This window comes from Mycobacterium sp. NTMscope_MAC_269 (assembly GCF_976985695.1).
Genome location: NZ_OZ335668.1, coordinates 1922056 through 2152741, shown reverse-complemented (window position 1 = coordinate 2152741; position 230686 = coordinate 1922056). Strand labels below are relative to the sequence as shown.

At 68.2% G+C, this 230686-nt stretch carries 209 protein-coding genes, 1 tRNA gene and 4 pseudogenes (1 of these 214 cut by a window edge); 131 read left to right on the top strand and 83 right to left on the bottom strand.

All coding sequences use genetic code 11. The features are described 5' to 3' along the window. A protein-coding gene (locus ACZ50Z_RS10100) for a TIGR01777 family oxidoreductase (RefSeq protein ID WP_464483422.1) crosses the window boundary here: on the bottom strand, positions 1-720 show its 5' portion. The gene continues 198 nt to the left of window position 1, outside the view; only the first 720 of its 918 coding nucleotides appear in the window; its start codon is at positions 718-720; the stop codon falls past the left edge of the window. A gap of 8 nt (positions 721-728) precedes the next feature. Beyond that, the gene (gene sucB / locus ACZ50Z_RS10095; RefSeq protein WP_464483421.1) at positions 729-2525 is read right to left on the bottom strand and encodes a 2-oxoglutarate dehydrogenase, E2 component, dihydrolipoamide succinyltransferase; all 1797 of its coding nucleotides are present in this window, start codon (positions 2523-2525) and stop codon (positions 729-731) included. A 195-nt stretch (positions 2526-2720) separates the two neighbouring features. Here sucB and ACZ50Z_RS10090 point away from each other — a divergent pair, with 195 nt between their 5' ends. Continuing rightward, positions 2721-4499 carry an SDR family oxidoreductase gene (locus ACZ50Z_RS10090; RefSeq protein WP_464483420.1) on the top strand — a complete coding sequence of 593 codons (1779 nt, stop codon included), beginning with the start codon at positions 2721-2723 and terminating at the stop codon, positions 4497-4499. Positions 4500-4506: 7 nt separating this feature from the next. Here ACZ50Z_RS10090 and ACZ50Z_RS10085 read toward each other — a convergent pair whose 3' ends face one another. Beyond that, positions 4507-4851, bottom strand: a complete 345-nt coding sequence (locus ACZ50Z_RS10085) for an aminopeptidase (protein ID WP_464483419.1) — start codon at positions 4849-4851, stop codon at positions 4507-4509. Between the two features lie 135 nt (positions 4852-4986). Here ACZ50Z_RS10085 and ACZ50Z_RS10080 point away from each other — a divergent pair, with 135 nt between their 5' ends. Further along, complete coding sequence (locus ACZ50Z_RS10080; RefSeq protein WP_464483418.1) at positions 4987-5436, top strand: SRPBCC family protein; 450 nt, start codon at positions 4987-4989, stop codon at positions 5434-5436. Positions 5437-5501: 65 nt separating this feature from the next. Next, complete coding sequence (locus tag ACZ50Z_RS10075; protein WP_464486164.1) at positions 5502-7028, top strand: phytoene desaturase family protein; 1527 nt, start codon at positions 5502-5504, stop codon at positions 7026-7028. Positions 7029-7076: 48 nt separating this feature from the next. Here ACZ50Z_RS10075 and ACZ50Z_RS10070 read toward each other — a convergent pair whose 3' ends face one another. Next, positions 7077-8633 (bottom strand): leucyl aminopeptidase, encoded by a 1557-nt coding sequence (locus tag ACZ50Z_RS10070; RefSeq protein WP_464483417.1) that lies wholly within the window; start codon positions 8631-8633, stop codon positions 7077-7079. 50 nt (positions 8634-8683) lie between these two features. Here ACZ50Z_RS10070 and gcvT point away from each other — a divergent pair, with 50 nt between their 5' ends. Together gcvT and ACZ50Z_RS10060 are read left to right on the top strand one after the other, a co-directional pair. Beyond that, on the top strand, positions 8684-9787 hold the full coding sequence (gene gcvT / locus ACZ50Z_RS10065; RefSeq protein WP_464483416.1) for a glycine cleavage system aminomethyltransferase GcvT: 1104 nt from the start codon (positions 8684-8686) through the stop codon (positions 9785-9787). Between the two features lie 55 nt (positions 9788-9842). After that, positions 9843-10949: a branched-chain amino acid aminotransferase gene (locus tag ACZ50Z_RS10060; protein WP_464483415.1), complete on the top strand. Its 1107-nt coding sequence runs from the start codon at positions 9843-9845 to the stop codon at positions 10947-10949. A gap of 44 nt (positions 10950-10993) precedes the next feature. On the opposite strand, the gene ACZ50Z_RS10055 is transcribed toward ACZ50Z_RS10060, so the two are convergent. Genes ACZ50Z_RS10055 through ACZ50Z_RS10040 form a run of 4 tightly spaced genes read right to left on the bottom strand, consistent with a single transcriptional unit; the run spans position 10994 to position 14042 of the window. After that, positions 10994-11755, bottom strand: a complete 762-nt coding sequence (locus tag ACZ50Z_RS10055; protein ID WP_464483414.1) for an adenosylcobinamide-GDP ribazoletransferase — start codon at positions 11753-11755, stop codon at positions 10994-10996. Further along, on the bottom strand, positions 11752-12807 hold the full coding sequence (gene cobT, locus ACZ50Z_RS10050; protein ID WP_464486163.1) for a nicotinate-nucleotide--dimethylbenzimidazole phosphoribosyltransferase: 1056 nt from the start codon (positions 12805-12807) through the stop codon (positions 11752-11754). The genes ACZ50Z_RS10055 and cobT overlap by 4 nt, the downstream gene beginning before the upstream one ends. After that, positions 12804-13337, bottom strand: a complete 534-nt coding sequence (locus tag ACZ50Z_RS10045; protein WP_464483413.1) for a bifunctional adenosylcobinamide kinase/adenosylcobinamide-phosphate guanylyltransferase — start codon at positions 13335-13337, stop codon at positions 12804-12806. Before ACZ50Z_RS10045 ends, cobT begins: the two co-directional genes overlap by 4 nt. A 27-nt stretch (positions 13338-13364) precedes the next feature. Continuing rightward, complete coding sequence (locus ACZ50Z_RS10040; RefSeq protein ID WP_464483412.1) at positions 13365-14042, bottom strand: DUF3043 domain-containing protein; 678 nt, start codon at positions 14040-14042, stop codon at positions 13365-13367. Between the two features lie 191 nt (positions 14043-14233). Between ACZ50Z_RS10040 and ACZ50Z_RS10035 the strand changes: the two genes are divergently transcribed. Then, the gene (locus tag ACZ50Z_RS10035) at positions 14234-15310 is read left to right on the top strand and encodes a glycerate kinase family protein (RefSeq protein ID WP_464483411.1); all 1077 of its coding nucleotides are present in this window, start codon (positions 14234-14236) and stop codon (positions 15308-15310) included. A 96-nt stretch (positions 15311-15406) separates the two neighbouring features. Then, on the top strand, positions 15407-15763 hold the full coding sequence (locus ACZ50Z_RS10030; protein ID WP_464483410.1) for a HesB/IscA family protein: 357 nt from the start codon (positions 15407-15409) through the stop codon (positions 15761-15763). A 77-nt stretch (positions 15764-15840) separates the two neighbouring features. Here ACZ50Z_RS10030 and ACZ50Z_RS10025 read toward each other — a convergent pair whose 3' ends face one another. After that, positions 15841-16533, bottom strand: coding sequence for an Rv0361 family membrane protein (locus tag ACZ50Z_RS10025; RefSeq protein ID WP_464483409.1), 693 nt, complete (start codon positions 16531-16533; stop codon positions 15841-15843). Between the two features lie 183 nt (positions 16534-16716). Between ACZ50Z_RS10025 and ACZ50Z_RS10020 the strand changes: the two genes are divergently transcribed. Next, positions 16717-17691, top strand: a complete 975-nt coding sequence (locus tag ACZ50Z_RS10020) for a carbohydrate kinase family protein (RefSeq protein WP_464483408.1) — start codon at positions 16717-16719, stop codon at positions 17689-17691. A 142-nt stretch (positions 17692-17833) separates the two neighbouring features. On the opposite strand, the gene asnB is transcribed toward ACZ50Z_RS10020, so the two are convergent. Then, positions 17834-19789, bottom strand: coding sequence for an asparagine synthase (glutamine-hydrolyzing) (gene asnB, locus ACZ50Z_RS10015; RefSeq protein WP_464483407.1), 1956 nt, complete (start codon positions 19787-19789; stop codon positions 17834-17836). Between the two features lie 146 nt (positions 19790-19935). Here asnB and ctaC point away from each other — a divergent pair, with 146 nt between their 5' ends. The 4 genes from ctaC (at position 19936) to ACZ50Z_RS09995 (ending at position 23220) form a co-directional block, all read left to right on the top strand. Then, positions 19936-21030, top strand: coding sequence for an aa3-type cytochrome oxidase subunit II (gene ctaC, locus ACZ50Z_RS10010; RefSeq protein ID WP_464483406.1), 1095 nt, complete (start codon positions 19936-19938; stop codon positions 21028-21030). Positions 21031-21043: 13 nt separating this feature from the next. Beyond that, a complete protein-coding gene (locus ACZ50Z_RS10005) occupies positions 21044-21463 on the top strand; it encodes a cytochrome c oxidase subunit 4 (RefSeq protein ID WP_464483405.1) in 420 nt (139 codons plus the stop codon). Positions 21464-21652: 189 nt separating this feature from the next. After that, positions 21653-22576, top strand: coding sequence for an MmpS family transport accessory protein (locus ACZ50Z_RS10000; RefSeq protein WP_464483404.1), 924 nt, complete (start codon positions 21653-21655; stop codon positions 22574-22576). Next, positions 22576-23220 carry a DUF2561 family protein gene (locus ACZ50Z_RS09995; protein WP_464483403.1) on the top strand — a complete coding sequence of 215 codons (645 nt, stop codon included), beginning with the start codon at positions 22576-22578 and terminating at the stop codon, positions 23218-23220. The genes ACZ50Z_RS10000 and ACZ50Z_RS09995 overlap by 1 nt, the downstream gene beginning before the upstream one ends. Positions 23221-23367: 147 nt before the next feature. Here ACZ50Z_RS09995 and qcrB read toward each other — a convergent pair whose 3' ends face one another. From qcrB to ctaE, 4 genes are read right to left on the bottom strand one after another with little or no spacing between them, the layout of a single operon-like run. Continuing rightward, positions 23368-25059: a cytochrome bc1 complex cytochrome b subunit gene (qcrB, locus tag ACZ50Z_RS09990; RefSeq protein ID WP_464483402.1), complete on the bottom strand. Its 1692-nt coding sequence runs from the start codon at positions 25057-25059 to the stop codon at positions 23368-23370. Beyond that, on the bottom strand, positions 25056-26267 hold the full coding sequence (gene qcrA, locus ACZ50Z_RS09985; protein ID WP_464483401.1) for a cytochrome bc1 complex Rieske iron-sulfur subunit: 1212 nt from the start codon (positions 26265-26267) through the stop codon (positions 25056-25058). The genes qcrB and qcrA overlap by 4 nt, the downstream gene beginning before the upstream one ends. Beyond that, complete coding sequence (gene qcrC, locus ACZ50Z_RS09980; protein WP_464483400.1) at positions 26264-27127, bottom strand: cytochrome bc1 complex diheme cytochrome c subunit; 864 nt, start codon at positions 27125-27127, stop codon at positions 26264-26266. The genes qcrA and qcrC overlap by 4 nt, the downstream gene beginning before the upstream one ends. Positions 27128-27156: 29 nt before the next feature. Beyond that, a complete protein-coding gene (gene ctaE / locus ACZ50Z_RS09975) occupies positions 27157-27768 on the bottom strand; it encodes an aa3-type cytochrome oxidase subunit III (protein ID WP_055401014.1) in 612 nt (203 codons plus the stop codon). Positions 27769-27908: 140 nt separating this feature from the next. Between ctaE and trpD the strand changes: the two genes are divergently transcribed. After that, the gene (trpD, locus tag ACZ50Z_RS09970) at positions 27909-28991 is read left to right on the top strand and encodes an anthranilate phosphoribosyltransferase (protein ID WP_464483399.1); all 1083 of its coding nucleotides are present in this window, start codon (positions 27909-27911) and stop codon (positions 28989-28991) included. Here the strand turns inward: trpD and ACZ50Z_RS09965 are convergent. Further along, positions 28929-30788: pseudogene (locus ACZ50Z_RS09965) on the bottom strand (DEDD exonuclease domain-containing protein); the annotation flags it as partial. The gene trpD and the pseudogene ACZ50Z_RS09965 overlap by 63 nt on opposite strands. A 105-nt stretch (positions 30789-30893) precedes the next feature. Here ACZ50Z_RS09965 and ACZ50Z_RS09960 point away from each other — a divergent pair. From ACZ50Z_RS09960 to pimB, 4 genes are all read left to right on the top strand, one after another. Next, entirely contained in the window at positions 30894-31145 is a 252-nt protein-coding gene (locus ACZ50Z_RS09960; protein WP_464483398.1) for a hypothetical protein, read from the top strand. 180 nt (positions 31146-31325) lie between these two features. Continuing rightward, positions 31326-32468 carry a peptidoglycan hydrolase RipC gene (gene ripC, locus ACZ50Z_RS09955; RefSeq protein ID WP_464483397.1) on the top strand — a complete coding sequence of 381 codons (1143 nt, stop codon included), beginning with the start codon at positions 31326-31328 and terminating at the stop codon, positions 32466-32468. Positions 32469-32526: 58 nt separating this feature from the next. Continuing rightward, on the top strand, positions 32527-33342 hold the full coding sequence (locus tag ACZ50Z_RS09950; protein ID WP_464483396.1) for a hypothetical protein: 816 nt from the start codon (positions 32527-32529) through the stop codon (positions 33340-33342). 51 nt (positions 33343-33393) lie between these two features. After that, positions 33394-34524 (top strand): GDP-mannose-dependent alpha-(1-6)-phosphatidylinositol monomannoside mannosyltransferase, encoded by a 1131-nt coding sequence (pimB, locus tag ACZ50Z_RS09945; RefSeq protein WP_464483395.1) that lies wholly within the window; start codon positions 33394-33396, stop codon positions 34522-34524. A gap of 67 nt (positions 34525-34591) precedes the next feature. On the opposite strand, the gene ACZ50Z_RS09940 is transcribed toward pimB, so the two are convergent. Continuing rightward, positions 34592-36394 carry an AMP-dependent synthetase/ligase gene (locus ACZ50Z_RS09940; protein ID WP_464483394.1) on the bottom strand — a complete coding sequence of 601 codons (1803 nt, stop codon included), beginning with the start codon at positions 36392-36394 and terminating at the stop codon, positions 34592-34594. A 176-nt stretch (positions 36395-36570) separates the two neighbouring features. Between ACZ50Z_RS09940 and ACZ50Z_RS09935 the strand changes: the two genes are divergently transcribed. From ACZ50Z_RS09935 to ACZ50Z_RS09915, 5 genes are all read left to right on the top strand, one after another. Next, entirely contained in the window at positions 36571-36969 is a 399-nt protein-coding gene (locus tag ACZ50Z_RS09935; RefSeq protein ID WP_464483393.1) for a polyketide cyclase / dehydrase and lipid transport, read from the top strand. A gap of 117 nt (positions 36970-37086) precedes the next feature. After that, a complete protein-coding gene (locus ACZ50Z_RS09930) occupies positions 37087-37524 on the top strand; it encodes an SRPBCC family protein (RefSeq protein ID WP_464483392.1) in 438 nt (145 codons plus the stop codon). Continuing rightward, on the top strand, positions 37517-38776 hold the full coding sequence (locus tag ACZ50Z_RS09925; protein WP_464486162.1) for an ArsA family ATPase: 1260 nt from the start codon (positions 37517-37519) through the stop codon (positions 38774-38776). The genes ACZ50Z_RS09930 and ACZ50Z_RS09925 overlap by 8 nt, the downstream gene beginning before the upstream one ends. Next, positions 38773-39156, top strand: a complete 384-nt coding sequence (locus tag ACZ50Z_RS09920; RefSeq protein ID WP_464483391.1) for a hypothetical protein — start codon at positions 38773-38775, stop codon at positions 39154-39156. The genes ACZ50Z_RS09925 and ACZ50Z_RS09920 overlap by 4 nt, the downstream gene beginning before the upstream one ends. A gap of 87 nt (positions 39157-39243) precedes the next feature. Then, positions 39244-39969 carry a lysophospholipid acyltransferase family protein gene (locus ACZ50Z_RS09915; RefSeq protein WP_464483390.1) on the top strand — a complete coding sequence of 242 codons (726 nt, stop codon included), beginning with the start codon at positions 39244-39246 and terminating at the stop codon, positions 39967-39969. Here the strand turns inward: ACZ50Z_RS09915 and ACZ50Z_RS09910 are convergent. Beyond that, positions 39966-41258, bottom strand: a complete 1293-nt coding sequence (locus ACZ50Z_RS09910) for a glycosyltransferase 87 family protein (protein WP_464483389.1) — start codon at positions 41256-41258, stop codon at positions 39966-39968. The genes ACZ50Z_RS09915 and ACZ50Z_RS09910 overlap by 4 nt on opposite strands. Positions 41259-41351: 93 nt before the next feature. On the opposite strand from ACZ50Z_RS09910, the gene ACZ50Z_RS09905 reads away from it, so the two are divergent. From ACZ50Z_RS09905 to ACZ50Z_RS09895, 3 genes are all read left to right on the top strand, one after another. Next, positions 41352-42236, top strand: coding sequence for a hypothetical protein (locus ACZ50Z_RS09905; RefSeq protein ID WP_464483388.1), 885 nt, complete (start codon positions 41352-41354; stop codon positions 42234-42236). Positions 42237-42246: 10 nt separating this feature from the next. Further along, positions 42247-42741 carry a polyadenylate-specific 3'-exoribonuclease AS gene (locus ACZ50Z_RS09900; RefSeq protein ID WP_464483387.1) on the top strand — a complete coding sequence of 165 codons (495 nt, stop codon included), beginning with the start codon at positions 42247-42249 and terminating at the stop codon, positions 42739-42741. 78 nt (positions 42742-42819) lie between these two features. Beyond that, a complete protein-coding gene (locus tag ACZ50Z_RS09895; protein WP_464483386.1) occupies positions 42820-44208 on the top strand; it encodes a class II 3-deoxy-7-phosphoheptulonate synthase in 1389 nt (462 codons plus the stop codon). Positions 44209-44286: 78 nt separating this feature from the next. Here the strand turns inward: ACZ50Z_RS09895 and ACZ50Z_RS09890 are convergent, their stop codons facing one another. Next, positions 44287-45579 carry a protein kinase domain-containing protein gene (locus ACZ50Z_RS09890; protein WP_464483385.1) on the bottom strand — a complete coding sequence of 431 codons (1293 nt, stop codon included), beginning with the start codon at positions 45577-45579 and terminating at the stop codon, positions 44287-44289. An 80-nt stretch (positions 45580-45659) separates the two neighbouring features. Here ACZ50Z_RS09890 and ACZ50Z_RS09885 point away from each other — a divergent pair, with 80 nt between their 5' ends. Further along, on the top strand, positions 45660-46064 hold the full coding sequence (locus ACZ50Z_RS09885; protein ID WP_464483384.1) for an Rv2175c family DNA-binding protein: 405 nt from the start codon (positions 45660-45662) through the stop codon (positions 46062-46064). On the opposite strand, the gene ACZ50Z_RS09880 is transcribed toward ACZ50Z_RS09885, so the two are convergent. Together ACZ50Z_RS09880 and idsA2 are read right to left on the bottom strand one after the other, a co-directional pair. Further along, positions 46058-47605, bottom strand: coding sequence for an alpha-(1->6)-mannopyranosyltransferase A (locus tag ACZ50Z_RS09880; protein ID WP_464483383.1), 1548 nt, complete (start codon positions 47603-47605; stop codon positions 46058-46060). The two genes, ACZ50Z_RS09885 and ACZ50Z_RS09880, sit on opposite strands and share 7 nt — an antisense overlap. Positions 47606-47609: 4 nt before the next feature. Further along, the gene (gene idsA2 / locus ACZ50Z_RS09875) at positions 47610-48659 is read right to left on the bottom strand and encodes a bifunctional (2E,6E)-farnesyl/geranyl diphosphate synthase (RefSeq protein ID WP_464486161.1); all 1050 of its coding nucleotides are present in this window, start codon (positions 48657-48659) and stop codon (positions 47610-47612) included. Positions 48660-48920: 261 nt separating this feature from the next. Between idsA2 and ACZ50Z_RS09870 the strand changes: the two genes are divergently transcribed. Next, a complete protein-coding gene (locus ACZ50Z_RS09870; RefSeq protein ID WP_464483382.1) occupies positions 48921-49823 on the top strand; it encodes a mycobacterial-type methylenetetrahydrofolate reductase in 903 nt (300 codons plus the stop codon). Here the strand turns inward: ACZ50Z_RS09870 and lppM are convergent. Together lppM and ACZ50Z_RS09860 are read right to left on the bottom strand one after the other, a co-directional pair. Then, entirely contained in the window at positions 49820-50470 is a 651-nt protein-coding gene (lppM, locus tag ACZ50Z_RS09865) for a lipoprotein LppM (RefSeq protein ID WP_464486160.1), read from the bottom strand. The genes ACZ50Z_RS09870 and lppM overlap by 4 nt on opposite strands. Before the next feature lie 155 nt (positions 50471-50625). Beyond that, positions 50626-51234, bottom strand: a complete 609-nt coding sequence (locus tag ACZ50Z_RS09860) for a GNAT family N-acetyltransferase (RefSeq protein WP_464483381.1) — start codon at positions 51232-51234, stop codon at positions 50626-50628. A 339-nt stretch (positions 51235-51573) separates the two neighbouring features. On the opposite strand from ACZ50Z_RS09860, the gene ACZ50Z_RS09855 reads away from it, so the two are divergent. The 5 genes from ACZ50Z_RS09855 to ACZ50Z_RS09835 all read left to right on the top strand — a co-directional run bounded on the left by ACZ50Z_RS09855 (position 51574) and on the right by ACZ50Z_RS09835 (position 57449). Then, entirely contained in the window at positions 51574-51978 is a 405-nt protein-coding gene (locus ACZ50Z_RS09855; RefSeq protein WP_464483380.1) for a DUF3040 domain-containing protein, read from the top strand. A gap of 426 nt (positions 51979-52404) precedes the next feature. Continuing rightward, positions 52405-52836, top strand: coding sequence for a division/cell wall cluster transcriptional repressor MraZ (gene mraZ / locus ACZ50Z_RS09850; protein ID WP_464483379.1), 432 nt, complete (start codon positions 52405-52407; stop codon positions 52834-52836). Next, on the top strand, positions 52811-54082 hold the full coding sequence (gene rsmH / locus ACZ50Z_RS09845; protein WP_464483378.1) for a 16S rRNA (cytosine(1402)-N(4))-methyltransferase RsmH: 1272 nt from the start codon (positions 52811-52813) through the stop codon (positions 54080-54082). The genes mraZ and rsmH overlap by 26 nt, the downstream gene beginning before the upstream one ends. Then, positions 54082-55377 (top strand): cell division protein FtsL, encoded by a 1296-nt coding sequence (gene ftsL, locus ACZ50Z_RS09840; RefSeq protein ID WP_464483377.1) that lies wholly within the window; start codon positions 54082-54084, stop codon positions 55375-55377. Before rsmH ends, ftsL begins: the two co-directional genes overlap by 1 nt. Positions 55378-55445: 68 nt before the next feature. Next, positions 55446-57449 carry a peptidoglycan D,D-transpeptidase FtsI family protein gene (locus tag ACZ50Z_RS09835; protein ID WP_464486159.1) on the top strand — a complete coding sequence of 668 codons (2004 nt, stop codon included), beginning with the start codon at positions 55446-55448 and terminating at the stop codon, positions 57447-57449. Here ACZ50Z_RS09835 and ACZ50Z_RS09830 read toward each other — a convergent pair. Next, complete coding sequence (locus ACZ50Z_RS09830; protein WP_464483376.1) at positions 57446-57643, bottom strand: hypothetical protein; 198 nt, start codon at positions 57641-57643, stop codon at positions 57446-57448. The two genes, ACZ50Z_RS09835 and ACZ50Z_RS09830, sit on opposite strands and share 4 nt — an antisense overlap. A 40-nt stretch (positions 57644-57683) precedes the next feature. Here ACZ50Z_RS09830 and ACZ50Z_RS09825 point away from each other — a divergent pair, with 40 nt between their 5' ends. The 16 genes from ACZ50Z_RS09825 to ACZ50Z_RS09750 all read left to right on the top strand — a co-directional run bounded on the left by ACZ50Z_RS09825 (position 57684) and on the right by ACZ50Z_RS09750 (position 74806). Continuing rightward, positions 57684-57980, top strand: coding sequence for a TetR-like C-terminal domain-containing protein (locus tag ACZ50Z_RS09825; RefSeq protein ID WP_464483375.1), 297 nt, complete (start codon positions 57684-57686; stop codon positions 57978-57980). A 53-nt stretch (positions 57981-58033) separates the two neighbouring features. Continuing rightward, entirely contained in the window at positions 58034-59641 is a 1608-nt protein-coding gene (locus tag ACZ50Z_RS09820) for a UDP-N-acetylmuramoyl-L-alanyl-D-glutamate--2,6-diaminopimelate ligase (RefSeq protein ID WP_464483374.1), read from the top strand. Continuing rightward, the gene (locus ACZ50Z_RS09815) at positions 59638-61218 is read left to right on the top strand and encodes a UDP-N-acetylmuramoyl-tripeptide--D-alanyl-D-alanine ligase (protein WP_464483373.1); all 1581 of its coding nucleotides are present in this window, start codon (positions 59638-59640) and stop codon (positions 61216-61218) included. Before ACZ50Z_RS09820 ends, ACZ50Z_RS09815 begins: the two co-directional genes overlap by 4 nt. Then, positions 61215-62294, top strand: a complete 1080-nt coding sequence (mraY, locus tag ACZ50Z_RS09810; protein ID WP_464483372.1) for a phospho-N-acetylmuramoyl-pentapeptide-transferase — start codon at positions 61215-61217, stop codon at positions 62292-62294. Before ACZ50Z_RS09815 ends, mraY begins: the two co-directional genes overlap by 4 nt. Next, the gene (gene murD, locus ACZ50Z_RS09805; RefSeq protein WP_464483371.1) at positions 62294-63751 is read left to right on the top strand and encodes a UDP-N-acetylmuramoyl-L-alanine--D-glutamate ligase; all 1458 of its coding nucleotides are present in this window, start codon (positions 62294-62296) and stop codon (positions 63749-63751) included. Before mraY ends, murD begins: the two co-directional genes overlap by 1 nt. A gap of 7 nt (positions 63752-63758) precedes the next feature. Then, on the top strand, positions 63759-65447 hold the full coding sequence (gene ftsW / locus ACZ50Z_RS09800; RefSeq protein ID WP_464483370.1) for a putative lipid II flippase FtsW: 1689 nt from the start codon (positions 63759-63761) through the stop codon (positions 65445-65447). Further along, a complete protein-coding gene (gene murG / locus ACZ50Z_RS09795) occupies positions 65444-66661 on the top strand; it encodes an undecaprenyldiphospho-muramoylpentapeptide beta-N-acetylglucosaminyltransferase (protein WP_464483369.1) in 1218 nt (405 codons plus the stop codon). Before ftsW ends, murG begins: the two co-directional genes overlap by 4 nt. Then, positions 66658-68139 (top strand): UDP-N-acetylmuramate--L-alanine ligase, encoded by a 1482-nt coding sequence (gene murC, locus ACZ50Z_RS09790; protein ID WP_464483368.1) that lies wholly within the window; start codon positions 66658-66660, stop codon positions 68137-68139. Before murG ends, murC begins: the two co-directional genes overlap by 4 nt. After that, the gene (locus tag ACZ50Z_RS09785; protein WP_464483367.1) at positions 68136-69107 is read left to right on the top strand and encodes a cell division protein FtsQ/DivIB; all 972 of its coding nucleotides are present in this window, start codon (positions 68136-68138) and stop codon (positions 69105-69107) included. Before murC ends, ACZ50Z_RS09785 begins: the two co-directional genes overlap by 4 nt. Positions 69108-69374: 267 nt before the next feature. Further along, on the top strand, positions 69375-70532 hold the full coding sequence (gene ftsZ, locus ACZ50Z_RS09780; RefSeq protein ID WP_464483366.1) for a cell division protein FtsZ: 1158 nt from the start codon (positions 69375-69377) through the stop codon (positions 70530-70532). 101 nt (positions 70533-70633) lie between these two features. Next, a complete protein-coding gene (pgeF, locus tag ACZ50Z_RS09775) occupies positions 70634-71341 on the top strand; it encodes a peptidoglycan editing factor PgeF (RefSeq protein ID WP_464483365.1) in 708 nt (235 codons plus the stop codon). A gap of 5 nt (positions 71342-71346) precedes the next feature. Further along, positions 71347-72123: a YggS family pyridoxal phosphate-dependent enzyme gene (locus ACZ50Z_RS09770; protein ID WP_464483364.1), complete on the top strand. Its 777-nt coding sequence runs from the start codon at positions 71347-71349 to the stop codon at positions 72121-72123. A gap of 66 nt (positions 72124-72189) precedes the next feature. Next, positions 72190-72846, top strand: a complete 657-nt coding sequence (locus ACZ50Z_RS09765) for a cell division protein SepF (protein ID WP_464483363.1) — start codon at positions 72190-72192, stop codon at positions 72844-72846. 165 nt (positions 72847-73011) lie between these two features. Continuing rightward, positions 73012-73302, top strand: coding sequence for a YggT family protein (locus ACZ50Z_RS09760; protein ID WP_003878110.1), 291 nt, complete (start codon positions 73012-73014; stop codon positions 73300-73302). Positions 73303-73565: 263 nt separating this feature from the next. After that, a complete protein-coding gene (wag31, locus tag ACZ50Z_RS09755; protein WP_464483362.1) occupies positions 73566-74363 on the top strand; it encodes a DivIVA-like cell division protein Wag31 in 798 nt (265 codons plus the stop codon). A 92-nt stretch (positions 74364-74455) separates the two neighbouring features. Next, positions 74456-74806: a phage holin family protein gene (locus ACZ50Z_RS09750; RefSeq protein WP_464483361.1), complete on the top strand. Its 351-nt coding sequence runs from the start codon at positions 74456-74458 to the stop codon at positions 74804-74806. A 12-nt stretch (positions 74807-74818) separates the two neighbouring features. Here the strand turns inward: ACZ50Z_RS09750 and ACZ50Z_RS09745 are convergent. After that, a pseudogene (locus tag ACZ50Z_RS09745) lies at positions 74819-75505 on the bottom strand (phosphoribosyltransferase); the annotation flags it as partial. A 643-nt stretch (positions 75506-76148) separates the two neighbouring features. Here ACZ50Z_RS09745 and ACZ50Z_RS09740 point away from each other — a divergent pair. From ACZ50Z_RS09740 to ACZ50Z_RS09730, 3 genes are all read left to right on the top strand, one after another. Continuing rightward, entirely contained in the window at positions 76149-76445 is a 297-nt protein-coding gene (locus ACZ50Z_RS09740) for a hypothetical protein (protein WP_464483360.1), read from the top strand. A 524-nt stretch (positions 76446-76969) separates the two neighbouring features. Beyond that, entirely contained in the window at positions 76970-77182 is a 213-nt protein-coding gene (locus tag ACZ50Z_RS09735; protein WP_464483359.1) for a hypothetical protein, read from the top strand. A 233-nt stretch (positions 77183-77415) separates the two neighbouring features. After that, complete coding sequence (locus ACZ50Z_RS09730) at positions 77416-78513, top strand: three-Cys-motif partner protein TcmP (protein WP_464483358.1); 1098 nt, start codon at positions 77416-77418, stop codon at positions 78511-78513. On the opposite strand, the gene ACZ50Z_RS09725 is transcribed toward ACZ50Z_RS09730, so the two are convergent. Next, positions 78508-79254, bottom strand: coding sequence for a DUF5131 family protein (locus ACZ50Z_RS09725; RefSeq protein WP_464483357.1), 747 nt, complete (start codon positions 79252-79254; stop codon positions 78508-78510). The genes ACZ50Z_RS09730 and ACZ50Z_RS09725 overlap by 6 nt on opposite strands. On the opposite strand from ACZ50Z_RS09725, the gene ACZ50Z_RS09720 reads away from it, so the two are divergent. Further along, positions 79168-80271 carry a tyrosine-type recombinase/integrase gene (locus tag ACZ50Z_RS09720; RefSeq protein WP_464483356.1) on the top strand — a complete coding sequence of 368 codons (1104 nt, stop codon included), beginning with the start codon at positions 79168-79170 and terminating at the stop codon, positions 80269-80271. The genes ACZ50Z_RS09725 and ACZ50Z_RS09720 overlap by 87 nt on opposite strands. Before the next feature lie 27 nt (positions 80272-80298). Here the strand turns inward: ACZ50Z_RS09720 and ACZ50Z_RS09715 are convergent. Then, positions 80299-80384: transfer RNA gene (locus tag ACZ50Z_RS09715), tRNA-Leu, on the bottom strand. A gap of 111 nt (positions 80385-80495) precedes the next feature. On the opposite strand from ACZ50Z_RS09715, the gene ACZ50Z_RS09710 reads away from it, so the two are divergent. Together ACZ50Z_RS09710 and ACZ50Z_RS09705 are read left to right on the top strand one after the other, a co-directional pair. Next, positions 80496-81869, top strand: coding sequence for a M20/M25/M40 family metallo-hydrolase (locus ACZ50Z_RS09710; protein ID WP_464486158.1), 1374 nt, complete (start codon positions 80496-80498; stop codon positions 81867-81869). A gap of 36 nt (positions 81870-81905) precedes the next feature. After that, positions 81906-82436: a YbhB/YbcL family Raf kinase inhibitor-like protein gene (locus ACZ50Z_RS09705; protein WP_464483355.1), complete on the top strand. Its 531-nt coding sequence runs from the start codon at positions 81906-81908 to the stop codon at positions 82434-82436. Between the two features lie 78 nt (positions 82437-82514). On the opposite strand, the gene ACZ50Z_RS09700 is transcribed toward ACZ50Z_RS09705, so the two are convergent. The 3 genes from ACZ50Z_RS09700 to ACZ50Z_RS09690 are packed head-to-tail and all read right to left on the bottom strand — an operon-like array spanning position 82515 to position 84945. Beyond that, positions 82515-83579: a quinone-dependent dihydroorotate dehydrogenase gene (locus ACZ50Z_RS09700; RefSeq protein WP_464486157.1), complete on the bottom strand. Its 1065-nt coding sequence runs from the start codon at positions 83577-83579 to the stop codon at positions 82515-82517. A 32-nt stretch (positions 83580-83611) separates the two neighbouring features. Then, entirely contained in the window at positions 83612-83881 is a 270-nt protein-coding gene (locus ACZ50Z_RS09695; protein ID WP_464483354.1) for a DUF5703 family protein, read from the bottom strand. Next, on the bottom strand, positions 83878-84945 hold the full coding sequence (locus ACZ50Z_RS09690; RefSeq protein ID WP_464483353.1) for a YncE family protein: 1068 nt from the start codon (positions 84943-84945) through the stop codon (positions 83878-83880). Before ACZ50Z_RS09690 ends, ACZ50Z_RS09695 begins: the two co-directional genes overlap by 4 nt. Positions 84946-85054: 109 nt before the next feature. Here ACZ50Z_RS09690 and ACZ50Z_RS09685 point away from each other — a divergent pair, with 109 nt between their 5' ends. The 8 genes from ACZ50Z_RS09685 to ACZ50Z_RS09650 all read left to right on the top strand — a co-directional run bounded on the left by ACZ50Z_RS09685 (position 85055) and on the right by ACZ50Z_RS09650 (position 91259). Beyond that, positions 85055-85357, top strand: coding sequence for a hypothetical protein (locus ACZ50Z_RS09685; RefSeq protein ID WP_464483352.1), 303 nt, complete (start codon positions 85055-85057; stop codon positions 85355-85357). Between the two features lie 46 nt (positions 85358-85403). Further along, positions 85404-86156, top strand: coding sequence for a histidine phosphatase family protein (locus tag ACZ50Z_RS09680; RefSeq protein WP_464483351.1), 753 nt, complete (start codon positions 85404-85406; stop codon positions 86154-86156). A gap of 61 nt (positions 86157-86217) precedes the next feature. Continuing rightward, positions 86218-86805 (top strand): DUF3090 domain-containing protein, encoded by a 588-nt coding sequence (locus tag ACZ50Z_RS09675; protein ID WP_464483350.1) that lies wholly within the window; start codon positions 86218-86220, stop codon positions 86803-86805. Then, positions 86789-87604 (top strand): SCO1664 family protein, encoded by an 816-nt coding sequence (locus tag ACZ50Z_RS09670; RefSeq protein WP_464483349.1) that lies wholly within the window; start codon positions 86789-86791, stop codon positions 87602-87604. Before ACZ50Z_RS09675 ends, ACZ50Z_RS09670 begins: the two co-directional genes overlap by 17 nt. 75 nt (positions 87605-87679) lie before the next feature. Next, complete coding sequence (locus ACZ50Z_RS09665; RefSeq protein WP_464486156.1) at positions 87680-88447, top strand: 3'(2'),5'-bisphosphate nucleotidase CysQ; 768 nt, start codon at positions 87680-87682, stop codon at positions 88445-88447. A 44-nt stretch (positions 88448-88491) separates the two neighbouring features. Continuing rightward, on the top strand, positions 88492-89727 hold the full coding sequence (gene mshC / locus ACZ50Z_RS09660; RefSeq protein WP_464483348.1) for a cysteine--1-D-myo-inosityl 2-amino-2-deoxy-alpha-D-glucopyranoside ligase: 1236 nt from the start codon (positions 88492-88494) through the stop codon (positions 89725-89727). Positions 89728-90055: 328 nt separating this feature from the next. Next, positions 90056-90328 (top strand): hypothetical protein, encoded by a 273-nt coding sequence (locus ACZ50Z_RS09655; protein ID WP_464483347.1) that lies wholly within the window; start codon positions 90056-90058, stop codon positions 90326-90328. Between the two features lie 52 nt (positions 90329-90380). After that, positions 90381-91259, top strand: a complete 879-nt coding sequence (locus ACZ50Z_RS09650; protein WP_464483346.1) for an SDR family oxidoreductase — start codon at positions 90381-90383, stop codon at positions 91257-91259. On the opposite strand, the gene ACZ50Z_RS09645 is transcribed toward ACZ50Z_RS09650, so the two are convergent. Continuing rightward, positions 91256-92701, bottom strand: coding sequence for an amino acid permease (locus ACZ50Z_RS09645; RefSeq protein WP_464483345.1), 1446 nt, complete (start codon positions 92699-92701; stop codon positions 91256-91258). The genes ACZ50Z_RS09650 and ACZ50Z_RS09645 overlap by 4 nt on opposite strands. A gap of 134 nt (positions 92702-92835) precedes the next feature. Beyond that, on the bottom strand, positions 92836-93738 hold the full coding sequence (locus tag ACZ50Z_RS09640; protein ID WP_014380025.1) for a PAC2 family protein: 903 nt from the start codon (positions 93736-93738) through the stop codon (positions 92836-92838). Between the two features lie 383 nt (positions 93739-94121). Between ACZ50Z_RS09640 and metH the strand changes: the two genes are divergently transcribed. Continuing rightward, complete coding sequence (gene metH, locus ACZ50Z_RS09635) at positions 94122-97868, top strand: methionine synthase (protein WP_464483344.1); 3747 nt, start codon at positions 94122-94124, stop codon at positions 97866-97868. A gap of 71 nt (positions 97869-97939) precedes the next feature. Here metH and ACZ50Z_RS09630 read toward each other — a convergent pair whose 3' ends face one another. After that, complete coding sequence (locus ACZ50Z_RS09630) at positions 97940-98602, bottom strand: TetR/AcrR family transcriptional regulator (RefSeq protein ID WP_464483343.1); 663 nt, start codon at positions 98600-98602, stop codon at positions 97940-97942. Between the two features lie 66 nt (positions 98603-98668). On the opposite strand from ACZ50Z_RS09630, the gene ACZ50Z_RS09625 reads away from it, so the two are divergent. Further along, the gene (locus ACZ50Z_RS09625) at positions 98669-99142 is read left to right on the top strand and encodes a hypothetical protein (protein ID WP_464483342.1); all 474 of its coding nucleotides are present in this window, start codon (positions 98669-98671) and stop codon (positions 99140-99142) included. Here ACZ50Z_RS09625 and ACZ50Z_RS09620 read toward each other — a convergent pair. From ACZ50Z_RS09620 to ACZ50Z_RS09575, 10 genes are read right to left on the bottom strand one after another with little or no spacing between them, the layout of a single operon-like run. Beyond that, entirely contained in the window at positions 99139-99903 is a 765-nt protein-coding gene (locus tag ACZ50Z_RS09620; RefSeq protein ID WP_464483341.1) for a mannan-binding family protein, read from the bottom strand. The genes ACZ50Z_RS09625 and ACZ50Z_RS09620 overlap by 4 nt on opposite strands. Continuing rightward, on the bottom strand, positions 99903-100589 hold the full coding sequence (locus ACZ50Z_RS09615) for a tetratricopeptide repeat protein (RefSeq protein WP_464483340.1): 687 nt from the start codon (positions 100587-100589) through the stop codon (positions 99903-99905). Before ACZ50Z_RS09615 ends, ACZ50Z_RS09620 begins: the two co-directional genes overlap by 1 nt. Before the next feature lie 31 nt (positions 100590-100620). Further along, complete coding sequence (locus tag ACZ50Z_RS09610; RefSeq protein WP_464483339.1) at positions 100621-101880, bottom strand: MlaD family protein; 1260 nt, start codon at positions 101878-101880, stop codon at positions 100621-100623. Further along, positions 101877-103100 (bottom strand): MlaD family protein, encoded by a 1224-nt coding sequence (locus ACZ50Z_RS09605; RefSeq protein WP_464483338.1) that lies wholly within the window; start codon positions 103098-103100, stop codon positions 101877-101879. The genes ACZ50Z_RS09610 and ACZ50Z_RS09605 overlap by 4 nt, the downstream gene beginning before the upstream one ends. Beyond that, a complete protein-coding gene (locus ACZ50Z_RS09600) occupies positions 103097-104242 on the bottom strand; it encodes an MCE family protein (RefSeq protein WP_464486155.1) in 1146 nt (381 codons plus the stop codon). The genes ACZ50Z_RS09605 and ACZ50Z_RS09600 overlap by 4 nt, the downstream gene beginning before the upstream one ends. Beyond that, positions 104233-105288 (bottom strand): MCE family protein, encoded by a 1056-nt coding sequence (locus ACZ50Z_RS09595; RefSeq protein ID WP_464483337.1) that lies wholly within the window; start codon positions 105286-105288, stop codon positions 104233-104235. The genes ACZ50Z_RS09600 and ACZ50Z_RS09595 overlap by 10 nt, the downstream gene beginning before the upstream one ends. Further along, positions 105281-106336, bottom strand: coding sequence for an MCE family protein (locus ACZ50Z_RS09590; RefSeq protein WP_464483336.1), 1056 nt, complete (start codon positions 106334-106336; stop codon positions 105281-105283). Before ACZ50Z_RS09590 ends, ACZ50Z_RS09595 begins: the two co-directional genes overlap by 8 nt. Continuing rightward, positions 106333-107901 (bottom strand): MlaD family protein, encoded by a 1569-nt coding sequence (locus tag ACZ50Z_RS09585; protein WP_464483335.1) that lies wholly within the window; start codon positions 107899-107901, stop codon positions 106333-106335. The genes ACZ50Z_RS09590 and ACZ50Z_RS09585 overlap by 4 nt, the downstream gene beginning before the upstream one ends. 11 nt (positions 107902-107912) lie before the next feature. Further along, positions 107913-108776, bottom strand: a complete 864-nt coding sequence (locus ACZ50Z_RS09580) for an ABC transporter permease (RefSeq protein ID WP_464483334.1) — start codon at positions 108774-108776, stop codon at positions 107913-107915. Position 108777: 1 nt separating this feature from the next. Continuing rightward, complete coding sequence (locus ACZ50Z_RS09575; RefSeq protein WP_464483333.1) at positions 108778-109617, bottom strand: MlaE family ABC transporter permease; 840 nt, start codon at positions 109615-109617, stop codon at positions 108778-108780. A 304-nt stretch (positions 109618-109921) separates the two neighbouring features. On the opposite strand from ACZ50Z_RS09575, the gene ACZ50Z_RS09570 reads away from it, so the two are divergent. The 5 genes from ACZ50Z_RS09570 (at position 109922) to ACZ50Z_RS09550 (ending at position 113721) form a co-directional block, all read left to right on the top strand. After that, the gene (locus tag ACZ50Z_RS09570; protein WP_464483332.1) at positions 109922-110524 is read left to right on the top strand and encodes a TetR family transcriptional regulator; all 603 of its coding nucleotides are present in this window, start codon (positions 109922-109924) and stop codon (positions 110522-110524) included. A 57-nt stretch (positions 110525-110581) separates the two neighbouring features. Next, the gene (locus ACZ50Z_RS09565; protein ID WP_464483331.1) at positions 110582-110863 is read left to right on the top strand and encodes a phosphoribosyl-ATP diphosphatase; all 282 of its coding nucleotides are present in this window, start codon (positions 110582-110584) and stop codon (positions 110861-110863) included. Positions 110864-110865: 2 nt separating this feature from the next. Beyond that, the gene (gene hisG, locus ACZ50Z_RS09560) at positions 110866-111720 is read left to right on the top strand and encodes an ATP phosphoribosyltransferase (RefSeq protein WP_464486154.1); all 855 of its coding nucleotides are present in this window, start codon (positions 110866-110868) and stop codon (positions 111718-111720) included. A 115-nt stretch (positions 111721-111835) separates the two neighbouring features. Further along, positions 111836-112354: a DUF4126 domain-containing protein gene (locus tag ACZ50Z_RS09555; protein WP_464483330.1), complete on the top strand. Its 519-nt coding sequence runs from the start codon at positions 111836-111838 to the stop codon at positions 112352-112354. Then, positions 112351-113721: an FAD-containing oxidoreductase gene (locus tag ACZ50Z_RS09550; RefSeq protein ID WP_464483329.1), complete on the top strand. Its 1371-nt coding sequence runs from the start codon at positions 112351-112353 to the stop codon at positions 113719-113721. Before ACZ50Z_RS09555 ends, ACZ50Z_RS09550 begins: the two co-directional genes overlap by 4 nt. Before the next feature lie 3 nt (positions 113722-113724). Here ACZ50Z_RS09550 and ACZ50Z_RS09545 read toward each other — a convergent pair whose 3' ends face one another. Continuing rightward, entirely contained in the window at positions 113725-114621 is an 897-nt protein-coding gene (locus ACZ50Z_RS09545; protein ID WP_464483328.1) for a RecB family exonuclease, read from the bottom strand. A 75-nt stretch (positions 114622-114696) separates the two neighbouring features. Between ACZ50Z_RS09545 and trmI the strand changes: the two genes are divergently transcribed. Further along, positions 114697-115542 (top strand): tRNA (adenine(58)-N(1))-methyltransferase TrmI, encoded by an 846-nt coding sequence (gene trmI, locus ACZ50Z_RS09540; protein WP_464483327.1) that lies wholly within the window; start codon positions 114697-114699, stop codon positions 115540-115542. 53 nt (positions 115543-115595) lie between these two features. Here the strand turns inward: trmI and ACZ50Z_RS09535 are convergent, their stop codons facing one another. Both ACZ50Z_RS09535 and lppK read right to left on the bottom strand, forming a co-directional pair. Further along, positions 115596-115895, bottom strand: coding sequence for a DUF503 domain-containing protein (locus ACZ50Z_RS09535; protein ID WP_464483326.1), 300 nt, complete (start codon positions 115893-115895; stop codon positions 115596-115598). Between the two features lie 8 nt (positions 115896-115903). Then, entirely contained in the window at positions 115904-116521 is a 618-nt protein-coding gene (gene lppK, locus ACZ50Z_RS09530) for a lipoprotein LppK (RefSeq protein WP_464483325.1), read from the bottom strand. A 318-nt stretch (positions 116522-116839) separates the two neighbouring features. Between lppK and arc the strand changes: the two genes are divergently transcribed. Both arc and ACZ50Z_RS09520 read left to right on the top strand, forming a co-directional pair. Then, positions 116840-118669, top strand: coding sequence for a proteasome ATPase (gene arc, locus ACZ50Z_RS09525; protein ID WP_464483324.1), 1830 nt, complete (start codon positions 116840-116842; stop codon positions 118667-118669). A 34-nt stretch (positions 118670-118703) separates the two neighbouring features. Further along, positions 118704-120500, top strand: a complete 1797-nt coding sequence (locus ACZ50Z_RS09520; protein ID WP_464483323.1) for a hypothetical protein — start codon at positions 118704-118706, stop codon at positions 120498-120500. Positions 120501-120510: 10 nt separating this feature from the next. Here the strand turns inward: ACZ50Z_RS09520 and ACZ50Z_RS09515 are convergent, their stop codons facing one another. Then, positions 120511-121116, bottom strand: a complete 606-nt coding sequence (locus ACZ50Z_RS09515) for a hypothetical protein (RefSeq protein ID WP_464483322.1) — start codon at positions 121114-121116, stop codon at positions 120511-120513. 136 nt (positions 121117-121252) lie between these two features. Here ACZ50Z_RS09515 and dop point away from each other — a divergent pair, with 136 nt between their 5' ends. The 11 genes from dop to ACZ50Z_RS09460 all read left to right on the top strand — a co-directional run bounded on the left by dop (position 121253) and on the right by ACZ50Z_RS09460 (position 133362). After that, a complete protein-coding gene (gene dop / locus ACZ50Z_RS09510; RefSeq protein WP_464483321.1) occupies positions 121253-122761 on the top strand; it encodes a pup deamidase/depupylase in 1509 nt (502 codons plus the stop codon). 119 nt (positions 122762-122880) lie between these two features. Beyond that, positions 122881-123075: a ubiquitin-like protein Pup gene (locus ACZ50Z_RS09505; RefSeq protein WP_464483320.1), complete on the top strand. Its 195-nt coding sequence runs from the start codon at positions 122881-122883 to the stop codon at positions 123073-123075. After that, entirely contained in the window at positions 123072-123947 is an 876-nt protein-coding gene (gene prcB / locus ACZ50Z_RS09500; RefSeq protein WP_464483319.1) for a proteasome subunit beta, read from the top strand. Before ACZ50Z_RS09505 ends, prcB begins: the two co-directional genes overlap by 4 nt. Continuing rightward, positions 123944-124717: a proteasome subunit alpha gene (gene prcA, locus ACZ50Z_RS09495; protein WP_464483318.1), complete on the top strand. Its 774-nt coding sequence runs from the start codon at positions 123944-123946 to the stop codon at positions 124715-124717. Before prcB ends, prcA begins: the two co-directional genes overlap by 4 nt. Before the next feature lie 208 nt (positions 124718-124925). After that, positions 124926-126284 (top strand): Pup--protein ligase, encoded by a 1359-nt coding sequence (gene pafA / locus ACZ50Z_RS09490; protein ID WP_221042655.1) that lies wholly within the window; start codon positions 124926-124928, stop codon positions 126282-126284. 113 nt (positions 126285-126397) lie between these two features. Continuing rightward, a complete protein-coding gene (locus tag ACZ50Z_RS09485) occupies positions 126398-127396 on the top strand; it encodes a helix-turn-helix transcriptional regulator (protein WP_464483317.1) in 999 nt (332 codons plus the stop codon). After that, positions 127393-128364, top strand: coding sequence for a helix-turn-helix transcriptional regulator (locus tag ACZ50Z_RS09480; RefSeq protein ID WP_464483316.1), 972 nt, complete (start codon positions 127393-127395; stop codon positions 128362-128364). The genes ACZ50Z_RS09485 and ACZ50Z_RS09480 overlap by 4 nt, the downstream gene beginning before the upstream one ends. Before the next feature lie 95 nt (positions 128365-128459). After that, complete coding sequence (gene tatA, locus ACZ50Z_RS09475; protein WP_464483315.1) at positions 128460-128738, top strand: Sec-independent protein translocase subunit TatA; 279 nt, start codon at positions 128460-128462, stop codon at positions 128736-128738. A gap of 52 nt (positions 128739-128790) precedes the next feature. Then, entirely contained in the window at positions 128791-129747 is a 957-nt protein-coding gene (gene tatC, locus ACZ50Z_RS09470; protein ID WP_464483314.1) for a twin-arginine translocase subunit TatC, read from the top strand. Positions 129748-129766: 19 nt separating this feature from the next. Beyond that, positions 129767-132535, top strand: a complete 2769-nt coding sequence (locus tag ACZ50Z_RS09465; protein ID WP_464486153.1) for a DEAD/DEAH box helicase — start codon at positions 129767-129769, stop codon at positions 132533-132535. Positions 132536-132600: 65 nt separating this feature from the next. After that, positions 132601-133362, top strand: a complete 762-nt coding sequence (locus ACZ50Z_RS09460) for a DUF4333 domain-containing protein (protein ID WP_464483313.1) — start codon at positions 132601-132603, stop codon at positions 133360-133362. Here the strand turns inward: ACZ50Z_RS09460 and ACZ50Z_RS09455 are convergent, their stop codons facing one another. Continuing rightward, a complete protein-coding gene (locus ACZ50Z_RS09455) occupies positions 133363-134319 on the bottom strand; it encodes a 5'-3' exonuclease (RefSeq protein ID WP_464483312.1) in 957 nt (318 codons plus the stop codon). A 122-nt stretch (positions 134320-134441) separates the two neighbouring features. On the opposite strand from ACZ50Z_RS09455, the gene ACZ50Z_RS09450 reads away from it, so the two are divergent. Then, positions 134442-135569 (top strand): M24 family metallopeptidase, encoded by a 1128-nt coding sequence (locus tag ACZ50Z_RS09450; RefSeq protein WP_464483311.1) that lies wholly within the window; start codon positions 134442-134444, stop codon positions 135567-135569. 38 nt (positions 135570-135607) lie between these two features. Here ACZ50Z_RS09450 and ACZ50Z_RS09445 read toward each other — a convergent pair whose 3' ends face one another. Beyond that, complete coding sequence (locus tag ACZ50Z_RS09445; protein WP_163707746.1) at positions 135608-136021, bottom strand: F420-dependent biliverdin reductase; 414 nt, start codon at positions 136019-136021, stop codon at positions 135608-135610. Positions 136022-136056: 35 nt separating this feature from the next. Between ACZ50Z_RS09445 and ACZ50Z_RS09440 the strand changes: the two genes are divergently transcribed. From ACZ50Z_RS09440 to ACZ50Z_RS09425, 4 genes are read left to right on the top strand one after another with little or no spacing between them, the layout of a single operon-like run. Then, positions 136057-136806 carry an SDR family NAD(P)-dependent oxidoreductase gene (locus tag ACZ50Z_RS09440; protein ID WP_464483310.1) on the top strand — a complete coding sequence of 250 codons (750 nt, stop codon included), beginning with the start codon at positions 136057-136059 and terminating at the stop codon, positions 136804-136806. Between the two features lie 46 nt (positions 136807-136852). Then, the gene (gene cbiE / locus ACZ50Z_RS09435; protein ID WP_464483309.1) at positions 136853-138019 is read left to right on the top strand and encodes a precorrin-6y C5,15-methyltransferase (decarboxylating) subunit CbiE; all 1167 of its coding nucleotides are present in this window, start codon (positions 136853-136855) and stop codon (positions 138017-138019) included. Then, positions 138016-138771, top strand: coding sequence for a precorrin-4 C(11)-methyltransferase (cobM, locus tag ACZ50Z_RS09430; RefSeq protein WP_464486152.1), 756 nt, complete (start codon positions 138016-138018; stop codon positions 138769-138771). The genes cbiE and cobM overlap by 4 nt, the downstream gene beginning before the upstream one ends. Next, positions 138771-139499 (top strand): cobalt-precorrin-6A reductase, encoded by a 729-nt coding sequence (locus tag ACZ50Z_RS09425; RefSeq protein WP_464483308.1) that lies wholly within the window; start codon positions 138771-138773, stop codon positions 139497-139499. Before cobM ends, ACZ50Z_RS09425 begins: the two co-directional genes overlap by 1 nt. Here the strand turns inward: ACZ50Z_RS09425 and sigC are convergent. Both sigC and ACZ50Z_RS09415 read right to left on the bottom strand, forming a co-directional pair. Next, positions 139488-140042: an RNA polymerase sigma factor SigC gene (gene sigC / locus ACZ50Z_RS09420; RefSeq protein WP_464486151.1), complete on the bottom strand. Its 555-nt coding sequence runs from the start codon at positions 140040-140042 to the stop codon at positions 139488-139490. The two genes, ACZ50Z_RS09425 and sigC, sit on opposite strands and share 12 nt — an antisense overlap. 189 nt (positions 140043-140231) lie before the next feature. Beyond that, positions 140232-140849: pseudogene (locus ACZ50Z_RS09415) on the bottom strand (DUF2275 domain-containing protein); the annotation flags it as partial. Positions 140850-141025: 176 nt separating this feature from the next. On the opposite strand from ACZ50Z_RS09415, the gene ACZ50Z_RS09410 reads away from it, so the two are divergent. Then, on the top strand, positions 141026-142672 hold the full coding sequence (locus ACZ50Z_RS09410; protein WP_464483307.1) for a PPE domain-containing protein: 1647 nt from the start codon (positions 141026-141028) through the stop codon (positions 142670-142672). 3 nt (positions 142673-142675) lie between these two features. Here the strand turns inward: ACZ50Z_RS09410 and ACZ50Z_RS09405 are convergent, their stop codons facing one another. From ACZ50Z_RS09405 to cobG, 3 genes are read right to left on the bottom strand one after another with little or no spacing between them, the layout of a single operon-like run. Then, the gene (locus tag ACZ50Z_RS09405; RefSeq protein WP_464483306.1) at positions 142676-144163 is read right to left on the bottom strand and encodes a precorrin-2 C(20)-methyltransferase; all 1488 of its coding nucleotides are present in this window, start codon (positions 144161-144163) and stop codon (positions 142676-142678) included. Beyond that, a complete protein-coding gene (locus ACZ50Z_RS09400) occupies positions 144160-144786 on the bottom strand; it encodes a precorrin-8X methylmutase (RefSeq protein WP_464483305.1) in 627 nt (208 codons plus the stop codon). The genes ACZ50Z_RS09405 and ACZ50Z_RS09400 overlap by 4 nt, the downstream gene beginning before the upstream one ends. Positions 144787-144805: 19 nt before the next feature. Then, positions 144806-145912: a precorrin-3B synthase gene (gene cobG / locus ACZ50Z_RS09395; protein WP_464483304.1), complete on the bottom strand. Its 1107-nt coding sequence runs from the start codon at positions 145910-145912 to the stop codon at positions 144806-144808. Positions 145913-146058: 146 nt separating this feature from the next. Between cobG and ACZ50Z_RS09390 the strand changes: the two genes are divergently transcribed. The 3 genes from ACZ50Z_RS09390 (at position 146059) to ACZ50Z_RS09380 (ending at position 148696) form a co-directional block, all read left to right on the top strand. Continuing rightward, complete coding sequence (locus tag ACZ50Z_RS09390) at positions 146059-146733, top strand: alpha/beta hydrolase family protein (protein WP_464483303.1); 675 nt, start codon at positions 146059-146061, stop codon at positions 146731-146733. A 171-nt stretch (positions 146734-146904) separates the two neighbouring features. Beyond that, entirely contained in the window at positions 146905-147144 is a 240-nt protein-coding gene (locus ACZ50Z_RS09385) for a hypothetical protein (RefSeq protein WP_464483302.1), read from the top strand. Position 147145: 1 nt separating this feature from the next. Further along, positions 147146-148696 (top strand): molybdopterin-dependent oxidoreductase, encoded by a 1551-nt coding sequence (locus tag ACZ50Z_RS09380; protein WP_464483301.1) that lies wholly within the window; start codon positions 147146-147148, stop codon positions 148694-148696. A 4-nt stretch (positions 148697-148700) separates the two neighbouring features. Here ACZ50Z_RS09380 and ACZ50Z_RS09375 read toward each other — a convergent pair whose 3' ends face one another. After that, complete coding sequence (locus ACZ50Z_RS09375) at positions 148701-148901, bottom strand: hypothetical protein (protein ID WP_464483300.1); 201 nt, start codon at positions 148899-148901, stop codon at positions 148701-148703. 56 nt (positions 148902-148957) lie between these two features. Between ACZ50Z_RS09375 and cobN the strand changes: the two genes are divergently transcribed. Continuing rightward, positions 148958-152533 carry a cobaltochelatase subunit CobN gene (cobN, locus tag ACZ50Z_RS09370; RefSeq protein WP_464483299.1) on the top strand — a complete coding sequence of 1192 codons (3576 nt, stop codon included), beginning with the start codon at positions 148958-148960 and terminating at the stop codon, positions 152531-152533. 63 nt (positions 152534-152596) lie between these two features. Here the strand turns inward: cobN and ACZ50Z_RS09365 are convergent, their stop codons facing one another. Beyond that, positions 152597-153400 carry an SDR family NAD(P)-dependent oxidoreductase gene (locus ACZ50Z_RS09365; protein WP_464486150.1) on the bottom strand — a complete coding sequence of 268 codons (804 nt, stop codon included), beginning with the start codon at positions 153398-153400 and terminating at the stop codon, positions 152597-152599. Between the two features lie 16 nt (positions 153401-153416). Beyond that, positions 153417-154076, bottom strand: a complete 660-nt coding sequence (locus tag ACZ50Z_RS09360) for a TetR/AcrR family transcriptional regulator (protein ID WP_464483298.1) — start codon at positions 154074-154076, stop codon at positions 153417-153419. Between the two features lie 114 nt (positions 154077-154190). Here ACZ50Z_RS09360 and ACZ50Z_RS09355 point away from each other — a divergent pair, with 114 nt between their 5' ends. Further along, entirely contained in the window at positions 154191-154571 is a 381-nt protein-coding gene (locus tag ACZ50Z_RS09355; protein WP_464483297.1) for a PPOX class F420-dependent oxidoreductase, read from the top strand. Positions 154572-154574: 3 nt separating this feature from the next. On the opposite strand, the gene ACZ50Z_RS09350 is transcribed toward ACZ50Z_RS09355, so the two are convergent. Continuing rightward, positions 154575-155282, bottom strand: coding sequence for a dienelactone hydrolase family protein (locus tag ACZ50Z_RS09350; protein WP_464483296.1), 708 nt, complete (start codon positions 155280-155282; stop codon positions 154575-154577). 73 nt (positions 155283-155355) lie between these two features. Between ACZ50Z_RS09350 and ACZ50Z_RS09345 the strand changes: the two genes are divergently transcribed. The 3 genes and pseudogenes from ACZ50Z_RS09345 (at position 155356) to lnt (ending at position 160453) form a co-directional block, all read left to right on the top strand. After that, positions 155356-155877, top strand: coding sequence for an FxsA family protein (locus ACZ50Z_RS09345; protein WP_464483295.1), 522 nt, complete (start codon positions 155356-155358; stop codon positions 155875-155877). 203 nt (positions 155878-156080) lie between these two features. After that, positions 156081-157613 (top strand): amidohydrolase, encoded by a 1533-nt coding sequence (locus ACZ50Z_RS09340; protein ID WP_464486149.1) that lies wholly within the window; start codon positions 156081-156083, stop codon positions 157611-157613. A gap of 247 nt (positions 157614-157860) precedes the next feature. Continuing rightward, a pseudogene (gene lnt, locus ACZ50Z_RS09335) lies at positions 157861-160453 on the top strand (apolipoprotein N-acyltransferase). 9 nt (positions 160454-160462) lie between these two features. Here the strand turns inward: lnt and ACZ50Z_RS09330 are convergent. Continuing rightward, positions 160463-160798, bottom strand: a complete 336-nt coding sequence (locus ACZ50Z_RS09330; protein ID WP_007770897.1) for an RNA polymerase-binding protein RbpA — start codon at positions 160796-160798, stop codon at positions 160463-160465. A gap of 172 nt (positions 160799-160970) precedes the next feature. Between ACZ50Z_RS09330 and ACZ50Z_RS09325 the strand changes: the two genes are divergently transcribed. The 3 genes from ACZ50Z_RS09325 to ACZ50Z_RS09315 all read left to right on the top strand — a co-directional run bounded on the left by ACZ50Z_RS09325 (position 160971) and on the right by ACZ50Z_RS09315 (position 176914). Further along, positions 160971-161321, top strand: a complete 351-nt coding sequence (locus ACZ50Z_RS09325; RefSeq protein ID WP_464483294.1) for a hypothetical protein — start codon at positions 160971-160973, stop codon at positions 161319-161321. A gap of 428 nt (positions 161322-161749) precedes the next feature. After that, entirely contained in the window at positions 161750-174292 is a 12543-nt protein-coding gene (locus ACZ50Z_RS09320; protein ID WP_464483293.1) for a type I polyketide synthase, read from the top strand. Between the two features lie 12 nt (positions 174293-174304). Further along, positions 174305-176914: a sugar epimerase family protein gene (locus ACZ50Z_RS09315; protein WP_464483292.1), complete on the top strand. Its 2610-nt coding sequence runs from the start codon at positions 174305-174307 to the stop codon at positions 176912-176914. On the opposite strand, the gene ACZ50Z_RS09310 is transcribed toward ACZ50Z_RS09315, so the two are convergent. The 11 genes from ACZ50Z_RS09310 to ACZ50Z_RS09260 all read right to left on the bottom strand — a co-directional run bounded on the left by ACZ50Z_RS09310 (position 176911) and on the right by ACZ50Z_RS09260 (position 185255). Further along, positions 176911-178137 (bottom strand): cytochrome P450, encoded by a 1227-nt coding sequence (locus ACZ50Z_RS09310; RefSeq protein ID WP_464483291.1) that lies wholly within the window; start codon positions 178135-178137, stop codon positions 176911-176913. The two genes, ACZ50Z_RS09315 and ACZ50Z_RS09310, sit on opposite strands and share 4 nt — an antisense overlap. A 19-nt stretch (positions 178138-178156) precedes the next feature. Next, a complete protein-coding gene (locus ACZ50Z_RS09305; protein WP_464483290.1) occupies positions 178157-179116 on the bottom strand; it encodes an SDR family NAD(P)-dependent oxidoreductase in 960 nt (319 codons plus the stop codon). Then, positions 179113-179244: a hypothetical protein gene (locus ACZ50Z_RS09300; protein ID WP_464483289.1), complete on the bottom strand. Its 132-nt coding sequence runs from the start codon at positions 179242-179244 to the stop codon at positions 179113-179115. Before ACZ50Z_RS09300 ends, ACZ50Z_RS09305 begins: the two co-directional genes overlap by 4 nt. Next, positions 179244-179666: a hypothetical protein gene (locus ACZ50Z_RS09295; RefSeq protein ID WP_464483288.1), complete on the bottom strand. Its 423-nt coding sequence runs from the start codon at positions 179664-179666 to the stop codon at positions 179244-179246. Before ACZ50Z_RS09295 ends, ACZ50Z_RS09300 begins: the two co-directional genes overlap by 1 nt. Beyond that, positions 179663-180712 (bottom strand): NAD(P)H-dependent amine dehydrogenase family protein, encoded by a 1050-nt coding sequence (locus ACZ50Z_RS09290; protein WP_464483287.1) that lies wholly within the window; start codon positions 180710-180712, stop codon positions 179663-179665. The genes ACZ50Z_RS09295 and ACZ50Z_RS09290 overlap by 4 nt, the downstream gene beginning before the upstream one ends. Positions 180713-180725: 13 nt before the next feature. Continuing rightward, positions 180726-181157, bottom strand: a complete 432-nt coding sequence (locus ACZ50Z_RS09285; RefSeq protein ID WP_464483286.1) for a hypothetical protein — start codon at positions 181155-181157, stop codon at positions 180726-180728. A gap of 14 nt (positions 181158-181171) precedes the next feature. Continuing rightward, positions 181172-181897 (bottom strand): hypothetical protein, encoded by a 726-nt coding sequence (locus ACZ50Z_RS09280; RefSeq protein ID WP_464483285.1) that lies wholly within the window; start codon positions 181895-181897, stop codon positions 181172-181174. Next, positions 181894-182022, bottom strand: coding sequence for a hypothetical protein (locus tag ACZ50Z_RS09275; RefSeq protein ID WP_297595131.1), 129 nt, complete (start codon positions 182020-182022; stop codon positions 181894-181896). The genes ACZ50Z_RS09280 and ACZ50Z_RS09275 overlap by 4 nt, the downstream gene beginning before the upstream one ends. Before the next feature lie 17 nt (positions 182023-182039). Then, on the bottom strand, positions 182040-182834 hold the full coding sequence (locus ACZ50Z_RS09270) for an AAA family ATPase (protein ID WP_464483284.1): 795 nt from the start codon (positions 182832-182834) through the stop codon (positions 182040-182042). 25 nt (positions 182835-182859) lie between these two features. Beyond that, positions 182860-184401, bottom strand: coding sequence for a nitric oxide reductase activation protein NorD (locus ACZ50Z_RS09265; protein WP_464483283.1), 1542 nt, complete (start codon positions 184399-184401; stop codon positions 182860-182862). 188 nt (positions 184402-184589) lie between these two features. Further along, the gene (locus tag ACZ50Z_RS09260) at positions 184590-185255 is read right to left on the bottom strand and encodes a hypothetical protein (RefSeq protein ID WP_464486148.1); all 666 of its coding nucleotides are present in this window, start codon (positions 185253-185255) and stop codon (positions 184590-184592) included. A 370-nt stretch (positions 185256-185625) separates the two neighbouring features. Between ACZ50Z_RS09260 and ACZ50Z_RS09255 the strand changes: the two genes are divergently transcribed. Beyond that, positions 185626-186729: an NAD(P)H-dependent amine dehydrogenase family protein gene (locus ACZ50Z_RS09255; protein ID WP_464483282.1), complete on the top strand. Its 1104-nt coding sequence runs from the start codon at positions 185626-185628 to the stop codon at positions 186727-186729. A 7-nt stretch (positions 186730-186736) separates the two neighbouring features. Here ACZ50Z_RS09255 and ACZ50Z_RS09250 read toward each other — a convergent pair whose 3' ends face one another. After that, positions 186737-187336 carry a TetR family transcriptional regulator gene (locus ACZ50Z_RS09250; RefSeq protein WP_464483281.1) on the bottom strand — a complete coding sequence of 200 codons (600 nt, stop codon included), beginning with the start codon at positions 187334-187336 and terminating at the stop codon, positions 186737-186739. A 209-nt stretch (positions 187337-187545) separates the two neighbouring features. On the opposite strand from ACZ50Z_RS09250, the gene ACZ50Z_RS09245 reads away from it, so the two are divergent. The 4 genes from ACZ50Z_RS09245 to ACZ50Z_RS09230 all read left to right on the top strand — a co-directional run bounded on the left by ACZ50Z_RS09245 (position 187546) and on the right by ACZ50Z_RS09230 (position 191013). Then, entirely contained in the window at positions 187546-188334 is a 789-nt protein-coding gene (locus ACZ50Z_RS09245) for an SDR family NAD(P)-dependent oxidoreductase (protein ID WP_464483280.1), read from the top strand. Positions 188335-188396: 62 nt separating this feature from the next. Further along, on the top strand, positions 188397-189479 hold the full coding sequence (locus ACZ50Z_RS09240; protein ID WP_464483279.1) for an NAD(P)H-dependent amine dehydrogenase family protein: 1083 nt from the start codon (positions 188397-188399) through the stop codon (positions 189477-189479). Position 189480: 1 nt separating this feature from the next. Next, positions 189481-190299: a mycofactocin-coupled SDR family oxidoreductase gene (locus ACZ50Z_RS09235; protein ID WP_464486147.1), complete on the top strand. Its 819-nt coding sequence runs from the start codon at positions 189481-189483 to the stop codon at positions 190297-190299. Positions 190300-190404: 105 nt separating this feature from the next. Next, complete coding sequence (locus ACZ50Z_RS09230) at positions 190405-191013, top strand: hypothetical protein (RefSeq protein WP_464483278.1); 609 nt, start codon at positions 190405-190407, stop codon at positions 191011-191013. Positions 191014-191025: 12 nt separating this feature from the next. On the opposite strand, the gene ACZ50Z_RS09225 is transcribed toward ACZ50Z_RS09230, so the two are convergent. Then, entirely contained in the window at positions 191026-191655 is a 630-nt protein-coding gene (locus ACZ50Z_RS09225; protein ID WP_464483277.1) for a TetR/AcrR family transcriptional regulator, read from the bottom strand. Positions 191656-191747: 92 nt separating this feature from the next. On the opposite strand from ACZ50Z_RS09225, the gene ACZ50Z_RS09220 reads away from it, so the two are divergent. Beyond that, the gene (locus ACZ50Z_RS09220; protein WP_464483276.1) at positions 191748-192971 is read left to right on the top strand and encodes a cytochrome P450; all 1224 of its coding nucleotides are present in this window, start codon (positions 191748-191750) and stop codon (positions 192969-192971) included. After that, on the top strand, positions 192971-193954 hold the full coding sequence (locus ACZ50Z_RS09215) for an SDR family NAD(P)-dependent oxidoreductase (protein ID WP_464483275.1): 984 nt from the start codon (positions 192971-192973) through the stop codon (positions 193952-193954). Before ACZ50Z_RS09220 ends, ACZ50Z_RS09215 begins: the two co-directional genes overlap by 1 nt. On the opposite strand, the gene ACZ50Z_RS09210 is transcribed toward ACZ50Z_RS09215, so the two are convergent. Next, the gene (locus ACZ50Z_RS09210; RefSeq protein WP_464483274.1) at positions 193944-194624 is read right to left on the bottom strand and encodes a hypothetical protein; all 681 of its coding nucleotides are present in this window, start codon (positions 194622-194624) and stop codon (positions 193944-193946) included. The two genes, ACZ50Z_RS09215 and ACZ50Z_RS09210, sit on opposite strands and share 11 nt — an antisense overlap. 79 nt (positions 194625-194703) lie before the next feature. Between ACZ50Z_RS09210 and ACZ50Z_RS09205 the strand changes: the two genes are divergently transcribed. From ACZ50Z_RS09205 to ACZ50Z_RS09185, 5 genes are all read left to right on the top strand, one after another. Then, positions 194704-196221, top strand: a complete 1518-nt coding sequence (locus tag ACZ50Z_RS09205) for a carboxylesterase/lipase family protein (RefSeq protein ID WP_464483273.1) — start codon at positions 194704-194706, stop codon at positions 196219-196221. A gap of 18 nt (positions 196222-196239) precedes the next feature. Continuing rightward, positions 196240-198249, top strand: a complete 2010-nt coding sequence (locus ACZ50Z_RS09200; protein ID WP_464483272.1) for a DUF7064 domain-containing protein — start codon at positions 196240-196242, stop codon at positions 198247-198249. Then, on the top strand, positions 198250-198744 hold the full coding sequence (locus ACZ50Z_RS09195) for a gluconokinase (protein ID WP_464483271.1): 495 nt from the start codon (positions 198250-198252) through the stop codon (positions 198742-198744). 65 nt (positions 198745-198809) lie between these two features. Then, positions 198810-199199 (top strand): TA system antitoxin ParD family protein, encoded by a 390-nt coding sequence (locus ACZ50Z_RS09190; RefSeq protein ID WP_464483270.1) that lies wholly within the window; start codon positions 198810-198812, stop codon positions 199197-199199. A 24-nt stretch (positions 199200-199223) separates the two neighbouring features. Next, the gene (locus ACZ50Z_RS09185) at positions 199224-199811 is read left to right on the top strand and encodes an AAA family ATPase (protein ID WP_464483269.1); all 588 of its coding nucleotides are present in this window, start codon (positions 199224-199226) and stop codon (positions 199809-199811) included. On the opposite strand, the gene ACZ50Z_RS09180 is transcribed toward ACZ50Z_RS09185, so the two are convergent. Further along, on the bottom strand, positions 199812-200879 hold the full coding sequence (locus ACZ50Z_RS09180; RefSeq protein ID WP_464483268.1) for a DoxX family protein: 1068 nt from the start codon (positions 200877-200879) through the stop codon (positions 199812-199814). It abuts the gene before it with no gap. A 95-nt stretch (positions 200880-200974) separates the two neighbouring features. Here ACZ50Z_RS09180 and pncA point away from each other — a divergent pair, with 95 nt between their 5' ends. Both pncA and ACZ50Z_RS09170 read left to right on the top strand, forming a co-directional pair. Further along, on the top strand, positions 200975-201535 hold the full coding sequence (gene pncA, locus ACZ50Z_RS09175; protein ID WP_464483267.1) for a pyrazinamidase PncA: 561 nt from the start codon (positions 200975-200977) through the stop codon (positions 201533-201535). Continuing rightward, on the top strand, positions 201535-202335 hold the full coding sequence (locus ACZ50Z_RS09170; RefSeq protein WP_464483266.1) for a ketosteroid isomerase family protein: 801 nt from the start codon (positions 201535-201537) through the stop codon (positions 202333-202335). The genes pncA and ACZ50Z_RS09170 overlap by 1 nt, the downstream gene beginning before the upstream one ends. 11 nt (positions 202336-202346) lie before the next feature. On the opposite strand, the gene ACZ50Z_RS09165 is transcribed toward ACZ50Z_RS09170, so the two are convergent. Next, complete coding sequence (locus ACZ50Z_RS09165) at positions 202347-202697, bottom strand: DoxX family protein (RefSeq protein WP_464483265.1); 351 nt, start codon at positions 202695-202697, stop codon at positions 202347-202349. Between the two features lie 168 nt (positions 202698-202865). Here ACZ50Z_RS09165 and ACZ50Z_RS09160 point away from each other — a divergent pair, with 168 nt between their 5' ends. The 6 genes from ACZ50Z_RS09160 (at position 202866) to ACZ50Z_RS09135 (ending at position 209083) form a co-directional block, all read left to right on the top strand. Then, positions 202866-203837 carry a sigma-70 family RNA polymerase sigma factor gene (locus ACZ50Z_RS09160; RefSeq protein ID WP_464483264.1) on the top strand — a complete coding sequence of 324 codons (972 nt, stop codon included), beginning with the start codon at positions 202866-202868 and terminating at the stop codon, positions 203835-203837. A 12-nt stretch (positions 203838-203849) separates the two neighbouring features. After that, on the top strand, positions 203850-205175 hold the full coding sequence (locus tag ACZ50Z_RS09155; RefSeq protein WP_464483263.1) for an ABC transporter substrate-binding protein: 1326 nt from the start codon (positions 203850-203852) through the stop codon (positions 205173-205175). Next, on the top strand, positions 205172-206140 hold the full coding sequence (locus ACZ50Z_RS09150; protein ID WP_464483262.1) for a carbohydrate ABC transporter permease: 969 nt from the start codon (positions 205172-205174) through the stop codon (positions 206138-206140). Before ACZ50Z_RS09155 ends, ACZ50Z_RS09150 begins: the two co-directional genes overlap by 4 nt. Before the next feature lie 22 nt (positions 206141-206162). Further along, positions 206163-206969, top strand: coding sequence for a carbohydrate ABC transporter permease (locus tag ACZ50Z_RS09145; protein ID WP_464486146.1), 807 nt, complete (start codon positions 206163-206165; stop codon positions 206967-206969). 2 nt (positions 206970-206971) lie between these two features. Beyond that, positions 206972-208042 (top strand): ABC transporter ATP-binding protein, encoded by a 1071-nt coding sequence (locus tag ACZ50Z_RS09140; RefSeq protein ID WP_464483261.1) that lies wholly within the window; start codon positions 206972-206974, stop codon positions 208040-208042. Positions 208043-208108: 66 nt separating this feature from the next. After that, on the top strand, positions 208109-209083 hold the full coding sequence (locus ACZ50Z_RS09135) for a patatin-like phospholipase family protein (RefSeq protein ID WP_464483260.1): 975 nt from the start codon (positions 208109-208111) through the stop codon (positions 209081-209083). 14 nt (positions 209084-209097) lie between these two features. Here ACZ50Z_RS09135 and ACZ50Z_RS09130 read toward each other — a convergent pair whose 3' ends face one another. Beyond that, positions 209098-209385 (bottom strand): DUF3349 domain-containing protein, encoded by a 288-nt coding sequence (locus ACZ50Z_RS09130; protein ID WP_464483259.1) that lies wholly within the window; start codon positions 209383-209385, stop codon positions 209098-209100. A gap of 221 nt (positions 209386-209606) precedes the next feature. Here ACZ50Z_RS09130 and ACZ50Z_RS09125 point away from each other — a divergent pair, with 221 nt between their 5' ends. The 4 genes from ACZ50Z_RS09125 to efeB all read left to right on the top strand — a co-directional run bounded on the left by ACZ50Z_RS09125 (position 209607) and on the right by efeB (position 214676). Beyond that, positions 209607-210440: a DUF3097 domain-containing protein gene (locus ACZ50Z_RS09125; protein ID WP_464483258.1), complete on the top strand. Its 834-nt coding sequence runs from the start codon at positions 209607-209609 to the stop codon at positions 210438-210440. A gap of 93 nt (positions 210441-210533) precedes the next feature. After that, positions 210534-212117 (top strand): iron uptake transporter permease EfeU, encoded by a 1584-nt coding sequence (gene efeU / locus ACZ50Z_RS09120; RefSeq protein WP_464483257.1) that lies wholly within the window; start codon positions 210534-210536, stop codon positions 212115-212117. A 61-nt stretch (positions 212118-212178) separates the two neighbouring features. Next, entirely contained in the window at positions 212179-213357 is a 1179-nt protein-coding gene (gene efeO / locus ACZ50Z_RS09115) for an iron uptake system protein EfeO (RefSeq protein WP_464486145.1), read from the top strand. 17 nt (positions 213358-213374) lie between these two features. Then, on the top strand, positions 213375-214676 hold the full coding sequence (gene efeB, locus ACZ50Z_RS09110) for an iron uptake transporter deferrochelatase/peroxidase subunit (RefSeq protein WP_464486144.1): 1302 nt from the start codon (positions 213375-213377) through the stop codon (positions 214674-214676). 105 nt (positions 214677-214781) lie between these two features. Here efeB and ACZ50Z_RS09105 read toward each other — a convergent pair whose 3' ends face one another. Beyond that, positions 214782-216098, bottom strand: coding sequence for an acyltransferase family protein (locus tag ACZ50Z_RS09105; protein WP_464483256.1), 1317 nt, complete (start codon positions 216096-216098; stop codon positions 214782-214784). 94 nt (positions 216099-216192) lie between these two features. Here ACZ50Z_RS09105 and ACZ50Z_RS09100 point away from each other — a divergent pair, with 94 nt between their 5' ends. Beyond that, a complete protein-coding gene (locus ACZ50Z_RS09100) occupies positions 216193-217164 on the top strand; it encodes an aldo/keto reductase (RefSeq protein ID WP_464483255.1) in 972 nt (323 codons plus the stop codon). Then, positions 217164-218141: an NAD-dependent epimerase/dehydratase family protein gene (locus ACZ50Z_RS09095; protein ID WP_464486143.1), complete on the top strand. Its 978-nt coding sequence runs from the start codon at positions 217164-217166 to the stop codon at positions 218139-218141. Before ACZ50Z_RS09100 ends, ACZ50Z_RS09095 begins: the two co-directional genes overlap by 1 nt. On the opposite strand, the gene ACZ50Z_RS09090 is transcribed toward ACZ50Z_RS09095, so the two are convergent. The 3 genes from ACZ50Z_RS09090 to ACZ50Z_RS09080 all read right to left on the bottom strand — a co-directional run bounded on the left by ACZ50Z_RS09090 (position 218138) and on the right by ACZ50Z_RS09080 (position 220633). Then, positions 218138-219238: an NAD-dependent epimerase/dehydratase family protein gene (locus ACZ50Z_RS09090; protein ID WP_464483254.1), complete on the bottom strand. Its 1101-nt coding sequence runs from the start codon at positions 219236-219238 to the stop codon at positions 218138-218140. The two genes, ACZ50Z_RS09095 and ACZ50Z_RS09090, sit on opposite strands and share 4 nt — an antisense overlap. Before the next feature lie 7 nt (positions 219239-219245). Beyond that, positions 219246-219764, bottom strand: a complete 519-nt coding sequence (locus ACZ50Z_RS09085; protein ID WP_464483253.1) for a nuclear transport factor 2 family protein — start codon at positions 219762-219764, stop codon at positions 219246-219248. 62 nt (positions 219765-219826) lie between these two features. Then, a complete protein-coding gene (locus tag ACZ50Z_RS09080) occupies positions 219827-220633 on the bottom strand; it encodes an acyl-CoA thioesterase (RefSeq protein ID WP_464483252.1) in 807 nt (268 codons plus the stop codon). Positions 220634-220762: 129 nt separating this feature from the next. Between ACZ50Z_RS09080 and ACZ50Z_RS09075 the strand changes: the two genes are divergently transcribed. The 5 genes from ACZ50Z_RS09075 to ACZ50Z_RS09055 all read left to right on the top strand — a co-directional run bounded on the left by ACZ50Z_RS09075 (position 220763) and on the right by ACZ50Z_RS09055 (position 225226). Further along, a complete protein-coding gene (locus ACZ50Z_RS09075; protein WP_464483251.1) occupies positions 220763-221152 on the top strand; it encodes a DUF1801 domain-containing protein in 390 nt (129 codons plus the stop codon). Positions 221153-221231: 79 nt separating this feature from the next. After that, positions 221232-222479, top strand: a complete 1248-nt coding sequence (locus tag ACZ50Z_RS09070; RefSeq protein ID WP_464483250.1) for an acyl-CoA dehydrogenase family protein — start codon at positions 221232-221234, stop codon at positions 222477-222479. Next, positions 222476-223342, top strand: a complete 867-nt coding sequence (locus tag ACZ50Z_RS09065) for a hypothetical protein (RefSeq protein WP_464483249.1) — start codon at positions 222476-222478, stop codon at positions 223340-223342. The genes ACZ50Z_RS09070 and ACZ50Z_RS09065 overlap by 4 nt, the downstream gene beginning before the upstream one ends. 89 nt (positions 223343-223431) lie before the next feature. Beyond that, positions 223432-224355 (top strand): TIGR03564 family F420-dependent LLM class oxidoreductase, encoded by a 924-nt coding sequence (locus ACZ50Z_RS09060; RefSeq protein ID WP_464483248.1) that lies wholly within the window; start codon positions 223432-223434, stop codon positions 224353-224355. Between the two features lie 88 nt (positions 224356-224443). Then, a complete protein-coding gene (locus ACZ50Z_RS09055; protein WP_464483247.1) occupies positions 224444-225226 on the top strand; it encodes an SDR family oxidoreductase in 783 nt (260 codons plus the stop codon). 79 nt (positions 225227-225305) lie between these two features. On the opposite strand, the gene ACZ50Z_RS09050 is transcribed toward ACZ50Z_RS09055, so the two are convergent. From ACZ50Z_RS09050 to ACZ50Z_RS09035, 4 genes are all read right to left on the bottom strand, one after another. Continuing rightward, entirely contained in the window at positions 225306-228206 is a 2901-nt protein-coding gene (locus ACZ50Z_RS09050) for an MMPL/RND family transporter (RefSeq protein WP_464483246.1), read from the bottom strand. After that, positions 228203-228637 carry an MmpS family transport accessory protein gene (locus ACZ50Z_RS09045; protein WP_269475017.1) on the bottom strand — a complete coding sequence of 145 codons (435 nt, stop codon included), beginning with the start codon at positions 228635-228637 and terminating at the stop codon, positions 228203-228205. The genes ACZ50Z_RS09050 and ACZ50Z_RS09045 overlap by 4 nt, the downstream gene beginning before the upstream one ends. Positions 228638-228938: 301 nt before the next feature. Beyond that, on the bottom strand, positions 228939-229547 hold the full coding sequence (locus tag ACZ50Z_RS09040; RefSeq protein WP_064938789.1) for a TetR family transcriptional regulator: 609 nt from the start codon (positions 229545-229547) through the stop codon (positions 228939-228941). Between the two features lie 190 nt (positions 229548-229737). After that, the gene (locus ACZ50Z_RS09035; RefSeq protein ID WP_464483245.1) at positions 229738-230664 is read right to left on the bottom strand and encodes an alpha/beta hydrolase; all 927 of its coding nucleotides are present in this window, start codon (positions 230662-230664) and stop codon (positions 229738-229740) included. Positions 230665-230686: the final 22 nt, after the last annotated feature.

Here is a 230686-nt window from a genome sequence, read left to right as displayed (position 1 = left end):
CCCGAACGCGGTGGTGAATTCGGCGTTGGTGACCGGCGCGGGGCCGGTCATGTTCACCGGCCCGGCCAGCGCGGTGTTCGCGATCGCGAACAGCAGCGCCCGCACTTCGTCTTCCAGCGTGATCCACGACATGTATTGCCGTCCGCTGCCCAGCCGCGCGCCCAGCCCCGTCCGGAACAGCGGCCGCAACCGCCCGAGCGCGCCGCCGGCGGGGGAGAACACCAGCCCGGTGCGGGCCAGCACCACCCGGGCGCCGCCGTATTGGGCCGGCAGCGTGGCGGCTTCCCAGTCCTCGCACAGCCGGGCCAGGAAACCGCTTCCGGCACGGTCGTTTTCGTCGACCACGTGGTCCTTGGTGTTTCCGTAGAAGCCCACCGCGCTGGCGTTGACCAGGGTTGCCACCCCGGCGTCGGCGACAGCGTGCGCCAGGACCTCGGTGGGGGCGATGCGGCTGTCGCGCAGGCTCTGCTTGAAAGCGCCGGACCACCGGCGCTTGCCGATGTTGACGCCGCACAGGTTGACGACGGCGTCGACGTCGCTGAGCGTGTCGGGATCGAGGTCGCCGCTTTCGGGGTTCCAGTGCACCTCGTCGGCGTTGCCGGGCGCCCGGCGCACGATCCGCAGCACCCGGTGATCGCCGGCACGCAGCGCCGCGGCGAGGGCGGAGCCGATCAGGCCGGACGACCCCGCGATCGCGACGACGAACTTTTGACCGGCCACGTTCGCGCTCAGAGCCCGAGGTCGGCCTCGAACGCTCCCTCTTCGAGTCGGTGCTTGATGGTGGTCAGGAACCGCCCGGCGTCCGCGCCGTCGATCAGCCGGTGGTCATAGGTCAGCGGCAGGTAGCAGATCGAGCGGACACCGATCGACTCGTTACCGAACTCGTCGACGATCACCCGCGGGCGCTTGACGATGGCGCCGGTACCCAACATGGCGGCCTGTGGCGGCACCAGGATCGGGGTGTCGAACAGCGCGCCCTGGCTACCGATGTTGGTGATCGTGAAGGTGCCGCCGGACAGCTCGTCGGGCTTCAGGTTGCCCGACCGGGCGCGCGCGGCGATGTCGGCGATCGCCCGGGCCAGCCCGGCCAGCGACAGGTCGCCGGCGCTGTGCACGACGGGGGAGAGCAGACCCTGTTCGGTGTCGACCGCGAAGCCGAGGTGCTCGGCGTCGTAGTAGGTGATCTCCTTGGTGTCCTCGTTGTAGCTCGCGTTCACGTTCGGGTGAATCTTGAGGGCATCGATCACCGCCCGGGCGATGAACGGCAGGAAGGTCAGGTTCACGCCCTCGCGCTCGGCGAACGCCGCCTTGGCCCTGGCACGCAACCCGACCAGCCTGGTCATATCGACCTCGTGGGTCTGGGTGAGTTGCGCTGTGGCCTGCAAAGATTCGCGCGTCTTGTTGGCCGTGATCTGACGGATCCGGCTGGCCTTCTGCGTGGTGCCGCGCAGGTGCGCCAGCGCCGGCGCCGGGGACGGCGCCGCAGCGGGCTTGCGGGCCTCGGCGGGCGCGGGGGCCGGCGCGGCCGCGGGTGCCTTGTCGGCCTGCTGCTTGCGCTCGGCGGCGGCCAGCACGTCTTGCTTGCGGATGCGGCCGCCCACCCCGGTGCCAGTAACCGACGTCAGGTCGATGTTGTTCTCGGCGGCCAGCTTTCGCACCAGCGGCGTCACATAGGGGGTGCCGTCGGCGCTGGAGTCGGCCGGTTGGGCCTGTGCCGGTTGGGCTTTCGGCTCGGGCGCGGGCTTGGGCTGCGGAGCGGGGGCCGGCGTGGGTTCGGGCTTCGGCTGCGCCGGGGGCTGGGGCGCCGGTTCCGGCTTGGGTTCGGCCTTGGGCGCCGGCGGGGGCTGCGGGGCGGCGGGGGCCGACGGCGCGGCGGCCTCGGAACCGGTGCCGATGCGGGCCAGCTCGCCGCCGACGGGCACGGTGGCGTCTTCCTCGGCGGTGATGCTGATCAGCACGCCGGCCACCGGAGAGGGGATCTCGGTGTCGACCTTGTCGGTGGACACCTCGACCAGCGCGTCGTCGACCTGGACCGAATCCCCCACCTTCTTGAGCCAGCGGGTCACGGTGCCCTCGGCCACCGACTCGCCCAGCTCCGGCATCAACACCGGGGTCGCGTCACCGCCGCCGGAGCTCTGCTGGCCAGCCTGGGGCTCGGGCTGAGCCTGGGGCTGCGGCTCGGGTTCGGGCTCGGGTTGCGCCTGCGGCTCGGGCTGAGCCTGGGCGGGGGGCGTGGACTGCGCCTGCGGCTCGGGCTGGCTCGGGGCCTGCGACCCGCCGTCCTCGGAACCGTCGCCGATCACCGCCAGCTCGCCGCCCACCTCGACGGTGTCGTCTTCCTGGGCGACGATCTTGGTCAGCACACCCGCGGCCGGCGACGGGATTTCGGTGTCGACCTTGTCGGTCGACACCTCGACGAGCGGCTCGTCGAGTTCAACCGTGTCGCCTTCCTGCTTGAGCCAGCGGGTGACCGTCCCCTCGGTGACGCTCTCACCGAGTGCCGGCATCTGGACGGAGAAGGCCATCGTTTCTGACTCCTCGATCGCTCGTGGGTCGGGGCGGGTCGTTCAGCTCGCGTGTGGAAGGCGAAGTAGCAATCCAAAACTATCCTGTCACTGCGGCTTCGTCGGCACACATCCAGGGCAGACACCGCGCGCTGGCCGGGTGACCCCGATCACGCTTGCTACGGTGTGGCCACTGCAGCTAGAGCGGGAGGTCCGATGCCGCCATCACCACAGCTACCCCAACATTTCGTCGACAGCGCCGACGGCGCGCGCATCGCCGTCTATGAAGAGGGCAACCCCGAGGGCCCTACCGTGGTGCTGGTGCACGGCTTTCCCGACTCGCATGTGCTGTGGGACGGGGTCGTTCCGCTGCTGGCCGAGCGGTTCCGCGTCATTCGCTACGACAACCGCGGTGTCGGTGAGTCCTCGGTGCCCAAAAAGGTATCGGCCTACCGCATGGACCGCTTCGCCGACGACTTCGCCGCGGTGACCGCCGAGCTGAGCCCGGGCGGGCCCGTGCACGTGCTGGCCCACGACTGGGGCTCGGTGGGGGTGTGGCACTACCTCAAGCGCCCCGGCGCCGACGACCGGGTGGCCACGTTCACGTCGGTGTCCGGCCCCAGTCAGGAGCAACTGGTCGACTACATCTTCACCGGCCTGCGGGCGCCGTGGCGCCCCCGCACCTTCGTCCGGGCGATCAGCCAGGCGTTGCGGTTCACCTACATGCTGCTGTTCTCGATCCCGGTGCTGGCCCCGTTGTTCCTGCGGCTGACCCTGTCGGTCCCGGCGCTGCGCCGCAACGCGGTCGACAACATTCCCGTCGAGCAGATCCACCATTCCGACAAGCTCGCGCGCGACGCCGCCCAGTCGGTGAAAACCTATCCCGCCAACTACTTTCGCTCGTTCTCCGGTCGCAAGGAGGGCGTCGCGGTCATCGACGTGCCGGTGCAGCTGATCGTCAACACCAGGGACAAGTACGTGCGGCCGTACGGGTACGACCACACGCCGCGCTTCGTGCCGCGGCTGTGGCGCCGCGACATCCAGGCCGGTCACTTCTCCCCGATGTCGCACCCGCAGGTGATGGCGTCCGCGGTGCACGATTTCGCCGACGTGACCGAGGGCAAACACCCCAGTCGGGCGCTGCTGCGCGCGCAGGTGGGGCGCCCCCGCGGGTCGTTCGGCGACACCCTGGTGTCGGTCACCGGAGCCGGCAGCGGGATCGGGCGCGAGACCGCGTTCGCGTTCGCGCGCGAAGGCGCCGAGCTGGTGCTCAGCGATATCGACGAAGCCGCCGTCAAGTCCACCGCCGCCGAGATCACCACGCGGGGCGGCGTCGCACACTCCTACGTGCTCGACGTGTCCGACGCCCAGGCGGTGGAGGCGTTCGCCGAACGGGTCAGCGCCGAGCACGGCGTGCCCGACATCATCGTCAACAACGCCGGCATCGGGCAGGCGGGTGGGTTTCTGGACACGCCGGCCGAGCAGTTCGACCGGGTGCTCGACGTCAACCTCGGCGGCGTGGTGAACGGCTGCCGCTCCTTCGGGCGGCGGCTGGTGGAGCGAGGTACCGGCGGACACATCGTCAACGTGTCGTCGATGGCCGCCTACGCGCCGCTGCAGTCGCTGAACGCCTACTGCACGTCCAAGGCGGCGACGTACATGTTCTCGGACTGCCTGCGCGCCGAACTCGACGCGGCCGGGGTGGGGCTGACCACGATCTGCCCCGGCGTCATCGACACGAACATCATCAACACCACCAGATTCGATGCGCCGGTGGGAAAGCGGGCCGACGCGGTCGACGGCCGCCGCGGCCAGCTGGGCACGATGTTCGCGCTGCGGCGCTACGGCCCGGACAAGGTGGCCAACGCGATCCTGTCCTCGGTCAAAAAGAAGAAGCCGATCCGCCCGGTCGCGCCGGAAGCCTATGCGCTGTACGGACTTTCGCGGGTTGCACCGCAGGGGTTGCGTAACGCCGCGCGGATGCGGGTGATCTGATAAAGGGCTAGGCGCCCGGTCCGGCCGCCCCACGGCGCCCCGTGAGCAACGTTGCGCCGATCGCGATGACCCCGAGGACGGCCAGCGGTATGGTCCATGCCCGGCGACCACCCACCTCGGACTGGCACTGGGCGACATAGTCGGTGTGCGGGACGATCTGGTTGAGGATCGGGATGTTCGCCACGCTGCTGTTGTTGGCGTTCCTGGCCGCGGAAAGATCCGTCGCGACCGCGTTGCCGCATCCGATCGTGTGGCCATTGCTGTCGGTGACGTCGACCGGCGCCAACAGTCCGATGACCCCGGCCAACAACAGCACGGCTCCCACGCCGATGATCAATCGTCGCATCGTCATGGTTCGCCCTTCTCGCCTGGGTTTCAGCGGTAGGAGGTTAGCCGCTGCACGCCGCCCGTAAACCCGAAGTTGACCGGTACAACGCCGGTTTCGTGGGTATCCCGCGGCGGTAGCCGAAACCGGAGAGGACTTGTGGTGATCACTGCGACGCGCGACGTACCCGTCCCACGCGAGCGGGTCTGGGAGGTGCTTGCGCAGGGTTGGACCTACACCCAGTGGGTGGTGGGCAACAGCCGCATGCGGGCCGTCGATCCGAACTGGCCGGAGCCCGGCTCCTCGATCAAACACTCGATCGGGATATGGCCGTTGGTGATCAACGACGCGACGATCGTGGAGGTGAGCGAACCGCCGCACAAGTTGGTGCTGCTTGCGCGCCTGGGCCCGTTCGGTGCCGCGCGGATCACCATGTTGCTGCACGAGACGGTGCAGGGGTGCCGGATCGAAATGGTCGAAGTGCCCGTCGAAGGCGCGATGGGGATCGTGCCCGATCCGATCGCGCTGGCCGCGGCCTACCCGCGTAACAAGGAATGCTTGATGCGGCTGGCATCCCTGGCGGAACGCCTGGAACCGAGCCAGGTGAAGTGATCGCGGGCGACACCGCGGACGCGGTCGTCATCGGGTCGGGCCACCACGGGTTGGTTGCCGCCTCGATGCTGGCCGACGCAGGGTGGGACGTGCTGGTGCTGGAAGCCCAGCCCGAGCCCGGCGGCGCGGTGCGCAGCGCCGAGCTGACGCCGGGCTACATCACCGACCTGTTCAGCTCGTATTACCCGATGACGGTTGCCTCACCCGCGATCGCCGCACTGCAGCTCGAGGACCACGGTCTGCGGTGGTCACACGCCCCGGCGGTGGTGGGCCATCCCCGGTGTGCCACCGACGACGACCCGCCCATCATCTACCGCGACCCGGCGCGCACCGCCGCGGAATTCGCACGCCGCGAGCGCGCCGATGCCGAAAACTGGTGGCGCGTCGTGAAGTTGTGGGAGCGCATCAAGTCGCCGCTGCTCGACGGCATGCTGGCACCGTTCCCGCCCGTGCGGCCACTGCTGCGGTTGCTGGCCGAACTCGGTACGTCGGAGGCGATTCGGGTGGCACGCCTTCTGGTGCAGCCCGCCACCACCATGGTGAGCGAGTTGTTCGCCGGCGAGGCGCCGCGAGTGTTGTTGTTGGGCAACGCAATGCACGCCGACGCCCCGCCCGATGCGCCCATCAGCGGAGCCATGGGTTTCCTGATGACGATGCTGGCGCAGGACTGCGGCTGGCCGGTGCCCGTCGGCGGTTCGGGTCAGCTGACGGCCGCGCTGGTCAAACGTGCCCGCTCCGCGGGTGTCCGAATCGAATGCAACGAGGACGTCTCTCGCATCGAGGTGCGGGGCGGCCGGGCGGTCGGGGTGACGACGGCCGGGGGCCGCACGGTGCGGGCGCGCCGCGCGATCGTGGCCGACGTGACGGCACCGCGACTGTTCTGCGACATGCTGCCCGCCGACGCGGTGCCGGCCAAGGTGCGGCGCGACCTCGAGCACTTCGTCTGGGATCCCCCGGTGGTCAAGGTGAACTATGCGCTGCGCGAACAGGTTCCGTGGCGGGCGCAACTCCTGCGCGAGGTGGGCACCGTCCACCTCGGGGCCGACGGCGACGGGCTGGTGCGCTGGATGGCCGACCTGAACACCAAGACGGTGCCCGAGCATCCGTTCATGCTGTTGGGGCAGACGACCACCGCCGATCCGACCCGGTCGCCGGCGGGCACCGAAAGCGTATGGGCCTACACGCATTTGCCGCGCAATGTCGCCGACGACGCGTCGGCCGAGCGGCTCGCAGGATCCGTGGACCGGGTCATCGAGGAGCACGCCCCCGGCTTCGGTGCGGCCGTGATCGACCGGGTGGTGCAGCGCCCGTCGGACCTGGAGGCCAGCGACGCCAACCTACACCTCGGCGCGCTCAATGGCGGCACCGCGCAGCTTCAGCAGATGTTGATCTTTCGTCCCGCCGCCGGCATGGGCCGGGCCGAAACCCCGGTCGAGGGACTGTATCTGGGCAGCGCGTCGGCCACCCCAGGCGGTTCGGTGCACGGCGCGTGCGGGCGCAACGCGGCCAACGCCGCGCTGGCCGCCAACGGGATCAGCGGCTGGCCGCGTCGCAAGGTGCGGCGGGCCGTCTTTTCATTGCTGACGAAGTAGCTCGCGCGTTTCTCTCGGTCACCGAGCAGGCAAGCCGCGCGTCAGCCGCTAGCCCTTTTCGCAGATGTCCTCGAGCACCGCGAACATGGTGCGGACCGGAACGCCGGTGGCGCCCTTGGGCGAATACCCCCACGGGCCGCCGGTGTTGTAGGCCGGCCCGGCCACGTCGATGTGCGCCCAGCCGACGCCGTCGGCGACGAACTCGCGCAGGAACACGCCCGCCACCAGCATGCCGGCGAAACGCTGGCCGCTGATGTTCGACAGATCGGCCACCGTGGACTTGAGGTCTTCCTTGAGTTCGTCGGGAAGCGGCATCGGCCAACCGTTTTCGCCCACCCGCTGCGAGATCGCGGCGACCCGGTCGCGGAACTCGTCGCTGCCCATCACGCCGGGAATCCGGCTGCCCAGCGCCACGGTCTGCGCGCCCGTCAGCGTCGACGTCTCGATCAGATAGTCCGGGTTGTCCTCGCACGCCCGCACGATGGCGTCGGCCAGAATCAGCCGGCCCTCGGCGTCGGTGTTCTGCACCTCCACGGTGATACCGCCGTACTGCGTCAGCACGTCACCCGGGCGCTGCGCCGTCGCCGACGGCATATTCTCGGCCATCGGCACCGTCGCGATCACGTCGATGGGCAGCTGCAGCTGCGCGGCCAGCGCGACGGTCGCGATGACCGCGGCGGCCCCGCCCATATCCGAGGTCATGTGGTGCATCCCGGCCGCCGGCTTGATCGAGATGCCGCCGGTGTCGAACGTGACGCCCTTGCCCACCAGGGCGACCCGCTTGGCCTGCTTGGACCGCTTGGCCAGCTTCGAACCGCGATGCGTCAGCCGCACCAGCCGCGGCGGCCGAGACGACCCCTGGCCGACGCCGATGATCCCGCCGTAGCCGCCGTTGCGCAGCGCCTTGTCGTCGAGAACCTCCACCTCGAGGCCCACCGACTGACCCAAAGCCCTTGCACGCTTGGCGAATTCGTCGGGAAACAGGTGACTCGGCGGGGTGTTGACGAAGTCGCGGGCGGTGGCGACCGCGGTCGCCACCGCCGCACCGTGCGCGGCCTCCTTCTTGGCGTCCTTCGCGGTCGCGAGCACCGTGATCTTGTCCAGCCCTTTGTCTTTGGGCGCGGTCTTGGCGCTGCGGAAGTCGGTGAACCGGTAGCTGCCCAGGATCAGCCCCTCGACGGCCGCCGCGGCGACGCCCTCTCCGGGTAACTCGCCCAGCGTGGTGATCACGCCCGCGGTGCTGCCCAGTGACCGCGCGGCGACACCGGCGGCGCGGCGAACGGTGTCGGCCGGCCACTCGGGGCGCGGCTTGCCCAGGCTGATCGTCAGCACGCTCGACACCGGCAGCGACGGCGCGACCAGCCGGTGCACCTGGTCGGCGCCGCCGGTGGCCTCCAGCGCGCGTAACCCGGATTCGATCTCGGCGACCGCATCCGAGGACAGGAACGGCTCGGCCGACGCCCCAACCACAGAGACCGCGCCCGGCTTGTCGTCGTCGCCGGTCGAGACGACGGGCACGATCAGCACGGTGGACGCGGCGGAGCGCCGGGGCAGCGAGGAGGCGACACTAACAGCGGGGGAGGCGTAACCGGGTTCTGTGCTCATCCGCATCACCCTAACGGGCCGCCCGTCGCGGCCCCTTAGGGTGAAGAGTCGTGAGCAACGAAGCCGACCTCCTGCAGGGGCCGTTAGAAGACCGTCACCGCGACCTGGGTGCCAGCTTCGCCGAGTTCGGCGGCTGGCTGATGCCGGTGTCGTATGCGGGCACGGTCAGCGAGCACAACGCGACGCGCAACGCGGTCGGCCTGTTCGACGTCAGCCACCTGGGCAAGGCGTCGGTACGCGGTCCGGGCGCCGCGCAATTCGTCAACTCCGCGCTCACCAACGACCTGAACCGGATCGGGCCCGGCAAGGCGCAATACACGTTGTGCTGCACCGAATCCGGCGGAGTGGTCGACGACCTGATCGCCTACTACGTCGACGACGACGAGATCTTCCTGGTGCCCAACGCCGCCAACACCGCCGCCGTGGTCGAGGCGCTGCAGGCCGCCGCCCCGGCTGAACTGACCATCACCAACCTGCACCGCTCCTATGCGGTGCTGGCCGTGCAGGGGCCGCGCTCGGCCGACGTGCTAGGCGAGCTGGGCCTGCCCAGCGACATGGATTACATGGCCTACGCCGACACCGAGTTCTCCGGGGTTCCGGTGCGGGTCTGCCGCACCGGCTACACCGGAGAGCACGGCTACGAGCTGCTGCCGCCGTGGGAGTCCGCCGGCGTGGTGTTCGACGCCCTGGCCGCGGCGGTCCGCGCGGCCGGCGGCGAGCCGGCCGGCCTGGGCGCCCGCGACACGCTGCGCACCGAGATGGGTTACCCGCTACACGGGCACGAGCTGTCGCTCGATATTTCCCCGCTGCAGGCCCGCTGCGGCTGGGCGATCGGCTGGAAGAAGGAGGCGTTCTTCGGCCGCGAGGCCCTGCTGGCCGAGAAGCAGGCGGGGCCGCCGCGGCTGCTGCGCGGGCTGCGGATGACCGGCCGTGGGGTGCTGCGCGCCGGGCAGACGGTGCTGGCCGGCGACACCCCGGTCGGGGTGACCACCTCGGGCACCTTCTCCCCGACGCTGCAGGCCGGCATCGCGCTGGCGCTCATCGACACCGATGCCGGAGTCGAGGACGGTCAGGAGATCACTGTGGACGTCCGCGGCCGTCGCGCCGCATGCGAAGTCGTGCGCCCGCCCTTCGTCGCGGTGAAAACCCGCTAGCCGCGCCGCTTGCGCGGGCGAAATCCGATTCGGTGGGCGGATATACAATCAGCGGATGACCAGTGGCTCCCTCGAGTTCACGGTTTCGCGCTCGACACGTCCGGCAACCGACGCCGAACGCGAAACCATCCTGGCCGAGCCGGGTTTCGGCAAATACTTCACCGACCACATGGTGGCGATCGACTACGACGACGGTCGGGGCTGGCACGACGCGCGCGTCATCCCCTACGGCCCGATCGAGTTGGACCCCTCGGCGATCGTGCTGCACTACGCCCAGGAAATCTTCGAAGGCCTCAAGGCGTACCGCTGGGCGGACGGCTCGATCGTCTCGTTTCGCGCCGAGGCCAACGCCGCCCGGCTGCAGTCGTCGGCGCGGCGGCTGGCGATCCCCGAGCTGCCCGACGGGCTGTTCATGGAGTCCCTGCGCCAGCTCATCGCGGTCGACGACGCCTGGGTCCCGGCCGCCGGCGGCGAAGAGGCCCTGTACCTGCGCCCGTTCGTCATCGCCACCGAGCCCGGACTCGGCGTGCGGCCCTCGCGGCAGTACCGCTACCTGGTGATCGCCTCGCCGGCCGGTGCGTATTTCAAGGGCGGCATCAACCCCGTCACGGTGTGGGTGTCGACGGAGTATGTGCGGGCCAGCCCTGGCGGCACCGGCGCGGCCAAGTTCGGCGGTAACTACGCCGCCTCGCTGTCCGCCCAGGCCGAAGCCGCGGCCAACGACTGCGACCAGGTGGTGTGGCTGGACGCCGTCGAGCGGCGCTTCGTCGAAGAGATGGGCGGGATGAACATCTTCTTCGTGTTCGGCAGCGGCGGGTCGGCGCGGCTGGTCACCCCGGAGCTGTCCGGCTCGTTGTTACCCGGGATCACGCGGAACTCGTTGCTGCAGTTGGCGATTGACGCCGGGTTCTCCGTCGAGGAACGCAAGATCGATATCGACGAGTGGCAGAAGAAGGCCGCCGCCGGCGAGATCACCGAGGTGTTTGCCTGCGGCACCGCCGCGGTCATCACGCCCGTCGCGCACGTGAAGTACGGCGACGCCGAGTTCACCGTCGCCGACGGCAAGCCCGGCGAGGTGACGATGGCGCTGCGCGACACGCTCACCGGGATTCAGCGGGGCACGTTCGCCGACACCCACGGCTGGATGGCCCGGCTCGGTTAGCGCGGCGGGCTGCCCAGCGTGACTGCACAGTCACGTTCGCGGCGTTAGAACCGCACCAAGCCCGCCAGCGCCACCGCGCACACCGTCGTCGTCAGTTCGATCGCGGCGCCCAGCACGTCGCCGGTGATGCCGCCGAAGCGGCGCGCACAGTGCCGCACCAGCACCGCGCCGCAGCCCAAGCCCAGCAGCACGGCCACCGGACCGTGCCACGGCCGCGGCCCGGCCGTCAGCGAAATCGCAAGCAGCACCGCGCCCCAGGCCGTCACCACCGCCGTCGGCTGACTCCCGGCGACCGCGGCGCCCAGCGTGCTGCCCTGCGCCGCCGGCACTGAGCGGTGACCGGCCAGCACCGCGGCGACCCGGCCGGCGAAAACCGCCACGGCAATGCCGACGAACCCGTGCACCCCGGCGTCGGCACCCAGCGCCGAGAACGCCAGCCCCTGCAGCAGCACCACCACGACGACGGCGGCTACCCCGAACGGCCCGGTCGATCCCTCCCGCATCACCGCCAGCGCCCGGTGCGGCGATCCGTAACAGCCCAGGCCGTCGGCGGTATCCGCGACACCGTCGACGTGCAGGCCACGGGTGATCAGCAGCAGCGCCGCGACCGCGAGCACCCCGGGCAGCGGGCTGGACGGCCCGAACGCGTGGACCCCACCCCAGGTCACCGCCGCGGCCAGCGCCCCCAACACCGCGCCCACCAGCGGCAGCGCCGTCATGGCGCCGCGGCCCATCGGCGCGGTCCGGGAACCCGGGACGGGCAGCACGGTCCCGAACGCGAAAGCCGTTGCCAGCGAACGGATCACGACGGGGGAGCGGGACGGTTGGAGACGCCGGCTTCGGTGAACGTCGCCATCGACGACAGCGCGGCCACCGCGGCACGCAGGACCGGCAGCGCCAGCGCGGCGCCGGTTCCCTCGCCCAGCCGCATGCGCAGGTCGAGGATCGGCTCCAGATCCAGCGCCGTCAAGGCCAGCGCATGGCCCGGCTCGGTGGACCGGTGACCGGCCTGCCACCACATCCGGGCACCGGGAGCCAGATGCTCGGCCACCAGCGCCGCCGCGGTCACCGCCATGCCGTCGAGCAGCAACGGCGTGCGCCGCACCGCGGCTTGTGCGCAAAAGCCCGCCATTGCCGCCAGATCCGCGCCGCCCGCGCAGCGCAGCAGCGCGACCGGATCCGGCAGTACCCGCCGCGCGCGGAACAGGGCGTCGCGCACCGCGGCGGTCTTGCGTCCCCACCCCGCGTCGTCGATTCCGGTGCCGAAGCCCACCACCACAACCGGCTCGGCGTTGGTCAATGCCGCCACCAAAACCGCTGCGGGCGTGCTGTTTCCGATGCCCATGTCGCCGGCGATCAGCAGGTCTGCCCCCGCATCGACCTCCTCGTCGGCGATCGCCGCGCCCGCGGCGAGCGCCCGCGCGGTCTCGTCGTCGCTCAACGCGTCCCCCACGGCGATGTCGCCGCTGCCGCGCCGCACCTTGTGGGCGCCGATCGGCCCGGTCAGCGGGTCGGCGTCGACCGCCAGATCCGCGACGCGCACGCTCGCCCCGGCGATGCCGCTCAGCGCGCTGATCGCCGCCCCGCCGGCATCGATGTTGGCGACCATCTGGGCGGTCACCTCCGGCGGGTACGCCGACACCCCCGAGCGGGCGACGCCGTGGTCGCCGGCGAACACCACCACCCGGGCGCGCTCGAACTGGCGCGGCGGGCACTGCCCCTGGCACGACGCGATCCACACCGACAGGTCCTCGAGGCGGCCCAGCGCGCCGCGGGGCTTGGTCAAAGAGTCCTGGCGGGCGCGGGCGGCGACGGCGACGCCCGCGTCGGGTGGCGACACGGCGGCGAATTCCATCAGGCCCCCGACGGTTTGATCGGCACCGCCTGCCCGGCCACCACCAGCACCACCCGCTCGCACAGCCGGGCCAGGCGCTGGTTGAGACCGCCGAGCTCGTCGGCGAACCGGCGCGCGGACGCGGTGGCCGGCACCACCGTCAATCCGACTTCGGGGCTGACCAGCACCAGCGTCGAGGCGAACTCGCCGACGGCGGACAGCACGTCATCGACCGACGCCGCCACCGAGCCTCCTTCCCACGCGTTCTCGCGATCCATGGCGCCGGCCAGCCAGGTGCCGAGGTCGTCGACGAGTGTGGGGGTGTTGGACTCGCGCAATTGCGTTGCGATGTCGCCGGTTTCGATCGTCGACCAATGCGCGGGGCGACGACGGCGATGCTCGGCAACCCGGTGCGCCCAGGCCGCGTCGTGGTCACCGGCCGGCCCCGGGGCCAGGTAATGAATCGGCTGATCGGCCGGCAACCCGACGGCGATCGCTTCCTCCGCCCACCGTGACTTGCCTGACCTGATCCCGCCGAGCACCAGGGTGCGCACCGGCGTCAGCCGGCTTTCGGGCGAGGGCTATTCGACACTGGCGCCATGCTTGACCTGGGGCCGCGGCGCGCGCAACCGGCGCATCTGGGAAGCCCGGCCCGCCGCGTAAAGACCTAGCTTCCAACGGCTTTCGGTGTTGTTGGGGAACTTTATGTCGACCAGCTTGCTGATCTTGCGGCCCAGGATCAGGCCGTCGACGCTCATCACCGCCATCAGCACCAGCATCGCCGGGGACACCCAGAGCTGCAGCTGCGGGACGCCGAACATGGCGAACATCAAAAACAGGGTTGACGGCATGAACAGGCCCAGCAGGTTGCGCCGGGAATCCACCACATCGCGCACGTAGCGCCGGATGGGGCCCTGGTCGCGTGGCAGCAGGTAGCCCTCTTCGCCGGCCATCATGCGGTTGCGGCGCTCCGACATGCGCGCGCGGTTGGCGGTCTTGTCCGCGCGGCGCTCCTCGCGGCTGAGCTTGGGGCCGGCCAGCGATTTGCGCCGGGCCCGCGCCTCCGAGGAGGTCATGGGCGCGGGTGCGACGGGCCCCTTCTTGGCGTTTCGCCGGGCGTCGTTGCGTTTGGGTGTGGGGCGCCCCTTGGGTCCGGTCCGGCCGGCGCCCGCGGCGCCAGCAACCTCGGAGGGGGCCGACGAGGCAACGTTTTCGTCGAGGTCGGTGTCCTGGCCCTTCTTGCGACCCAAAAGCTTCACAGGGGCCAGGTTACTTCGCGGATGACGCGCGCCGGAATTCGCCTGGAATGCCTTGCTATTAGACCTGCGTTAGTGCCTCACTTGGCCCTACTCTTACACGTGATGAATGGCTGCCTTTGATGGACGACGGGTCGATGGCCTCGGATGATGCTGCCCCCGGCCTGGCACCCGGCCGTCTTCAGCTACCCGCGATGCAAGTTTTGGTGGCCCCGGACTGCTACGCCGACAGCATGTCGGCGCTGGAAGCCTCTGCCGCCATCGCGACGGGCTGGACCCGGTCGCGGCCGGGCGACCGGTTCATCGTCGCCCCGCAGTCCGATGGCGGGCCCGGCTTCGTCGAGGTGCTGGCCAGCAGGCTGGGGGAGATGCGGCGGTTGCGGGTGTCGGGGCCGCTAAAAGCCATGGTGGAAGCCGAATGGGTCTTCGATCCGGGCTCGGCGACCGCCTACCTGGAGTGCGCCCAAGCCTGCGGCCTGACGCTGATCGGCGGTCCGCCCACCCCGGAGACCGCCATGGCGGCCCACAGCAAAGGCGTGGGGCAGCTGATCGCCGAGGCGCTGCGGGTGGGCGCGACCCGGATCGTCGTCGGATTGGGCGGCAGCGCGTGCACCGACGGCGGTCAGGGCATGATCGCCGAGCTGGGCGGCCTGGACACCGCGCGCCGCCAGCTGGGCAACGTGGAGCTGATCGCCGCTTCCGACACCGAATACCCCCTGCTGGGTCCGTGGGGGGCGGCCAGGGTGTTCGGGCCGCAGAAGGGTGCCGACACCGCGACCGTCGCCGCGCTGGAAGTCCGGCTGCAGGCGTGGGCGCTCATCCTCGAAGCGGTGGCCGGGCGCGACGTCAGCGCCGAGCCGGGTGCGGGCGCCGCCGGCGGCATCGGCGCTGGGCTGCTCGCCCTCGGCGGGCGGTGTGAGTCCGGGGCCGCCATCATCGCCGAACACACCCGGCTGTCCGACGACCTCGACACGGCGGAGTTGATCGTCACCGGCGAGGGACGCTTCGACGAGCAGTCCCTGCACGGCAAGGTGGTGGGTTTTCTGGCCGACGCGGCCCGGCCGCGGGGGATCCCGGTGGTGGTGCTGGCGGGCCAGGTCGATCTGGACAACGCGACGGTGCGCTCGTCGGGCATCATGGCCGCGCTGTCGATCGCCGAGCACGCCGGGTCGGTGCGGCTGGCGCAGGCCGACGCGGCCAATCAACTCATGGGTCTGGCCTCCGTTGTGGCGGCGCGACTCGGGAATAGCGGTCCTGCAAGGTACCGTTAATGGTGTGGACTTTCCGGCAGTCCGGGCAGCGTGGCGCGAGCCGGCGGCGCCGGGCGTGATCGGTCCCACTCAACAATGAGGCATGTAGGAGAAGCAATGACGGTGCAAAACGAGTCGAACGCCACGACCCACGGCGTGATCTTGACTGAGGCCGCCGCTACCAAGGCCAAGTCGCTGCTGGACCAGGAGGGTCGCGACGACCTGGCGCTGCGCATCGCGGTCCAGCCGGGTGGCTGCGCTGGGCTGCGCTACAACCTCTTCTTCGACGACCGGTCGCTGGATGGCGACCTGATCGCGGAGTTCGGGGGTGTGACCCTGACGGTGGACCGGATGAGCGCGCCCTACGTCGAGGGCGCCTCCATCGATTTCGTGGACACCATCGAAAAGCAGGGATTCACCATCGACAACCCGAACGCCGGCGGTTCGTGCGCCTGCGGCGACTCGTTCAACTGATTTCCCCGCGGGACCGCAGCTGGCGACGCATTCCCCGAGTAGGGCCGTCGGCAGTTGCAGTCTCGCGATGAGAAAGCTCAGTACGAGCCGCCGGTGCGCAGCACGTACGAGCACACCATGATCTGGCCGCGCTGGAAAAGCAGCTGCGCGATGCCCTGCACCTGCCCCCGCATCGGGCCCCCGCTCACCGGCGACACGCGCATGGTGAACAACGCCTGAGCCTGGTACTGCGACAGGTACACGATCTTGTCGATCGAGGTGATCTCCACCTCGGAGAACTGCTTGCGGAATGCGTCGCTGCTGAGCTTGGCCAGCGCCTGGTCGGAGCGCTTGTCCTGGACGGCGTCGTAGAGCCCGCACAGCGCGTTGCGGGCGATCTCGTTGATGTCGCGGTGCTCGAGCGCGTCCAGGTACCCCTGAATCGCCGTCTTCGCCGCGCCCTCAGAGAATGTGCTGCCGGTGTTGGCCCCGTTGGTGCGCACCCCGTAGACGATGGCCACCGTCATCACCGCCACGAGCGCGACGGCCAGTGCCAGGCCGACGATCAGCCGCCGCTTGGAGCGCGGCGGCGGGTACGGCCCCGGTCCGGGTGGTGGCCCGGCATAATTGGCCGAAGCGGGTCCTGCCTGCGGAGCCGGGGTGAAGCCCGGGCCGCCGGTATCGGCGTCATCGGGGAAGTCGAGGGGCTGGGATTCGCCGGGGGCCTCATGCCCGCTCGGTCCGCCGCTGCCGCCGCCGACAGGGTGGTTCGGCGAATGCGGGCCTGCCATCGTGGTTCTCCTACGCTGGTAGGCGGGACTGCAAGCGGGCTGCGGCCCAAGCATTGTGATCCCGGCGACTTGAGTGAGTTCCCTAGGGAGGCTAGCGCAGACCTTGCGGCGACCGTGCACGCAACGACCGTCGTGGCCGCGTGAGTAAGCTAGATAACCTTACTAACGAAGGATGGAGATTTCGTGACGATCGCGGTGACAGGTTCGATTGCGACCGACAATCTGATGCGGTTCCCCGGCCGGTTTTCCGAGCACCTGCTGGCCGAGCACCTGCAGAAGGTGTCCCTGAGCTTTCTGGTCGACGACTTGGTGATTCACCGCGGCGGCGTGGCGGGCAACATCGCCTTCGCCATCGGTGTGCTGGGCGGCGACGTGGCCCTGGTGGGTGCGGCCGGCGACGATTTCGGCGAGTACCGCGAATGGCTGCAGGGCCACGGCGTCAACTGCGACCACGTGCTGATCTCGCAGAGCGCGAAAACCGCGCGTTTCGTCTGCACCACCGATGAGGACATGGCCCAGATCGCGTCGTTCTATCCCGGCGCCATGTCGGAGGCCCGCAACATCAAGCTCGCCGACGTCGCGTCGTCCGTGGGCAATCCGGACCTGGTGATCATCGGGGCCAACGACCCCGACGCGATGGTGGTGCACACCGAGGAGTGCCGCAAGCTCGGCCTGCCGTTCGCCGCCGACCCGTCCCAGCAGCTGCCTCGCCTGTCCGGGGAGGAGATCGACAAGCTGGTCGACGGGGCGGCCTACCTGTTCACCAACGACTACGAGTGGGAGCTGATGCTCTCCAAGACCGGCTGGTCTGAGGCCGATGTGCAGAAGAAGGTGGACCTGCGGGTGACGACGCTCGGCGCCAAGGGCGTCGACATCGTCGAGCGCGACGGAACCACCACGCATGTCGGCGTGGTGCCCGAGACCAGCCAGACCGACCCCACCGGCGTCGGCGACGCGTTCCGGGCGGGTTTCCTCACCGGGCGCAGCGCCGGGCTGAACCTCGAGCGTTCGGCCCAGCTCGGCTCGCTGGTCGCCGTCCTGGTGCTGGAGTCGACCGGGACCCAGGAGTGGGCGTGGGACCGCGAGGTCGCCAAGGCCCGGCTGGCCGGCGCCTACGGAGACGAGGCGGCCGACGAGATCGCCGCCGTACTGAGCTGACGTCACGGGCCGGTCACAGGGCCCTTCGAGTGTGAGCTCACGGCATCGAGTGGGCGCTGACGGCGGCGACACGCCGGAAATCTGCGACCAGGGTTCACGATGAAAACCCAGGATTCACACCCGAAGGCCCGCTAGAGCAGGCCTAGAGCTGCACCGGATACACCGGCTCGCTGATCTGGGGCACCACGCTGCCCTCGACGAAGATCGCGTGCCAGAGCATGAAGATCAGCAGCGTCCACAGCCGGCGGCTGTGATCGCCGGCGCCGTTACGGTGTTCGTCGAGCATCCGGCGCACGGCGGCGAGATCCACCCAGTGATCGGCCTGCGACGACGCGACCAGCTCGTAGGCCCACTCCAGCAGCTCGCCGGCGCGCAGCCAGTGCCGGATCGGCACCGGGAACCCGAGCTTGGGCCGGTGCAGTACATGGGCGGGGACGATCGGTTCGAGCGCGCGGCGCAACGCGTACTTGGTGGTCGTGCGGGTGATCTTGGCCTCGACCGGCAACCGGGAGGCCACGGCGAACACCTCGGGATCCAGGAAAGGCACCCGAAGTTCCAGGGAGTTGGCCATCGTCATCTTGTCGGCCTTGACCAGGATGTCACCGCGCAGCCAGGTGAACAGGTCGATGTGTTGCATGCGGGCCACCGGGTCCCAGCCCGCCGATTCGGCGTATAGCGGCGCGGTGACGTCGGTGTGGGTCCACTCCGGGCGAAAGCCGGGCAGCGCGTCGCGCAGCTGCGCGTCGGAGAAGCTGCGGGCGTTGCCGTAGTAGCGCTCCTCGAGCGTCAGCGAGCCGCGGTGCAGCAGACTCTTGCCCCGCATCCCCTCCGGCAGCGGCCGCGACACCTTGCCCATCGACCGCCGCAGCGGGCGCGGCAGATAGTCGAAGGGCTTCAGCGACAACGGCTCCCGGTAGATCGTGTAGCCGCCGAACAACTCGTCGGCGCCCTCGCCGGAGAGCACCACCTTGACGTGCTTGCGGGCCTCACGGGCCACGAAGAACAGCGGCACCAGCGCCGGGTCGGCGACCGGCTCGTCGAGGTACCAGACGATCTCGGGCAGGGCGGCGACGAATTCGTCGGGCGTGACCACCTTGGCGATGTGGCGCGCCCCGATCGCCTCGGCGGAGGCCACCGCGACGTCGATCTCGGAGAATCCCTCCCGCTCGAAGCCGGTGGTGAACGTGATCAGCCGCGGGTTGTGCCGGATGGCCAGCGCCGCGATGGCGGTGGAGTCGATCCCCCCGGACAGAAAGGACCCGACGGTCACGTCGGCGCGCATGTGCTTGGCCACCGAGTCCTCGAGCACCGCGGTGATCTCGTCGTAGCGGGCCTGTTCGGAGTCCCGGGTGATCGGCACCGCGTTGAACCGGGGCGTGAAGTACCGGGTGATGTCGGGGGCTTCGGCGGGGCGGATCCTCGCGTAGCAGCCCGATTCCAGCCGGCGCACCCCGCGGTGCAACGTCTCGGGTTCGGGCACGTACTGCAAGACGGTGTAGTGCTGCACCGCCCGCTCGTCGATGCGGGTGTCGAAGCCGATCAGCTCCGCCAGATCCAGCAGACACTTTTTCTCGCTGGCCACCGCAGTGCCGCCGGCGCCGGTCGCCATGAACAGCGGCTTGATGCCGAAAGGGTCTCGGGCGCAGAACAATTCGCTGGTAGCCGTGTCCCACAGCGCGAAGGCGAACATGCCGCGCAACCGGGTCAGGACGTCGGTGCCCCAGTAGTGGTAGCCGGCGACGACGGCCTCGCCGTCACCGTCGGTGGCGAAGACGGCCCCGTGCCCGCTCGCCAGTTCGTCGCGCAGCTCCAGATAGTTGTAGATCTCGCCGTTGAACACCAGCACGTAGCGATCGGGTGCCTCCGGCGGCCCCCAGCGCAGCGGCTGGTGCGAATGCGCGATGTCGATGATGGACAGCCGGTTGAAGCCGAACACGACCGAACCATCGGTGCCGGGGTCGACCCAGGTGCCGGGCTCGTCGGGCCCACGATGGCGCATCGAATGCGACGCGCGCGCGATCGCGTCGTCGGCGCGGGCGGCGGCCGCCTCCTTGTCCCCATCCTCGGGGGCGGCAACAAACGCCAGCAGACCACACACGGCGCCCCAGTATGCCGCACGTCGAGACCGCCCGTGGACGACGCCACCCGGCACGTCGCGACACTGGCGGGCCGGGGTTTCGTCGCCCGCCTCAGACGCGTGGTCTACGCTGCGTAGTATTCGATATCCGAGCAGGAGGCGCCAACGTGACCCCTCGCGAGCAGGACCGTTCGCAACCTTTGTCGCAGGGTAGGTTTCAGCGCCGTCCTGGAGGCTCCGCCAAGGGTCTTTCCCGCCGTCTGCGGCCGCTGGCGCTGGCCGTGACGCTGGGTGTGCTCGCGATGTTCCTGAGCGGATGCAGCAGCTGGGCCGACGCGCTGGCCCTGGGCTGGCCGCGGGGCATCACGCCGCAGGCGCACCTCAACCGGGAGCTGTGGATCGGCGCGGTGATCGCCTCGCTGGTGGTCGGCGTCATCGTCTACGGCCTGATCTTCTGGTCGTCGGCGTTTCACCGCAAGAAGGCGACCGACACCGAGCTGCCCCGCCAGTTCGGCTACAACATGCCCCTGGAGCTGGCGCTGACGGTGACGCCGTTCCTCATCATCTCGGTGCTGTTCTACTTCACCGTCGTGGTGCAGGAAAAGATGCTGCACATCGCCAAGGACCCCGAAGTGGTGGTCGACGTCACCGCCTTCCAGTGGAACTGGAAGTTCGGCTATCAGCGCGTCGCGTTCAAGGACGGCACGCTGACCTACGACGGTTCCGACCCGGCGCGCAAGAAGGCGATGGTGTCCAAGCCCGAAGGCAAGGACGCCCACGGCGAGGAGCTGGTCGGTCCCGTCCGCGGGCTCAACACCTCGGACCGCACCTACCTGAACTACGACAAGGTCGAGACGCTGGGAACCAGCGACGAGATCCCGGTGCTGGTGCTGCCGACCGGCAAGCGCATCGAATTCGATCTGGCCTCGGCCGACGTCGTCCACACGTTCTGGGTTCCCGAGTTCCTGTTCAAGCGCGACGTCATCCCCAACGCCGATGCGAACAACTCCGTGCACGTCTTCCAGGTTGAGGAGATCAACACGCCCGGGGCGTTCGTGGGCCACTGCGCCGAGTTCTGTGGCACCTATCACTCGATGATGAATTTCGAGGTTCGGGTGGTGTCGCCCAACGACTTCAAGGCCTACCTGCAGCAGCGGATGGACGGCAAGAGCAACGCCGCGGCGCTGCAGGCGATCGGACAAGCTCCGGCCGCGGTGACCACGCATCCGTTCGACACCCGCCGCGGCCAGTTAAGCCAGTAGGTTAGGACACCAAATGCATATCGAAGCCAGGCTATTCGAGTTCATCGCCGGGTTCTTCTTTGTGGTTGCGCTGCTCTACGGGGTTTTGACCGCGCTGTTCGCCACCGGCGGGGAGGAGTGGGCGGGCACCACCGCGCTGGCGCTGACCGGCGGCCTGGCCCTGATCGTGGCCACGTTCTTCCGGTTCGTGGCGCGGCGGCTCGACACCCGGCCCGAGGACTACGAAGGCGCTGAGATCAGCGACGGAGCAGGGGAATTGGGCTTCTTCAGCCCGCACAGCTGGTGGCCCATCCTGATCGCGCTGTCGGGCTCGGTGGTGGCGGTCGCCATCGGCCTGTGGCTGCCGTGGCTGATCGCCGCCGGGGTGATGTTCGTCCTGACGTCGGTGGCCGGACTGGTCTTCGAGTACTACCTGGGCCCTGAGAAGCACTGATTCGCGGCATAAAGGTCACAATCCGATCACGTGATCGCGTGCGCCGTTCGCCACGGCGGCTCTGCCCGTTTTGGGTTCGGTAGTGTTTCGCCCAGGCAATGAGAAGTTTCCCAGCGCGCCCGGCAACGAGGTGATTGCGGAGTTTTACGCGCAGGTGATGCAGTCGAACAGGGTAGGCAAAGGGCAGAGATGAGCGGGTCGAAACCCCCGGGATGGGAACCTGACGAACCCGATCCTGCCGACCCGATCAGCCCCCACGCCGACCCCGGTGACGACCTGGAGCCCGGTGGCGACGACGACATCGACGGCGGGGCAGAACCCTTCGGCGAGGGCGCCGAGTCGGCCTCGGCGGACGAGACGGACGCGTATTCGCGCGCCTACTCGGCTCCGGAGTCCGAGCACTTCACCAGTGGCCCCTACATGCCGGCCGACCTGCGGCTCTACGACTACGAGGACTACGACGAGTCCGACGGGGACGACGAACACAGCACCGCGCGCTGGCCGTGGGTGGTGGGGATCGCCGCCATCGTGGCCGCGATCGCGCTCGTCGTGTCGGTGTCGCTGCTGTTCGCGCGGACCGACACCACCAAGCTGGCCAACCCCAACACCACCACCGCCCCGTCCACGCCACCGATGCAGGACGAGATAACCACGACCAAACCGCCCCCGCCCCCGCCGCCACCGCCACCCACGACCGAACCGCCGCCGCCCCCGACAGCAACGGAGACACAGACTGTGACGGTGACGCCTTCTCCGGCACCGCCGCCCCCGCCCGCACCCGCTCCGGCGCCGCCGGCGACCTCCACGGCGGCGGCGCCTCCGCCGCCCACGACACCGGCAGGTCCGCGGCAAGTCACCTATTCGGTGACCGGCACCAAGGCGCCAGGCGACATCATTTCGGTGACCTACGTCGACGCGTCCGGCCGGCGACGCACCCAGCACAACGTGTACATCCCGTGGTCGATGACCGTTACCCCGATCTCGCAATCCGACGTCGGCTCGGTGGAGGCCTCCAGCCTGTTCCGGGTCAGCAGGCTCAATTGCTCGATCACGACAAGCGACGGAACAGTGTTGTCGTCGAACAGCAACGACTCGCCGCAGACGAGCTGCTGATGGTCAGCAGATATTCGGCATATCGGCGCGGGCTGGGCGACGACACCATTTCGCCCGAGGTGATCGACCGCATTCTGTTGGGCGCGGGCGCCGCCATCTACCTGGTGCTGTTGGGCGTCAGCGTGGCGGCGGCCGTGGCGCTCGCCGACCTGGGCAGGGGCTTTCACAAATCGGCCAGCAGCCCGCACACCACCTGGGTGCTGTACGCGGTCATCATCGTTTCCGCGCTGATCATCGCGGGCGCGATCCCCATCCTGCTGCGGGCCCGGCGGATGTCTCAGTCCGAGCCGGCCGCGCGGGCGATGACCGCACCGAATCGGCCGCCGGTGCGCCTGATGTCGCAGGCGCCGCGCACGTCGGCGGAACGGGCGCGGCAGGCCACGGTGCAGGCGGCGGCGCCGAAAACGGACGCGGAGTGGTCGGGGGAGACGGTCGACCGAGTCTGGTTGCGCGGCACGGTCATTCTGACCGGCACCATGGGCGCGGCGCTGATCGCCGTCGCGACGGCGACCTACCTGATGGCCGTCGGCCACGACGGGGCGTCCTGGACGGCGTATGTGTTCGCCGGCGCCATCACCGCGGCGATGCCGGCGGTCGAATGGCTGCATATCCGGCAGCTGCGCCGCGTGGTCGCCGAGCGCTGACGCGTACTGCGGCTCAGCGCAGAGGGTTTCGCACCGCACTTCCCGCTCCGCGGCGCCGCTGTATGTCTTGCGGATGGGAGCGGCCCGTAACGCGAACGGCTCGCGGCGGGCTCCCGAGGAGCCGCCGCGAGCCGTCGGATGGCCGCGCTAGTGGTGCTGGCCGGACTCGCCGTTCGTCGAACCGTTGAGGCCGTCCTGGTGTTCGCGCAGTGCGGTCAGGGCACGCTGCTCGGAGCTGTGCGCCGCCTCCCGCAACGCCGCGTCCTCGGATGCCGGATCGGCGAACATGAAGCTGCCGCTGCCCGGCGACCCGGCCGAACCCAGCTTGTTCATTTTCTTGGGCAGCGCCGCGCCCTGGTACTCGAGCGGCAGCGGGTGGCCGTGGTCGTCGACCGGGCCCAGCGGCTGGTGCAGCTCGATGTAGGCGCCGTGCGGCAGCCGCTTGATGATGCCGGTCTCGATGCCGTGCTCGAGTACCGCGCGGTCGCTGCGCTGCAGGCCGATGCACCACCGGTAAGTGGCGAAGTAGACGATCGGCGGCAGGATCACCATGCCGATGCGCCCGATCCACGTCGTCGCGTTCAGCGAGATGTCGAACTTGAACGCGATGATGTCGTTCATGGCCGCCAGCGTCAGCAACATGTAGAACGAGATCGCCATCGCGCCGATCGACGTGCGCACCGGCGCGTCGCGCGGACGCTGCAGCAGGTTGTGGTGCGCGTTGTCACCGCTGAACCGCTTCTCCAGGAACGGGTAGATGATCAGCAGGACGAAAATCCCGCCCATGATCAGCGCCACCCAGACCGCGGCCGGGATGGTGTGGTGCCAGAAGTAGAACTCCCACGGCGGCCAGATACGGGCCAGGCCTTCGGTCCACATCATGTAGAAGTCCGGCTGCGAGCCCGCCGAGACGTGAGAGGGCTTGTAGGGCCCCAGGTTCCAGATCGGGTTGATCTGCAGCAGGCCGCCCAGCAGCCCCAGCACGCCGACGATCGCGGCGAAGAACGCGCCGGACTTGACGGCGAACACCGGCATCACGCGCACGCCGACCACGTTGTGCTCGGTGCGACCCGGTCCGGGGAACTGGGTGTGCTTCTGGAACCACACCATGGCCAGGTGCAGGCCGATCAGCGCCAGGATGATGCCGGGCAGCAGCAGGATGTGCAGAGAGTACATGCGGGGGATGATGTAACCCGCTGTGGCGCATTCGTTTCCGACGCCGCCGCAGGGGAAGTCACCACCGAACAGGGCCCAGTGCAGCCAGGTGCCGATCACCGGCATGCCCAACGTGATCGACGACAGGGCGGCGCGCAGCCCGATGCCCGACAACAAGTCGTCGGGCAGCGAGTAGCCGAAGTAACCCTCGAACATGGCCAGGATCAGCAGCAGCGAGCCGATGACCCAGTTCGCCTCACGCGGCCGCCGGAACGCGCCGGTGAAGAAGATGCGGGCCAGGTGCACCATGATCGACGCCGAGAAGATCAGCGCCGCCCAGTGGTGGACCTGGCGAACGAACAGGCCGCCGCGCACCTCGAAGGAGATGTCGAGGGTCGACGCGAAGGCCTTCGACATGTCCACGCCGCGCAGCGGCTGGTAGGCGCCGTTGTAAGTGACCTCGCCCATGGACGGGTCGAAGAACAGCGTCAGGTACACCCCGGTGAGCAGCAACACGATGAAGCTGTACATCGCGATCTCGCCCAGCAGGAACGACCAGTGGGTGGGGAACACCTTGTTGAGCTGTCGGCGCACGGCAGCCGAGGGGTGGTAGCGGGTGTCGATGTCCTCGCCCTGACGGGCCAGGACGTCGCCGATCTTCGGGGGACTCAGTTTGGGACTCATGATGTCGTCCTCTCCCAGAATGCCGGTCCGACGGGCTCGATGAAGTCGCCGTTGGCGACCAGGTACCCGTTGGTGTCGATGGTGATCGGCAGCTGCGCCAACGCACGCGCCGCCGGCCCGAAGATCGGCTTGGCGAAGTGCAGCGCGTCGAACTGCGACTGGTGGCACGGGCACAAGATCCGGTAGGACTGCTCCTCGAACAGCGACGCCGGGCAACCCAGATGCGAGCAGACCTTCGTGTAGGCGAACAGCTCACCGAAGTTGAAGCTCTCCTGGCCCTGCCGCTTGACGACGCGGTGCATGTCGGTGGGGCGAATTCGGATGAGCATCACGGGATTACGCACACCCTGGTTGATCGCGCGCAGCTTCTCCTGCGACTCCGGGGTGGTGCCGTCGCCGTCGGACTCCCGCCACGGGAAGACGGTTTCCATGCCGCCGGCGTCGAGGTCCTCGGGCCGCATCTTGACGAACGGCGACCCGGCGAAGCTGCCGGTGGCGCGCGCCAGGTAGATGGTCTCGCCGTGGTAGCGGGGGGTCCAGTCGGAGGTGAACAGCACCGCCTTCTTGCCGTTGGCGGTCTGCACCACCGGCTTCCACGGGTTCTTGATCAGGCCGCCGGCAAATGCCACCAAGGTGGACAGGCCGAACGCGCCCAGGCCCACGCCCAGCGACAGCCCGACCAGCTTGCGCCGCCCGATGGTGGAGCCGCTGTAGGCGTCGGCCAGGTTGGCCACCACCGTCTTGCGGTCGACGTCGCGGGACGCGCCGTCGTGGCGGTCCTGAATCGAAATCTCTTCGGGGATAAAGCGCTTCTGGTACAGGATGGTGCCGATCCCGATCGACAGGATCGACATCCCGAAGGTCAGGCCGTACAGCGGAGTGGTCAGCGTGTACAGCCAGCTGCCCGCGGCCTCCTTGGGCTTGTACTCCCACGGCCAGAACAAAAAGATCAGCAGCAGCGTCAGCCCGAAGCCACCGCCCAGCAAAAGCCAGAGGGCGACGCCACGCTCGGCGCGCTTCTCGGCTTTGGTGCCCTCGACCGGCCAGCGGTTTTCCTTGAACACGGTTTCGACGCCGTCGAGCTTGCCGCCCAGCGCCACCAGTTCCTGCTGTGACATCGCGGCCAGCGCCGCGTCGTCGGGCTCCCTCTCCCCGGTGCCCTGCGGGCTTCCGCCCGTGTCAGAGCCGCGAACGTCCCGGTCGCTCATGCTCGTGCCCCAATCCACAGTGCCAGCCCGATGGCGGCGACCATCCCGATGATCCAGGCGGCCATGCCCTCGGGTGCGGGCCCGAATCCGCCCAGGCCGTAGCCGCCCGGCTGACGCTCTTCGGTCACCGCCTTGATGTAGCCGATGATGTCCTTCTTGGCCTCGAAGGACAGCTGGCGGTCGGAGAACTTCGGCATGTTCTGCGGACCGGTCCGCATGGCCGCCAGGATCTGCTGCTCGTTGGCGGGCTCCAGGTCCGGCGCGTACTTGCCGGACGACAGCGCCCCGCCCTTGCCGGTGAAGTTGTGGCACGACGAGCAGTTGAGCCGGAACAGGTCACCGCCGCGGCCGAGGTCCTCGCCGCGCAGCGAGTGCATCGCCAGGCTGCCGTCGGGGTTGCGCACGGTCGTGGGGCCGCCGCCGTTGGCCTGCACGTAGGCGCCCAGCGCGTCGATCTGCCCCTCGTCGAAGATCGGTTCCTTGCGGGGCGCTTGCGCCTCGCCGGTCATCGCCGGCATGCGGCCGGTGGACACCTGGAAGTAGACGGCTTCCTCGCCGACCCCGATCAGGCTCGGCCCGCGGTCGGGCACACCCTGCAGGTTGGCGCCGTGGCAGGACACGCATGACGTGTCGAACAGCTGCTTGCCGTTGCGCAGCAGCGCCGAGTTCGACTCGTCGGCGACGGCCACCTGAGGGCGGGGGGTCAGGATGGCGGCCATACCACCGGCGATGGTCAGCGCGATCAGCAGCAGCAATCCGCCCGACAAGCGGCGGCGCAGCCGCCGTCGCGAACGGTCACGCTGCCCTTGTTGCGACTGAGAAAGCCGCGAACCGGATCGGGTAGACCCCAGTTTCTTCAACCGAGCACTCCTGTTCGTCCAGCGCCTGCTCATCGGATGAAATAGATCACGGTGAACAGCGCGATCCACACGATGTCGACGAAATGCCAGTAGTACGAGACGACGATGCTGGCCGTTGCCTGCGCCGGGGTGAACTTGCTCATCGCGGTGCGGGCCAGCAAGAAGATGAAGGCGATCAGCCCGCCGGTCACGTGCAGGCCGTGGAACCCGGTGGCCAGATAGAACACGCTGCCGTAGGCGCTGCCGGGGATGGTGGTCCCGTGGGTGGCCAGGTGGAAGTACTCATAACCCTGCCCGCAAACGAAGAACAGGCCCATCAGGAAGGTGATCACGTACCAGCGCCGCAACCCGAACACGTCGCCGCGCTCCGCCGCGAACACCCCCATCTGGCAGGTGAACGACGACGCGATCAGCACCAATGTCACGGGGACGGCCTGGTACAGATTCAGCTCGGTCGGTGGCGGCGGCCATTTCCCGCCCGACTGTGCACGGGCGGTGAAGTACATCGCGAACAGGCCGGCAAAGAACATCAGCTCGCTGGAGAGCCAGACGATCGTGCCGACACTGACCATGTTGGGTCGATTCAGCGAATGAACCCGCGACGTAATTGCAGTACCTGAGGTCCCGACAGCGCTGGTCACATCCGCAAGTATGACGCTTTGTAGTTGTTGATCTCCACCCGGGGCGCAATTTGATGCCTCGCGCGTCGCGCGCGCGTGTGGGCCGGGCCGTGCGCGGCCGACGGTTGGGGCTGGTGTGGTCCCCGTGGGACCATCGGCGCGTGGCTTTGTCATCTGAGGTTTCGCCGTCCGGCGGGTCCGCAACGTCGTGGCCGCGGGTCCTGGGTCGGCTGACGGGCGGTCAGGACCTGACCCGCGGCCAGGCCGCCTGGGCCATGGACCAGATCATGACCGGCGAAGCGAGCGCCGCCCAGATCGCGGCCTTCGCGGTGGCGATGCAGGTGAAGGCGCCCACGTCGGCCGAGGTGATCGAGCTGGCCGAGGTCATGCTCAGCCACGCGCTGCCGATGCCCGGGGGCGGATTCCGGGACGACACCGTCGACATCGTCGGAACCGGCGGCGACGGCGTCAACACCGTGAACCTGTCCACGATGGCGGCGATCGTGACGGCGGCCGCCGGGGTGCCTGTGGTCAAGCACGGCAACCGGGCGGCCTCGTCGTTGTCCGGTGGCGCCGACACCCTCGAGGCGCTCGGCATTCGCATCGACCTCGGACCCGACGAGGTTGCCCGCAGCCTGGCCGAGGTCGGCATCGGGTTCTGCTTCGCGCCGTTGTTCCACCCGTCGTACCGGCACACGTCCGCGGTGCGCCGCGAGATCGGCGTGCCGACGGTGTTCAATCTCCTTGGGCCGCTTACCAATCCGGCCCGGCCGCGGGCCGGCCTGATCGGCTGCGCGTTCGCCGACCTGGCCGAGGTGATGGCGGGGGTGTTCGCCGCGCGCCGGTCCAGCGTGCTGGTGGTGCACGGTGACGACGGGCTCGACGAGCTGACGACCACGACCACCAGCACGATCTGGCGGGTGCAGGCCGGCACCGTGGACAGGCTGACGTTCGATCCGGCCGGGTTCGGGTTTCCCCGGGCCGACCTCGACGACTTGCTGGGCGGCGACGCGCAGGCCAACGCGGCGGAGGTGCGAGCGGTGCTGGCCGGGGGCAAGGGTCCGGTGCGCGACGCCGTCGTGCTCAACGCCGCCGGGGCGATCGTGGCCTACGCCGGGTTATCCAGTCGCGCCGAATGGTTGCCGGCGTGGGAGGACGGGTTGGCCCGCGCCACCAAGGCCATCGATTCCGGGTCGGCCGAACAGTTGCTCGCGCGATGGGTGGGGTTCGGCCAGCAGGTCTGATTCCCGCAGCGCTTGCTCGGCCGCCAGGCGCGCCGAGCGCGCCGCCTCCGCCCAGGCCGCCCACCCACCGGCGGATCGCAGCGGGGACGCCCAGCCCGCGCCGTCCCCGGTCCCGTCGACACGAACGATGCGCACGCCGGGCGCGCCCAGCCAGCGCGCGATCAGCGCGGTCTCTTCGACAAGCGCCCCACCGAGGGGGGCCGGCGCGGGCAGAATCGCTTGTGCCCCAGCGGTTATCGCGTCGATGACCGGCATCGGAGGCACCCCCCGGCGGGCGTTGCCGGCGGCGGCGAGTTGGCCATGGCGGATGACGGCGAGGTGATAGCCGCCGTGGCCGTCGGGTGCGGCGGCGACCAGCTCGGGCAGCGCAGCCAGGGCGCGCAGCCGCTGACCGCGCCACAGCGTCTCGACCGAGGCGGCCGTGCGGTCGCGCAGCCGGGCGGCGCTTTCGAAGTGACGCCGCTCGGCGAGGGCGGCGACCTGGGCCACGGCGGCCGCCAGCGCGGCGTTGTCCGCGCCGTCGACCAATGCCGCCATGTGCGCGACGGCCGCGGCGTATTGCGTGGCGGTGATGTTGCGGGCGGCCGGGCACGGTGACACCTCCGCCTCGGCGCATAGCGGCCCGTGTAATGCCGAGCGGCCCAACCGGTTCGTGCAGGTGCGCAGCCCGGTGAACCGGGCCAGCAGGGCGGCGGTGTCGGCGGCGTCGGAGCGTGCCCGGAACGGCCCGACGGCGCGGTCGTGGCGCGGTGCGCGTACGACCGCCAGGCGGGGGAACGCCTCGTCGGTCAGCGCCACCCACCACCAGCGCTGCGGGAACCTCGATCGCCGGTTGTACGGCGGGGCGTGCGCGGCCAACAGCCGCAGCTCGCGCACACCGGCCTCCAGCGCGTGGGCGCACTCGACGTGGTCGACCGCGCCGGCCAGCGTGACCATCTCCTTCATGCGGCCGCGCGGATCGGCGCCGGTGAAGTACTGACCGACCCGCCGCCGCAGGTCGACGGCGGTGCCGATGTAGAGCACCTCGCCGGACGGCCCGCGGAACAGGTACACCCCCGGCCGGTGCGGCAGCCCGTCGGCGAGCACCCGTTTGCGCCGCTGCGCCGGTGTCACGTCGGGCAGATAAGAGCGCAGGTCGGCGTAGGTGTGCACGCCCTGGTTGCCCACCCTTTCGATGAGGGCGTGCAGCACGTCGACGGTGGCGCGCGCGTCGTCGAGCGCGCGGTGGGTGGGCTGGGTGGTGACGGCGAACAGCCGCGCCAGGGAAGCGAGCCGCACGCTGGGGGCCTCCTCGCGGCTGAGCACCCGGCGGGCCAGCCGCACGGTGCACAGCACCTGCGGCCGCGGCCAGGCGATGTCGCACTGCTGAGCGGCGGCGCGCAGGAAGCCGATGTCGAAGCCGGCGTTGTGCGCGACCAGCACCGCGTCGCGGGAGAACTCCAAAAACATCGGCAGTACGGCGTCGATGGTCGGCGCGTCGGACACCATCGCCGTGGTGATGCCGGTCAGCTGCACGATCTGGGGCGGGATGCTGCGCTGCGGATCGATCAGCGTGGCGAACTCGCCGAGCACCGCGCCGCCGCGCACCTTGACCGCCCCGATCTCGGTGATGGCGTCCGGCACCGCCCCGGCGGTGCTCTTGGTGCGCCCGCCGGTGGTCTCGAGGTCCACCACGACGAAGGTGGTCTCGCGCAGCGAGAGTTCGTCGGGCGCGATGGGTGACCCCACGTCGGCGAAGCTCAGCTGAGTCGCGCCACGTGCAGCCACGGGGGTGACGTTAAGCAGCACGACCGACATCCGCGGCGATCCCACGCCGCCGCGGGGAGATGTCGGTGCCCGCGGTTAGCGTTCGGGCTGACCGGCGTGATGTTCGTCGGAGCCAGACCGAGAGGACCGATCCCGATGGCACCAAGAATTGGACCCACCGACGTCACCATGCCGCCAGAGCCGGGCGCGCCCGTGGTGATCGACTGCGACGACTGCGCGGTGCGCGGACCCGGATGCCGCGACTGTGTAGTCAGCGTGATACTCGGGGTCCCGGATACTTTATTGGAGGACGAACAAGCGGCATTGGAGGTTCTCGCCGAGGTTGGCCTGGCGCCGCGACTTCGTCTGGTCCCGATTCGTCGCGGCCGCGGATCTGGTGTAGCTTAAATGCCTTGCCCGCCAAAGGCCCTCGGCCCAGGCGGAATGGATCACATGAAAATGACAGAATTCTTTCTAATTTCTTAACCGCCCGCTTTGGACAAACGCCGATATCGTTTCGTAACCTGTTTGAGACCTAAACCCGCTCGACGACCAGGATTCGTCGATGGCCGTTTAAGGAAGCAAATCTTGAGGCTTGACTCTAGGTACCCGGTTGCGCGTGCCCTGACACGTTCGGCCCTAGGGACGCTAGCCGGCTTCGCGATTCTGTCCGGCGTGGTGACCGCCCCCTCGTGGGCGGACCCGGCCGAAGACGCCATGGCAAAACTCAACGAGCTGTCCCGGCAGGCCGAGCAGACCACCGAGGCGATGCACAGCGCCCAGCTCGACCTGAACGACAAGGTGGCCGCGCAGCGCGCCGCCGACAAGAAGCACAACGACGACCAGGCCGCCGTGGACGCGACGAAGGCCCATCTGGCGTCGTACCAGAACTCCGTCAACAACCTGGCCGCCGCGACCTACATGGGCGGTCACGTCGACGGCATGGAAGCCATCCTGACCGCCGGCTCGCCGCAAGGGCTGATCGACAAGCTCGCGGTGCAGCGGGTGATGGCCACGCAGATGGCCAGCCAGATGACGAGCTACCGGATCGCCGGCGAGCAGGCCGCCAAGGCCGAGCGGGAGTCCGCGAAGTCCGCCGCCGACGCCAAGAGCGCGGCCGAGCAGGCCGCGGCGGTGCGAGCGAGCTTGCAGTCCAAGCAAAGTCAGCTGCAGGTGCAGATCGCGGTGGTCAAGTCGCAATACATGTCGTTGACCGCCGACCAGCGGACCGCGCTCGCCAATCCGGCACCGGCCGTCCCCGCGGCGGCGCCGGCCCCCGGTGCCCCGGCGCCGGAAGCCGCACCCCCGGGACCCGGGCAGGCGCCCGGTGAGGCTCCGCCTCCCGGCGGCATGCCCGGCATGGCTCCCGGCGGGGTCGGCGGCGGTGACCGCGCCACCGTTGTGCAGGCCGCGCTGACCCAGGTGGGTTCGTCGTATGTGTGGGGCGGCGCCGCGCCCGGCGGGTTCGACTGCTCCGGACTGGTGATGTGGGCGTTCCAGCAGGCCGGCATCTCGTTGCCGCACTCCAGCCAGGCGATGGCCCACGGCGGTCAACCCGTGTCGCTCTCGGACCTGCAGCCCGGTGACGTGCTCACCTTCTACTCCGACGCCTCGCACGCCGGCCTCTACATCGGTGACGGCATGATGATCCACTCGTCGACCTACGGGGTGCCGGTGCAGGTCGTGCCGATGAATTCCTCGGGCCCGATCTACGACGCGCGCCGTTACTAGACGTTCCACGCTGCGGCGGCGGCTTCCGATACTGCTGGCCTGGGTATTCGTCGTCGAATTGATTGCGGCCGCGGCCGTGCCGTTCGACGCCGAACGCAACAGCCGGATCCGGCCTCCGCAGCTGATCACGCCGGCGCGCAGCCAGGTCAGCGCCTCGACCAAGTCGATCGTCGTCGGCGACCGCACCGTGCGGCTGCTGGGCCTCGGCGGCCAGTCCAGCGAGCGTCTGTTGTCGCGCGTCGCCTCCGACATGGGCGCCGCGATCGGCGCCGTCGAGGCGTTCTGGGGTGCCGACTGGACACGCGAAATCTCGGTGGTCGCGGCCGGCACGAACGAGGAATTTCGCGCCGCCGCCGGCGGGGGACCGGCGTCGCAGTGGGCCGACATCGCCGCCGCGACGGTCTCCGACCGGGTCGATCCCGTTCGCCGCGTCGCCCTCGGCCAGCGGATCGTGTTCGCGCCGGGCGCCGCCAACATGAGCGCGGCGTCCCTGCGAATCGTGTTGGCGCACGAGCTTTTTCACTACGCCGCGCGCGCGGACACCGTTGCGGACGCCCCCCGCTGGTTCACCGAAGGTGTTGCCGACTTCGTCGGCCGCCCCCCGGCGCCGGTGCCCAAGGAGGGGTTGCTGCCCATGACGCTGCCTTCGGACGGCGATCTGGATGTGCCCGGCGCGCCGCGCTCGTTGGCCTATGACCGCGCCTGGTGGTTCGCCCGGTTCGTGGCCGACACCTATGGGACGCCGAAGCTGCACGATCTCTACCTGGCGACCTGCGGCATCAGGCGCGCCGACATGGCGACCGCCGCCCGCGACGTGCTGGACACCAGCGAGGCGGGCCTGCTCACGCTCTGGCGCCAATGGCTTACCCACTAGGGCTCAGGCCGTGTGCACGCGCCGCATCGCCGTCACGCTAGCCTGTCGCAGGTGAGTCGGGTCCTGCTGGTAACCAACGACTTTCCGCCCCGCCGGGGCGGCATCCAGTCGTACCTCGGTGAGTTCGTCGGTCGGCTCGTCGAGGCCACGTCGCATTCGGTGACGGTGTACGCGCCGGACTGGAAGGGCGCCGAGGCGTACGACGCGGCGGCCGGCTACCGCGTGGTGCGCCATCCGGGCACCCTCATGCTGCCGGGCCCGGCGGTCGATGCCCGGATGCGGCGGTTGATCGTCGACCACGGTATCGAGACCGTCTGGTTCGGGGCGGCCGCGCCCTTGGCGCTGCTCGCGCGGCGAGCGCGCGCGGCGGGGGCCAACCGGGTGCTGGCCAGCACGCACGGCCACGAGGTGGGTTGGTCGATGCTGCCGGTCGCGCGGTCCGTGCTGCGTCGCATCGGCGACGACACCGACATCGTCACGTTCGTCAGCCGCTATACGCGGTCCCGGTTCGCGCCGGCCTTCGGGCCCAAAGCATCACTGGAATACCTGCCGTCGGGGGTGGACACCGATAAGTTCCGGCCCGACCCGGCCGGCCGTGCCGAGCTGCGTCGGCGCTACAAGTTGGGCGAGCGGCCCACCGTCGTGTGCGTGTCTCGGCTGGTGCCCCGCAAAGGCCAGGACATGCTCATCAAGGCGCTGCCCTCGATCCGGCGGCGCGTCGACGGAGCCGCCCTGGTCATCGTCGGCGGCGGCCCCTACCTGGAATCGCTACAGACGCTGGCCCGCGACTGCGGGGTGGCCGACGAGGTGATCTTCACCGGTGGGGTGCCGGCCGCCGAATTGCCCACGCATCACGCGCTGGCCGACGTGTTCGCGATGCCCTGCCGCACCCGCGGCGCCGGCCTGGATGTCGAGGGACTGGGCATCGTGTTCCTGGAGGCCTCAGCGAGTGGGGTGCCCGTCGTGGCCGGGAATTCCGGGGGAGCCCCGGAAACGGTGCGGCACAACGAAACCGGGCTCGTCGTCGACGGTTGCTCGGTGACCGAAATCGCCGACGCCGTCGCCGGGTTGCTGAGCGATCGGGACCGCGCCGCCGCTATGGGCGCGGCGGGGCGCGAATGGGTGATGGCCCAATGGCGCTGGGACACCCTGGCGGTACGGCTGGCCGAGCTGCTCGGTTAGCGGTACTGAGCAGACATAAAGGCACCCGACAGGCTGGGCCTGCGGGTGCCTTTATGTCTGCTCGCGGTCAGTCCTTTTCGTAGATGGCCTCGATGTCGGAGGCGAACTTCTCGGCCACCACGTTGCGCTTGACCTTCATCGTCGGTGTCAGCTCACCGGTGTCCTCGGTGAAATCGACCGGCAGGATGCGGAACTTGCGGATCGACTCCGCATGCGACACCGCCAGATTGGCGTCCTTGATGGCCGCGTCCACCTCGGCGACCAGGTCGGGATCGGTGGCCAGATCGGCGACCGACGTGCCGGATCCCTTCTGGTTGCGCTGCTTCCACCCGTCGAACGCCTCGGGGTCGATGGTGATCAGCGCGGCGATGAACGGCTTGTTGTCGCCGACGACCATGGCCTGGCTGATCAGCGGGTGCGCCCGCAGCCGGTCCTCGAGCACGGCGGGGGCGACGTTCTTGCCGCCCGCGGTGACGATGATCTCCTTCTTGCGCCCGGTGATCTTCAAAAAGCCGTCGTCGTCGAGGACGCCCAAATCGCCGGTCCTGAACCAGCCGTCGGTGAACGCGTCGCCGGTGGCCTGCTCGTTGCGCCAGTAGCCGCTGAACACCACGCCGCCGCGCACCAGCAGCTCGCCGTCGTCGGCGATGCGCATGCTGTTGCCGGGCAACAACGTTCCGACCGTGCCGATCTTGACGTTGCCGACCTGGTTGACCGTGATCGCGGAGCTGGTCTCGGTCAGGCCGTAGCCCTCATGGATGGTCAGGCCGACGCCGCGGTAGAAGTGGCCCAGTCGCGACCCCAGCGGCGCGCCGCCGGACACGGACGCGTGGCAGTCGCCGCCCAGCGCGCCGCGCAGCTTGCGGTACACCAGCCGGTCGAACAACGCGTGCTTGGCGCGCAGGACCGGCCCCCGCCGACCGCGGTCGGCGGCCTCGCTCCAGTCGACGGCGGTTTGCACCGCCATGGCGAAGATCCGTCCCTTGCCGTCGTTCGCGGCGTTCTGCGCGGCCGTGTTGTAAACCTTTTCGAACACCCGCGGAACCGACACCACCACGGTCGGTTTGAACACCGCGAACATCGGCAGCAGGTTCTTGATGTCGCTGGTGAATCCGACGGTCACCTTGTTGGCGAACGCGGACAACGTCAGCGAGCGCGCCAGCACGTGGGCCAGCGGCAGGAAGATCAGCAGCCGCTGCCCCTCGTCGAGCAGCGTCGGCAGGCTCTCCTTGGCGCCGCGGGTCTCATACAGCAGGTTGGAGTGCGTCAGCTGGCAGCCCTTCGGCCGCCCGGTGGTGCCCGAGGTGTAGATCAGTGTCGCGGGATCCGCGGCCCGCAGGGAATCGAGGCGCGCGGTCAGCTCGGCCGGTTCCACCGACTCGGCGGCCTCGACGAGCTGGTCGAGCGCCTTGGGGCCCGACCCGTCGATGTGCAGCACCCGGCGCAGGGCGGGCAGTTCGGCGGTCAGCTCGGTGACCATCGCGGCGTGTTCGTCGGTTTCGGCGAACGCCAGCACCGCCTCGGAGTCCTGCAGCACCCAGCGGACCTGTTCGGCCGACGACGTCTCGTAGATCGGCACCGTGACCCCACCCACCGCCAGGATCGCCAGGTCGAGGATCGCCCATTCGTAGCGGGTGGCCGAAAAGATCGACACCCGGTCACCGGCCTGCACCCCCAGCGCGATCAGACCCAGTGCGGCAGAACGGATCTGGGAGGCCGCCTCGGCGCAGGTGACGTCGGTCCACCGCCCGTCGACTTGGCGTTGGTAGATCACGAACTCCGGGTCGTCGCGCTCGTGTTCGAAGACCATCGCCGCGATGTTGTCGTCATCGTCGACCGAAAAGCGGGCGGGGACGCTGTACTCACGCACTCTTATGACCTCAATTGACCTCGTGACGTTTCCCGGCAGCCGGGGTTGCTGTCGACCAGCCTAATCCGCGCATCGAGCCAGCACGGACATAGCCGTGCGGCCGGGACCGCGACTGCCTGCCGTGGCGCCCGACCTCCCTCGGCGGGGCCCGGGGGCCGGTGTGTGAAGCTGTGGGCATGAACAGCATCCAGATCGCGGATGAGACGTTTGTCGCCGCCGACGGCGCGCGGGTGGGCGCCGCGCTCGCGGATCGGGCGAGTTGGCGCCGCTGGTGGCCCGACCTGCGGCTGCAGGTGGTCGAGGACCGCGCAGACAAGGGCATCCGGTGGTCGGTCACCGGCGCGCTGACCGGGACCATGGAGGTCTGGTTGGAACCTCTGATGGAGGGGCTGGACGGGGTCGTGCTGCACTATTTCCTGCACGCCGAGCCCACCGGAGTGGCGGCCTGGCAGCTGGCCAAGCTCAATCTGGCGAAAATCACCCACCGCCGCCGAGTGGCGGGCAAGAAAATGGCCTTCGAGGTCAAGACGACACTGGAACGGTCACGTCCGGTCGGAGTTTCTCCGGTAGTTTAGCCGGGTCGGGTCCGCGCAGAGAGTACCGTTTCGGACCTAGACCCGCGGGGGTCCCCGCACAGCAGGTTCGACAGAAATCGGGGCCGATCCGCATGCGGGAGAGAGGGCAGCAACCAGGTGGCGGAGAAGACGACGCAAACCATCTACATCGAAGCCGACCCGGCCACCGTGATGCAGGTGATCGCGGATATCGATTCCTACCCGCAGTGGATCTCGGAGTACAAGGAAGCCGAGGTTCAGGAGAAGGACGCCGACGGCTACCCGAAGGTGGCACGGATCGTCATGGACGCCACCGTCATCAAAGACACCATGGTCATGTCCTACCAGTGGCCCAAAGATCGCCAATCGGTCAGCTGGACGCTGGTTTCGAGCTCGCTTCTGCGCTCCCTTGAGGGCTCGTATCGGTTGGTTCCCAAGGGTTCTGGCACCGAAGTCACCTACGAACTCTCCGTCGACCTGGCCATGCCGATGATCGGCCTGCTCAAGCGCAAGGCCGAGAGGCGTTTGACCGACACCGCGTTAAAGGATCTGAAGAAACGAGTCGAGGCTGAGTGAGACGGCTGCGCCCGCCCCGGCCCGGATCAGTCTCTTCGTTGGCAAAGGCGGGGTAGGGAAATCCACCCTGGCTTGCGCCACCGCGGTCAGTTCTGCCAGCGCGGGGCAGCGGGTGCTGGTGGTCTCCACCGACCAGGCGCACTCGCTGGGTGATGTGCTGGGCACGCCCGTCCCGCCCGGCCAAGACGACCTGGTGCGCGTACTCGCCGATGACGCGGAGGCCGGCGGCGGGTTTCTCGACGCGCTGGCCCTGGACACCCTCGCCCTGCTCGAGGTCCGCTGGCGTGACGCCGTCGCCACCTTGGACCGGAGGTTCCCCGACTCCGAACTGAGCACCATTGCGCCCGAAGAGCTTTCGGCGCTCCCCGGTGTTCAGGAGGTGCTCGGCCTGTTCGCCGTGGCCGAGCTGGCCGGTTCCGGGCGATGGGACCGCGTGGTGGTCGATTGCGCGTCGACCGCGGACGCCCTGCGGATGTTGACGTTGCCCGCCACCTTCGGGTTGTACGTCGAACGGGCGTGGCCGCGGCATCGCCGGCTGTCCGTCGGCTCCGACGACGCCCGCTCGGCGGCCGTGGTCGAACTGCTTGAGCGCATCAGCGCGAGCGTGGAGACGCTCGGCGCGCTGCTCACCGACGGCGAACTGGTCAGTGCGCATCTGGTGTTGACCCCCGAGCGGGTGGTCGCCGCGGAGGCGGCCCGCACCCTGGGCTCACTGGCCTTGATGGGCGTGCGTGTCGAAGAGCTGATCGTGAACCAGGTTCTGCTGCAAGATGACTCATACGAATACCGCAACTTGCCCGAGCACCCGGCCTTCTACTGGTACACCGAGCGCATCGCCGAGCAGCAGAGTGTGCTCGACGAACTCGACGCCACCATCGGTGAAGTGGCCCTCGTGATGACCCCGCACCTGTCCGGCGAGCCGATCGGCGCCAAGGCGCTGGGCGGGCTGCTCGATGCCGCCCGCCGCCGCGGCGGCACCGTGCCCCCGGGCCCGTTGCGGCCGACCGTCGACCTCGAATCCGGGACGGGACTTGGGTCCGTCTACCGGATGCGGCTAGCGTTGCCGCAACTCGATCCGTCGGCGCTGACCTTGGGGCGAGTCGACGACGACCTGATCATCAGCGCCGGCGGATTGCGGCGCAGGGTGAGGTTGGCGTCCGTGCTTCGGCGCTGCACGGTGCTGGACGCACGCCTGCGGGGCAGCGAGCTGACGGTGCGTTTTCGACCAGATCCGGAGGTGTGGCCTAAGTGAGTGGGGCTCATCCCGAAATCGGTCCGGAGCTGCGTAGGCTCGCCCAGACGATTCTGGACGGCATCGACCCCGCGGTGCGAGCGGCGGCGGCGCTGACCGCGGGCGCGGGACCCGGCACCGGCAAGTGCCAGCAGGTGTGGTGCCCGGTGTGCGCGCTGGCCGCGTTGGCAACCGGTGACCAGCACCCCTTGCTCACCGCGATCGCCGACCACAGCATCGCCTTGCTTCAGGTGATCCGCGACATCGTCGACGACATCGACCGGGCGGCCACTTCGCCGCCTGAACCGCCGCCCGAGGGCCCGCCGGGCGGCGCGAGCGACGCCGGTGACGCCGCCCCGCGGACCCGTTATCAGCCCATCCCGGTCACGCTGGACGAGTGAGGAGCCTGCGACGCAGGTGGTCCCTTCTTGTGGGGATAGGTACAGTTGGCGCAGAACATCAGCGGGGTGTAGCCGAGAGGGAGGGCCATGTGGTACTGGCTGTTCAAGTACGTGCTCCTCGGCCCGCTGCTATCTTTGCTGGGGCGCCCGAAAGTTGAAGGCCTAGAACACGTTCCGAGCTCCGGACCGGTGATACTGGCAAGCAATCACCTGGCCGTGATGGACAGCTTCTATCTTCCACTGGTGGTGCGGCGCCGAATCACCTTCCTGGCGAAGTCGGAATATTTCACCGGCACCGGTGTGAAGGGGTGGTTCCAGCGGTGGTTCTTCACCGCCGTCGGCCAGGTGCCGATCGACCGCACCGACGCCGACAGCGCCCGGGCGGCGCTGACCACCGCGAAACAGGTGCTGGACCAGGGCAAGCTGCTGGGCATGTATCCCGAGGGCACGCGGTCCCCGGACGGCCGGCTGTACAAGGGCAAGACGGGGCTGGCGCGGCTGGCCCTGGAGACCGGTGTTCCGGTGATCCCGGTCGCGATGATCGGCACCAACGTCGTCAACCCGCCCGGGACCAACATGTTGCGGTTCGGCCGGGTCACCGTCCGCTTCGGCAAGCCGATGGATTTCTCGCGGTTCGACGGGCTGGCCGGCAACCGCTTCATCGAGCGAGCGGTCACCGACGAAGTGATCTACGAGCTGATGGGCCTGTCCGGCCAGGAGTACGTCGACATTTACGCGGCCAGCCTAAAAAAGGGCGGCGGTGACGCGGCCGATGGCGAGGCCGTGCGGATTCCCGAGACCGCTGCCGGTTAGCCGACCGCGGTAACCGGCGCCAACGGCTCCGGCGCGGTCTGGCGCGCCACCCCGCGCGCGGTGACGGTGAAGCCGGCCGCGACGATGACCGCCAGCGCCCACCACACGTAGGACATCCCGACGAGCTGGCGCCACCAGGCCGCGCTCGCCTCGTGATGCTTGGGCAGCAGGTCGATCGGCGTCCACCTCATCAACGCCACCCCGACGGCGCTGATGACCATCAGCGGCGCGTTGCGGCGCCGCCAGGCCAAGATCCCCGTCACCAGCACCGCCGGCAGCACCCACACCCAGTGGTGTGACCACGACACCGGCGAGACCACCAGCCCGAACAACGCGACGCAGACCAGCGCAAGCGTGGGCTCGCCGGCGCGCAGCACCCGCCGCATCGCCCACACCGTCACCGCCAGCACCAGCAGCGACGCCGCCACCCACAGCAGGAAGCCCTCCTGCTGTGACAGGCCGAGCCGGGCCAGGGCGCCGGCGATGTTCTGGTCGGTGTTCAGGCTCGCCGCGCCGATCCGGTCGGTGTGATGCAGCGTGTGCGTCCAGTACTCCCACGAGTCGTTCCAGGCCAGCGCGAAACCCAGTAGCGTCGCCCCGACGAACGACGCCAGCGCGGTCAGCGTCGCCCGGTAGTCGCGGCGCAGCAGGAAATAGAGCAGGAACACCGCCGGTGTCAGCTTCAACGCCATGCCCAGCCCCAGCAGCAGCCCGCGCGGCCACGGCGTGCGCCGCGGCACGCAGTCGGCGACCACCAGCGTCATCAGCACGACGTTGATCTGACCGAAGGCGAAGTTCGAGCTGATCGGTTCCAGCCAGATCGTCGCCGCCGCGGCGGCGATGACGGCCAGCCACCACCGGCGCAGCCAGGCCGGGCCGGGCAGCACGGCCGACACGCTCCAGACGTCGAGCCCGGTCAGCACGATCACGGTAGAGGAGACCAGCAGCACCAACGTCAGGGCGGTGATCGCAACGCTGGCGGCGGGCATGTGCAGCCAGGCGAACGGGCAGAACACGATGGCGGCCAGCGGCGGATAGGTGAACGGCAGATCCACGATCGGCGTGTGGAACAACACGTCGCCGCGGTACAGCGGGCGGCCGTCCATCCAGGCCTGGGCGCCCATCTGATAGACGTCGATGTCGATGCGATACGGGATGTGCCCGAACAGCTGCCACGCCGCGTAACCCAGCCCCGCCGCGGCCGCCAGCCAAGCCAGCCCCCACACCAGCGCCCGCCCGGGGCCACGATTGCCTGCGAAGCCCACCCCGGGCGCCTGCCGTGTACTCATGTCGCACAACAGCGTAATGGGTGCCCGCGCGCGGACATCCCTGGTGCAGCGCGGCTCCCACGGCCCCGGGGCGCGAAGGCGTAGGTTTCAAGAGTGCTCCACTCGTTCGTCGACGAGCTGTCCCGATGGTTCGAACATGACATTCACGACAGGGGCCACCTGCCACTGTTGTGCTGCCTGGTGGCCTTCATCCTGACGTTTTTCGTCACGCGGACGTTCGTGCGATTCATCCGTCACCGCGTCGAAAACGGCCGGCCCACCAAGTGGTGGCATCCACGCAACGTCCACGTCGGCGGCGTGCACATCCACCACGTCACGTTCGGCGTGGTCCTCACCCTGCTCTCCGGGCTGACGCTGGTCACCTTGTCGGTCGACGGGCACGAGCCGCAGTTCATGGCGGCCGCCACCTTTTTCGGGATCGGGGCCGCCCTCGTACTCGACGAATACGCGTTGATCCTGCACCTGTCCGACGTCTATTGGTCCGAGGACGGCCGCACGTCGGTCGATGCGGTGTTCGCCGCCGTCGCGGTGGCCGGGCTGTTGATCATGGGCCTGCACCCGCTGATGTTCTTCCTGCCGATCTGGCACGACGCCAGTTCGGTGGCCCTGCGCGCCGTGGTCGGCGGCGCCATGGCGTTGACGCTGCCGCTGGCCGTCGTGGTGGTGCTCAAGGGCAAGGTCTGGACCGGGCTGCTGGGCATGTTCCTGGTCATCTTGCTGGTGATCGGGGCGGTCCGGTTGTCGCGCCCGCACGCGCCCTGGGCCCGCTGGCGGTACTCCACCCAGCCGGACAAGATGCGCCGCGCGCTGCAGCGCGAACGGCGGCTGCGCCGCCCGGTGGTGCGGGCCAAGCTGTATTTGCAGTGCGCGATCGCCGGCACGCCCCGGTTTCCGGACCAACGCGCGGTCGACGCCCGGCTGGACGACGAGATTCATCCCGCGCCTGCCCCGACCGGCCCCATCCTGATCGGCAGATAATCTCTTTTCGGTGCGGTACTTCTACGACACCGAGTTCATCGAGGACGGCCGCACCATCGAGCTCATCTCGATCGGGGTGGCCGCCGAAGACGGCCGCGAGTACTACGCGGTGTCCACGGAATTCGATCCCGAGCGCGCCGGGCCGTGGGTGCGCGCCAACGTGCTGCCCAAGTTGCCGCCCCCGGCGTCACAGCTGTGGCGCTCGCGCAGGCGGATCCGCGAGGACCTCGAGGAATTCTTCGGCCTGAATTCTGCGCGGCCGGCCCCCGAGCCGATCGAACTGTGGGCGTGGGTGGCGGCCTACGACCACGTGGCCCTGTGCCAGTTGTGGGGCACCATGCCGGAGTTGCCGCGGGCCATTCCCCGTTTCACCCGGGAATTGCGGCAGCTGTGGGAAGACCGGGGGAGCCCGCGCATGCCGCCGCGGTCCTCCGATGCGCACGACGCGCTGGTCGACGCCCGCGATCAGCTCCGCCGCTTCCGGTTGATCACGGCGGGAGACTGAAACGACCACCCCGGATCAGCGGCGTTCGTGCTGATCAGCCCTGACCAGGGGCTCCCTCTCCCCGGTTACGATGGACCGATGAACTGGACCGTCGACATCCCGATCGAGCAGCTGCCGCCGCTGCCGCCGCTGCCGGCTGAGCTGCGGGCGCGGTTGGACGCCGCCCTGGCCAAGCCCGCAGCCCAGCAGCCCAGCTGGCCCGACGATCGGGCGTCGGCGATGCGCACGGTCCTCGAGAGCGTGCCGCCGGTGACGGTGCCGTCGGAAATCATCCGGCTACAGGAGCAGCTGGCCCAGGTGGCCAGGGGTGAGGCATTCCTGCTGCAGGGCGGTGACTGCGCGGAGACATTCACCGAGAACACCGAACCCCACATCCGCGGCAACGTGCGCGCGCTGCTGCAGATGGCGGTGGTGCTGACGTACGGCTCGAGCATGCCGGTGGTCAAGGTGGCCCGCATCGCGGGGCAGTACGCCAAACCGCGATCGGCCGACGTCGACGCGCTGGGGTTGAAGTCCTACCGCGGTGACATGATCAACGGCTTCGCCCCGGACGCCGCGGTGCGCGAGCATGACCCGTCGCGGTTGGTGCGCGCCTACGCCAACGCCAGCGCGGCGATGAATTTGGTTCGGGCGCTGACGTCTTCGGGGTTGGCCTCGCTGCATCTGGTCCACGACTGGAACCGCGAATTCGTCCGCACCTCGCCGGCCGGCGCCCGCTACGAGGCGCTGGCCACCGAGATCGACCGCGGCCTGCGCTTCATGAGCGCCTGCGGGGTGGCCGACCGCAACCTGCAGACCGCCGAAATCTACGCCAGCCACGAGGCTTTGGTGCTCGACTACGAGCGATCCATGCTGCGCCTGTCCGAGAGCGAGGGCGGCGAACCCCAGCTGTATGACCTGTCGGCGCACACCGTGTGGATCGGCGAGCGGACCCGCCAGCTCGACGGCGCGCACGTCGCCTTCGCGGAGGTGATCGCCAACCCGATCGGCGTCAAGATCGGCCCGACGATCACCCCGGAGCTCGCCGTCGAATACGTCGAGCGGCTCGACCCGCACAACAAGCCCGGCCGGCTGACATTGGTGAGCAGGATGGGCAACAACAAGGTGCGCGATCTACTGCCGCCGATCGTGGAGAAGGTCCAGGCGGCCGGTCACCAGGTGATCTGGCAGTGCGATCCCATGCACGGCAACACCCACGAGTCGTCCAACGGCTATAAAACCCGCCACTTCGACCGCATCGTCGACGAGGTGCAGGGCTTCTTCGAGGTCCACCGCGCGCTGGGCACCCACCCCGGTGGCATCCACGTCGAGATCACCGGCGAGAACGTCACCGAGTGTCTCGGTGGGGCGCAAGACATTTCGGACACCGACCTGGTCGGCCGCTACGAGACCGCGTGCGACCCCCGGCTGAACACCCAGCAGTCGCTGGAGTTGGCCTTCCTGGTCGCCGAGATGCTGCGCGACTGAGTTTGGCGAGCAGACGCAGAATCGCACAAAACCATGCGTTTTGGTGCGATTCTGCGTCTGCTCGTCGTTGGTGGGCGGCTACAGCAGCCCATTGAGGTTGCTTCCGATGGTCCACGCCGCGGTCGCGACCAGCCCGGTGAACGCCAGCACCAGTGCCACCCACACCAACACCATGCGCCGGTTGTGCTGGCGGGTCCACACGAATTCGCTGATCGGGATGCCCGCGAATTCGCCTGTGACGGGCTCGTATTCGTCGTCATCGTCGTCGTCATCGCCAGGGTCGGCGACGGACGGTGCCGGGCGCTGCGGCGGCGGTTGCGGCCAATCCTCGGGGCCGCGGGTCAGTTGGCGGGTGGGCTGGCGCACCGGCGCGGGCCGCTGCGCGGTGGCCGGAGGCTGACTCGTCCGGCCGTGATGCAGCGCGGCCGAGCGGTGCTGCGCCGAATTGCGCGGCGCCGGCACCCGAAACTCCGGCAGCGCAAGCTCGTCGGCGATCGCGTCCAGGTCGGCGCCCATCTCGGTCGCGTCGCCGTACCGGTCGGCCGGGTCGCGGGCCGTCGCCCGTTGCACGAACTGGTCGAACTGCACCGGCACACCGTCGATGGACGCGCTGGGCGGCGGCACGTCGGTGTCGAGCCGCTGGTAGGCGATCGACAACGCCGAATCGCCGGTGAAGGGGGTGTGCCCGGTCAACAGCTCATAGGCGAGGATGCCCGCGGAGTAGACGTCGCTGCGCGGGCTGGCGTCGCCGTCGCGCACCTGCTCGGGCGACAGATACGCCGCGGTGCCCAAAATCACACTGGTAGAAGTGATTCCGGCGGCCGCGACGGCACGGACCAACCCGAAGTCGGCGATCTTCACCTCGCCGTCGTCGGAGATCAACACGTTCTCCGGCTTGACGTCGCGATGCACCAGGCCGGCGCGGTGCGCGGCGGCCAACCCGCCGAGTACCGGACGAAGCACCGCCGCGACGGCATACGGCGGCATCGGCCCGCGCTCGCCTAGCAGCTCGCGCAGGGTGCCGCCCTCGATGAGCTCCATCACCAGAAACGGGTGCCGCGCGTCGGAGCCCTGGTCGTAGACCGCGACCAGCCCGGGATCCTTCAGCCGGGCCACGGTGCGGGCCTCGCGCTGGAAGCGGGTGAGGAACTGCTCGTCGCCGGCGTAGCGGGAATCCATCACCTTCACCGCGACGGGACGGTCGAGGCGGGTGTCGAGACCGCGATACACGGTCGAGGTGCCGCCGCTGGCGATCTTCGCCTGGATCAGGTAGCGGCCGTCGAGCAACGCGTTGTCCAACGGGTCCGCCGTCCCGGCTTCGGCCCGCGGACGATGCGGACCGGCCCGGCCGGGCGGATGAGCTTGGGCCACGGGGCCATCGTAGGTGCGGCGCCGTGATTGGGCGGTAGAACACGGGCTCAAGGCGCGTATCAAGGCCTACACTTGCGCGGATGAGCAGTATTCCTGCCGGCGAAGATGTGCTAGATCCCGACGAGCCGATCTACGACCTGCCGCGGGTCGCCGAATTGCTCGGAGTCTCGGTTACCAAGGTGCACCAACAACTCCGGGAAGGGCATCTGGTCGCGGTCCGGCGCGGGGAGGGCGTGGTGGTGCCGCAGGTGTTTTTCACCCAGTCCGGTGAGGTCGTCAAAAGCCTGCCGGGATTGCTGACGATCCTGCACGACGGCGGCTATCACGACACCGAGATCGTGCGCTGGCTGTTCACCCGGGACCCGTCGCTGACGGTGACCCGCGACGGCAGCCGCGACGCCCTCAGCAATGCCCGCCCCGTCGATGCGCTGCACGCCCACCAGGCGCGGGAGGTTGTGCGCCGGGCGCAGGCGATGGCCTACTGAGCGGGCTCGTTAACCTCGACCGGCTCGGTCGGTGGCCGGGGTACCCGGTACAGGCTGTACCAGGCGATCAGCGCGACGGCGGTGGCCAGCGAGAAGTGCAGCCACGAGTACATGCCATGCGAGCCATCGGGTTTGAAGATCACCATCACCCAGGTCGACGCGCCGCCGATGATCGCCACCGCCCGTCGTGACTGGGCCAGGGGGGCCACGATCGCCAGCGGCCACGAGTAATACCACGGCAACGCGGCCGGGACGAACAGCACCACGATGAGCATCGAGTACGCGATGCCGGTGAGCGCGGCCCGGTCGTCCCGGCGGAACCGCCACCACAACAGCGGCAGCGAGACCGCGATGATCGCGATGCCGACCAGTCGGGTGACCCGCAGGATCGGATAGAAGCTCACCGGGAACAGCCCGCTGCCGATCGCGTGGATCACGTTGGCCGCCGCGGTGGGTACGGTCAGCCAGTTGATGATCTTCACCGAACCGGCCAGCGCGGTCAGCCATCCCAGGCCCACGCCGGCGACCGCGGACAGGATCGCGAAGACGACCGCGAATACCAGCAGCGACGCCGCGGCGGCCGCGAGAAGCGCTCGTGCGGACCGATATCCCCGCCGGTTGCGCAGATCCCGCGCCCACACCCACACCAGAAAGGGCAGCGCGATGCCGGCGGTCGCTTTGACCGCGATGGCGACGGTGATCAGCGCGGTGCCCGCGACGTGGCGGCCGCCGAACGTCAGCGCGATCCCGGCGGCCATCAGGCCCACCATCAGCATCTCGTTGTGCACCCCGCCCATCAGATGGATGAGCACCAGCGGGTTGAGCACGCAGATCCACAGCGCCGTCGAGGGGTCGGCGCCCAGGTGACGTGCCAATCGTGGAGTCGCCCAGATCAACAGCGCCAGACCGGGCAGCATGCACAGCCGCAGCAACGCGGTGCCGGCCACCACGTTGTTGCCGACGATGACGGTGATGAGCTTGGCCACCAGGATGAACGCCGGACCGTAGGGGGCGGTCGTGATCGACCAGATGGGACTGACGTTGTCCAACAAGATGTTTGGATTGGCGACCGGGCCGACGGCGTAGGGATCCAAGCCGTCGCGCAGCAGTGCACCCTGGGCCAGATACGAGTAGGTGTCGCGGCTGAAGACGGGCACCGACACCAGCAGCGGAGCCAGCCAGAAGCCGGTGGTGGCCTTCATGATGAACTCGGTCGCCTCGCCGGCCAGCACCCGACGGCCCAGGCCCAGCCAGGCGATCAGCATGAGTCCGACACCGGTCCACAACACGATCGACGACAGCACCAGGCCGTGACCAAAGCGCAGCCAGGACATGTGGATTGACTCGAGCAGCGGGTCGTGCTGGCGGGTGCTGCCCGCCCCCAGCCCGCCCAGGGTGATCAGCACCGAGCCCAACAAACCCAGTTTTGCCGGTCGCGATTCGCCGGCCGCCACGAACGCTCTCAGCTGCGAAAACCGTTCGCCGCGAGAGGTTTTGGCTGCCGGCGAGTCGTCGGCCGGGGTGTCGGTCGGAGTCGTCATCGGTTCAGGCGGACCGGTTCGTGGCGATCTTGGCCAATTCGGACAGGCCGGCTTTGGCCGCGGTGTTGATGGGGGCGGCGGCCAGCGCGGCCAGTGCCCGCTGGGTCAGCGTGGCGATCCGCTGTTCGGCCGCGGTCAGGGCGCCCACCGACTCGATGGCGTCGCGCAGTCGATCCACCTGCGCGTCGGTCAGCTGGGCGCCGATCGAGCTCCGTAACAGGTTGGCCGCCACCGGGTCTGACTCCTCCGCCAGCTCCAGCGCCTCGGCCAGCAGCACGGTCCGCTTGCCCGATCGCAGGTCATCGCCGGATGGCTTACCGGTTACCGCGGGGTCGCCGAAGACACCCAGGACGTCGTCGCGCAGCTGAAACGCCACCCCGAGGTCGGTCCCGAACTGGCTGAAGATGTCCTGGACGTCGGGTCTGTCGGCAGCGGCTGCCACGCCGAGCTGTAGCGGTCGCGACACCGTGTAGCAGGCGGTTTTGAAGGTGTCGACGTTCATCGCCGACGCGATCGAGGCGGCGGCGCTGGCCTCGGCGACGATGTCGAGGTATTGCCCGCCGAGCACCTCGGTGCGGATGTTGGCCCACACCCGGCGCACGCGCCGCTGAGCCTGCGGCGTCAGGTCGACACCGAAGACGATGTCGTCGGCCCAGGCCAGTGCGAGGTCGCCGAGCAGGATGGCGGCCGACATGCCGAACCGCTCCGGAGAGCCCTGCCAGCGCCGGTCGCGATGCAGCGTCGCGAACTGGACGTGGGTGGTGGACCGTCCCCGCCGGGTGGAGGAGTCGTCGATGACGTCGTCGTGCACCAGCGCGCAGGCGTGCAGCAGCTCGAGTGCGGAAAACAGCAGCAGCACTTGCTCATCGGGTTCGTCGGTGGCCACGGCGCGCCAGCCCCAGTAGGCGAAGGCGGGGCGTAACCGCTTACCGCCGCCCAGCACGAAATCTTCGAGCGCGGCGATCAGGCCGTTGTAGTCGTCGCCGATGTAGGCGGTCTCGGCGCGCCGCTCGTCCAGATACCGCCGCAATTGTTCGGTGATCGCGCCGGTCAACTCGACGGTTGCCGCCGCTGCTGTGGCTTTGACGCTCAGCGCGGCGCCCCTTTCTGCTCGGCTGGCTGGGTGTCCCAGGCCCGACCAGTGTATTCGTCGCGCCGCCCGGGATGCGTTCCCCGTGACGTCGCCGGGTGCGCCCAGTTGCTTCGACTGCCTCACTAACCCGCCCCTATGCTGGCGGGTGCGCTGGGGCTCGCGCGGATGCCGCGCGGCCAAAAGACGCCCCGGGCCACTAATCGTCGGACGGAGAGAAGCCGCGTGACCCTCAACACCATTGCGCTCGAGTTGGTGCCACCCAACGCCGACGAGGGTCGGGGGCGGGCACTCGAAGAGGCGCAGAAAGTGGTGCGGCATTCGGCCGAGGCCGGTCTGGATGGCCGGATCCGGCACGTGATGATCCCCGGGATCATCGCCGAGGACGACGACCGTCCTATTCAGATGAAGCCGAAGCTGGATGTGCTCGACTTCTGGTCGGTCGTCAAGCCTGAGCTGACCGGGATCAAGGGCTTGTGCACGCAGGTGACCGCGTTCATGGACGAGCCGTCGCTGCGGGGCCGGCTGACCGAGTTGTCCTCGGCCGGAATGGAAGGCGTGGTGTTCGTCGGCGTGCCGCGCACCATGAACGACGGCGAGGGGTCGGGCGTCGCCCCGACCGACGCACTGTCGATCTATCGCGAACTGGTGACCAACCGCGGCGTGATCCTGATCCCCACCCGTGACGGCGAACAGGGCCGGTTCAACTTCAAGTGCGACCAGGGTGCCACCTACGGCATGACCCAGCTGCTGTACTCCGACGCGATCGTGGGGTTCCTGCGCGAGTTCGCCAGACAAACCGATCACCGGCCCGAGATCCTGCTGTCCTTCGGCTTCGTGCCGAAGATGGAAAGCCGCGTAGGACTGATCAACTGGCTCATCCAGGACCCGGGCAACGCCGCGGTGGCCGACGAGCAGGAGTTCGTGCGCAAGCTTGCCGCGTGCGAACCGCCGCAAAAGCGCCAGCTGATGGTCGACCTCTACAAGCGCGTCATCGACGGGGTGGCCGACCTCGGCTTCCCGCTGAGCATCCATCTCGAGGCGACCTACGGGATTTCCGCGCCGGCGTTCCAGACCTTCGCGGAGATGCTCGCGTACTGGTCACCCTGCCAGCAGGATCAGCGCTAAGTGGGTGGCGGCTGATCGCGCGGCGCGGTGAGCCGCGGTGATCGGTCCCGGCCGACCCACGCCAGCAGCCCCACCACGCCGGCGGCCGCGAAGGACGCGATGCCCAGCCACACCACCGCGCCGGTGAACGAACGGGTGTTGGGGTCGGTGTAGCGGGCCTGGGCGGTCATGGTGCTCACCACGCCCGGCTTGAGCTTCCAGGACACCACGTCGGGCTCCACCCGGTCGCCGTTGGTCGAGGTCACCACGCCCGGAAAGGCGACCGTGAGCTCGACGTCGGCCTCCGGATCGGTCAGCGACGTCAGATCCGCGCGGCCCTCGAGGAGCACCAGGTTGCCGTTGCGGCGCAGCGACAGGTTGACCCCGGAGGCGTCGGAGTTCATGTTGGCCAGCTGCGGCAGTTCGGCGAACGTCAGATCGGAGAACACCGCCTGGGAGCCGACGTAGCCGTCGCTGTCATAGTTCGACACCGCCACCTTCTGGCTGAACGGCAGGTTGTTGCTGTCCAGCTGGGGGCCGGTGTCCTTGGGGGTCTTGGGTTTCGCGGCGGCGACGATCTCCCCGGAGACCAGGTCGTCGGGGGAGATGGTGAGCGAGGCCCGGACCCGCAGGCATCCGGTGGCCAGCGGCACCAACAGCAGCAACATCGCGATGACCACCAGGCGGCGCCGTCGAGCCCCGGGGGCTGCCAAGCCGCGGCCGCGGGCTGGGGGAGAGCTGGCGCGCACCAGGTCATCGTGCCAGATCCGATGTGCCGCTTGAATACGTGCCACACCGGAGTCGGGGGCCCGGTTCCGCGGCGTCACAGCGGCAGTTCGCGGCCCAGGATCGCAAACGCCCGCGGGTCGCCGGCGAAGTGGTAGCGGCGGATGACGTCGGTGAACCCCAGCCGCCGATACAACCGCCAGGCGCGGTTCGGTTCGCCGTTGGTTTCCGGCGTCGAGAGCAGCACATTCTTTTCGGCGCGCCCCGCAAGCAGCCGTCGGGCCAGCGCCTCGCCGAGGCCGCGGCCCTGGGCGCGGGGATGAATGTGCAGCTCGGTCAGCTCGAAGTAGCTGTTCATCAGCCGGGCGATCTCCTGGGGTGGCGAGCCGCCGCGCTGCATGCCGAGCACGACTTGCTGCTGCCACCACTGGCCGGGCGCCCCGGGGTAGCCGTAGGCCACGCCGAGCAACGGGGCGCCGGCCAGATCTTCCGCCGAGGGAGTTGGCGCGTCCTCGTCGTCGGCCCCGTCGGCTTCGACGACGCCGGCCCCCTGCCAGCCACGGCGGCGGATGTGCTCGAGCCACATCGCGGCGCGCTGCTGCTCGGTGCCGCGCGGGTAGCGCATCGCATCGACGTACACCGTCAGGGCGTCTGAGAGGCGACGCTCCATATCGTGGGGGAGCAGATCGATGAGGAATATCGCCAACTCGCGGTGCCCTCCTCATCCGGTGATCAGACTCGTTCGATGCTTCGGCGTCCTGTGGTCTTGGGGGACCAGGCTGCTATGGATCATTATCGGACCCACGTGCCCCGGCGCGACGAGCGGTCGCGGCACTCAACCGGCGGACGGCCGCGGTTCGGCAAGCGGGTTGTAGCGCACGGGCCTTCCGGTCTGGCGGGATGCTGCGATCCGGCCGGGATAGAATCGGCGCGGAACCAGTGGTATGGGGCAGATTGACCTCGTATCATTCAATTAGTTGCCCTCGCAACGGGCATCCGCGTGCTATCGATAGTCACGTGCCAACCTGTCGGCAAGGAGGGACGAATGCCACTCTCCGATCATGAGCAGCGAATGCTCGATCAGATCGAGAGCGCTCTCTATGCCGAAGACCCCAAATTCGCGTCAAGCGTCCGGGGCGGAGGTTTCCGCGCGCCCACGGCCCGCCGGCGCCTGCAGGGCGTGGCGCTGTTCGTCGTCGGCCTGGCGATGCTGGTGTCCGGGGTGGCGTTCAAGGCCACGTGGATCGGCGGCAGCGTCCCCATCCTCAGCATTGTCGGGTTCATCGTCATGTTCGGCGGCGTGGTGTTCGGTATCACCGGTCCCCGGTTGTCAGGCAGGCCAGACCATTCCGGCTCGGCACCCACCTCGCTGCGCCAGCGCCGCAACAAGGGCGGTGGGTCTTTCACCAGTCGCATGGAGGATCGGTTCCGCCGCCGCTTCGACGACTAGCGCCGACCTATTCGCGCGGGGTAGCCATTGGCTGCCCCGTTTTGCTTTGCTTGCCGGCCCTGCCGCCGCAGCGTCATCGTCGCAGCTCCCGAGTGCCTGACTGAGATCGGCGCAACCGCCGATGCCGTTTTGCGGCCCAACCGAGCCCTAACCGAGGCGCGGGACGGCGGCTGAGCCCCACTGGGCCCCACCCGCGTTCCCCACTACGCCCCACATTGGGCGTTTTCCCTGATAATGGCGCTGTTCCGGGAGGCCCGATTCCGGGCGCGAAACGCTCCCGACACGCCTCTCGGGTGGCACTGAGGACCTCGTGACGACGGATAACCCGGGAAACGCCACGGCGACACTCAATGAATGGGGCGAAGTGGGGGATTGTGGGGTATGGTGGCTGCAGTGTTTGGGTGACCTCGAACGGGAGGTGAGCTGGTGTTTCTTGGCACCTACACGCCCAAACTCGACGACAAGGGGCGGCTGACGTTGCCCGCCAAGTTCCGCGACGCGCTGGCAGGGGGGTTGATGGTCACCAAGAGCCAGGACCACAGCCTCGCCGTCTACCCGCGGACGGAATTCGAGCAACTGGCCCGCCGGGCCAGCAAGGCTTCGCGGAGCAACCCTGACGCCAGGGCCTTCCTGCGCAACCTCGCCGCCGGCACCGACGAGCAGCACCCGGATGCCCAGGGGCGCATCACGTTGTCGGCCGATCACCGTCGTTACGCGAGCCTGTCCAAGGACTGCGTGGTGATCGGCGCGGTCGACTACCTCGAGATCTGGGATGCGCAGGCCTGGCAGGACTACCAACAGACCCACGAAGAGAACTTCTCCGCGGCCAGCGATGAAGCACTCGGCGACATCATCTGAGGCGCATGCCCGTGCAACGTGGCCTCTGCCCGAACCGACCCTGGCGTACTTCCCCAACGCCAGGTTCGTGCCTTCGGACAGGGACCTCGATGCAAGGGCGCCACACCTTTTCCGGCGCGCTCGGGCGGCCGACGGGTGGCGGCAGATCCGGGGAGGCGTTGCGGTGGCTGACAATTCAGGGCGCGGTGAGCGCAAGCGCGGCCGTGGTGACCGCAAGCGCGGCGCAGCCGGGCGCAGCGGGTCGCCGCCGTCGGGATCGGGCGGGCACGTGCCCGTCCTGCTGGAGCGCTGCGTCGAGCTGCTCGCGCCCGCATTGACCCGCCACCACTCGGACGGGACCGGGGCGACCCTCGTCGACGCCACCCTCGGCGCGGGCGGGCACGCGGAGCGGTTTTTGAACGAACTGCCGGGCCTGCGGCTGATCGGCCTCGACCGCGACCCCAGCGCGTTGGACATCACCCGATCGCGGTTGGCGCGATTCTCCGACCGGGTCACGCTGGTGCGCACCCGCTACGACGGCCTCGCCGCGGCGCTGACCGAATCCGGTTATGCCGCAACCGAATCGGTCGATGGAATACTGTTCGACCTCGGGGTGTCGTCCATGCAGCTCGACCGGGCCGAACGCGGTTTCGCCTACGCCCAGGACGCGCCGCTGGACATGCGGATGGACCCCGACGCGCCGCTGACCGCGGCCGACATCCTCAACACCTACGACGAGGCGGAGCTGGCGAACATCCTGCACCGCTACGGCGAGGAGCGGTTTGCGCGGCGCATCGCCGCCCATGTCGTGCGCCGGCGCGCGCGCGAACCGTTCACGTCGACCGCAGACTTGGTGGCCCTGCTCTACGAAGCGATTCCGGCCGCGGCCCGGCGCACCGGCGGGCACCCGGCCAAGCGCACCTTCCAGGCGCTGCGGGTCGCGGTCAACGACGAACTGGATTCGCTGCGCGACGCGCTGCCGGCCGCCCTGGACGCGCTGGCCGTCGGCGGTCGCATCGTGGTGATGGCGTACCAGTCGCTGGAAGACCGGATCGTCAAGCGGTTGTTCGCCCAGGCCGTCGCCTCGCGCACTCCGGTGGACCTGCCGGTCGAACTTCCCGGCCACCAGCCGCGATTCCGGGCCCTGACGCAGGGCGCCGGACGCGCCGACGCCACCGAGATCGAACGCAACCCGCGCAGCGCCGCGGTGCGGCTACGGGCTCTGCAGCGAATGGAATCACAGCAGGCAACCGGGAAAGGCGAGTGATGAAAGCGGACCGCGAGACGCCGACACGACGCGCTGGTAGCGACCGCCGGGGCGCCCGTGACGGTGCCGCCCGACGGGGCAAGCGTCCGGCGCCGGAACCCGGCGCGACGCGGCGCGCCCGCGGCGCCAGGACCTCGGCGCCCGCGCGCGAAACCCGTGCGCCCAAGGCCGGACCGCAGAACGGCCCCGTCGCCCGGCCGGTCGAGCGGTCGGCCCGGCCCAAGAACACCAGCCAGGCCAAGGCGCGGGCCAAGGCCCGGAAAGCCAAGGCGCCCAAAGTTGTTCGCCCGAAGCTCACCGAGCGGCTGGCCGACCGGCTGGCGTCGATCGACCTGCGCCCGCGCACACTCGCGAGCAAGGTTCCGTTCGTCGTGTTGATCATCGGTGCCCTCGGCGTCGGGCTCGGGCTCACGCTGTGGCTGTCCACCGACTCCGCCGAACGCTCCTACAAGTTGAGTCACGCCCGCGAGCGGACCCGGCTGCTGCAGCAGCAGAAGGAAGCGCTCGAGCGCGACGTGCGCGAGGCCGAAGCCGCGCCGGCGTTGGCGGAGGCCGCCCGCAAGCAGGGCATGATCCCCACCCGAGACACCGCGCACCTGGTCCAGGACCCGTCCGGGAACTGGGTGGTGGTGGGCGACCCCAAGCCGGCCGACGGTGTTCCGCCGCCGCCGCTGAACACCAAGATCCCCGACGAAACGCCCCAGCACCCGAAGCCGGCCGCGCCCGCCGCGGAGGTTCCGATGCGGCTCGATCCGGTCCCCGGTGGCCCCGCCCCGGCCAGGTCGGGGCCCGAGGCGCTGTTGCGCGCACCCGACGGCGCCTCGACGGTGGGCGGTCAACACTTCCCGCCGGCAGTTCCGCCGGTGCCCGGCGCGCCTGGCGCCCCCGGGGCGCCCGCTGCCGGTACGCTGCCCGGCATGCCAGGCGGGCCCGTTACCGGTGCGCTGCCCGGCATGCCCGGTGGGCCGCTGACCGGTACGCTGCCGACGCCGGGCCTGCCGACGCCGGGCCTGCCGACGCCGGGCCTGCCGACGCCGGGCCTGCCGATGCCGGCCAGGCCCGCGGCCCCTCCGGTACCCGCCGAGGTCCCGATCCCGTTGGGCGGCCTGCCCATTCCGGTTCCCGGCCAGGTGCCCGCACCCCTGTCGCCGGAGATTCCGGTCCCGGTTCAGCTGGGCCGCCCGGCCGGCCCTCAGCCGATCGCCCCCGTCGCACCGGCGCCCGCCCCGATGCCGCAACCGGGTACCGGCTTCCTGCCTGGGCCCCCCGGTGCGGCGCCAGGTGCTCCCAGGTGAGCCGCGGCGATTCCCCGCGGGCACGCCGGTCGCAGGCCGCACGCCCGACGCGCGGTCCCCGTAAGGATTTGGAGGGCAACGGCGTCCGGCAACCCAAGCGCCGCGCGAAACCGCAGCAAGCCGACCAGGGGCGCGACGTTCGCGAACCGAAACGATTCCGGAAAGCCAAGCAGCCCAAGGCAGGCGGCGGCACGCAGCGTCCCGAGCCGGCTGGGACCGGGCATTCGGCGCGAGAACGGCGCACCCGTCAGATCGCGCAAATGGCCGGCCGCGGCGGCTCGTTCGTCTTCCGCCATCGCGCCGGCAACGTGGTCATCCTGGTGTTGATGCTGGTGGCGGCCGCCCAGTTGTTCGTCCTGCAGGTGACCAAGGCCCCGTCGCTGCGCGCCCAGGCGGCCGGACAACTCAAGGTCACCGACGTGGAAAAGGCGGTGCGCGGCAGCATCATCGACCGCCGCAAGGATCAACTTGCCTTCACCATCGAATCGCGTGCGCTGACCTTTCAGCCCAAACGCATTCACAAGCAGTTGGACGAGGCCAAGGCCAAGAATTCGGCGGCGCCCGACCCGCAGCAGCGGTTGCGCGACATCGCCAAGGACGTCTCGGGTCGGCTGGGCAACAAGCCCGACTCGGCGACCCTGCTGAAAAAGCTGCAAAGCGACGAGAACTTCGTCTATCTCGCGCGCGCCGTCGATCCCGCTGTCGCCAGCGCGATCTCGGACAAATTCCCCGAGGTCGGTTCCGAACGCCAGGATCTGCGTCAGTACCCGGGAGGATCGCTGGCGGCCAACATCGTGGGCGGCATCGACTGGGACGGCCACGGGCTGCTGGGGCTGGAAGAGGCCATGGACTCCGTGCTGTCGGGGACCGACGGGTCGGTCACCTATGACCGCGGATCCGACGGTGTGGTGATCCCCGGCAGTTACCGCAACCGGCACCGGGCGGTCAACGGCTCGATGGTGCAGCTGACCCTCGACGACGACATCCAGTTCTATGTGCAACAGCAGGTTCAGCAGGCCAAGAATGTGTCTGGCGCGCATAATGTCTCGGCCGTGGTCCTCGACGCGAAGACCGGCGAAGTGCTGGCCATGGCCAACGACAACACGTTCGACCCCTCCCAGGACATCGGGCGGCAGGGCGACAAACAGCTGGGCAACCTGGCGGTGTCCTCGCCGTTCGAGCCCGGCTCGGTGAACAAGGTGATCACCGCGTCGTCGGTGATCGAGTACGGCCTGTCCAATCCCGATGAGGTGCTTCAGGTCCCGGGTTCGATCCAGATGGGCGGGGTCTCCATCCACGACGCGTGGGACCACGGCGTGATGCCCTACACCACCACCGGCGTGTTCGGAAAGTCCTCCAACGTCGGCACGTTGATGCTCGCGCAGCGGGTCGGGCCGGAGCGCTTCTACGACATGGTCCGCAAGTTCGGGCTCGGGCAGCGCACCAACGTCGGCCTGCCCGGTGAGAGCGCCGGGCTGGTGCCGCCGATCGACCAATGGTCGGGCAGCACCTTCTCCAACCTGCCCATCGGGCAAGGTCTTTCGATGACGCTGCTGCAGATGACCGGCATGTACCAGACGATCGCCAACGACGGGGTGCGTCTCCCGCCGCGGATCATCAAGGCCACCATCGCGCCCGACGGCACCCGCACCGAGGAGCCGCGCCCGGACGGCGTGCGGGTGGTGTCGGCGCAGACGGCGCAGACCGTGCGCAACATGCTGCGCGCCGTCGTGCAACACGACCCGATGGGCTATCAGCAGGGCACCGGTCCCGCCGCCGCGGTGACGGGCTACCAGATGGCCGGCAAGACGGGTACCGCTCAGCAGATCAACCCGGCCTGCGGCTGCTACTTCGACAACGTCTACTGGATCACGTTCGCCGGGATGGCCACCGTCGACAACCCCCGGTATGTCATCGGCATCATGATGGACAACCCGGAGCGCAACGCGGACGGCACGCCGGGCCACTCGGCGGCCCCGCTGTTCCACAACATCGCCGGCTGGCTCATGCAGCGCGAGAACGTGCCGCTGTCGCCGGATCCGGGCCCGCCGCTGACGTTGCAGGCCACCTAATCCCTTGGCGCCGAGGCGAATCCGCCAAGCGCGCGATTTCGGGCGTCGAGTTGTTCTTGGGTCGCCGGCGCCAAAAGGTCGCCTCCCGGTGCCGCCATCGCCTGGATTCTGGTCGCGTGGGGCCGCTGGTCGCGGTCGTATTGCTCCCATGCGCGGGTGATGTCGTCGGGGTGGTCGCGCAGGGCTGACGTCATCGAGCTGCTCAGGCAGGGCAACAAGCTCAGGGTGGGACTGGTGGCCGCCTTGATGACCCGGCTCGGCGGCTTCTACCAGCAGACCGGCCGCAGTCTGGATGACCTCAGGGCGTTCGTTCAGGGCGACCGCGACGCCGTTTTGGAGCAGGTGATCCGGCGGGCGATCGACCGTGGCGAAATCCAGCCAGAACAGGTCACCGACCGGATCGCACGCCTGCCCGTGGAGCTGTTCCGCTACGAGATCCTCACGACGCTGCAACCGCTGCCCGATGAAGCGATTGAAGAGATCGTCGACACCATTTTTCTGCCCTTGCTCGACTGGCGCAAAAGCCGGTAACGCCTGCATGGGCGCGGGACGACGGCGCGCCCACGACTCCTCGGTAGGGTGTCATGGCCGATCATGAGGATCATGCGGTGCCGGAGGGAGGTGTGACGGAAGTGGTGTCGGTGCCCACCGGGTTACGCCCCAGCCTCGTCGCGGGTGCGCGCCTGCCCGCGCTGGCCGCCCAGGCCGGCGCGGTGCCGGCCGACGGGAGGACGGCCGTGCCCGACGTGGCCATCACCGGTGTGACGCTGCGCGCCCAGGACGTGCTGCCCGGTGATCTGTTCGCGGCGCTGCCCGGATCGACCACCCATGGGGCCCGGTACGCCGCCCAGGCGATCGAAGCGGGCGCTGTCGCCGTGCTCACCGACGCGGCCGGGGTGGCCGAGATGGCCGCCCTGGCCGAAGCCGTGCCGACGCTGGTGCGTCCCGACCCCCGCGGCGTGCTCGGCGCGCTGGCCGCCACGGTGTACGGGAACCCGTCGCAGCGGGTGACCGTCGTCGGCATCACCGGCACGTCCGGCAAGACCACCACGACCTATTTGGTCGAGTCCGCGCTGCGCGCCGCCGGGCGCACGGCCGGGCTGATCGGCACCATCGGGATCCGCATCGACGGCGCCGACATCCCCAGCGCGCTGACCACCCCGGAGGCCCCCGCCCTGCAGGCCATGCTGGCGGCGATGGCCGAACGGGGGGTGGACACCGTCGTGATGGAGGTCTCCAGCCACGCCCTGGCGCTGGGGCGGGTCGACGGAACCGAATTCGCGGTGGGCGGTTTCACCAACCTGTCCCGCGACCACCTCGACTTTCACCCGACGATGGAAGACTACTTCGACACCAAAGCCCTGCTGTTCGACCCGAATTCGACGCTGCGGGCGCGCCGCGTCGTGGTGTGTGTCGACGACGACGCCGGGCGGGCCATGGCGGCTCGGGCCGGCGACGCGATCACCGTCAGCGCCGAGGCTCAGCCCGCGCACTGGCGTGCCGTCGACGTGGCCCCGATGGGTGCCGGCGGACAACAGTTCACCGTCATCGACCCGGCCGGCGCCGAGCATCAGGTGACCGTCCCGCTGCCCGGCCACTACAACGTCGCCAATTGCCTTGTGGCACTGGCTCTTCTGGATGTTGTGGGGGTGTCGCCGGAGCAGGCGGCGGCGGGGCTGCGGCAGACCCGCGTGCCGGGGCGCATGGAGAAGATCGACGCCGGGCAGGATTTCCTCGCGCTGGTCGACTACGCCCACAAGCCGGGCGCCTTGCGCGCGGTGCTGACCACCCTGGCGCGTCCTGGCCGTCGCGTGGCGGTGGTGTTCGGTGCCGGCGGCGAGCGCGACCCGGGCAAACGCGCGCCGATGGGCGCGACGGCAGCCGAGCTGGCCGACCTGGTCGTGGTCACCGACGACAACCCGCGCGGCGAGGACCCGGCGTCGATTCGTCGGGAAATCCTGGCCGGGGCCGTCGAAAGCGGTTGTGCGGCAGACATTGTCGAGATCGCCGATCGGCGGGACGCGATCAGGCACGCGGTGGCCTGGGCGGGCCCGAACGACGTGGTGCTGATCGCGGGCAAGGGCCACGAGACCGGTCAGCGCGCCGGCGGGCACACCCGCCCCTTCGATGACCGGGTCGAGTTGGCGCAGGCGCTGCGCGAGGCCATGGGGCCTCGAAAGGTGAAGCGATGATCGAACTCACCGTCGCCCAGATCGCCGAGATCGTCGGCGGCACGCTGGCCGACATCTCCCCGAAGGACGCCGCGGACCGCCGCGTCACCGGGACGGTGGAATTCGACTCGCGCGCAGTCGGACCCGGCGGGCTGTTCCTGGCACTGCCGGGCGCGCGCTCCGACGGCCACGACCACGCGGCCTCGGCGTTCGCCGCGGGCGCGGTGGCGGTGCTGGCCGCCCGGCCGGTGGGGGTTCCCGCCGTCGTCGTCGTCCCTCAGGGCGCGTCGGGATCGCGGGCCGGGGTGCTCGAGCACGACCCCGACGGGTCCGGCGCGGCGGTCCTGGCGGCGTTGGCCAAGCTGGCCACCGCGGTGGCCGAAGAGCTGGTGGCGGGCGGGCTGCGGATCATCGGGATCACCGGATCCTCGGGGAAGACCTCGACCAAGGACCTGGTGGCCGCCGTGCTGGAACCGCTGGGCGACGTGATCGCCCCGCCCGGGTCGTTCAACAACGAGCTCGGCCACCCGTGGACGGTGCTGCGCGCGACGCGCGACACCGACTACTTGGTGCTCGAGATGTCGGCACGCCACCCCGGCAACATCGCCGCGCTGGCCGACATCGCCTCGCCGGCGATCGGGGTGGTCCTCAACGTCGGCACCGCGCACCTGGGTGAATTCGGCTCGCGCGAGGCCATCGCGCAAACGAAATCCGAACTGCCACAATCTGTTCCGGCCTCCGGAGTGGTGATCCTCAACGCCGACGATCCGGTCGTGGCGGCCATGGCCGGCGTGACCGCGGCCCGGGTGGTGCGGGTCAGCCGCGCCGAGAACACCAGCGCCGGCCCCAGCGACCTGTGGGCCGGGCCGGTGTCGCTCGACGAGTTGGCCAGGCCATGCTTCACGCTGCACCACCGCGACGCCGCCGGGACCAGGCAGGCGCAGGTGCGGCTCGGCGTCTACGGCGACCACCAGGTCACCAACGCGTTGTGCGCCGCCGCGGTCGCGCTGGAATGCGGCGCCGGCGTCGAGCAGGTGGCGGCCGCGCTCGCCGGGGCCGGTCCGGTGTCGCGGCACCGGATGCACGTCGCCACCCGCGCCGACGGCGTCACCGTGATCGACGACGCCTACAACGCCAACCCCGATTCGATGCGCGCCGGGCTGCAGGCGCTGGCCTGGATCGCCCACGGTGGCGGGGACCGCCCGACGGAAAAGCGCAGGAGCTGGGCGGTGTTGGGGGAGATGGCCGAACTCGGCGAGGACGCGATCGCCGAGCACGATCGCATCGGCCGGCTGGCCGTGCGCTTAGATGTGTCTCGACTCGTTGTCGTGGGAACTGGGAGGTCGATGAGCGCCATGCACCACGGAGCGGTCATGGAGGGTTCGTGGGGCTCGGCCGATAAGGGTGCCGTCAACGTGGCCGACAGCGACGCCGCGCTGGCGTTGCTGCGGGCCGAGTTGCAACCCGGCGACGTCGTGCTGGTCAAGGCCTCGAACGCGGCCGGCCTGGGCGCGCTGGCCGACGCCCTCGCATCAGAGGGCGGCGAAGCCGGACGAAGCGGATCGTCACCATCGAGCGGCGGCGGGGCCCGTCCATGAGGCAGATCCTCGTCGCCGTCGCCGTCGCGCTGACCGTGTCGATCCTGTTGACCCCGGCGCTGATCCGGCTGTTCACCCGCCAGGGGTTCGGCCACCACACCCGCGAGGACGGTCCGCCGACCCACCACGCCAAGCGCGGCACGCCGTCGATGGGCGGCGTCGCCATCGTGGCCGGCATCTGGGCCGGCTACCTGGGAACGCACCTGGCCGGGCTGGCGTTCAACGGCGAGGGCGTCTCCGCGTCGGGACTGCTGGTCCTCGGCCTGGCCACCGTCCTTGGCGGCGTCGGCTTCCTCGACGACCTGATCAAGATCCGCCGGTCGCGCAACCTCGGGCTGAACAAGACCGCCAAGACGGTCGGCCAGATCACCGCCGCGGTCATCTTCGGGGTGTTGGTGCTGGGATTCCACAACGCCAATGGCCTGACACCGGGCAGCCCCAATCTGTCCTACGTGCGTGAAATTGCCACCGTCACACTGACTCCGGCGTTGTTCGTGCTGTTCTGCGTGATCATCGTCAGTTCGTGGTCCAACGCGGTCAACTTCACCGACGGCCTCGACGGGCTCGCCGCGGGCACCATGGCGATGGTCACCGCCGCCTACGTGCTGATCACCTTCTGGCAGTACCGCAACGCGTGTGTCACCGCGCCCGGGCTGGGCTGCTACAACGTGCGCGACCCGCTGGACCTGGCGATCGTCGCCGCCGCCACCGCCGGCGCCTGCATCGGCTTTTTGTGGTGGAACGCCGCGCCCGCCAAGATCTTCATGGGCGACACCGGCTCGCTGGCGTTGGGCGGCATCATCGCGGGCATCTCGGTCACCAGCCGCACCGAAATCCTTGCGGTGGTGCTGGGTTCGCTGTTCGTCGCCGAGGCCGGCTCGGTGGTGCTGCAGATCCTGACGTTTCGCACCACCGGGCGCCGGGTGTTCCGGATGGCGCCCTTCCACCACCACTTCGAGCTGGCCGGCTGGGCCGAAACCACGGTCATCATCCGTTTCTGGTTGCTCACCGCGATCGCCTGCGGCCTGGGCGTGGCCCTTTTCTACGGTGAGTGGCTGGCCGCGATCGGTGCCTGATGAGCGGTCTTGACCCCTTGGTGCCGGGCGGCTCGGTGCTGGTGGCCGGCGGCGGGGTGACGGGCAAGGCGGTGCTGGCGGCGCTGACCCGTTTCGGCGCGGTGCCGACCCTGTGCGACGACGACCCGGCCACCCTGCGGGGCTACGCCGACGCGGGGGTGGCGACCGCGCCGACGGCGACGGCCGCCGAGCAGATGTCCCGCTACGCCCTGGTCGTGACGAGCCCCGGGTTCTCGCCGGCCACGCCGCTGATGCGCGCCGCGGCCGCTGCGGGCGTGCCCGTCTGGGGTGATGTGGAACTGGCCTGGCGGCTGGACGCCGCGGGCCACTATGGCACGCCGCGCCGCTGGCTGGTGGTGACCGGGACGAACGGCAAGACGACGACGACGTCGATGCTGCACGCCATGCTGACCGCCGCGGGACGCGCAAACCTGTTGTGCGGCAACATCGGCAGCCCGGTGCTCGACGTGCTGGACCAGCCCGCCGAGCTGCTGGCCGTCGAGTTGTCCAGCTTCCAGCTGCACTGGGCGCCCTCGCTGCGGCCCGAGGGCGGCGCGGTGCTCAACATCGCCGAGGACCACCTGGACTGGCACGGCACCCTGGCCGACTACGCCGCGGCCAAGGCGCGGGTGCTCGATGGCCGGGTGGCGGTCGTCGGGCTGGACGACGCCCGGGCCGCGGCCCTGCTGGCCACTGCGCAGGCCCCCGTGCGCACCGGGTTTCGGTTGGGCGAGCCGGGCCCGGGGGAGCTCGGCGTGCGCGACGGGCACCTGATCGACCGGGCCTTCGCCGACGACCTGGCGCTGGCGCCCGTCGACTCGATACCGGTGCCCGGTCCCGTCGGCGTGCTCGACGCGCTCGCCGCCGCCGCGCTGGCGCGCAGCGTCGGGGTGCCGGCCGAGGCGATCGCGTCCGCGCTCGCGACCTTCCGGGTGGGTCGGCACCGCGCCGAGGTCGTGGCCGTCGCCGACGGCATCACCTACGTCGACGACTCCAAGGCCACCAACCCCCACGCCGCCGAGGCGTCCGTGCTGGCCTACCCCCGGGTCGTCTGGATCGCCGGCGGCCTGCTGAAGGGCGCCTCGGTCGACGCCGAGGTCGCCAGGATCGCGTCGCGGCTGGTCGGCGCCGTGCTCATCGGCCGAGATCGGCAAGAGGTTGCAGAGGCGTTATCGCGACACGCGCCGGATGTCCCCGTCCTGCACGTTGTGACAGGCGAGGATGCTGGTATGGATGCGACTGCTGTGGTTTTTGGTGCAGATGTGACAGAAGTGAAACATTTGGGCGGGGATCTCGGCACTGCGGTCATGAGCGCGGCGGTGGCCGCGGCCCGTGGCCTGGCCGCGCCCGGCGACACGGTCCTGCTGGCACCGGCGGGCGCATCGTTCGACCAGTTCGCCGGTTACGCCGACCGCGGCGACGCGTTCGCGGCCGCCGTGCGCGCGGCGATCCGGTAGGGCGGGCGTGGGTAACGCACTGACCCGGCTGCTGGGCCGGGGTAAAGCGACCAGCGGGACCGCGAGCGAGCCGGAACCGGCGGGGGACGCCGACCCCTCGGCGGAGGTCACCGACACGGCCCCGGACGACGCCGTCGCAGCGGACAAGCCCGCCAAGGCCCCGAAGGCCCCCAAGCCGAAAAAGGACAAGGCCGACGGCGGCTCGCCCAACCGGTTCGGCGCCTGGCTTAGCCGTCCCATGACCTCGTTTCACCTGATCATCGCGATCGCCGGCCTGCTGACGACGCTCGGCCTGATCATGGTGCTCTCGGCATCGGGCGTGCGGTCCTACGACGCCGACGGGTCGGCCTGGATCATCTTCGCCAAGCAGGTCCTGTGGACGGTGATCGGGCTCGTCGCCTGCTACATCTCGTTGCGGATGTCGGTGCGCTTCCTGCGTCGCGTCGCCTTCACCGGCTACGTCGTCACGGTGATCCTGCTGGTCTTGGTGCTCGTTCCCGGCATCGGCAACCTGGCCAACGGGTCCCGCAAGTGGTTCGTGGTCGCGGGCTTTTCCATGCAGCCCTCCGAGCTGGCCAAAATCGCCTTCGCCATCTGGGGCGCGCACATGCTGGCCGCCCGCCGCCTCGAGCGTGCCAGCCTGCGCGAACTGCTGATCCCGCTGGTGCCGGCGGCGGTGATCGCGCTGGCGCTGATCGTCGCGCAGCCCGACCTCGGGCAGACCGTGTCGCTGGGCATCATCCTGCTGGCCCTGCTGTGGTACGCCGGCCTGCCGCTGCGGGTCTTCGCCACCTCGCTGATGGCGGTCTTCATGGCCGGCGCGATCCTGGCGATGTCGGCCGGCTACCGGTCCGACCGGGTGCGGTCTTGGATCAACCCCGAGAACGACCCGCAGGACACCGGCTACCAGGCCCGGCAGGCGAAGTTCGCGCTGGCCCACGGCGGCATCTTCGGCGACGGCCTGGGCCAGGGCACCGCCAAATGGAACTACCTGCCCAACGCCCACAACGACTTCATCTTCGCGATCATCGGCGAGGAGCTCGGATTCATCGGCGCGTTCGGGCTGCTGGTCCTGTTCGGGCTGTTCGCCTACACCGGGATGCGGATCGCCCGCCGGTCGGCCGACCCGTTCCTGCGGCTGCTGACCGCCACCACGACGATGTGGGTGTTGGGTCAGGCGTTCATCAACATCGGCTACGTGATCGGGATCCTGCCGGTGACGGGCATTCAGCTTCCCCTCATCTCGGCCGGTGGAACATCTACCGCGGCAACGCTTTTCATGATCGGGATCATGGCCAACGCGGCACGTCACGAGCCCGAGGCGGTGGCCGCGCTGCGGGCCGGCCGCGACGACAAGGTGAACCGGCTCCTGCGGCTGCCGCTGCCCGAGCCCTATTCGCCGACGCGCCTGGAGGCGTTCCGCGACCGCAAGCGGACCCGCCCGCAACCGGCCGGGGCGCCGCGCAAGGGCGCCGGGTCGCCCGGGCGCAAAGCGCCCCGCAGCGGCGAGGCGCCGCTGCGCCCGGCGCCCCCACGAGCGACCGGCCGACCGGTGCGTCAGTCTGCGGGTAGCGCCCGCTCCCGGGCGAGGCATCATGGATCTGGCCAGCGCTATGCGACCCTGGGAGCCAATCAGGCCGCCGGCCGGCGCCAGCAACGGCGCACACGCGCATTGGAAGGTCAGCGTTACGGGTGAACGACACGGTCAACGAGCCGACCGGCGGGCGGGGGGCAGACCCTCTGCCCGCCGGTGCCGCGTTGTCGGCTTTTCGGCCCCTCTCGGTCGTGCTGGCCGGCGGCGGAACCGCCGGCCACGTCGAGCCGGCGATGGCCGTCGCCGACGCGCTGAGCGCCCTCGATCCGCAGGTCAGAATCACCGCGTTGGGCACCGCCCGGGGTCTGGAGACCCGGCTGGTGCCCGAGCGCGGCTATGACCTCGAACTGATCACGCCGGTGCCGCTGCCACGCAAACCCAGCGGTGACCTGGCCCGGCTGCCCTCGCGGGTGTGGCGGGCCGTCCGGGAAACCCGCGCCGTGCTGAGGGCGGTCGATGCCGACGTGGTGATCGGTTTCGGTGGGTACGTGGCCCTCCCGGCGTATCTGGCCGCGCGCGGAGTGTCGTCGCGCAAGCCGCGGGTCCCGGTAGTGATCCACGAAGCCAATGCCAGCGCCGGGCTGGCCAACCGGGTCGGCGCCCGCAGCGCCGTGCGGGTGCTCTCCGCGGTGGCCGATTGCGGGTTGCCGCGCGCCGAGGTCGTCGGGGTGCCCGTGCGCGAGGCCATCACCTCGCTGGACCGCGCGGCGCTGCGCGCCGAAGCGCGCCGCCACTTCGGATTCGCGGCCGACGCGCGGGTGTTGCTGGTGTTCGGCGGCTCGCAGGGGGCGGCCTCGCTGAACCGGGCGGTCTCCGCGGCGGCCGCCGAGCTGGCCGCCGCGGGCGTGGCCGTCTTGCATGCGCACGGCCCCAAGAACACGCTCGACCTGCGCGAACCCCAGCCGGGCGACCCGCCGTACGTGGCGGTTCCGTACCTCGACCGGATGGACCTCGCCTATTCGGCCGCCGACCTGGTGATCTGCCGGTCCGGTGCGATGACCGTCGCCGAGGTCTCTGCGGTGGGCCTGCCGGCCATGTACGTGCCCCTCCCGATCGGCAACGGCGAGCAGCGGCTCAACGCCCTGCCGGTGGTCAACGCCGGCGGCGGCATGATCGTCGCCGACCCCGACCTGACGCCCCAGCTGGTCGCCCGCGAAGTGGCGGAGCTGATGGGCGACCCGCCGCGGCTGGCGGCGATGACGACGGCCGCGGCTCGCGTGGGACATCCGGATGCGGCGCGCCAGGTCGCCCAGGCGGCGCTGGACATCGCCAGGAAGGCGCAGCGAGGCCGGTCGCCGGCCGGAGGAAACCCATGACCACCGAGCAGTTGCCCCCGGAGCTGCAGCGGGTGCACATGGTCGGCATCGGGGGAGCCGGGATGTCGGGCATCGCCCGCATCCTGCTCGACCGCGGTGGGCTGGTCTCCGGCTCGGATGCCAAGGAGTCGCGCGGCATCCACGCGCTGCGGGCCCGCGGCGCGCAGATCAAAATCGGGCACGACGCGTCCTCGCTGGATCTGCTGCCCGGCGGTGCGACCGCGGTCATCACCACGCATGCCGCCATCCCGAAAACCAACCCCGAGCTCGTCGAGGCCCGACGGCGCGGCATCCCGGTCATCCTGCGGCCGGCCGTGCTGGCCAAGCTGATGGACGGTCGCACCACGCTGATGGTCACCGGCACGCACGGCAAGACGACCACCACGTCGATGCTGATCGTGGCGCTGCAGCACTGTGGGCGCGACCCATCGTTCGCGGTCGGTGGCGAGATGGGCGAGGCCGGGACGAATGCCCACCACGGCAGCGGCGACTGCTTCGTCGCCGAGGCCGACGAAAGCGACGGGTCGTTGCTCGAGTACACGCCCAACGTCGCGGTGGTCACCAACATCGAGACCGATCACCTGGACTTCTACGGCAGCGCCGACGCCTACGTCGACGTGTTCGACGCGTTCGTCGACCGGCTCGCGCCCGGCGGCGCGCTGGTGGTCTGCGTCGATGACCCCGGGGCGGCGGCGCTGGCCCGGCGCACGGCCGAACTGGGAATTCGGGTCCTGCGCTACGGCTCGGCGAGCCCGCCGTCCGGTGAACCCATGGCCGCCACCTTGTTGTCGTGGCAGCAGCAGGGCACCGAAGCGGTCGCCCAGATCCAGCTGGCTCCCGACCTGGACCCCGAGCAACACCCGCGGGTGATGCGGCTGTCGGTACCCGGACGCCACATGGCGCTCAACGCGATGGGAGCGCTGTTGGCGGCCGTCGAGATCGGTGCCCCGGTCGACGCGGTGCTCGACGGGCTGGCCGGCTTCGAGGGGGTGCGCCGCCGATTCGAGCTGGTCGGTACCGCGGGCAATGGCCAGGCGGTGCGCGTGTTCGACGACTATGCCCACCACCCCACCGAGATCGTCGCCACGCTCGCGGCGGTCCGAACCCTGCTCGAGCACAGCGGTGACGGCCGCAGCATCGCGGTGTTCCAGCCCCATTTATATTCGCGGACAAAGGCTTTCGCCGAGGAGTTCGGTCACGCGCTGGACGGCGCGGACGAGGTCTTCGTTCTCGATGTCTACGGCGCGCGCGAACAACCGCTGGCCGGGGTCAGCGGCGCCAGCGTCGCCGAGCACGTCAGCGTTCCGGTGCGCTACCTTCCGAACTTCTCCGCCGCCGCCGAGCAGGTGGCCGCGGTCGCCGGGCCCGGCGATGTCATCGTCACCATGGGGGCCGGCGACGTGACCCTGCTGGGGCCCGAGATCGTCATGGCGCTGCGGATGCGAGCCAACCGCGGCGCGCCCGGAGCGCTGCGATGACCCAGCCGACCCCCGACCCGACCGGGGCCACCCCGGGTGTCGTCGGAGACCCGGCCGACAACCCGGCCCCGGACGACTCCGCCACCCAACCGCTTTTCACCGGCACGGACACCGACCAGACAGAACCCGATGCAGATCCCGGTCCGGCGGAGGTCGAGGGACCGCGGCGGCGCGCCCGCCGGGAACGCGCCGAACGCCGCGCCGCCCAGGCCCGCGCCACCGCCATCGAAGAGGCACGCCGCGAGGCCAAGCGCAGGGCCACCGGACGGCCGGTGCACGAGCCCAAACCCGCTGCGCGCGGCGTTGTCCGAGGGCTCAAGATGCTGTTGGTCACCATATTGCTGGTGATCGTCGGCATCGGGCTGGCGCTGCTCCTCTATTTCACGCCGGCGATGTCGGCCCGCAACATCGTCGTCGTCGGCACCGGCGTGGTGACCCGCGAAGAGGTCCTGGACGCGGCGCAGGTGCGGCTCGGAACCCCGCTGCTGCAGATCAACACCAGCCAGGTGGCCGACCGGGTGGCGGCGATCCGCCGAGTGGCCAGCGCGCGCGTGCAGCGCCAGTATCCGTCCGCGCTGCGGATCACCATCGTCGAGCGAGTCCCGGTGGCGGTCAAGGACTTTCCCGATGGGCCACACCTGTTCGACCGGGACGGCGTCGACTTCGCGACCGGGCCGCCACCGCCCGCGCTGCCCTACCTCGACGTCGCCGATCCGGGTCCGAACGACCCGGCCACCAAGGCCGCCCTGCAGGTGCTCACCGCGCTGCGTCCCGAGGTCTCCGACCAGGTCGGCCGGATCGCGGCGCCCTCGGTGGCTTCGATCACGTTGACGCTCGGCGACGGCCGGGTGGTGATCTGGGGGACCACCGATCGCACCGACGAGAAGGCCGAGAAGCTGTCCGCGCTGTTGACCCAGCCCGGCAAGACCTACGACGTGTCCAGCCCGGACCTGCCGACGGTCAAGTAGCGATCTTCGTCACGTCACACGTGCCGCGGCACCGCCGAACAGCACGCACGCCCGCTAGCCGCGGAAAAATGACCAAAATTTGCGGGACGCGCGTCGGCGCGCCTGCGGGGTTAGCGCGCGCCGTGCCCATACCGTTCTGGTTGCGCGGAACTACTTGACATAACTCTAACTCTATGGTTGAGGTTGAGGGTTTGCCAGGGAGGACCGCCACCGTCCGGAGGAGCCCACCACCGGGAGAGCCAAGCCCATCAGGGAGGAAGACGAATGATGACCCCCCCGCACAACTACCTGGCCGTGATCAAGGTCGTGGGTATCGGTGGCGGCGGCGTCAACGCCGTCAACCGAATGATCGAACAGGGCCTCAAAGGCGTCGAGTTCATCGCGATCAACACCGACGCGCAGGCGCTGTTGATGAGCGATGCCGACGTCAAACTCGACGTGGGCCGCGACTCCACCCGCGGCCTCGGCGCCGGGGCGGACCCGGAGGTCGGGCGCAGGGCCGCCGAGGACGCCAAGGACGAGATCGAAGAGCTGCTGCGCGGGGCGGACATGGTGTTCGTCACCGCCGGTGAGGGCGGCGGGACCGGCACCGGTGGGGCTCCCGTCGTCGCCAGCATCGCCCGCAAGCTGGGTGCGCTGACCGTCGGTGTGGTCACCCGGCCGTTCTCGTTCGAGGGCAAGCGACGCGGCAACCAGGCCGAAAGCGGGATCGCGGCGCTGCGGGAGAGCTGCGACACCCTGATCGTGATCCCCAACGACCGGCTGCTGCAGATGGGTGACGCCGCGGTGTCGCTCATGGACGCCTTCCGCAGCGCCGACGAGGTGCTGCTCAACGGTGTCCAGGGCATCACCGACCTGATCACCACACCGGGTCTGATTAATGTCGACTTCGCCGACGTCAAGGGCATCATGTCCGGCGCCGGCACCGCCCTGATGGGCATCGGCTCGGCGCGCGGCGAGGGCCGCTCGCTCAAAGCCGCCGAGATCGCCATCAACTCGCCGCTGCTGGAGGCGTCGATGGAGGGCGCGCAGGGCGTGCTGATGTCGATCGCCGGTGGCAGCGACCTGGGGTTGTTCGAGATCAACGAGGCGGCCTCGCTGGTGCAGGACGCCGCGCACCAGGACGCCAACATCATCTTCGGTACCGTTATCGACGACTCGCTGGGCGACGAGGTGCGCGTCACCGTCATCGCGGCGGGCTTCGACGCCACCGGCCCCGGCCGCAAACCGGTCATCGGCGGCTCTGCCGACAAGGAAGAAAAGGTCGGCGCGCACCGCATCGAGTCGGCGAAGGCCGGCAAGCTCACCTCGACGTTGTTCGAACCGGTCGACGCGGTCAGCGTGCCGGTGCACACGAACGGATCGACCTTGAATATCGGCGGCGACGACGATGACGTCGATGTGCCGCCGTTCATGCGCCGCTGAGGTCTCAATTTGCTTGCCAGTGCGCGACAAACCGGCCTCGAAACTTAGTGGGCCCGACGTCGATGCAGCCTGGCGGGCAACAGCTTACGGATACTGGTCACGTGAGTGTGCGCATCCGGAGGGTGACCACCACCCGCGCCGGTGGTGTCTCGAAGCCACCCTTCGACACCTTCAATCTCGGTGACCACGTCGGCGATGACCCGGCCGCGGTCGCCGAGAATCGCGGCCGGCTGGCGACCGCCGTCGGCCTGCGGGCCGGCCGGGTGGTGTGGATGAACCAGGTCCACGGCGATCGGGTCGAGGTGGTCGACGCCCCGCGCGAGGCCGCCGTCGACGACACGGATGCGCTGGTGACCCGCACGGCGCGACTGGCGCTGGCGGTGGTGACCGCCGACTGCGTTCCGGTGTTGATGGCCGATGCGCGCGCCGGTGTGGCCGCGGCGGTGCACGCCGGCCGGGTCGGGGCCCAGCGCGGGGTGGTGGCGCGCACGGTGGAGGCGATGGTCGAACTGGGTGCGCAGCCCGAGGACATCTCGGCCCTGCTGGGTCCGGCGGTCAGCGGCCACAACTACGAGGTGCCGGCGGCGATGGCCGACGAGGTCGAAGCCGCGCTGCCGGGCAGCCGTACCACCACCGGCGCTGGAACCCCCGGGCTCGACCTGCGGGCCGGAATCGCTTGCCAGCTCAAGGGTTTGGGCGTCACGGCGATCGACATCGATCCGCGGTGCACGGTGGCCGACCCGACGTTGTTCAGCCATCGGCGGGGCGCGCCCACCGGCCGGCTGGCCTCGCTGGTCTGGATGGAGTGACCGCGATGGCGGTGGACATATCCAATGGGGGAGACCGCGAATCGGAATTGACCCACGCATTGGCGGCGGTGCGCTCCCGCCTTGCCGCGGCGGCAGAAGCGGCGGGCCGCAATGTCGCGGAAATCGAAGTTTTACCGGTTACCAAATTCTTTCCAGCAACGGACGTCGTGACTTTGTCCCGATTGGGTTGCCGGGCCGTCGGCGAATCGCGGGACCAGGAAGCGACGGCAAAAGTGGCCGAAGTCACCCGGCTCCTGGCGGCTCCCGAACGGGCCCACGTGGGAAATCCGCGCTGGCACATGGTGGGTCACATCCAGCGGAACAAGGCCCGGTCGGTGGCCGGCTGGGCCCACACCGCCCACTCGGTCGACAGCGCCCACCTGGTGTCCGCGCTCGACCAGGGGGTGGGGGCGGCGCTGGCCGAGGGCCGCCGCACCGGTCCGATGCGGATCTATGTACAGGTCAGCCTCGACGGCGACGAGTCCCGCGGCGGCGTGGACATCTCCCGGCCGGGGGCCGTCGACCAGATGTGTGCGCAGGTCGAGGAGTCGACCAACCTGGATCTGGCCGGATTGATGGCCATCCCGCCGCTCGACTCCGATCCCGACGAGGCCTTTGACCGGCTGCAATCCGAACATCGGCGGGTGCTCGAGTCGCACCGGAACGCGGTCGGGCTGTCCGCCGGCATGTCCAACGACTTCGAAATCGCCGTCAAACACGGATCCACATGTGTGCGTGTCGGTACCGCTCTATTGGGCCGCCGGAGGTTACCGTCACCGTAAGTAGTCACTGCAGTAACAGTTTTATCACTAACACCAGGAATCCCAGGGGCTAGAAGGGTCAACGCAATGAGCACACTGCACAAAGTCAAGGCCTATTTCGGTATGGCCCCAATGGACGACTACGAGGACGAGTATTACGACGACCGCGCGCCGTCCCGCGGTTTCCCGCGCCCCCGATTTGACGAGTCCTTCCAGGGCTACGGCCGCTACGACCAAGACGACTACGACGACCCGCGCCGCGAACCCGCCGACTACCCGCCGCCCGCCGGCTATCGCGGCGGCTACGCGGACGAGCCCCGCTACGGCGCCGTCCACCCCCGCGAGTTCGACCGGGGCGAGAGGGCCGGCGGCCCGCGCTTCGGGTCGTGGTTGCGCAACTCCACCCGCGGTGCGCTCGCGATGGACCCCCGTCGGATGGCGATGATGTTCGAAGAGGGCCACCCGCTGTCGAAGATCACGACGTTGCGGCCCAAGGACTACAGCGAGGCCCGCACGATCGGCGAGCGTTTCCGCGACGGCACCCCGGTCATCATGGACCTGGTGTCGATGGACAACGCCGACGCCAAGCGGCTGGTCGACTTCGCCGCCGGGCTGGCCTTCGCGCTGCGCGGCTCCTTCGACAAGGTGGCGACCAAGGTGTTCCTGCTGTCGCCCGCCGACGTCGACGTCTCCCCGGAGGAGCGTCGCCGGATCGCCGAAACCGGTTTCTACGCATACCAATAGACGATCGGCGTCGGCTCGTCTCGAAGAGCCGACTGCAGCCGCGAACGGTTGAGCGACTCCCGGGGCCACGTCAGATGGGGCCCGTAACCCCGAGTCGGTAGGCTGACAGGCGCCGCGCACGCCCGCGGCGCTTGGCATCTCATCGATAAGGTCGGGGCACTTCAGTTGGTGTTGTTCTTTCAGATCCTTGGGTTTGCGCTGTTCATCTTCTGGCTGCTGCTCATCGCTCGGGTCGTCGTTGAGTTCATCCGCTCGTTCAGCCGGGACTGGCATCCCACCGGGATCACCGTGGTGGTGCTCGAGATCATCATGTCGATCACCGATCCGCCCGTGAAACTGCTTCGCCGGTTGATCCCCCAACTCACCATCGGGGCGGTCCGCTTCGACCTGTCGATCATGGTGCTGTTGCTGGTCGCGTTCATCGGGATGCAGCTGGCGTTCGGCGCCGCCGCGTGACCCGATTCCGACCCGCGGACTTCAGCCGCCGTTCCGGCCCGGAGACGGTTCGGACACGTTTTAGTGTCGGTGTGGTTCCCGCGATTTAAAATTTCTAAGGTTTCGGATTTTATTGGCCTCAATGTTTGAAATTGGCTCTTATTTATTGGGCTAATCAGCAACCGTCGCGCCTGGTGTGACAGGATGGACGGCAGTTGCACTACGGCTACCACTGCGTTCTACACTTTCCAGAACGTTCGACAGGAACTTGAGGGGACGAAACAATGCCGCTTACACCAGCCGACGTCCACAATGTGGCGTTCAGTAAGCCACCGATCGGCAAGCGGGGCTACAACGAAGACGAGGTGGATGCCTTCCTCGATCTGGTGGAAGCCGAGCTGACGCGACTCATCGAAGAGAACAGCGATCTGCGGCAACGGATTGAAGAGCTGGACCAGGAGCTGGCGTCGGGCGGCGGCGCCGCCGCGCCGGCCGCGGCCGCCGCGCCCACGCAGGCGATCCCCGTCCGCGAGCCCGAGCCGGAGCCGGTGAAGGCCGCGGCCGCGCCGGCCGCCGCGGTCAACAACGAGGAACAGGCCATGAAGGCCGCTCGGGTGCTGAGCCTGGCCCAAGACACCGCCGACCGGCTCACCACCACCGCGCAGGCCGAGTCGGAGAAGATGCTGTCCGACGCCCGCGCCAACGCCGACCAGATTCTCAGCGAGGCCCGCAGCACCGCCGAGACCACGGTCACCGAGGCCCGCCAGCGCGCCGACGCCATGTTGGCGGACGCGCAGACCCGTTCGGAAACCCAGTTGCGCCAGGCCCAGGAGAAGGCCGACGCCCTGCAGGCCGATGCCGAACGCAAGCATTCCGAGATCATGGGCACCATCAACCAGCAGCGCACCGTTCTGGAAGGCCGCCTCGAACAGCTCCGCACCTTCGAGCGCGAATACCGCACCCGGCTCAAGACCTACCTGGAGTCTCAGCTCGAGGAACTCGGCCAGCGCGGGTCGGCGGCCCCCGTGGACTCTAGCGCGGACGCCGGCGGGTTCGACCAATTCAACCGGGGCAACAACTAGCCTTTCAGCTGTGCCGGACGCTCGCCGAGCTTCGGGGTTGGCACACTAGGTCTTGAACACCGCAGTCCCGCTCGTCGCCTGGAGGATGCCCGATGCTCGTCATTGCGCTGGTATTGGCCCTGATCGGGCTCGTCGCGCTGGTGTTCGCGGTCGTCACGAGCAACGAGCTGGTCGCCTGGGTGTGCATCGCCGCCAGCGTGGTGGGCGTGGTGTTGTTGATCCTCGATGCTCTGCGGGAGCGTCAGCAGCGCGAGCCCGTGGGTGATGAGGATCAAGATGCGGGCCAGGATCTAGAAGAGGCCCCTGCCGACGAGGACGACTACGTCGACTATCCCGAGGAAGTTGCCGCCGAGGACGAGCCGGGGGCGGCCGCCGAGGCGACGGAGCCGACGGAGGAATCCGGCGTCGCGGCCGAGGGCCGCAGCGACGAGCCCGCCAAGTAACGTTCGGCGCGCTCAGCCGGTCGGCATGGCGAGCAGTTCGCGCACCTCGTCGTCGCTGACCTGATGAAAGTCGTCGTAGACCTGCCCGACCGCCTCGAATCCGGGCGGTGACGTCACGCACACCACGTCATCGGCCTCCCGCGCGAGGTCACGGCAGGTCGACTCCGGCCCCACCGGAACCGCGACGACGATCGATTTCGGTCCCGCGGCGCGCACCGCGCGCACGGCGGCCAGCATGCTGGCGCCCGTGGCGATCCCGTCGTCGGCCAGGATCACGACCCGGTCGCGCAGGTCGGCGATCGGCCGGTCGCCCCTGTAGGCGTGTTCGCGCCGGAGCAGTTCGGACGTCTCGCTGTCGATCGCCTGGCGCACCTGCTCGTCGGTGACGCGCAAGCTGGCCACGACATCGTCGTTCATCACCAAGCCGCCGCCGCTGGCCAGGGCGCCCATCGCCAGCTCGGACCAGTCCGGCACCCCCAGCTTGCGCACCAGGAACACATCCAGCGGGGCCCGTAGGGCGGCGGCGATCTCCCAGGCCACCGGCACGCCCCCGCGCGCCAGCCCGAACACCAGCACGTCGTCGCGGCCGGCGTAGGAAATCAGCTCCTCGGCCACCGCGCGACCGGCCTCGCGGCGGTCACGAAAAATGCGTGTCGCCGTTCGCCGGAGAAAGCCGTCCCGTCGGTTCATGGGTCGCATACCAGCCTACGTGGGAAAGCCTACGCGCGGGCCGGTGTTCTGGATCGCCGCTCGGCCGGCTGGCCCGCGCAAGCGCAATGAGGTTGCGCGGCAAGGCGATTGGACGCCGCAACGATGTTGGTTCGAGCAACGCCGTCGGCGCACGGGAGGGCCGCAGCATGGGTGTGATTCGCGGCTTCGCCGCTCAACACGCTCCGTCGGCCCAGAGGTGAATGCCAGCATCCACTTCGCTCGCCTCAGTCGCGTGTCCGAGGGGGAGTTGAACCCCCGCAGACTTCCCAGGTCAGGGGACGTAAAACTAGCTTTAGCTGCTGAAACACATGACTGTGGTTCACGCGAGCTATCCCGGATTCAGGGGATTTTGTGTCCAAAGCGTTTCCAGGCTCGCCGGGGAGAAGCGTGCTTCCCCAGGGGGTCGGCGGCGATGTCTGTGCGGATACCGACAGATGTCGCCCCTCGACATTTGTGCTATTCGCGACATATGTGCGACTTCCCTTGCAGCCCATGATAGTTCAGGATTTATGCGGTTAACTTCACTGCATGACGACCGCTATCAGCATCCCGACCGACCCCTGAATCCGCCGCGCTCGACCTCCTGGCCCGGGCCGCGGAAGACGCGACCGGAAGCACCGCGTTTCGCGCCGTGCTGCAAGACCTCGCGGGCGCTCTCCACGTCGAGGACGCGCTGTCCGGCCTTGTCTGGGTGGACGCTCGACATGTCGCCGCTGCGGTGTCGTCGACGTCTGCACGGCGGCGGTACCCAGTGGAATCGCTGCGTTGTCGTGCTGCCGCGGTGCGCACCGTGCCACTCGGCGACGACCTGGTTGCGGCCATCGCCGCTGTCGGCGTCGCCGGCTACCTGTTCCCCGGCGACGAAGACGGTCACCTGTCGCCGCGGTGGGCCGGCAAGCTAATGACCGGCGCGTTGCTCGACCATTGACTGCTCACACGCTGCGGCACCGATTCGCGACGAGGCGTACCGCGGATCCCGCAACCTACGGGCGGTGCAAGACGCTGCTCGGACATTCCAACCACGCGACGACGCAGCGGCATACCGCCGTCGACGATGACGAGATGCGGGCCGCGGCTTTGTCGGCGACGAGCGTCGAATAATCCGCCGCGGGTCGCCAACCGCGAATATCCGGTGTTATGGGTGTTAGTGAGGCTAGTCGGACTATATGGCCTGAGCTGGGTTTCTACATTTGTTCTATAACCACACTATAGGTGCGCTATACCTTTCCTATAGGTTTGCTAAATCAACCCAGAATCAAACCGACATCAACCAGCAGTCCAGTTATAGTCAACCTATAGAGCAACTCTAATCAGCGGTAATAGCCGTTGCAGACCGGACGAGGTCGAGTATTCCGGACCCGTGTCACCGAATCCAGAGTGTTTGCCAGATTTGCGCGGCTGGTGTACCTTGGCCGGTGTCCATATGGAAGCGCAACGAAAGGACGGTGGGAGATGACTACGGTCACCACCGAAATGTACGAAACTCGATTCGAAATCAGCTCTGGGAACGGCGGCAACGGCGCATGGAAGCACCAGACGACTGTTGGTCCACAGTCGGAGGCGGCGGCTCGCAAGTTCTACGACGAGGCCGTCGCCAATCCGCTCATGAGGAACATCGAGTTGGCTCGCGTGCGTGACGGCGAGGTGATCGCGCGGCACGCGTAAGTCCCACATTCGGCCCCCGGTGTGCCGCGGCCACGACCCGCGGCAGAAGGGGAGCGTTGGAGGGACCGCACGCGCAGTGCATCGAGCCGCGGCGCGCCGTCACGGTCGACGTCGGTCCCCTCCGACTAAAATCGAGATTCAGCCCCTTGGCTCGGTTGGTCGCGGCGCGCCGGTGTCGAGGAACACCCCGCCAGCCCCCGCCGCCGGAAAGTCACCACCCCATGCCGTCACTCATGGACTCCGACCCCAAGAAGTGGGTCATGGCCGGGCATACCCGTGCCAAGCATCAGATCTTGACCAGCTATCTGAGCGCGTGGTTTCCGATCATCTCGAAGTACCGCGGCAGGGTGCTGTACATCGACGGATTCGCGGGCCGCGGCCGCTACGACGACGGAAGTGAAGGCTCTCCGCAGCTTGCGCTGCGCACCCTCATCGAACATCCGATCCTCGCACAACGGCCGAACACCGAGTTCCTCTTCATGTACATCGAGAAGGACAAGAACAACGCCGCGGCACTGGAGGCCGAGCTTCAACAGATCGAGGACTCAGGTGCCATTCCCCAGAACGTGATGTGGGGTGTGGTCAACGGGTCGTTCGACGATGAAATGCAGCAGATGTGCGAGCGACTGCGGGAGCAAGGCAAGAACCGCGCACCCACGTTCGCCTTCATTGATCCCTTCGGATACACGCGCTTTCCCATGGACCTGCTCGTCGAGCTTGCGCAAAGTCCTGCCACCGAACTGTTCATCAACTTCATGGTGGGTTTCGTGCAACGGTTCGTAGAGCGCGAAGGTCAGGAAGATGCCATCGCGAAGCTGTACGGAAGAGAAGTAGCTGAGGTACTGAAAGGTGTTGTCGGAGAAGAGAAAAGGATCGAGCAACTCGTCGAGGTGTACATGCACACCCTGCGAGAGAAGACAGGCTTGCAGTACCTTCAGAAATTCTTCATGCTCAACAAGACAGGCAATGTCTCGTACGCGATGATCCACGCAACTGGTCATCCTCTGGGCCTGAAGAAGATGAAGGGCGCCATGTGGGACGCCGATCCCTCTGGCAGGTACCGGTTTTCAGACCGCATGGATGGCGAGGACGTCCTGTTCGTCGCCGAGGCGGACCTCACACCGCTCAAGCGGGTGATCAGCGCACAGTTCCGCGGGCGCCAAGGTGTCAACGGTGCTGAAGTGCGGGAGTGGACGGAACTAGAAACTCCCTTCCGGGAGAAGCACGCGACCACCGTGCTGAAGGAGTTCGAGGCGACCGGCGTTATCGCGGTGCACCGAGAGAAAAAGGTCCACCAATTCGGGCCGAAGGTTACGTTCGACTTCCTATAGCCCGACGGCGAGCGGCATCTCGTCCCACAGCAGACCGTCCAGTTCTCTGCCGAGAGCCTTCGGCGTCCGGCCGCCCCACTGTTTGAAGAAGAACGCGACGCCCGCATCCTGGCACGCGTCGCGGATCCCGCGCACCCACTCGCCGTCGACGCGACGATGGTTCGGACCTGACTCGCCACCGGCGATCACCCAATCGATCCCGTCGAGGTTCAATCCGTCGAGCGCCCCGATCAGCGGCTCGCACGATAGGAATCGGACCGCCGCGGGGACGTCGCGCAGATGGTCGACACGCGGCAGGGCATCGGCATTCTCCACCGAGACGCCCATCCACAGATTGCTTGGCCAGTCGAGGGTTTCGCCGAGGCGACGCAGCCGCAGACTGCGCTTCGTCAGCACCTGATAGGTGTGCTGCGGCGTATCACGGCACACGTCGAATACGTCTCGGATGAAGCTCACCGGCACACGGGCGTGAAACAGATCAGACATCGAGTTGACGAACACCACGCGGGGCTGCCGCCAGCGCCGCGGCTCATCGAGCGCCTGGGGGTGAATGGTGATGCCGAAACCCGGTCCAGACGTCCGTGGATCACCGTCAGCCTGATACTTCGCAGACCCCATCGCCTTCAACCGCTTCGCCAACGTCATGGCGTAGCAGTGGTCGCAGCCCGCGGAGATTCTGTCGCAGCCGGTGACCGGATTCCAGGTGGCCTCGGTCCATTCGATCGCCGACTTGCTTGCCATCTCCTTGCACTCCCGTCACGTCCTTCGCTCGAACGTTTGTTCGAAACCTTAATCTTTGATAGTAGGCTACCCGGATCCCGTAGCGATAGTTTCCAGGTCAGACGAGTTCGTGTCGTTCGTCGACGATCGCCTAATGCCTACGGCAAGCACATCGAACCCAAGTGGGCTGCGGTCCCGGTCGGCAAGGTGGACAGTCTCGATGTGAAGGCGTGGGCCGCGTCGATGACTCGGGACGGGTCGAGCGCCACCGTCGTGAACCGCGCGATCGGCATCCTGGCCGGCGTGCTCGACGATGCCGTTGAGCACCGGGCGTTGGCGATCAATCCGGCCCGCCGGTTCAAGCGCGGCGAGAAGCCCAAGATGGCGCCGAAGCGTCACGTCTATCTCACCGAGGCGGACGTGTGCCGGCTGGCGGAAGAGTCCGGCAGCTATGCCGATCTGGTGCTGACGCTGGCGTTCACCGGCCTGCGGTGGGGCGAGGCGATCACGCTCACCGTCGCGGACGTCGAGTTCCTCAAGCGCCGCATTTCGGTTCACCGCAACGCCGTTCAGGTCGGGCAAGAGTTCGAGGTCGGCCAAACGAAGGGCGAGGAGAACCGCATGGTTCCGGTGGCGGCGTCGGTGCTGTCCCGGCTGGCCGTGCGGTGCGAGGGCTGCTCGGCCGACGATCTGCTGTTCCCAGCGCGCAGCGGCGGGTACTTGAAGCGTCCCAGCTACGACACGACGGGATGGTTCAACCGGGCGGTCGAGCGCGCGGAAGTGCAGACGATCACGCCGCACGATCTGCGGCATACGTGCGCGAGCTTGGCTGTCAGTTCGGGGGCGAATGTCCTTGCGGTGTCGCGAATGCTGGGCCACAAGGATCCGAGCGTGACGCTGCGGATCTACGCCGATCTGTTCGACAGCGACCTCGATGCGGTGGCCGTGAATCTGGACGCGAAAATCGCGGAGAGTGTCCAAAGTGTGTCCAAAGCGCCCGTCGACCGGCGCCGTAAACGCCGCATATCTGCCGTCTAGCTGCGCCGATGCACTGTCATGATGTTGTGTCCGAGGGGGGACTTGAACCCCCACGCCCATTAGTAGGGCACTAGCACCTCAAGCTAGCGCGTCTGCCATTCCGCCACTCGGACAAGGCCAAACCAGCATGGGTTGGCAGCTAAGGCTATCGGATTGCCCGCCGCGAACCAATCCAGCTCCCTGGGACGCGTCGGCGCTCGGCATCGAGCCGTTCGGCCGTGGCAATGGTAGGAAAGGGGGTTGTGACCATTCAGAGCGGGGCGACCGAGGAGCCGACCAAGCCGAGCGACGACGTGGTCGAGGTGGTCAGCAAGCTGATCCGGTTCGACACCACCAACACCGGCGAACCGGAGACCACGAAGGGCGAGGCCGACTGCGCGCAGTGGGTCGCCGAACAGCTCGCCGAGGTCGGCTATCCGCCGCAGTACGTCGAATCCGGCGCCCCGGGCCGCGGCAACGTCTTCGTCCGCCTGCCGGGCGCCGACCCCTCGCGGGGCGGGCTGCTGATCCACGGGCATCTCGACGTGGTGCCGGCCGAGCCGACCGAGTGGAGCGTGCACCCGTTCTCCGGCGCGATCAAAGACGGCTTCGTGTGGGGCCGCGGCGCGATCGACATGAAGGACATGGTCGGCATGATGATCGTGGTGGCCCGGCAGTTGAAGCGGGACAACATCGTGCCCCCGCGCGACCTGGTCTTCGCGTTCATCGCCGACGAAGAGCACGGCGGGACCTACGGGGCGCAGTGGCTGGTCGACCACCGGCCGGATCTGTTCGACGGGGTCACCGAGGCGATCGGCGAGGTGGGCGGGTTCTCGCTGACCGTGCCGCGGCGCGACGGGGGCGAACGTCGGCTCTACCTGATCGAGACGGCCGAGAAGGGGCTGTCGTGGATGAGGCTCACCGCCCGCGGCCCGGCCGGCCACGGCTCGATGGTGCACGACCAGAACGCCGTCACCGCCGTCGCCGAGGCCGTCGCCCGCCTGGGCCGCCACCAGTTCCCGCTGGTGCTGACCGACACTGTCGCGCAGTTCCTCGCGGCCGTCAGCGAGGAGACCGGCCTCACCTTCGACACGGACTCGGGTGACCTGCGGGGAGCGGTCGAGAAGCTGGGCCCGATGGCCCGCATGCTCAAGGCCGTGCTGCACGACACCGCGAACCCCACCATGCTCAAGGCCGGGTACAAGGCCAACGTCGTCCCGGCGATCGCCGAGGCGGTGGTGGACTGCCGGATCCTCCCCGGGCGCAAGGAGGCGTTCGAGGCCGAAATCGACGAGCTGATCGGGCCCGACGTGACCCGCGAGTGGATCAAGGACTTCTCGTCCTACGAGACCAGCTTCGACGGTGACCTGGTCGATGCGATGAACGACGCCGTGCTGGCGCTCGACCCGGACGCGCGGACGGTGCCGTATATGCTCTCCGGTGGTACAGACGCGAAATCCTTCGCGCGCTTGGGTATTCGCTGTTTCGGTTTCAGCCCGCTGCGGTTGCCGCCGGATCTGGATTTCACCGCCCTGTTCCACGGCGTCGATGAACGGGTACCCATCGACGCGTTGCGGTTCGGCACCGACGTGCTGACCCACTTCCTGACCCACTGCTAGTTGACGAACGCAAGCCGATCATCCGAGAGGACCGCCATGAGCACTGCGCCCGACCCGTACGCATCGCTGCCGAAGCTGCCGACGTTCACGTTGACCTCGCAATCGGTCACCGACGGTCAGCCCCTGGCCAAGCCCCAGGTCAGCGGGATCATGGGCGCCGGTGGTGAGGACGTCAGCCCCCAGCTGAGCTGGTCGGGGTTCCCGGACGCGACGCGTAGCTTCGCCGTCACCGTGTATGACCCCGACGCGCCGACGGCCTCCGGGTTCTGGCACTGGGCGGTGGCCAACCTGCCGGCCGACGTCACCGAGCTGGCCGAGGGCGTCGGCGACGGCAGCGACCTGCCCGGCGACGCGCTGACGCTGGTCAACGACGCCGGGCTGCGCCGCTACCTCGGCGCCGCGCCGCCGGCCGGGCACGGCCCGCACCGCTACTACATCGCCGTGCACGCCGTGGACACCGACAAGCTGGATCTGCCCGAGGACGCCAGCCCGGCCTTCCTCGGTTTCAACCTGTTCCAGCACGCCATCGCGCGCGCCGTCATCCACGCCACCTACGAACAGAGGTAGGGCGGTTCTTACCCGCGAGACTGTAACCACCGACGGCTGCACTCGCGGAATGCGTTGGCGGTTACAGTCTCGCGCGGCTCAACGCCGCGCCGCCGAGCCGACCGCATCACTGAGCGAGGCGAATCCGTTCTCGCGCAGCCGTTGTGCGATGCCGTCGTGAATCTGCTTGGCCCACAAGCCTCCTCCGTAGATGAAGCCGGTGTAGCCCTGCAACAGCGAGGCGCCCGCGGTGATCCGTTCCCAGGCGTCTTGAGCGGTCTCGATGCCGCCCACGCTGATCAGCACCAGGCGGTCGCCCACCCGGCCGTGGAGCCGGCGCAGTACCTCGAGGGCGCGGCGCGCCACCGGCGGCCCGGAGATGCCGCCGGCGCCCAGCGCCTCGACCCCCGGCGTTGTCAGGCCGTCGCGCGACACCGTGGTGTTGGTGGCGACGATGCCTGCCAGGCCCAGTTCGACGGCCAGATCCGCGATGGTGTCGACGTCGGAATCGGAGAGGTCCGGTGCGATCTTCACCAGCACCGGTGTGGTGGTCTCGGCGAGGACGGCCGCCAGGATGGGCCGCAGCGACTCGACCGCCTGCAGGTCACGCAGACCGGGGGTGTTCGGCGAGCTGACGTTGACCACCAGGTAGGAGGCCAGCGGGCCGACTAGCCGGGCGCTCGCGCGGTAGTCGTCGACGGCCTGATCGGTCGGCGTCGCCTTGGTTTTGCCGATGTTGACCCCGATCGGCACCTCCGGGCGCTGGCGGGCGAGGCGCATCGCCAGCGCGCCGGCGCCGAGGTTGTTGAAGCCCATCCGATTGAGCAGGGCCCGGTCGGCGGGCAGGCGGAACATGCGCGGGGCCGGGTTGCCGGGCTGCGGGTGGGCGGTGACGGTCCCGACCTCGGCATGGCCGAAGCCGAGCGCGCCCCAGGTGAGCACGCCCAGGCCGTCCTTGTCGAAACCGGCCGCCAGGCCCAGCGGCCCGGGGAACCGCACCCCGAACACGGTGCTGGCCAGCACCGGATCGCTCGGGGCCAGCAGCCGGCGCAACAACCGCCGCGCCCGGGCGACGGCCGTGACGCCGCGCAGGAGGCCGAACACCAGCGTGTGAATGCGCTCGGGCGGGATGACGAAAAACAGCTGGCGCAGTAGGCCGTACAACCGGTGGCCGCCCCCGCGTGGTCGGGCGGGCGTCACAGTTCCGGCTGGTCGGGCCGCCGCCCCTCGATGGCAGCGCTATCCAGACGAGTTTTCTTGCGGCGCAACAACACTCGTCTGCTTCCATCGGTGTAGAGCCGCACCCTGGTCAACTCCCAGCCGCGGTATTCGGCCTCGATGGACAAGCGGGTCGACGCGCTGACCCGGGTCACTTCGGGGGGCAGGCGCAGCGGCGCCCATTCGTATTCGTCGGACATTTCGGTGTCCCAGTCCGCGGGCAGGCGGCTGCGCCGCGCCGCGGTCAACGCGTACCCGCCGCGTGGTCGATGACCTGAACTCCCGCACCGGATCCCGACACCACGTACAAGGTGTCCGACGCTTCGTCGAAGGCCAGCGAGTTGGGTTGCTGCACGGTCGGGTAACGCACCTTTTCGACGGGAATTCCGGTGGACAGGTCGTAACCAATGACGATATTGGAAACGGTCGCCGAAACCCAGGCTAACGCGCGGGAACCCGCCAGCCCGTAGGGCGCCTGCGGAACCGGATAGGCCTGCCGCAGGATCAGCGGGTCCACGCCGTACACCAGCAGCTGGCCGCCGCGGGTGTCGGCGACCAAAACGCGGCCCAGCGCATCGGCGGCCATGGTGGTGGCGCCCTTGCCGGCGCGCAGCGCCTGCTGGACGTGGCCGTCGGCATCGATCGTCGTCACCGACGTCTGCCCGCGGTCCAGGACTATCGTCGTATTTCCTTGTGTGGCAAGCCAATCGACGCGCGCGAAGATTTTGTTGCGATTGGCGACGCTCGCACTGCTCACCGCGCCCGGTGCCGGGGAAGCGAGGGTGTAGACGGCGCCATCGGCGCTGCCCAACACCAGCCTGCCGTCGGCGCGCCGGGCCACGGCGGTGAACTCGATCTGGGACGCTTCGCTGACACTCACCTGCGCCGTGCGGCCGCTGGACAACTCGACCGCGAAGTAGCCGCCGCGCGCGGCGAGGTAGACGGTTCCGCGGCCGTCATCGGTCAGCGCGGTGGCCGGTCCCGGCAGGTCGACGACGCGTGGCGGGGCCTGCGGGTCACCGAAAACGCTGAGGCTGGCGGGCGCCGCGGGGTCGGCGCCCGGCGCCAGGACCGCCAGCTGATGGGTGCCGGCATCGAACACGGCCGCCGCGGCGTGGCCGGCCAGCGGGCGCACCGCGCCAGCCGGCGGCCGCGACGTCGGCGGCGACACGGCCGGCAGCGCGGGTTCGATGGTGCGCGGCGCGGCGGCAAGCGGATTCGACGAACACCCGACCGCTGCACCGAGCAAAACCGCAAGGCTCAACAAACCGCGTTGAACTGCTAGCTTGTGGCGGCCCGGTCGTGACAGCAATTGCTTTCCCTCGTGGTGCTTCGGTGGAACACAAATTCTAAGGAACGCGGTCGCGCCCAACAGGCCATGCTGCCCGCGCCTGGCCGTACCGGCGAGGTATCGTCGGCTCATGGCCGTCACCGCTGACCGTCATATGACGCAGAAAGAGTTTGCTGTCGAAGACATGTCGACAGGTATTTTCGCTAGCGGATACGGACAAGTCGGTGATGGGCGAAGTTTTTCGTTCCACATTGAGAGCGGATCGCTGGTCGTCGAGGTTTACCGGCCACGCCTGGCCGGGCCTGTTCCGCAGGCCGACGAGGTGGTCGCCACCGCAGTCCGCGGTCTCGTCGATATCGACGTCACCGACGAGCGCAGCCTGAGTGCGGCGGTGCGCGACTCGGTGGCGCACGCGGAGCCGGTATCCCGCTGATCGAGTCCGGTCCTCGGGCCGCGCACGGGGTAGCGTCGTGGTCGACATGACCGTCATTCTGTTGCGACACGGCCGATCCAGTTCGAATACCGCGGGCATTCTCGCGGGTCGTTCGGAGGGCGTCGACCTCGACGACAAGGGCAGTGAACAAGCCGCCGGGCTGATCGACCGGATCGGTGATCTGCCGATCTGGGCGTTGATCACCTCGCCGCTGTTGCGCTGCCGTCGCACCCTCGAGCCACTGGCCGACGCGTTGTGTCTCGCGCCGCTCGTCGAAGAGCGGCTCGCCGAAGTGGACTACGGAGAATGGACCGGCCGCAAGATCGGCGAGCTGGTGAGCGAGCCGTTGTGGAAGGTCGTTCAGGCCCATCCCAGCGCGGCGGTCTTTCCCGGTGGCGAGGGCCTGGCGCAGGTGCAGGCGCGGGCGGTGGCCGCCGTCCGCGAGCACGACCGCCGGCTGGCTTCCGAACACGGTGGCGACGCGCTGTGGGTCGCTTGCACTCACGGTGATGTGATCAAGGCGGTCATCGCCGACGCCTACGGCATCCACCTGGACGGGTTCCAGCGCGTCACCGCCGACCCGGCATCGGTGAGTGTGATCCGGTACACCGAACTGCGCCCGTTTGTGTTGCACGTCAACCACACCGGCGCGCGGCTGTCCGCCGCACTGCGGGCGGGGCCGCCCCCGAAGGAAGAGCCAAAGGCCGAAACGGACGGGCAGTCCAACGGCGAGCCGCAGGCATCACCGGCCACCGGTGTGCCGTCCAGCGACGCCGTGGTCGGCGGTTCGACGGATTAATTCGGCTGCCACCACTATCGGATCGCACGGCGACGGCAACAGCCGGTATTTTGGAGGTGCCATGTCCCGCGCAATTCACGTCTTCCGCACCCCCGACCGCTTCGTGGCCGGGACCGTTGGCCAGCCCGGCAATCGCACGTTCTACATCCAAGCGGTGCACGACGCCCGGGTGGTGTCGGTGATCTTGGAGAAGCAGCAGGTGGCCGTGCTGGCCGAACGCATCGGCGCGCTGTTGCTCGAGGTGAATCGCAGGTTCGGCACACCGGTTCCGCCGGAGCCCGCCGAGGTCGAGGACCTCAAGCCGTTGATCACGCCCGTGGACGCCGAGTTCCGGGTGGGGACCATGGGCCTGGGCTGGGATTCGGAGGCCCAGACCGTGGTGGTCGAGCTGCTGGCCGTCACCGACGCCGAGTTCGATGCGTCGGTGGTGCTCGATGACACCGAAGAGGGTCCCGACGCGGTGCGGGTGTTCTTGACGCCGGAGTCGGCGCGGCAGTTCGCCACCCGCTCCAACCGCGTGATCTCAGCGGGGCGTCCGCCGTGCCCGTTGTGCGACGAGCCGTTGGACCCGGAGGGACATATCTGCGCACGCGCCAACGGCTATCGGCGCAACGCGCTGCTCGGGTCTGACGATGACCCCGAGATATGACGACCATGAGGTGTTGCGGCACGGCGAGCTGACGGTCATCGGACGGATCCGCTCGGCCAGCAACGCCACCTTTCTGTGCGAATCCACGCTCGACGAGCGCGCGGTGCATTGCGTCTACAAGCCGATCGCCGGCGAGGCGCCGCTGTGGGACTTTCCGGACGGAACGTTGGCCGGCCGCGAGCGGGGTGCGTACCTGGTGTCGGTGCAATTGGGCTGGAACATCGTGCCCTACACGATCATTCGCCACGGGCCGGCCGGCCCGGGCATGTTGCAGCAGTGGGTGCAGCAGCCCGGCGACACGGTGGACACCGATCCGCGGCCGGGCCCGGATCTGGTCGACCTGTTTCCCGCCGGCAAGGCCCAGCCCGGCTACCTACCGGTGCTGCGCGCCCACGACTACGCCGGCGACGAGGTCGTATTGATGCACGCCGACGACATCCGCTTGTGGCGGATGGCCGTGTTCGACGTGCTGGTCAACAACGCCGACCGCAAGGGCGGCCACGTCCTGCGCGACCTCGACGGCCACATCTTCGGGGTCGACCACGGCGTGTGCCTGCACGTGGAGAACAAACTGCGGACGGTGCTGTGGGGGTGGGCCGGCAAGCCGATCGACGGTCAAACGTGTAAGGCCGTCGCCGGCCTGGCCGAGGCCCTCACCGGCTCGTTCGGGGACGAACTGGCCGAGCACATCACGTCCGCGGAGGTCGCGGCGCTGCGCATGCGCGCACACGCGCTGCTGGACAATCCGGTGATGCCCGGACCCAATCGGCATCGCCCGATTCCGTGGCCGGCTTTCTAGCGGCGATCGCAAGCGCGGCGTGGCGTCGGCGATACTGAATCGGTGAGCCGTGCCCCCGACGACGAGTCGGACGAGATGACCGATGCCGCGCTGGCCGCCGATCTCGCGGCCGAAGCGGGGGAGTTGTTGCTCAAAGTCCGCGACGAGGTCGGGTTCGGCTATCCGTGGGCGCTGGGCGACGCGGGTGACAGCCTGGCGAACGACCTGATCCTGCGGCGGCTGCGCGTCGAGCGGCCCGGCGACGCGGTGCTGAGCGAGGAGGCCTACGACGACGGGGCCCGGCTGCAGCACGACCGGGTGTGGATCATCGACCCGCTGGACGGCACCCGCGAGTTCTCCACGCCGGGCCGCGACGACTGGGCGGTCCACGTTGCGCTGTGGCAGCGTCCCAGCGACGGTCGGCGCGAGATCACCGACGCGGCGGTGTCGTTGCCCGCCCGCGGCAACGTCGTCTACCGCAGCGACACCGTGACCGCCGGCGCCGCGCGCGTCGGCGTCACGGACACCATTCGCATTGCCGTCAGCGCCACCCGCCCGCCGGCGGTCCTGCACCGGATGCGGCAGGCGCTGCCCATTCAACCCGTCGCGATCGGCTCGGCGGGCGCCAAAGCGATGGCCATCATCGACGGCGACGTCGACGCCTACGTGCACGCCGGCGGCCAGTGGGAGTGGGACTCGGCCGCCCCGGCCGGGGTGGTGATGGCCGCCGGGATGCACGCCTCGCGGCTCGATGGGTCGCCGATGCGCTACAACCAGCTCGACCCGTACCTGCCCGACTTCGTGATGTGCCGCGCCGAGCTGGCACCGATCCTGCTGGGCGCCATTCGCGACGCGTGGCGCTAAGGGCGATTCCGGGCCGCATCGTCCTCGCGCTTAGGCTGATTGCCATGCAGTCGTGGTCTTCCCCACAGGTTCCCGCGGTGCCGGGACGCGGCCCGGAGCTTCGGCTGTATGACACCTCTGACCGGCAGGTGCGTCCCGTGGCGGCCGGATCGACCGCCACGATGTATGTCTGCGGCATCACTCCGTATGACGCGACCCACCTCGGCCACGCCGCAACCTATCTGGCATTCGATCTCGTCTACCGCCAGTGGCTGGATCTGGGCCACGACGTCCACTACGTCCAAAACGTCACCGACGTCGACGACCCGCTGCTGGAGCGGGCCGAGCGCGACGGCATCGACTGGCGCGAGCTGGCCGAGCGCGAGGTGTCGCTGTTCCGCGAGGACATGGCGGCGCTGCGCATGCTGGCGCCCCGGGACTACGTCGGGGCCACCGAGGCGATCGCCGAGGTCGTCGAGTTGGTCGAGAAGATGCTGGCGTCCGGGGCGGCGTATGTCGTCGAGGGCGACTACCCGGACATCTACTACCGCGCCGACGCCACGCCCCAGTTCGGCTACGAGTCGGGCTACGACCGCGACACCATGCTGCGTCTGTTCTCCGAGCGCGGCGGTGACCCGCAGCGGGCCGGTAAGACCGATCAGCTCGACGCGTTGCTGTGGCGGGCGGCGCGCCCCGGGGAGCCCAGCTGGCCATCGCCGTTCGGCGACGGCCGGCCCGGCTGGCACGTCGAGTGCGCCGCGATCGCGCTCAGCCGCATCGGCAGCGGCCTGGACATTCAGGGCGGGGGCAGCGACCTGATCTTCCCGCATCACGAATTCACCGCCGCGCACGCCGAATGTGTCCGCGGCGAAAGGAGATTCGCGCGCCACTACGTGCACGCCGGGATGATCGGCTGGGACGGACACAAGATGTCCAAGAGCCGCGGCAACCTGGTGCTGGTGTCGACGTTGCGCGCCCAAGGCGTCGAGCCCGCGGCCATCCGGCTGGGGCTGCTGGCCGGGCATTACCGCGGCGATCGCTATTGGAGCGAACAGGTGCTCGAGGAGGCCGTCGCGCGGCTGCAGCGCTGGCGCACCGCGACCGCGCTTCCGGCCGGCCCGGACGCCGCCGATGTGATTGCGCGGGTGCGCCAATATCTGGCCGACGACCTCGACACCCCTAAAGCACTTGCCGCACTTGATGGTTGGACAACCGATGCGCTCGAATACGGTGGCCACGACACCGAGGCGCCTCGACTGGTGGCGACTGCGATCGACGCGCTGCTGGGAGTGGCCCTGTAACTGCAGGGTCGGCGCGGCCGAAATCCATCGCAAGAATTTTCCCTCGCGCTATGGCCGCCGGCGTGGATGACAGGGTGCGACGACGGTCATCGCCGCGAAACATGATGCTGCCCATTCGGCTGTTTACGCATCCGCATATTTGTTTGCCACAACCGCATTGCCGGGCGGCGGGGCGCGCTATGAAACACCTGTTTAACCAGCGGTAAAATTGGACAGGCGTCGAATTTGCGGCTCGTATTTGAGGTTTGCTGTATTGCCCAGGTGGGGATATATTTGTGGATGAATACTGGGTTATCAACTCGGGTCTGCCAGCGGAAGACGCGTCGACGTGGCCCAGAAGTGGCGCGGAGGAACGATGCACGAAAAATCAGCTCCGGCAGAGGGTTCGGGGTGGAACTTCGTAACACACGCCACCATCGGCGACGTCGAAACATGCCTGTGGCACCGCCAGGGCAGCAACGAGTTCGGCTGGCGGCCAGTTGAGAAGCGTTGGGGCGCAGTCGGAAAGGTCACACAAAAGCCAGTAACCGATTTCATCAAAATCTTGATGCCGCAAACAGAAGCACCGGACCCGTTGCCGCTTATTGCGAACGATTTATAAATCAGGCGCCGGCTCCGGCGTTCTAGATGCGCCGCACGGTACGTTGGCGATCATGAGATCGCTGCGGGACCAAGTCGTCTTCATCACCGGCGGTGCGCGGGGCATCGGGGCCGAGGTCGCCCGCCGGCTGGCCGCCAAAGGCGCCAAACTCGTCCTGACCGATCTCAACGAAGCGGAACTGAAGGCGCTCGCGGCCGAGCTCGGCGAAGACCGGGTCCTGACCGCGGTCGCCGACGTGCGCGACCTGCCCGCCATGCAGGCCGCCGCCACCCGCGCCGTCGAGCGATTCGGCGGCATCGACGTGGTGCTGGCCAACGCCGGAATCATGAGCTACGGGTCGGTGGCCCAGGTCGACCCCGACGCCTTCAAGCGGGTGCTCGACATCAACGTTCTCGGCGTCTTTCACACCGTGCGCGCCACCCTGCCCGCGGTGATCGAGCGCCGCGGCTACGTGCTGATCGTCTCGTCGCTGGCCGCGTACACGGCGGCTCCCGGCCTCGCGCCCTACAACGCCTCCAAGGCCGGTGTCGAGATGTTCGCCAATGCGCTGCGGTTGGAGATGGCCGGCCACGGCGTGAGCGTCGGCTCGGCGCACATGTCCTGGATCAACACCGCGCTGGTCCGCGATACCCAGACCGACCTGTCCGCGTTCAACCAGCTGCTGGCCAGCTTCCCATGGCCGATGAACAAGACGACGACCGTCGACAAATGCGCGGCCGCCTTCGTCAAGGGCATCGAGCGCCGCCGCACCCGCATTTACCGGCCCGGCTGGGTGGCCCTGCTCCGCTGGGTCAAGCCGGTGCTGTCCACCCCGGTCGGCGAATTCCCCCTGCACAAACCCGCCGCCGAGCTATTGCCCCAACTCGACGCCCAGGTCGCCGCGCTCGGCCGCTCCACGAGCGCCTATAACCAAGACCTCGGCAAGTCCTAGCCGGTCTGGTCCGCGCGCTGCGACGCGAGGGCCGCCACCCGGTGGCGCACCAGGAACCAGCCGGCGCCCAGCGCCGGGATGACGACCACGACCGTGCCGATGGTCCAGGTGCCGGTCTGTTTGTCGAAGGCCATCATGACCAGGACGCCGGCCAGAAACGCCAGGGTCAGATAACCCGAATACGGCGCCCAGGGCATGCGAAATTGCGGTCGTTGCAAAAGCCCGGCCTTGGCCAGCCGGTAGGCGCGCAGCTGACACAGCACGATGGTCGCCCACGACGCGATGACGCCCGGCGCCACGATGTTGAGCACGATCTCGAAGGCTTCTCCGGGATTGACCGCATTCAGGGCGATGCCGAACAGGCAGATAGCGGCCGCCATCGTGATACCGACGTAGGGCACCCCGTTCTTGGACATCCGGGTCGCGAACCTGGGGGCGCTGCCGCTCGAGGCCATCGAGTGCATGATGCGGCCGGTGGAATACAGCCCCGCGTTCAGGCTCGACAGGGCGGCGGTGAGCACCACCACGTTCATCACGTCACCGGCCCCGTGGAAGCCGATCGTGGAAAAGAAAGTGACAAAAGGACTTTCGGTGGCCTTGTAGGAGGTGTACGGCAGCAGCAACGCCAGCAGCGCGACCGATCCGACGTAAAAGATCGCGATGCGCGCGATCACCGCATTGATCGCGCGCGGCATGACCTTCTCCGGTTCGGCGGTCTCCCCGGCGGCCGTGCCCACCAATTCGACTGCGGCATAGGCGAACACCACACCCGAGGTGGTCAGCAACATCGCGAGCACGCCGGAGGGAAAGAGGCCGCCGTGGTCGGCCAACAGGCTCAGTCCGGTGCTGTGGCCGTCGACCCGATAGCGCCCCGCCAGGAAGACGATTCCCACGACCAGGAAGGCGACGAGCGCGAACACCTTGATCAGCGCCGCCCAGAACTCCAGCTCACCGAACCACTCCACCGAGATCAGGTTCATCGACAGCACGACGACGAGGGCGAGCAGCGCCAACACCCACTGCGGGACCGATTCGAAGGTCGTCCAGCGTCGCAGATACGTGGCGATCGCGGTGGTATCCACGATGGCCGTCATCGACCAGCCCAGGAAATACATCCAGCCGATGGCGTAGGCGGCCTTCTCGCCGAAGAACTCGCGCGCATAGGACACGAACGAGCCCGACGATGGGCGGTGCAGGACAAGCTCGCCCAGCGCTCGCAGGATGAGGAAGACGAAGATTCCGCACACGGCGTACACCAGGAACATCCCGGGGCCGCCCTTGGCCAGCCGGCCGCCCGCGCCCAGGAAGAGCCCAGAGCCGATCGCGCCGCCGATGCCGATCATCTGCACTTGCCGGGCTTTGAGTCCCTTGCGGTAGCCGGTGTCTTCGCCGAAGTCGCCGGCTACTGACGTGGGGTTGCCGTCACCAGGCAACGCGGGCATGAAACGTCCAATCGGTGGGTCGCGAAGCGATGCTTCCGTAGTTGTTCGGTCGCCGGCAAGTTCGGCAGCGCCGTCTTGTGGCGACCCGCTGCGCCCGGCTGCGCCGCGCTTGCGATCGCCACGGCCGCGGCCAGTCAGCGCCCGAAACCGGGGCGGCGGCGCCGCAGATAGCGCTCGAACTCGGCGGCCAGGGCGTCGCCGTCGATCTTGCCCAGCGCGTCGTTCATGTCTACCTCGGCGTCGCCGCGCTGTTCCAGCGACTGCACGTATTCGGCGAGGTCCTCGTCCTCGGCGGTCATCTCGGTGACCGCCTGCTCCCATTCCTCGGCGTCCGTCGGCAGGTCCGCCAGCGGGACCTCGATGTCGAGCACGTCTTCGACGCGGCGCAGCAGGGCCACCGTCGCCTTCGGGTTCGGCGGTTGCGACACGTAGTGCGGCACGGCCGCCCAGAACGTCACCGCCGGGATCCCGGCGGCCACGCAGGCGTCCTGAAACACCCCGGCGATGCCGGTGGGGCCCTCGTAGCGGCTCTCCTCGAGACCGAAGCGCTTGGCCGACTCGGGGGAGTAGGCCGCACCGGACACCGGGACCGGCCGGGTGTGGGGGGTGTCGGCCAGCAGGGCGCCGAGGATCACCACGGTGTCCACGTTGAGCTTGTCGGCGATGGCCACCAATTCCGCGCAGAAGGTGCGCCAGCGCATGTTGGGCTCGACCCCGTGCATCAGCACGACATCGCGGTCACTGCCGGGGGGTCGGCAATGCGAAATCCGCATCGCCGGCCACACCAGCTCGCGCGTCACCCCGTCGACCTGCCGGATCACCGGGCGATTCACCTGGTAGTCGTAGTACGCCTCGTCGTCGATCTCCAAGATCGGGTCCGCTTCCCAGATGGCCTCGAGGTGTTCGAGCGCATCGCTGGCCGCGTCGCCGGCGTCGTTCCAGCCCTCGAACGCGGCCACGACGATGGTCTGGTGCAGTTCGGGCAACGCGGCCTTACCACTAGGCAGGCCAAAGGGAGGGCCGTCGGGCGGGGTCACAGAATTAGCGTACGGCCTCCGGCCCCGATCTTCGGGGCGCGGTGGCCAAGGGATGTCGGCCGATTGGCGCTCAACCGGGAGCTTTGCATAGGACGACTATTCTTATGGCGTGACTGCCGCCGACGAACACCGCCGCGACACTGACATCCCCGGCGGTCGAGACGAAATAGGTTCGGCCGCGATTTCGTTAACCTTGGTAACTATTACGTCGCCGGCAGACTTCACGAGCTGTCGATAGCGTCGATGGGTTGGGCGTCCAAGCGTCGATCGAGTGACGACGTAGACTTTTCTGGTCGAGAGGCGTTGCAACGGATACGGGACTGTGCCGGTATCCGCCACGCTCGGCAGAGTCAAGGACGCCTTCCGCTACGGAAGGAACGTACGTGAACGCCGTTGAAAAGGCCTTTGAGCCCCAGATCCGCCCCGACTGCACCGACGAACTAACGGCTGCTCTGCGCCAGCGGATCATGGTGATCGACGGCGCGATGGGCACGGCGATCCAGCGGGACCGGCCGGACGAGGCCGGCTATCGCGGCGACCGGTTCACCGAATGGCCGACCGCCCTTCAGGGCAACAACGACCTGCTCACCCTGACGCAGCCGCAGATCATCGAGGGCATCCACCGCGAGTACCTCGAGGCGGGCGCCGACATCCTGGAAACCAACACGTTCAACGCGAACGCCATCTCGCTCTCCGACTACGACATGGCGGACCTGGCCTACGAGCTGAACTACGCCGGCGCCGCCCTGGCGCGGGCGGCCGCCGACGAATTCAGCACCCCCGAGAAGCCCCGCTACGTCGCCGGCGCCATCGGCCCGACGACGCGCACCGCATCGATCTCGCCGGACGTCAACGACCCCGGAGCCCGCAACGTCTCCTACGACCAGCTCGTCGCCGCCTACCTGGAATCTGCCAACGGCCTGGTCGACGGCGGTGCCGACCTCCTCATCATCGAGACGATCTTCGACTCACTGAACGCCAAGGCGGCGGTGTTCGCCGTCGAGACCCTGTTCGAGGAGCGCGGACGACGCTGGCCCTTGATCATCTCGGGCACCATCACCGATGCTTCCGGGCGGACGTTGTCCGGTCAGGTCACCGAGGCATTCTGGAACGCGATCAGGCACGCGAAGCCGATCGCGGTGGGCCTCAACTGCGCCCTGGGCGCGCCGGAGATGAGGCCCTACATCGCCGAGATGTCGCGGATCGCGGACACTTTCGTCTCCTGTTACCCGAACGCCGGCCTGCCCAACGCTTTCGGCGAGTACGACGAGACCCCGGAACGTCAGGCCGGCTACATCGCCGACTTCGCCGGGGCCGGCCTGGTCAACATCGTCGGTGGTTGCTGCGGAACCGCGCCGCCGCACATCGCCGAGATCGCCAAGGTCGTCGAGGGCAAGCCGCCGCGTGAGTTGCCGAAGATCGAGGTGGCCACCCGGCTCTCGGGTCTGGAGCCGCTCAACATCACCGACGAGTCCCTGTTCGTGAACATCGGTGAGCGCACCAACATCACCGGCTCCGCCCGGTTCCGCAACCTGATCAAGGCCGAGGACTACGACACCGCGCTGTCGGTCGCTCTGCAGCAGGTCGAGGTCGGTGCGCAGGTCATCGACATCAACATGGACGAGGGCATGATCGACGGCGTTGCCGCGATGGACCGGTTCACCAAGCTGATCGCGGCGGAGCCGGACATCAGCCGCGTCCCGGTGATGATCGACTCCTCCAAGTGGGAGGTCATCGAGGCGGGCCTGAAGAACGTGCAGGGCAAGCCGATCGTCAACTCGATCTCCATGAAGGAGGGCGAGGAGAAGTTCATCCGCGAGGCGCAGCTGTGCCGCAAGTACGGCGCCGCGGTCGTCGTGATGGCCTTCGACGAGCAGGGCCAGGCCGACAACCTGGAGCGCCGCAAACAGATCTGCGGGCGCGCCTACCGGATCCTGACCGAAGAGGTCGGCTTCCCGCCCGAGGACATCATCTTCGACCCGAACTGTTTTGCGCTGGCGACCGGTATCGAGGAGCACGCGACCTACGGGATCGACTTCATCGAGGCCTGCGCCTGGATCAAGGAGAACCTTCCCGGGGTGCACATCTCCGGCGGTATCTCGAACGTGTCGTTCTCGTTCCGGGGCAACAACCCCGTCCGCGAGGCGATCCACGCGGTGTTCCTGTTCCACGCCATCAAGGCCGGCCTGGACATGGGCATCGTCAACGCCGGCGCACTGGTGCCCTACGACTCGATCGACCCCGAGCTGCGGGACCGCATCGAGGACGTCGTCCTGAACCGTCGCGAGGACGCGGCCGAAAGGCTCCTGGAAATCGCCGAACGGTTCAACAGCTCAGAGAAATCCGAGGACCCGGCCGAAGCCGAGTGGCGCAGCCTCCCCGTTCGCGAGCGGATCACGCACGCCCTGGTCAAGGGGATCGACGCGCACGTCGATGACGACACCGAGGAACTGCGGTCCGAGATCGCCGCCGCGGGCGGTCGCCCGATCGAGGTGATCGAGGGCCCGCTGATGGACGGCATGAACGTCGTCGGCGACCTGTTCGGCTCCGGCAAGATGTTCCTGCCCCAGGTCGTGAAGTCGGCCCGGGTGATGAAGAAGGCCGTCGCATACCTGCTGCCGTTCATCGAGGCGGAGAAGGCGGAAAACGGCACGGCTGATTCCAAGGACACCAACGGCACGATCGTGATGGCGACCGTGAAGGGCGACGTTCACGACATCGGCAAGAACATCGTCGGAGTCGTCCTGCAGTGCAACAACTTTGAGGTGATAGACCTCGGTGTGATGGTGCCCGCCGAGAAGATTCTTGCCGCGGCGAACGAGCACGACGCGGACATCATCGGGCTCTCCGGCCTGATCACCCCGTCGTTGGACGAGATGGCCAACTTCGCCGCCGAGATGGAACGCGAGGGGTTGAAGATCCCGCTGCTGATCGGTGGCGCGACCACCTCGCGCGCCCACACGGCCGTGAAGATATCGCCGCGCCGCAGCGGTCCGGTGGTCTGGGTCAAGGACGCGTCCCGCTCGGTGCCGGTCGCCGCGGCGCTGCTCGACGACAAGCAGCGGCCGGGGCTGCTGGAGGCCACCGAGAAGGACTACGCATCGCTGCGCGAACGGCACGCGCAGAAGAACGAGCGGCCGACGTTGCCGCTGGAGAAGGCCCGCGCGAACCGGACGCCGATCGAGTGGGACGGCTACACGCCGCCGGTTCCCGCCCAGGGCCTCGGCGTGCGGGATTTCCACGAATACGACCTCGCCGAGTTGCGCGAGTACATCGACTGGCAGCCGTTTTTCAACGCCTGGGAGATGAAGGGCCGCTTCCCCGACATCCTCAACAACCCGGCCTCGGGCGAGGCGGCCCGCAAGCTGTACGACGACGCCCAGGAGATGCTCGACACCCTGATCAAGGAGAAGTGGCTGACCGCCAACGCGGTGATCGGGTTCTTCCCGGCCAACGCCGTCGGGGACGACGTCGAGGTCTACACCGATGAGACCCGTACCCAGGTGCTGACCAGGTTGCACAACCTGCGCCAGCAGGGCGAGCACCGGGAAGGTATCCCGAACCGGTCGCTGGGGGACTACGTCGCTCCCAAAGACACCGGTCTGGCCGACTACGTCGGCGCCTTCGCCGTCACCGCGGGGCTCGGCAGCGGAGAGAAGATCGCGGAGTTCAAGGCTGCCCTCGACGACTACAGCGCGATCCTGCTGGAGTCGATCGCCGACCGGCTGGCGGAGGCTTTCGCCGAACGGATGCACCAGCGGGTCCGCAAGGAGTTCTGGGGATTCCAGCCGGACGAGCACTTGGACAACGAGGCACTCATCGCCGAGAAGTACCAGGGAATCCGCCCCGCACCGGGCTACCCGGCCTGCCCGGAGCACACCGAGAAGGCGACGCTCTGGAAGTTGCTGGACGTCACGGAGCGGACCGGCATCGAGCTGACCGAGTCGATGGCGATGTGGCCCGGCGCGGCCGTCAGTGGCTGGTATTTCTCGCACCCGCAGTCGCAATACTTCGTGGTCGGCCGGATGGCCCAGGACCAGGTCGCCGACTACGCGAAGCGCAAGGGCTGGACCCTGCGGGAAGCGGAGCGGTGGCTGAGCTCCAACCTCGGCTACAACCCGGAGGACTGAGCCCGACGGGGGTGCAGTCGCTGCACGGCGCCAGCGCAACGAGCAACACAATTGCCCGCGAAGTGCACTTCCTACCGCGGCGCGCGCGCTTGGATGGCGGCGGCCAGCGAGCGTTCGGCGCGCCGGCGTGTGTCGCCGAGGCCCACCACCAAGTTGACCGCCAGCGGGATCATCACGTCTTGCAGCCCCTGGGAGTCGATGAATCCGCTCATTGCCAGCAGCACGAATCCGTGGGTGGCACTGAGGATTTGGGTGGCCGCAGCGGTCGGCTCCTGCGGCCGGATCCGCCCGGCTTCGATGACCCGCTCGACCGCGGCGACGAGCACAGACAACGCGTCGACGCCTTCGGCGAGATCCCACGGCGTGGTCCCATCCGCTAAGGATTTATAGGCGGCACCGAAATCGCTGAGACCGAACAGTAACCGGTACAGCTGCGGGTTTCGCATCGCGAACTCACCGTAGGCCAGTCCGCCGGCGATGAGGTCAGCCATGGGGTCATCGGTGTGGGGCACCGCGCGCGTGTGCTCGGCGAAGCGCGAAAGCCCTTCCCGCAGCACCGCTTCGATGAGGGTGGGCATGCCACCGAAGTGGGTGTACACCGCCATCGTGGACGCGCCGATCTCGTTCGCGACGGTGCGGGCTTGGATCGCCGCCGGCCCGTCTCGCTCGAGCACAGCCAATGCGGCGGCCACGAGGCGGTCTCGGGCGCTCAACGAAGTATCGGTCGAAGACATCATTGACATCTTGCCATAACAAGCGTTATATGGGGCCTGATCAGTAATAACAATCGTTATGGCAACGTGGGCGGGCTGGCCGCCCTCTACCGGAGGACCGAGATGGCTACTACAACACCCATGTACCGACGGCTGATCGCCGGCGCCGGCGGCGCGTCCTTGATCGCTACGCTCTTTCTGCCGTGGGCCTCGGTCGAGGGCATCGACCGCACCGGTTGGGCGTTCAACGCGGTCGCCGCCGCGCTGTTCCTGGCCGCCGGAACGTTCGGAATCCTCACGGCGATCACTGGCGGGCAATTTGGCGCGGGCCGCCCCGATCTGTCGCTCATCGCCGCAACCGACTTGCTCAACACCACCTCGATGTTGTTGCTCGCCTGGTTTATTCCTTTTGATTTCCCCGAGCATGCCACCCGCCAGCCCGGAGTCTTCGGGGCGCTGATCGCATCAGCCGCAACCGCCTTCGCCGTCGCCGACTATCGCCCCCTGCGGGGAGCGCCGTGGTTCCCCCGTATGGAAACCAACGAACCGACCCGCGCCTAGATGCGCAACACGGATGCCAAGGCGGACAGCGGGATATGTGCCTGCACGGTGCCGCCGTCCATGTACCACTGCGGCAGGCCGGGGGAGAAGTTGATCGGGCTGTCGTGGCCCACCGGGTAGTCCGGCATGTAGAGGATCAGCTCGTCGGGAGTCACCGCCCAGGCCTTGTACGCCCCGGAGTAGACCTTGTCCGGCGTCCAGCGGTCCACGACGAACGGATAGGTGCCGGGGTCGTGTGGCGGCGGCGCCTGATCGAGCGCGGTCTGGATAAACGGTTGGGCCAGTGGGGGAATGGCGGTCAACGGATTTGACGTCGTCAGGTCCGCCAGCTGCACCCGCCTTCCGCTTGCCATGTCGAACGTGAAGGTCCGATAGGCGTTGTTGGGCTGGGGGCCGTCGGCGTGATAGTCCTCGTGAAACACCGCGCTGAGCAGGTTGGCGTGCCGGAAGACCTCGAAGTTCTCCTCGCCGAAGCTGTCGGCGGCCATGCTGGAGTTGGCGTTTCGCCAGTTGTTGACCAGGGTGTGCAGGTAGTCGCGGATGACCGGCCCCGCGGTCGGATTGTCGACCAGGTCCCCGGGCACCGCGACCTTGATGTCGCGCACGGCGTTGCGTTCCGAGGTCACCGAGGTGTGGCAATACTGGCCGTCCCAGTTCCCGCCGAGCTCGCCGCAGAACGAGGGGGCCGAGGCGTGCGCGGGGGCGGTGGTGGGAAGCGTTGCGGCGGCGATCAATACGGACGCCGCGATGAGCCGGCGCATCACAGCAGCTGCACTTTGCTCGCCCGCCAGCGGCCGTCGACCTTTTCCATGGTCATCTTGATCCTGCTGCGGTCGATGCGCGGGTCGGGTGCGGCCGTGTTGGTGACGGTCTGGTCGATGAACACCAGCACGACAACCTTGTTCGTGGATTCGGACTGGATGGCCGAGTCCACCACCACGCCGTGCGCGGTCGCTTTGTTGTCGATCAGCAGCTGCCGAAGTTTCACGCTGGATTGGGTGTACATGTCCTTGAACTCGCCGGTCGCGCCGTCGAGAACCTGCCGGAAGTTCTCGTCCACCTTGTTCGAGTCGATGCTCGTCAGCACCTGCGCGTAGGCGATGGCCGCCTGCTGGGCCTGATCGCCGGCCACCTTGACCTGATGGTCTTGCCACTGCCGCCATCCCAGGTACCCCGAAACAGCAAGCGAGGCAACGAGCAACAGGGGCAGGATGCTGCGGCGCAGATACTGTTTCCAAGGTCTTTTGCTGCGCTCGGCCTCGGGACGCTTGCGCGTGAGCAGACCATTCTCGTCGTCTTGCTCCCCGGCCTCCTTGGCCTCGTCGGCGGTGACATCGTCGGTCTCATCGTCGATCTCGTCGGCCGCAACTTCCGCCGATTCGGCGTCCGGCTCCGTTTTGACGGCCTCGGCCTTCGGATTCTTTTGGGAGGTCACGATCACGATCATCTCCTAGGGATCGGCTCGGATAATTCGGTGCCTAGTGCGGCGGTTCGATGGGCAACTGCGGGCCACCGTAGGGGGTGGGAATGGTGAAGCGGCCCTTGGGCGTCGGATCCGTCCGTTGGCCCAGGTTGGCACCCATGGGCGGGCCGGCGGTGTCGTCGCCGCCCGGGCGGGGCGCGTTCTTGGCGCCGCGGATCGAGACCGCGGGGTCGTCGTCGCGGCAGTAGGTGTACATGAACGGCTCGTAGTAGTCGGCGGCCGAGGGCGGGTGCGAGGGTGTCCCGTAGTCGCACACGTAGCGGGGGTAGAGATCGGCGATCGCCCAGACTCCGTTGTCGTGGAACGCGCTCGTCACCGCGTCCAGGACCGACCCCCGGTAGTCCGGGAACAGCGCGTTGAGCGCCGGGACCCGCAGATACAACAGCTGCGACATGGTGGCCATGCTGCCCAGCAACTGCACCATCGTGTCGGAATTGTCGGCGAACAGATTGTCGACGGCGGTAAGCGTGCGCGGCGTCTGCGCGGTCAACCGGCGGTAGCCGGCCTGCATCCTGGCCACGCCGGTCAGCGTATGGTTGAGTTCCGTTGCGGCAGCGCCCAAGCCGGAATTCTTGTCGCTCGCCAGGGTGAGCACGACCCGGCTGGTCTTGATGATGCTGGTGGTTTGGGGCAGCACCGAATCCAGCGTCGAGAGCAGGAACGTGCCGCCGTCGACGATGGCGGTCAGCTTCGCCGGGCCCTCCTTGCTCAGGCTCAGTTCCTTTTTGATCAACTCGATCTTATGGGGGTCCACCTGCGCCAGCAGGCCGTCGGCGTCGCCGAGCAGCCGCGCCAGGCTGACCGGAACGGTGGTGTGGTCCAGCGCGATACGGCTGCCGTCGTGCAGATACGGCCCGGCGTCGGATGCCGCTTCGAAGTTGATGTACTGCTCACCGGCGGGCGAGAGCGCCGAGACGTGTACGACGCTGTTCGCCGGGATCCGCACCTTCGACGTGATGCTGGCGACGGCGTCGACCCCGTTGTCGGTGATCTGTAGCGACTCGACACGGCCGATGCGCACCCCCCGCAGCGCGACGTCCTGATTGGGGAGCAGGCCGCCGGATTCCGCCAATTGCACGGTGACCCGGTATGACGAGGCGAAGGGCTTCACCCGCAGCGCGCCGATGAGCAGGTACGCGGTGGCGACCACCAGGATGAGCACCAATCCGGCGACCGACAGCCAAACCTGTTGGCGGTGGCCCGTGCGCACTGCCCGGACAACGCCATTGGCGACATTGGCGATGGCGCGGATCATGGTTGCGGCCCCGGCGGCGGGGCCGGCTCCGGCGGGGGCCCGGGGGCGACGTCGATCTGGCCCGGGACGGTCGGGTCCGGGATGACGGGAACCTGTGGCGAATTCGGCCCCCGGCCGACCACGCGTTCCTGCAGACGCCACAGGGTGTACTTGAGGGTGCCGACGAGCAGATTCACGTTGTAGTGGTGCGGTCCGTGCAGCCCGATGTCACCCGGGTATCCGATATCGGGAAGCGATCCGAGCAGGAGCTTGTCCACGCTCACGTTCACCGAAATCGAGTTCCCTGCGGTCGATTTGACCAACGGTGGGATCAGCCGGTTGACCGACAACCAGCTGGTGTCCGGGCTCACCGCAACGTCGTTGGCGGCGCCGGCGACCGTGTTCAGATCACGGATCAGGCTGCGGCCGCTGGTGTCGGTGCCACCGATGGCCGGGAACCTGGCCAGCAACCGGGACGTGTCGCCCACTTGCACTGCCAGATGGGAAAGCTGTGCGGTGTTGTCGGCCAGGGCCGACGTGGCGGGACTGGCGGCCGCCATCAGGTCGCTGATGGTGTGATTCTTGGCATCGAGTTGGTCGGCCAGGCGCGACAATTGGGTCAACGCGTTCTTGATCTGATCGGACCGGGAGTCCAGCGTCCCCAGCAACTGGTTGGACTTGCCGATCATGTCCCCGAACGCCTGGCCGTTCTCGCCGGTGGCCTTGCCGAAGCCGTTGATGATGTTGGTGAAATTGCGCACCGCACCGCCGTTCACCAGAATCGCCGCCGAACTCAGCACCGACTCGACGGTCGCAGCGGCCGCTGTGGAATCCAGGCCGATGGTGTCGCCGTTGCGCAGCAGCGGCCCGTCGGCATCGGCATCGCCCGCGGCCGGTGGCTTCAGCGCGACAAAGACGTCGCCCAGCGGTGTCGCGGTTCGCAATTCGGCGGTGCTGCCGCGGGGCAGTTGCACGCCGTCCCGGATCCGCAGCCGGGTCAGTGCGGTGTAGTTGCGGGCGACCATCGATTCGAGTTGCCCGACGTCGGCGCCCGCGAGCTTGACCTTGGCGTTCATCGGCAGGTTGAGCGCGTTGGAGAACACTGCGTTCAGCGAATAGCCGCCCGAACCCAACCCCGGCGCCGGAAGAGGAAGGCTGGCAAGGCCGTTCGTGGCGCATCCCGCGGTCACCACGGCGGCCGCCAGCAGCGCCGGCAGCACCCGCTTGGCGGGGGGCATCATTTCTGCCCCATGGCGGCCATGCCGTCGAGCACGTAGGTCAATCCGAAATCGGGGCCGAAGTCCTGGATGGTCCCGGTGCTACATCCCAGTTGTCGAAGTCCCATCAGGTTGCAGATCTCTTTGGTGTATTGGCTGTCGAAGATCAACCGATCCGTGAGGAAGCGCGCCCGCACGGCGCCGTTGGCCCGGTCGATCATGTTGTAGGCGTTGTCCGCCAACAGCGGAGCCACATCGAGGAGTTCCGCCAGGTCGCGCCGTTGGTCGGTCACCGTCTTGAGCGTGGTGTTGCCGTTGATGACGACCTGCTTGACCTGGTCGCGATTAGCGTCGAGCAGATCGCCGGCCCGCTGGATGAGGCGGTCGAGTTTGCGTCCGGTGCTGCCGGTGCCAAGGTCCTCATCCGCCATGATCTGGCTGACTTGGTGGATGGTGGAGGCGAATTCGCGCAATTTCGTGTCGTTGGCGGCCACGGCGTCGAACAGCGTGCTGATGTTTTTGACGATCGTGGTGATCTGCTCGCGGGTCGTCGCGCCGCCGTCGCTGGACAGGCGCAGTGCCTTGGACAGCTCGCCCAGCGCCGCTTTGATCTTTTCGCCGTTGCCGCTGACCACCTCGGTCCCACCATTCAGCACGTCGGCGATCGGGCCGCCGCCGTGGCCGTCGCCCTCGAGTGACTTGGTCACCTTGTCCAGAACGCCCAGGACGCTGCTGAACTCAACGGGCGTCTTGGTGCGGGGCAACCCGATTGTGTCGTGGTTCTGCAGGGTCGGCCCGGCGTGGTAGGGCGGCGTGAGCTCGATCTGCCGGTCGGTGAGGATCGAGGTCGACACGGTGACCGCCTGCGCGTCGGCGGGGACTTTGACGTGACGGTCGATGGTGAAGTCGACTTCGACGTAGCCGCCCTTGGGGTTGATCTTCGTGACCTTGCCCACCGGCATGCCCAGCACCGCGACCACGTTGCCCTCGTAAAGGCCTGAGGCGCTGTCGAATTGGGCGGTCACCGAGATCGTGTCCTCGTCGGAGCGCAAAAGCCACCAACCGATACCGGCCACCGCGGCGATCGCCGCGACGGCGGCGGCGACGGCCACCAGCTTGACGGCGAGCGTGGCCCCGGCCTTGTTCGAGTGATCCCTCACTTGCAGTCCTTGAAGTACTGGATCATGCCGAACTGCTTGGCACGGCCGCTGATCGCGCACATCCACGAGTCGATCAACGGCACGTTGGGGGCGTTGAAGTTGACCGCGTTGCCTTCACCCGTGAGGTTGGCCGCTTCCCGGAAGAAGATCGGGCTGATTTGCAGCATGCTGTGCAGCAGGTCGTCGTGCGCGGACATCAAGTCGGTGAAGTCGCGCATGTCTTTGATCAGCGAGTCCAGGCCCGCCCGGTCGTTGACCACGACCTCGTTCATGGTGTTGACGAGACTCGAGAGGGATTGCATCATCGCGTGGAAAACGGCGCGTCGGGCGACGAACTGGCCCAACAGGTCCTGGCCCTGGTTGACCAGGTTGCCGATGCCGGCCTGCTGGCGCCGCAGCGTGTTCGTCACCTGCTCGGTATCGCGCAGCAGCTGTCCCAGCTGGTCACGCCGCACCGCGATGATCGACGACAACGTGTTGATGTTCGTAATCGCCTGCGGCACAACCGCGGGCAGACCCTCGAGCTGTTTGCCCAGCACCGCCAGCGACTGTGCGAACCTGTCCGAGTCGACCTGCTCGAACGTGGTGGTGGCGTCCTGCAGCGCGGCCTGCAGGTCGTAGGGCACCTCGGTGTGTGCCAGGTCGAAGGTGTTGTTGGGCAGGTGTGCCGGCCCGTTGGGTTCCAGCGCGAGGTAGCGCGAACCCAGAATGGTGGTGACCTTGATCCGCGCGCGGGAATCCTTGCCCAGCGCGATGTTCTCGCGAACCTTCAGCCCCGCCTCGACATGGTCGCCGACGAGTTTCATGCTCGTGACGTTGCCCACCGGGATGCCCGCGACCACGATCGGGTTGCCGGCCCGCAGCGAGGCCGCTTGGATAAACTCCGCGGTGTAATGCCGATATCCGGCGCCGACGGCATGAACCAACAGCATGACCCCGATCACCGCCCCGACCACCGCGACGGCGATGAACCCGAGCCAGGTCTTGTTGTAGCTCTCCAGGGGGCGTTGCCTCACTCCCGAAAGCCGTTGCCGCACAGACTTTTCAGCCATCGACCGTGCTCCTGCATCGCGGGGTGTGCCACGCCCGATTTCCCGGTGTGGCGGCGTTGATGATGATCGGCACGACATCGTTGAGACCGGGGAAGAACCCCAAGAAGTTCACGTCGCACACATAGGCGTTGCCGTAGGCGCCCTGGTTGCCGACCCGGATGAGCCCCTTCAGCAGCAGCGGGATGTTGTCGCCGAAGAACGCCACCTGCGGTTCCACGTCCATGATGTGTCTGGTGACGCCGGGCTGACGATCGATGAATTCACGCAACGCCGGGTAGACGTCGGATGCCGAGGTCGACAGTCGGCCGGTCACCCGCGCCAGCGAACCCACCGAGGCGACCAGGTCGGGGCGCCGCCGGTCGAGTTCGCCGACGACGCTGCGGGTCTGGGTGATGACACCGTCGAGATTGTCGTTCTGCTCCGCGAGGTTGCCCACCACCTTGTTGAGGTTGGTGATCACGCTGCCGAGGGCCTGGTCCCGACCCGCGAATGTCTCTGTCAGAGTGGAGGTCTGGCCGACCAGCGTGGCCAGCGATGACGTGTCGCCCTGCAACGAGGCGATGATGCCCTTGGTGAGGTTGTCGGCGTCGTGGGGGTTCAACAGGCTGAACAGCGGTTCGTAGCCGTTGAGGAGCGTGGTGACGTCGAAAGACGGCTCGGTGCGTTCCACCGGGATGGTGCTGCCCGGGGCGAGCAGCTGCTGACTGCCCTCCTTGCCCAACGACAGTCCGAGGTAGCGCTGGCCGACGATGTTCTGATAGGTCACCGACGCGAGGGTGTTGCCGAACAACCGCTGTTCCTGCTGGACAACGAACGAGACTTTCGCCAATTTCCCGTCGAGCTCGACCTTTTCGACGCGGCCCACGCGCACCCCGGCCATACGGACGTCGTCACCCTCGCGTAGCCCGTAAACGTCGGTGAACACCGCCGAATACCGGGCGGTGTCGCCGGCCACGTCCCGGCGCAGGCTCACATAGACCAGCCAGGTCAGCGTCAACGCGACGATCATGAACAGGGTCAGTGCGATCAGCGGGCCGCGAAACTTCATCGGGCCTCCCCGGTCGGATGGGCCAGCGACACCGTGGTGCCGCGGGCAACCGGGCCGAGCAGCAGCTCGGTGGCCGGCGTGGCGGGCGTTCCGGTGATGACGCCCAACAGGTTTCGTTCGTACTGGCTCCCGACGGGGCCCACGTTCCCCCCGAACGCGGCCTGGGGAATCCATGGCGCCTTGGGTGCCACCGGTGCGACCCACGGCTGGTGCGGTTGCGGTGTCGCCGGTGCCCCCGGCGAGGGGTTGTCGGGATTCGCGCTCCCGGGCACGGGCGGCGACGGCGTAATCCCCGGGGCCAGCGGGGGATTGGGATCGGTCAGGTTGGGGGTCGGATTGATCAGCGGCGGGCCCACCGCGACCAGGTTGCCGTCCGGCCCGATCACGGTGCCCGGCGGGGGCGCCAGGTCCTTGGGCGGATGGTAGTTCTGCGGCAGCAATACCTCGGGCAGATCGGGGCGCACCGGGATCAGCGGCGCGGTAAAGCAGCTGGGTCCCTTGAGCTCGCCGTAGTGCGGACAGTCGGCGCGCGTGTAGGTGGAACTCGGCGTGAACGTCAGCATCGCGTGCATGTTGCCCAGATTCTTCTCCGGGTTCCAGACCTGCTCCATGAACTGGTTGGCCAGGTTGTCCAGCTTGGTCACCGCGGGCACGAAGTTGTTCGACTTTTGCGCCAGCACGCCGATCACCGGCGTGAAATCGGTGGTGATCCGGATGAGTCGGTCGATGTGGTTGTCGAACGACTGGCGCGTGGTGCCGACCGTGTCGTCGGCGCCTGACAGCAGCGAGGTCAGCTGACCGCGCGTCTCGGCGAAGGTCCGCATCGGCTCGACGGCCTGATGCAAAGCGTCGAGAAGGTCGGGCGCCGTCTGCGCGAGTCCCGTCGTCGCGTCCAGCAGCGCGGACACCGTCGACGGACCGGTGTCGGTACTGACAATCGAATTGAGTTGGTCAAGAAGGCGATTCAATTGCGCGCCGGCGTTGAGCAGGGTGACGCGGCGGTGGTCGGTGGCCGCACCCAGGGCGGCCAAGATCCCCACCGACCTGTCGTCACGGCCGCGCCCCGCGGCGGCCAACAGGTCGCGCAGCTTGCTGACGGTGGTTTGGAACAACACGGTCGGCAACCGCTTGTCCTCCGGGATATGGGCGCCCTGGCGGATTTTCGCCCCGGGGCCCTCCTGGTTTGGGGAGCCCACCAATTGCACCGACGACACGGCGAACACATTGCTCGGCACCACCCGTGCGGTCACGGCGGCCGGAATCGACTTGGCGTATTCCTCTTTGAGGTCGATGTGGACATAGTTGGGTTTGCCGTGCGCGGCCGGGACGACGTCGTTGACCATTCCGACGAGCACGCCGTGATATTTGACGTCCGATTTCTGCGGAAGCCCGTCGCCCACGTTGACCAGGTCGGCAACCACCCGCACGTAATCGTTCAGCCTGCCGGTGGATTTGATCAACATCGCGGCGGTGACCAGGGCGCTGACCACCACCACGGCGATGCCGACGCCGAACAGCTGGCGGTCCGAGGGGCCGCGTCCGTCCAGCTCAAGGGAATTGGGCATCTTGCACCGACCTAACCGCCGAACCTTGCACCGGAGTCGACGCCCCACAGCGCCATGGTGAGCAGCATGTTCACGATGATCACGACCGTGATGCTGGCCCGCATGCCGTGCCCCGCGGCGACCCCGACACCTTCGGGCCCGCCGCTCGCGTAATACCCGTAGTAGCACTGGATAGTGGAGGCGATCCACACGAAGATGACGGCCTTGATCAACGAATACACGATGTCCTGGCCGGCCAGCATCAGCGTGAAGTAGTGCAGGTAGGACCCGGTCGAACCGCCGCTGCCGATGCCCACCACCACCTGCGTGCTCAGGTAGCCGATCGCCAGGCACGCGGCATAGAGCGGGATGATCGCCACCACCGAGGCGATCAGCCGGGTGGTCACCAGGTAGGGGATCGGGCGGATCGCTATCGATTCCAACGCATCGATCTCCTCGGCGATCCGCATGGATCCCAGCTGGGCGGTGAAGCGACAGCCGCCCTGCATGGCGAAGGCGAGCGACGCCATCAGCGGAGCCAACTCGCGCGTGTTGACCAACGACGAGACGAACCCGGTGGCGGGTCCGAGGCCGAGCAGTTCCAGGAAGTTATATCCCTCGATGCCGACGAGTGCGCCGACCGTCATGCCGAGAACCACCGCCACGCCCGCGGTGCCGCCGCCGACCACGATCGAGCCGTTGCCCCACGTGATGTTCGACAGCAGCCGTAAGAATTCGCCGCTGTACTGGCGCGCGGCGAGCGGCACGGCGACCGCCGCCCGAACGAAGAACACCAGCAGATGGCCGAGCCGGATGATCGGCACTTTGCCCCGGCGGTAGAGCCGGATGAGCGGCGTCGAAATCGGTGCGAAAGGCTCGTATGCCGACGCCGTCATGTCAGAGCCCCGTCCTGGGCGACAACAGGATGTAGAGCTGGCTGATCACGACGTTGACGATCATCAGCAGCAGGATCGCCTCGACGACCGCGGCATTCACCGAGTTCGCGACGCCCGTCGGTCCGCCCTTGGTGGACAAGCCTTTTTGGCTCGAGACGACGGCCACGATGGCGCCGAACACGATCGCCTTCAGCAGCGCCAGCACCATGTCGCCGGTGGTCGCGAACGACGCGAACGTCGACACGAAGCTGCCCGGCGCGCCGTTCTGGAAGTACACGTTGAACATGTAGCTCGCGAAAAATCCGGCGAAGCACACGACGCCGGTCAGCGCCACACCGATCATCACCGCGGCGGCCAGGCGGGGGACGACCAGGCGCCGGATCACCGAGACGCCCATCACCTCCATCGCGTCGGTTTCCTCGCGCATGGTGCGCGAACCCAGATCGGCGGTGATGGCCGACCCCACCGCCGATGCCATGAGCACCGCCGCCACCAACGACGCGCCCTGTCGGATGACCGCGAGTCCGCTGGCCGCCCCGGCCAGCGAGGTGGCTCCGACCTGGCCGGCCAGCAGTGCGAATTGGATGGACAGGGTGACGCTGATGGGCAGCGAGACCAGGATCGTCGGTAGCACCGCGGTGCCGGCCATGAACGCGCCCTGCCGGACGAATTCGTGCCATTGGAATCGCCCGGTGACCAGGTCGAAGAAGAAGTATTGGATGGTGCGCACGCCGAGGACGAACTGTTCGCCCACCGTCGTCAGTGAGGCGATCGGGTGACGCTTGACGTACCCGACGGACCAGTCCCGGATGGCGACGACGCCGTCAAGTTGGGTCGTCACGGCCACCGGGCCCGCCGCCCGTATAGCAAACCCGTAGCGCGGGTCATCGCGCGCCAGCTACCGCAATCATCGGCCCTCTTCCCACCCCTAAGCATGAGTGCCGAGCAGAAGACGTTGAGCGGCCATCGGACACGATCCTATTAAAATTGGATCGACCGCTGCCACGACTTCGCAGTTCATTGATGTGTGCTGCATCACACTAACCTACTTGATAGGGACTTTCAATAGTGTAGAGTCACTCATCTGAGTTCGTCGCTGGACGGAACCGCCCGAGTTCACATGTCGGATTGACGAAGGTGATGGCATGCCCTCAGCAAACACCGGCTCGCTGCGGGACCGGCGGCGGGCCGAGCTGCTCTCGCAGATCCAGCAGACCGCGCACCAGTTGTTTGCCGAGCGCGGATTCGGCGCGGTGACCACCGAGGACATCGCCGAAGCCGCCGGGATTTCGATCAGCACGTATTTCCGGTACGCGCCCACCAAGGAGGGCCTGCTGGTCGACCCCGTCCGGGAGGCGGCCGCCGAGATCGTGGGCTCCTACAGCGCGAGACCGCCCCACGAGTCGCCCGTCGAAGCGCTGATCCAGCTGTTCGTCATCCGCGCCAGCGATGTCAGCGGGGTTGATAACCTCGAAACCTGGCGGCACGCCGTAGCGACTGCGCCGCACTTACTGAGCAAATCCATGCTGGTCAGCCAAAGCGATCAGGCCAAGCTGATTGAGCAAATTGCCCGCCGGATGGGTGTCGATGCGGCGGCGGACACCCGACCCGCATTGTTGGTCCACACCAGTTTGGCCACAGTCCAATTCGTCCTCGACGGCTGGTTGACCTCCGATATCGGCGAAAGCCCGCCGTTTCACGAGCAATTGGAACAAGCGCTGCGGCTGACCCTCGCCGGATTCGACTGACCGGAAAGGCCCCGATCCGTGCCGGGGTTAAACCGCCGTGACTTTGCCGACCGTCGCGTGAAACAATCGCTGGCCGTGAAGACCTTCGAGGATCTGTTCGCCGAACTGGGCGAGCGTGCCCGCACCCGGCCGGCCGGCAGCGGGACGGTCGCCGCGCTCGACGGCGGCGTCCACGGGCTGGGCAAGAAGATCCTCGAGGAAGCCGGCGAGGTTTGGCTGGCCGCCGAACACGAGCCCGACGACGCGCTGGCCGAGGAGATCAGCCAATTGCTCTACTGGACGCAGGTGCTGATGATCGCCCGCGGGCTGACCCTCGACGATGTGTATCGGAAGCTGTGAGCATGCTACGGGTTGCGGTTCCCAACAAGGGCACGCTGAGCGAGCCGGCCACCGAGATCTTGGCGGAGGCCGGCTACCGGCGCCGCACCGACTCCAAGGACCTGACCGTCATCGACCCGGCCAATCAGGTCGAGTTCTTCTTCCTGCGGCCCAAAGACATTGCCATCTATGTGGGTTCGGGCGAGCTGGATTTCGGCATCACCGGGCGCGACCTGGTGGGCGATTCCGACGCCCCGGTGCGGGAACGTCTGGCGCTGGGATTCGGCTCGTCGAGCTTCCGCTACGCCGCGCCTGCGGGGCGGGATTGGAAGATCGCCGATCTGGCCGGCAAGCGGGTCGCCACAGCCTATCCGAATCTGGTGCGAAAAGACTTGGCGGGGCGCGGAATTGAGGCGACCGTCATCAGACTCGACGGCGCGGTGGAGATCTCGGTGCAACTCGGCGTCGCCGACGCCATCGCCGACGTGGTCGGGTCCGGGCGCACCCTGGGCCTGCACAACCTGGTGGCCTTCGGTGATCCGCTGTGCGATTCGGAAGCCGTGCTGATCGAGAGCGACCAAAGCGGCCGGTCCGGAACGCAGGCGGCGCGCGATCAGCTGGTGGCGCGCGTCCAAGGTGTGGTGTTCGGCCAGCAGTACCTGATGCTCGATTACGACTGCCCTCGCTCGGTGCTGGACAAGGCCACCGCGATCACGCCTGGGCTGGAGTCGCCCACGATCGCACCTCTGGCCGACCCGGATTGGGTTGCGATCCGGGCGCTCGTGCCGCGCCGCGGTGTGAACGAAATCATGGATGAGCTGGCCGCCATCGGAGCCAAGGCAATCCTGGCGTCTGATATCAGGTTTTGCCGGTTCTGATTGCACACGCGGTGCGAACGCCGCTGTGTTAGCGTCCGCCTCGGGGGACTGCCCGGGTTGGCGTATGGGCCGTCCCTGAAAGGTCACCGGCTGTTTCGTCCTCCAGGAGGTCTTCGTGACTCACGCGCTTGTTGTGTTGCTGGCTTTGTTGATTGGTGTCGTTGCCGGGTTGCGCTCGCTGACGGCGCCCGCCGTGGTCGCCTGGGCCGCCGCCCCCGCCCTTCTTGGTTGGATCGATTTGCACGGCACGTGGGCGTCCTGGATGGGCAGCATCATCGCGGTGGTCGTCTTCACCGTCCTGGCCGTCGGCGAACTGATCAACGACAAGCTGCCGAAGACCCCGCCCCGTACGGCGGCGCCGATCTTCGCGGCCCGCATCGTCACGGGCGGCCTCGCGGGCGCGGCGCTGGGCGCCTGGCCGCACTGGACCTTTACCGCGCTGGGCGCCGGCGTCATCGGCGCGGTTCTCGGCACCCTCGGCGGCTACCAGGCGCGCAAGCGGCTGGCCGCGGTGGCGGGCAGGGACCTGCCCATCGCGCTGCTCGAGGACGCGGTCGCGATCATCGGGGGATTGGTCATCGTGGCGGTGACGGGACACGTGCTGACGGAGTACCTGCTGACGGCCGTTAAGTGACAGAACATTTCGACGCGATCATCGTGGGCGCGGGCCAAGCCGGCCCGCCGTTGGCGGCACGGCTGACGGCAGCCGGGCAGCGCGTCGCGATCGTCGAACGCAAACTGATCGGCGGCACCTGCGTCAACACCGGATGCATCCCGACCAAGACGATGGTGGCCTCCGCGCACGCCGCCCACCTGGCGCGCCGCGGCGCGGACTACGGCGTCGGCACCGGCGAAATCACCGTGGACTTGGGGAAAGTCAAGGCCCGCAAGGACGAGATCATGCTGGGCGACCGCCAGGGCGTCGAAGATTGGCTCGAGGGCATGGACGGCTGCACCGTCGTCCGCGGGCACGCCGTTCTCACCGATCCGCACACGGTGCGGGTCGGTGACGACGTGATGCGCGCCGACCGCATCTTCCTCAACGTCGGCGGCCGCGCCGTGGTGCCCGACATTCCGGGCCTGCACGAGGTCGAGTTCCTCACCAACGCGTCGATCCTCGAACTCGACACGCTGCCAACACATCTCGTCATTCTGGGTGGCAGTTACATCGCGCTGGAGTTCGCGCAGATGTACCGGCGCTTCGGGGCCCGGGTGACGATGGTGGAGCGGGGCCCGCGGCTGGCGTCCCGCGAAGACGAGGATGTGTCGGCCACCATCGAAGACATCTTGCGGGCGGAGGGCATCGACATCGTCGTCGGCGCCGATGACGTACGAGTCACCAAGACCGACAACGGTTTTGAGCTAACCCCTCGTGACGGCGACACACCCATCGAGGGCAGTCACCTGCTGCTGGCTGTGGGCCGGCGGCCCAACACCGACGACCTGGGCCTGTCGGCCGCCGGGGTCCAGACCGACGCCCACGGCTACATCGTCGTCGACGACCAGCTCAGGACCAGCGTCGCGCACATCTGGGCGATGGGCGACTGCAACGGCAAGGGCGCGTTCACCCACACGTCCTACAACGACTTCGAGATCGTCGCCGCCAATCTGCTCGATGACGACCCGCGGCGGGTGAGCGACCGCATCACCACCTACGCGCTCTACATCGATCCGCCGCTGGGCCGCGCAGGGCTGACCGTCGATCAGGTCCGCGCGTCGGGACGCAAGGCGCTCGTCGGTAAGCGGCCGATGACCAGAGTCGGCCGGGCGGTGGAAAAGGGTGAGACACAAGGCTTCATGAAAGTCGTGGTTGACGCCGAAACCGCAGAGATCCTGGGGGCCGCAATCTTCGGCGTCGGCGGCGACGAGGCCATACATTGCATCCTGGACGTGATGTCGGCCAAGGCGCCCTACACCACGCTTTCGCGCACCATGCACATCCATCCCACGGTCAGCGAGCTCATTCCGACGGTGCTGCAGGAGATGTCGGCGCTCGACTAACGGTTATGCCGCCGGTTCGGCCGAATCCGAATCGATCGGAGCGCCAATCGATTCCGGCCAACCCGGGTAGGGCGGCGGTGTCCCGCCGAATATCGGGCAGTGCTGCTGGTGCGGACACCAGTCGCACAACCGCGACTGGGTGGGACGGAAATCGCCCGTCTGGCCGGCGGATTGGATCGCGCGCCAGATCGCGACCAGGGTCTTCTCGAAGCGCAGCAGCTCGTCGTGATCCGGCGAATAGTCCAGCACCTGGCCGTCGGCCAGATAGATCAGCCGCAGCCGGGTGGGCGGCACACCGCGCGAACGCAACAGGGCCACCGCGTAGAACTTCATCTGGAACATGGCCTTGAACTCGGCCAGGGCCCGCGCGGCCGGCGGCGCCTTGCCGGTCTTGTAGTCGACCACCCGTAGTTCGCCCGTGGCCGCGACGTCGATGCGGTCGATGAAGCCACGCAGTAGTGTGCCGTCGGCGAGTTCGACCTCCACGCGTTCCTCGCAGCATTGTGGGTCGAAACGGGTCGGGTCCTCGAGGCGGTAGTAGCCGGCGAGCAACGCCTGCGCCTCGGCCAGCAGCTGGGTGCGCTGGGCCGGCTCCAGGCTCGCGGCCAGCTCCGGCGTTTCGGCCATCACCTGCTCCCAGGCGGGCTGTACCAGCGACATGGCGGTGTCGGGGCCGCGCTGCGCGGCGGGTAGACCGTAAAGCTGTTGCAGGGTGGCGTGAACCAGGGACCCGCGCAGCTGCGCCGGCGACGGCGCCTCGGGCAGGCGGTCGATGGCCCGGAACCGGTACAGCAGCGGGCATTGCTTGAAGTCCGCGGCCCGCGACGGTGACAGCGCCGGGCGGGACACCGGCCGCCCGGGGCCCGTCGCCGACTGCGGTGCCTCCGGCTGGACGATCATGTTCGGAAGCCTATGACCGGGGGCCGACAACCCCCAAGCACCCGATGGGGTGAGTCGGCTGGCACGCTAGACCGCGTGTCCGTAACCGGCCCATTCACCGTGGGCGAGCGTGTTCAGCTCACCGACGCCAAGGGTCGGCACTACACGATGGTGCTCGCCGAGGGCGGCGAGTTCCACACCCATCGCGGGTCGATCCCGCACGACGCGGTGATCGGGCTCGAGCAGGGCAGCGTGATCAAGTCCAGCAACGGCGCCGCGTACCTGGTGCTGCGGCCCCTGCTGATCGATTACGTGATGTCGATGCCGCGCGGGCCGCAGGTGATCTACCCGAAGGACGCGGCGCAGATCGTCCACGAGGGCGACATCTTCCCCGGCGCCCGGGTGCTCGAGGCCGGGGCGGGTTCGGGCGCGCTGACCTGTTCACTGCTGCGCGCGGTCGGGCCCGACGGGCGGGTGGTCTCCTACGAGCAGCGCGCCGACCACGCCGAACACGCCGAACGCAACGTGTCGGTGTTCGCCGGCGGTGAGGTGCCGGACAACTGGCAATTGATCGTCAGCGATGTGACCGATTCCGACCTGCCGGACGGATCCTTCGATCGCGCTGTGCTCGACATGCTCGCGCCGTGGGACGTGCTGGAGTCGGTCGCGCGGCTGCTGATTCCCGGCGGCGTGCTGATGATCTACGTGGCCACCGTCACCCAACTGTCGCGCACCGTCGAGGCGCTGCGGGCGCAGCAGTGCTGGACCGAGCCGCGGTCCTGGGAAACGTTGCAGCGCGGCTGGAACGTCGTCGGGCTCGCGGTGCGGCCGCAGCATTCGATGCGCGGGCACACGGCCTTCCTGATCTTCACGCGTCGGCTCGCGCCCGGGGTGATTGCGCCCAGGCCGCTGGGCCGCAAGCGCGAAGGCAGGGACGGCTAAGCGGCGATCGCAAGCGCGGCGTAGCCGGGCGCGGCGGGTCGCCGCCATCGGCCCTAGGCCAAATCGTCGGGGCGCACCAGCGAGCGTCGTACCGACAGCAGCTCGAACTCGGGATGCGCGGCCACCAGCCGCTCGGCCGCATCCAGAACGTCGACGGCGTGCCGGCGGTCGCCCGAGACCAGGGCGACGCCGATGCCGGCCCGTCGGTACAGCTCATGCGAACCCGTCTCGGCCGCCGCCACGCTGAACTTGCGCTGCAACTCGGCGACGACGGGACGGATGACCGATCGCTTCTGTTTGAGTGAGCGAACGTCGCCCAGCAACACGTCGAACTCCAGCCAGCCGATCCACATCCCGCGGATCAGCCTGGCGGATTTTGGGAGGGCGCCGGCGGGGCTTCCGGTGGCGGCGGCGCGGGAGGCGGAGCGGGTTCTGGCGGGTTCGCGGGAGCTCCCGAAGACGGGGTCGCCGGCGACTTGCCCAGGGCCAACAGCATTTCCGCGGTGTGCCGGGAAAGCTGCCAACCGCCTTGGAAGGGCGCGAATTCCATCGGGAAGGTGAAGTTGGCGTTGTTGGCCTGGGCGGTGTGGACGGCGATGCTGGCCTTCACGTTCGAGGGGTTCTTGTCCGACCACGCGATGTCGTTTGCCGCGAAGGTCATGGGCAGATACCCGTTGTCGCGCAAGGCGTTGGTGAATTTGTCCAGGGTGGCCGCACTCTCCGGGGTGGCGCCTTCCACCAGAGTCACCTTGGCATCGCCGGGGACGTTCGGATCGGCCAATCGGGTCAGCACATCGGTGAGGGCTTCCGGTGGTGGCAGGGGAGCCGTGATGGGCGCAGCAACCGGACTGGACGTGGCCGGCGGCAGCGAAGAAACCGTCGACGACTCACTCATGGGGTGCTTCGCCGAACACGCCGCCAGCCCGAGCGCCGCCAGGGTGGTGGCGGTGCTGAGCGCTACGGACAGTGGTCGGTGCATCCGGTCGGTCGGCCGGCTAGGCGGCTCTGGCCGCTTGGGGCGGGAACGATGTCGCTAAGGTCGGGCCGATGGGTGCAACTGACGTCACACCGGCGGCGCCGACGGTGACAGTGCCGCGAGCCGAGCCGGTGGCGAGGCTTTTTGCGGTCACTCTGCCACCTCCCAAGGCCGTTTCGATCATCACGATTAGTGGCCGAGATTACCAGCGTGACGAAAATCTTAACTTTTCGTGGGTATTTGACTACGCACATCAATCGTCAATCGCCGGTAGCTTTGAAGTATCCGCCGCGCCAATTCGGTGTGGGAAAGGAGCGCAAGATGGGTAGCTCAGAGCGTTCTGAAGCCTTCGGAACCCCCCACGAATCAGACCTGTCCAGCGGCGACGAGGCCGAGTTGGAGCAGCTACGCCGTGAGGCGGCGATGCTGCGCGAGCAACTCGACCATGCGGTCGGAACGCAGGGCGGCGCCCGCTCTGCCCGCGATGTGCATCAGCTTGAAGCGCGCATCGACTCCCTCGCGTCCCGTAACTCGAAGTTGATGGAGACCCTCAAAGAGGCCCGCCAGCAACTGCTGGCGTTGCGTGAGGAGGTCGACCGGCTGGGGCAGCCGCCCAGCGGGTACGGCGTCCTGCTCGGCACGCACGAAGACGACACCGTCGACGTGTTCACGTCCGGGCGCAAGATGCGTCTGACCTGCTCGCCGAACATCGAAGTCGCGTTGCTGCGCAAGGGCCAGACCGTTCGCCTCAACGAGGCCCTGACGGTCGTGGAAGCGGGCACGTTCGAGTCGGTCGGCGAGATCTCCACGCTGCGTGAGCTCTTGGCCGACGGGCACCGGGCACTGGTCGTGGGTCACGCCGACGAGGAGCGAATCGTCTGGCTCGCCGAGCCGCTGGTCGCCGAGAATCTGCCGGAGGGTCATCCCGACGCCCTCAACGACGACACCCGGCCGCGCAAGCTGCGGCCCGGTGACTCGCTGCTGGTCGACACCAAGGCCGGCTACGCGTTTGAGCGCATTCCCAAGGCCGAGGTCGAGGACCTGGTGCTCGAAGAGGTGCCCGATGTCAGCTACCTGGACATCGGCGGCCTGACCCGCCAGATCGAGCAGATCCGCGACGCCGTGGAACTGCCCTTCCTGCACAAGGAGCTCTACCGCGAGTACGCCCTGCGTCCGCCCAAAGGCGTGCTGCTCTACGGTCCGCCCGGTTGCGGTAAGACGCTGATCGCCAAGGCCGTGGCCAATTCGTTGGCCAAGAAGATGGCCGAGGTGCGCGGCGACGACGCTCGCGAGGCCAAGTCGTACTTCCTCAACATCAAGGGCCCCGAGCTGCTGAACAAGTTCGTCGGCGAGACCGAGCGCCACATCCGGCTGATCTTCCAGCGCGCCCGCGAGAAGGCGTCGGAAGGCACACCGGTGATCGTGTTCTTCGACGAGATGGACTCGATCTTCCGCACGCGCGGCACCGGGGTGTCCTCGGACGTCGAGACGACGGTGGTCCCACAGCTGCTCAGTGAGATCGACGGTGTGGAGGGACTGGAGAACGTCATCGTGATCGGCGCCTCCAACCGCGAGGACATGATCGACCCCGCCATCCTGCGGCCCGGACGCCTCGACGTGAAGATCAAGATCGAGCGCCCGGATGCCGAAGCGGCGCAAGACATCTTCTCGAAGTACCTGACCGAGGCGCTGCCCGTGCACGCCGACGACCTCACCGAGTTCGACGGCGACCGGTCGGCCTGCATCAAGGCGATGATCGAAAAGGTCGTCGACCGGATGTACGCCGAGATCGACGACAACCGTTTCCTGGAGGTCACCTACGCCAACGGTGACAAGGAAGTCATGTACTTCAAGGACTTCAACTCCGGGGCGATGATCCAGAACGTCGTCGACCGGGCGAAGAAGAACGCGATCAAGTCGGTGCTGGAAACCGGCCAACCGGGTCTGCGCATCCAGCATCTGCTCGACTCGATCGTCGACGAGTTCGCCGAGAACGAGGACCTGCCCAACACCACCAACCCCGATGACTGGGCGCGGATTTCGGGCAAGAAGGGCGAGCGGATCGTCTACATCCGCACGCTGGTCACCGGCAAGAGTTCGAGCGCGTCGCGGGCCATCGACACCGAGTCGAACCTGGGTCAGTACTTGTAAACATTTGTCGGCGCCACCGACTAGCGTCGCACCCGTGCGACTCCGCTTTGACGCTCCCGGCGACGACGACGCCTACGACCAGGCTCGTGGCACGCTGCTGGACGAGCTCAAGGGCTGGTGGGACGGGCCCGCCTCGGATCGCGAGGCCGTCGTCTGCGACGTCGCCGTCTTCCTGGACTGGCGGTACGGCGATTCCACCGGTGTCCTCGACGACTTCGTCCCCGCCGACATCGCGGAATTTCTGCTCGAGTGGTGCCCGCCCCGGTTCAGGGGCCGCCCGGATGACGCGGTGTACCTGTGCTTCGCGATCGGTGTGTACGTCGACTTCATGGCAGCTACGGGCCGGCTGGTCGGAGGTGCCGAGCGCGCCGCCAGATTGCGGAGGCTGGCCGACGACCTTGCGTTGACCGTGCGATCAGAAACACGCGCCCCCGCCGTCGAGGATCATCCGGACCCGGCCGAGGCGCCGGAGCCATTGGAACTGCCGTTTCTCCACATTCCGCCGTCCCCGGCCGACGTAGCGGCCGCCGCGGAGGCGGTCCCGCTGCTCGCCACACTCGAGGCGTTGCGGGACTATCTCGGCTCGGACGGTAAGCCGTTGACCGACAAGGGAAACCTCGAACTGGCTGACGGTCGCGCGCTGGTGGAACTGCTCGACACAGGCGACGTGTTGGATGTCGAGTTGGGCGACCGGCAACTCCCGGTTCGCTCGACGGCGGCGCTGCGGCGTCTGAACTTCACGATCGACGTGGCGATCGAGGCAGGCGCGGTGGACGTACGCCGACACCGGTTGGTGCCGGCGCAGGAGTGGGGGGCGCGCTCGGTCGTGGAACGGGCGGAGTCGCTGTTCGCGGCGATCCTCTTGTCCCGCCCGCTGCGGTGGGAATCGTCGCAGCTCTACCCCGAGCGCAACGCCATGCACGAACTGCTCGATGACGGGATCGTGTGCTGGCTGGCGCCGTTGCTGCAAGACGGCGCGGAACTCCCGTTCGACTCCCTGCTGGAGTGGGTGCACGCCTTGGTTGCCGCGCACCGGCCGCCGCAGCGCTGGCATGCGGACGAGGAGGACGCGCTCGAGGCATACGTCGACGACGACATGGGCCGTCTCCTCGAAGTTCTCCGGGAGGCCGGGGTGGTGCGATGGACCGATCCGGTCGAAAGGCCGCAGCCACTTGGGCCGAGCGATTGGACCGGAGGGACCGTGGCGCTGACCGCCCTGGGGCGCCACGTCCTGCCGGAATACCTGGAGGACGCCGGATTCGCGCTGCGCCGCCTCGACCGCCTCGACGACTGGGACGGGGCGGCCCTGATCGGCGCAATGTTGTTGGTGGACAATGACCTTCACGCGTCATTGGTAACCAATTGGAAGTCAGGGCGCCCGGATGCCGAACGGGTGCAGATGGTCACCGAGGCGGCCGCGGCCATGGACACCGCGGCCGGCCGCACGATGGGCTTCGCCGCGCTGGACGAGTTCGACATCGACGTCGCCGAACCGTTCGTGCGTCAGCTGTTGGACACGCCGGTCGCCGGCCACGCCGCGCTGTGGCTGATACAGCGGGACCGCGCCGATTCCGAGACGCTCGCGAGCTTTGTCGATGTCGCGGTGCTCGTCGACGTCCTCGCGGAGTCTATGGACTCTCCCGAAGAGCTGTGCAGCCTCTTCGCCGGCATGTCCGATCCGCCGCAGCTGCTGGAAGACATCTGGCGCCATCCCGCGCCCGAGACCGCGCTCGTGCTCGACGCGCTCGGCCGGCATCTGCCGGATCGAACACTGGCCAAGGCCGCGCGCAAAGCGGCGGTGCGGCATCGCAGCTGGATGGCGAATCACTGACGGTGCGGCGTCAGTCCAGCTCGAGTGAGTAGCTGTTCGTCAGGTCGTCCTGGGTGACCTGGGCGGGACGCGTCCGGGTATCCACCCGCAGTGCCTCGGTCAGCACGCGCGGCTGGTAGGCCCACCCGTGCGGCAAATTGAGCCGGCCGGCCAGACCGGGCAGATCGGCGCGCGACAGGGTGGGGTCGGCGACCTGGCTCCAGGTCTGCATCACCCAGCGCTGCCCGCCCGGATCGAGGAGCTCGTAGACCTCTTCGCCCGGGTTGAACACGAAAACCGTGTGACGGTTGACCTGATTGGCCGTGTAGGGCGCGGGATTCATCGACGACAGCAGGACCGTAGCCTGCTGAATCATCTCGATACCGCCGAACGTCTTGGTGATCTGCGGCCCCTGCCTCTGCTTCTCGATGGCGTTCATCAGCCAGTAGCGCGGACCGTTGAGCAACGCCGTGGCCGCCCCGTGCTCCTTCGCGATGGCCTGGGCGTCGAGCTTCGACCACAGCTCGGCCGGGCAGTCGTTGAGCGGGAAACTGTTGTACACCGTGGCCTGCGGTCCCGCCTCCCCGGGCGTCACGAGAAGCACTTCGCCGTAACGCTTCCCGGATAGGTCGGTCATCCCGTGAAGCTAATCACCGCCGTCAGCGACGTCAACAGCACGCGCGGTCATCGATGAACCAGTTGTCGACGCAGCTCACTTCGGGGGCCGACGCCCGGCAGAACGTCAATTCCGCACCTCGCCTAGTCTTTGAAGCATGCAAAGGATTATCGGGACGGAGGTCGAATACGGCATTTCATCACCATCGGACCCGACGGCCAACCCGATCCTCACGTCGACGCAGGCGGTTTTGGCTTATGCGGCAGCGGCGGGCATTCAGCGCGCCAAGCGCACCCGTTGGGACTACGAGGTGGAATCGCCGCTGCGGGACGCCCGCGGATTCGACCTGAGCCGCTCGGCCGGCCCGCCCCCGGTGGTCGACGCCGACGAAGTCGGCGCGGCCAACATGATCCTGACCAACGGGGCACGGCTCTACGTCGACCACGCGCACCCCGAATACTCCGCCCCGGAGTGCACCGACCCGCTGGACGCCGTGATCTGGGACAAGGCCGGCGAGCGGGTGATGGAGGCCGCCGCCCGACACGTCGCCAGCGTGCCCGGGGCCGCGAAATTGCAGCTCTACAAGAACAACGTCGACGGCAAGGGCGCCTCCTACGGGTCGCACGAAAACTATCTGATGTCGCGGCAGACGCCGTTCTCGGCGATCATCGCCGGGCTGACGCCGTTTCTGGTCTCGCGGCAGGTGGTCACCGGCTCGGGACGCGTCGGCATCGGACCTTCCGGTGACGAGCCCGGCTTTCAGCTGTCGCAGCGCTCGGACTACATCGAGGTCGAGGTCGGTCTGGAGACCACCCTCAAGCGCGGCATCATCAACACCCGCGACGAGCCGCACGCCGATGCCGACCGGTACCGGCGCCTGCACGTCATCATCGGCGACGCGAACCTCGCCGAGACGTCGACCTATCTGAAACTGGGCACCACGGCGCTGGTACTGGACCTGATCGAAGAGGGGCCCGCGCACGGAATCGATCTGAGCGACTTGGCGCTGGCGCGGCCGGTGCATGCGGTCCACGCGATCAGCCGCGACCCTTCGCTGCGCGTCGCGGTGGCCCTGGCCGACGGCCGCGAGCTGACCGGGCTTGCGCTGCAACGGGTTTACCTCGATCGGGTGGCCAAGCTGGTCGACAGCCGCGACCCGGACCCGCGCGCCTCCGACGTCGTCGAGACCTGGGCGCACGTGCTCGACCAACTCGAGCGCGACCCGATGGAGTGCGCCGAAATACTCGACTGGCCGGCCAAGCTGCGCCTGCTCGAAGGATTCCGGCAGCGGGAAAACCTGAGCTGGTCGGCGCCGCGGCTGCATCTGGTGGACCTGCAGTATTCCGACGTCCGGCTGGACAAGGGCTTGTACAACCGGCTCGTCGCGCGCGGCTCGATGAAGCGTTTGGTGACCGAGCATCAGGTGCTCGAGGCGGTGGACAAACCGCCGACGGACACCCGGGCCTACTTCCGCGGGGAATGCCTACGCCGGTTCGGGGCCGACATCGCCGCCGCCAGCTGGGACTCGGTGATCTTCGACCTGGGGGGCGATTCCCTGGTCCGCATTCCCACCCTGGAGCCCCTGCGGGGCAGCAAAGCGCACGTGGGAGCGCTGCTGGACTCCGTGGACAGCGCCGCCGAACTGGTGGAACAACTCACCAGCTAGCCGCCGGTTCAGCCGGGGAACGTCGGCGTTGACCGGTAGGGTAGGAAAGACCAACGGGCGCGCGTGGCTGGACAATTGAAAAGGCCATTCAACAAGCCCAGACAACGCAGGAGGCGGCGATGGCTCAGGAGCAGACCAAGCGTGGCGGCGGTGGCGACGACGAGGACGATGTCGCCGGCAGCACGGCCGCGGGCCAGGAGCGCCGGGAGAAGCTGGCCGAGGAGACTGACGATTTGCTCGACGAGATTGATGACGTTCTCGAGGAGAACGCTGAGGACTTCGTGCGGGCATACGTCCAAAAGGGCGGCCAGTGACCTGGCAGTTCTCTGATCGCCTACCCATCAACTCCGCACTTCCGGGAAATCCCGCTGTAGATCTTTCGTCGTTCGCCGACTTCCTGCGCCGCCAGGCGCCGGAGTTGCTGCCGGCCAGCCTCGGGGCGTCCCACTCGGAGAGCGCCGGGGCGCAGCTGCCCCACGGGACCACCATCGTCGCGCTGAAGTACCCCGGCGGCGTGGTGCTCGCCGGCGACCGGCGCTCGACGCAGGGCAACATGATCGCCGGGCGCGACGTCAAGAAGGTGTACATCACCGACGACTACACGGCGACCGGCATCGCCGGGACCGCCGCCATCGCCGTGGAGTTCGCCCGCCTTTACGCCGTGGAGCTCGAGCACTACGAGAAACTCGAAGGCGTGCCGCTGACGTTTGCCGGCAAGGTGAACCGGCTGGCGATCATGGTGCGCGGCAACCTGGCCGCCGCCATGCAGGGGCTGGTCGCGTTGCCGCTGCTGGTGGGTTACGACATCGACGCCGCCGATCCGGAGGGCGCCGGGCGCATCGTGTCGTTCGACGCCGCCGGCGGCTGGAACCTGGAGGAGGAGGGCTACCAGTCGGTGGGCTCGGGCTCGATTTTCGCCAAGTCGTCGATGAAGAAGTTGTACTCGCAGGTCACCGACGCCGATTCCGCGGTGCGGGTCGCGATCGAGGCACTCTATGACGCGGCTGACGACGACTCCGCGACCGGTGGCCCGGACCTGGTCCGCGGCATCTATCCCACGGCCGTCACCATCGGCGCCGACGGGGCGCTGGAAGTACCGGAGGGCCGCATCGCCGAGTTGGCGCGCGAGGTGATCCAAAGCCGTTCGCGCGCTGACACTTTCGGCCCCGATGGTGGTGAGAAGTGAGTTTCCCGTATTTCATCTCGCCCGAACAGGCGATGCGCGAGCGCAGCGAGCTCGCCCGCAAGGGCATCGCCCGGGGCAAGAGCGTGGTCGCCCTGGTCTACGCCGGCGGCGTGCTGTTCGTCGCGGAGAACCCGTCGCGGTCGCTGCAGAAGATCAGCGAGCTCTACGATCGTGTGGGCTTCGCGGCCGCGGGCAAGTTCAACGAATTCGACAATTTGCGCCGTGGCGGAATCCAATTCGCCGACACCCGCGGCTACGCCTACGACCGTCGCGACGTCACCGGCCGCCAGCTGGCCAACGTCTACGCGCAGACGCTGGGCACCATCTTCACCGAACAGGCCAAGCCCTACGAGGTGGAATTGTGCGTCGCCGAGGTGGCGCACTACGGCGAGGCGAAACCGCCTGAGTTGTACCGCATTACCTATGACGGATCGATCGCCGACGAGCCGCATTTCGTGGTGATGGGTGGCACCACCGAGCCGATCACGACCGCGCTCAAGGACTCGTACGCCGAGAACGCCAACCTGCGCGAGGCCACGCGCATCGCCGTGAAGGCGTTGCGGGCCGGCAACGAATCCTCCAACGGGGACCAGTCCAGCCTGGACGTGGGCAGCCTGGAGGTCGCCATCTTGGACGTCAACCGCCCGCGGCGGGCGTTCCGGCGGATCAACCGCGCCACCCTGGAAAATTTGCTGCGCGAGCTGGATTCGAACGGTTCCGACGACGGCGACGGCGACGAGTCGGATTCGAACGGCGGATCGCCCGACTAGCACGCTCCGAGTAAGGATCAGCGGTCCTCATCCGGTAACGGTGTGGCTGTTGGTGCTCAAGGTGTTGGTGATCCCTAGCGTCACCAGCGCGTGCGCCGGAGCCCGTCACCCGAGCCGGCGCACCAGAAACGGGCGCGCGAAAAACTTCGTCGATCGATAGGCGCGGCTTGCTCACCGTCGCGCTCGCACAACCAGTACGCTCGATTACGTGCAGCGACGAATCATGGGCATCGAGACCGAGTTCGGGGTCACCTGCACATTCCACGGCCACCGGCGGCTCAGCCCGGACGAGGTGGCCCGCTACTTGTTCCGGCGCGTCGTGTCGTGGGGCCGCAGCTCCAACGTCTTTTTGCGTAACGGCGCCCGGCTCTACCTCGACGTCGGCAGCCACCCCGAGTACGCCACCGCCGAGTGCGACAGCCTGGTGCAGCTGGTCACCCACGACCGCGCCGGTGAATGGGTCCTCGAAGACCTGCTCGTCGACGCCGAACAGCGCCTCGCCGACGAGGGCATCGGCGGCGACATCTACCTGTTCAAGAACAACACCGACTCGGCGGGCAACTCCTACGGGTGCCACGAGAACTACCTGATCGTGCGGGCCGGCGAGTTCTCCCGGATCTCCGATGTGCTGCTGCCGTTCCTGGTCACGCGCCAGCTGATCTGCGGCGCCGGCAAGGTGTTGCAGACCCCCAAGGCCGCCACGTTCTGCCTTTCCCAACGCGCCGAGCACATTTGGGAGGGCGTCTCTTCGGCCACCACCCGTAGCCGTCCGATCATCAACACCCGCGACGAGCCGCATGCCGACGCCGAGAAGTACCGGCGGCTGCACGTGATCGTCGGCGACTCCAACATGTGCGAGACCACCACCATGCTCAAGGTGGGCACCGCCGCGCTGGTGCTGGAGATGATCGAAGCCGGCGTGCCGTTCCGGGACTTCTCACTGGACAACCCCATCCGCGCCATCCGCGAGGTGAGCCACGACGTCACCGGCCGGCGGCCGGTGCGGCTCGCCGGTGGCCGTCAGGCCAGCGCCCTGGACATCCAACGCGAGTACTACAGCCGCGCGGTCGAACACCTGCAGACCCGCGAGCCCAACGCCCAGATCGAGCAGATCGTCGACCTGTGGGGCCGCCAGCTCGACGCCGTCGAGAGCCAGGACTTCGCCAAGGTGGACACCGAGATCGACTGGGTGATCAAGCGCAAACTGTTCCAGCGCTATCAGGACCGCTACAACATGGAGCTGTCCGACCCGAAGATCGCCCAGCTCGACCTGGCCTACCACGACATCAAGCGCGGGCGCGGCGTCTTTGATCTGCTGCAGCGCAAGGGACTTGCGACCCGCGTCACCACCGACGAGGAGATCGCCGAGGCGGTCGACAATCCGCCGCAGACCACCCGGGCCCGGCTGCGTGGCGAGTTCATCAGCGCCGCCCAGGCGGCAGGCCGCGACTTCACCGTCGACTGGGTGCACCTCAAGCTCAACGACCAGGCGCAGCGGACCGTGCTGTGCAAGGACCCCTTCCGCGCGGTCGACGAGCGGGTCAAGCGGCTGATCGCGAGCATGTAGCGGCTGCCGTCCCAGCAGCGAAACGCGAAGCGCAAACCCGCTAGGTCGTCAATCCTGCGACGCGGTGTGCCGGTGGAAGCGCCGGGCGACGACCATCGAATAATCTGGTGCCGATGGCGACGTCAAAAGTCGAACGGTTGGTGAACCTGGTCATCGCCCTGTTGTCCACCCGCGGGTACATCACGGCGGAAAAGATCAGGGCGAGCGTGGCGGGTTATTCGGACAGCGCGAGCGCCGAGGCGTTCTCGCGCATGTTCGAGCGCGACAAGAACGAGCTGCGTGACCTCGGCATCCCGCTCGAGGTCGGCAGGGTCTCGGCCTGGGACCCGACCGAGGGCTACCGGATCAACCGCGACGCCTATTCGCTCGCGCCGGTCGAGCTGACCCCGGACGAGGCGGCCGCGGTGGCCGTCGCGACCCAGCTGTGGGAGTCGCCCGAACTCATCACCGCCACCCAGGGCGCCCTGCTCAAACTGCGCGCGGCCGGCGTCGACGTCGATCCGGACGCACCGGTCGCCATCGCGTCACCGGTCGGGGTGCCGGGCCTGCGCGGCTCGGAGGACGTTCTCGGAATCCTGTTGTCCGCCATCGATTCCCGGCAGGCCGTCCAGTTTCCGCACCGGTCGTCGCGAGCCGAGCCGTACGCTACCCGCACCGTCGAGCCCTGGGGCGTCGTCACCGAGAAGGGCCGTTGGTATCTGGTGGGCCACGACCGCGACCGCGACGCCACCCGCACCTTCCGGCTCTCCCGGATCGGTCCCGACGTGACGCCGATCGGCCCGGCGGGCACGGTCACCGTGCCCGAAGGCGTTGACCTGCGCAGGATCGTCGCGCAGACGGTCACGGACGCTTCGGCGGCGCCGGCCGGCGGCCAGGCCCGGGTCTGGGTGGCCGGTGGGCGGGCCACCGCGCTGCGCCGCGCGGGCAGGCCGGTCGGCGGTCGTCGGCTGGGTGGGCGCGACGGCGAGGTGATCGAACTAGACATCCGATCGATCGACCAGCTGGCACGTGACATCGCCGGCTACGGCGCCGACGCCGTGGTGCTCGAGCCGCCATCGCTGCGCGACGACGTGCTGGCCCGGTTGCGGGCGCACGCGGGTGTGTCCGCATGACCCCCATCTCCACCCGGCTGGTCCGGCTGCTGAACATGGTCCCGTACTTCCAGGCCAACCCGCGGGTGACCCGGGCCAAGGCCGCCGCCGACCTCGGGGTATCGGCCAAGCAGCTGGAAGACGACCTCAACCAGCTCTGGATGTGCGGCCTTCCCGGCTACTTCCCGGGCGACCTCATCGATTTCCAGTTCTCCGGGGACACCATCGAGGTGACCTTCTCCGCCGGCATCGACCGCCCGCTCAAGCTCACCTCGCCGGAGGCCACCGGCCTGCTGGTGGCGCTGCGCGCGCTGGCCGACATTCCCGGCGTCGTCGACCCCGAAGCGGCCCGCAGCGCGATCGCCAAGATCGAGGACGCCGCCGGCGCCCTCGGCCACGACGCCACGCACGCGGCGACGGCCGTCGACGAGCCCGCGCCGGTGGAAAGCCGGGCCGCCGCCGCGGTGCGCGCGGCCGTGCAGTCCCAACACGCGCTGGCCATCGATTACTACTCGGCCTCGCACGACACCCTGACCAGCCGGGTCGTCGACCCCATTCGGGTGTTGCTGGTCGGCGGCCACAGCTACCTGGAGGCCTGGTCGCGGGAGGCCGAGGGGGTCCGGTTGTTCCGCTTCGACCGCATCGTGGAGGCCAGCGAACTCGACGAGCCCGCCGCGCCGCCCGAGCCGGTACGGCACGCGCCGCCCGACACCTCGCTGTTCGACGGCGATCCCTCGCTGCCGTTCGCCAAGCTTCTGGTGGCACCCGCGGCGTCCTGGATGTTCGAGTACTACCCGATGCGCGACGTGCGCGAGTTGGCCGACGGGTCCTGCGAGGCGGTGATGACCTACGCCTCCGAGGACTGGATGACGCGGCTGGTGCTGGGCTTGGGGCCCGCCGTTCAGGTGCTGGCGCCGGAGTCGCTGGCGCGGCGGGTGCGTGATGCCGCGGCGGCCGCCGTGACGTCGTATGACGCCCTGAGCTCATAAAAGTCCAGGCAATGTGGCCCCCGCGGCGCGGCGCGGGCCCACCGCCACGTGGCGCTACTGCGGTAACATCGGGTCAACGTCTGGAGGTAATCAAAGTGGGCAGTCTTAGTCCGTGGCACTGGGCGATCCTCGCGGTCGTGGTGATCTTGCTGTTCGGTGCCAAGAAGCTTCCCGATGCGGCGCGTTCGTTGGGCAAGTCGATGCGGATCTTCAAGTCCGAGATCCGGGAAATGCAGAGCGAGAACAAGCCGGAGACGTCGGCTTTGGGGACCCAAAGTGACGCCTCGGCGGCGAACCCCACGCCCGTGCAGTCGCAGCGGGCCGACGCTCCGGCGCCCAGCGAGCCGGGGCACAGCGAAGCACGCCCGGCGTAGCCGTCATCGTCGCGGTGCCCGAGCGCCCCTGACCGAGCCTTAGACGAGCATCGTGAAAGCACTCAAGGTTTCAGCGCGCACTTCCGGCCTGCTGAAGCGCCTCAACCCACGCAACAGACGCAGTCGCACCAACCCGGATGCGACCATGTCGCTGGTCGACCACCTCACCGAACTGCGCACGCGGCTGCTGATTTCCCTGGCGGCGATCGTGCTGACCACGATTTTCGGGTTCGTCTGGTACTCGCATTCGATGTTCGGGCTCGAAAGCCTCGGCGAGTGGTTGCGTCATCCCTACTGTTCGCTGCCGCAGTCGGCGCGCGCTGAGATCAGTGCCAACGGGCAATGCCGGCTGCTGGCCACCGCGCCGTTCGACCAGTTCATGCTCCGGCTCAAGGTCGGGCTGACGGCCGGGGTGGTGCTGGCCTGCCCGGTGTGGTTCTACCAGCTGTGGGCGTTCATCACCCCCGGGCTCTACCAGAAGGAGCGCCGCTTCGCGATCGCGTTCGTGGTCCCGGCCGTGGTTTTGTTCGGTGCGGGCGCGGCGCTGGCCTACCTGGTGCTCTCCAAGGCGCTGGGTTTTTTGCTGACGGTCGGCAGCGATGTGCAGGTGACCGCCCTGTCTGGCGACCGCTATTTCGGGTTCCTGATCAATCTGCTCGTGGTCTTCGGTGTCAGCTTCGAATTCCCGCTGCTGATCGTCATGCTCAACACGGTGGGACTGCTGACCTACCAGCGGCTCAAGTCGTGGCGGCGCGGGCTGATCTTCGCGATGTTCGTGTTCGCCGCGATCTTCACACCCGGCTCCGATCCGTTCTCGATGACCGCGCTCGGATTGGCGCTGAGCGTGCTCCTCGAGTTCGCCATCCAGATCGCCCGCGTCCACGACAAGCGCAAGGCCAAACGCGAAGCCCAGGCGGAGATCCCCGACGACGAGGCATCGGTCATCGATCGGCCCACCGTGATACCGGAGCCCTCAGTCACCGCCGGGCAACACGACGATGTCACCTGAACCGTCGGCGCCCCACGACGTGGCGGAGCTGGCTGAGCTCACCCGATTCGCCGCGGATCTGCCCTTCGCGCTCGACGGCTTCCAGCATCGGGCATGTGCGGCGCTCGAACGCGGCCACGGCGTGCTGGTCTGCGCGCCGACCGGCGCCGGCAAAACGGTCGTCGGCGAATTCGCGGTGCACCTGGCGCTGGCGGCCGGCGGCAAGTGCTTCTACACCACGCCGCTCAAAGCGCTGAGCAACCAGAAGCACACCGACCTGACCGCGCGCTACGGTCGCGACCGCATCGGCCTGTTGACCGGGGACATGTCGGTCAACGCCGATGCGCCCGTGGTGGTGATGACGACCGAAGTGCTACGGAACATGCTTTACGCGGATTCGCCTGCCCTGCACGGGCTTTCCTACGTGGTGATGGACGAAGTGCATTTTCTCGCCGACCGGATGCGGGGCCCGGTGTGGGAAGAGGTGATCCTGCACCTGCCCGACGAGGTCCGCGTGGTCAGCCTGTCGGCGACGGTGAGCAATGCCGAGGAGTTCGGCGGCTGGATCCAGACCGTGCGGGGCGATACGACGGTCGTGGTCGACGAGCACCGGCCGGTGCCGCTGTGGCAACACGTTTTGGTGGGCAAGCGCCTGCTGGATCTGTTCGACTACGAGAACGAGAAGCCCGCCGCGGATCGTCAACCGCGCGTCAATCCCGAACTGCTGCGCCATATTTCGCATCGGCGCGAGGCGGACCGCATGGCCGACTGGCGTGGTCCCCGGCGCCAGCCGGGAAGGGGAGGCTCGGGACGGCCGTCCCGTCCCCGCCTCTACCGCACGCCGCCGCGCCCGGACGTGATCGCGACACTGGATGCCGAAGGGCTGCTTCCGGTGATCACGTTCGTGTTCTCGCGGGCCGGCTGTGACGCCGCCGTCCAGCAATGCCTGCGTTCGTCCTTGCAGCTGACCACTCAGGAGGAGCGCGCGCAGATCGCCGAGGTGATCGAGCACCGCTGCGGGGATCTGGCCGACGCGGACCTGGCCGTGCTCGGCTACTACGAGTGGCGCGAGGGGCTACTGCGCGGCCTGGCCGCCCACCACGCCGGCATGCTGCCCGCCTTCCGGCACACGGTCGAAGAGCTGTTCACCGCCGGGTTGGTGCGGGCCGTGTTCGCCACCGAGACCCTGGCGCTCGGGATCAACATGCCGGCCCGCACCGTGGTGCTCGAGCGGCTGGTCAAGTTCAACGGCGAGCAGCATGTCGCGCTGACCCCGGGGGAGTACACGCAGCTGACCGGGCGCGCCGGGCGGCGCGGCATCGACGTCGAGGGCCACGCGGTGGTGCTGTGGAGTCCCACCGAGGAAACCACCGAACCCTCGGCCGTGGCCGGGCTGGCTTCCACCCGCACCTTCCCGCTACGCAGTTCGTTCGCCCCGTCGTACAACATGACGATCAACCTGGTGCACCAGATGGGACCCGAACAGGCACATCGGTTGCTAGAGCAGTCATTTGCGCAGTATCAGGCGGACCGCTCCGTGGTCGGGCTGGTGCGTGGCATCGAGCGGGGCAACGCGATACTCGACGAGATCGCTGCCGAGCTGGGCGGGCCCAAGGCGCCGATCCTGGAGTACGCCCGGATGCGGGCGCGCATCTCCGAGATGGAACGCGCGCAGTCGCGCGCGTCGCGGCTGCAACGCCGGCAGGCGGCCACCGACGCGCTGGCCGCGCTGCGCCGCGGCGACATCATCAACATCACCCACGGCCGGCGCGGTGGACTGGCCGTGGTGCTGGAATCGGCCCGCGACAGCTCCGACCCGCGGCCGTTGGTGCTGACCGAAAACCGCTGGGCGGGAAGGATTTCCTCGGCGGACTATTCGGGCGCGGCCGCGCCGGTCGGTTCGATGCCACTGCCGAAGCGTGTCGAGCACCGGCAGCCACGGGTCCGCCGGGATCTGGCGTCGGCGCTGCGGTCGGCGGCCGCCGGGCTGACGATTCCGGCCGCGCGTCGCGGCCGCGGGGATGCCGACGGTGAATTTCACGACCCGGAGCTGGCGTCGTTGCGCGAACAGCTGCGCCGGCACCCGTCGCACAACTCCGCCGGCCTGGAAACACAGGTCAGGGAGGCCGAGCGCTACCTTCGGATCGAACGCGACAACGCGCAGTTGGAGAAAAAAGTTGCCGCAGCGACCAATTCGCTGGCCCGTACCTTCGATCGGATCGTCGGGCTGCTCACCGAGCGTGGCTTCATCGAAGGCAGCGACGGCGATCCCCGGGTCACCGACGACGGGCGGCTGCTGGCGCGGATCTACAGCGAAAGCGACCTGCTGGTCGCCGAATGCCTGCGCACCGGCGCGTGGTCGGGGTTGAAGCCCGCCGAGCTGGCGGCGGTGGTGTCGTCGGTCCTGTATGAGAGCCGCGGCGGGGAGGGGCCGGGCGCGGGGTTCGCGGCCGACGCCCCCACGCAGCAACTGCGCCAGGCGCTGCAGCAGACGTCGAGGCTGTCGATGGCGTTGCGCTCCGACGAGCAGACGCACCGGATCGCCCCGAGCCGCGAGCCCGACGACGGCTTCGTCAACGTCATCTACCGTTGGGCACGGACTGGTGATCTGGCCGCCGCGCTGGCGGCAGCCGACCCGGCGGGCACCGGCTCGCCCTTGCTGGCGGGCGATTTCGTGCGCTGGTGCCGACAGGCGCTTGACCTGCTGGATCAGGTGCGCAACGCCGCTCCCGACGCGGAGGTGCGGGCCACCGCCAAGCGGGCCATCAACGACATTCGGCGCGGCGTCGTCGCAGTTGACGCCGGGTAGGCTAGGCCGGAGCTACCGTTAAGCGCCGATAGTTCATGCCGAGACACAAGGGGCTGAGGAGAAAGATGAGCGGACCGCAGGGACCGGACCAGCAGTGGCAACCGCCCGGTCAAGGTCAAGGCAGCGAGCACTCGTCTGACCCGACTCAGGTGGCGCCGACGTGGCATGACCAGTCGACCCAGGAAGCCTCGTGGCAGGCCCCCGCCTACACCCCGCCGGCCGAGTACCCCCAGTACCAGCAGCCGGCTGAACAGGCCTATCCGCAGCAGTACCCGCAGCAGCCGGGTTACGCCCAGCCCGGGCAGTACGGGCAGCCCGGCCAATACGCCCAGCCGGGTCAGTACGGCCAACCGGGTCAGTACCCGCAGCCCGGCCAGTACGGGCAGCCGGGCCAATACCCCCCGCCGGGCCAATACGGCCAGTACGGCCAATACGGGCAGCCGGGCCAGTACCCGCAGCAGTACCCGCCGTATGAGCAGCCCGGCAAGAAGCGGCCGACCGGGCTGGTCGCGGGCGTGGGCGGCGGGATCGCGTTGCTGCTCGTCGTCGTCGTGCTGGTGCTGGGCTTCTGGCAGCCGGGCTTCTTCGTCACCACCAAGCTGGACGTCAGCAAGGCGCAGGCCGGGGTGCAGCAGGTTCTCAGCGACGAAACCAACGGCTACGGCGCCAAGAACGTCAAGGACGTCAAGTGCAACCACGGCCAAAACCCGACCGTCAAGAAGGGTGCCACGTTTGACTGCGACGTCAGCATCGACGGCGCGCCCAAGCACGTGACGGTGACCTTCCAGGACAACAAGGGCACTTACGAGGTCGGCCGTCCCCAGTAGTCACGCCGGCAGGGCGTCCAGCGCTTTCTGCAGGCGGGCGATCGACGAGCCGACGCCCAGTTCGGTCGCCAGCTTGGCGGTGCGTTGCGGGTCGGCGGCGACCAACGGCAGTGCGTCGGTGGCCGTCGAGAACGTGACGGGCGCGTCGGTGGCGACGCGCACCACCTGGCCGGCCGCCTCGATGTAGTCCAGCGCGCCCAGCAGTTTGGCCCGCAGGCCCTTGGCCATCTTCGACTTCGGGTCGTGGGCGGCGGCCAGGATCTGATCCAGCGAACCGTGCTGGGCCAGCAGGGTCGCCGCGGTCTTCTCACCGACGCCGGGGACACCCGGCAGGCCGTCGGACGGGTCGCCGCGCAGCAGCGCGAGTTCGGCGTAGGCGGGCCCGGCCCGCTCGACCGGTACGCCGTAGTGTTCGGCCACCTCGGCGGGCCCGAACAACGTGGCTTTGCTCAGCCCGCGGCCGAGGTAGAGCACCCGTACCGGGACGGGATCGTCGGACACCACCTGCATCAGGTCGCGGTCTCCGCTGACCACCACCACCGGGTCGTCGCGCTCGTGTGCGGCGAGCGTGCCCAGTACGTCGTCGGCCTCGAAGCCCTCCGCGCCCGCCGTCGGAATCCCGAAGGCGTCAAGGAGTTCGGCGATCATGTCGATCTGGGGCGTCAGGTCGTCGGGGACCTCCTCGACGTCGGGTTCGCCTTTCGGTTCCTCTTCGGCCACGCGGTGCGCCTTGTAGGACGGCACGAGGTCCACCCGAAACTGCGGCCGCCAATCCAGGTCGAGGCAGACCGCCAACCGGCTGGGCCGCTGCTGGCCGATCACCACGGCGACCGAATCGATGAATCCCCGAACGGCGTTGACGGGCCTGCCGTCGGGGGCGGTGATCGAGGACGGGACCCCGAAATACGAACGGAACCACATGCTGGCTCCATCGAGCAGCACTAGTGGTCCGGGCATGCCGGCTATCTTGTCACGGCACGGGCCGGGACCCCACACCGCCGAACGTCGACTCGTTGTCGGGCGATTGGAGAAATCGGCGCAACGAGTCGACGTTCGGTGGGCGGGTTAGCCTGGCTGCCATGGACTCACACCGGTTCGACGCCGCAGTGTATGCCCGCCGACTGGGGGCGGCCGCCGGTGCGGCCGCCGACGCGGGTCTGGCCGGCCTGGTGATCACCCCCGGGTATGACCTGCGGTACCTGGTCGCGTCTCGCGCCCAGACGTTGGAGCGGTTCACCGCGCTGGTGTTGCCCGCGGCCGGTGATCCGACCGTGGTGGTGCCGCGGCTGGAGCTGGCCTCGCTCAAGGGTTCGGCCATCGCCGAACTCGGGCTGGCGGTGCGCGATTGGGTCGACGGCGACAATCCCTACGATCTGGTGGGCGCCGCGCTGGGCGGCGTCCCCGCCGCGACCGCCGTGACCGATTCGATGCCGGCGTTGCATCTGCTGCCGCTGGCCGGTGTGCTCGGCTTGCTGCCCGTTTTGGCCACCGACGTGTTGCGCACGCTGCGAATGCTCAAGGAGGAGTGCGAAGTCGACGCGTTGCGCAAAGCCGGCGCGGCCATCGATCGCGTGCACGCGCGGGTGCCGGAATTTTTGGTGCCCGGCCGCACCGAGGCCGACGTCGCCGCCGATATCGCGGACGCCATTGTGGCCGAAGGACATTCGGAGGTGGCGTTCATCATCGTCGGGTCCGGGCCGCACGGCGCCGATCCGCACCACGGGTATTCGGATCGCGAACTGCAGGAGGGTGACATCGTCGTCGTCGACATCGGTGGCGCGTATGAACCCGGCTACAACTCCGACTCGACGCGCACCTACAGCATCGGTGAGCCGAACCCCGAAGTAGCCCAACAATATTCGGTGCTACAGCGCGCCCAGCGCGCGGCGTACGAGGCGGTGCGTCCGGGGGTGACGGCCGAACAGGTCGACGCGGCCGCCCGCGACGTGCTGGCCGCCGAGGGGCTCGCCGAGTACTTCGTGCACCGCACCGGGCACGGCATCGGATTGTCGGTGCACGAAGAGCCCTACATCGTCGCCGGAAACGACCTGCGGCTGGCCGCGGGCATGGCGTTTTCCATCGAGCCGGGCATCTATTTCCCCGGCCGCTGGGGCGCGCGCATCGAGGACATCGTCGTGGTGACCGAGGACGGCGCCCTGGCGGTCAACAACCGGCCGCACGAACTGATCGTCGTTCCGGTCGTCTGAAGAACCCGTCGAACCGAGAATGGGAATACTGCAAAAAGCTACGACGCGCCCCGGTCCAACAGATCCGACGAACCCAGCACCCGTTCCACCTGAACCTCGATGACCACACGGCGCGGGTTGGGGCGGGGCGTACGGTAGCGCTGGGCGTAGCGCAGCTCGGCGTCGCGGACCGCGTCGACGTCGCTGTTCACCTTGGAACGGCCCTCCAGCGATAGCCACCGCGCCCCGTCGACCTGGCTCAGAACGGCCAGCCCGCCGCGATCCGCATTGACCGCCTTTTGTGAACCGCCGGTGGTGATGACCCGCGCGATGTGCGTCTTGGGGTCGAAGGTGAAACCGACCGCCACCACATGCGGTGAATTGTCGGCTCGCAGCGTGGTGAGCATGGCCAGATGGCGTTCCGACAGAAACGCGAGGGCCTCGTCGGTGAGCCGGGTAGTGGTATTCGCCATCACCGCTCACGCTAGCGCAGGTAATAATCGCAGCCGTGGACGACACGGGCGCGGCTGCGGTACTAATCCTGGGCGGACGCAGCGAAATCGGGGTCGAGCTGGCGCGGCACCTCGCGCCCGGGGCGACGGTGGTGCTGGCCGCGCGCAACGCCCATCAGCTGGCCGACCAGGTCAGCGCGGTCAAAGCCGCCGGCGCCACCGCGGTCGACACCAAGGAGTTCGATGCCGATGACCTGGCGTCGCACGCCCCGCTGGTCGCGTCGGTCGTCGCCGATCACGGACCCATCGGCACCGCGGTGCTGGCCTTCGGCATCCTGGGCGACCAGGCCCGCGCCGAGACCGACGCCGCCCACGCGGTCGCCGTCGTGCACACCGACTACGTCGCCCAGGTCAGCATGCTCACCCACCTGGCCGCCGCCATGCGCAACGCCGGCAACGGCCGACTGGTGGTGTTCTCCTCGATCGCGGGCGCGCGGGTGCGGCGCGCCAACTACGTCTACGGCTCGGCGAAAGCGGGCCTGGACGGCTTCGCCAACGGCCTGGCCGACGCGCTGCACGGCACCGGGGTGCGGCTGCTGATCGCACGCCCGGGATTCGTGATCGGGCGGATGACGGAAGGCATGACGCCCGCGCCACTGGCCAGCACGCCGGCGCAGGTGGCCGCCGCGACCGCGCGGGCACTGGCCAAAGGCCGACGCACTGTGTGGATCCCGTGGGCGCTGGGGCCCGCGGCCGCCGTGATGCGGTTGCTGCCGGCGTTCATCTGGCGCAGGATGCCGCGATGAGCCCCGCCGGTGACCATGCAGAGCGCAGCGATGAGGAGCGGCGCTTATGATTATCGTGGTCGGCATCGGTGCCGATGGCATGGCGGGGCTCGCCGAGACATCATGCATCGAATTGCGCAGGGCCGCAGTAATTTACGGTTCTAAGCGCCAGCTCGATCTGCTCGACGACACGGTGGCCGCCCCCCGCCGGGAGTGGCCCTCGCCGATGCTTCCCGCCCTCAAAGCGCTGCCCGCGGACGACGACATCCATGTCGTCGCCAGCGGGGACCCGCTGCTGCACGGCATCGGCGGCACGCTGATCCGCCTGTACGGCCCCGAGAAGGTGCGGGTGCTGCCGCACGTGTCGTCGGTGACCCTGGCGTGCGCCCGGATGGGCTGGAACGTCCACGACACCGACGTGATCAGCCTGGTCACCGCGGCGCCGCACACCGCCGTGCGCCGCGGCGGACGGGCGATCGTGCTGTCGCAAGGCAAATCCACCCCCGCGGAGCTGGCCGCCCTGCTCAACGCGCACGGCCGTGGGGATTCGCAATTCACCGTGCTCGAAAGGCTCGGCGGCGCAGACGAACGCCGCCGCGACGGCACCGCCCGCGACTGGGCCGACGGCGCCGCCGGACATGTCGACGACCTCAACGTGATCGCCGTGCGCTACCTGCCCGACGAACGCGTCTCGCCCCTGCCCGACGACGCGTTCACCCACGACGGCCAGATCACCAAACAGGGGATCCGCGCGGTGACACTGGCCGCCTTGGCGCCGCGGCCGGGGGAGCGGTTATGGGACGTCGGCGCGGGGTCGGGCAGCATCAGCGTCGAGTGGTGTCTGAGCGGGTCGGGTTGTGGGGCAATCGCATTCGAACGCGACGAACGACGCCGTCATAACGTCGAATACAACGCCGCGGCTTTCGGCGTCGGCATCGAGGTGCGCGGCGACGCCCCCGACACCTTCGAGGGCGCCGCGCCACCCTCGGCGATCTTCATCGGCGGCGGGCTGACCCAGCCGGGCCTGCTGGATGCCTGCCTCGACCACTTGCCCACCGGCGGGCGGCTGGTCGTCAACGTTGTCACCACCGAGTCGGAAGCCGCTGTTACGCAGGCATATACGCGTCTCGGCGGCCAGCTGCGACGTTTCCAGCACTACCACGGCACGGCGCTGGGCGCCTTCACGGGCTGGCAGCCGCACTACCCGGTCACCCAGTGGGTGATGACCAAATGACCGTGTACTTCATCGGCGCGGGCCCGGGCGCCGCCGACCTGATCACCGTCCGTGGCCAACGGCTCCTCCAAACATGCCGCGTGTGCCTGTACGCGGGCTCGATCATGCCCGACGACCTGCTCGCGCTCTGCCCGCAGGACGCGAAAGTCGTTGACACCGGCCCGTTGACGCTGGAGCAGATCATCGCCGAACTCAGCGAGGCGCACGCCGCCGGACACGACGTCGCGCGGCTGCATTCCGGTGACCCGTCGCTGTACAGCGCGCTGGCCGAGCAGTGCCGCCGGCTTGACGCGCTGGGCATCGACTACGAAATCGTGCCGGGCGTACCGTCTTTCGCCGCCGCCGCGGCCGCCCTGAAACGCGAGCTCACCGTCCCCGGGGTGGCGCAGACGGTGACGCTGACCCGGGTGGCGACCCTGTCGACGGCCATGCCGCCCGGCGAAGACCTGGCGACGCTCGCCCGATCCGGCGCCACCCTGGTCCTGCACCTGGCGGCCGCCCAGATCGACGCCATCGTCCCGCAACTTCTCGAAGGCGGCTACCGCCCCGAAACACCCGCAGCCGTCGTGGCTTTCGCGAGCTGGCCGCAGGAGAGCGTGCTGCGCGGCACGCTCGCCGACCTTGCCGACCAGATGCACGAGGCCAACATCACCAAAACCGCGGTCATCGTCGTCGGCGACGCGCTGACTGCGGGCAACTTCACCGACAGTTACCTGTATTCGACCGGGCGGGCGCGAAGGAGCAGGCATTGATGCGCGTCTTGCTGCTCGGCGGCACCGGCGAGGCGCGCGCGCTGGCGAAAGCCCTGCACCCCCGCATCGACGTCATCAGTTCCCTGGCGGGCCGGGTTCCGCACCCCGCGCTGCCGGTCGGCCCCGTGCGCGTCGGCGGCTTTGGCGGGGTGGACGGTCTGCGGCGCTGGTTGCGCGACGAACGCATCGACGCCGTCGTCGACGCCACCCATCCGTTCGCGGCCACCATGACGGCGCACGCCGCCACCGCGTGCGGCGAATTACGGATACCCCATCTGATCCTGGCGCGCCCGGCCTGGGATCCCGGCGCGGCCCTCGTCGTCGAGTCGGATACCCATGCGGCGCAAACCGTTGCCCGGCACGGCTATTCGCGTATCTTCCTCACCACCGGCCGTTCCGGCGTCAACGCCTTCGCCGACAGCGACGCGTGGTTTTTGATCCGGGCGGTCACCGAACCGGACAGCACCTCGTTGCCGCGTCATCACCGGCTGGTGCTCTCCCGCGGCCCGTACCGCTACGACGACGAATTCGCGCTGCTGCGCGAGCACCGCATCGACGCGCTGGTCACCAAGAACAGCGGCGGTCAGATGACGAGGGCGAAACTGGATGCGGCCGCGGCGCTCGATGTCTCGGTGGTGATGGTGGCGCGGCCGCCGCTACCGCCGGGTGTATCGGCCGTGGGATCGGTACGCGAGGCCGCCGACTGGGTTGGCGCGCTAGCCGGTTAGGTCGCTGCGCTCGCCGTCGGCCAGCAGCGCATCGCGGGCGCGCGCAACCCGCGACCGGATGGTGCCCACCGGGCAGCCGCACACGGCGGCGGCGTCGGCGTAGGGCAGCCCGAGTAGCTGGGTGAGCAAAAGCGCTTCGCGCTGTTCGGGATTGAGGCCGGCGATCATCGTCGTCACCTCAACGAGGTCTTCGAACCCGCGGGCGTGGCGATCACCGCGCACCACGTGCTCGGGATCGGCGCCCAAGGCGGCGCGCGGCCGCGACTGCAGTGCGCGGATGTGATCGGCCACGACCCGGCGCGCGATGGACAGCAGCCACGTGCGGGCGCTCGAGCGCCCGGAGAACCGCTCGATGGCGCCGATGGCGCGCAGGAATGTTTCTTGGGTCAGATCGTCGGCGCTGCCCGCATCGGACAGGTAAGCGACGAACCGCCATACGTCCTGCTGGGTGGCTTTGATGAACGCCTCGAGCGCTCGCGCGTTGCCGCGCGCGGCTGACAACGCGAGTTCGGTTACCGCCTCGTCGTCGCTCGGCGCGATCATGCTCAACCACCTTAGTTGCGCGGGTTTTCCGATCCTACGACGGGTCGTCGTAGAGGGCGCGGCGTGGTCGGGGACGGCGTGGTTGATCGGCCGCAAATGCCCGCGCCGTCGATTGCTGGGGGAGTCGGTCGCCGAGGCGGGATAGTCAAAGTCGACCGAGCCGTCGGAGCCGCGGCGCCGGTGCGAGCCCACGCGCTCCCGCGCCACCAACAACGCGAATGCCAGGCCCAACAAAAGCGGCATGTGGCTGGCGATCCTGGTGGCCGTGACCTGCCCGTCGAAGGCGTCGACGATCACATAGCCAAGCAGCGCAACGGAATACACACCGGTGATCGCCGCCACTCCTGAGGCGGAGGCGGGCCAGACGCCGGCGGCCACCATCGCCAACCCCAACGCCAGCAACCAGGCCGTGGACTCGTGCATCAGGTGCTCGCCCGACATCGCGCCGTGCATGTGACCGGACACCATGCCGAAGTCGACGCCACTGATCTGAGCGGCGGCAATCGCCACCTGGAACAGGCCCACGGCGATCAGGCCCCAGCGCCGGTAGTGCGACCGCAACCAGCGCATCCAACTCGGGTGTCCGGAGGACTGCTCGCCGATGCTGGCCATGATTTTGTCGACCAGGTCGGGCCCCTCGCCGGGCGCAACCGAGGCGAACCGACGGGTCTGCGCCGCCGCCCCGATCAGCCAGGAGCGGCAACTGCGGCACGATTCCAGGTGGGCGTCGACTTGCTGCGCGAGCACCTCGGGGCGCTCGCCGTCCAATCGAGCCGATAGCGCTTCACGCGCAACCTCACACCGCATCCCTGCATCGTTGCAGCAGGGCCGCTCCGCGCGCAAAGACTCCCGCAATTTGACGCCCGAACGAAATCGCAGGGAACTAAACGCCCGCGGCAACCGACCTCTGGTCGTACGCATCGCCCAGCCCATCCACGAGATTCCGAAGAGGTATTCGTGTTCTTGCCTGAAGGCCCCCGACGATGACCGCCCCGATCTGGGCGGCGTTTCCGCCGGAAGTGCACTCGAGCATGCTCAGCAGCGGTCCCGGCCCGGCCCCGCTGCTGGCCGCCGCGACGGCCTGGTCGGCGATGAGCACCGACTACGCGAGCGCGGCGGCCGAACTCAGCGGGTTGCTGGGCACCGTGCAGGCCGGCGCGTGGGACGGGCCCAGCGCCGACCAGTACGTGGCCGCGCACGTCCCCTACCAGGCCTGGCTGGTGGACAGCGCGGCCAAGAGCGCCACCGCGGCCAGCCTGCACGAGACCGCGGCCACCGCCTACACCGTCGCTTTGGCCGCCATGCCCACGATGGGCGAACTCACGGCCAATCACGTGGTGCACGGAACGCTGGTCGCCACGAACTTCTTCGGCATCAACACCATCCCCATCGCCGTCAACGAAGCCGACTACGCGCGGATGTGGGTGCAGGCCGCGACGACGATGACCACCTATCAGGCGGTCAGTGAATCCGCGCTGGCCGCGGTCCCGCCGACCACACCCGCGCCGCCGATCGTGGTCCCGGGGGCCGAGGCGGGCACCGCGGGCGTCGCGGCGATGCAAGCGGCGGCCGTCGCGCCGGCGGCGGACTCCGGTTCCAACCTCAACAACGCCGATACGTCCAGCGCCCAGCAGCAGGCCACCACGACGCAGTACCCGTCCTGGATGGATCAGCTCACCCAGTGGCTGCAGCAGTACACCCAGAATTTCGCGTGGCCGGTGTCCAAGGACCTCAACCCCGGCGGGTGGCCCTTCCCGCCGGTGCCGTGGGTCAACAGTCTCGCCTCGTTTTTCGGGCAGCTCGGACTGTCGCCCGCACTGTCGACCGCGCTGGGCTGGGCCATCTTCCACACGCTGATGATCTTCTGGCCGTTCATTCAGCTGGCGATCCAGATGGCGGTGGTGCTCGCGCCGGTCGTCGTGGCCGCCATCGGCGCGGCCGCGGCCGGTGGGGCGGCGGCCGCGGTCACCGCGATCAGCGTCGCGGCCCCGCTCTCGATGGCGCCGCCCCTGCCGGCCGTGGCGGCGGCGCCGGTGCCGGTGGCCGCTCCAGCGCCGGTCATCGCGAGCGCGCCCGCGAGTGTGAGCCACGTGCCGACCCCGTCCACCGCCCCCGCGACGACGGTCGCCGGATCGGCCGGCGGCGGACCGGTCGGTGGGGGACCCGGAGTGGGCTTCGGCCCGACGGCGACCGACGGTATCGGCGCGGGCCTGTCCAACGCGCTGTACGCGGTGGGGCTGTCGGGACTCTCGGCGCGGGGCAGCGCGAGCAGTCGGTCGCGCCGTAAGTCGGAGGAGCCGTCCTCCGACGACCTCGACGCGCCCGCCGCCGGGGCCGCGGCCGCCGCGGCCAAGAAGAAGGCCCGGGCTCGTCGGCGCCGCGGCGGCACCGCCACCGAGCGCGCCTACCGCTACGAATTCATGGACCTGGACCAGGAGTTGGATCCGGGAGTCGATGCCGAGGATCCGTACGCCGCCAGGCCCTCCGAGGACAGCGCGGGGCCACTCGGATTCGCCGGTGCCGCAGCCAGATCCGACGCCCGGGCCGCCGGGCTGGCGACGCTGGCCGGCGACGGGTTGAGCGACGGGCCCAGTGTGCCGATGATGCCGAGCACCTGGGACCGGGGCTGAGTCTTACCGCTGATAGCGCCGGGGAGTGAAGACCCGGTCGGTGGAATCGGCTGAGTACCACTGGGTTTGCGACGACCCGACGATCAGCAGGCAGCGCATGTCGATCTCAGCCGGGTTGAGATCGGCCAGCCGCACCACGCGGACGTCTTCGTCGTCGCCGGACACGTTGCGGCCGATCACCACCGGCGTACCGGGTTCGCGGTGGGCCAGCAAGATGTCACGCATCGCGCCGACCTGCCAGGTCCGCGTCTTCGACGCCGGGTTGTAGACAGCCAGCACCAGGTCTGCGGCCGCGGCGGCCTGTAGCCGCGCGGCGATCACCTCCCACGGCTTGAGCCGATCGGACAGCGAGATCACCGCGTAGTCGTGCCCCAGCGGGGCGCCGACCCGGCTGGCCACCGCCTGGGCTGCGGTCATCGCCGGAATCACCCGAACCTGCACGCCCGGCCATTGTTTGGCCTCTTCCAGCACCGCGGTCGCCATCGCGAAGACGCCCGGGTCGCCCGAGGACACCACCGCCACCGCCCGGCCCTGCTCGGCCAGCGCGCAGGCCAGCCGCGCGCGCTCGGGTTCGTCGCGATTGTCGCTGGGGTGGCGCTGCTGGCCCTCGCGAACCGGGACGCGATCCAAATAGCCGCCGTAGCCGATCAGGTCGGTCGCCGACGCCAGCTCCCGCCGGCTCTGCGGCGTCATCCAGTCCAGATCGCCGGGGCCCAGGCCCACCACCGCGACGCTGCCCGCCGCCGCCCGGTCGGGGGAGCGCCGGGGCAGCCGGCGGCCACCCGGCAGCATGGCCAGCGAGAAGTAGGGCACGCTGGTCTCGTCGACCTCCGCCGCCGGCAGGATGCGCTGCCCCGCGCTGCTGGCGCGTTCGACGTAAAACGTGTTGTCGAGCTGTCCTGACGCCGAAAGAGCCTCCCGCACAACGTGATACGAGCGACCCAACTTGAGGACCACGGCGGCGTCGGCGTCGGCGAGCCGGCGGGTCAGTTCGGCGACCGGCAACGTGCCCGGCAGGACCGACAACACCTCGTCGCCGGCCACCAGCGGTGTCGCAATTGCCGCCGAAGCGGCGCTCACCGACGTCACACCCGGGACGATGACCGCGTTGAATCGCTCGGTCAGTCGCGTGTGCAGGTGCATGTACGAGCTGTAGAACAGCGGGTCGCCCTCGGCCAGTAGGGCCACGTTGCGTCCGGCGTCCAGGTGCGCGGCGATACGTCGGGTGGCTTCGGCGTAGAAGTCTTCGAGCGCGCCGGCATAGCCGCCCGGATGGTTGGTGACCTCGGTCGTGACCGGATAGACCAGGTGCTCCTCGATCTGATCGGTCCGCAGATAGCGTTCGGCGATGCCGCGTGCGATGCTGCGACCGTGCCGGGCGCTGTGATAGGCGACCACGTCGGCCTCGCCGATCACCCGCGCGGCCTTGACGGTCACCAGCTCCGGGTCGCCGGGTCCCAGCCCGACCCCCCACAGCGTCCCCCGGGTCATTCGGCGTCGCTCGCGATCGCGTTGACGGCGGCCGCGGCCATGGCGCTGCCGCCGCGGCGGCCCCGCACCACCAGATACGACATTCCGCGTGGACGCTCGATGAGCTCCTGCTTGGACTGCGCCGAGCCGACGAAGCCCACCGGACCACCCAACACCCCGGCCGGCGGCGAAAGCCCGTCGTCGATCAGCTCGAGCAGCCGGAACAGCGCCGTCGGTGCGTTGCCGATGGCCAGCACGGCGCCGTCGAGCCGGTCGGCCCACAGCTCGACCCCGGCCGCCGAGCGGGTGGTCTGCCGCCGCGCGGCCAGCTCGGGGGCCCGCGGGTCGGCCACCAGCGACACCACCTCGTTGCCGGCGGGCAGCCGTGCGGTGGTGATCCCGGCGGCCACCATCGACGAATCGCACAACACGGGGGCCCCGCCTCGCAGCGCCGCGCCGACACGCTCGACGACGTCGTCGGTGAACGCGACGTGCTCGGCGACGTCGACCTGGCCGCAGGTGTGAATCAACCGGACGACGACCCGGGCCACGTCGGCCGGGAATCGCGCCAGGTCGGCCTCGGCGCGGATGGTCGCGAACGACTGGCGATAGATCTCCGCGGCGTCGCGGATGTAGTCGAGCACCCGCTCACCCTAAGGCTTGTCAGTTTCGAAGCATTCGGTATCCGTCGCCTGTGGCGACCAGCACCTGACCGGCCGGCGGGCTGCCGCACGCGCGTTCGCAGCCCACGAAGTGACGGTGTCCCGCAGCCGCGTCCTGTGAGTCCAGCGCTTGGGCGGCGTCCGCCCGCACGTCCGCGGCCGAGTGCGCGCAACCGGGGCTGCCGGTGCAGGCGCTGACGGTCAGCCAGGGGGAGTTCTCGTCGAACACCAGTCCCAACGGGGCCAGCACGCGCAGCGCGGTGTCGGCGACGGATTCGTCGAGATCGCACACCAGCACCGATCGCCACGGGGTGATCACCAGCGGCGCCTCGATCGCGGCCAGGTACTCCGCGACCCGCGCGGGCAGGACACCGAGCGGTACCGCGGCGCCCAGCGCGATGCGACCATCATCCTGGTTGATCCAGCCCACCGGCGCCTTGGCTAAGGCGGGAAAGGGCGCACTGTCGAGTTCGGCGTCGGGTAGCAGCCGGCGGATATCGCCTAATTCCTGTACCCGCCAAGCTGTTTCGCGGATGTCCACGAACCGCGTCGCCAGAGCGACCAGCCTCTCGACCACCTCGTCGGCGGCCAGCCGGACGCCGGTGTCGCGACCGGCCAGCAATAGGGCGCAACCACCCGGCGACGCGTGCACACCGATGTCGGCGCGCAGCCCCGACACGTCGCCGCGCCCGTCGTCGAGGCTGAACCAGAACCGGCCGCCCAGGTCGGCGAGCCGGGGCTCTGCGCAGATCGCGGCGTCGAGCTCACCGACCCAGCTCCGCACGTCGAGGTTGCCGCCGGCCCGGCCCGACAGCGGTGACGCGACGATGTTGCGGACGCGCTCATGGGTGGTCGACGGCAACAGTCCTGCGGCCGCGATCGCCTCGGCGACCACGCTCACGTCGGTGAGCCCGCGCAGCTGCACGTTGCCCCGGGCGGTGAGTTCGAGCGTTCCCGCCCCTGCCTGAGTGGCAACGGCACTCAACGCCGCCAGCCGGGCGGCCGTGGTCATGCCCCCGGGCAGCCGCACCCGGGCCAGCGCACCGTCGGCGGCCTGGTGCACTTGCAGCGCACCCGGGCAAGCGTCGGTGTCGCGCGTCCTGGCCACGCGTCCACGGTACGGCTCCACGCCAAGACAGGGGGATGAGCGGCACCGCGCAGCATGAGGTCTAACGGTCTCCTATCGCTGTTGTGGCTCACCTGCTGCTGCCCGGCCGGTGCGGGTGACTCGTTGTGGCGGGCACACTCGTACCCGTGGACACGGTGGAATACGCGCCAGGACGTTTGGCCGACGTCTGGGGCGACCCCAGCCGGCCCACCGTCCTGCTGTGGCATGGCATGCAGACCGATGCGCGCGCGGCCTTCGGTCCGCTCGCCGGCATGCTCGCCGGCCGCGGCGCGGCCGTCGTGGCGCCCGACTGGAATTCCCACGCCGAGGACGGCGGGCGCGCGGATCTGTTGGGATCACTCGACTTCACCCGTGATTTTGCGGGCGCGGGCTGCGGCATCGTGCTCGTCGGGTGGTCCATGGGCGGTTGCGCCGCGGCGGGCCTGACGCTCAACGCGGCGCGTTTCGACGTCAGCCTCGCGCACACCGTTTGCCTGGCCGGCGCGTTCATGGTGCCCGATCCGTTCTCCGGTCGGGCGCCGACCGACGCGCTGGCGGGAGGCCGCGTCGGCACGCCGTTCACCCTGCTGCACGGGCTGGCCGACGACGCCGTCCCCGTGCGCGCCAGCAGGGACTTCGCGGCCGGGCTGGAACGGGTCGGCTGGCCGGTCGAGATGGTGGAGTTGGACGCCGACCACGGTTCCATCGCCGGTGCCGACTACGACCCGGTGGCGGATCGCTACGAACCAGGGACGAGCGAGGAGGCGCTGCGGATCGCCGGGGAGGTCGCCGCCCGGATTGCGGCTCTAATCGGTCGCTGATCGCCGACGCGAATCATCTGTCCGCGAGGCGGGCGCCGCCCCATCCAGGAGCGGTCGCGGGTGCCGGTGGAACGCATCCTGGACGCCGCTCAGGAGGCATGATCGGCCACGGCTACGACGGCGCATCCACCAAACCGAATCGCGGCCGCAGCCGCGTGGATGCTGGTGCGGATGATCGAGCACCTCACTGTCCGCTACATCCTGGACCGGCCCGACATCGACCGAAACGAGTTCCTCTACGAGATAACGACTTTGGCACTGAACTACCTGAGGATTCACGACGACCCGATGCGCCGTGCGCAAGTCTGGCGCTTCTCGCATTCCACGCAGTCGCGCGGAACCCCACCCGTGCCAGACGCCACCGACACTGTGCTGCAAGAGTTTTGCGGCGTCGAGATGAAGCGCGAGTAGAGTGACTTCGGTGGCCGTGGCTTCGTCGAATGACCGGATGATCGCCGGGGTCGCCGCTGCCGCCGTCGCGCTCGGTGTCGCCCAATTGGCCAGCATCCCGTTCGGTGCGCGGGCCGATGCCCGCACCGCCGTGGGTTCCGCGGTCGTCGACCTGACCCCGGGCCCCGTCCAGGAGTGGGCGATCCAAACGCTCGGTCCGCTCGACAAACCCTTCCTGGCCGTCGTCGTGCTCGTGGTGATCGCGACGATCGCGGCGATCGCCGGGACTCTCGAGACTCGGCGCCGCCCGTTCGGCAGCGCTGTGATCGCCGCGGCGGGCGTCCTTGGCTGCATTGCGGTGCTGTCCCGACCGGGCGGGACCGCACTCGACACGATCCCCACCGTCGTCGGCGCCGTGTGCGGCGTAGGGGTGCTGCGGGTGCTCAGCCGTCGGTTCTGGCCCGAGCCGGACGACGACGCAGACGACCAGAAGCAGGCAGATCCCGGCCGGCGCAGGTTGGTCATGTACGGGCTGCTCGGACTGGGCGTCGTCAGTGGGGTAGTGGGGGCACTCGGCGCGCGGCTGGCGCATTCGGTGGAAGCCGACCGTACGACATTCGCCCTGCCCCGACCGCGATCCCCGGCGCGCCCGATACCCACTGAGGTGCAGCCGAAGGGCGTTGCATTGCCGAGTTTTATCACGTCAAGTGCCGACTTCTACCGTGTCGACACCGCGCTGAGCGTTCCCCAGCTCAGCCGCCGCGACTGGCGCCTGCGTATCCATGGGATGGTGGATCGCGAGACCACCTACAACTTCGACGACCTCGCCCGCTTCGACATCGTCGAGACCGTGACCACGCTGACATGTGTATCCAATCCCGTTGGCGGAGACCTCATTTCAACGGGCATCTGGACGGGCTACCGGCTGGCGGACCTGCTGGCGGCGGCCGGTGTGCACCGGGACGCGGACATGGTGCTCTCCACCTCGATCGATGGATTCACCGTCGGCACCCCCGTGCAGGCTCTCACGGATGGCCGCGACGCGCTGCTGGCGGTCGGCCTCAACGGTCAACCGCTGCCGGTCGAGCACGGCTACCCGGCCCGCATGGTGGTACCCGGTCTCTATGGCTACGTGTCTGCCACCAAGTGGGTGGTGGATTTGGAGCTGACCCGGTTCGACAGGGCCAAGGCCTACTGGACGCGGCAGGGCTGGGCGGCGCAGGCGCCGATCAAGACGGAGTCGCGGATCGACGTGCCCAGAGGCGGCCAGAAGGTGCCGGTGGGGCCGGTGGTGTTCGGCGGCGTTGCGTGGGCACAAAATCGTGGTGTGCGGGCGGTCGAAGTCCGCATCGGCGACGGCGGTTGGGAGCCGGCCGAACTGGGCGCGAGTTATTCCAATGAGACATGGCGGTTGTGGAGCTTTGCGTGGCAGGCGAAAAACCCCGGCAGAGAAACCATCACCGTGCGGGCGATCGACAATACCGGTGCCGTCCAAACCGAAGAGCGCGCCAATCCCGTCCCCGACGGTGCCACCGGCTGGCACACGGCGAACTTCGCCGTCGTGCCGGCATAGCAACCTATTTCGACGTTAGTCTCCGCCAACTGATCACCGCGATCGTTATCCCTACGAGCGCCGTGATCGGCCCGATGACGGACCAGGTGGTGGTGTTGCTCATCGGGCTGCCGCCGAGCACCCCGAATCCCTGCAGTGCCCAGATCACACCGAACAACGCGACGATCACCCCGACCGCGAAGGCGACGACGAATCCTCTGCTCATAGAGGGACCCTACGTGCCGATTCGGCCGTCCGCTGCCGCTGCGGTACGAATGATGGGTGGCTGAGCCGACCATCCTGCTGCTGTCGACGTCCGACACGGACCTGATCAGCGCCCGATCCAGCGGGAAGAACTATCGATGGGCCAACCCGTCGCGGCTGTCGGAGGACGAACTGCCCGACCTGCTGACCGACGTCGCCATCGTGGTGGTGCGGATCCTCGGCGGCTACCGGGCCTGGCAGACCGGGATCGACACCGTCATCGCCAGCGGTGTGCCCACGGTGCTGGTCAGCGGGGAGCAGGCCGCCGACGCCGAGCTCACCGGGCTGTCGACATTGGCCGCCGGCATCGCGGTACAGGCGCACATCTACCTGGCTCACGGCGGGGTGGACAACCTGCGCCAGCTGCACGCCTTCCTCTCGGACACGGTGTTGATGACCGGGTTCGGGTTCACCCCGCCGGTCGTGACGCCGACGTGGGGCGAGCTGGCCCGGCCGGACGCGCCCGATCCCGGCGGCCCGACGATCGCCGTGTTGTATTACCGCGCCCAGCACCTGGCCGGCAACACCGGCTACGTCGAGTCGTTGTGCGAGGCCATCGAGGACGCCGGCGCGCGCCCGATGCCCGTCTACTGCGCGTCGCTGCGCACCGCCGAACCCGAACTGCTGCAACGGCTGAGCGCGGCCGACGCGATGGTCGTGACCGTCCTGGCGGCCGGCGGGCTCAAACCGGCCACCGCGTCCGCCGGCGGCGATGACGACAGCTGGAATGTCGAACACCTTGCCGCGCTGGACATTCCGATCCTCCAGGGATTGTGCCTGACCAGCCCGCGCGCCCAGTGGTGCGACAACGACGACGGACTGAGCCCGCTCGACGTGGCCAGTCAGGTGGCGGTGCCCGAGTTCGACGGCCGCATCATCACGGTGCCGTTCTCCTTCAAAGAGATCGACGAGGACGGCCTGATCTCCTATGTCGCGGACGCCGAACGCTGCGCCCGCGTCGCGGGCCTGGCGGTGCGGCACGCGGTATTGCGCCACGTCGCCCCAGCCGACAAACGGGTCGCCCTGGTGTTCTCGGCCTATCCCACCAAGCACGCCCGGATCGGCAACGCCGTCGGGCTGGACACGCCGGCCAGCGCCGTCGCGCTGCTGCGGGCGATGCGCGACCGCGGTTACCGGATCGGTGACCTGCCGGGCGTCGACGCGAACGATGGCGACGCCCTGATCCACGCGCTCATCGAACGCGGCGGCCAGGATCCCGACTGGCTCACGGAGGGGCAATTGGCCGGCAACCCGATCCGGGTTTCCGCCAAGGACTACCGCGCGTGGTTCGCGACGCTGCCCGCCGAATTCATTGACGCCATCGAGGCGCACTGGGGACCGCCGCCCGGGGAGCTGTTCGTCGATCGCAGCAACGATCCTGACGGTGAAATCGTCATCGCCGCAATCAAATCGGACAACGTGGTGCTGATGGTGCAGCCGCCCCGCGGCTTCGGCGAGAACCCGGTCGCCATCTACCACGACCCGGACCTGCCGCCCAGCCACCACTACCTCGCCGCCTACCGCTGGCTGGACGCCGGGTTCGGAACGCACGCGGTGGTGCACCTGGGCAAACACGGCAACCTCGAATGGCTGCCGGGTAAAACCCTGGGCATGTCAGCGGGCTGCGCACCGGATGCCGCGCTGGGCAACCTGCCGCTGATCTATCCGTTTTTGGTCAACGACCCCGGCGAGGGCACCCAGGCCAAGAGGCGCGCGCACGCGGTGCTCGTCGATCATCTCATCCCGCCAATGGCACGCGCCGAAACCTACGGGGACATCGCACGTTTGGAACAGCTGCTCGACGAGCATGCCAATGTCGCCGCGCTGGATCCTGGCAAGCTGCCGGCCATCCGCCAGCAGATCTGGACCCTCATCCGGGCCGCGAAGATGGACCACGACCTCGGGCTCACCGAACGTCCCGCCGAGGACTCGTTCGACGACATGCTGCTGCACGTCGACGGCTGGTTGTGCGAGATCAAGGATGTCCAGATCCGCGACGGCCTGCACATCCTCGGCCAAAAGCCCACGGGGGAGCCCGAACTGGACCTCGTGCTGGCGATCCTGCGTGCCCGCCAGTTGTTCGGCGGCGAGCACGCGATCCCCGGCCTGCGCCAGGCGTTGGGTCTGGCCGAGGACGGCAGCGACGAACGAACCAGTGTGGACGCGACTGAGGCCGCGGCGCGGGAGTTGGTCGCGGCGCTGCAGGCGTCCAGTTGGGATCCCGATGCGGTCGAACGGCTCACCGCCAACCCGGACGTGGCGCGAGTACTCCGGTTCGCGGCCACCGAAGTGGTGCCCCGGCTGGCCGGTAGCTCCGCCGAAATCGAGCAGGTGCTGCGCGCCCTGGACGGACGCTTCATCCCGGCCGGCCCCTCGGGGTCTCCGCTGCGTGGCCTGGTCAACGTCCTGCCTACCGGGCGTAACTTTTATTCCGTCGACCCCAAGGCCGTGCCGTCCCGACTGGCCTGGGAAGCCGGTATGGCACTGGCGGATTCGCTGCTCGCCCGCTACCGCGACGACCACGGCCGGTGGCCGCAATCGGTGGGGCTGTCGGTGTGGGGGACCTCGGCCATGCGCACAGCCGGCGACGACATCGCCGAAGTACTTGCGCTACTGGGCGTTCGGCCCGTGTGGGATGACGCGTCGCGCCGTGTCGTCGACCTCGCCGCGATTCCCCTGGCCGAGCTCGGGCGCCCCCGCATCGATGTGACGGTGCGGATCTCCGGCTTCTTCCGGGACGCCTTCCCGCATGTGGTGACGATGCTCGACGACGCGGTGCAGTTGGTCGCCGGCCTCGACGAACCCGCCGACGACAACTTCGTGCGGGCCCACGCCCAGGCCGACCTCGCCCAGCATGGCGATCAACGCCGTTCGACCACACGGATTTTCGGATCCAAGCCGGGCACCTACGGCGCCGGGCTGTTGCAGCTCATCGATAGCCGCAACTGGCGCGACGACGCCGATCTCGCCGCGGTCTACACCGCGTGGGGCGGGTTCGCCTACGGACGCGACCTGGACGGCCGCGAGGCGGTCGACGACATGAACCGGCAGTATCGGCGTATTGCGGTGGCCGCCAAAAACACCGACACCCGCGAACATGACATCGCCGACTCCGACGACTACTTCCAGTACCACGGCGGCATGGTGGCAACGGTGCGGGCGCTGACCGGCCAGGCGCCGGCGGCCTACATCGGCGACAACACCCGACCCGACGCGATCCGCACCCGCACCCTGTCGGAGGAGACGACGCGCGTGTTCCGCGCCCGGGTGGTCAATCCGCGCTGGATGGCGGCGATGCGGCGGCACGGCTACAAGGGAGCGTTCGAGATGGCGGCGACCGTGGACTATCTGTTCGGCTACGACGCGACGGCTCAGGTGATGGCGGACTGGATGTACGAACAGCTCACCGAGCGCTATGTGTTGGACCCGGAGAACCGGAAATTCATGACCGAGTCGAATCCCTGGGCGCTGCACGGCATGGCGGAACGGCTGCTGGAGGCGGCCGGGCGGGGCATGTGGGCGCAGCCGCAACCGGAGACCCTCGACGGGCTGCGCCGGGCGCTGCTGGAAACCGAGGGCGATCTGGAGGGCTGAGCGGCGCGGGCGCGGCCGCCCGCACACTCGGCACCGAACGAGTGGCCGGCTGCGCACTCGGCGCTAGATGAAGTCCGACCCCCCGTCCACGTTGACCGTCGCGCCGGTGACATAGCCATTCCGCCGCGACGCCAGGTAGGTGGTGATGGAAGCGACCTCTTCGGGAAGGCCGGCACGGCCGAGGTCGCAGGGTTGGTGAAAGTTGTTGTCGATCCAGGTCATGACGTCGACCGGGTTGGTGGCGTCGAGGCCATCGGCGGCGAGGATGTCCTTGAGGTTTTCGGTGAAGCTGGCGGTCACGATGGTCCCGGGACACACACAGTTGACCAGAATGCCGTCCTTGGCAAGGCTTTTCGACAGATTCTTGGTGACGCTGGCCAACGCCGCCTTCGACGCCGTGTAGGCGACGATGCGCGGGTTCTGGCGCTGGATCGAATGCGCGGACAACGTTACGATGCGGGCCCAATCCGCCGAGCGCAGCAGCGGCAAGGAGGCGCGGATCGATCGCACGGCCGACATCGTGCCGAGCGTGAACGCCTCGTCCCACTCGGCATCGTCCATCTGCTCGAAATAGCCGTCGCCCGGCCCGATCGTGTGGACCAGGCTGTTGAGGCGCCCCCAACGATCGGCGACGGCGGCGAACCCGACGGCGATGGATGCGGGATCGGTCATATCCACGCTGATCCCCACGGCGTCGGGAGCGCCGGCCCCGCGCAGCGATGCCACGGCCTCATCGAGCGCACCCTGGCTCCTGGCCATCACCGCCACTCTGGCCCCTTCGGCTGCAAGGGTTTCGGCGATAGCCAGCCCCATGCCCTTGCTGCCGCCGGTGACCACGGCCGTCGATCCCGCAAGACCCAGGTCCATCGCTAATCCCTTTCGATCATGTCGAACAAACCTGTTCGAGCGCCTCGGACGCCACGCCCAGCCCGCGCAGGCAAAACCGCTGAATGCGCCGGCGCAGATCCTCGCGGTCACAACCGCCCTTCGCCCAGTGCTGGTCGATCGCCGCCCATACCACCCCATGGATGAACCGGGCTTCGGTCACCGGATCGACCCGGTGAAAAACGCCGTCGCGCAGGCCCCGCCGAATCGCCTCGCTGAGCGGCGTGAGTATCTCCGCATATGCCGGCTGGACCAGACCGGGAGACGCGAAGATCTGCGATTGAGCTTCTAACGACAGGCGCCGCAGATCGTTTCCGAGGCGGACGTCGAATGCCAGGTCCAGCCTGCCGTCGATCCATGCCGCGACGGCCTCGATTTCCGTTGCTGTACAGGACATTCGACGCGTGAGCCGCCGCCTTTCGGTGCGCGCACCCTCCAGGAAGACCGCGGCCACCAGTTCATCCTTCGACCCGAAGTGCCGATAGAACGCCCGCGTGCTCAAGGCGGCCCGTTGCAGGACGGCGGCGATGCTGAGGCCGTCGACTCCACGTTCGCGCAACGTTGTCGTCGCCGCGGCCAGGAGCTGGCGGCGCACCGCCGGATCGGGGCCCAGCTTCTCGCGTTGCCGCATGCGGGGAGCGCTCACAATTGCCTGCATCTCTCGGGACCGGTCCTTAAGTGAAAATGACGTTTTCACTTAAGGTCTTATGACTATCGCAGCGAGGCGGTGAGAATGTCAACGCCGAATCGCCAACGACGGTAGGTTGACAGCGTGACGCCAACCTTTGCCGATCTCGCCAAGGCGCAATACATCTTGCTGACCACCTTCACCAAGGACGGCAGGCCCAAGCCGACGCCCATCTGGGCCGCCATGAATCAGGGCCGGCTCCTGGTCATCACCCAGGAAAAGTCGTGGAAGGTCAAGCGGATTCGCAACACTCCACGCGTCACGTTGGCCACCTGCACGATGAACGGCCGCCCGACCAGCGAGGCCGTCGAGGGGACCGCCGTCATCCTCGACAAGTCGCAAACGGCCGCGGTCTACGATGCGATCGGCAAGCGTTACGGCATCGTGGGCAAGGTGTTCAACTTGTTCAGCAAGCTGCGCGGCGGCATGGAAAACAACGTCGGGCTCGAGCTGAAAGTCGTTTGAACGCTACGCCGTTGCCCCGGCCGCCAGGTGCTCGCCGAAGAACGCGAAAACGCGGTGCCAGGCGTCCTCGGTGGCGGCCTCGTTATAGCCGAAACCGGTGATCCGAAGCAGACCCTGCGCGGGAAGCTCGTTGGCGAAGCTGTGCCCGGCGCCGGGATAGACCTTCACATCGGCGGTGATGTTCTTGTCCGCGATCGTCTTGCGCAGCTTTTCGGGTGCACCCCGACCCAGCGGGTCGCGCGCACCCAGGCTGGCCACGATCGGGCACGCCCCATCAAGCGTCTTGTCCAGATTGCGGGGAAGGGGAGTGCTGTAGAACGGCGCGGCAGCACCAAAACCCTTGGGCGACATGACGAGTGCAAACTGGCCGCCCATACAGAAGCCCGCGATGCCCACCTGGCCCGAACATTCCGGCATGGCCTTGAGGTGATCGCGTGCGGACAGGATGTCATCGAGGGCCCGGCCGCGCTGCGTCTGCAGCTCCTTCATGACCCGGGAGATGCAGCGGATCCGGCCGCCGCGGGCGTACATGTTCGGGGTGAGGGCCAGATAACCCGCCCGGGCGATGCGATCGTTGGTCGACTGCTTGTCCCGGCCGTAGCCGAACGCGTCGTGGATCACCACCACACCCGGCCAAGGGCCCTGGCCCGGCGGTGTGCTCAGTAACGCATCGATCGGTCCGTCGGGGGTATCGATCTGAATCGTCGTCATAGCGTCATCTAACTGCAATCGCCGGGGATCGCACCACGGGAACTCCGACGCGGTTCGCGGACGTTGACCTGACATGGTGTCGCGGCTGTTGCTCCTCTATGCCGTCGTCGAACTCGCGGTGATCTTCGCGCTGGTGTCGACGATCGGATGGGGTTGGACCCTGCTGTTGCTGTTGGCGACCTTCCTGCTCGGGTGGGGCATCGTCGCCCCGATGGCAGGGTCCCACCTCATCCGTCGGATCGGGCGATTGCGCTCCGGGTTGGCCGCATCACGCGACGTGGCCGGCGACGGCGCGCTGGTCAGTGTGGCCGCGCTGCTCGTGCTCGTTCCCGGGCTGGTCAGCACCGCGCTGGGTTTGTTGCTGCTCATTCCGCCGGTCCGGTCGGTCGCCGCCCCCGGTTTGGGCGCCATGGCGATGCGCACGTTGCGCCGCCAGATGCCGGGCATCAGTTACGTGAGCACCTTCCGCCCGGATCCGTATCCGGCCGCTCCTTACCCGGGTGACGCCCGCGGCCGCGGCGACTACATCGACGGCGAGGTCATCGACGTCATAGAAGTCGAGCCGGTGCGAACGCAACGCTTCGACGGGCGCTGAGGCGGCTCGCATCGTGCACATCCGCTGATCGTTATCGCCGCGCGAACCGTTGCACGTAGTTTTGGGGCGTGGTCGATGGTCCCGTTCCTCCTCAGGCCGTTTCACGGCCTGCATCGTCACGGGACGGGGTCGATAACCCCGCCCCGGTGACTCTGCTCATCAACGGCCGGGTGCACAGCCCCGCTCACCCCGACGCGACCGCGATGGCGGTCCGCGGCGGCGTCATCGCCTGGTTGGGCAGCGACGAGGTCGGCCGGACCATGTTCCCCGAGGCCGACATCGAAGATGTCGACGGCGGTTTCGTGGCGCCGGGATTCGTCGACAGCCACATCCACCTGACCGCTACCGGCCTCACACTGAGCGGGCTGGATCTGCGCCGGGTCGGCTCGCGCGCGCAGTGCCTGCACATGATCGCCGACTACGCCGCCGCCCACCCGGGCCAACCGATATGGGGGCACGGCTGGGACGAAACCGCCTGGGCGGAAGCAGTCCCGCCCGGCACCCGTGACCTCGACGCCGTCCTCGGCGACCGCCCCGCTTACCTGACACGCGTGGACGTGCACTCCGCGCTGGCCTCGACGGGCCTGCGCCGGCTCGTCGCCGAGCTCCCGTCGGCGGCCGGCTTCAGTGCGGAGGGGCCGCTCGCCGGCGACGCGCACCATCTGGTGCGCGCCGCCGCCCGCGACCTGCTGACCGCCGAGCAGCTCGCCGAAGCCCGCGCCGCGGCGCTCCACGCCGCCGCGGGGGCCGGCATCGTCGCCGTGCACGAGTGCGCCGGACCTCAGATCGGCGGGATCGACGACTGGCGGCAGCTGCGGGCGCTCGAACACGGTGTCGAAGTGATCGGCTACTGGGGCGAGCCGGTGCGCACCCCCGACGAGGCACGGGAGCTGCTGGCCGCCACCGGGGCTCGCGGGCTGGCCGGTGATTTGTTCGTCGACGGCGCGATCGGGTCGCGCACCGCCTGGCTGCACGAGCCCTATGCCGACGCACCCGACCGCTCCGGCACCAGCTATCTCGACGCCGACGCCGTGGAGGCCCACGTGCGGGCGTGCACCGCGGCCGAGATCACCGCCGGCTTCCACGTGATCGGAGATGCCGCCGTCGCCACCGCGGTGGACGCGTTCGAGCGGGTCGCCGCGGACCTCGGGCCGGTCGCCGTCGCCCGGTGCGGGCACCGCCTCGAGCACGTCGAGATGATCAACGCCGAGCAGGCCATGAAACTGGGTCAATGGGGCGTCATCGCCAGCGTGCAGTCCAATTTCGATGCGCTCTGGGGCGGCGCCGACGGCATGTATGCGCGGCGGCTCGGCGCTGAGCGAGGCAGTCGGCTCAACCCGTTTGCGCTGTTAGCATCCCAAGGCGTGCCCCTCGCGCTAGGTTCCGACGCCCCGGTGACGGGTTTCGACCCGTGGGCAAGCGTGCGTGCGGCCGTCAACCATCGCACCACGGGCAGCGCGGTCTCGGCGCGGGCCGCGTTTGCCGCCGCCACCCGCGGTGGCTGGCGGGCCGCCGGCGTCCGCGACGGCAAGGCGGGCACCCTGACGCCGGGTGCGCCGGCGTCCTACGCCATCTGGGATACGGGAACGCTGGAGGTGCATGCACCGCGCGACACCGTGCAGCGCTGGTCGACCGATCCGCGTTCCCGGGTGCCCGCGTTGCCGCGCCTGGGCCCGACCGATGCCCTGCCGCGATGCCGGCGAACCGTGCATCGGGGCGCTGTCATCCATGGCTAGGGACTGGCCCGGCGGCCAACCGCCGGACCACGACGAACCCCCGGACCAGACCACTGCGGACGATCCGGGGGACCAGCAGCCCGACCCGATCTGCGACGAGGCCGAATCGGAGCGCGACGACGAGCCCGCCGACATCCACCCCGACAAGCGCGCACGATTGACCGATCGACTGGCCAGCGCGGTGCGCCGGACGGCCACCGGGTTGGTGACCGCGGTCATCGCGCGGCTGCCCGCCGCCCAGGCCGCCATGCTGCCCCGGCTGACCCGGTTGATCTGCGCCGTCGTGGGCGGCCTGCTGCTGTGTGCCAGCTTCCCGACACTGAACTGGTGGTGGGGCGCCGTCGTCGCGGCGGCGTTGCTGGCGTGGGTGCTGACCCACCCCGCGACGACGCCGGCGGGCGGGCTGGGTTATGCGTTCCTCTTCGGGCTGGCGTTCTACCTACCACTGCTGCCGTGGGTCGGGCTGCTGGTCGGTTCCGTTCCGTGGCTCGCGCTGGCGGCGGTTTCGGCGCTGTTTCCCGCCGCATTCGGCCTGTTCGCCGTCCTCGTTCGCGGGCTGCCCGGCTGGCCGATCTGGTTCGCACTGGTGTGGGCGGCACAGGAATGGCTGAAGTCGGTCTTCCCGTTCGGCGGCTTCCCCTGGGGTTCGGTGGCCTTCGGCCAAACACATGGACCGTTCCTGCCGCTGGTTCAGCTCGGCGGCGTCGCGCTGCTGTCCGCGGCGATCATGCTGGTGGGCTTCAGCGCGACCGCCATCGCGCTGGAAATCGTGAAGTGGTGGCGCTCGGGTCACCCGCTGCGCGACGCGGCCGACGGCGCGGACACCGCGCCGCCGCCGGCGGTGGTATTGCCCGGCGTCTGCATCTGCCTGGTGCTGCTCGCCTCGGTCCTCGTCTGGCCGCAGGTGCGGCACGCCGGCACCGGCTCGGGCGGCGAACCGTCGGTGACCGTCGCGGCGGTGCAAGGAAACGTGCCGCGGCTGGGCTTCGAGTTCAACGAGCAGCGACGAGCCGTGCTGGACAACCACGTCCGCGAGACCCTGGCGCTGGCCGACGACGTGCGTGCCGGGGCCGCGCCGCAACCACAGTTCGTGATCTGGCCGGAAGATTCCTCCGACATCGACCCGTTGGTCAACCCGGACGCCGCACTCGAGATATCGCAGGCCGCGGCGGCGATCGGCGCCCCGATCCTGATCGGCAGCGTGCTCGAAGTCCCCGGGCGCCCTCCCGAGGATCCCCACTACACGAACACCATGATCGTGTGGAACCCGTCCACCGGGCCGGCCGAACGCCACGACAAGGAGATCGTGCAGCCGTTCGGCGAGTACCTGCCGATGCCCTGGCTGTTCAAACATCTATCGGGGTACGCCGGCCGCGCCGGAAGCATGGTGCCCTGGCCGGGCAGTGACGTCGTACACATGGCGGGGGTGCCAGTCGGGGTCGCGACGTGTTGGGAAGTGATCTTCGACCGCGTCCCCCGACATGCGGTCCTGGGCGGCGCCCAGCTGCTGGCCGTGCCGGCCAACAACGCCACCTTCAACAAGAAGATGAGCGAACAGCAGCTGGCGTTCGCCAAGGTCAGGGCCGTCGAGCACGACCGCTACGTGGTGGTCGCGGGCACGACGGGGATCAGCGCCGTCATCGCGCCGGACGGCGGCGAGTTGGCGCGCACCGACTTCTTCGCGCCCGCGTACCTGGACATGCCGGTGCGTCTCAAGACCAAGTTGACGCCGGCGACCCGCTGGGCGCCGCTGCTGCAGTGGGTCATGGTGGCAGCGGCCGGGGCGGTCATTTTGGCCGGGATACGGCACAATGGATGGTTCCCGCGTCCGATTCGTCTCAGGCCCAGGTCCTCGGGTCGGTCGGCACGTCCTTCCAAAACGGCCGGTACGACCCCGGGCGCACACCCGCCCGGCGAGCACAACTCAGACGCCGCGCCCGACGAGGGCGGGGATCACACGCCGGCAGACGACGGCGGGTGACGACACTCCGTCCCACCGGGGACGGCCGACTTTCTTTCGATTTCGGGCGACACAGAGGAGCTACATGACCACCGGCCAGTCGGCGCCCCACGCCCCGGGCAATCGTCCCAGCCAGCGCGTCTTGGTGATCATCCCGACCTACAACGAGCTGGAGAACCTGCCGGTAATCCACCGACGCCTCAGGGACGCGTGCCCGCACGTGCACCTGCTCATCGTGGACGACAGCAGCCCCGACGGCACCGGCCAGCTGGCCGACGAGCTGGCCGCGGCCGACTCCGGTCGCACCCACGTCATGCACCGCACCGCCAAGGACGGCCTGGGCGCGGCGTACCTGGCGGGCTTCGCCTGGGGATTGAGCCGCGACTATTCGGTGCTCGTCGAAATGGACGCCGACGGCAGCCACGCGCCCGAACAGCTGCACCGCCTACTGGACGCGGTCGACGACGGCGCCGACCTGGCCATCGGTTCGCGCTACGTCGACGGCGGGACGGTCCGCAACTGGCCGTGGCGGCGCTGGGCGCTGTCCTGGACGGCCAACACCTATGCGCGGCTGGCGCTGGGCATCGGGGTGCACGACATCACCGCCGGCTACCGCGCCTACCGCCGCGAGGTCCTCGAGGCGATCGATCTCGACGGCGTCGACTCCAAGGGTTACTGCTTCCAGATCGACCTGACGTGGCGCACCATCTGCAACGGCTTCACCATCGTCGAGGCGCCCATCACGTTCACCGAGCGCGAGCTCGGCGTGTCCAAGATGAGCGGATCCAACATCCGCGAAGCCCTGGTCAAAGTGACCCGGTGGGGTGTCCAGGGCCGTCGGTCGGGCACGCGGGCCAGCAGGGCCGACAACCGCAGCTGAACCGCGGGGTCAGCCCCGCCGACGGGTCTTGATGATCTCGAGGCGCTCCTTGAGCAGCTCTTCGAGTTCTTCCACCGAGCGGCGCTCCAGCAGCATGTCCCAGTGCGTGCGCGGCGGCTTGACCTTCTTCGGTTCGGGCAGGTCACCCTCGATCAGGGTGCCTTCCAGGCCGTTGCGGCACAGCCAGGTGCCGGGGATTTCGGCGTCGTCGGCGAAGGGAACCTCGAACTCCTCGCCATTCTCGGTGCGGTACTTCGCGAGCTGGCGCGGTGCCAGGTCATGATTGCGGTCGGTCTCGTAGCTCACGGCTCCGAGGCGACTGCCCCTCAGTACGCGATCGGCCATGGGTGCTACTCCTTTGACGTCGTTTCGGAGCTCTGCGGCCCCTGTAGTGCAATTCTCTCTCGATTAGCAACGCTGCGGCGATCTGCGCAGTTCCCCGGCGGACGGCCGGCATACGCGACGCGACCCTCAATGATACCGGGATCGCTGAACAATCCCGACTAATGTCGCAGGCGTGAGCCGCCGTACCCACCCGCAGCCCTGCCGCTGGTGCGGTCGAGACGTCACCGATGCGGGAATGGGCCGCCGCCGCCAGTACTGCCGGCAGTCGTGCCGGCAGCGGGCCTACGAGCAACGGGCGTCCTTGAACCGGCATGGCGCGGCAGCCGTGCCCGACGACGCGGTGGTGTTGTCGGCCGACGACGCGGCGGACCTCTCGGATCGCGTCTACCAGGTTCGCTGCGCCGCCGAGGACGTCGCCACCGCCCTCGAGGAAGGCGCCGCGGCCACCGAGCTGCGCCAGCTGTGCGACACCCTCATCCACGCCGCCCGGGCCGCCGACGGCTGGCGCCGAGCGGGTGTCTGAAGGCTTGTCTGAAAGCGTTGCCCGGCCCGTGCCGCCCGGACCAGACGCGCCGCCGAACTTCCCACGACACGCGCCTGACCACCAACTATGGCCAGCCGGGTACAGTCTCGCCATGGACCACGGGCCACGTCTAGCGCGAACCGTCGTCCACCGAGCTCACCGGGCTCCCCGCGGCGCATCTCGCCCGAGCGGGGCGTCGCACCTGTCCAAGCCGGTCCTCCTGTAGCAGCCGGGAGTAGCGGACGTTTTGAAATCCAGTCGGAGTTGGCCATACTCACCAGCAATATTCTTGGGCCGGAGAGCAGCACGACGCTGGCCGCACGAAACACGGCGTCGCCTTGTGCAGCAAATCCCGTGAATCGGCGACAACCGCATCCGGCGGGACAAGACGGCCACACATTAGGTGAGGGTTAGGGCGAGGTTTAGTGATGGTGGACCAACTCCAGCATGCGACCGAAGCGCTGCGGAAAGCGCTGGTCCAGGTTGAACGCCTGAAGCGCACCAACCGCGCGTTGCTGGAACGGTCCAGCGAGCCGATCGCGATCGTCGGTATGTCCTGTCGCTTCCCCGGCGGCGTCGACAGCCCCGAATCGCTGTGGCAAATGGTTGCCGACGGCCGCGACGTGATCTCGGAGTTTCCCACCGACCGCGGCTGGGACCTCGGGGCGCTCTATGACCCCGATCCCGACGCCCGCCACAAGTGCTATGTGAATACCGGAGGGTTCGTCGACGGCGTCGCGGACTTCGACCCGGCCTTCTTCGGCATTGCGCCCAGCGAAGCACTGGCCATGGATCCCCAGCACCGGATGCTCCTGGAGCTGTCGTGGGAAGCGTTGGAGCGGGCCGGGATTGACCCCAGCGGGCTGCGTGGCAGCGCCACCGGGGTGTTCGCGGGGCTCATCGTCCAGGGCTACGGCATGCTCGCCGAGGAAATCGAGGGCTACCGACTGACCGGGATGACCTCCAGCGTCGCCTCGGGGCGGGTGTCCTATGTCTTGGGGCTGGAGGGCCCGGCGGTGTCGGTGGACACGGCGTGCTCGTCGTCGTTGGTGGCGCTGCACATGGCGGTGCAATCGCTGCGCTCGGGGGAGTGTGACCTCGCGCTTGCCGGCGGTGCGACGGTCAACGCCACGCCGACGGTCTTCGTGGAATTCAGCCGTCACCGGGGGTTGGCCCCCGACGGGCGATGCAAGGCGTACGCCGGCGCGGCCGACGGCGTCGGCTGGTCGGAGGGCGGGGCGATCCTCGTCGTCGAGCGGTTATCGGATGCGCAGCGTCTGGGGCATCCGGTGCTGGCGGTGGTGCGGGGTTCGGCCGTCAACCAGGACGGCGCCTCCAACGGGCTGACCGCGCCCAACGGCCCCTCGCAGCAGCGGGTGGTGCGCGCGGCGCTGGCCAACGCAGGCCTCACGGCGGCCGAGGTCGACGTCGTCGAAGGCCACGGCACCGGGACCACCCTGGGCGACCCGATCGAGGCGCAGGCGTTGCTGGCCACCTACGGCCAGGATCGCAGCGAGCCGCTGTGGCTGGGCTCGATCAAGTCGAACATGGGCCACACGCAGGCCGCCGCGGGTGCGGCCGGTGTGATCAAGATGGTGCAGGCGATGCGCCACGAGACGCTGCCCGCGACGCTGCATGTCGACGAGCCCAGCCCGCACGTCGACTGGACGGCGGGTGCGGTGTCGTTGCTCACCGAGGCCCGCCCCTGGAGTGCCGAGCGCCCGCGCCGGGCCGGGGTGTCGTCGTTCGGCATCAGCGGCACCAACGCGCACGTGATCGTCGAGGCCGCCCCGGCCCAGCCAGAGCGGGAGGCGGGTCCGTCGCGGCCGATGGTGCCGTGGGTGGTATCGGCGAAGTCGACGACGGCGCTGGCGGCGCAGGCGGCGCGGCTGGCCGAATACCTGCGTGCGCGTGATGAATTGGACGTCGCCGACGTGGCGTGGACGCTGGCGGGACGGTCGACATTCGAGCATCGGGCCGTCGTGGTGGCCGCCGACCGGGACCGGTTACTGGCCGGGCTGGACGAGCTGGCCGACGATGACCCGGCCGGGACGGTCCTGCGGGGCGCCGCGACGCCGGCGGGCAAGACCGTGTTCGTGTTCCCGGGCCAGGGCTCCCAATGGCTCGGCATGGGTATCGAATTGCTGGATACCGCACCGGTATTCGCGCAACAGATCCAGGCATGCGACGAGGCGTTCTCGGAGTTCGTCGACTGGTCGCTGATCGACGTGCTGCGCGGCGCACCCGGTGCCCCGGGGATGGACCGCGTCGACGTGGTGCAGCCGGTGCTGTTCGCGGTGATGGTGTCGCTGGCCGAACTGTGGAAATCGGTCGGGGTGAGCCCGGACGCGGTGATCGGCCACTCGCAAGGCGAAATCGCCGCGGCCTACGTCGCCGGCGCCTTGTCTTTGCGCGACGCCGCCCGGGTGGTCACCCTGCGCAGCAAGCTGCTGCGTTCGCTGGCCGGCCCCGGGGGCATGCTGTCGATCGCCTGTAGCACCGAGCGAGCCCGGGAGTTGTTGGCGCCCTACGGCAATCGGGTCAGCATCGCCGCCGTCAACGGCCGCTCGGCCGTCGTGGTCTCGGGCGACGTGGCCGCCCTCGACGAGCTCGTCGGGTTCTGCGCCGATCTCGAACTGCGCACCCGGCGGATCGACGTGGACTACGCCTCGCACTCGGTGGAGGTCGAGGCGATCCGCGACGATCTCGCCGAGGCGCTGTCCGGCATCGAGCCGCATTCCTCGCGCATCGCGTTCTTCTCCACCGTGACCGGAAGCCGCCTTGACACAGCGGGATTGGACGCCGACTACTGGTACCGCAACATCCGCCAGACCGTGCAGTTCGACCAGGCCGTGCGCAGCGCGACCGAGCACGGATACCGGACGTTCATCGAATCCAGCCCGCATCCGGCCCTGGTCGCGGGCATCGAGGACACCGCCAACCACCAGGCGGGCCGCGACGCCGAGGTCGCCGAAGCCAAGGTTATTCCGACCCTGGGCCGCGACGACGGCGGACTCGACCGATTCCTGACATCGGCGGCTACCGCGTTCGTCGCGGGCGTGAGCGTCACGTGGCGCGGCGCGCTTCAGGGGGCCGGTTTCGTCGAGCTGCCCACGTATGCCTTTGACCGGCGGCGGTTTTGGCTGTCCGGCGAAGGTGTCGGTGCCGACGCCACCGGCCTGGGCCTGGGCACCAGCGAGCACCCGCTGCTGAGCGCGGTCGTCGAGCTACCGTCCTCGGGCGGGGTCGTGCTGACGGGTCGCCTGTCGCCCAGCCTGCAGGGCTGGCTGACCGATCACGCCGTGTCCGGCACGGTCGTGTTCCCCGGCACCGGGTTTGTGGAATTGGCGATCCGCGCGGGCGACGAAGTCGGGTGCTCGACGGTCGACGAACTGACTTTGCAAGCGCCATTGATGTTGCCGGCCAAGGGTTCCGGCTCGGGGTCGGTTGCCGTCCAGGTCGTGGTGGGTCCCGCCACTGAATCCGGTCAGCGCGACGTGTCGATCTTCTCGCGACCCGACACCGGCGCGGGCTGGGTGTGCCACGCCGAGGGAACGTTGAGTACCGGCTCGGTCGAGCCGAGCGCGGATCTGTCGGCGTGGCCGCCGGCGGGCGCCGTCGCGGTCGACCCGGCGGACGGCTATGAGCAATTGGCCGCGCGCGGTTACGGTTACGGCCCGGCGTTCAAGGGCCTCACCGCGGCCTGGGTACGCGGCGACGAGGTGTTCGCCGAGGTGCGCCTGCCCGACGCCGCCGGAGGTGTCAACGGGTTCGGGGTGCACCCGGCACTGCTCGACGCGGCCATGCACGCGCTGGTCATCGGCCACCAAATCGGCGACCACACCGACGAAGTGGTGTTGCCGTTCTCCTGGCAGGGCGTGTCGTTGCACGCCGCGGGCGCGTCGGCGGTGCGCGCACGCATCGCGCCGGCGGCCGCCGGCGCGGTATCGATCGAACTGGCCGACGGCCTGGGGTTGCCGGTGTTGTCGGTGCGCGCGATGGTGGCGCGCTCGGTGAGCGAGCGGCAGCTCCGCGCGGCGGTGTCCGCCTCGGGTCCGGACCGCCTCTTCGAGGTGCACTGGTCGCCGGCGACCGCCGCGACCGGCGAGTCGCCCGCGCACGAGGTGTTCGAATCCCTTGCGGCCGAGGGAGATCCGGTCGCCGATTCGTATCGCCGTACACACGAGGCCCTCGCCGCCGTGCAGTCGTGGCTGACCGAGCATGACTCCGGGGTGCTCGTCGTCGCGACACGCGGCGCGATGGGACTGCCGGGAGAGGACGTCCCCGACCTGGCCGGCGCGGCCGTGTGGGGACTGGTGCGCTCGGCGCAGACCGAGCATCCCGGGCGGATCGTGCTGGTGGATTCCGATGCCGCGCTGGACGATAGCGCGATAGCGACCGTTCTCGCGGTCGGCGAACCACAGGTGCTGCTGCGCGGCGGCAAGGCCCACACCGCACGGGTGCGCGGCAGCCGCGCGGTCGACGGCATCATGACGCCGCCGGACGACCGCCCGTGGCGGCTGGGAATCAGCAGCGCGGGCACCTTCGAAAACCTGCAACTCGAGCCCGTTCCCAACGCCGACGCCCCGCTGGAGCCGGGTCAGGTTCGCGTGGCCCTGCGCGCGATCGCCACCAACTTCCGCGACGTCATGATCACCCTGGGCATGTTCACCCACGAGGCGCTGCTCGGCGGCGAAGGCGCCGGCGTGGTGGTCGAGGTCGGGCCGGGCGTCACCGACTTCGAGGTCGGCGATTCGGTGTACGGCTTCTTCCCCGACGGCAGCGGCACCCTGGTGCCCGGCGACGTCCGTCTGCTGCAGCGCAAGCCCGCCGATTGGTCCTACGCCGAAGCCGCCGGCATCTCGGCGGTCTTCACCACCGCGTACATGGCGTTCATCCACCTGGCCGAGGTCAGGCCCGGGCAACGGGTGTTGGTGCACGCGGCCGCCGGCGGGGTCGGGATGGCCGCCGTCCAGCTCGCCCGGCACCTGGGCCTGGAGGTGTTCGCCACCGCGAGCCGCGGTAAGTGGGACACCCTGCGGGCCATGGGCTTTGACGACGACCACATCTCGGATTCCCGCAGCCTCGAGTTCGAGGACAAGTTCCGGTCGATCACCGGGGGCGCCGGAATGGATGTGGTGCTGGACTCGCTGGCCGGGGACTTCGTCGACGCCTCACTGCGCCTGGTCGCCCCCGGCGGCATGTTCCTGGAAATGGGCAAAACCGACATCCGCGACCCGGGCGTGGTGGCCCAGGACTACCCGGGCGTGCGTTACCGCGCCTTCGACCTGTTCGAGCCCGGGCGTCCGCGGATGCACCAATGGATGATCGAGCTCGCCGGATTGTTCGACGCCGGCGTTCTGAGCCCGTTGCCGGTGACGACCTTTGACGTGCGACGCGGTCGCGCGGCGTTGCGGTACCTGAGCCAGGCCCGCCACGTCGGCAAGGTCGTCATGACGGTGCCTTCGGGGCCGGGTTCCGGCCTGGCCTCGGGCACGGTGCTGATCACCGGAGGGACCGGCATGGCGGGCTCGACGTTGGCGCGTCACCTGGTGGCGCACCACGGCGTCGAGCACCTGGCACTGCTGAGCCGGCGCGGGCCGGACGCGCCGGGATCCGCCGAGCTGATCGCCGAGCTGGAAGCGGCCGGCGCCCGGGTGCGAGTGATCGCCTGCGACGCGGCCGACCGGGCCGCACTGGCCGCGGTGATCACCGAACTGTCGGCGCAGCGGCCGCTGTCCGGCGTGATCCACGCGGCCGGCGTGCTCGACGACGCAATGGTCACCTCGCTGACACCCGAGCGCGTCGACGCGGTGCTGCGGGCCAAAGTCGATGCGGCGTGGAACCTGCACGAGCTGACCCGCGACATGAATCTGTCGGCGTTCGTGATGTTTTCGTCGATGGCCGGGCTCGTGGGCTCGTCGGGCCAGGGCAACTACGGGGCCGCGAACTCATTCCTGGACGGGCTGGCGGCGCATCGGCGCGCGCACGGCCTGCCGGCGACCTCGTTGGGCTGGGGGCTGTGGGACCAGGCCAGCGCCATGACCGGCGGGCTCGACGCCGCCGACCTCGCCCGGCTGGGCCGCGACGGAATCTTGGCGTTGTCCTCGGACGAGGCCATGGAATTGTTCGACACGGCATTGATTGTCGACGAAGCGTTCCTGGCGCCCGCCCGCATCGATCTCGGCGCGCTGCGCGCCCATGCGGTCGCGGTGCCGCCGATGTTCGCCGACCTGGTCAACGCGCCGACACGGCGCCGGGTCGACGACTCGCTGGCGGCCGCGAAGTCGAAATCGGCTCTGGCGCATCGCCTGGACGGGCTGTCCGATGCCGAGCAGCACGCGGTGCTGCTGGATCTGGTGCGCTCCCACATCGCCACCGTGCTGGGCAACACCTCCGCCGAGTCGATCGACCCGGACAAGGCTTTCCAAGAGTTGGGCTTTGACTCGCTGACCGCGGTCGAAATGCGCAACCGGCTCAAAACCGCGACCGGACTGGCGCTTTCACCCACACTGATCTTCGACTACCCGACACCCAACGGTCTGGCCGGCTACATCCGCACCGAGCTCGCCGGGGCCCCGCGGGAGATCAAGCATGGCCCGGTCGCGCGCGCCACCGAGGACGATCCGATCGTGATCGTCGGCATGGCGTGCCGCTATCCGGGCGGGGTGAATTCGCCGGAGGATCTGTGGCGGATGCTGACCGAGGGCCGTGATGTGCTCTCGGAATTTCCGACCGATCGCGGCTGGGATCTGAGCGGCGTGTACAACCCGGATCCCGACGTTCCGGGCACCTGCTACACGCGAACCGGCGGGTTCGTCGACGGCGTCGCGGACTTCGACCCCGCCTTCTTCGGCATCGCGCCCAGCGAGGCGCTCGCGATGGATCCGCAACAACGCATGTTCCTCGAGCTCTCCTGGGAAGCCTTGGAGCGGGCGGGAATTGAACCCGGCGCGTTGCGTGGCAGTGCCACCGGCATGTTCGCCGGCGTATACACGCAGGGCTACGGCATCGACGCCGCGCCCACCGCGGAGGGCTTCCGGCTGACCGGCCAGTCCTCGAGTGTGGCGTCGGGCCGGGTGTCGTATGTCTTGGGGCTGGAGGGCCCGGCGGTGTCGGTGGATACGGCGTGCTCGTCGTCGTTGGTGGCGCTGCACATGGCGGCGCAGTCGTTGCGCTCGGGGGAGTGCGATCTGGCCCTGGCCGGCGGCGTCACGGTCAACGCCACGCCCGACATCTTCGTCGAGTTCAGCCGCATGCGCGGCCTGTCCGTCGACGGCCGATGCAAAGCGTATGCGGGCGCCGCCGACGGCACCGGATTCTCCGAGGGCGGCGGCATGCTCGTGGTGGAGCGCCTGTCGGATGCGCAGCGCCTGGGTCACCCGGTGCTGGCGGTGGTGCGGGGTTCGGCCATCAACCAGGACGGCGCCTCCAACGGGCTGACCGCGCCCAACGGCCCCTCGCAGCAGCGGGTGGTGCGCGCGGCGCTGGCCAACGCCGGCCTTTCGGCGGCCGAGGTCGACGTCGTCGAAGGCCACGGCACCGGGACCACCTTGGGTGACCCGATCGAGGCGCAGGCGTTGCTGGCCACCTACGGCCAGGATCGCAGCGAGCCGCTGTGGCTGGGGTCGATCAAGTCGAACATGGGCCACACGCAGGCCGCCGCGGGTGTGGCCGGTGTGATCAAGATGGTCCTGGCGATGCGCCACGAGATCCTGCCGGCCACATTGCATGTCGACGAGCCCAGCCCGCACGTCGACTGGACGGCGGGTGCGGTGTCGTTGCTCACGGAAGCCCGGCCTTGGAAAGATGAGCGTGCCGAGCGCCCGCGCCGGGCCGGGGTGTCGTCGTTCGGCATCAGCGGCACGAACGCGCACGTGATCATCGAGGCTGTCCCGTCTGAGGCCCTCCCGACCCCTGTTCCGGTGGCCGAGCGGCCCGAGGTGCCGGTCCTGCCTTGGGTGGTGTCGGCGAAATCACCGTCGGCGTTGAGCTCTCAGGCCGCCCGGTTGGCGACCCAGCTGCGCGCCCACCCGGACCTGGACATCGTCGACGTGGCCTGGACGCTGGCGGGCCGGTCAACCTTCGAACAGCGGGCCGTCATCGTCGGTGACGACCGCGACCGCCTGCTGGCCGGGCTGGACGAGCTGGCCGCGGACGAGTTGGCGCCCTCGATCGTTCGGGGTACGGCGGCACCCGGCGGCAAGACCGTTTTCGTCTTCCCCGGTCAGGGCTCCCAGCTTCTCGGCATGGGTAGGGGATTGCACGGCGCGTACCCGATTTTCGCCGAGGCCTTCGACGCCGTCCTGGCCGAGCTGGATCAACACCTGCTGCGTCCCCTGCGTGACGTCATGTGGGGCAGCGACGAAAGCTTGTTGCACACCACCGAATTCGCCCAGCCGGCGCTGTTCGCCGTGGAGGTCGCGCTGTTCCGGCTACTCGAGTCCTGGGGCGTACACCCCGACTTCGTGATGGGCCACTCGATCGGCGAATTGTCGGCCGCCCACGCCGCCGGGGTCCTGTCGCTGAAGAACGCCGCGGTCCTGGTGGCCGCCCGGGGACGATTCATGCAGGCGCTGCCGGTCGGCGGGGCGATGATCGCCGTGCAGGCCACCGAAGACGAGGTGCGGCCGCTACTCGTGCCTTTCGAACAAGCCGGCGTGGGCATCGCCGCCGTCAATGGCCCTGCTTCGGTGGTGATTTCGGGAACCGAAGAGGCGGTGACCGCGATCGCGGACCGGCTGCGCGCCGACGGGCGCCGCGTGCACCGACTCGCTGTCTCGCACGCGTTCCACTCCCCGTTGATGGACGCGATGATCGACGAATTCGGCACTGTGGCAGCGGGACTCACCATCGGTAAGCCGACCATCCCGATCGTGTCGAACGTGACCGGCGGGCTGGCCACCGATGACTTCGGAACGGCGGCGTACTGGAAGCGCCACGTCCGCGAGGCGGTGCGATTCGCCGACAGCGTCCGATTCGTCCATTCCGCCGGCGGCCACCGATTCCTCGAAGTCGGGCCGAGCAGCGGACTGACGGCCTCGATCGAAGAAACGCTGGCCGACAACCCGGTGACGGAGATCTTTGCGATGTCCGCACTGCGCAAGGACCGGCCCGAGCCGGTGGCCCTGGTGAACGCCGTCGCGCACGGGTTCGTCGCCGGGATGGCGGTGGACTGGCGCGGCGCCATCGGCGCGGCGAATCTCGTCGAGTTGCCGACGTATGCCTTTGAACGGCGGCGCTTTTGGCTCTCGCGCGACGGTGCCCCGGCCGACGCCACGGGACTGGGTCTGGCCCCCGGCGAACACGCCCTGCTGGGCGCGGTGGTCGAGCTGCCGGCGTCGGGCGGGGTGGTGCTGACGGGCCGGCTGTCGCCGGGCACGCAAGGCTGGCTGACCGATCATGCAGTCGGCGGTGTCGTGCTGTTCCCCGGCGCGGGATTCGTCGAGTTGGCGATCCGCGCCGGCGACGAGGTCGGCTGCGGAGTCGTCGAAGAGTTGAATCTGGCTGCGCCGCTGGTGTTGCCGACCGGAGGCTCCGTCGCGGTTCAGGTCGTCGTCGGCGGCCCGGACGATTCGGGCACGCGTGCGGTGTCGGTGTTCTCGCGCGCTGAAGCGGGCTCGGGCTGGTCGTTGCACGCCGAAGGCGTACTGCGGGCGGGATCGATACAGCCCGGCGCGGATCTGTCCGTGTGGCCGCCGGTGGGTGCGGTCCCGCTGGATGTCGGCGACGGGTACGAGCAACTGGCCGAGCGTGGCTATGGGTACGGGCCCGCGTTCCGCGGCCTGACGTCGATGTGGCGTCGTGGCGACGAAATCTTCGCCGAGGTGAGCCTGCCCGCCGACACCGGGGTGTCGGTGACCGGGTTCGGGGTCCACCCGGTGATGCTCGACGCGGCGCTGCACGCGGTCATCTTGGCGTCCGAGAACGACGAGCTCGCCCCGGGCTCGATACTGGTGCCCTTCTCGTGGCAGCAGGTGTCGTTGCACGCCGCGGGCGCGGCGGCGGTGCGCGCGCGGATCATGCCGGTGAGCCCCTCGGCGGTGTCGATCGAATTGGCCGATGGCCTGGGTCTGCCGGTGCTCTCGGTGGCATCGATGGTGGCCCGCCCGGTGACTGATCAGCAGCTCCTGGCCGCGGTGTCGAATTCGGGACCGGACCGGCTCTTCGAGCTGATCTGGTCCGCCCAACCATCACCTGCGGTGGAGCCGATCACGGTAAGTGCCTGGGGTGCACCGGAATCCATGGAGTCCCATGAGGCCTGGGCCGGGCGATCGGTGGTGCTGTTCGAATCGGCGCCGGTCTGCGGCGACGTGATCACCGAGGTGTACTCGGCGACGCGGGCCGTGCTGCCCGTGCTGCAGTCCTGGCTGTCCCGCGACGGCGCCGGGACGCTGGTGGTGGCGACCCGCGGCGCGATGACGTTGCCGGGGCAGGACGTCACCGATTTGGCCGGCGCGGCGGTGTGGGGCCTGGTGCGGTCGGCGCAGACCGAACACCCCGGCCGGATCGTGCTCGTCGACGCGGATGCACCACTGAATCCCGACGCGATCGGCGCCGTGTTGGCGATCGGCGAACCGCAGGCGTTGGTACGCAACGGGACCGTCTACACCGCGCGGGTGCTCGGCAGCCGCGCGGTCGCCGGCTTGCTGACACCGCCCGAGGAGGGCCCGTGGCGGCTGGGCATGAGTAGCTACGGCACGATCGAGAATCTGCGGATAGAGCGGATTCCCGACGCCGACGCCCCGCTGGGGCCCGGGCAGGTGCGCGTGGCGCTGTCGGCCATCGCCGCCAACTTCCGCGACGTCATGATCGCGTTGGGCCTGTATCCCGATCCGGACGCGATCATGGGCATCGAGGCCGCCGGCGTGATCACCGAAACCGCCACGCAGAACGGGCGTTTCGCGATCGGCGACCGCGTCATGGGGCTTTTCCCGGACGGTACCGGGACGATCGCCAAGACCGACGAGCGCCTGCTCGTCAGGGTGCCGGCGGGATGGTCACACACCGCCGCCGCGACGGCGTCGGTGGTGTTCGCCACGGCGCGCTATGCCCTGGTGGACCTGGCCGCCGCGAAGCCCGGTCAACGCGTGCTGGTGCACGCCGCCGCCGGCGGGGTGGGAATGGCCGCGGTCCAGCTGGCCCGCCAGATCGGGCTGGAAGTGTTCGCGACGGCCAGCCGCGGCAAGTGGGACACGTTGCGGGCCATGGGCTTTGACGACGACCACATCGGCGATTCGCGCAGCCTGGACTTCGAGGATAAATTCCGGGCGGTCACCGGCAGGGCCGGCATGGATATCGTGCTCGACTCGCTGTCCGGTGAGTTCGTGGACGCCTCGCTGCGGTTGGTCGCGCCCGGCGGGGTGTTCTTGGAGATGGGCAAGACCGACATCCGCGACCCCGAGGCCGTCGCCCGGGACCACGCCGGCGTGCGCTACCGCGCCTTCGACCTCTTCGAAGCCGGACCGGATCGCATCGCGCAGATGCTCGACGAGCTCGCCGCGATGTTCGCCGAAGATGTGCTGAGGCCGCTGCCGGTGACCCGATTCGACGTGCGCCGTGCTCCCGCCGCGCTGCGCTACCTGAGCCAGGCCCGCCACGTCGGCAAGGTCGTGATGACCATGCCGGACGCGTGGACGGGGGGCACGGTGTTGATTACCGGCGCCACCGGGATGGCCGGTTCGGCGGTCGCGCGGCACGTCGTGACCCGTCACGGCGCGCGCAACGTCGTGTTGGTCAGTCGGCGCGGTCTTGATGCGCCGGGTGCGGCGGAGTTGGTGGCCGAGCTGACCGCTGCCGGCGCGCACGCGGAGACGGTGGCCTGCGACGCTGCGGACCGCGAGGCATTGACCAAGGTGATCGCCGACATCCCGATGCAGCGCCCGCTGACCGGCGTGATCCATGCCGCCGGCGTCTTGGACGACGCCGTGGTGACGTCGCTGAGTCCCGAGCGGATGGGCGCCGTGCTGCGGTCCAAGGTCGACGCGGCATGGAACTTGCACGAGTTGACCCGCGATCTGGATGTGTCGGCGTTCGTGATGTTTTCGTCGATCGCCGGGCTGGCGGGCGCCTCGGGCCAGGCCAATTACGCGGCGGGCAACTCATTTCTGGACGGGTTGGCCGCGCACCGGCGCGCCCACGGGCTTCCGGCGATCTCGCTCGGTTGGGGGCTCTGGGATCAGGCCAGCGCCATGACCGGTGGGCTGGGCGCGGCCGACCTCGCTCGATTCGGGCGGGACGGGATTGTGGCGATGTCCTCGCAGGAGGCGCTGGAGCTGATGGACACCGCGCTCATCGTCGACGAGCCATTCATGTTGCCCGCCCACATCGACCTCGCGGCGTTGCGGGTCAAGTTCGACTCGGGCACGTTGCCGCCGATGTTCGTCGATCTGATCAATGCGCCGACGCGGCGTCAGGTCGACGACTCGCTGGCCGCTGCCAAGTCGAAATCCGCTCTGCTGCAACGCCTCGAAGGGCTGCCAGAGGACGAGCAGCAGGCGATCCTGCTGGACCTGGTGCGCTCCCACATCGCCACCGTGCTCGGCAGCTCGAGCCCGGAGGCGATCCACCCGGACCGGGCGTTCCAGGAGCTCGGCTTCGACTCCCTGACCGCGGTCGAGATGCGCAACCGGCTCAAAGCCGCGACCGGACTGGCGCTTTCGCCGACGCTCATCTTCGACTACCCGAACTCCGCGGCTCTGGCCGGCTACATGCACCGGGAGCTCCTCGGCGCCTCGGAACAAACCCCGGCGGCCGCGGCACCGGGCGAAGCCGAGATCCAGCGCGTTGTCGGGTCCATTCCCGTCAAGCGGCTCCGACAGGCCGGGGTGTTGGAACTGTTGCTGGCGTTGGCCGACGAATCCAACGGCAACGCGCAGTCCGCGGCACCCGCGACCACCGAGAAGGACATCGCCGACATGGACCTCGATGATCTGGTCAACGCAGCGCTACTGGACGATGACGACGAGTAACCAGGGCACCCAGTGAGAATTGCTGTCACCGGGGCCAGCGGAGTGCTCGGCCGCGGCCTCGCCCTGCGGCTGCTCACCCAGGGCCACGACGTCGTCGGCGTCGCCCGCCACCGCCCCGAAAGCTGGCCGAGCGCGGCCGACTTCGTCCACGCCGACATCCGTGATGCGGCCGCGGTCAAGCGCGCCTTGGCCGGCGCGGAAGTGGTCGCGCACTGCGCGTGGGCGAACGCTCCCGGGCACGACGAACGGATCGGCCACGAGGTCAATATCGACGGCACCCACAATGTGCTCGACGCGATGGTCGAGACCGGGTCCAGGCGAATCGTTTTCGCGTCGACCGCGCATGTCTATGGCGGGGGCAATGCGCCGAAGGCCGAACACGACGCCTTGGCCCCGGTCACCGTTGACGGCGAATTCAACGCCCGGGTCGAACGCATGCTGGCGGAGTCGGGCAGGGAGTGGGTCGCGATCCGCTCCGCGCTGATCGTCGGCCGAAGCGTCGACAACTGGGTGCGCTGGCTGTTGGCACGACCAATGTTTCCCGCCGGGTCAACCGATCGCCGCATGCAGGTCGTCCACCTCGACGACGCGCTTCGGCTGTTCCACCTTGCGATCGTGAAAAGTGAAATCGGCGGTGGTCCGGTGAATCTCGCAGCCCCCGGAGAGGTGACGTTCAGGCAGATCGCCGCCGCGCTGCGCCGCCCGGTTGTGCGGTGGGGCGTCGAGCCGGTCGAGGTGCGACAGTTGCGGGAAGCCGCGCTCATGGACACCTCGCGGCTGGTCGAAGAGTGGGCATTCCAGCCGACCTGGGAGTCCGGCGAGTGCATTGACGATTTCGCGCTGGCCGTGCGCGGCCGGGTCACCGTCGGCAAACGGGTGGTATCGCTGCCGTGGCGGTTGGCCAACATCCAGGACCTGCCTTCGGTCGACGCGCCGAGCGAGGACGGCGTGAAACCCAATTTGGCGGGCGCAGCAGGAGATAACGGGGAATTCGACACACCGATCGACCCGCGCTTTCCCACGTTTCTGGCCACGAACTTGTCGGAGGCGCTCCCGGGCCCGTTCTCGCCGGCGTCGGCATCGGCGACGGTCCGCGGACTGCGGGCCAGCGCTGTGTGCGTTGCCGAGAGGTTACGGCCCGGGGGGATGATTCAGCGCGAAATCGCGATGCGCATGGTCGCGGTGTTCGCCCACCGGTTGTACGGCGCGATCACGACCGCGCACTTCATGGCCGAGACGGTGCCTTTCGTGAAGCCCACGACGGTGGTGAGCAACAGCGGATTCTTCGGCCCGAGCATGGCCGCCCTGCCGATCTTCGGCGAGGAGCATCCGCGTTCGGACACCGATCGAATCCGCAAGCAACTGCGCACCGTCCGCAACATCGGGGTGTTCGGCGTCAACCTGATCGGGCTGTCGGCCGGCGCGCCCGCCGACACCCGCGACTTCGTTGCCGACGTCGATCGCCTGGAACGCTTGACCGACGGCGACTTGGCCGGAATCGACGATCGCCGGCTGCTGAGCCTGATCTCGCTGGCACGGGATCAGGTGGTGCACGGCTGGGTGCTGGCGGCGGGCTCGTTCCTGCTGTGTGCGGCGTTCAACGTGTTGCTGCGCGGGCTGAGCGGACGAGACATCGCCGCGCCCGGTGGTCCGGAATTGGTCAGCGCGCGTTCGGTCGAGGCGATGCAGCGGCTGGTGGTCGCCGCGCAGCGCGATCCGAAAGTGACGGCACTGCTGGGCGAACCGGGGGACCGGCTGGACAAGCTCGCCGTCGAGGCACCGGAATTCCATGCCGCTCTGCTGGATGAGCTCGCGCTCATCGGCCATCGCGGTCCGGCCGAGCTTGAGATGCTGTCGACCAGCTACGCCGACGACCCCGAGCTGCTGGTCCGGATGGTAACGAGGGCGATGAGCGCGCCGTCCGCGCAGCAACCCCAGCGCCCCCAGATTCCGTTGCACGCCAAACCAATTGCGGTGCTGGCCACCCAACAGTTGCGCGACCGTGAGGTCCGCCGCGACAAGGTGGTGCGGGCGAACTGGGTGCTGCGCAAGCTGCTGCGCGAGTTCGGGCGCAGGTCGGTGCGGGCGGGGGTCTTCGATAACGCCGATGACGTGTTCTATCTGCTCGTCGACGAACTGGATGCCCTGCCAGCGGATGTGGGCGCGCTGGTGGCCAGGCGCCGGGCCGAACAACGCCGATTGGTCGCGGTGGCGCCGCCGACGGTCTTCAGCGGAAGTTGGCAGCCGACTGCGCCCTCGTCGGCGGCCCTGGCCAGCGGGGGCACTATGCGCGGTGTCGGCGTGTGCGGGGGACGGGTGCGCGGCCGGGTGCGCATCGTGCGCCCCGGAACCATCGATGACCTGCAGCCCGGCGAGATCCTCGTCGCCGAGGTCACCGACGTCGGATACACGGCTGCGTTCTGTTACGCCGCAGCCGTTGTGACCGAACTGGGTGGCCCCATGTCCCACGCCGCCGTGGTGGCCCGCGAATTCGGTTTCCCCTGTGTGGTCGACGTTCAGGGGGCCACGCGGGCGTTGCCGCCGGGCGCCCTGGTCGAGGTCGACGGTGCCACGGGCGAAATCCACGTCCTGGAGCTGCCTGCGGACGACGCGCCGAGCTAGTCGAACTCCATCTCCAGACCGACCGGTCCGCTCAGCCCGAGCATCGGTTTCCACTGTGCCGTCGCCACGCGGCGTGGGTTGGTCATGCGTCGGGCGAGGACTTTGAGCGCTCCGGCGAGTTCCGTTCGGGCGAGGTTCGCGCCAAGGCAATAGTGGGCACCGCCGCCGAACGTCAGGATGGGCGGCGGGTCCTCGCGGGTGATGTCAAACCGGCCCGGGTGCGGATAGACCTCCGGATCGCAGTTGGCGGCAAAGGTATTCACCGAGATAAAGGTGCCGGCCGGAAAGGTGTAATCGGCGAATGTGACATCGTCGAGGACGGTGCGCAGGGTGGTACAGACCGCGGGCGAATGGCGCATGCATTCCTCGACAGCCGGCATCGCGAGGGCAGGATTGTCGCGGAGCATCGCCAGCTGGTCGGGGTGATCGCACAGCGCGTGCATGCACGCGGCGAGCTGATTGCGGGTGGTGTCGGTGCCGGCGGACAGGATGCTGAACGCCAGCATGCGCATCTCCGAGTTGCTCAGCCGGTCGCCGTCGTCCTGCGCGCGGATCAGTTCGGAGATCAAGTCATCGGTCAACCGGCTCCGGCGTTCGGCGATCATGTCGTCGATGTAGGAGTCGAATTCGTCCCACGCCCGCATCACGATGTGTTGCTCGTTCGCCAGGTCGGAGTCGAACCGCACGATCTTGAAAATGTCCTCCGCCCATAGCGAAAACTGCTCCCAGTCCTCCGGTGGTGCGCCCAACAACGCGCAGATGATCGGGATCGGGTAGGGCCGGGCGATGTCGGTGACGAAATCGCAGCGGCCGGCCTGGGCGACCTGATCGATCAACTCGTTGATCACCGTGTCGATGGTGTCTTCCATGCGCGCGGACGCCCGCGGCGTGAAGGCCTTGGACACCAGACTGCGCAGCCGCCGATGTTCCTCGCCTTCCATCCCGAGGATGGTGCCCAGCACCCGGTCATAGAGCGGGCCGGAGGTTATCCCGCGAGCCGTCATGTGCATGCCGGGCGGGAAGACGAACCGGGGATCCCGAAGTATTCCTCGGGCGAGTTCGTAGCCGAGCACCTCGGGTCCCAACGGCCCCAGAGCGATCGGAGAACGCTTGCGCGCCTCGCGGATCCGCGGGGCGACCTGGTGCACGGTGTCGGTGATGTCGTAGTGCAGCGTGGGGAGGCCGGCGTCGAAGACGCTGGGTGCTGCGGTGTCGACGGTCATGGTGTCTCCTCGGCCGAAATCAGTTCGGTTGGTAGCGCTTTGGTAGTACCTCGATCGGCGCCGAAATGGCCTCTCCGGGGGCCAGCTCACCGGAGTCGGGCAAATCCGGCATCAACCTGGCCGTGGACGTGTCGGTGATCGCCGTGAAGTTGTCCCGCACCTTCTCGATGGTGAGATCGGCGTCGTATGTGCCCGTCGTCTGACCGAACACCCGAATGCCCACGTTTCCCCCGCCCGCCTCGAGGTTGGCTCCGGATACCGGGCAATTCTCGTGAACCAGGAACGCCACCGCCGGTGACACCAGACCAGTCGGGAAGTGATCCTCCATCAGCTTGGTGAAGGCGGATGGGTTGTTGAAATGCCGCACGGCACTGGTGTTGGCGGCCGGCCCCAACGCGTTGACCTTGATGCCCAGCGGCGCCCCTTCGACGGCGAGACCGCGTGTGAGCCCGAAGATTCCGCCCTTGGCCGCACCGTAGATGGAAAGATTTTCCAATCCGAACATCGCCCCGGAGGTGGTGTTCACAATCCGGCCGTAACCGGCGTCCCGCATGTGGGGCCACGCCGCTCGGCACATCCACACGGTTCCCATCAGGTGCACGTCGATGACGTTGCGGATGTCGGCGTCGGAGATCTCGTCGAACTGCGCCATGAAGCAGACTCCGGCATTGTTCACCAGGATGTCGAGGCGGCCCCACACGTCCAGCGCGGTCTGGACGACTTGGCGCGCGCTATCCTGATCGGCGACGCTGTGCAGATCCGGCACCGCGTCACCGCCCGCCGCGCAGATTTCGTCGGCGACCTGCTCGGCGTTGGCCCGCAGAATGTTTCGGCCGTCAGGCCCGACGCCGAGGTCGTTGACGACGATTTTGGCTCCTCGCTGGGCAAGCAGCTTGGCGTGTGAGCGACCCAGGCTGGGCTCCTGGCCGCCGGCCCCGGTGACGATCGCGACCCTTCCGTCGAACCGAAGATCGGTCATGACCTCTCCGTGGCGAGGATCCGCAGCGCCGCCCATCCGACGCCGTGGTCGCGTGCCATGGGCAGATCGTCCAAGTCGACCTCGGCACTTTCCCGCGGGTCACGCTGTTGCGCCATGCCGTCTCCCATCACGGAATGTTGGTCGCCAGGAATGTCAGTGGCAGCCCCAGGATCGATACGTCGTTTTCGTCGAGGTAGGTGCCATCGCCCTCCATGTGTTGCCGGAATCGCGTTGTCGCGCCGTAGCGTTCGGCGACACCGTCGGCCGTGGCGGCTTCCGGGACACCGATGACCACGGTGAACACGCCGTCGCCGTGGCGCTCGAGGAACTCGGTCACCGAAACGGCCACATCCCCGGTCGACCCGGGAATCGGGCTGATCAGCTCGATGCCCCGATTCCAGTCGAGGTGGATGTCCAGGCCGAGCTCGGCCAGCTGCAGCGGTTGCAAGACGAATCCGAGATCGCTGAACATTTGTGCCGCGGCGGCATGCCTTTCCGGTGCCACGGCGAACACGACGTGATGGAGCGAGGGTTCTTGGTTTGCTGTCATGGTGTCAGGACTCCGCGGGGTAGCAACAAGGGGAGGTCGGTGTAGGTGACGATGCCGGGCGGAGCGGCGACGACGGCGGGAATCGCCGTGAGCGCCGGCACCGCGGTGATGGTGAGCCCCAGCATGATGTAGTCGTCCAACGTCTGGCCCTCAAAGTCCGGCGGTGGAAGGAAGCTCAGTGTGGTCTTTATCGTCGGTCGGCCTTGCACCTCGACCGTGTAGCCCATGTCCAGCGGCCAGTCCGGTTCCAGCGCTTGGCCTTTGCGCCATTGCCCGCCGATTTCGATGATCTCTCGGCCGGCCAATATCCCTTTCCAGCGAACATGGATCCCGGCGACGCAGCCCTTCGCGATGGTCCAGTCGCCGGGCAGGTGCAGATCCTCGGTGGTCTGGGCGTACTCGGCTTCGCAGCGGACTTCGTCGAGCTCGACGCCGAGGGCATCGGCGAGCAGCAACACGCCGTCGCGGAAGATGCCGGATCCTTTCTCGGTGACGGCCGGTAGGTCCGGCTGGTCGATGGGATAGCCGAAGCCCATGGGGATTTCGGTCGCCGGCGAGTTGTAGATCGTGGTATCGAAGGATTCCAGTACCGACACCTTGTCCACCCGATCCGAGAGCCCCGCGGACACGATGGTGAACAGTTGGATGAAGCCGGGGTTGATGCCGCTGCCGAAGATGCTCGATCCGCCCGCTTCGCAGGCCTGGGCGATGCGCTCCCGCCCCTTGCCGAGGAAGTGGCCGGTGATGAACTCGGCGGTCCCCACTACGTTGATGCCCGCGCCGAGGATGCGGACCAGCTCGTCGACGTCGGCGAACATCGGATTGTAGACCACGCAGTCCGGCTTGAGCGCGAGCAGCGCGTCAATGTCGTTGGTGGCCTTGACATTGAGCGGCGCGATCCCGCACAGCTCGCCGACATCGCGGCCGGCCTTCTCCGGCGACCACGCGTAACATCCGACAAGCTCCAGCGTCGGGTTGGCGGCGATCGCCCGGACCGAACTCTTGCCGACGTTACCGGTCGTCCACTGGACCACCCGATAGGTCACCGGGTCGGGCCCGTCATGGGTGCGTCGCCGCCTGCGCTTGGCGGGCGAGCCGTTCGTCGTGGATCCTGACGAGTTCGCGGAATCCGAGCCGGTGATACTTCGGTATCGGCTGGATGCCCCAGACGTCTTGCGCGGTGGCTTTGCCCTCGGCGCCCTCGGGCGGTCCGAACGGCGGGTAAGGGTACTTGCACTCCAAAGTGTCGTTGGAGTACCGGATCTTGAGGAGCTCGCTGCAGATCTGGGTCAGGCTCAAGGTCGGATAGCCGTAGTAGATCGCCATGAACGGCAGCGTGAAGGCTCCTTCGATCACGAGTGCCACCAGGCACACCAGCACGGCGCGCTTGATCCATTTGTGCATGCGCGCGTAGTAGGGCGTGGTGCCCGGCTCCAGATCGGTGGCCGGATCTCTGTCGTCGGTGGTGGACGGTGCGGAAGGACTGCTCATTGTCCTACTCCTTGTCAGTCGGAGAAGATTTCGCGGTTGACGGTGTGCAGATAGGGGATGGCGAGGAAGGGTGTGATGTAGAAGATGTCGTAGAGCCACCAACCGATGACCGGGAAGACGACACCGGCGTACCGCACGTCGGCGAACATGGTCATGTTGAACACGTAGGCCGACCAGATGACCACGCCCATCCAGCAGGTGACGACCATCCACTGATGCCCCCACCGCTTCATCTGCAAGAAGCCGATCGCCGCGGCCACCCGCATGGAGAAGACGGTGAGGATAAGGCCGGCCACATAGGCCTTTTCGCCCGGTCCCGCCGCGCCCCCGACCCACAGCTCGTTGTAATGCCAGAAATAGCCGGCGTCGAACATGTTGCCCCAGCCGACCATCAGCACGCGGTTGATCAACGTGTGGTTGGCGACCAGGTCCAGGGCCCAGCCCAGGCTGTTGAGCATTCCATCGATCAGGGTCAGGTAACCGATCAGGGTGACGATCATGGGCCGGACCGACAGGCCCGCGCGCAACGCCTGGCGCTGCAGCCATACCCCGCGCATGAAGATGGGAAACCCGATCAGACCCGGCGCCCACATACCCATCAGGGCGGCGCCGACGATCATCCACTTGTCGGCCTGGCGCTGAGCCTGGCGCGATTCGTCGTGGTGATCCTCGAGGCTGACAGACGCGTCGGCCGGATCCGGCGCTCCTCCCGAATTCCGCTTCAACAGTGGCACATTCACAGATTCCACCACCCCCGCGCAAACGACATGTAGAGCTGGATTCCGAACATCGCCAGCAGGTAGCCGTAGATGAAAATTTGGAAGATGATGAGCGCTCTTTTGCGCTTCTCCTCCTGTCGGTCCATGCCGGTTGCTCCTTTCTCTAAGACGAACTGTTCGAGGTGGCCAGGCGGGCGGCCGCGACTTCACGCAGACCGTCGGTGACCGCGCCGTCGGTGCTCAGGGGCGCGAGTATGCACGCGTCGGCCGCGTCCAATTCGGTTGCGCCGGCCGCGATCAACTGGGCCGCGGTGACCAGCACCCTGGTCGACGGCGGCTCGAAGTGGAAGGCTTCGTCGGCGGTGCGGATCGCCACCGCGCACCCGACCAATCGCCGGGCGCTGGCCAGGGGAATGCCGGATTCGGCGACGATGACGTCGGCCTCGCGGTCCGGCGGCAGATACTGCATCGCCAGCGTGACGAACCGTTGGCGGAACGACGGTTTGAGCTCCTTGAGTGAGCTGCGATACGCCGGGTTGTAGGAACACACCAGCATGAACTCGGCGGGGGCTTTCACTACCTCGCCGGCACGGTCGAGGTACAACGACCGCCGGTGGTCGGTGAGCGAATGCAGGATCGCCAACGAGTCGTGGCGAGCCTCGACGACTTCGTCGAGATAGCAGATCGCACCGGCTTTGACGGCTCGGGTCAGCGGGCCGTCGGTCCAGACGACATCGCCGCCGGTCACCATGAAGCGGCCGACGAGGTCAGAGCTGGTGAGGTCGTCGTGGCAACTGATCGTGACCACCGGCCGCTGCAGCAGCGAGCCCATGTGTTCGACGAATCGGGTTTTGCCGCACCCGGTTGGGCCCGTGAGCATCACCGGCAGGCGCCGCGCAAAAGACTGCTCGAACAGCTGGACTTCGTTGCCGTTGGCGAAATATGTCTCGGTGGTCATCTCTTCCTCATCAGGTGGCCGGCGGTCAGGCGGCGACCAGTTCGCGATGGACATGGGCCAATACCCGGGGCAATTCCTCGATGCGCCGGATCCGCTGCGACCGGCGCGGCCCGAACACCTCCGGAAGGGGATCGACTCGGGTCGGACCGACGCCCACGTAATACATCGACACCCCCGCCTCGTTGGCCTCCTCGACGGCGTGTGCGGCATCGGCCCAGGCGTAACGGCCCTCGTAGCCTTCATCGGAGATCAGCCCGTCACCGATGATGATCAGCAGGCGCCGCTCGGAGGGCTGCGCCAGCAGGCGGCTGGTCAAATGGCGAAGGGGCGCACCGAGTCTGGTGTAGCCGCGGGTGGACAGGCCCAGGCCGCTCGGCGGCACGAACCGGCGGTCTTCGAAGTCTTTCAGGCACCGCACCTCGACCCGATGACGGGTGTTGCCGGTAAACACGAATACACCATGACGTTCGCGCGCGAGTGCCATGGCACGCGAAAGCGCGTCGGCGCAGGCCAATTCGAGCTGGAACACGCGCCCACCGTGCACCCCCAACGACGAGCTGCCGTCGAGCAGCAGGGCGGTGGCGACGTCGCGGCTGCTGGGCAGCAGGTCGCGAAACACCCTCGGCTCCTTGGCCTCACCCGTCGTCAGGTCGATGTAGTGGTTGACGTATTGGTCGACGTCAAGGTCGGAGCCGTCTTCGAGGCGACTGGTCATCGCGCGGTGGGTATGTTCCTCGAACCACTTGCGGACGTCGACGGCCACCGGCACCGGACGGCGGAGGTGTCGACCCTCGGCGTGCTCGATGACGGCGACGTGGTCGTGCATGAATCGCTGTGTCCACATGTTCCATTCGGGATACGGGATCCCGGGGCGATGCTGGGGCGTGACGTCGAGGTCGTTGTCCTGCGGCCGGCTCGGCGGCGGCAGGTTGGGATTGCGGACACCCCCATCGCCGCCGACCGGGACCGAGTACGGCCGCGGGCGTCGCTTCTGCGTGGTGGTCCACGGCATCCTGCCGAAGCTGCGTCGCAGCTTGTCGGTCAATCCGTGCGGCGCCGTGTAGGCCAGCGGCAAGGCGCCCAGCAGCGCAGGGACCGTGAGTTCCTGGCCGGTCGCCGCCAATGCGATTGCCCGGTCGAGCATCTGCGTGGCAGCCATGTCCGCGGCCATGGGCTGGATTTCGGGCAGTAGCCGTCGAACCTCGGGAAAAAGGCCGGGCCACCGCGACGCGATCCAGCCGACGGCGACGCCGGCTTCGACGAGCGTGAGCGCTCGCAGTTCGCGAGCGGAGAGCTCGTTCAGGCGGTATCCGGTGATGCGTTCCTTTGATGGCGAACATTGCAGGGCCACACCGCAGGTGAGGGTTCTACGTGTCCAGTCGGACCCATAGAGGCGGGGAGCGGGGTAGGGGACATGGACGAACGTGAGCGCGGCGTTCAAGCCGAAACCTCGCCGCTCGCCGGTGACGAGCCGGACGCCCTCGCGGCGTTGCTCGCTCAGCGCGACCGCCGTCACCGCGCAACTGCGTTCCAGCGCCATGGCGTGGCCGTCGGAAGGCTCAGTCATCGGCGCGATCCCACGCGTTCCGCCTTCCCCGACCGTGGCTCAGAACGTGCCGATGTTGGAGAACAGCCAGTACCAAAACCAGATGATCAGTCCGGTGCCGCCCCACGCGGCGACGTAGCGAAGGATTTCCCATAGATAGCCCATGATGTGACTTCCTCGGTGGCGTAGTGGATTTCGGCTTGCGCATTTCAGTCGGAGAACAGTTCGCGGTTGACGGTGTGCAGATAGGGGATGGCCAGGAACGGGGTGATGTAGAAGATGTCGTAGAGCCACCAGCCAACGACGGGCAGCACGACGCCGGCGAAGCGAACGTCGGCGAACATGGTCATGTTGAAGACGTAGGTAATCCAGATGACCACGCCCATCCAGCAGGTGATGACCATCCACTGGTGGCCCCAGCGCTTCATCTGCAGGAAGCCGATGGCAGCGGCGATCCGCATGGTGAAGACGGTCAGGATGAGGCCGACCTCCAGGGCCTTTTCACCCGGACCGGCCGCGCCGCCGACCCACAGCTCGTTGTAGTGCCAGAAGTAACCGGCGTCGAACATGTTGCCCCAGCCGTTGAGCAGCACGCGGGCCAGAATGGTGTGGTTTGCCACCAGGTCGAGCGCCCACCCGACGGTGTTGATGGCGGCGTCGATGATGACGAGATAGCCGAGCAGGGTGATGAGCATGGGTCGAACGGACAGGCCGTCTCGCTGGGCCCGGCGCAACAGCCGCACTCCCCAGAGAAACAGCGGCAGCCCGAAGACGCCCAAGGCCGCGGTGCCGATCAGGAGACTTCCGGAGATAAGCCATTTGTCGGCGCGGCGCTGCGCGAGATGCGAGCGTTCCATGTGCTCGTCGATGGTCATGCCCGGCGGGGCGGAACCGGGCGATCGGGTGGCTGCACCTGTCTCGGTATCGCGTTGATGCAGCTTCGGCAAATTCACGAATTCTCCCCGCCATCGACACTGATTGGATCGGCCCGTGAACTATAACAGGCTGACTGCAGTCAGCAGAAGACGTCGGCATCATCGGCCGTGATCGCGCCGCGAGGTCCGCCGGGCGCCCTGCAGTTATCGGGTACCACAGGACTAATTGTCCCGAGCCGCGCCGCCGCGAGTGTCGCATCAACCGCGCGACCATACTGACGAAAGTCAGCTGGTAATCGTTGACACACCCTTTGGCGGGCGCCTACGCTCAGCGAGCGCTCAGGCGTTCTGGCCATGCAAAGGAGTAGCGATGACGCTCAAGTCGCCGGCCGAGAAGAAATATCGCGTAATCCAGTGGGGCGTCGGCAATGTCGGGACCATAGCGCTGCGTCATTTTGTGCACAACCCCGCCTACGAACTGGTCGGGGTCCTGTGCAATCGTCCGGAGAAGGTCGGCAAGGACGCCGGTGAGCTCTGCGGCAAACCGCCGACCGGCGTTCGGGCGACCACCGACAAGGCGGCCATCGAGGCACTCGACGCCGATTGCGTGTTCTATGCGCCGTTGTGGTCTGACCCCGACGAAGTGTGCCGCTTACTGCGCGGCGGTAAGAATGTCGTCGCGTCGGGCGGCGCGTGGTGGTATCGGACCGAGCACAGTCAGGCCGACATCGACAAGATCGATGCCGCATGCCACGAGGGCGGCACGTCGTTCCACGCGGGCGGCGTCAACCCGGGGTTCGCCGGGGACCTGCTCGTCCTGACGCTGGCCCGAATCGTCAGTCAGATCGACACGATTCACATCTACGAGGTGGTGAACTTCGGGCGGGACACCCTGAAATACCTTTATGAGATGGGGATGGGCAGCGACCCGGCCGGGTTCGAGGATGGCCCAAACCTGTTGGGGCAGGCATGGCCGTTGTTCGCCCAGTCGATGGCGATGGTGGTCGAGGGCATGGGTAAAACCGTCGAAAAATACACGACCGAGGTGGACCTCGGGACTGCCACCCGCGACATCCCCTTCGAGGGAGGCGAGAGCAGCGACATGCCGGGCTTCAAGGGCGTGATCAAGAAGGGCACTGTCGCCCGCCAGCATCACAAGTGGACGGCGTGGGTGGACGGTAAGCCGCTGATCGTCTTTCACGAGATCTACACGATGGATACCTTCGATGCTATTGAACCGCAGGAGGATTGGCCCCAGCATTACCACTACCGCATTGTGATCGAGGGCGATTCCTCCACCGAGTTGATCCTGCAGGGAGCGCAGGACCCGAACGGCGGCTACGCGCTGCCCGGATACACCTGGACCGCGATGGGCCCCGCGAATGCCATTCCGGCGGTCTGTGACGCTCCTCCGGGGTTCATGTCCCACCAGGAACTCGGGCTTATGCCCCTGCGCGGCGTCATACGGCCCTAGCGCCGGGTCAGGGCTTCAAACTTCGCAACGTCCTCGCGACGTAGTCTTCCAGCAGCGTGTGGCCCGTCGGCCAGTGGTTGGTGGTGATCAACAGGGCGTAGAGGCCCAGCAAGAAGAACACCGCACTGTTCATGGGGTTGACGCCCCGATCCGTCTCTCCGCGCTCCTGCGCCTGCGCGATTTCCTGGGCGACCAAGACGATCAACGGGTGATCCCTGCCGTCCTCGGTCTGGGGACGGGTCTGGGAGAAGTGCAGCGCGAGAAAGTCATTGAAGAGCCGATCGCCCAGCCGGCGTTCCAGCCCGACCACGAGGCGGACCGCCTCATTCAATGCGGAAGCAAGGTCGTGCTTGGACTTCAAGGATTGGGCGAACTGCTTGGCGATGCGATCCTCTTCGCGGCGCTCGAGCTCCAGCAGCACATGTTCCTTGGTGGGGAAGTGGAAGAAGAAGGTCCCGTGCGCGACGCCCGCGGCGGCCACGATGGCACTGACATCCGCCTCCGCCATGCCGGCGCGGGCGAACTCCGCGATCGCGGCGCCCATCAAACGCTCCCTCGTCTGCAGGCGCTTCGCTTCACGTGCCGACAGCCGATCCGTCACAGCCATTTCATTCCTCACAGTTGACCCGACTCATGCGAGAGTTGCAGGGCTCAACGCCTCATTATGCCGTGTTCGCATCAGAAAGGCTTGCATAACTTGATCATTCTTGGACAAATGACCGCGCTACGGATATCGATCGCCCAAGTTCGTTGACTTTAGTCAGCTTGGTTCATAGATTGAACGGCGCACCCCACGCGCGATCGAAGGAGCTCGGCATGGCGTTGGAACAGTTCCGGCTTGATGGGCAGGTCGCGATCGTCACGGGCGCCGGCAAGGGTGTCGGGGCGGGCATCGCCCGGGTGCTGGCGGAGGCGGGCGCCACAGTAGTCGGGACCGCGCGCACCGAGGCGGATATCGTCGGCACGATTGAGGGCATCGAGGCCGCGGGCGGCAAGGGGTTGGCGCTCGTGGCCGACGCGATGAGTCGTCCCGATTCAGAGCGCGTCGTGAACACCGCGGTGGAACGGTTCGGCCGCATCGACATTCTCGTCAACAATGTCGGCGGCTCCACGTATGCACGGTTTTTGGACATCACCGACGAGGACTTCCGGCACACCTTCGACTGGTGCGTGACATCGGCGTTCATCATGAGCCAACTCGTCGCCCCACACATGCTCAGTGCTGGACGCGGATCCATCGTCAACATCTCGTCCGGGTCCGCCCGGTTCGGCATCCGTGCGTTGACCGCCTACTGCGTCGCGAAGGGCGGCCTCGAGGCGCTCACCCGCGCCATGGCACAGGAACTCGCGCCGAAGATCCGCGTCAACGCCATCGCGTTGGGGTCGTTCGCCACCGATGGGCTGCGGGGCAGCCTGGACTTGATGCCCGGGTCACTGGAGAAAATGCAGGAGGCCACACCGCTGCATCGGCTCGGTGATGTCGAGGACCTCGGCCGGCTGACGGTGTATCTGTGCACCCGCGACTGCTACGCGACGAACGCGACCTTCCACGTCGACGGCGGCATCGACTCGAACAATTCGCCACTGCCAATCCCCGATTACTGACCTGGACTGCGATGCAACGCGTCATGATGGGTCATCGCCCGCGGTCGGAAGGATGAGGGTAAGTGCGCAGAGTCATACAGTTCTCCACCGGAAATGTGGGCCGGCATTCGTTGCGGGCCATCATCGGCCGACCGGATCTGGAACTCGTCGGCGTGCACGCCGCCAGCGCCGACAAGATAGGCAAGGACGCGGCGCAGCTCTGCGGGCTGGACGAACCGACCGGCATCATCGCCACCGACGATATCGACGCGCTGCTCAACCTTGGTGCCGATTGCGTCGTCTACACCTCGCAAGGTGAGACGCGGCCGATGGAAGCCCTCGAACAGATGGCCAAGTTCCTCACGGCGGGCGTCAACGTGGTTGGCACGTCGATGGTCTGGCTGGTGACGCCCCGCCATGCCGACGATTGGTTGCGGGAGCCCTTGGAGCGTGCGTGCGCGTCCGGCAACGCCTCGCTCTACGTCAACGGCATCGACCCCGGCTTCTCCGGCGATACGCTGGTGCATTCGGCGGCCAGCCTGACCACGCGGATCTCATCGATCACCGTACAGGAGATCTTCGACTACGGAAACTACGATGATGCCGAGTTCACCGGTGCGGCAATGGGTTTCGGAACTACACGGGACGACGAATCGCCGATGATGTTTTTACCCGGAGTGATCGTCGCGATGTGGGGTGGCCAGGTCCGCAGCTTGGCCGACCATCTCGACATCAAGCTCGACGACGTGCGCCAGCGCTGCGAACCGTGGTACACCCCCGAGCGCATCCAGTGCACGATGATGACGGTCGAGCCCGGACAGATGGCCGCGGTCCGATTTGCCACCGAGGGTGTGCGCGACGGCGAACCGGTCATCACCCTCGAGCACGTCACCAGGCTCACCTCGGCCGCCGCGCCCGACTGGGAGTTCCCGCCCGAAGGCCACACCGGTGTGCACCGCGTCGTCGTGGAGGGCGAACCGCGGGTGGAGATCAACACCCACGTATCCCACCCCCTCTACGACTCCACCGACGCCGGCTGCATCTCGACGGCCGGTCGGGCCGTCAACGCGATCGACTGGGTGTGCCGCGCACCCCAAGGGCTGATCGGGGTGGAGGACATCCCATTGTCCGCGACGATGCGCGGGCTGATGTGGAACGAGCAGTGAACTGACGGCCTCAGCTCCAGGACGCGTTGCCGGGAAACGCATTCTGATCACCGGCGCCGCCCGCGGCATGGGCCGCGGCCATGCGCTGCGGCTTGCGCAAGAGGGTGCGGACCTCATCCTCGTCGACATCTGCCGATCCCTGCCGCAGATCGAGTATCCGTTGGCCACTGAGGGTGACCTGGCCGAAACGGTAAGACTTGTAGGTGATTTCGGTCGCCGCTGTGTGAGCCGCGTCGTCGATGTCCGTGACGAGGCGCAACTGCGATCCGCGGTCGATGAGGGAGTCGGCGAGCTGGGCGGACTGGACGGCGCGGTCGCCAACGCCGGTGTGCTCACGGTGGCGTCGTGGGACAAGACAACCGCCGAGCAATGGCGCACGGTGGTCGACGTGAACCTGATCGGTGTCTGGAACACCTGTGCGGCCGCGTTACCGCATCTGCTCGAGCAGGGCGGGGGCAGCCTGGTCACCGTCAGCTCCGCCGGCGCCATCAAGGGATTCCCGCTGCAGACGCCCTACACAGCGGCCAAGCACGGTGTCGTCGGGTTGACGTTGGCCCTGGCGAACGAACTCGCGGCACAGAACGTGCGCGTCAACACCGTGCTGCCCACGGGCGTCCCCACCGGCATGGTCCCACCGTCGTTCGGGCCGCTGTTGGGGGAGCAGCGGTCCGATCTCATTCCCATCTTCGTCAACGCGATGCCCACGCCGGCCGTCGAGCCCGCCGACGTCAGCAGCGCGGTGCTGTTCCTGCTCTCGGACGAGTCCAGATACGTGACCGGGCTGGAGTTCAAGGTCGACGCGGGCGTCACGATCAACTGACGGTTCGGGCGAAACGCCGCAACGGCGTCCGCGCGGGTTTGCGTGTTCGTATCGCGGGTGGCCGGGGTACGGGATACAAATGGCTGAACTCACAAAGGAGGGTTCATGACAACGGTCCCGATTTCCGCGATCGGTCTGACGGCCACCGCGATGTTGCTCAGCGCCGCGATGGTGGGCTGTGGCCAGGGCAAGAACCCGTCGGCGTCATCGGACTCGGCCCCGTCGTCGAACACGGCGATCTCCTCGAGCCCCTCGCCCGCGCCGGGCTACAGCTCCCTGCTGATCAAGCCCGCCGACGTCGGCCCCCACGCCAGCGCCGACGGGCCGCCCAGTCAGAACCCGGGCGGCATCGTCGGCGTGGGGCAGGTCTTCAAGAATCCCGACGGCAAGCGCACCATCGTCGATACGATCGCGGTCTTTCCCGATGCAGCGACCGCCGACCAGACGGCGGCGAACATGCGCGACGTCGTCGGCAAGAAGGTCAGCGGCGAGCAGCAGCCCATCGACGTCGGCTCAAACGGGTTCATGGTGATCGGTCAGAGCGCCGATCCGGCCAATCCGATGGAGATCTCCGAGGCGGTATTCGTCGAGGGTAGAGCCATGGTGGACCTGGAAATCGACTGTGTCACAGGCAATCCCACGCCAGCAGAGGTCCTGCTCGACCTCGCCCGCAAACAGGACGCTGCGGTCAAGGCGGGCCTGCCCGCTAGCTGAGCGGTCGTCCCGTCACAGCGGCCAGGCGTCCGGCTGCAGCGTGTAGCGCAGTTCGGCCGCCGGGGGCAATGGCCGTCGCTCGTCGACCGATATCGCATCGACGACAAGGGCGACATAGCGTCGCCATCCATCGCTGTCCGAATCCATCGTCGAGAGCACGCTGAAGAGCATCGCGATCAGTCGGGGCAGGTCGTCGCTGACCAGATCGGCGCGGATCCTGCCGAGTCGCTGGCCTTCGCGCGCGAGCTCGCCGAGCGCGGCGTTGAGCGACACCGAGATGTCGGACGTGAGGGATCCGGCCCGGCGCGCGGCGGCGAGCAGGCTGTGTTCACGGGCGCCCAGCGATATCGCCGCTTCGATCAGCTGGGTCAGGCCACGTAGTGGATCCTTCGCGCGGCGGGCGCTGTCGATCACCGGGGTGAGATCCTCGGCGATGCTCTGTTCCAGCGCCGCCAGGACGAGGTCCGCCTTCGCGGGGAACCTGCGGTAGAGGGTTCGTTCTCCGACGCCGGCCCGGCGGGCGACCGCCTCCACCGGGGCGTCGGGACCCAACTCGCCGTAGACCTCGCGCGCCGCGCGCAGTATGCGCTCGACGTTGCGCGCCGCGTCAGCCCGTAACGGCCGGTCTTCCACCGCGGTCATTGAGACAGCGTAACTGACAGTTGACTACCGACAAGGGTCGCTTTACGCTCTATAACTGGCAGATACCTGACACTTAACGGGAAACGCGGCTTATGTCAATATCTTTCGAGACGTCCAATTCCTGCTCTGATGCCGAGCTTCCGGCACTGCCCGTACCGCGCCCCGCGCAGTGCCCGCTCGCTACGCCGGTGGAGTTCGCGACCTGGCGGGACGAGCCCGGATTGCGTCAGGCGATGTTCCATGGCAACCCGGTCTGGGTGGTGAGCCGCTACCGGGACATCAGGGCGGCGCTGGTCGATCCGCGCCTGTCCGCGAAGACCATTCCGGAGTCCATCATGCCCACGGACGCCGACAACAAAGTCCCGGTGATGTTTGCGCGCACCGACGATCCCGAACATCATCGGATCCGGCGAATGATGACCGGCAACTTCACCTTCAGACGTTGCGAATCGATGCGGCCCCAGATTCAGGAGATGGTCGACCATTTTCTCGACGAAATGATCGACACCGGTCCACCGGCGGACCTCGTGCGTGAATTCGCCTTGCCAGTACCATCATTGGTGATCGCGCTGCTGCTGGGAGTGCCGCCCGAAGATCTGGAGCTCTTCCAGCACAACACCACCGCCGGGCTCGACCAGAAGACATCCGACGCGGAAAAGGGCCAGGCCTTCGGGGCGATGTACGCCTACATCCAGGAGTTGGTTCAACGCAAGGAGCGCGAACCCGGCGACGATCTGATCAGCCGGCTGATCACCGAATACGTCGCAACCGGCCAACTCGATCACGCGACGACGGCGATGAACAGTGTGATCATGATGCAGGCCGGTCACGAGACCACCGCTAACATGATCTCGTTGGGAACGGTTGCGCTGCTACAGCATCCGGCCGCCTTCGAGAGGCTGGGCGAAACCGACGATCCCGCCGTCATCGCCAACATCGTCGAAGAGCTGATGCGCTATCTGAGCATCGTGCACAGCCAGGTCGACCGCGTGGCGACCGAAGATCTGGTGATCGGTGGCCAGTTGATCCGCGCCGGAGAATTCGTGATGATGAACCTGCCCGCCGGAAACTGGGACACCGAATACGTCAACGATCCAGAGCGCTTCGACATCGATCGGAACACGCGCGGGCACTTGGGTTTCGGATACGGCGTGCATCAATGCATCGGAGCCAACCTGGCCCGCGTCGAGATGCAAGTCGCGTTCGCCACCCTCGCCCGGCGGCTGCCCGAGCTGAAGCTGGCCGTTCCGCCGGAGGAGTTGCGTTTCAAACACGCCGACATCTACGGCATGAAAGAGCTTCCGGTCACCTGGTGATGGCGAGCATGCCGCTGCGGTTCGACCAACAGGTAGCCGTGATCACAGGCGCCGCCGGGGGATTGGGCAAGGAGTATGCGCTGCTTCTCGCGTCGCGCGGAGCACGCGTCGTGGTCAACGACACCGGCGGGTCGGTGACCGGGGCCGGCTCGAACGCCGGGGCGGCGGACGCCGTCGTGGAGGAGATCCGAAACCGGGGCGGTGAGGCGATCGCCGACAGTCACAGCGTGACGAATCCCGATGGTGCGCAGGCGATTGTCGATACCGCCCTGCGCACCTGGGGGCGCGTCGACATCGTGATCAACAACGCGGGAATCGTCGGCGACGCACCGTTCGAGGACATGACCGCCGAGCGGCTCGAACCACTGGTCGACGTGCATCTGAGGGGCGCGTTCTATGTGACACGTCCCGCGTGGACGGTGATGCGCCAGCAACGGTACGGCCGCGTGCTCAACACCTGCTCGGCCGCGGGAATCCTTGGCGCCGAACGCATGAGCAACTATGGGGCGGCGAAAACCGGATTGGTGGGCTTGACGCGGGTGCTCGCGGCCGAAGGCGCCGCGCACGGCATCAAGGTCAACGCCATTTCCCCGATCGCCTATACGCGGATGTTGACGCATTCGCTCGACGCGGCCACCGGTCAGCATGCCGCCGACAATGATGCGGCGTCACAGGCGGTGCTGAATGACCTTGTCGGCCAATACCTCCAGAAGCTGGACCCCACGCAGGTCGCGCCCGTCGCGGCCTTCCTGGCCCACCGAGACTGCCCCGTTTCCGGTGAGATCTACACGGTGGGTGCGGGCCACGTCGCACGCTTTTTCATTGGCAGGACAAAGGGTTTTTACCGCCCCGGCCTCTGCATCGAGGACGTGCGCGATCACCTCGACGAGATCCGCGACGAGGCCGGATACACCGTTCCGGGCGGGCCCGGCGACGAGATGAGCGAGCTCTTCGCGAGCATCATGGGCGGACTCAGCAGCTGAACGCCGCACCGGTCCCGTCCGGCGGCGGCACCGATTTCAGACAGCCAAAGGGTTCGATGCCGACGGGCGCAAAACGCACCGCGGACTGATGCGCGTAGTTCACGCAAAACACGCCTGCTTGGTCGGCGCGGCACCGATAGTCACCGAAGGACAGCGAATCCCCGTTGGCCAATTCCGGTCCGTTGCCGTTGACGAACGGACCGGGGTCGGCGCGGGCGGCACCCACCTGTAGGTGCACCCCGTCGAAGGTGACCCACCCGCCCTGCCAGTCGCCGTAGGCCGTCGCGGGCGCCGGCGGCGGCGCGTTCAGGTGCACCAGGCAGATCAGGGCGCCGCCGGTGTGTGCGGCGTCCGTCATGCAGGAGACTTTGCCGCCCACACCCGCCAAAGCGATGTCGTCACCGAGCGGCGTGGCCACACCGTCGCGGGTGGCCGTGTGGTAGCGGGCCGGATCGGTGGGGTGGGCCGCCGCTATCCACGCGATGACGTCGGAGACCGCGGAGCCGGGGGCCGGCGCCGCGGCCGTTCCCGGCGGTTTGCCTCCCGACGGGCCGGCGGCGGGCCCGGCGGATGACGGGGTGGCGCCGGGCGTCGACTCCGAGTGGCCGCCGGTGGTGTGTGAGCACCCCGCGACCAGTAACGACGCGGCGATCATCGCAGCTATCCGCATGCAGTCAGGCTAACCGCCGCGCCGGGCAAATAAGGCGCTGCGCGCGCGTTACGGCCGTCATGTCGGTTACCGTCGGGTTATGCATGACCGGACTGTCCGCGCACGCACGGCCATCGGCACCGTCGAGGGCTTCACCCGCGACGGGGTCAATCGCTGGCGGTCGATCCCGTATGCCCGTCCACCGGTGGGCGACCTGCGCTTCCGGGCGCCGCAGCCGGCGGTGCCGTGGTCGGGCGTGCGGCACTGCCACGGTTTCGCCAATTGCGCGCCCCAGCAGCGCCGCTACACCCTGCTCGGTCTGTCGGGTCTGGGCGGCCGCTATCAGCCGATGAGCGAGGACTGCCTCACCCTCAACGTCGTGGCACCCGAGCGCGCCGCGGAGGGGCCGCTACCGGTGATGGTCTTCATTCACGGCGGCGGTTACTTCCTGGGCAGCTCGGCGACACCGCTCTACGACGGCGCGGCGCTGGCGCGCCGCGGATGCGTGTACGTGTCCGTGAACTACCGGCTGGGCGCGCTGGGATGTGTGGATTTCTCGTCGCTATCGACTCCCGATATCACCATTGACAGCAACCTGTATCTGCGCGATCTGGTGCTGGCGTTGCAGTGGGTGCGCGACAACATCGCCGGATTCGGCGGTGACCCGGACAAGGTGACGATTTTCGGTGAGAGCGCGGGCGCGTGTATCACCGCCTCCCTGCTGGCGGTGCCGGCCGCTAAAGGACTTTTCGCCCAAGCGATTTCGGAGAGCCCCGCTTCGGGCTTGGTGCGCTCGAAGGAGGTTGCCGCCGAATTTGCGAACCGCTTCGCCGGCCTGCTGGGCGTGCGCAAGCAGGACGCGGCCGACGCGCTGATGCGGGCATCCGCGGCACAACTGGTAAAGACCCAACACGCATTGATCGACGAGGGCATGCAGAACAGGCTGGGCGCCTTCCCGATTGGTCCGGTCGTCGGGGATGACGTGCTGCCGATGGATCCCGTGGAGGCGATGCGGCGCGGTGAGGCGCATCCGGTACCCCTCATCGTGGGCACCAACGCCGAAGAGGGTCGGTTGTTCACCCGGTTCCTGGCGATGCTGCCCACCAACGAATCGATGGTCGAAGAGCTGCTGGCCGAGGCGGAACCCGCTATCCGCGAACGCATTACCGCCGCGTACCCGGAGTACCCCGAGCGGGCGGCATGCATCCAGCTCGGCGGTGACTTCGCCTTCGGATCGGCGGCATGGCAGATCGCCGAAGCCCACGGCACGCACGCGCCGACCTACCTCTACCGGTATGACTACGCCCCGCGCACGTTGCGCTGGTCGGGTTTCGGCGCCACCCATGCCACCGAGTTGTTGGCCGTCTTCGACGTCTACCGCACCAGATTCGGCGCGCTGCTGACCGCGGCGGCGGACCGGCGGGCCGCGCTGCGGGTCAGCAACCAAGTGCAACGGCGTTGGCGCGCCTTCAGCCGCACCGGTGTTCCGGGTGAGGATTGGCCCCGCTACGACGCGGACGATCGCGCCGTGATGGTCTTCGACCGCAAATCCCGGGTCGAGTTCGATCCGCACCCGCACCGCCGGATGGCGTGGGACGGCTTCTCACTCGCGCAGTGACCTGGCACGCTAACCCTCATGCATGCCGAGACCGAGCAAGTCATCGAAACCCCCAGTGATCTCACGGCCTCCTGGTTGGCCGCAGTGATCGGCACCGCTCCCATCGCCGAATTCTCGGTCGAACGCATCGGCACCGGCCAGATGAGCGAGTGCTACCGAATCCGGCTCACCTACGCCGACGCCGGCGGGGGGCCCGGGTCGGTGGTGCTCAAGGTTGCGGCCACCGACCCGGTGAGCCGACAGACCGGGCTGGCCCTGGGACTCTACGAGCGGGAGGTCCGCTTCTACGGCGACATCGCTCCGCGGCTGGGCGGGCCGATCGCGCCCTGCTACCACGCGGCGGTCGACACCTCGACGGGAGTGTTCGACCTGCTGCTGGGCGACGCCGGTCCGGCCGTGGTCGGCGACGAAATCGCCGGCGCCACAATCGAACAGGCGCGCCTGGGTGCCGTCGAGTTGGGCCGGCTGCACGGGCCGCTGCTCGGCGACGTCTCGCTGGCCGAAGCGCCGTGGCTCAACCGCGAAGCGCCCTTGAACCAGGCGATGATCACACCGCTGTACGCGGGATTCATCGACCGCTACGGCGACCAGATCGCGCCGGAACATCGCGTGGTGTGCGAACGCCTGGTGGCCACGTTCGACGCCTACCTCGCTCAAGAAGCGCAGGCGTCACAGCAGGGTGGCATCCAGGGCCTGGTGCACGGTGACTACCGGTTGGACAACATGTTGTTCGGTACCGCCGGCGCCGACCGCGCGCTGACGGTGGTCGACTGGCAGACCGTGTCGTGGGGCCCGGCACTGACCGACCTTGCCTACTTCCTCGGGTGCGCGCTGCCCACCGCGGACCGCCGGGAGCACTACGACGCGCTGCTGAGCGCCTACCACGAGGCGCTGGGTCCCGCCGCGCCGCTGACCCTGGCCGACGTCGCCGACGGCGTGCGCCGGCAAAGCTTTTTCGGCGTGATGATGGCGATCGTCTCCTCGATGCTGGTGGAGCGCACCGACCGTGGTGACCAGATGTTCATGACGATGCTGCGGCGGCACTGCGATCATGTCCTCGACACCGACGCACTGGCGACGCTGCCGGCCGCGGTGGCACCCGAGCCGCTGCAACCCTCGCCCGAGGATGAACTCGCCCACGATCCCACCGCCGAGCCGCTGTGGAGCGAGAGTTGGTACGCCGACTTCGCCGACACCGCACAGGGATTGGGCGGCTGGTTTCGCCTCGGCCTGGTTGCCAACGAGCAAACCGCATGGGTGCACGTGCTGCTGTGCGGCCCCGACATGCCGACGGTCGCCGTCGACGCGCAGGTTCCGCTGCCGTCGGACCCGTGGACGGTGCGCAGCGACGAGTTCGAGCTCGGCCATTCCGCCGGTACACCATTGCAGAGCTACCGTGTCGACGTGCGCGCGCGGGCGCAGGCGTACGCCGACCCGGCGGCGCTGTTACGCGGAGAACCCGGCACGCCCGTCGAGATGACCATGAACCTGGTGTGGGACACCGACGGCACCCCGTACAAGTACGGGCTGACGACGCGGTACGAAATTCCCTGCACCGTCTCGGGCACCGTCACGATCGAGGACACCAACTACCGCCTCGACGCGGTTCCCGGCCAGCGCGATCACTCCTGGGGGGTACGCGATTGGTGGAGCATGGATTGGATTTGGAGCGCGCTGCACCTCGACGACGGCACCCATCTGCACGGCGTCAACATCCGGATTCCCGGCGCACCGGCGTTCAGCATCGGCTACACCCAGGGCGCCGACGGCCGGGTCGCCGAGCTGCAGACCGTTGACTCACGAGAGTCCTTCGCCGACAACGGGTTACCCGTGGACGCGACGCTGACGCTCGGCCCGGGGGAGATCACCGCCACCGTGAACGTCCGCGGCCAGGCGCCGGTCCGGCTCGTCGCCGCCGACGGGCGCGTCAGCCAGTTCCCACGCGTCTGGGCCACGATCACCACCGCCGACGGGCGCGCCGGTGTCGGCTGGCTGGAATGGAACCGCAACCTCGGCGAACACACTTAGGTGAGCGGATCGGCTCCCGTCGTCGTGATGGGCGTATCCGGGTCGGGCAAGTCGACCGTCGGGGCGGCGCTCGCGCGACGTATGCGGGTCCCGTTCGTCGACGCCGACACCCTGCACCCGGCCGCCAACGTCGCCAAGATGGCGGCGGGGGATCCGCTCGACGACGACGACCGCTATCCCTGGCTGGACGCGGTGGGCGAATGGCTCGCGGCTCACCGCGACGGCGGGGTGGCGAGCTGTTCGGCGCTGAAAAGGACGTATCGCGACCAGCTGCGCGCGCATTGCCCGGGCGTCGAGTTCCTGCATCTGTCCGGTTCGGCGGAACTCATCGCCGGCCGGCTGGCGGCCCGGACCGATCACTTCATGCCCGTCGCGCTGCTGCGCTCGCAATTGGACACACTGCAGACCCTCGGCCCCGACGAGGCCGGCATCACCGTCGATGCCGGACGCGAGGTGGACGAGATCATCGGTGAGGTCCTCAATCAACGTCGCTAGCTGCGACCAACGGACGGGTAGCATTGTGCTACAAACGTAACGGTGTGCTGCACCTAGGAGGAGTCATGGCCGACGCTGCCGATCGCGTCACTCGGGTGGCGTCCGACCTGATGGACAGCGCGGCGGCCGAGGGAGCCCGCCAGAGCCGCTCGGCCAAGCAGCAACTCGACCACTGGGCGCGGGTCGGGCGCGCGGTCTCCAGCCAGCACACCGCCTCGCGGCGGCGGGTCGAAGCCGCGCTCGCCGGCCGGCTGACGACCGGCGAACTCACCGTCGAGGAGGGCGTCGTGTTCAACGCCGAGATCTCCGCGGCCATCGAAGAAAGCCTGGCGCGCACCAATTACGGGGCGACGCTGGCCGGGCAGGGCGTCACCACCGTCGCGCTCAACGACGACGGCGACATCGTCGAGCACCGGCCCGACGGCGCCGCCGTGGTGCTGGCGCCCGGGCGCTGACCCGGCACCCGCGGGCGACGCCTCATGCGGCGACTTGACCTGGTGGTCGGGCCGAACGGCGCAGGCAAATCGACCTTCATCGCGTTCACCCTGGCGCCGCTACTGCCGGGCAGCCTCGTGGTCAACGCCGACGAAATCGCGAGGCAGCGCTGGCCGGACGATCCGGCGGCGCGCGCCTACGACGCCGCGCGGGTCGCCGCCGACACCCGCGCGAAACTCCTCGACCTCGGCCGGTCGTTCATCGCGGAGACCGTGTTTTCCCACCCGTCGAAACTCGACCTCGTCCACGCCGCCCGCCGCGCGGGCTTCACCGTCGTCCTGCACGCACTGCTCATCCCGGAAGGCCTTGCCGTCGAACGCGTCCGACACCGCGTGCGGGCCGGCGGCCATGACGTACCGGAAACCAAGGTCCGCGAGCGCCACCGCCGCTTATGGACACCGGTCACCGAAGCCATCGCGCTCTCCGACACCGCCACCGGCTACGACAACAGCCGCCTGCGCGGGCCGCGCATCGTCGCCCGCCTCAGCGGCGGCATGACCATCGGCTGCCCCGACTGGCCGGCGTGGATACCGGCGACCCTGCGGTCACGCTGGCCGGACAAGGCCGCGTAGTCACCAGGCGAGCTTGCGGCGGCCGGTCTCGACCTGGTCGCCGACACGCTCGCGTGCGGTGTCGGCCCAATGGCTGCCGCGCCTGCGCGCGGTCTCGGCGAGCTCCTCGGAACGCGCCCGAGCCGTGTCGGCGAGCTTCTCACTGCGCTTGCGCGCCCGTTTGGCCAGCTTTTCGCTGCGTTTGCGCGCCTTCTTGGCCAGCGGTGCGGCCCGATCGGCGGCTTCGTCGGCCAGCTCTTCGCCGCGCTTGCGCGCCTTCTCGGCCAGGTACGCGGCGCGGTCGGCGGCCTCGTCGGCCCATTCCTCCCCGCGCTTGCGGGCCTTCTTCGCCAGCGGCTTGCTGCGCTCGGCCGCAGTGCTGGCCAGCTCGCGGCCGCGTTCCAACGCGGTTTCGGCATACGGGGCGCCGCGGTGCGCCGCCGTGCTGGCCAATTCGCGACCGCGTTCCAGCGCGGCTTCGGCGTAGGGCGCACCCCGTTCCGCCGCGGTGCTGGCCAACTCGCGGCCGCGTTCCGCGCCGACCTGCAGACCGTGTGCAATCCGGTCACCCAGCTCCGAAAAGTCGGCATCAAAGGCCGAATCGTCGGATCCGGGCCACGCCGACGACACCCGCTCCGAGAGCCGTTCGGCCGCCCGCCGCCCGCGCCACCCCAGCGACGGCTTGCCCGCGGTATCGGCGGAGGCGATCAACAGTCCGCCCAACAGGCTGAGGTCGGTCAAAAACTGCTGCCGCTTCTGGGCTTTGGCAGCCGGATCGCTTTCGTTCCAGAACGAGTGCGCCCCAATGTTGGCCGGTAACACCGTCACCGCCAGCGCGGCCGATGCGACGCGGGGAAGCTTGCCGGTAGCGAGCAGCAGGCCGCCGCCAATCTGGACGGCTGCGGTGATTTGGGCGACCGTCTCGGGGTCGCTCGGAATGTTGCCGCTCACCGAATCCGGCAGCGCCTGCAAGCCGTCCACCGCCGGCGCCGCCGCCTGGGCCGCCGATTTGGGATTGAGTAGTGAATTGACTCCTTGCCCGATGAATGCGACTGACAACAGGGGTCGCGCGATTCTCCTGATCACCATGGCCCGTGTATTACCCGACTGCCTGTCGAGCAAACCGTGGCGCCGATTTGCGCAGCTCGGGCAGCGCCGCGGTCCACGCGGATAGTGTGGAGCCCGTGCGAGCGTTGATCATCGTCGACGTGCAAAACGATTTCTGCGAGGGCGGCGCAGTGCCGGTGACCGGCGGCGCCGCGGTCGCGCCCGCCGTCAACGCCTATCTGGCCGGCGGGCCGGGCTATCGCTACGTGGTGGCGACCCAGGACTTCCACATCGACCCGGGAAACCATTTCTCCGACCGGCCGGACTATTCCACGTCGTGGCCCCCGCACTGCGTCGCGGGAAGCGCGGGCGCGGATCTTCGCCGCGACCTGGACACCACGCGCATCGATGCCGTCTTTCGCAAAGGCGCCTACTCCGCGGGGTACAGCGGCTTCGAAGGTGCCGACGAGAACGGCACCCCCCTCCTGGAGTGGTTGCGGCAGCGCGGGGTTGACGACGTCGACGTGGTCGGCATCGCCACCGACCACTGCGTCCGGCGGACCGCCGAGGACGCCGCCAAGGCGGGTCTGAGGACCAGGGTGCTGATGGATCTGACCGCAGCCGCGGCACCGGATTCGGCCGCCCAGGCGCTGGCGGAAATGGAATCCGGCGGCATCGAATTGGTGGGGGGACCGTAATGGTGGTGCCACTGGACCGGGAACATCTGCTCGCGGCGGTGGAGCGCTCACCACAGGCGGCTGCCGCGCACGATCGCGCCGGGTGGGTGGGGCTGTTCACCGGCGACGGCCGGGTCGAGGACCCGGTGGGTTCCCGACCTCACGTGGGGCATGAACAGATCGGCCGCTTCTACGACACGTTCATCGGCCCGCGCGACATCAAATTCCATCGCGATCTCGACGTCGTCTTCGGCACGGTGGTGCTGCGCGATCTCGAGCTCGAGGTGGCCATGGGCCCGGCCGTGACCATGTACATTCCCGCGTTCCTGCGCTATGACCTCCGAGAAGCCAACGGCGAGTGGCTGATCGGCGAACTACGGGCGTATTGGGAGCTGCCCGCCATGATGGCGCAGTTCCTGCGTGCCGGCCGAGGCGCGGTGCGCCCCGCGCTGCACCTGTCCAAAGGCCTGCTGTCCAATCAAGGATGGCGGGGGACCGCAGGATTCACGGCCGGATTCCGTCGAGTGGGCGCGCGCCACCAGCGGCTCGTGCAGACCTTTCTCGCCGCGGTCGCGCAAAAAGACACGTTCGCCGCGGCCCGGACGTTGTCCTCAAGGGCGGCAATAACTTTGGGTGATCGCGACCCGCTCGAGCTGGCCGAACTGGTCGAGCAACTGGACGGGGCCGGCGCGACCAAGATGAACAGCGCCGGCCCGACGGTGGCGGTCTCGATCAACTCGGACCACGGTCGCGCCATCATGTTCGCCGACGTGGCGTGGCGCGGCAACGCGATCGAGCGGATCCGGTACTTTCCCGGCTGATCGGCCGGCGTTCAGTGCACGACCATCAGCGCCAGCGACGTTGCGGCCAGGCACAGGTAGGCCGCCGGGAACGCGATGTTGTACAGGACGCGCGCCTTGACGTGCGTCAACACCGCGCCGATGAAAAACAGGACGAGACCGGCGGCGGCCGCGATTCCCAATTCGCGTGGGCCCAGCAGCCCGACCACGATCCCGGCGGCCCCGGCCAACTTCACCGCGCCCAGCGCCGGTAACCACGAACGCGGCACCCCGACTTCGGCGGAGTTCGCCAACACGAATCGAGCCGGAACGAGATCGGCGATGGCAATGGCGGCGGTGACCGCCGCGGTCGACAGGGCGATCACGACAAGTGCGGTGTTCATGTGAATCAATCCCTTGTCGCGCAGCGAATTCCGCAGCGGTGAATTGCATGGTGACAGAGCGCGCCGGGGCGCACAATCGGTAGGGTCATGGTGTTGGTCTCCTTCGCAACAGGAAGTCCGGTGGATGCGGTCATCTCCTTGACGATTTCCGTGCAGAAAAGGTGACCCATGAGCGCAACAACGGATTTGGTGGCCCTCGCCCAGCGCTTCGACGCGGATCGGCGACACCTGCGGTCGGTCGCGTATCAGCTGCTGGGCTCGGTGGCCGATGCGGACGACGCGGTGCAGTCGGCGTGGCTGAAGGCCAGCCACGCGGACTTTCGGGCCGTCGACAACCTCTCCGGCTGGTTCACGACGATCACCGCGCGCGAGGCGCTCGACCAGCTACGGGCGCGCAAGCGGCGGGCCGAGCAGCCCCTCGGCGAGCCCGACGAGCTCGACCGGCTGGCGGAGGCGGCGTCGGCACCGGCCGACGAGGACGCGCTGCTGGCGGAGTCGGTGAGCAGCGCACTGCTCGTCGTGCTCGACCGGCTCTCGCCGGCGCAGCGCGTCGCTTTCGTGCTGCACGACGTGTTCGCCATGCCCTTCGAGACGATCGCCGCGTTGTTGCACCGGACGCCGGATGCCGCGAAGAAACTCGCCAGCCGGGCCCGCGGCCGCCTGCACGCCGACCCGGCCGCCGAACCCCGCCGCACGGCCGGCCACCTCGAGGTGGTGGCGGCGTTTCTGGCGGCCTCCCGCGGCGGCGATATCGCCGGTCTGCTCGAGTTGTTGGCGCCCGACGTCGTGCGCACGGTCGACCGGGCCCTGGTCCCCGCGGACGTGCCCAGCACGGTGCGCGGCGCCAGGCAGGTCGCCGAGGAGACCCGCCGGTTCGCCCGGCGGGCGCGCGCCGGCGCTGTCATGCTCATCGACGGGGCCCCGGGCATCGTGCTCGTCGCCCGCGGGCGCGCCCAGGTCCTGCTGGTGATCGGCATCGGGGCCGACGATCGCATCCGCACGATCGACATCACCGGCGATGCCGAACGCATCCGCCGGGCGGCGTTGGCGCTGCCGCGCCGACCGATCCAGGAACATCACAACCTCATCGGGTACCAAGGACGTCAGACAGAGCCGGCCAACGGCCGGGAACACGGCTAGACCGGGAGAGCCATGCTCGATAAGCCGTTCGGACGGCGCAGCCTGCTGCGGGGCGCCGGCGCGCTTTCCGCCGCCGCGCTGGCACCGTGGTCCGCCGGCTGCGCCCCCGACGACGACGCGCTGACCTTCTTCTTCGCGGCCAATCCGGACGAGCGTGAGGCACGGATGCGCATCGTCGACGAGTTCACGCGCCGCCATCCGGACATCAAGGTGCGTGCGGTGTTGTCCGGGCCGGGCGTCATGCAACAGCTTTCGACGTTTTGTGTCGGTGGCAAATGCCCCGACGTGCTGATGACGTGGGAACTCTCGTACGCCGAACTCGCCGACCGCGGCGTGCTGCTTGACCTGAACGACCTGTTGGCGCGGGACAAAGCGTTCGCCCAGCAGCTCAAGGGGGACAGCATCCCGGCGCTGTATGAAACCTTCAGATTCAACGGAAGACAGTTCGCGCTTCCCGAACAATGGTCGGGCAACTACCTGTTCTACAACAAGCGGCTGTTCGCCGACGCCGGGGTGCCGGCCCCGCCCCCGACGTGGGAACGGCCTTGGGATTTCAGCGAATTCCTGGAGACTGCCCGCGCGCTCACCAAGCGCGACGCCTCCGGGCGCGCCGCGCAGTACGGCTTCGTCAACACCTGGGTGTCGACCTACTCGGCGGGATTGTTCGCGATGAACAACGGCGTCCCGTGGTCCAGCCCGCGGGTGAATCCGACCCACCTCAATTTCGACGATGCCGCCTTCCAGGAGGCGGTGCAGTTCTACGCCGACCTGGCCAACGAATACAAGGTCGCGCCGAACGCCTCGGAGACGCAGTCGATGTCCACCCCCAACCTTTTCGCGGTGGGGCGTGCGGCGATCGCGCTGAGCGGGCACTGGCGCTACCAGACCTACCTGCGCGCTGAGGATCTCGATTTCGATGTCGCGCCGTTGCCGGTCGGCCCGGCGCTCGCCAACCGACGCGCGGCGTGTTCCGACATCGGCGCGACCGGGCTGGGCATCTCGTCGACCAGTCCCCGCAAGGAGCAGGCCTGGGAGTTCGTGAAGTTCGCGGCCGGTCCCGTCGGGCAGGCGTTGATCGGTGAATCGTGCCTGTTCGTTCCCGTGCTGCGCTCGGCCCTCCAATCGGAAGGATTCGCCAATGCCCATCGACGGATCGGCAATCTCAGCGTGCTCACCCAGGGCCCGGCGTTTTCGGAAGGCCTGCCGATCACTCCGGCGTGGGAGAAGGTGAATGCCTTGATGGACCGTAACTTTGGTCCCATCCTGCGTGGGCGCCAACCGGCGACGTCCTTGGCCGGCTTGTCCCGTTCCGTCGACGAAGTGCTGCGCAGTCCATGACCGCGACGCACTCAGGCGGCGCGGCCGCCCCGGCGCGAACGGCGGCCGGAGTGAACCCGGAAAACCCAAGCCCCTGGCGCCGGCACGCCTGGGCGGGCCGGCTGTTCGTCGCCCCCAACCTGGTGGCGGTCGCTGTGTTCATGCTCTTCCCGCTGGGCTTCTCGCTGTACATGAGCTTTGCGCGGTGGGATGTGTTCACGTCGCCGAAATTCGTGGGGCTGAAGAACTTCGAGGAACTTTTCACCTCGGATCCGCTGTTTTTGATCGCGATCCGCAACACGGTGATCTTCACGCTGGGGACGGTGGTGCCCACGGTCGTCATCAGTCTGGCCGTCGCCGGAGTGCTGAACCAGAAAGTCAGGGGCATCGGCTTTTTCCGCACCATTGTCTTTCTCCCTCTGGCCATCTCCTCGGTGGTCATGGCGGTGGTGTGGCAGTTCGTTTTCAACACCGACAATGGCTTGCTGAACATCATGCTCGGCTGGGTCGGGCTCGGCCCGGTGCCGTGGTTGGTCGAGCCCCGCTGGGCCATGGTTTCGCTGTGCATCGTCAGCGTCTGGCGCAGCGTGCCGTTCGCCGCGGTCGTCCTGCTGGCCGCGATGCAGGGCGTCCCCGGGACGGTATACGAGGCGGCAAAAATCGACGGAGCCAGCGAGATAAGGCAATTCGTCTCGATCACCGTGCCGCTGATCCGGGGGTCGATCTCGTTTGTGGTCATCATCTCGGTCATCCACGCCTTTCAGGCGTTCGACATGGTCTACGTCCTCACCGGCGCCAATGGCGGTCCCGAATCGGCGACCTACGTCCTTGGCATCATGCTGTTCCAGCACGCGTTTTCGTTCCTCGAATTCGGATACGCGTCCGCGCTGGCGTGGGTGATGTTCGCCGTCTTGCTGGTGCTGACCGTAATCCAGTTGAAAGTCAGCCATCGACGTTCTTTGGAGACTTCGCGTGGGCTTAAGTGAAGGCGTCATCAGGCGCACCGCGATGCGCGGGGGGATGGTCTATGCCGCGCTGCTCGGCATTGCCTGGTGCGCGCTGTTCCCGATTGCGTGGGCGGTGTCGGGCTCGCTGAAAACCGAGGGCGAGGTCAGCGAGCCCACACTGCTGCCGGTGCACCCGCGGTGGTCCAACTACACCGAGGTGTTCACGTTGCTGCCGTTTGGCCGGATGTTCTTCAATACCGTGCTTTACGCGGGGTGCGTCACCGCGGGGCACGTCTTCTTTTGTTCACTGGCCGGATACGCGTTCGCGCGGCTGGACTTTCGCGGCCGCGATGCGCTGTTCGTGGTGTATCTGGGCACGTTGATGGTGCCACTGACGGTGACGGTGATCCCGCAGTTCCTCGTCATGCGGACGCTGGGATGGGTCGACACTCCCTGGGCGATGATCGTGCCGGGCTTCTTCGGTAGTGCGTTCGGCACGTATTTGATGCGGCAATTCTTCCGCACCCTGCCCACCGATCTGGAGGAAGCCGCGATACTCGACGGCTGTTCGCCGTGGCAGGTCTATTGGCGGATCCTGCTGCCCCACGCCAGGCCGGCGGTGATGGTGCTCGCGGTGCTCACCTGGGTCAACGTCTGGAACGATTTTCTTTGGCCGCTGTTGATGATTCAGCGCAACAGCCTGGCCACCCTGACGCTGGGGCTGGTCCGGATGAAGGGCGAATACGTTGCCCGATGGCCGGTCCTGATGGCGACCTCGATCCTCATCATGCTGCCGCTGGTCGTCATCTACGCGTTCGCGCAACGCTCGTTTGTCCGCGGCATCGCGGTCACGGGGATGGGTGGGTGATCATGGCCTCGGTCAGCTTCGAGCAGGCGACGCGGCGCTACCCCGAAGCGGATCGCCCGGCCCTGGACCACCTGGATCTCGTTGTCGGCGACGGCGAGTTCGTCGTTCTGGTGGGGCCATCGGGCTGCGGCAAGACCACCTCGCTGCGAATGGTCGCCGGGCTGGAAACCGTGGATTCCGGGCGGATCCGGATCGGCGACCGGGACGTCACCAATGTCGATCCCAAAAACCGGGACGTCGCGATGGTCTTCCAGAACTATGCGCTCTACCCGCACATGACGGTGGCCGAGAACATGGGGTTTGCCATGAAGATCGCCAAAACCCCGAAGGCGCAGATCCGCGAACGGGTGTTGGACGCCGCGAAACTGCTTGACCTGCAACCGTATCTCGACCGCAAACCGAAAGACCTGTCCGGCGGGCAGCGCCAGCGCGTGGCGATGGGCCGCGCGATCGTGCGCCGGCCGCAGGTGTTCCTGATGGACGAACCGCTGTCCAATCTCGACGCGAAACTGCGGGTGCAGACCCGCAACCAGATCGCCGCGTTGCAACGGCGGCTGGGTACGACCACCGTCTACGTGACCCACGATCAGGTCGAGGCGATGACCATGGGTGACCGCGTCGCCGTGCTGTGCGACGGTGTGCTGCAGCAATTCGCCCCGCCGCGTGACCTCTACCGAAACCCGGACAACGTTTTCGTGGCGGGTTTCATCGGCTCGCCGGCGATGAACCTGTTCACCCTGCCCATCGTGGATTCCGCGGTGTCGCTTGGTGATTGGCCGATCACGGTGCCGCGCGAGATCGCCGGCGCCGCAGGCGAGGTGGTCGTCGGGGTCCGACCCGAGCATTTCGAGTTGGGTGGCCTCGGTGTCGAGATGGAGGTGGACGTGGTGGAGGAGCTGGGTGCCGACGCCTACCTGTACGGGCGAATCACCGGCTCCGGCAAGGTAATCGACGCGCCGATCGTGGCGCGCGCCGACGGGCGCAATCCGCCGGCGCGGGGCAGCAGGGTGCGCCTGCACCCGCAGCCGGGACACCTCCATTTCTTCGGTGTGGACGGCCACCGGCTGTGTTGATCGCGCTCGCGGATCTCGGCGTGCCGTGCAGGCACAGCCCGGCCCGGCCCGGCTAGGCTGGTGGCAGTGAGTGATGTGCGTGCCGACCTCGTGTGCGAAGGCGGCGGTGTCCGGGGGATCGGGCTGGTGGGAGCGGTGGATGCGCTCGACCAGGCCGGGTACCGATTTCCCCGCGTCGCGGGAAGCAGTGCGGGCGCCATTGTCGCCTCGCTGGTGGCCGTCCTGCAGGTCGCCGGTGAGCCGCTCAGCCGCTTGGCTGAGATCATGCGCGCCATCGATTACCGGAAATTCCTGGACCGCAATCTGATCGGACGGGTTCCGCTGATCGGTGGGGCGCTGTCCCTGCTGACGTCGGACGGTGTGTACCGCGGGGCCTACCTCGAACAGTTGCTCGCCGGCCTGCTCGCGGACCTGGGCGTGCGCACGTTCGGCGATCTGCGCACGGGCGAGCAGCCCGAACAGTTCGCGTGGTCCCTGGTGGTGACGGCAAGCGACCTGTCACGGCGCCGCCTGGTGCGAATCCCATGGGACCTCAGCACGTATGGCATCGACCCCGATGACTTTTCGGTGGCACGCGCGGTGCACGCTTCGTCGGCCATCCCGTACGTGTTCGAGCCCGTCCGGGTCGCCGGCGCGACGTGGGTGGACGGTGGATTGCTGTCGGACTTTCCGGTCCAGTTGTTCGATCGGCCGGATGCCCAACCGCGGTGGCCCACATTCGGAATCCGGCTGTCCGCGCGTCCCGGCATCCCACCCACGCATCCCGTCCATGGGCCGGTCTCGTTGGGGCTGGCCGCGATAGAGACGCTGGTGAGCAACCAGGACAACGCCTACATCGATGATCCGTGCACCGTACGGCGCACCATCTTCGTGGATGCCGACGAAGTCAGCCCGATCGACTTCGACATCACGGTGCAGCAGCGTGAAGCCCTCTACCAACGAGGATTGCAAGCGGGCCAACAGTTTCTGCAGACGTGGAATTATGCGGATTATCTTGCAGCGTGCGGAGGCCCGGTGCACAATTCACCGCGACGGCGGTGAAATGCCGGCCGCTGCTATCCGCGCGAGCAGCGAATCGCGTGAACGCGCCGCTGGACACGCTCGACGTCATCGGGTGTCGGCAGTTGGTTGGTGATCCGGGTGATTTCCACCCCGATGTCGATGGGGCTGATCGGCCAGACGCGTCGTGCGATGAGATCGCTTGCGATGGCAGTGATGTCGTGGTTGCAGAGTCGCCGGCGTGTCAAAGCCACCAGCGGCACGTGGCCGGGGGCCGGCATTCCGGTGGGGTAGCCGGCTCGCACAAACGCCACAATGCTTGTCACCCAGTGCGACAAGTCCATAGTCCACCTCGCTAACCGCCGCAAGTTGCGCATGAGCGGCAGTGCTTGCCTTAGCTAGCAACGTACCATCGGCGACGTCATCAGCCAGGTAACGCCACACAGTTAAAGGCACCTTTTTACGGCTCGGCCGCGTTGATGTCGCGAGAGTGATCTTGCCGACCCTCGCCACGCCGTGGCGCGCCGTAACGCTGTTTGGCCGCAAGGCTTTCTAGTATTGCCGCGTGGTGGATCGCTATGGAACCGATGTGCTGGCCGCGGGACGACGCAAGCCCCGTTCGACCGAACACCCGGCCGACCTGGGCTTGGTCGTCGAGGACGTCGAAACCGGTTACGTCGGCGCGGTGGTGCGCGTCGAATACGGTCGGGTGGACCTGGAAGACCGGCGAGGTCATGTGCGCGGCTTTCCTTTGGGCCCTGGGTATTTGCTTGAGGGCCGCCCCGTCATCCTCACCGCCCCGCGGCGGGCGGCACCGGTCGCGGCGGCACGAACGGCGTCGGGGTCGGTGGCGGTGCCGGGTGTGCGCGCGCGAGTCGCTCGCGCCAGCCGGATCTATGTCGAGGGCCGCCACGACGCCGAACTCATCGCGCAGGTGTGGGGCGAGGACTTGAAGATCGAAGGCGTCGTCGTCGAGCAACTCGGCGGTGTCGACGATTTGGTGGACATCGTCGCGGAGTTCGCGCCGGGCCCGGGGCGGCGCCTCGGCGTGCTCGTCGACCACCTCGTCACCGGCTCCAAAGAAGCCCGCATCGCCGACGCGGTGCGACGGGGCCCGGGCGGCACCGACACCCTCGTCGTCGGTCACCCTTACGTCGACATCTGGCAGGCCGTGAAGCCACAGCGGCTGGGGCTGGCCGCCTGGCCGGACGTGCCGCGGCAGGTGGACTGGAAACACGGTGCATGCCAGGCGCTTCGCTTGCCGCATGCCGATCAGGCGGACATCGCCAGGGCCTGGCGGCATATCCGGTCGCGGGTCCGCGACTGGAACGACCTGGAGCCGGCACTGATCAGCCGGGTCGAGGAACTCATCGACTTCGTGACGCAGCCGGCCACCTGACTTCGGCGTCCGAACGGCCAGGGCCGATCGGGCGCCTCCTAGGTCGGCTACGCTAAGCCGCAAGTCCTGATCGGCGGGACAGAAATAGGGCGCATGCAGGGCGTATTCGGCGTATTTATAGGCACGTTCCTCATCGGCCTCCGCGAAGGCCTCGAGGCTTCGCTCATCGTGAGCATCGTCGGCGCCTTCCTCAAGCGCAACGGCCAGACGCTGCGCCCGATGTTCGCCGGCGTGGTCCTGGCCGTGGTGCTCAGCGTCGCGGTGGGTGTCGGCCTCGACCTGTTCGCCGCGAGCCTGCCGCAGGTCCAGCAAGAGATGATGGAAACCGTCATCAACGCCATCGCCGTGGTGTTCGTGACGTCGATGATCATCTGGATGAACCGCAACGCCGCGCAGCTCAAAGGCGAGCTCGAGCGCGAAGCCCGGCGGGCGGTCAACCGCGGCGGCGCGCTGGCGCTGGCCGCGATGGCGTTCCTCGCCGTCCTCAAGGAGGGCTTCGAGACGTCGGTGTTCTTGCTGGCCGCCGCCGAGACGTCGCACGGCAACCGGTGGTTCGCCCTGCTCGGCGGTTCCGTGGGCATCGCGACGGCGATCGGGCTCGGCGTGGGCCTGTACTTCGGTGGCGTGCGACTCAACCTCGGCCGGTTCTTCCGGGTGACCGGGGTGTTTTTGGTGCTGATCGCCGCCGGGCTGGTGGTGGGAGCCTTGCGCACCGCACACGAGGCGGGCTGGGTGAGCATCGGCCAGCAGCAGGTGCTCGACCTGTCCGGGTGGATGCCGGGCAATTCCGTCCTGGGCGCGGTGACCGCGGGCGTGTTCGGCATCCCCGCCGACCCGCGCCTGATCGAGGCGCTGGGCTGGCTGCTGTATGCCGTGCCGGTGCTCGTCGTGTTTCTGTGGCCGGCCCGGCTCGCCGCCGCGCCGCGGGCCCGGAGCCGGCTGCTGGCGGCCGCCTCGACGCTGCTGCTCATCGCGGCCGGGGGCCTGGCGCTCATGACGCCCGCCGACGGCTCCTCGCCGAACGTGCGGGCCCGCACCGTCACCGACCGGTCCGGCCACACCGCGGCGGTATCGATGGGGATCGGGCCGCACGGACGCGAGCTGACCGTGGTCCCCGAGGGCACCGCGACCGTCCGCCACATTCTGCTTGTCCCGGCTGACCACCAGACCGTGGACGGCTTGCCGGTCCAGGTATGGCAGGCGTCCGAGGCTGCCGGCGCCGATGGTGCGCCGGAAGTCACCCTCGATCAGTTGCTGAGCATGACGGGCGGCCGCCTGCCCGTCGGTCTCGGGATCGGCCGCACCCCGGGGCCGTTTCAGGGTCAATGGTCAACCACCACCGTGTATACCGTGCTCGCGCAGGGTGATTCCGTCGTGAGTGCGCAAGCGACGAGCAACCGCACGGCGATTTTGACCGGAGGCGGGCTGATCGGGGCCAAGACCGTAAGTCTCGGTGGGCTAGTGACGGACTGGTCCACGTCCGGTGCCGAAGACCACTCGACTGCATCCGACATCGCCGCGAGCGGACGCAATCGCGGGGAACGGCAGCTGTGGAACGTCTGGCTTCCGTTGATGCTTGGCGGTTTCGCCCTGATGTGCGGTCTCGGCGCTATAGCCTCTATGCGGCAACGGGAGCCGGCCCACGAGAGAGGACACACGATTGATGGTGAATCGTAGCCCGCGGGCGGGGCGACGGTCCTTGACGATGCGCTCGGCCGCAACGGCTTTGGGTGCCGTCATGGCCGTCGCCGCGGCCGGCTGCGGGCACTCGAGCACGCATTCGGGCCCCGCGACGCAACCGAAACCCGGCGTCACCAACGCGGTCAAGGTCACCATGGCCAACGATTCCGGCAGGGACGGCTGCACACTGGACATCACCAGCGTGCCCGCCGGACCGGTGACCTTCACGGTGGCCAACACCAACGCCCCGGGTATCAACGAACTCGAATTGCTCAGAGACCAGCGGATCGTCGGCGAGAAGGAGAACCTCGCGCCCGGCCTGGATCCCGTGTCGTTCACCGTCACGTTGGACGGCGGTACCTATCAGCTCTACTGCCCGGGGGCGAGCACCGAATACCAGACCCTGACCGTGACCGGTACCGCGCCGGCGACGCCGACGGGCACCGTGGCCAGCATCCTCAACCAGGGCACCAAGGACTACGCGGCCTACATCGTCAACCAGATCGCCCAACTCGACGACGGCGTCAAGGCCCTCGATGCCGCGGTGCAGTCGGGCAACCTCGACGCCGCGAAGGCGTCCTATGCCAAAGCCCGGTTGTTCTGGGAGCGTGCGGAGTCCACCGTGGAGGGCTTCGTGCTGCCGGGGTTCGCGGTCGGTGACAACGCCGGCAACCTCGACTACCTGATCGACATGCGGGAGTCCACCCCGGTCGACGCCAAGGTCGGGTGGAAGGGCTTCCACGCCATCGAACGTGATCTCTGGCAGGGCGGCGCGATCACCACCGCAACAAAGGCGTTCAGTACCGAATTGGTCGGCAACGTCGGCAAATTGAACGGCATCGTCACCACCCTGGCGTACAAGCCCGAGGACTTGGCCAACGGCGCCAGCGACCTGATCGAAGAGATCCAAAACACCAAGATCACCGGCGAGGAAGAGGCCTTCAGTCACATTGACCTGATGGACTTTTCGGGGAACGTCGAAGGGGCCCAGCAGGCGTACGCGTCGCTGCGGCCGGGCCTGGACAGGATCGACGCCAATCTCGTCAAACAGATCGATCAGCAGTTTCAGAGCGTGCTCGCCACGCTGGACGGCTACCGCGACCCCACCGCCCTCGGCGGCTACAAGATCTACACGCCGGCGCTGAGGGCCAGCGACGCGCCGAAGCTGACAGCGGTCATCCAGCCGCTGCACCAGAGCCTGTCCACCGTCGCCCAAAAAGTCGTCGCGGGCGGCTGATCGTGTCCGACGACAGGATGGATTTCGCCGACGACAGTTCGGGAAGTTCTGGGGAGCAGCAAGATTCGCCTGCGGTGTCGCGCCGCCGCGCGCTCGGCGGTGCCATGCTGGCCGGGCTCAGCGGCGCCGCCCTCGGTGCCGTGGGGGGAGGCCTCGCCGGGCACGCGATGGCCGCCGGACAGCGCGGCGATGACGACGACACCGTCGACCTGCGTCGCAGTTACCCCTTTTACGGCCAGGCGCACCAGGGTGGAGTCGACACCCCGCCGCAGCGTTACGCCATGTTCATGTCCTTCTCCATGGCCGCCGGCGCCGGCCGCGTCGAGCTGCAGACCCTGTTGGCGCGCTGGTCCGCCGCGGTCGCGGTCCTGCAGCAGGGAAAACCCGTCGGTACCGTACAGCCGCAGGTCGACGTGCAGCCGCCCGCCGACACGGGAGAAGCCTATGGGCTGAGCCCCGCCAGCCTCACCGTCACCGTCGGGCTGGGCCCGGCGCTGTTCGGTGACCGGTTCGGACTGGCCGCTCGACGGCCCGCCGGGTTCACCGACCTGCCACCGCTCAACGGGGACAACTTCGACCCTCGCCTGCACGGCGGCGACCTGTCCGTGCAGGCGTGCGCCGACGATCCGCAGGTCTGCTACCACGCCGTGCGCAACGTGGCCCGGCTCGGTCGCAACATCGTCTCACCGTTCTGGGCGGTGCTGGGATTCGGTCGCGCGTCCGCTGGCCCCGGTCAGCACACACCGCGAAACCTGTTGGGATTCAAAGACGGAACCCGCAACGTCGCGACCGCCGCGGAGTACGACAAATTCGTCTGGGTCGCCAGCGGCGACCAGCCCTGGATGAACGGCGGAACCTACCAGGTCGTCCGCAAGATCCGGATGCTGCTGGAAACATGGGATGTCGACCGGATCGGCAACCAGCAGAGGATCTTCGGCCGCACCAAGGACGAAGGGGCGCCGCTGAGCGGCAAGGCTGAATTCGATACGCCCGACTTCGCCGCCAAAGGAGCCGACGGCAACCCGCTCATCGATCCGTTGTCCCACGTGGGCCTGGCGGCCCGGGAAAACAATGGCGGCATCATGATCCGACGACGGTCCTACAACTACACCGACGGTCTCGACGCCAACGGCCAACTCAATGCCGGCCTGCTGTTCATCTCGTATCAAAACGATCCGCAAGCTTTTATCCACCTGCAGAACCGCCTCGGCGCCCACGATCTGCTCAACGAATACATCCGCCACATCGGATCAGCAATCTTCGCGGTGCCTCCCGCGCCGGCCGAAGGCCACTACATCGGCCAAAGACTGTTCGGCTGAGTGAATTCAGCTGTCCCGGTGCGGCCGCTCGTGCGGCACCTCGGGAGCCGGCGGCGAGCCGTCGCGATGTCTTCCGTTAGATCTAGTGCGACGCCGCCGGCGCGACTACACGGTTTGCCCGCGAACGGCCGAACGGGCCGCGGGGCGCAACGCCGCGAAGAGCGCTCCGGCGGCGAAAACTATCGCGATTGGCCACGGGAAGCGCCCGTCGGGAGCGAAGCCCTCGGCCGCGACCACGGCGAGGGCGTAGGCGGCCAGCGCGGCGCCGACGAACATCACCGGTTCCGCCCAGCGTTCGGTGAGCGGGACACCGAGCAACGGCAGGGGAGACGCGAAAATCCGTCGCGCCCACCATAACAGGACGATCTCGACCGCCGTCACGACGCTGAGGACGACCACCCATTCCAATCGGGCCAGCCACCAGGCGGCGCTGCCTTCGGGAGGTTGCGGCAGGAGCCCGGCCGGGTACCCGACGATCGCCACGATCACGACGGGAATCATGTGCCACAGATAGAGGGCCATGATGTTGTTGTTGGCGATGGACAGCACCCGCTCGACGCGGATGGCGCGCAGCGCGCGGTTGAGGGCGGGCGCGAGCGCCATCACGATGCCGGTCTGCACGCCTGCAAAGGCCAACAGCGCCACGGTGGGCGGTGTCGTGTTGTCGATGGTTTGGCCGGGGACGCCGATCATGCTGACCGGATAGACCCGCAGCCAGATCAACACCGCCAGCGCCACCGCCGAGACGCCGGCCAGCAGCCAGGGCCTGCGTCCCGTCAATAGCCCACCGCGCCAAGCGATCCCGAGCTGATACAAGGCGCCCCAGCCCAACAGGTAATTCACCCAGTCGAGATAGTGCACGTGGGTGCTCAGCCTGACCGCATCGACGGCCGCGACGGCCAACGCGAGGACCGCCGGCGCCCACAGTCCCCAACGGCGGTGTGCGGCAATTGCAACCGGCGTCAGCGAGACCACCACCAGATACACGGCCAGGAACCAGAGGTGCATCGCCACCGCCCAGCCGGCGTACTCGAGCACCGAACCGGCGACGCCGCACATGCCCAGCACGACCACGACCACCGACACCAGCACCGCGTACGCGGCGGTCGGGCCGAGCACCCGGGCCAGCCGATGCTGCAACCACGTCTGGCGCGAGACCCCTTGGGTGTCACGGCGATGCATCCACGACACCGCGCCGGCGTAACCGGCCACCAGGAAGAAAGTTGGCACCGCTTGGAAGGGCCAGGTCAGCCACTGGGTCCACGGCATGTCGACGAGCGGGTTCTGCCGGCCGAACTGCCCATCGTGGTAGGTCACCGACCCGGCCAGCCAGTGTCCCAGCACGATCAGCACCACTCCGGATACGCGGTAATAGTCGACCGCCAGATCGCGGGTCGGGCGCGGGCTGTTTGCGCGGCCCATCAGATCGGGGGAAGCTCGACGCGGGACACAGCGCCACGGTACCGTCCGGCGCAGCGAGGCCTCGCTGAATCACGTCAAGAACAGGAGAAGGGCCATGCAACAGGCTCAACTCGGCGAGCTGCGGGTCGGTCGCCTCGGACTGGGCGCGATGGGAATGTCGGTAGCCTATGCCGGCGCCGGCAGCGACGACGCCGAATCGATCCGCACCGTCCACCGCGCCATCGACCTCGGTGTCACCCTGATCGACACCGCCGAGGTGTACGGCCCTTACGTCAACGAGGAACTTCTGGCGCGTGGCCTGCGGGGCCGCCGCGATAAGGTGGTGCTGGCGACCAAGTTCGGCCTCATCTCGCACACCGGCCGCGACGGACTCGACAGCAGCCCCGCCAATATCCGCCTGGCCGTAGACGGTTCGCTACGGCGGCTCGCGACCGACCACATCGATCTGTACTACCAGCATCGCCTCGACCGCCACACCCCGATCGAGGACACGATGTCCGCGTTGGCCGAGCTGGTCGCCGCCGGAAAGATCCGGCACATCGGCCTTTCCGAAGTCGGCGTAGACACCATCCGCCGCGCCCACGCGGTGCATCCCGTCACGGCCGTCCAGTCGGAGTATTCGCTGTGGACGCGCGACCAAGAACCGGCGGTATTGCCGGCCCTGCGGGAGCTGGGCATCGGGTTCGTCGCCTACTCGCCGCTGGGCCGCGGCTTCCTCACCGGCACCGTCCGCTCCACCGAGGAGCTACCCGACACCGATTACCGCAAGACAAACCCGCGGTTCTTCGACGAGAACTTCCAGCACAACCTGCGCTGCGCGGACGAAGTGCGCGACATCGCCGCGGACGCCGGCGCGACGGCGGCTCAAGTCGCGTTGGCGTGGCTGCTCGCGAAAGGCCCCGACATCGTGCCGATTCCGGGCACCAAACGCGTCACCCGCCTGGAAGAAAACGTCGGGGCTGACACGTTGGAGCTGACCCGCGACCAGGTGGCGCGGCTCGACCGCCTCACCCCTCCGGTGGGAGGGCACCACGCGGAGGCGCAAATGGCATGGATCGACCGCTAGTGGCCGACAAGAAGCTGGTGATCGGCGCCAGCGGGTTTCTGGGTTCACACGTCACCCGACAGCTGGTGACGGCGGGCGAAGGCGTACGAGTCATGTTGCGGCGCACCAGCTCCACGGCGGGTATCGACGATCTCGGCGTCGAGCGGTGCTACGGCGACGTGTTCGACGACGCCGCGCTGCGCGCCGCGATGACGGGCTGCGACGTCGTCTATTACTGCGTCGTCGACGCCAGGATGTGGCTGCGCGATCCGGCACCGCTGTTCCGCACCAACGTCGAGGGCCTGCGTCACGTTCTGGACGCGGCCCTGGGCGCCGACTTGAAACGGTTCGTATACACCAGCACCACAGGCGCTTTGGCGATCAGCGACGGCAAACCGGTCACCGAGGAGGACCCGCACAACTGGGACCAGGGCGGCGCCTACATCGAAGCGCGGGTGGCGGGCGAGGACCTGCTGCTGTCGTATGCGCGGGACAAAGGGCTGCCCGGGGTGGCGATGTGTATCTCCACCACCTACGGCCCGGGGGACTGGGCGCCCACACCGCATGGGTCGCTGATCGCCATGGTCGCCAAGGGCCGCTTCCCGTTCTATTTCGATTACTCGGCCGAAGTCGTGGGCATCGAAGACGCTGCCAGGGCAATGCTTCTCGCCGCCGAGCACGGGCGCAACGGCGAACGCTACATCGTCTCCGACAGGTACATGAGCATCCGGGAGCTGCACGAGATCGCCGCCACCGCCGTCGGCAGGCGGCCGCCGCGCATCGGCATCCCGATGTCGATGCTGCGAGCCGGGGCGCGGGTCAACGACGTGGCGGCCAGCCTGCTCCGCCGCGACTTGCCATTCGCCCACGCGGGAATCCGGATGGCCGAATTGATGTCGCCGCTGGATCACTCCAAGGCCACCCGCGAACTGGGATGGACTCCCGAACCCGTCGAGGACTCGATCCGCAAGGCCGCGCTCTGGTTCGCCTCGCGCTAGTCGCTGCTGGCCAACGCCGCTGTGCCGTACTTCTTTTCGATCAATGCCCACGGGTCGGCGTAGGGGCCGCGTCCCTCCATCCGGCGCTGCACCATGAACACGGCACGCAGAATCGGTCGCAAGACCGGGCCGAGCAGCCGCAGCACGTTTCGCGCGGGGCCCTGCGACTCGGCGACCCAGTCCACGGTCTGCTGCCAGTCGTGCTCCTGAAAATCGAGCAGCGCCTGCGCTTCGGTGGTGTCGTACCAGCCGGTGAAACTCCAGCCACGGTCGTCACCCGGATCGCCCGGCAGGCCGGCAGAGGGTCCCAGCGGGCCCAGGCCCGCCGCGGTCATGAGGTCGTCCTGCAGGCCGTGCTGCAGAAGCACGTACGTCTCGTTGCCGCCGATGAGCAACACCTTGCCGGAAATTGCGGCTTCGCGATCGACGCCGTTGGCGAAGGCCAGCGCCACGTCACGCGCATCCACCGCATGGATGCGGTTATCGCTTGGCATCGACCGCATCAGGATGAGGTAGTCACCATTGATGCTGGCCTGGGTGTCCGGCGAGATGACGCCCGCGAGGCGGTAGAGCGCGTGGGGCAGGCCGCTGGCGCGGATCGCCGCCTCGGCAAGCACTTTGTCCTGCCCGTACTGATCGATGGGATTGACCGGGGTGTCCGGGGTGATCCGCTCGGGCTGGCGGAACGGATTTCGCGATCCGTACACCGCGGCGCTGGACGCCATGAGGAACAGCGGTGGGTGGGGGAGTGCGGCGCAGGCCGCCAATAGATTCTCGGTGCCACCGACGTTGACGCGCCGGGCGAGCCCAGGATTGCGGTACGACGGCGGGGAGACGATGGCGGCGAGGTGAACGATCGCTCCGGGCCGGTGCGCGGCGAGAAGATCGCGCACTGCGTCGGCGTCCAGGAGATCGGTGTAGGCGGGAATCAGCGTCCCGGGGTGCCTCGCGGCGGTCAGTTGTTTTTCGACGGCCACGGTGTTGTCGTTGCGCAGGTCCATTGCGACGACGGTGCGCCCCCGGTCGAGCAGGAGCTGCGTGCAGCGCCTCCCCACCTGTCCGAACGCGCCGGTGACCAGGACGGTGTCGACAGTCATGGGCGCGTCACTGTTCCATCAGCCGGCCGGCGATTTTGCCGATCGCCGTGCGGATTCGGGGGGATACGTAGATCGAGAATAGCGGAGTCGCGATGTCCTCGCGGAGTCGAGTTAGCTTGGAGCTCTTGATAAGCCACCGGCCCGCGACGTTTTCGTAGGTCTCGTGGTAGTGGCCGTAGCCGACCAAGGTCACCCCGGGCCCGAACCGCACAACGTCTTGCAGCGCCCATATTCCGCGGGCCGTCGTCGCCGACGTGAGCTGGATTTCGGGGGTGTGCACCTGGTGCGCGGTGGGCTGGGTGGGGCGGCCGAGGGCCTGGCGGGTGAAGGCCACAAAGTCGTCGGCGCCGGCGATTACCTTGCCGCCCGCTTCGGAGGTGTCACTGACGAAGTCGTCAGCGAAGATCGTTCGCCAGGCCGCCCAGTCTTTGGTATCCAGGTGGCGGCAGTAGCGCGCTTTGAGTTGCTTGATGGACTCGATCGCCGGCAACGTGTCGGCGACCAGGCTTTCCGCGGGCTCTGTCATTGCGGCTCGATTCTTTCCCTAAGCGTCCTGGCGTGACGTTTCCCTGGCGAAGTGTAAACCTGTCAGCCTTTGAAGTAGACGATCTGATGGGTGGAGGCCAGAAGACCGCCCGCCCGCGTCCATACCTGCGCGCTCTGGTCGAAGTAGCCGTCGGCGAAGCGGTTGGCGTGCGCGGTGGCCAGCACGAAGTCGTCCGCGACCGCCTCGAGTTGTTGCTGATCGGCATGAAAATACGTGGTCAACGAGATCGTCCCGGACGGAAGGAAACCGCCGCGACGCAGGAACACCCGCGGGTAGAAGATGTCGCACAGCGCCGCGAGCGCCGGGTAGTCGACTGGGCGGCGTGCGCGGTCACGCACCCACAGCGTGGAGGTCGATGAGGGGCTCGGATCCCCGCCCTTGCCGGGCATCGCCCCCTCGACGTACCGCGTGTCGTAGAGGCCGGTCCATCGAACGAGGCCCGGATCGACGGAAGACAACCGCTCCGGGGCCGGCGCACTCGGCGGATGCGCTTCGGTGTCGGCCCAGCTCTCGCGCCGGATCGCGAAGATCGCGGTCGCCGTGGTCTTGACCACCCCGTCCTGGCTGAGCTCGACAATCCAATGCTGGTTGGTGCGGTTGGTGCGCGCGGCGCGAAGCCCGATGTCGAAGTCGCCGTCGGCGATCGGTGCGGCAAAGTTGACGGTCAGGGCGAGCGGATCCCCGATGCGCTCGGGGTGCCCGTCGACGGCGGCCAGCATGACGGCGGCCGTGATGCCACCGAACGGTCCGACCATGTTGGCCCACTCCGCGTGCGTACGCCCGCGTCTGACATCCGCGCTGATCGGATCGAGGCGGACGGCCTCATCGAAAGGATGTGTGTCGGTCATGTTGGTCGACCGCAGATTACTTGCGCGCGGCCTGCCCGCCGGACACGGGGTCCGGGCGCGTGGGGCGGCCGAACACCATTGGGTGAGGTACGGTCCGGCGAGCGACAACCCCACGGAAAGCGAAACGCGATGGCCGACCCGAAGGACAACACCGCAACCGCATCTCCCGCCGAGCTGATCGATGCCAGGATCGAGGAGCTGGGGGACTGGCGCGGCGAGACGCTCGCTCGCCTCAGGCAGCTGATCAAGCGCGCCGTTCCGGACGTCGTCGAGGAGTGGAAATGGCGGGGCGTTCCAACCTGGTACCACGACGGGATGATCTGCACGGGCGAGACCTACAAGAGCGTCGTGAAGATGACGTTTGCCAAGGGCGCGTCGCTGCAGGATCCGTCGGGTCTCTTCAATTCCAGCCTCGAGGGCAATACCAGGCGCGCGATCGATTTTCACCAGGGCGACGCGATCGACGAGAAGGCGTTGATGGCGCTCGTCCGTGCCGCGGCGGAGTTGAACACGTCGTAAGGGCCGATCTGTACACCCGCGTAGCCGCTGCTGTACAGTCGCCCAGCACAAGGTCGATGCTCGAATGAGAGGCCAGCCGGTGACTTCCGAGTCGGTCGAGGAATTTCGGGGCCGGGCCCGAGCCTGGCTCGCCGCGAATATGCCACGACTCGATCCCGCCAGGGCGGCGTCGCTGGAGCGAGATCAGCTGCCGTCGTGGCACCGGGCGCGCGAATTGCAGAAGCTTTTGTGGGAGGGCGGATTCGCCGGCATCTGTTTCCCGCGCGAGTATGGCGGCCTCGGGCTGAGCTACGAATACAAGAAGGCCTTTGACGCCGAGTCGCTCGGCTACGAGACGCCGCTTCTGCTCAACGTCCCGTCCTTCGCCATCTGCTGCGCCACGATTCTCGACATGGGCAGCGAGGAGCAAAAGCGCACTCACATCCCCGCCGCGCTGCGCGGCGACGAGGTGCTGGTGCAGCTGCTCTCGGAACCCAGCGGGGGATCGGACCTGGCGGGCGTCATCACCCGCGCCGAGCGCCGGGACGGACGATGGATCATCAACGGCGCCAAGACCTGGAGCACCTGGGCATTCGCAGCCGACTACGGACTGTGCCTGGCCCGCACCAACTGGGACGTGCCCAAACACGAGGGGCTCACGATGTTCCTGGTGCCGCTTCACCATCCCGGCATCACGATCAACCGCGTCGAACAGGTCAACGGGTCGATCGAATTCTGCGAAGAGTTCTTCGACGACGTCGACGTGGGAGATGACGCCGTCGTCGGCGAGCCGGGCAAGGGCTGGGAAGTCGCGTCGCGCCAGCTCTATCACGAGCGCCGCAGCATGGGCGACGGTTCGGAGTACACCAGCGGCCCGGGAATCGCTGAGGCCGAAGATGTTTCGGTTGACCTGCTGTCGTTGGTCGACAGGACCGACCAGCACGACAGCGAACGGATCCGGGAAATGATCGGGCGCGCCCTGGTCCACCGCACGGTCCACGGTCAACTCAGCGAGCACGTCTTTCACGCCGTCGCCGGAGGCACCCTGCCGCCGACCGCCGGATCGATCATCCGGCTTTCGATGGCCGCAGTTCACGACGTCGAAACCGACACCGCCCTTGCAGTGTCGGGGACGTCGGCCGTGGTCGAGGACGCCGGCGCCTTGCTCGACATCGGGACGCGCTATCTGGGCCGGCAGACCGCCAGCATCGGCGGCGGCACCACCGAGATGGCGCGCAACGTGATCGGCGAGCGGGTGCTGAACTTTCCGCGCGAGCGCGCCGACGACCGCGGAGTTCCGTTCAATCAGGTGCGGCGCGGCAAAAGCCCGGGAGGCGAACGGAATTGAGCGAGAAGCTTCGTGACATCCGAGAGTTGGCGGGGGACACCGACGCCTACCGCGACGAACTGTACCGGCGCTGGACGGGCTTGCTGAGCTACCGCTACATCGGCCGCAAACACTCGTCGATGGATCTCGGCGAGACCGACGATACCGTCATCATCCGCCGCGACATGCGCAACGAGGCGGGCGGAATCATGGTGGCGCCGTTGGCCATTTCCTCCCCTGAGGGCTGCCAGACCGACATGGTCGCCGTGCCCAACCCGGTGATCGCATCGGTACAGATCGTCGACCCCGGCTACGACGTGAAAAGGGTCGAGATCGTCGGGTCCGGCATCGTGCACCAGGGCCGCACCATGGGCTACGGGCGATGCACGATCGTCGACGCAGACAACCCGAACCGGGTGATCGCCTTCAACGAGGGGCAGGGGGCGATCATCGGCATCCCACCCGAAGGCCTGGACAGGATGGATGTTTCGGGCACGGAGTTGGTGGTCGAGGATTCTCCGGAGCTGCCGCCGCTGTGGCGGGCCTTTGGCGCCAGCCGTCGCGGCGACGGCCACTGGATCCTGCCCGAGCTCAGCACCGAACTCGCGTCACCGGACGCCGCGCTGCACATCGGGCCCCAGCACGTCGTCCTCGAGACCGCGGCGATCGACCTGGCCGCCGAGGTGGCGGGAACCAAGAAGCTGCAGGTCGTCAGCTGGCATGTCATGTTCATGTCTCGCGGCAAGGTGGGGCCCTTCCGGGTCGAGGGCACCGCGCATTCCGGCGGTCCTGGGCGCGTCGGCGTGCGCATGCTGCTGCACGACGAGGGCAACGCCGACAAGGCCGTGACGTCTGCCGCGGCGGTCTTCGACGTCGTCGGCTGAGCCGGGTCCCGCGCCCGTTTGGGAGCTGGTTGGGATCGCCCAGGCGGGAAGGATAACCTTCCCGAAGGCGACGAAGGAGCGTGGTGGTCATGCAGGTTTCTATGTTCGGGCAACTCAGCGGATCGGGCAGTCAGTCGCCGATTGACGCGACGATCGCCAACCTCGAGATGCTGCGCGACGAGGGCTTCACGCGGGTGTGGATGAGTCAATTACCTTATGAGCCAGACCTTCTCACCATCCTGGCCATCGCGTTGCACGAGGTTGACACCATCGAGGTGGCCAGCGGTGTGGTGCCGATCCAGAACCTGCATCCGATGCTCATGGCGCAGCGCGCCCTCACGTTGAGCCTCGCCTCCGGTGGCCGCTTCACGCTCGGGCTCGGCATGACCCATCAGGCGGTCACCGAGGGGATGTGGGGCATCCCGTGGGACAAGCCGGTGCGCAGGCTCAACGAGTACCTCGACGGGCTGTTGCCGCTGCTGGGCGGTGAACCCGCCGCCGCGGCAGGGGAGACGGTGACCACCCGCGGTGCGCTGATGATCTCCGGCGCGCCGCGGCCCGACGTGTACATCGCGGCCCTGGGGCCGCAGCTGCTCAAGATCGCCGGGCGACGCACGTCGGGCACCTGCACCTGGATGACCGGCCCCAAAACGCTGGGCGAGCATGTCGGCCCAACGCTGCGGCAGGCGGCCGCCGATGCCGGCCGCGAGGGGCAGGTACGTGTCGCCGCGTCGCTGCCCGTCAGCGTCACCGACGACGTCGACGCCGCCCGCAAGCAGGCGGCCGAGCAGTTCGCGATCTACGGCCAGTTGCCGTCGTACCGCGCGATGCTCGACCGCGAGGGCTACGCGGGACCCCAGGATGCCGCCATCATCGGCGACGAGGACACCGTCCGCGGCCGGCTCGACGAACTGCGCGGCGCGGGCGTCGACGAGTACGTCGCCGCGGCATTCGATCCGTCACCGGAGGGCCGGGCTCGCACGCGGGCGCTGCTGCGGGCGTACGACTCCTGACCGTCGCGCCCGGCCTCGTTCACTATGGCCATACATAGCTTCCGGTACGTATGGTGCATAGACGAGCTCACACGACAGGAGTAGCGCAGTGGCAGAACGGTTGGCGGGAAAGGTCGCCCTCATCAGTGGCGGAGCCCGGGGGATGGGCGCATCGCACGTGCGGTCGCTGGTCGCCGAGGGAGCCAAGGTGGTGTTCGGCGACATCCTCGACGACGAGGGCAAGGCGGTGGCGGCCGAGGTCGGTGACGCGGTCCGCTACCTGCACCTCGACGTGACCAAGCCCGAGGATTGGGACGCGGCGGTGGCCACCGCCCTGGGCGAGTTCGGCCGCATCGACGTGCTGGTCAACAACGCGGGCATCATCAACATCGGCACGCTGGAGGATTACGCGCTCTCGGAGTGGCAGCGCATCCTCGACATCAATCTGACCGGGGTGTTCCTCGGGATCCGCGCCGTGGTGAAGCCGATGAAGGAAGCGGGCCGGGGATCGATCATCAACATCTCCTCCATCGAAGGCATGGCCGGCACCATCGCCTGCCACGGCTACACGGCAACCAAATTCGCGGTGCGCGGGCTGACCAAGTCGGCCGCGCTGGAACTGGGGCCGAGCGGAATCCGGGTCAACTCAATCCATCCCGGGCTGATCAAGACCCCGATGACCGATTGGGTCCCCGACGACATCTTCCAGACGGCGCTGGGCCGGGCTGCCCAACCCGTGGAGGTCTCCAACCTGGTGGTCTATCTGGCCAGCGACGAGTCCAGTTACTCCACCGGCTCGGAGTTCGTCGTCGACGGCGGCACCACCGCCGGGCTGGGGCACAAGGACTTCTCCAACGTGGAGACCGACGCGCAGCCGGACTGGGTCACGTAGCCCTCTGCCGCGAAACTGTAACTACCGACGCGTTTCCCGAGAAGCGGCGTCGGCAGTTACAGTCTCGCGGCGAAGTGGGTTATGTAGCGGCGCTTACCGATTCGCGCTCTTTGGCCGGTTGGGGCCACGGCGACGGGACCGGGCGTTGGCGCACATGTTGCGGCCACCAGAACCACTTGCCCAACAGTGCCGCAATCGATGGTGTCATCAGCGACCGCACAATCAAGGTGTCGAACAACAGACCCAGCCCGATGGTGGTACCCACCTGACCGATGACCGTCAATTCGCTGACCGCCATCGTCATCATCGTGAAGGCGAACACCAGCCCCGCTGAGGTCACCACCGAGCCGGTGCCGCCCATCGACCGGATGATCCCGGTGTTCAGGCCGGCGTGGATCTCTTCCTTGAACCGCGCCACCAAGAGCAGGTTGTAGTCGGCGCCCACGGCCAGCAAGATGATCACCGACATCGCCAGCACCATCCAGTGCAGCTCGATGCCGATAAGGTGCTGCCAGATCAGCACCGACAGCCCGAAGGACGCGCCCAGCGAAAGCAGGACGGTTCCCACGATGACCGCCGAGGCCACCACACCGCGCGTGATGAGCAGCATGATGATGAAAATCAGGCACAGCGAAGCGATTCCGGCGATCAACAGGTCGTAGGTGTTGCCGTCGCTGAGGTCCTTATAGATCGATGCGGTGCCCGCGAGGTAGATCTTGGAGCCCTCCAGCGGCGTGCCCTTGAGCGCCTCGTAGGCGGCCTTCTTGATCGCCCCGATGTGCGAGATGCCTTCCTGCGACATCGGATCGCCGTCATGGCTGATGATGAAGCGCACGGCGTGCCCGTCGGGGGAGATGAAGTTCTTCATGCCCTTCTTGAACTCTTTGTTGTTGAAGGTCTCCGGGGGCAGGTAGAACGAGTCGTCGTTCTTCGAGGCGTCGAACGCCTTACCCATGGCGCTGGAGTTCTTCTGCGCCTCTTTCTGCTGATCCTGCAGGCCCTTTTGGGTCGAATACATGGTCAGCATCGTGGTTTTCATGGCCTTCATGTTTTCGATCATGGAAGGCATCAGCGCCACCATCTGGGGCATCAGGGTGTCGAGATGATCCATGACCGGAAGCAGGCTCTCGATGTCATCGGTCATGGTGTCGATGCCGTCGAGGCCGTCGAAGACCGAGCGAATCGACCAGCATACCGGGATGTCATAGCAGTGCTTTTCCCAGTAGAAGTAGCTGCGAATGGGCCGGAAGAAATCCTCGAAATCGGCCATGTGGTCGCGCAATTCGTTGATGTCGATGGTCATGTCATGCATCTTTTTGACCATGACGTGCATGTCGTTGGCCATCTGCACGGTGATGCTGGACATCTTTTCCATGCTGTCGATGGTCGTCTGCATCATGTCGGCCTGGTGCAGCATGTCGGCCATCTGATCTTCTTGATACTTCTGGCTCATCTGCTGGCTGACGCCCTGCATGCTGATCTGGAAGGGAATCGACGTGTGCTCGATCGGCGTGCCCTGCGGACGGGTGATGGCCTGCACGCGCGATATGCCCGGGACCCGGAAGACGGTCTTGGCGATCTTGTCGATCACCAGGAAGTCTGCGGAGTTGCGCAGATCGTGGTCACTTTCGATCATCAGCACTTCGGGGTTCATCCGCGCCTGCGAGAAGTGCCGATCCGCGGCGGCATACCCCTCGTTGGCCGGAAGGTCCGTCGGTAGGTAGTTGCGGTCGTTGTAGTTGGTGCGGTATCCGGGCAGCGTCAACAAACCGACCAGGGCCACTCCGATGGTGACGACCAGGATCGGGCCGGGCCAGCGCACGACGAGCGCACCGATCTTGCGCCAGCCGCGAATCCGTTGTGTCCGCTTGGGCTCGAGCGTCTTTCGGAAACGCACCACCACCGAGATGACCGCGGGGCCAAGTGTCAACGCTGCCGCGACGACCACCACCATGCCGATTGCCAGGGGGATGCCCAGCGTCTGGAAGTAAGGCAGGTTGGTGAAGTGCAGACAGAACGTGGCGCCGGCGATGGTCAAGCCCGACCCGAGCACCACGTGCGCGGTGCCCTTGTACATCGTGTAGTACGCGTCTTCTCGGGACTCGCCGATAGAGCGGGCTTCCTGGTATCGGCCGATCAAAAAGATCGCGTAGTCGGTGGCGGCCGCAATCCCCAAGGTGACCAATAGGTTTGTCGCGAACGTCGAGAGCCCGATGAGCTTGAAGTAGCCGAGGAACGCGACCATTCCGCGCGCGGCCGACAGCTCGAGCACCACCATCACCAGCGTGAGCAACACCGTTATGATCGACCGATAGACCAACAGCAGCATCGCGATGATGACGCTGAACGTGGCCGCCGTGATGAGTTGCATGCTGCGGTCGCCGGCCTCGTGCTGGTCCGCTGACAGCGCCGCCGGGCCGGTGACGTAGGCCTTGACCCCCTTGGGCGGCTTTACACTCTTGACGATCTTCTGGACGGATTCCACCGACTCGTTGGCCAAGGCCTCGCCCTGGTTGCCGGCGAGGTAGACCTGGACGTAGGCGGCCTTGCCGTCGTTGCTCTGCGCGCCCGCTCCGGTCAGTGGATCGCTCCACATATCCTGTACGTGTTCAACGTGTTTGGTGTCGGCGTCGAGCTTTCTGACGACCTCGTCGTAGTAGGCGTGCGCATCCGCGCCCAACGGATTCTGACCCTCGAGGACGATCATCACCGAGCTATTGGATTTGTACTCGTTGAATATCGCGCCCATGCGCTTGGTCGCGACCACCGACTGCGCGTCGTCGGGGGCCATCGACACCGAGCGCATCTTGCCGACCTCCTCCAGCTGGGGGACGGAGACGTTGAGCACGGCGATGATCGCGATCCAGCCCAGGATGATCGGTACGGCGAATGTCCGGATGAGCCGGGGGATCTTGTCCCGCACGGGCTCGCTGGCGACGGGGATGGTGTCGGTACGGGCGTCGTTGAACGTTGTGCTCATGCGGATTTCACCATGCAGAAGGTCAGGGCGTGTACGCCGTGGGTGATGTTCTCGTCCTTGACTTCGTCATCGATGGTGATGCGGCAACCGAGCGAGTTGCCGTCGCTCTGTGCCGAAAGGTTCGGGAAGACCGAAGGGGCTGTGGTGGACAGGACCAGCGTCCACGGCAGCGGTGCGCCGTCGATCCGCTTCGGGTCGGCGGAGAGATCCAAGTAGTTCACGTTGGCCTGGCTAGCCGAGCCGAAGACTTCGTATTTGACGACCTTGGGCTTGAACGGCTTGGACTCATCGAGCCGCGGACTGGTCATGACGCCGGTGTCGTGGGCGCCGAAGAACGACTTGACCCGAGTGACGGCGAACCCGCCGACCAGCACAACCGCCACGATCAACAGCGGCAGCCAGGCGTTGCGCACAAGTCTCGATATCTGCACCTAGGTGATCCCTTCCTCATCACGCGGACGTGACGCGGATCAGCGTTTGCGCGACTGGAGGTCGTGGACAGGCGAGTGCCCACAAGTCGCACCGATCAACAACGAATTACGTCGATTGCTTTTTGGTTCGCGCGCAAGACCGTCAAACGCGGTGAAAGTCGCCGATCCCCACTGCTGACGTCCCCGGCACCGACACCCGGCTCACTTTGTTGCTGAAGCCTCCCCGGGTACCGCCACCAGCGCATAGTACATGATGTGCATATCTTGCAGTGTATGCAACATTTGCTGGTGGTGTTTCAGGTCACTTCGTAAAGATGCTGTTCACCAGGGCGGCGGCACGCTCAACATAGGGCATCGGCGTGTCGGCGGTTTCACTCGCCTCGCCGCTGGCCCAGCGTTCGAGTCCCGACCGCACCGCCGTCAGCGCCAGCGCGGAAATGAGCGCGGCCATCTCGTCGTCGGGCTGCATCGCCTGGCGGCGGACGATGATGTCGGTCAGCTGGTTTTGGAATCGTTCCAGATCGGCGAGGAACGCCGCCAGGACGGCGGGCGAGGTCTTGGCGAGTTCGAGCATGTGAGCCGCGTGCTCGCGCTGAGGGGGGACGTCGCGCAGGTGGTGCGCGGCCAGGGTGATCAGCTCGGCCAGGACGACGGAGTAGGGGGCGGGTCCGGCGGCGACGAAATCCTCGGCCAGCTCGGCGGGGATGTCCGAGGGGCCGTAGGCCAGCGCGGACTCCTTATTGGGGAAGTAGTTGAAGAACGTGCGGGTGGAGACACCGGCTTCGGCGCAGATTTCGTCGACGGTGACCTTGTCGAATCCCCGCTCCAGCGTGAGCCGCACGGCGGCGTCGCGGATGTCGGCGCTCGTCTGCCGGCGACGGCGCTCGCGCAGCCCCAGGGGATTGGCCATACCCATATAGTTGCACGTTGTGCACAGTTTGCAGTCAAAAGGTGCCATGTTGCCCGTGCGGAGGCAAGGCTCGCCCGGGTCGCCCGTTGAACGGGGCCGCGTTAAGGTCCATCGGTGTGGCGCACCATAATTGTTCTCGCACAACACCATTCGGCTTCCCGCGGAGTTGCAGGAGCTGGGCTCGGGCGGATCATCCGCTCGGGGTGAGGGCGCCCCGCAAATAGTCGCATTGGCTTTCGAAGAACTTCGCCGAGATCGCGGCCTTATCGGCGATCTGGTCGAACGCGTGAAACGCGCCCGGAACGATCTCCTCCTGCACCGGAACGCCCGCCTCTCGCAGGCGTCGCGCGTACTCCAGACTCTCGGAGTAAAAGAGGTCCAGCGTTCCCACGCCGATCCACGCGGGCGGCAAGCCGGACAAATCCTTCCGGCGAGCCGGTGCCGCCTCTTCGGGATCGGCCCCGTTGAGATACCACTGCCAGGCCAATTGATTGTCGGACTCTGTCCACATGATCCGCTTCGGGCCGTCGCGCCTGGCTCCGGTGCGATCGTCGAGTTGCGGATATACCAGCATTTGGAAGGCGATTTTGACGTCGGCGCGGTCGTGCGCCCGCTGCGCGACCGCGGCGGCGAAATGGCCGCCGGCGCTGGCGCCGCCCACGGCGACTCGATCCGGGTCCACCCAGGGCTGGCGCGCCAGCCAGAGCAGGGCCGCATAACAGTCCTCGACCGGTATCGGGTACGGATGCTCGGGCGCCAACCGGTGTTCCACCGCCGCGACGGCGACGCCGGTGCGCTGCGACAGCTGGCGGAGGTACTTATCGTCCTGGGCGGCGTGACCCATGATGGTGCCGCCGCCGTGGATCCACAGCAGCGCGGGTGCGTGGTCGGGCAGGCCGGCCGGGCGGTGCAGACGGACGCTGACGTGCTCGTTGACCGCGGCCTCCGGCACGGTGCGGATGCGGCCGGCGTTGCCCATCAGGTTCATGAGGGTGCGCTGCAGCTTGTAGCCGCGATGCAAGGCATAGCCCCGGGGCACGAATCGGGCGACCTTGCGAAGACCGGGGTCCAAGATGTGGGGCGAGGTGAAGGCGTTGTCGGGGAGCCTGTTTGCCATCGAATGCCCTCTGTTCCCTTGC

Excerpts from the sequence above, each read along its gene's own strand:
- sucB (WP_464483421.1), bottom strand. The coding sequence starts at position 2,525 with ATGGCCTTCTCCGTCCAGATGCCGGCACTCGGTGAGAGCGTCACCGAG.
- ACZ50Z_RS10090 (WP_464483420.1), top strand. The coding sequence starts at position 2,721 with ATGCCGCCATCACCACAGCTACCCCAACATTTCGTCGACAGCGCCGAC.
- ACZ50Z_RS10085 (WP_464483419.1), bottom strand. The coding sequence starts at position 4,851 with ATGACGATGCGACGATTGATCATCGGCGTGGGAGCCGTGCTGTTGTTG.
- ACZ50Z_RS10075 (WP_464486164.1), top strand. The coding sequence starts at position 5,502 with ATGCTGGCCGACGCAGGGTGGGACGTGCTGGTGCTGGAAGCCCAGCCC.
- ACZ50Z_RS10070 (WP_464483417.1), bottom strand. The coding sequence starts at position 8,633 with ATGAGCACAGAACCCGGTTACGCCTCCCCCGCTGTTAGTGTCGCCTCC.
- ACZ50Z_RS10060 (WP_464483415.1), top strand. The coding sequence starts at position 9,843 with ATGACCAGTGGCTCCCTCGAGTTCACGGTTTCGCGCTCGACACGTCCG.
- ACZ50Z_RS10035 (WP_464483411.1), top strand. The coding sequence starts at position 14,234 with ATGCAAGTTTTGGTGGCCCCGGACTGCTACGCCGACAGCATGTCGGCG.
- ACZ50Z_RS10030 (WP_464483410.1), top strand. The coding sequence starts at position 15,407 with ATGACGGTGCAAAACGAGTCGAACGCCACGACCCACGGCGTGATCTTG.
- ACZ50Z_RS10025 (WP_464483409.1), bottom strand. The coding sequence starts at position 16,533 with ATGGCAGGCCCGCATTCGCCGAACCACCCTGTCGGCGGCGGCAGCGGC.
- ACZ50Z_RS10005 (WP_464483405.1), top strand. The coding sequence starts at position 21,044 with ATGCATATCGAAGCCAGGCTATTCGAGTTCATCGCCGGGTTCTTCTTT.
- ACZ50Z_RS10000 (WP_464483404.1), top strand. The coding sequence starts at position 21,653 with ATGAGCGGGTCGAAACCCCCGGGATGGGAACCTGACGAACCCGATCCT.
- ACZ50Z_RS09995 (WP_464483403.1), top strand. The coding sequence starts at position 22,576 with ATGGTCAGCAGATATTCGGCATATCGGCGCGGGCTGGGCGACGACACC.
- qcrB (WP_464483402.1), bottom strand. The coding sequence starts at position 25,059 with ATGAGTCCCAAACTGAGTCCCCCGAAGATCGGCGACGTCCTGGCCCGT.
- qcrA (WP_464483401.1), bottom strand. The coding sequence starts at position 26,267 with ATGAGCGACCGGGACGTTCGCGGCTCTGACACGGGCGGAAGCCCGCAG.
- ACZ50Z_RS09960 (WP_464483398.1), top strand. The coding sequence starts at position 30,894 with ATGGCACCAAGAATTGGACCCACCGACGTCACCATGCCGCCAGAGCCG.
- ACZ50Z_RS09935 (WP_464483393.1), top strand. The coding sequence starts at position 36,571 with ATGAACAGCATCCAGATCGCGGATGAGACGTTTGTCGCCGCCGACGGC.
- ACZ50Z_RS09915 (WP_464483390.1), top strand. The coding sequence starts at position 39,244 with ATGTGGTACTGGCTGTTCAAGTACGTGCTCCTCGGCCCGCTGCTATCT.
- ACZ50Z_RS09910 (WP_464483389.1), bottom strand. The coding sequence starts at position 41,258 with ATGAGTACACGGCAGGCGCCCGGGGTGGGCTTCGCAGGCAATCGTGGC.
- ACZ50Z_RS09895 (WP_464483386.1), top strand. The coding sequence starts at position 42,820 with ATGAACTGGACCGTCGACATCCCGATCGAGCAGCTGCCGCCGCTGCCG.
- ACZ50Z_RS09885 (WP_464483384.1), top strand. The coding sequence starts at position 45,660 with ATGAGCAGTATTCCTGCCGGCGAAGATGTGCTAGATCCCGACGAGCCG.
- ACZ50Z_RS09880 (WP_464483383.1), bottom strand. The coding sequence starts at position 47,605 with ATGACGACTCCGACCGACACCCCGGCCGACGACTCGCCGGCAGCCAAA.
- lppM (WP_464486160.1), bottom strand. The coding sequence starts at position 50,470 with ATGTTGCTGCTGTTGGTGCCGCTGGCCACCGGATGCCTGCGGGTCCGG.
- ACZ50Z_RS09855 (WP_464483380.1), top strand. The coding sequence starts at position 51,574 with ATGCCACTCTCCGATCATGAGCAGCGAATGCTCGATCAGATCGAGAGC.
- rsmH (WP_464483378.1), top strand. The coding sequence starts at position 52,811 with ATGAAGCACTCGGCGACATCATCTGAGGCGCATGCCCGTGCAACGTGG.
- ftsL (WP_464483377.1), top strand. The coding sequence starts at position 54,082 with ATGAAAGCGGACCGCGAGACGCCGACACGACGCGCTGGTAGCGACCGC.
- ACZ50Z_RS09830 (WP_464483376.1), bottom strand. The coding sequence starts at position 57,643 with ATGACGTCAGCCCTGCGCGACCACCCCGACGACATCACCCGCGCATGG.
- ACZ50Z_RS09820 (WP_464483374.1), top strand. The coding sequence starts at position 58,034 with ATGGCCGATCATGAGGATCATGCGGTGCCGGAGGGAGGTGTGACGGAA.
- ACZ50Z_RS09815 (WP_464483373.1), top strand. The coding sequence starts at position 59,638 with ATGATCGAACTCACCGTCGCCCAGATCGCCGAGATCGTCGGCGGCACG.
- mraY (WP_464483372.1), top strand. The coding sequence starts at position 61,215 with ATGAGGCAGATCCTCGTCGCCGTCGCCGTCGCGCTGACCGTGTCGATC.
- murD (WP_464483371.1), top strand. The coding sequence starts at position 62,294 with ATGAGCGGTCTTGACCCCTTGGTGCCGGGCGGCTCGGTGCTGGTGGCC.
- murC (WP_464483368.1), top strand. The coding sequence starts at position 66,658 with ATGACCACCGAGCAGTTGCCCCCGGAGCTGCAGCGGGTGCACATGGTC.
- ACZ50Z_RS09785 (WP_464483367.1), top strand. The coding sequence starts at position 68,136 with ATGACCCAGCCGACCCCCGACCCGACCGGGGCCACCCCGGGTGTCGTC.
- ftsZ (WP_464483366.1), top strand. The coding sequence starts at position 69,375 with ATGACCCCCCCGCACAACTACCTGGCCGTGATCAAGGTCGTGGGTATC.
- ACZ50Z_RS09770 (WP_464483364.1), top strand. The coding sequence starts at position 71,347 with ATGGCGGTGGACATATCCAATGGGGGAGACCGCGAATCGGAATTGACC.
- ACZ50Z_RS09765 (WP_464483363.1), top strand. The coding sequence starts at position 72,190 with ATGAGCACACTGCACAAAGTCAAGGCCTATTTCGGTATGGCCCCAATG.
- wag31 (WP_464483362.1), top strand. The coding sequence starts at position 73,566 with ATGCCGCTTACACCAGCCGACGTCCACAATGTGGCGTTCAGTAAGCCA.
- ACZ50Z_RS09750 (WP_464483361.1), top strand. The coding sequence starts at position 74,456 with ATGCTCGTCATTGCGCTGGTATTGGCCCTGATCGGGCTCGTCGCGCTG.
- ACZ50Z_RS09735 (WP_464483359.1), top strand. The coding sequence starts at position 76,970 with ATGACTACGGTCACCACCGAAATGTACGAAACTCGATTCGAAATCAGC.
- ACZ50Z_RS09730 (WP_464483358.1), top strand. The coding sequence starts at position 77,416 with ATGGACTCCGACCCCAAGAAGTGGGTCATGGCCGGGCATACCCGTGCC.
- ACZ50Z_RS09725 (WP_464483357.1), bottom strand. The coding sequence starts at position 79,254 with ATGGCAAGCAAGTCGGCGATCGAATGGACCGAGGCCACCTGGAATCCG.
- ACZ50Z_RS09710 (WP_464486158.1), top strand. The coding sequence starts at position 80,496 with ATGGTAGGAAAGGGGGTTGTGACCATTCAGAGCGGGGCGACCGAGGAG.
- ACZ50Z_RS09705 (WP_464483355.1), top strand. The coding sequence starts at position 81,906 with ATGAGCACTGCGCCCGACCCGTACGCATCGCTGCCGAAGCTGCCGACG.
- ACZ50Z_RS09685 (WP_464483352.1), top strand. The coding sequence starts at position 85,055 with ATGGCCGTCACCGCTGACCGTCATATGACGCAGAAAGAGTTTGCTGTC.
- ACZ50Z_RS09680 (WP_464483351.1), top strand. The coding sequence starts at position 85,404 with ATGACCGTCATTCTGTTGCGACACGGCCGATCCAGTTCGAATACCGCG.
- ACZ50Z_RS09675 (WP_464483350.1), top strand. The coding sequence starts at position 86,218 with ATGTCCCGCGCAATTCACGTCTTCCGCACCCCCGACCGCTTCGTGGCC.
- ACZ50Z_RS09670 (WP_464483349.1), top strand. The coding sequence starts at position 86,789 with ATGACCCCGAGATATGACGACCATGAGGTGTTGCGGCACGGCGAGCTG.
- ACZ50Z_RS09665 (WP_464486156.1), top strand. The coding sequence starts at position 87,680 with ATGACCGATGCCGCGCTGGCCGCCGATCTCGCGGCCGAAGCGGGGGAG.
- mshC (WP_464483348.1), top strand. The coding sequence starts at position 88,492 with ATGCAGTCGTGGTCTTCCCCACAGGTTCCCGCGGTGCCGGGACGCGGC.
- ACZ50Z_RS09650 (WP_464483346.1), top strand. The coding sequence starts at position 90,381 with ATGAGATCGCTGCGGGACCAAGTCGTCTTCATCACCGGCGGTGCGCGG.
- ACZ50Z_RS09645 (WP_464483345.1), bottom strand. The coding sequence starts at position 92,701 with ATGCCCGCGTTGCCTGGTGACGGCAACCCCACGTCAGTAGCCGGCGAC.
- ACZ50Z_RS09630 (WP_464483343.1), bottom strand. The coding sequence starts at position 98,602 with ATGTCTTCGACCGATACTTCGTTGAGCGCCCGAGACCGCCTCGTGGCC.
- ACZ50Z_RS09620 (WP_464483341.1), bottom strand. The coding sequence starts at position 99,903 with ATGCGCCGGCTCATCGCGGCGTCCGTATTGATCGCCGCCGCAACGCTT.
- ACZ50Z_RS09615 (WP_464483340.1), bottom strand. The coding sequence starts at position 100,589 with ATGATCGTGATCGTGACCTCCCAAAAGAATCCGAAGGCCGAGGCCGTC.
- ACZ50Z_RS09610 (WP_464483339.1), bottom strand. The coding sequence starts at position 101,880 with ATGATCCGCGCCATCGCCAATGTCGCCAATGGCGTTGTCCGGGCAGTG.
- ACZ50Z_RS09605 (WP_464483338.1), bottom strand. The coding sequence starts at position 103,100 with ATGATGCCCCCCGCCAAGCGGGTGCTGCCGGCGCTGCTGGCGGCCGCC.
- ACZ50Z_RS09595 (WP_464483337.1), bottom strand. The coding sequence starts at position 105,288 with ATGGCTGAAAAGTCTGTGCGGCAACGGCTTTCGGGAGTGAGGCAACGC.
- ACZ50Z_RS09590 (WP_464483336.1), bottom strand. The coding sequence starts at position 106,336 with ATGAAGTTTCGCGGCCCGCTGATCGCACTGACCCTGTTCATGATCGTC.
- ACZ50Z_RS09585 (WP_464483335.1), bottom strand. The coding sequence starts at position 107,901 with ATGCCCAATTCCCTTGAGCTGGACGGACGCGGCCCCTCGGACCGCCAG.
- ACZ50Z_RS09580 (WP_464483334.1), bottom strand. The coding sequence starts at position 108,776 with ATGACGGCGTCGGCATACGAGCCTTTCGCACCGATTTCGACGCCGCTC.
- ACZ50Z_RS09570 (WP_464483332.1), top strand. The coding sequence starts at position 109,922 with ATGCCCTCAGCAAACACCGGCTCGCTGCGGGACCGGCGGCGGGCCGAG.
- hisG (WP_464486154.1), top strand. The coding sequence starts at position 110,866 with ATGCTACGGGTTGCGGTTCCCAACAAGGGCACGCTGAGCGAGCCGGCC.
- ACZ50Z_RS09545 (WP_464483328.1), bottom strand. The coding sequence starts at position 114,621 with ATGATCGTCCAGCCGGAGGCACCGCAGTCGGCGACGGGCCCCGGGCGG.
- ACZ50Z_RS09535 (WP_464483326.1), bottom strand. The coding sequence starts at position 115,895 with ATGTGGATCGGCTGGCTGGAGTTCGACGTGTTGCTGGGCGACGTTCGC.
- lppK (WP_464483325.1), bottom strand. The coding sequence starts at position 116,521 with ATGCACCGACCACTGTCCGTAGCGCTCAGCACCGCCACCACCCTGGCG.
- arc (WP_464483324.1), top strand. The coding sequence starts at position 116,840 with ATGGGTAGCTCAGAGCGTTCTGAAGCCTTCGGAACCCCCCACGAATCA.
- ACZ50Z_RS09515 (WP_464483322.1), bottom strand. The coding sequence starts at position 121,116 with ATGACCGACCTATCCGGGAAGCGTTACGGCGAAGTGCTTCTCGTGACG.
- dop (WP_464483321.1), top strand. The coding sequence starts at position 121,253 with ATGCAAAGGATTATCGGGACGGAGGTCGAATACGGCATTTCATCACCA.
- ACZ50Z_RS09505 (WP_464483320.1), top strand. The coding sequence starts at position 122,881 with ATGGCTCAGGAGCAGACCAAGCGTGGCGGCGGTGGCGACGACGAGGAC.
- ACZ50Z_RS09485 (WP_464483317.1), top strand. The coding sequence starts at position 126,398 with ATGGCGACGTCAAAAGTCGAACGGTTGGTGAACCTGGTCATCGCCCTG.
- ACZ50Z_RS09480 (WP_464483316.1), top strand. The coding sequence starts at position 127,393 with ATGACCCCCATCTCCACCCGGCTGGTCCGGCTGCTGAACATGGTCCCG.
- ACZ50Z_RS09460 (WP_464483313.1), top strand. The coding sequence starts at position 132,601 with ATGAGCGGACCGCAGGGACCGGACCAGCAGTGGCAACCGCCCGGTCAA.
- ACZ50Z_RS09455 (WP_464483312.1), bottom strand. The coding sequence starts at position 134,319 with ATGCCCGGACCACTAGTGCTGCTCGATGGAGCCAGCATGTGGTTCCGT.
- ACZ50Z_RS09450 (WP_464483311.1), top strand. The coding sequence starts at position 134,442 with ATGGACTCACACCGGTTCGACGCCGCAGTGTATGCCCGCCGACTGGGG.
- ACZ50Z_RS09445 (WP_163707746.1), bottom strand. The coding sequence starts at position 136,021 with ATGGCGAATACCACTACCCGGCTCACCGACGAGGCCCTCGCGTTTCTG.
- cbiE (WP_464483309.1), top strand. The coding sequence starts at position 136,853 with ATGATTATCGTGGTCGGCATCGGTGCCGATGGCATGGCGGGGCTCGCC.
- cobM (WP_464486152.1), top strand. The coding sequence starts at position 138,016 with ATGACCGTGTACTTCATCGGCGCGGGCCCGGGCGCCGCCGACCTGATC.
- ACZ50Z_RS09425 (WP_464483308.1), top strand. The coding sequence starts at position 138,771 with ATGCGCGTCTTGCTGCTCGGCGGCACCGGCGAGGCGCGCGCGCTGGCG.
- sigC (WP_464486151.1), bottom strand. The coding sequence starts at position 140,042 with ATGATCGCGCCGAGCGACGACGAGGCGGTAACCGAACTCGCGTTGTCA.
- ACZ50Z_RS09410 (WP_464483307.1), top strand. The coding sequence starts at position 141,026 with ATGACCGCCCCGATCTGGGCGGCGTTTCCGCCGGAAGTGCACTCGAGC.
- ACZ50Z_RS09405 (WP_464483306.1), bottom strand. The coding sequence starts at position 144,163 with ATGACCCGGGGGACGCTGTGGGGGGTCGGGCTGGGACCCGGCGACCCG.
- ACZ50Z_RS09385 (WP_464483302.1), top strand. The coding sequence starts at position 146,905 with ATGATCGAGCACCTCACTGTCCGCTACATCCTGGACCGGCCCGACATC.
- ACZ50Z_RS09375 (WP_464483300.1), bottom strand. The coding sequence starts at position 148,901 with ATGAGCAGAGGATTCGTCGTCGCCTTCGCGGTCGGGGTGATCGTCGCG.
- ACZ50Z_RS09365 (WP_464486150.1), bottom strand. The coding sequence starts at position 153,400 with ATGGACCTGGGTCTTGCGGGATCGACGGCCGTGGTCACCGGCGGCAGC.
- ACZ50Z_RS09360 (WP_464483298.1), bottom strand. The coding sequence starts at position 154,076 with ATGCAGGCAATTGTGAGCGCTCCCCGCATGCGGCAACGCGAGAAGCTG.
- ACZ50Z_RS09350 (WP_464483296.1), bottom strand. The coding sequence starts at position 155,282 with ATGACGACGATTCAGATCGATACCCCCGACGGACCGATCGATGCGTTA.
- ACZ50Z_RS09345 (WP_464483295.1), top strand. The coding sequence starts at position 155,356 with ATGGTGTCGCGGCTGTTGCTCCTCTATGCCGTCGTCGAACTCGCGGTG.
- ACZ50Z_RS09340 (WP_464486149.1), top strand. The coding sequence starts at position 156,081 with ATGGCGGTCCGCGGCGGCGTCATCGCCTGGTTGGGCAGCGACGAGGTC.
- ACZ50Z_RS09330 (WP_007770897.1), bottom strand. The coding sequence starts at position 160,798 with ATGGCCGATCGCGTACTGAGGGGCAGTCGCCTCGGAGCCGTGAGCTAC.
- ACZ50Z_RS09320 (WP_464483293.1), top strand. The coding sequence starts at position 161,750 with ATGGTGGACCAACTCCAGCATGCGACCGAAGCGCTGCGGAAAGCGCTG.
- ACZ50Z_RS09310 (WP_464483291.1), bottom strand. The coding sequence starts at position 178,137 with ATGACCGTCGACACCGCAGCACCCAGCGTCTTCGACGCCGGCCTCCCC.
- ACZ50Z_RS09305 (WP_464483290.1), bottom strand. The coding sequence starts at position 179,116 with ATGACCGATCTTCGGTTCGACGGAAGGGTCGCGATCGTCACCGGGGCC.
- ACZ50Z_RS09300 (WP_464483289.1), bottom strand. The coding sequence starts at position 179,244 with ATGGGAGACGGCATGGCGCAACAGCGTGACCCGCGGGAAAGTGCCGAG.
- ACZ50Z_RS09295 (WP_464483288.1), bottom strand. The coding sequence starts at position 179,666 with ATGACAGCAAACCAAGAACCCTCGCTCCATCACGTCGTGTTCGCCGTG.
- ACZ50Z_RS09285 (WP_464483286.1), bottom strand. The coding sequence starts at position 181,157 with ATGAGCAGTCCTTCCGCACCGTCCACCACCGACGACAGAGATCCGGCC.
- ACZ50Z_RS09275 (WP_297595131.1), bottom strand. The coding sequence starts at position 182,022 with ATGGACCGACAGGAGGAGAAGCGCAAAAGAGCGCTCATCATCTTCCAA.
- ACZ50Z_RS09270 (WP_464483284.1), bottom strand. The coding sequence starts at position 182,834 with ATGACCACCGAGACATATTTCGCCAACGGCAACGAAGTCCAGCTGTTC.
- ACZ50Z_RS09265 (WP_464483283.1), bottom strand. The coding sequence starts at position 184,401 with ATGACTGAGCCTTCCGACGGCCACGCCATGGCGCTGGAACGCAGTTGC.
- ACZ50Z_RS09260 (WP_464486148.1), bottom strand. The coding sequence starts at position 185,255 with ATGACCATCGACGAGCACATGGAACGCTCGCATCTCGCGCAGCGCCGC.
- ACZ50Z_RS09255 (WP_464483282.1), top strand. The coding sequence starts at position 185,626 with ATGACGCTCAAGTCGCCGGCCGAGAAGAAATATCGCGTAATCCAGTGG.
- ACZ50Z_RS09250 (WP_464483281.1), bottom strand. The coding sequence starts at position 187,336 with ATGGCTGTGACGGATCGGCTGTCGGCACGTGAAGCGAAGCGCCTGCAG.
- ACZ50Z_RS09245 (WP_464483280.1), top strand. The coding sequence starts at position 187,546 with ATGGCGTTGGAACAGTTCCGGCTTGATGGGCAGGTCGCGATCGTCACG.
- ACZ50Z_RS09230 (WP_464483278.1), top strand. The coding sequence starts at position 190,405 with ATGACAACGGTCCCGATTTCCGCGATCGGTCTGACGGCCACCGCGATG.
- ACZ50Z_RS09225 (WP_464483277.1), bottom strand. The coding sequence starts at position 191,655 with ATGACCGCGGTGGAAGACCGGCCGTTACGGGCTGACGCGGCGCGCAAC.
- ACZ50Z_RS09220 (WP_464483276.1), top strand. The coding sequence starts at position 191,748 with ATGTCAATATCTTTCGAGACGTCCAATTCCTGCTCTGATGCCGAGCTT.
- ACZ50Z_RS09215 (WP_464483275.1), top strand. The coding sequence starts at position 192,971 with ATGGCGAGCATGCCGCTGCGGTTCGACCAACAGGTAGCCGTGATCACA.
- ACZ50Z_RS09210 (WP_464483274.1), bottom strand. The coding sequence starts at position 194,624 with ATGCGGATAGCTGCGATGATCGCCGCGTCGTTACTGGTCGCGGGGTGC.
- ACZ50Z_RS09205 (WP_464483273.1), top strand. The coding sequence starts at position 194,704 with ATGCATGACCGGACTGTCCGCGCACGCACGGCCATCGGCACCGTCGAG.
- ACZ50Z_RS09200 (WP_464483272.1), top strand. The coding sequence starts at position 196,240 with ATGCATGCCGAGACCGAGCAAGTCATCGAAACCCCCAGTGATCTCACG.
- ACZ50Z_RS09190 (WP_464483270.1), top strand. The coding sequence starts at position 198,810 with ATGGCCGACGCTGCCGATCGCGTCACTCGGGTGGCGTCCGACCTGATG.
- ACZ50Z_RS09185 (WP_464483269.1), top strand. The coding sequence starts at position 199,224 with ATGCGGCGACTTGACCTGGTGGTCGGGCCGAACGGCGCAGGCAAATCG.
- ACZ50Z_RS09180 (WP_464483268.1), bottom strand. The coding sequence starts at position 200,879 with ATGGTGATCAGGAGAATCGCGCGACCCCTGTTGTCAGTCGCATTCATC.
- ACZ50Z_RS09170 (WP_464483266.1), top strand. The coding sequence starts at position 201,535 with ATGGTGGTGCCACTGGACCGGGAACATCTGCTCGCGGCGGTGGAGCGC.
- ACZ50Z_RS09165 (WP_464483265.1), bottom strand. The coding sequence starts at position 202,697 with ATGAACACCGCACTTGTCGTGATCGCCCTGTCGACCGCGGCGGTCACC.
- ACZ50Z_RS09160 (WP_464483264.1), top strand. The coding sequence starts at position 202,866 with ATGAGCGCAACAACGGATTTGGTGGCCCTCGCCCAGCGCTTCGACGCG.
- ACZ50Z_RS09155 (WP_464483263.1), top strand. The coding sequence starts at position 203,850 with ATGCTCGATAAGCCGTTCGGACGGCGCAGCCTGCTGCGGGGCGCCGGC.
- ACZ50Z_RS09150 (WP_464483262.1), top strand. The coding sequence starts at position 205,172 with ATGACCGCGACGCACTCAGGCGGCGCGGCCGCCCCGGCGCGAACGGCG.
- ACZ50Z_RS09145 (WP_464486146.1), top strand. The coding sequence starts at position 206,163 with ATGCGCGGGGGGATGGTCTATGCCGCGCTGCTCGGCATTGCCTGGTGC.
- ACZ50Z_RS09140 (WP_464483261.1), top strand. The coding sequence starts at position 206,972 with ATGGCCTCGGTCAGCTTCGAGCAGGCGACGCGGCGCTACCCCGAAGCG.
- ACZ50Z_RS09130 (WP_464483259.1), bottom strand. The coding sequence starts at position 209,385 with ATGGACTTGTCGCACTGGGTGACAAGCATTGTGGCGTTTGTGCGAGCC.
- efeU (WP_464483257.1), top strand. The coding sequence starts at position 210,534 with ATGCAGGGCGTATTCGGCGTATTTATAGGCACGTTCCTCATCGGCCTC.
- efeO (WP_464486145.1), top strand. The coding sequence starts at position 212,179 with ATGGCCGTCGCCGCGGCCGGCTGCGGGCACTCGAGCACGCATTCGGGC.
- efeB (WP_464486144.1), top strand. The coding sequence starts at position 213,375 with ATGGATTTCGCCGACGACAGTTCGGGAAGTTCTGGGGAGCAGCAAGAT.
- ACZ50Z_RS09105 (WP_464483256.1), bottom strand. The coding sequence starts at position 216,098 with ATGGGCCGCGCAAACAGCCCGCGCCCGACCCGCGATCTGGCGGTCGAC.
- ACZ50Z_RS09100 (WP_464483255.1), top strand. The coding sequence starts at position 216,193 with ATGCAACAGGCTCAACTCGGCGAGCTGCGGGTCGGTCGCCTCGGACTG.
- ACZ50Z_RS09090 (WP_464483254.1), bottom strand. The coding sequence starts at position 219,238 with ATGACTGTCGACACCGTCCTGGTCACCGGCGCGTTCGGACAGGTGGGG.
- ACZ50Z_RS09085 (WP_464483253.1), bottom strand. The coding sequence starts at position 219,764 with ATGACAGAGCCCGCGGAAAGCCTGGTCGCCGACACGTTGCCGGCGATC.
- ACZ50Z_RS09080 (WP_464483252.1), bottom strand. The coding sequence starts at position 220,633 with ATGACCGACACACATCCTTTCGATGAGGCCGTCCGCCTCGATCCGATC.
- ACZ50Z_RS09075 (WP_464483251.1), top strand. The coding sequence starts at position 220,763 with ATGGCCGACCCGAAGGACAACACCGCAACCGCATCTCCCGCCGAGCTG.
- ACZ50Z_RS09060 (WP_464483248.1), top strand. The coding sequence starts at position 223,432 with ATGCAGGTTTCTATGTTCGGGCAACTCAGCGGATCGGGCAGTCAGTCG.
- ACZ50Z_RS09050 (WP_464483246.1), bottom strand. The coding sequence starts at position 228,206 with ATGAGCACAACGTTCAACGACGCCCGTACCGACACCATCCCCGTCGCC.
- ACZ50Z_RS09040 (WP_064938789.1), bottom strand. The coding sequence starts at position 229,547 with ATGGCCAATCCCCTGGGGCTGCGCGAGCGCCGTCGCCGGCAGACGAGC.
- ACZ50Z_RS09035 (WP_464483245.1), bottom strand. The coding sequence starts at position 230,664 with ATGGCAAACAGGCTCCCCGACAACGCCTTCACCTCGCCCCACATCTTG.